This is a genomic window from Uliginosibacterium silvisoli (assembly GCF_036017035.1).
In the GTDB taxonomy this organism is placed as follows: Bacteria; Pseudomonadota; Gammaproteobacteria; order Burkholderiales; family Rhodocyclaceae; genus Viridibacterium; species Viridibacterium silvisoli.
This window is the reverse complement of record NZ_JAYXHS010000002.1, coordinates 1-230,686: the sequence shown is the minus strand read 5'-3', so window position 1 is coordinate 230,686 and position 230,686 is coordinate 1. Positions and strand designations below refer to the sequence as shown.

Sequence of the window (230,686 nt, the reverse complement as noted above, 5' to 3'; positions counted from 1 at the left end):
CAGTCCGCCTGCAAGCCGCACGGCCGGCAAGTGCGCCCGAACGCTATCTCATCTATTTCGGTGCCCTGCAGGCATGGCAAGGGCTGGATGTCTTGCTACAGGCATTCGCACGACTCGCGGATCTCGATCTGCAACTGGTGATCTGTTCGTCATCACACCCCCGTCTCGAAAAACCTTTCCGCAAACTCGCCACGCGCCTCGGGCTGGATGAGCGCATCGTATGGCAGCACGGACTCGGCCGCGCCGAGCTCAAGGGCTGGGTCGCCCACGCCGCGATCAGCGTCGCGCCGCTGACCGAATGCGCACGCAATCTCGAGCAGGGCTGCTGCCCCTTGAAGATTCTCGAATCGATGGCACAAGGCACTCCCGTCGTCGCCAGCGATATCCCTGCCGTACGTGAAATCCTGACTGCGGACATCGGCAGGCTGGTGCACCCGGGACGCCCCGCCGAACTGGCGCGTGCCCTGCGCGTGCTGCTCGAATATCCGGACGCGGCCAGGGCCATGGGTATGCGTGGCCAACAACAGCTCGAGCAGACGCTGACCTGGTCGGCGAGCACCTCCTCCCTGCGCCAGCTCTACGGCTCCTTGCTCTCGCCTTCTCCATCGAGCCGCCCTCCCATCACTTCTCCTCACGAGCTTGCCGGAGCTTATTCATGAGCCTGCTGACCGCCTGGAATAGCTGGCGACGCCTCGACGCACGGCAACGTGCGCTGATAAAGGAAAAGGAAATCGATGCCAGCATGTCGCTTGAGGAATGGATTCCCTTCCTTGGCGGCATTGCCCGCTTCGACCGCGCCGGAGACGGACTGCGCAAAGCACTGGGCTGGCTGACCCTCATCAGCGTGCCTCTCGGCCTGATTCCCGCCATCGTGACGGACAGCCCTGCCCCCTTGCTGGTGTGGCTACTCTCGCTGGGCCTGGGGATCAGCTGGTGGCGGCTGCGCAAGATCGACATTCCGTCGTCTCTCGACCGCTTCCTGCTGCCCTGGCTGACCTTGCTGAAAGAAGATATCCAACCCAAGTCGGAAGTGGTGCTACGCCTCGACCTGCGCGGCGCGGAGATGGACAACAAGAGTCTCATGGCCAGCGACATGCCACGAGGACTTCCGAAAAGTCCGCGCAATTGCCAGGACACGTACTTCCGCGACGACTGGCTGAGCGGTACCGCCTCGCTCGCCGATGGCGCCGTACTGCGCTGGCAGATCTCGGACCTGGTGCGTCAACGCATCAAGACGCGGAGCAATTCACGCGGCAAGACCAAGCGCAAGACCAAGTACAAGATCCAGCGCAGCTTCGATGTGCAACTGAGCGTACGCGCCAGGGACTACCAGGTCGCACAGCTCCGGCCCGACACGGCCTGCCGCGAATCCGTCAAACATGGAGAGAAGCGTGCAGCGATCCGTGTGCGTACACGCTCCATCGGCCACGAGCTGACGACACCGCCGCGGCTCGATGAACTCGTTGGCACGGTCTCCCGCGCCTATCGCCATCTTTCAATCGCCCCCAAGGAGCGTTGATGCAATCCTCGAATGCCTGCACCGTACAACGCGGCATCTTCTCGCTTCGCACATGCGGCAACGCCTCGAGCGAGCACTGCACCCAATGCATGCGCCCGATCTGCATGGAACATTCGCACTACGGCACGGAGCAGATCCTGTGTCCCGAGTGCTTTGCCGCTTCACCCGGCAATCGTGCTGACACCGATGAGGATGGCGACGCTGGCGACTGGGAGTCGCCGGGCTGGTCCGGGCGCTGGAGCAGCGAGTACAACAGCTCCCACGCGTACGTTCCGCTCGCTGCAGCGAGCCAACTGGACAAACCTGGCCAGTTCGACGACATCGATCGCCATGCCTTCGCAACACGCAGCGCAGGTGAGCTGGACGACGGTGACAGCGGCGGATCCTCCGGGTTTTCTGACAGTTGAACCGCGCACACCCGCTCCCGCCGCATGTGCCACACCTTGTATGGCTCACGGAGAACTACCCGCCGGCCAACGGCGGCATGGCCGTGTCATGCGATCGCATCGTGCGTGGCTTGCGCGCTGCGGGTGTGGTGGTCGACGTACTGCACTTCACGCGACAGTCCTCGGGCAAACCGCGGCTCGAGATCCAGCGCAACGGCCGTCACCTTGCGTTTCCCGTAGGGGATGACGTCTCCCACTCGCTGAACCTGCTGTTCGAACATCTGCGCATCGATCCACAACGCGAAGCGTTCACGCACGTCGTCGCCTTCGGCGGCCACCTCCCCTTGCTGGCTGCGCCCAGCTTCGCGGCCTGGCTGGGCTTGCCGCTTATCACGCTGTTCCGGGGCAATGATTTCGACGCAGCCATTTTCTCGCCGCAGCGCCGCGACATCGTGCGCGAAGCCATCGAGCGCGCAGCGCGTGTCGGTGTCGTGAGTCATGACAAGGCGCAACGCATCCGTGCACTGCATCCTGCGGCGGAGATCACGTGGACGCCCAACAGCATCGACCTTGCCGACTGGTCGCCCCTGCCTTCGGATCGCGCCCAGGCCGCGCGATGGCGTGACACGCATGTAGCCGGCACACGACGCGTGCTGGGCCTGTTCGGGCAGATCAAGTCGAAGAAAGGCGGCTTGCAGCTGGTCGACGCGCTGCTCGCCTCCGGCACGCATGCGCATCTGCATCTCCTGCTGGTCGGTGATCTCGAAGACGACATTCACGCGCGCCTGGCCGACGAGGCCTCACCCATCGCACATACCGCACTGCCATTCTCCGATCGCTACAGCCTGCTGCCGCACTACTGCGCTTGCGATGCCATTGCCATTCCGAGCTTCTACGACGGCATGCCCAACGTATTGCTGGAAGCCATGGGCCTGGGCGTTCCGCTACTGGCGTCCACGGCAGGCGGCATGGGCGACATCCTCGTCGATGGCGAGCACGGTTTCCTGTTCCATCCCGGTGATCAACACGGCTGCCGCCATGCACTGGCGCGCCTCGCCCAGGCCTCCAGCGCCGACCTGCGGCGCATGGGCGAAGCCTGCCTGGAAACCGCCAGGCTGTTCCATCCGGCACGCGAAACGAACGCCTACCTCGACGTCTTGCGCGAAACCATGCCTGCCGCCGCTCCCCACGCAGCACCTTTGTCGAAAGATGCCATATGAATTCACCGATGCGCCTGCGCCGCCTGTCCACGCTGCTTGCCCTATGTGCAGCACTGCTCACCTTGTGCGCCTGCCAGAAAACGGAGGAGCCTCCCGCTGCCGTGAGCACGAGCACAACGCAGGGCACAGCGCCCGCAGATGATGCGAAGACGCTGCGTTTCGTGGACGCGGCTGGCACCACCCAGCTCACTCTAAACCCGAGCCAGATGGAGGCCCGTTTCGGCACAGGCGATCAGGCGAGAACGCTACGCGCGGAATCCGCAGATGGCGACAAGCGCAAGTACGTGCGCACAGGCGAAGGTGTGGTGATGGAAGTCAAAGCAGGTGATGACGGCTTCAAGCTGCGCAGCCGGGACTCGCATCTGCTGTGGAAGCTCAAGCTCAAGGACAAGGGCATCAAGATCAGCGACAACGAGGAGAACGCTCGTCCCGTCGCGCTGAAGATCAAGGGCAATGACATCGAGATCAGCGACAACGACAAGCCCCTTGGCACGGTGAGCTTCGATGGCGACAAATCGCGCGCGAAGATCACGGATGCCACAGGCAAGACCGTGGGTACGGTGCAGGCCCACAAGATCTCGGCCGCTTTCGCGCTGCCGCTCGCGACACGCATTCCGGAATCCGAGCGCGCTGTGCTGGCGCTCGAACTACTCGCCCGTGGGCTCTGAGACCACTCTCTACTACGCCTTCGGCGGCGGCCTCGGTCATTTGACGCGCGCCCGGGCGGTGCGCCATACGCTGGATCTGCGCGGTGACTTCGTCGTGTTGAGCGCAGCTGCCTCACCTCATGCGGCCCCTGCCGAGCACTGGCTCGCCCCGGCGGGCATCGAGAACGACATCCCGGCATTTCGCGCCTGGATCATCGAGTCCATCCAGCGCTTCCAGCCACAACGCCTTTTCGTCGACGCGTTCCCCGCAGGCATTCTCGGCGAACTCTGTGACTTCCCCTGGCCGGCCGGTCTGGATCTGGTACATGTCGCGCGCATTCTGCGCTGGGACAACTATGCCGGGCTCATACGCGGCGCTCTGCCCCGCTATGTCCACTGCTGGCAGCTTGAAGAGCTCTCGGCGGAGCACCACCGCACCCTCGACGCGATCTCGGCGCGGATCGCCCCGTTGACGCTCGAAGACCCGGCCGAGGCATCGCACGGAGATGACCTGCATGCCATCACGCGGCGATGGGTCGCGCTCGGCAAGCCTGTCTGGCTCATCGTGCACGCCGGGCCAGATACGGAAACGGCCGAGCTGCTGGCCTATGCGCGCGAGTGCGCCGCTACCGAACAGGTCGCCCCGCATTTCGCCGTGGTCTCCCCAGGCATACCCCTGCCAGGCGAACCCGATATCGAGCGCATCGATCTGCAACCCGCTCGCACCTTGTTTCCTTTCACAGCCCGCATCGTCACGGCCTGTGGATTCAACTCAATGCGACAGGCTGCGGCCTGGCGCGAACGGCACTTGTGCATGCCGTTTGCGCGCCGCTTCGACGACCAGTTCCTGCGGCGCAAACGGTTTCTCGAGAATCAGTGAGGAGACGTTGATGGAACTGCGGAGGGCAACCAGCGCCACGCCGCGAAACCCAGCAGCACGCAGGTTGCGCCGATACCCGCAAAGATGGGCACCAAGCCGAAGGCATCTCCGGCATGCCCGATCAGGATCGTGCCCAACGGTGCGAGTGCAATCGTCAGGAAGCGCATGCTCGTCACCATGCGGCCGAGCAAGGCATCGGGCGTCACCGCCTGGCGCAGGCTCAGGTAGTTGACGACATACATCGCCGCGCCGCAGTCCATCACCATCAGCGCTAACCCGGCAGCCCAGTTGGCATGTGCCATATGCGCGCTCGGCAAGGCATACAGAGCGTAGCCACATCCGCCCAGAATCACGCCGCACACCAACGTGCCGCGAATGCCCAGGCGCCGCTCCATGCGATGCGCCAGCGCCGCGCCGACGAGACCACCGATCGCCCCAAGCGCGTTGATCAGCGCTATGTCACTCGCATCCAGCTGCAGATTGCGCGCGGCATGCAGCACGTAGAGCGCCTTGAAGCTGTCGTTGAGCGGAATCCACACGGCGACGACCCACACCAGCCCGCGCAACATCGGCGTGCGCCAGATGAGCCGCAGCCCTTCCCACACTTCGGCCAGCACACTCGCCCTCTGTGCATCGGTGTTGACCGCCTCGTCCGAACGAATCCGCCAGATGAGCCACGCCGAGACCAGAAAGCTCGCCGCGTCGGCCGTGATCGCCAGCGGCGCGCCGACGAGCGCCACCAGTGCGGCGGCCAGCGCTGGCCCAATGACCATCGAAGCGGAGGCTGCGGCCGACAGCTTGCTGTTGGCCAGCACAAGTCGCTCGCGCCCGACCAGATTCGTGATGAACACCTGCAGCGCCGAACCGCCGATGGCCTCATTGGTCGACACCATGGCGCCCACCAGCCACAGCAGCGGCAAGCTGAGGAGGCCCGCAGCAAATCCAATAGGCACGAGCGCCAGCCCCAGCGCGGCGAACAGATCGAAGCCGATCGCCAGGCGCCGCTTGCGCGAGCGGTCGATCCACACCCCGGCCGGTAAGCCCAGCACGAAGGGCAGCAACTGGCAGGCTGCTAGCACGCCCATATCGCTCGCCGAGGCGTGCAGCAACTGCACCGCAGTCAGCGGCAAAGCCATCTGCGTGACCGCCGTACCGAGCACCGACAGCGTATTGGCCTGAAACACGCGCATGAAATCGCGGTCGCGCCACAGGCTGCCGATGGGTGCAAAACGGTTCAGGAGCGACGGGAGGAACGGCATGCAGGGAAACGGACCGGAAATGCGACTGCGCGGGTCGGCGATGCTACCGCAACACGCAAGACTTTGAACCAAAGCACAGGCAATGCTCTAATTGGGAATTGAATCAGCGCTAACCAGCCTCAGATTGAGCATCATGGACATCAAGCAATACATGGAACAGGTCGGCAAACAGGCGCGCGCCGCATCGCGCCTCATCGCAGCCGCCTCCACCGACGCCAAGAACACGGCTCTCAACGCCATGGCCGCCAAGATCCGCGAACGCCAGGCAGAATTGCTCGCCGCCAACGAGCGCGATCTCGCGCAGGCGCGCGCCGACGGCCTCGAGCCAGCGATGGTTGATCGCCTCACGCTGACCGCCAAGGGCGTCGAGAGCATGGCTCAAGGGCTGGAGCAGATTGCTTCGCTGCCCGACCCGGTCGGCGAGATCACCAACGTCAAGCGTCGCCCCTCCGGCATCCAGGTTGGCCACATGCGCGTGCCGCTGGGCGTGATCGGCATCATCTACGAAGCGCGCCCGAACGTGACGGCCGATGCCGCAGGCCTGTGCCTGAAGAGCGGCAACGCCGCCATCCTGCGCGGGGGCAAGGAAGCGCTGAACTGCAACCAGGCGATTGCCGCCTGCGTGCGTGCCGGCCTTGCCGCAGCGGGTCTCCCGGAGACAGCTGTGCAGGTCATCGAGACGACCGACCGCGCCGCGGTCGGCGAACTGATCACCATGCCGCAATACGTGGATGTCATCGTGCCGCGCGGCGGCAAGGGCCTCATCGAGCGCATCAGCAAGGATGCACGCGTGCCCGTCATCAAGCATCTCGATGGCAACTGCCACGTGTATATCGACGACGACGCCGATGAAGCCAAGATCCTGCCCATCGTCGAGAACTCGAAGACGCAGCGCTACGGCACCTGCAACACGGCAGAAGGCCTGCTCATCGCACGCAGCGTCGCGAAGAAATTCCTGCCTGCCATCGGCAAGCTGCTCGCTGGCAAGGGCGTCGAGATGCGCGGCTGCGCGGAATCGCTTGCGATTCTTCGTGAGGCCGGCATCGATAACGCAAAACTGGTTGCCGCTACCGAGCAAGACTGGTTCGAGGAATACCTCGCGCCCATCATCGCGGTGAAGGTCGTCGACGGACTCGATGCGGCCATCGATCACATCAACACCTACAGCTCGCAGCACACCGACAGCATCGTCAGCGAGAACTACACCAAGTCCATGCGCTTCCTGCGCGAAGTCGATTCAGCCTCGGTCATGGTGAATGCCTCGACGCGTTTCGCAGATGGTTTCGAATACGGCCTCGGCGCCGAAATCGGCATCTCGACGGACAAGATCCACGCGCGCGGCCCGGTCGGCCTCGAAGGCCTTACCTCGCAGAAGTGGATCGTGTTCGGCAACGGCGAAGTGCGTAAATAGAACGATGGATAACCAGACCCTGGGCGTTATCTGCGTCATCGCCGGCATCGCCCTGCCGTTGCTGGCCTGGACGTTCTTCCGCAAAGAGGAATACAAGTTCTTCACCTTCGCGCCCTTCAACGAGGCCCACAACTACATGCGGCCGCCAGGTGGCGCGATCTGGTGGGCGGGTATTGCCGTGCTCTGCGTCGGCATCTTCAACTGCTGGGCTGCGCCTTGATCTCATGAGAAGCCGGGACGCTGGGGTCTGCGGCAACTTGGCATCGTCTGCTTCTTGCTGAACAATCAGCCAAGCGCCCGCGTCAGGGCGCACCACAGGAGACAGGCATGAACGCAGGCTCGAAGCGCATCCCCTTCAAGATCGTATTGGCGTTGCTGTGCGCGTTGAGCGCGTCACTCCCCGCGCATGCGCTGGATATCGCCGGCGCACATTTCGACGACAAGACCAGCGTCGCCACCAGTGAACTCACGCTCAACGGCGCAGGCGTGCGCACCAAGCTGTTCTTCAAGATCTACGCCATTGGCCTGTACCTGCCGCAGAAAACAGATGGCGCCGATGCCGTGCTCGCCAGCAAGGGGCCGCGTCGCATACAGATCGTCACGCTGCGCGACCTGACGGCCGAGCAGCTGACCGACGCCTTCATCGAAGCCCTCAACGCCAATCACTCCGAGCAGGAAATGAGCAAGCTCGCCGCACGCGTCGAGCGTTTCCGCGCGACCATGCTGTCCATCGGCAAGGCTGCCGACAAAACCGTGATTCGCCTTGATTACCTTCCGGCCAGTGGCACACGTCTGACTGTCGGCAACGAACAGAAAGGCAGTGACATCGCCGGCGAAGATTTCTTCCAGGCCCTGTTGCGCATCTGGCTGGGCAATGCACCGGCCCAAGCGGACATCAAGGAAAAACTGGCTGGCAAGAATTGAGCACGACCCAATATTGCAGATTAACTTCGACGGCGCAGCATTGAATTGACCCCCGAACTCCTCGACTTCTCTCCCGCAGATTTCGCTGCCATTCTTCCCTTGCCATGCTGCCGCCTCGGTATTCGAACTGACGCGGGCGGCAACCTGGATTCGATTTATTTTCTGCCACCCACGACGCCCTTACGCGAGTTTTCGGGAAACGACGGTCCGGTCAGAGCACTTGAACAAGACCTGACCCGCTGGCTGGAAAACCCCGCCTTGAAATTCGATTTCCCGAATATGAATCGGGGCACGCCTTTCCAGCGCCGCGTCTGGAAGGCCATTGCCGAAATCCCGGCCGGCGAGATTCGAACCTATGGCGAACTGAGTGCATCAGTCGGCGGCACTGCTCGCGCCGTCGGCCAGGCTTGCGGCGCCAATCCGTTTCCGGTGGTCGTGCCCTGCCACCGCGTCGTAGCCAAGACAGGCATCGGCGGCTTTGCCAATGCCCGTGACGGCTGGTTGCTGGACACCAAGCGCTGGCTGCTCAAGCACGAAGGCGTGCTGTGACCGGAGACGCTGGGACAGGAGAAACTCCCGTCACAATTGCTGCAGCCGATTCAAACGCCATCGATGAATTCGCAGACAGCCTGTGGCTGCAGGACGGATTATCCAGAAACACGCTGGACGCCTATCGCTCTGACCTGTCCCTGTTTGCTCTGTGGCTGACTCAGCGTCAGCAGACCTTGCTGGAAGTCAGCAGCGCCCATATTTCGGACTATCTGGGTGAATTGAGCACGACCCACCGTGCGACGACGCAGCGTCGCGTGCTGGCGGCACTGCGTCGCTTTTATCGCCAGCAGCTCGCCGAGAATCGCATCAGCCGCGACCCGACCGTACAGACCGATTCTCCGCTGGCACCGCAACGCTTCCCGAAAACACTCAGTGAATCGCAGGTTGAAGCCCTGCTCGCCGCGCCGGATATCGATACGCCGCAAGGGCTTCGCGATCGCGCCATGTTTGAAACGATTTACGCCACCGGCTTGCGCGTTTCCGAACTGGTTGAATTGAAGATATTTGAAATGGATTTACAGTCGGGCCTGGTGCGCATCGTCGGCAAGGGCAGCAAGGAACGTCTCGTGCCGCTCGGCGAATGGGCCATCGAGTGGATAAATCGCTATCTGCGCGAAGCCCGCCCGGTCTTGATGAAAACGCCCTGCGAAGCCGTGTTCCTGAGCCGCTTCGGCAGCGGCATGACACGCCAGATGTTCTGGCAGATCGTCAAACGCCACGCCATCCAGGCTGGTATCGACGCGGCCAGCATTTCACCGCATACGCTGCGCCACGCTTTCGCCACCCACCTGCTCAATCACGGAGCCGATTTGCGCGTCGTGCAATTGCTGCTCGGCCATTCGGATATATCGACGACGCAGATATACACCCACGTCGCCAGCGAAAGACTGAAGAAACTCCATGCAGTCCATCATCCACGCGGCTGATTGACACCGCGTAAATGGATAATGCTTTGCATTTTCCGCACACTTGTTTGAAAATGCCTTCACAAATATAAAAGCAGATTAACCGCTGCAATCAAGGCTCTCGTAACAGACTTTGAAATACACGGAAATCCGGTAAATTCAAACAAGGAAAAACAACATGGTACTGAGCAAGCTTTCGCTGTCCGAACTCAATCGTCAAAAGGCGCGCATTGAAGCCGAAATCGCACGCCGCTCGCAGAACTCCAAGCGCGACCTGCTCAAAAAGGTACAGAAACTCGCCAGCGACGCAGGCGTCCCGCTGAGTGAATTGCTAGGCACCAAGCTGCCGAAAGCAACGAAGGCTGCCAAGGTCGCCACACCGAAGCCACGTGGCAGCAAGGGCAAGGTGGCACCGAAATACCGTAATCCGGCCGATGCCTCACAAACCTGGACCGGCCGCGGTCGCCAGCCGCTGTGGGTTTCCGGCCATGTTGCTTCAGGCAAGGCCATTACCGATCTGCTGATAAAGTAAATCGGCGTTAAATAAAAAAGCCGCGCAGACAAACTGCGCGGCTTTTTTATTGCAGCAAGGTTCCCGCGCTCAGGTCGCCCCTGCGGCAGACGGCCAGAATGGCGGCATGAAACCATCGCGGCCACGTTCGATATAAACCCCCACGCGACGCACGCCGCGCAGCACGCCAAGCTTGGCGATGGAAATGCGCACCCAGGGCGCGCCGAATTCGTCGAACAGCACCTTGACGAGAAACTCGCCAAGCGTTTCGAGCAGGTTGAAATGCTGGGTGAGGAGCAAATCGCGAATGCGAGTCGTTACCTTTTCGTAATCAATTGTGTCGGCGATGTGGTCGCGCTCGGCCGCGGCTTCCGGCACGCCGAATGTCAGGTTTATTTCAACCGTTTGCGTTGCCGCTTTCTCGTGCGGATAAATTCCCACTCGCGCTTCAAGCTGAAGACCTTCGACGAAGATAAAATCCATGCTTTGCCACCCCGTGTTTTGCTACCCTGCGCAGCCAGCGCCCGCCGGGCCTCTCACAAGAACGCCACTCCAATGACGACCGCGTCCCCCATTCTAGCCTTGCTCGCCGCCTTCCTTATTGGCTCCATCCCCTTCGCCGTCATCGTGTCGAAGCTCATGGGCCTCGACGATCCGCGCAGTTATGGTTCAGGCAATCCCGGGGCGACCAATGTCCTGCGCAGCGGCAACAAGGCTGCCGCCGTGCTGACGCTGCTGGGCGATGCCGCCAAAGGCCTGATCGCCCTCTTGCTGGCAAAAGCCCTTGCTCCCGATCTTGGTTTGTCCATGCAGGTTCTGGCCGGCGTGGCCATTGCCGTGTTTCTCGGCCATGTATTTTCGATATTCCTGCGTTTCAAAGGCGGCAAGGGCGTCGCCACCGCGGCAGGCGTATTGCTGGGGATCGATTGGCGGCTCGGCGCAGCCGTGCTCGGGGTCTGGCTCGTCGTCGCAATCGTTTCGCGCTATTCCTCGCTTGCAGCGCTCAGTGCTGCAGTGGCCGCGCCAGCGCTGACGCTATGGCTGACTCACAGCGACACCTGGACCGGCGCCGTGGTGATCATGTCGGCCATCCTGATCTGGCGCCACAAGGACAATATCCGCAAGCTGCTGGCCGGCCAGGAAGGCCGGATTGGCAAGAAGAAAAAGCCAGAAGATCAGGCGAAAGCCTGATCCAGTGGCCAGCGCGGACGGATCGCAAACGCACCGTCCGTGGTCTGCTCGGCAACACCCGCTTCGAGCCGCATCGCGGTTGCCAACGCAATCATTGCGCCGTTATCGGAGCAGAACTCCAGTTCGGGGAAATACACGCGGCCACCGCGCCGAGTTACGGCGGCCACCAGTTGCTCACGCAGCCGCTTGTTGGCGCCCACCCCACCCGCGACGACGAGACGCTTCAGGCCGGTCTGCTTGAGCGCCGACAAGGCCTTGGCGCACAACACATCCGTTACAGCTTCCTGGAATTCTGCTGCGAGGTCGGCTGATTGCTCCGTCGTGTAGTCCGGCTGTTGGGTTGCTGTCAGCACGGCCGTCTTCAAACCGCTGAAGCTGAACTGCAGATCGCCGGATCTGAGCATCGGTCGCGGCAGCTTGAATTTGCCCGCCTCACCCTGGGCAGCCAGCTTTGCCATCGCCGGACCGCCTGGATAACCCAGGCCAAGCAGTTTGCCGGTCTTGTCGAAGGCCTCGCCCGCCGCGTCATCCACGCTCTCGCCCAACAGCTTGTACTTGCCAACACCCGTAACGCTCATGAGCTGAGTGTGTCCGCCAGACACCAGCAAAGCCACAAAGGGAAACCTCGGCGGCTCGCTGGCCAGCAAAGGCGACAAGAGATGGCCTTCGAGGTGATGCACGGGAATGGCGGGAACACCCAAGGCCAGCGCCAGGGCTTCGGCCACACTCGCCCCTACGAGCAAAGCACCTGCCAGCCCGGGGCCGGTCGTATAACCTATTGCTTTCAAATCCTGCAGCCCGGCATTTGCTGCGGCAACGGTCTCGCGAATCAGCGGCACGATGCGCCGTACGTGGTCGCGCGAAGCCAGCTCCGGCACGACGCCGCCGTAAGCGGCATGCATGTCGATCTGTGAGAAGACGCGGTGAGAGACGAGGCGATGCGCGGTGAGGTCATAGAGACCGATGCCGGTTTCATCGCAGGAGGTTTCTATACCCAAAACAAGATGTTGCGTGCTCATAGGCAAGAGTTTACAACACTCCGTTGATCAATCTTTGCTCGTGGACTTGGTAAACGCAGAAGGACGTAGTAAGATCGCCGACTCTTCGGAAAGGCACCATGCCTCCGGACCCCAATACCGAAATGCAGTAAAGCAACCCAGCAAGGAACCTGACGAATGCCTGGTGTACGTCTCAAAGAAAACGAACCGTTCGAAGTAGCCATCCGCCGCTTCAAGCGCACGATTGAAAAGTCCGGCGTGCTGACCGACCTGCGCGCACGTGAGTTCTACGAAAAGCCAACTTCCGAGCGCAAGCGCAAGAAGGCTGCTGCCGTGAAGCGCCTGCACAAGCGCCTGCGCAGCCAGACCCTGCCGCCGAAGCTGTTCTGATTGGCCGCGCCTCAAGGCGCGACAAGCAAGGCTTAAGCATGACCCGGCGCCCTTTGGGCGGCCGGGTTTTGTTATTTAAAGCTCCTGACTCACGTTCTGACCTTCTGGAAATTCGCCATGTCCCTAAAGGAACGTATTACCGAAGACATGAAGACAGCCATGCGCGCCAAGGAAGCCGTGCGCCTGTCTGCCATCCGCCTGTTGCTCGCGGCAATCAAACAAAAAGAGGTCGACGAGCGTGTAGTGCTTGATGACGCAATGACCCTTGCCATCATCGACAAGCTGCTCAAGCAACGCCGCGACTCGGTAACGCAGTACGAAGCCGCCAAGCGCGAAGACCTGGCCGCAGTCGAGCGCCAGGAGATCGAAGTACTGTCGGCCTATATGCCTGCCGGCCTGTCAGAAGCCGAAATCGACGCGGCTGTACAAGCCGCCATCGCCGAAACCGGCGCTGCCGGCCCGGCAGATATGGGCAAGATGATGGCAGCACTGAAGCCGCGGCTGGCTGGCCGCGCCGACATGGCACAAGTGTCGGCCAAGATCAAAGCCGCGCTCGCAAAGTAAGCCTGAAGGCAGCGCGGGAATGATCCCGGAGTCATTCGTCCAGGAAGTGCTGGCGCGGGTCGACATCGTCGATCTCATCGAGCGTCACGTGCCGCTGAAAAAAGGCGGCGCGAACTACTCTGCCTGCTGCCCGTTCCATAACGAAAAATCGCCGAGCTTCACGGTCAGCCCGACCAAGCAGTTCTATCACTGCTTCGGTTGTGGCGCGCACGGCACCGCGATCGGCTTCCTCATGGAATATGCGGGGGCATCCTTTCCGGACGCCATTCGTGAGCTTGCACAACAGGTCGGACTGACCGTTCCCGAAGACGAGCGCCCGGACCCGCAAAAGCAGGCGCAAAGCCAGTCCCTGCTGGAAATCACGGCGCGCGCCGCGAAGTTCTATCGCGAACAGCTCAAGCAGTCGCCGAAAGCCATCGATTACCTGAAAAGCCGCGGCCTGACGGGCGAAATCGCCGCACGCTACGGCATCGGCTATGCGCCCGAAGGCTGGCAGGGTCTGCGCAGCGTGTTCGGCGAGCAGTATGAACAACAGGCGCTCGTCGAAGGTGGCCTGGTCATTACCAACGACACCAGCCGTCGCTACGATCGCTTCCGTGATCGCGTGATGTTTCCGATCCACGATCAGCGCGGCAACATCATCGGCTTCGGCGGTCGTGTTCTCGGCCAGGGCGAGCCGAAATACCTGAATTCGCCCGAAACCCCGCTGTTCGAAAAAGGCCGCGAGCTTTACGGGCTGCATCAGGCGCGGCAGTCGATCCGCGAGAGCAATACAGTCGTCGTGACCGAGGGCTACATGGACGTCGTCGCCCTCGCCCAGTTCGGCTTCGGCTCGGCCGTGGCCACGCTCGGTACGGCCACCACCGCCACACACATACAGAAGCTTTTCCGCCAGGCCGAGCGAGTGGTGTTTTGTTTCGACGGCGACAAGGCTGGCCGCAAGGCTGCGCGACGTGCGCTTGAAGCCAGCATCGAGCATCTTGCTGACGACCGTGCCGTACGCTTCCTGTTCCTGCCTGCGGAACACGATCCTGACAGCTACATCCGCGAGGAAGGCCTCGTTGCATTCCAGCGCGCACTGAACGAAGCCACGCCACTAACCGACTTCCTGCTGCGCGAACTGCGCGGCGACCTCGACCTGTCACGCGGCGAAGGCCGGGCCCGCCTGGTGCATGAGGCCAAAGACTGGGTACCACGCATGTCCGCGCCCATCTTGCGAGCCCAGACCGTGCGCTCATTGGCTGACATGGCGGAGATGGAAGTCGCAGAAGTCGAACGGGCCCTCGGCATGGAGCCCGGCAACAAGAAAAACAAGCTGCCCCCCCGCCGCCTGGAGCGTCAGCGCGTGGTTACCTCGACACGCCAACTGCTACGCCTCCTGTGCTCCCGCCCCCATCTATGCGAGCAAGTGCCTGAAGATGCCGACCTGCTGATGACGGACGACACCGAGCGCGAAGTGTTGCAATTGTTTTGCGAACGCGCGCAATCCGGCGGGGTCTTTTCCCTGACTGCCCTGTTCGACAGCCAGACCGATGCCGGGCGTCGCAACCTCATCGCCGACCTGCTGACCACGTCCGACGAAGAACACGTGGGCGATGACGAGGCTAGCGTCGTGCTGGCCGACACCTTGCGCACCCTGCGTCGCAATGCGGTGGAACGCGAGATCGAAAACCTGACCCAGCGCGCCGTGGCAGGCAACCTGGGCCCCGACGAAAAACGCCACCTTACTGAGCTCCTGCTACAGAAACAGGCGCTCAAGTCTGGACAGAAACCCCCTGTCTAACATATACTTATCTGTTTCCCTGCTCACCCTCAATCGTTCTGAGAGCCCGTTACTCAGACTTGACCTGAGCGCACGCCCAGAGGACCCGCATGGCCAAGGAAAAAGCCTCCGCCACAGTAGCCCCCAAAGCTATTCCCAAAGCAAAAACGTCGAAAGCGAAAGAGAAGAAAGAACTGCGCATTGCCGCGGACCTCGTCGCGAATGGCGATGATGCAGAAGTCCGCCGTACCCGCCTGAAGACACTCATTGCGCTGGGCAAGGACCGCGGGTACCTGACGTACGCTGAAGTCAATGACCATCTCCCCGACGAGATGGTGGATGCCGAGCAGATCGAATCGATCATCTCGACCTTCAATGACATGGGCATCAAGGTCTTCGACGAAGCACCTGCTGCTGAAGATCTGCTGCTCACCGATGGCGTAGCCACTGCAGTCGTTGACGAAGAAGTCGAAGCCGAAGCCGAGCAGGCCCTCTCCACCGTCGACTCCGAGTTCGGTCGTACGACCGACCCGGTGCGCATGTACATGCGCGAAATGGGCACGGTCGAGCTGCTGACGCGCGAAGGCGAAATCGAAATCGCCAAGCGTATCGAAGACGGTCTCAAGCACATGGTCATGGCGATTTCCGCCTGCCCGACGACGATCGCCGAAATCCTCGCCATGGCCGACAAGGTCGCGCGTGAAGAGATGCGCATCGACGAGCTCATCGACGGCCTGATCGACCCGAACGCGGTTGAAGAAGCTGCGCCGGAGCCAGAGGAAGTCGACGAAGAAGCCGAAGAAGAGGAAGAAGAGGAAGACGACGACGGTGGCGCTGGCGCCCTGTCAGCATCGCTCCTGCAACTCAAGACCGACGCACTCGAGCGCTTCGAAGTCATCAAGGGCCTCTACGCCAAGATGATCACGGCCCTCACCAAGAAGGGCACGCAGGACAAGACCTACCAGAAGACCCACGATCAGATCTGTGGCGAACTACTGAACATCCGCTTCACCGCGCGTGTCACGGAAAGCCTGTGCGACTCCGTGCGTCACATGGTGGAAAACGTCCGCAAGCACGAGCGCAAGATTCTCGAACTCTGCGTCGACCGCTCCGGCATGTCGCGTCAGCATTTCATCAAGTCGTTCCCTGGCAACGAAACCAATATGGATTGGTTGAAGGGTGAAATCGCCAGCAATACGGCGAACATCACAACCATCATGCGCATGCAGCCTGCCATTCTCGAAGAGCAACAGAAGCTCATCGACCTGCAGGATCGCATCCAGATCTCGCTGAAGGAACTCAAGGACATCAACAAGCAGATGTCCACGGGTGAAGCGAAGATGCGCCGCGCCAAGCGTGAAATGACCGAGGCCAACCTGCGTCTCGTGATCTCGATCGCCAAGAAATACACGAACCGCGGTCTGCAGTTCCTCGACCTGATCCAGGAAGGCAATATCGGCCTAATGAAAGCGGTGGACAAGTTCGAGTACCGTCGCGGCTACAAATTCTCCACGTACGCAACGTGGTGGATCCGTCAGGCCATCACGCGTTCGATCGCCGACCAGGCACGCACCATCCGTATCCCGGTTCACATGATCGAAACGATCAACAAGATGAACCGCATCTCGCGTCAGATCCTGCAGGAAACCGGCGCAGAACCGGATCCAGCAACGCTGGCCGTCAAGATGGAAATGCCGGAAGACAAGATCCGCAAGATCCTGAAGATCAGCAAAGAGCCGATCTCCATGGAAACGCCGATCGGCGACGACGACGACTCGCATTTGGGCGACTTCATCGAAGACACCGCAACGCTGTCGCCTGGCGACGCCGCGCTGTACTCCTCGTTGAAAGACACCACCAAGGAAATCCTCGACTCGCTCACACCGCGCGAAGCCAAGGTCCTGCGCATGCGCTTCGGCATCGAAATGAACACCGACCACACGCTGGAAGAAGTCGGCAAGCAATTCGACGTCACGCGCGAACGTATCCGCCAGATCGAAGCCAAGGCGCTGCGCAAGCTGCGTCACCCAAGCCGTTCGGAAAAGCTGCGCAGCTTCCTCGACGGCGAGGGCTAATCGGGTCCAAGTAGCCTGAAGTTTCAAGATGCCTTGAGCACCGTGAGCACTATCCACGATGACAAAGGCATCAAGGGCCTCTAGCTCATGCCTGGTTAGAGCAGCGGACTCATAATCCGTTGGTGCCGAGTTCGACTCTCGGGGGGCCCACCAATAAAGAAAGGACCTGACCGCAAGGCCAGGTCCTTTTTCTTTGGCGCGTCGCCGGGCACTACAACATCAAACGCTGATACGCCCCTGGCGGATCTGCTCGACCAGTCTGCCGGGTGCCAACTCTGCGCTCAGCGGATGTGGCAGATAGCTGACGAAAGAGTTGATGGCGAGGCGCAGACGTTCCTCGGTATCAGGTGCGACGTGGAAGCTGCCGTCCACTTGCCAGGCGACGTCTCGGTCCGTTGCGAAAACGCCGCCGACCTGGAATTTGATCTTGAGCGAGTTGAGTACGGGCAGCAGTGCATGATCGAGCGACAGGGTGAAAGCTGCGCTGCCACCGGTAGCGAGATTGAGCGCCACTTTGCCGGCCAGGCCGTGCTCGGGCAACAGATCGATCAGCGTCTTCAGGCCACCGCTGTAGGCGGCCTTGTAAACCGGGCTGGCGATCAGCAGGCCATCGGCGTGCTTGACCGCGTTATTGAAGGCCTGCACGGCGGGGCTGTCGAAGCGCCCATAGATCAGATCTTCCGCGACGAAATCGGTGAGCGAGAACTGCTGGACAGTGACGCCCGACTCAACAAGCAACTCGATACCACGCTTGAGCAAGCCGCTGGATCGCGACTTCGCGCTGGGACTACCTGCCAACGCAACAACAATAGCCATTCCCTGTTACCTCTACTTTTGATGGCCCAGAAGGTACAAGAACCTCCGGCCATTCCTAACTAACTAGATATCCATTAGCCAGCAGGAATTTTCATAAGCGTTCATAAGCACCGCGATCGAGCGCATCCGCTCGCGGTGCAAGCGTCGACGCATGTGTGCGATCAGCCGGTGCAGATGATTGCGGACGAGCGCGCGTCACCGCACGCTCGTCGCCCTGCCCTACTCAGCTCGTCAGATCACGCGGAAGCCGTGCGTGCCGTCGCGCCCGAGCTGCTCCACAAGGCCGTACTCCCAGTCGAGGTAGGCCTGCATCGCTTCGGCTGCGTTGTCGGTGCCTTCATAGGGGCGGCGATAGCGGTCGATGCGCGGTGATGCGAGACGCGCCTCTCCGCTTTCCGTCGGCAGACCAGCCGCGAACCACGCGGCATTGCCACCTTCGAGTACATGCACATCCTGATGCCCGCCCGAAGCCTTCAGATCGCGCGCAGCGAAGCATGCGAGCTCCGGGTCGGTGGACGTCAGCACCACACGCGGTGCCTTGCGTACGCGCTGGATGCCTTCCGCCAGTTGCGAGCGCAGCACGAACCATGCGCCGGGTACATGACGCTTGACGTACTGCGCGCTCGGCCCGAGATCAACGACCACGGCCTCACCCTTGTCGAGCCATGTCGCCAGCTTGCCAGCGCCGACTGTCGCGACACTGGTCACGTCAGCTTCGTCCGGCAGGCTGCGTGGAGAAGCACCTGTCACGTTGAATAGTGCCGCGTTGACCTCGTCGAGCACGTGCACGTCCCAGTTCATCTGTGCGAGCCACGACGCCGTCATGTTGGCACGCACGCCGTCGGTGTCGACGAGCACGATGCGCGCACCACGTACCGGTGCGACCATCTCGGTCTCCTGCACAAGCTGGCCGCCGGGCGTCGACAGGAATCCCGGCAGATGACCTGCTGCGTACTCTTCCGGCGTGCGTACATCGAACAGGTACAGGCTGCGTTCGGTCTCCGCGCGCCAGCGTTCGAGCTTGCCGAGGCTTGCGCGCAGCACGCCTGCGCGATCAGCGAGCGAACGTGCCTTGTGTGCAGCGACCTGATGATTATCGGCGGAGACTTCACCGAAGCGACGTTGCTGTCCGTGCTCGAGCTTCTGTCCGGCAAGCGTCCAGCCGATTGTGCCGTTGCGTAGTGCTGATACGGGATTCGGAATCTCGTTGTTCACCAGCGACTGCGTACCGATGATGCTGCGCGTGCGGCCCGCACAATTGACGATGACGCGCGTCGCAGGGTTCGGCGCGATATCGCGAATGCGTAGCGCCAGCTCCGCGCCCGGCACGCTGATGCCGCTCGGGATGCTCATGGTGTTGTATTCGTCGAAGCGGCGCGCATCGACCACGACCACATCGGCCTTGCTGTCGATCAGCGCCTGCACTTCTTCAGCGGAAAGCGATGGCGTATGCCGAACGGATTCCACGAGCTCGCCGAAGGACTTGCTCGGCACGTTCACGTCGCGAAATATCTCGCCGCCTGCTGCGCGCCAACCGGCGAGGCCGCCATCGAGCAGACTCACATCGGTGTAGCCAAGCTGCACCAGACGCTCAGCAGCGCGCGGCGCGAGGCCTTCGCCGTCATCAAGCACGACGATAGGCACATTGCGCCGCGGCAGACGCGCATAGGCGTCGAGGTCAAGGAGCGACAGCGGCAGGTTTGCCGCGAACAAGGGATGCGCCTGTGCGTGTGGATCTTCCTCGCGCACGTCGAGCAATGCGATCTCGCGACGCGCGATCAGCGCCTCGCGGACTTCCTGTGTGGAGCGTGTGCCAATCGACATTATTTCGGCGCCCACAGCAATGCGTTCTTCGTGACCACCGGCGACGGCAGCACGCCGAGGCTCAGGAAGGTATCAGCGATCTTCTGCTGCTCTTCGAAGACATCGTTCTTCACGAGACGCACATCCAGGCTGCGACGGCCGATGGCGCGCTCCACGGTGGGCGAATCGGTACCAATCAATGGAGCAATCAGGTCGGCCGCGGCTTTCGGATTCTGCTTGGCCCATTTGCCGGTCTGCGCGATGTCATTGAAGAAGGCCTGCAGCACATCCGGACGCTTGTTGGCATAACTCGTCGCGGCCAGATAGAAGCGCTGATAAGGCGTGATGCCTTTGCCATCTGCGATGACACGCACTTCAGAAGACTTCTGCAGTTCGGCGAAGAACGGGTCCCACAAGGCCCATGCATCGACCGAACCGCGCTCGAATGCAGCGCGCGCATCTGGTGGTTGCAGGTAGGCGAGATCGACATCCTTGAGCGACAGCCCTACTCCGGCCAGCGCTTTGGTGATCAGCAGATGCACGCCCGCACCCTTGGTGACGGCAATGCGCTTGCCCTTGAGATCGGTCAACTTCGTGATCGGCGAGTTCTTCGCCACGACGATGGCCTGCGCTTCAGGCGAAGGTGTCTCCAGCGCGAGGTAGGTCAGCTGGGCGCCCGCGGCCTGGGCGAATACCGGCACCGTGTCTGCCACGTCGGCAGAGACGTCGATGCTGCCGACATTCACGGCCTCGAGCAGGGGCGTACCCGATGTGAATTCCGCCCACTGGATCTTCACGCCCAGCGGCGCGAGCGCTTTCTCCAGCGTGCCGCGCGTCTTGGCGATCAGCGTCAGCGTGGAGGACTTCTGGTAGCCGATGCGTACGGTTTCGTCAGCAGCCTGAGCACTGGGGGCCAGCAGCGCAGCCAGCGTCAGCACGCTGGCGACCAGCCGGCCAAGGGAATTTTTCCTGTTCATGAACTTCTCTTCTGTGAATTGCGCACCGCGCACGATGAACGGATTGTGATTCGGCCACGAACCAAGCCAAACGAAGAAGTCGTGCTTTTCATATCAGGCTTTCAGCTGAAGAAAGCAGCGCGCATGAACGCGCCGGCGGGAAGTCTTGTTATGCACAAATTGCATGACTTCTTATCACGATAATGTTGTTTGGTAATTTTCATCCAGGTTCTATTCTGCCTCTCACGCAAGAACACGTGTCCTGACGCACGCCGGTGCTTGCATTCCCAACATCGTGTGGAGGCAAATCATGTCCGAGGTAGTTGAACGCGCAGTATCACAAGCCAGTACGTCATCGCTGATCGTCAATCAGATCGAACCACGCATCGGCGCCGAGATCAGCGGCATCGATCTGCGCCAGCCACTGACGCAAGCGGTTCGCGACGAGCTGTACCAATTGCTGCTCAAGCATCGCGTGCTGTTCTTCCGTGACCAGTTCATCACCTACGAACAGCAGGAAGCCTTTGCGCTCAACTTCGGCCCACTGCTTGAGCACGTCACCTCCAAGAAAATCAACACGGAAGCCAAGGTTGCGCACCAGATCTCGGCTCAGGCCGCGCGCGAGGAGTACGACATCCGCTTCGGTCGCTGGCACACGGATACCAGCTGGCAACTGACGCCCGGCCTGGGTGCCGTGCTGCGCGCCGTACGCATTCCAGAAGTGGGGGGCGACACGCTGTGGGCCAATGGCGCAGCGGTGTATGAAGGCCTGTCGGACGAGCTGAAGGAGAAGATCGACAACCTGTACGTCGTGCATGACTACCAGAAGCGTCTGGCGAAGGTCGATCACAAGTACCCGCTGGTGTCGCACCCGCTGGTGCTGACCCACCCGGACACGGGCGAGACCATCCTGTTCCCGAACTTCTCGCTCAACCCGTCCATCGTGGGCTGGTCGAAGGAAGAAAGCGACAAGCTGCTCGCCGAGCTGCTGCTCGAATACAACCGCCCTGAATACCAGGTGCGTTTCAAGTGGCGTCCGGGTTCGGTCGCGTTCTGGGACAACCGTGCAGGCCTGCACTATGCGGTCCAGAACTACGGCGACTTCCCGCGCCTGATGGAGCGCGTGCTGATCGGCAGCGATCACATTCCGCAGCGCGTGCGCGCGCCGAAGAACGACTGATCGGGAGTTGCCGGGTGTCGTTCTCATCTTCGTATCTCGAAGCAGATGTACTGGTCATCGGCGGCGGCCTTGCGGGGGCATGGGCAGCCGTCGGTGCGGCGCGTGAAGGTGCGCGTGTGATCCTCGCGGACAAGGGTTATTTCGGCACCAGCGGCGTGACCGCTGCGGCCGGCCCGAGTCACTGGTGGGTGCCACCCGCGCAGCGCGAGGAAGCCATCGACAAGCGCGCGGAAGCAGGCGAAGGCCTGGCCGACCCGCGCTGGATGGCTCGCATCATCGACAAGACCTGGAACACGCTGCCGACACTCGGCGATTACTACAGCTTTCCGCAGAATGACAAAGGCGTGACCATCTATCGCTCCTTGCGCGGGCCGGAGTACCTGCGTGCCATGCGCAAGCTGGCCGAAGATCTCGGCGTGCAGATTCTCGACCAGAGCCCGGCACTTGAGTTGCTGCTGCATGCCGACGACTCGGTCGCCGGCGCGCGTGGCGTGCATCGCCAGCGTAACGAGAGCTGGGCGGTGCGCGCCGGTGCCGTCGTGCTGGCTACCGGTGGCTGCGCTTTCCTCTCGCCCCTGCTCGGCGCCAACAACAACACCGGCGACGGCTACCTGATGGCTGCCGAGGCCGGGGCGGAGCTGTCCGGCATGGAGCTCTCGGCCTACTACACAGTGTCGCCCGCGTACTCGTCGATGACGCGCTCGATGTCCTACGCCTTCGCGCGTTACTTCGATGCGAGTGGCCGCGAGCTGTCGGTGCCGATGGGCCCACCAGCGACAGCGGTATTGGCGCGCGCCATGCTGGCCGGGCCTGTCTTCTGCTCGCTCGACCGCATGCCCGAGCACGTGCGTCAGCAGCTGCCGCAGATCTCGCCGAATTTCCTGCTGCCCTTCGTGCGCAAAGGCATCGACCCTTTCACGCAGCGCTTCGAAGTCAAGCTGCGTGGCGAAGGCACGGTGCGCGGCGTGGGTGGCCTGCGCATTGCCGATGAAGATTGCCAGACGACGGTGTCGGGCCTCTATGCCGCAGGCGATGCCGCTACGCGCGAACTGATCGCGGGGGCAATCTCCGGCGGCGGCAACCAGAACTCGGCATGGGGCCTGTCATCCGGCCTATGGTCAGGTCGTGCCGCAGCGCGCCGCGCACGCGGGCTCGGCATTCGCGCAGATCGCAGTGTCGAGGCCATCGGCGGTGCCGGCTTGCGTCCGGCGCATGCCGAAGATCGCATCGACACGGATGAAGTCATTCGTCGCGTGCAAGGCGAGATGCTGCCGTATGACAAGAATATTTTCCGCAGCGCGCCTGTCTTGCTGAACTCGCTACAGGTACTCGACCAGCTATGGCAAGCAGTGCGCGATGGCGGCCGGAATGCAGCCACGAATGCGGTACGCCAGCGCGAAATCGCGGCGCTCGTCGCGACCGGCCGCTGGTGCTACAGCGCCGCACTGGCGCGGCAGGAAACGCGCGGCATGCATCGGCGTACGGATGCCCCGCAGCGGGACGAACGCTTCGCGCATCGCATCCTGACCGGCGGACTCGACAAGGTCTGGACGCGCGCAGATGCCCAGACGCCTCAACAGTCTCACGAAGAGATCGCAGCATGATCGCCCTGATTTTCTCCGACCGTTGCACGCAGTGCTCGCGCTGCGTCGACGTCTGCCCCACCAATGTCTTCGACGCCTTGCCCGACCAGCCGCCCGTGATCGCTCGCCAGAGCGATTGCGAGACCTGCTTCATGTGCGAGCTCTACTGCAAGGCTGACGCGATCTATGTCGAGCCAGAGATCGAACGTGCTGTCGCGGTCGATGCACAACAGGTGCTCGACGCCGGCCTGCTCGGCCAGTTCCGCCGCGACTCCGGTTGGGACGAATGGAGTGCTGATCCGCAATACAGCAACCAGCACTGGCGCATGGAAGAAGTGTTCACGCTGGCGCGCGCCCTGCCGCGCCCTGTTGCCGAGGAGATCAAGCCATGAGCCAGATCGCAGAAGCCCCTGTTGGCGCAAGCGTGCACGATGCAACGCCAGACGCGGCGCCACGCATTGAGCGCTTGCGTGATTTCGTGGTGTCTTTCGCGGAGATGCTGGATGCCCACTCCAGCGAAGCAGATGTACTGAAACACGGCGGAGCCCTGCTCTCGAAGCTCGTCGCCGTCGACGACTGGCTGCCGGAGGATTTCGCGCAGCCGGACCCCGAGCGCTACCGCCAGTACCTGCTGCACACGGATTCGCGCGAGCGCTTCTCTGTCGTGAGTTTCGTGTGGGGCCCGGGCCAGAGCACGCCAATCCACAACCACACGGTGTGGGGTCTTATCGGCGTGCTGCGTGGCGCTGAAGACGGGCAGCGTTTCCGTTTTGATCAAGGCAATCTCATTGAAGACGGCCACCTTGAGCGGCTCGAACGCGGCGCGGTGGAAACCGTGTCACCCACCGTGGGCGACATCCATCGCGTGAGCAATGCCTTCAGCGATCGCACCTCGATCAGCATCCACGTCTACGGCGCCAACATCGGCGGCGTGTCGCGCTCCGTGTTCGCACCCGACGGCACGCCGAAGACCTTCATTTCCGGTTACTCCAATTCTCGACTCCCGAACCTCTGGGATCGCTCGATCGCCGGCCGCTGACATGACGACACAAGGCCCTCATATCCGCTGCTCCGAATTCAACACCTGCTCCGTGCGCCTGTTTCGCGAGAGGCAGTGCATCAGGGACTGTCGGTTGCCGGCATCACGAAACACGGGCGTTCCAGGCTCGCGGCGTCATGGCACACGTCCTGCTATGACGTCCGGATTCAGGCAGTGCGATGCATCGGCAAGCACCGCAGCAAGTACCTCAATCACGCAAGCGATATCAAAGGGAGTGGGTTTCAAATGAAGAAGATTTTTTTCACGGCTTTGCGATATCCGGTGCGCGCGAGCATCGTGGCGCTGGGCCTGATGGCCGCGCTGACGAGTACCGCAGCTCTTGCAGCAACGGCAGCAGCATCCTCAGGCGCTCCTGCACCCAAGACGGGTGGCGAACTGGTGTTCGGCCTGGATGGCGCGCAAGTCAGCGAGTTCATCCTCGACCCGGCCAACTCCAGTTTCGCGCCACACAACCGCGTCTTCCGCTCGATCTTCGACAGCCTCGTGGTGTTGAAGCAGGACCAGACCGTCGGGCCATGGCTCGCGGAGTCCTGGGAGGTTTCGCCAGATCGCAAGACTTACACCTTCAAGCTGCGCAAGGACGTGAAGTTCCACGACGGCACGCCTTTCAACGCTGCTGCGGTGAAGTTCAACCTCGATCGCATCAAGGAGCCGAAGAACGCACTTGCGGCCCTGATCGATCTGGGCCCTTACGAATCGTCTGAAGCGGTCAACGCCACCACGCTGCGCATCAAGCTCAGCGAACCCTTCGAGCCGCTGCTGCGCAATCTGTCGAAGACAACATCCGGCATCAGCTCGCCCGCCGCAATTGCCAAGTATGGCGACACCTACGCGCTGAACCCGGTCGGCACCGGTCCGTTCAAACTGGTCAGCCTGCAGCAAGGCACGGAAATCAAACTCGCGCGCAATCCTGACTACAAGTGGGCACCGGTTACTGCGACCCACCAGGGCCCGGCCTATCTCGACAAGCTCACCTTCCGCAACGTGCCGGAAGAATCCACCCGCGTTGCCGTGCTGCAGAGCAATCAGGTGCAGGCCATCGATGGCATTCCGCCGCAGAACTTCGTGCTCTTCAAGAACGATCCGAACTACCGCGTGTACCTCAAGGAACTGCTCAACAACAATTACGGGCTCGCCCTGAATGTTGCCAAGGCGCCCTGGAATGACGAAGACATTCGTCGCGCCTTCCGCGCCTCCCTGGATATCGACACCATCGTCAAGGTGATCTACCTCGGCAGCGCCCCGCGCGCATGGGCGCAACTGTCCCCCTCTCTCTTCGGCTCGGCAGACAAGGAGCTCTACAGATCGTGGAAACCCGATCTCGCCCAAGCACAGCAGATCCTCGACAAGAAGGGCTGGGTCGTTGGCAAGGACGGCATCCGCGTCAAGGACGGCAAGCGTCTGACGGTGAGCTTCATCGACACGCAGGGAAATCGCGAAAAGCGTCTCGATGTAATCCAGCTTGTGCGTCGTCACGTTGCCAAGGCTGGCTTTGAGCTGACCATCGACAGCCAGCCTGCCGGGGCCTATCGCACCAAGATCGCCAACCTCGAATACGACCTGAGTGCCGGCAGCCAGTTCGCGCCGGACCCCGATGTGCTGCGCCGCCTGTTTAGCCCGGAAGGTCGCGCCAAGACATCCGGATACAAGATCGACGACCCTGAAATCACGCAGTGGCTCAAGGACGGCCTGAAGGAAAACGACGCCACGAAGCGCGCCGATATCTACAAGAAGGTCCAGCGGAAACTGGTCGACAAGGTCTACACGATTCCCGTCTATGTCCTGCTGTATGCCATTGGCACGACGAAGGATGTCAACGGCTTGACCATCGACGCACAGGGCTTCCCTGAATTCCAGGGCGTCTGGTTGTCGAGCCGGGTCGACTGAGGAGAGCCAGCATGTTGTCGTATCTCATACGCCGATTGTTCTCAGCCCTGTTCGTCATCTGGGGTGCGACAACGCTGGTCTTCCTGATTCTCTACTGGCTGCCGGGCGATCCTGCGGTGCTGGTCGCCGGTGACAACGCCACGGCCGAAAGCATCCTGCGTGTCCAGAAACAGCTTGGCACCGATAGGCCGCTGGCAGAGCAGTACTTCAGCTACATCTCCGGCGTGCTGCATGGCGATCTCGGCCGCTCCTACACCAGCAAGCAACCCGTGTTCGAGCGGCTGTGGGCGCAATTCCCCGCGACGCTGTCACTCACCCTGCTGGGTTGCTCGGTGGCCATCATTTCCGGCGTGCTGCTCGGCGTGATCTCGGCAGTCAATCGCGGCCGCTGGATCGATCAGGCCATCCAGTCGATGACGTTGTTCTTCACCTCGATGCCTTCCTTCTGGCTCGGCATCATCCTCATCCTGATCTTCTCGGTCACGCTGCAATGGTTGCCTGCTATCGGCAACGGCACATTCGCGCAACTCATCCTGCCTGCGGCCTGCCTCGGCTTCGTTGCCTCGGGCAGCCTGACGCGCATGGTGCGCAACAGCATGCTGGACGTACTCAACGAGCAGTTCGTCACCACGCTGCGCGCCAAGGGCCTGCTGGAACCCAACGTGCTCTATCGCCATGTGCTGCGCAATGCGCTCATTCCCGCCATCACCTTGCTCGGCATTCTCGTCGGCGAGCTACTGTCCGGATCGGTCGTCGTCGAGACCCTCTTCGCACGCCAGGGCGTGGGCCGCACGCTGGTCGAGGCCATCGGCGTCAAGGACATTCCCGTGGTGCAAGGGGCGATTCTTTTTGCATCCATCTTCTTCGTCATGATCAACACGCTGGTCGACATTTCCTATACGTGGATCGATCCACGCATCAGGAACTGAAGCCGCATCAGGGAGGAACTGACTCATGGATCGTGCAATCGACATCGCGATTGGCAACGTCGGCGTTCTGGATGCGCAAGGCACGCTTGCAGCACCGCGCAAATGGACACTGCGTCTTCCGCAGCGCCCTGCATGGCTCAGGGGCTGGGCAAGCGACTGGACGTTGCTGATTCCCGCACTCATCGTCGGCGTGCTGGTTGTCTGCGCAGCGGTACCCGACCTGCTCGCGCCTTTCGCCCCGACAGACATGGATATCGAATCCATCCTGCAGGCACCGAGCGCCCAGCACCTGCTCGGCACCGACCAGTTCGGCCGCGACGTGCTGACCCTGCTGATCTACGGTGCACGCCAGTCGCTGCTGATGGGCGCTTTCGCCGTCTTCATCGGCGGCACGCTGGGCGGCCTGATCGGCCTCGCTTCGGGTTACCTTGGTTCATACGTGGATGGTGTGCTGATGCGCGCCATCGACATCAAGCTGGCCGTACCCGGCATCCTGCTGGCAATCGTCGTGTCGACCGCGCTCGGCGCCAGCCTCACCAACACCATCATCGCCGTCGGCCTGATCTCGGTACCGCGATACGCACGCGTCATGCGCTCGCAAGTCATCGCCATCAAGAACCGGCCCTTCGTCGAGGCCGCTCGCTCCATCGGCACCTCGCAGGCTGCAATCCTCTTCAAGCACATCCTGCCGCACTGCTGGTCGCCGATGTTGGTGATGGCCACGCTGGGTGTCGGCAGCTCCATCCTGATCGGCTCCAGCCTCAGCTTCCTCGGCCTCGGCATCATCGACGACCGGCCCGACTGGGGCTTCCTGCTCAGCCAGGGCCGCAGCTACCTGAGCATCGCCTGGTGGATCGCCACCTTCCCCGGCCTCGCCATCACCGCCCTCGTCGTTTCCGTGAATCTGCTGGGCGACGAGTTGCGCCACCGCGTCGATCCACAGAAACGTATTGGCTGACCCCTCGGCCGGAAATTTGACTCACGCCTTGACCAATAGCACCGGACCAGCAATGAACGCAGCACGCGACGCCTTCCTGAAAATCAACGATCTCGCCATCGACGTCCACAACAACGCGGGCGCGCTGCAGATCGTCGACAAGGTCAGCCTGGAAATTGCCGCTGGCGAGACGGTATGCCTCGTCGGCGAATCCGGCAGTGGCAAGTCGATCACCGCACTGTCGGTGATGCGCCTCATCGAGTTCAAGAACGGTGCCATCACCAGGGGCGCGATCCGCTTCGATGGCCGCGACCTCGCCTCGCTCACGCAGCGCGAGATGAGCGAGTTGCGTGGCGACCGCATCGGCATCATCTTCCAGGAGCCGATGACGGCCTTCGACCCGGTGTTCACCATCGGTGAACAGATCGCCGAAGTGATCGTGCGCCACAAGAAGATTCCGCGTGCGCACGCGATGACGGATGTCATCCGCCTGCTCGACCGCGTGCACATCCCGGATGCGGCACTGCGCGTGAAGCAGTACCCGCACGAGCTGTCCGGCGGCATGCGTCAGCGCGCAATGATTGCCATGGCGCTGGCCTGCGACCCGGAGCTGCTCATTGCAGACGAACCGACCACCGCGCTCGACGTCACCATCCAGGCGCAGATCCTCAAGTTGCTGCAGGAGATCCAGCGTGAGACAGGTCTGTCCATCCTGCTCATCACGCACGACCTGGGCATGGCCGCCGAGATCGCCGACCGCGTCGTCGTCATGTATGCCGGCCGCATCGTCGAGCAGGCCAGTGTCGAAGACCTGTTCGGCAAGCCGGCCCATCCCTACACGCAAGGCCTGCTGGCATCGGTGGTTGGCAGCGGTGAAGTTCGCGCAAAACGTCTTTACTCCATCGAAGGCTCGATCCCCATCCTGTCGGCGCCGCCTTCCGGTTGCCGCTTCCATCCGCGCTGCCCGCATGCGTCGGCGCAGTGCGTGTCGGCCGAACCTGCACTGCAGGTCTCTGCAATCGACGGCAAGCTGCGTGAAGTCGCGTGCTGGCATCACACAACGCTGCCAGCGCTGGACGTGCTGTCACGGACAGCATCCACCGCCGACGACCTGACCAGCTCGCCGGCGAGCCGTGCAGCCGGCATGCAAGCGGCCCGCAACAGATTCGGCTCGATCGACTTCTCCGCCATTGCGCGTCGCATTTCCGACCCGAACGGCACGAAGCCTCGGCCACCGCTGATCGATGTGATCTCGCTGCAGAAGCACTTCCCGATCAAGGGCGGATGGCCCGGCGCACGCAAAGCCGTGCGCGCCGTCGATGGCGTGAGCTTCCAGATCAAAGCGGGTGAGACCTTCGGCCTCGTCGGCGAGTCGGGCTGCGGCAAATCGACGCTGGCGCGCGTGCTGCTGCAACTCGAGAAGCCCACGCAGGGCCAGGTCATTTTCGACGGCGACGACATCACGCGCCTGCCCCGCAAGGAGCTGCAGGAAGTACGCCGCAATATGCAGATGGTGTTCCAGGACCCCTACGGCTCGATCAATTCGCGCTGGACGGTCGGCGACATCATCGGCGAGCCGCTGGCCGTACACGAGCACCTGAGCAAGGCCGAGCAGCGCAGCCGCGTCGAGGAGCTCTTGCAACGCGTCGGTCTCGACCCTTCCGGCTATGACCGCTATCCACATCAGTTCTCAGGTGGCCAGCGCCAGCGCATCGGCATCGCGCGCGCCATCTCGCTCAATCCGAAATTCGTACTGGCCGATGAGGCCGTCTCGGCGCTCGACGTGTCGGTGCAGGCCCAGGTCATCAACCTGCTGCAAGACCTCAAGGAACAGCTCGGGCTGACCTACCTGTTCATCGGTCATGGCCTCAACGTCGTCCGCCATGTGTCGGATCGCATCGGCGTGATGTATCTCGGCAAGCTCGTCGAGGTAGGCCCGGCCGACGAGATCTTCACGCAGCCAGCTCACCACTACACACGTGCACTGATATCGGCGATTCCGATTGCCGACCCGACACGGCGGCGCGAGTTCATTCCGATTGTTGGCGAGATTCCATCGCCGACCAATCCACCCTCCGGCTGCCGCTTTCACACGCGCTGCCCTGCGGCCACGCAGCGCTGCCGTGACGAGCAGCCCGAGCTTGCGGCGGTCAATAGCGCGCATGCCGTGGCTTGCCACTTTCCTCTTTGAACCGGCCAACACCTTTGACCTCGTCACCCCACTGAGCACCACCACTGAAAGGGAACACCATGAGCACACCAAAAGAGTCTCTGCGACAACTGCTCGCCAACCTGCATGCCGAACGCGTAGCCAGCTGGGAGCCCGCCGTGCTGCAGGTCAATATCGACCAGCGCCAGACCCTCATCGACAACTACGAGCCATCGAAGCACGTGCAGGTCGGGCAGAAGCTCGACAACTTCAGTCTCGAGGAAGTGGATGGCAAGACGCTGGTGCTCGACGAGCTACTCGCCAAGGGCCCGGTCGCGCTGGTGTTCTTCCGCTTCGCCGGTTGCCCCGCCTGCAACATCGCCCTGCCCTACTACAAGCGCCAGCTCGCACCGGCACTGCAGGAACTTGGCGCCACACTGGTCGGCGTGAGCCCGCAAGTGCCTGAGCGTCTCGTCGAGATCAAGCGCCGCCACGACCTGAACTTCCTCGTCGCCACCGACCGCGACAACGCGCTCGGTCGTCGCTTCGGCATCCTCTACACCTACGACGAAGCCTCGCAGAAGGCCTCGCTCGCCAAGGGTGGCGGCATCGGCGAAACAACGGGTACTGGGACCTGGGAGTTGCCGCAACCGACCGTCGTACTCATCGACCGAGATCGCGTCGTGCGCTTCGTCGAAGTCTCGCCGGACTGGCTGGTGCGCAGCGAGGCCGACGCCATCGTCGAGCAAGTGCGCGCGCTGTCGGCAGTCGCAGCCTGATCTGCATTCGCAAACCTGAACCATCTTTGAGGTATCAACATGAGCATCGAATTCATCGGCTACGTCGGCAGCAATCTCGGCTCCGAAATCATCGAGCGCAGCGGCCCGACCCTTAACCGCGAACACATCGAACGCGCTGCGCGCATCCACGACGAAGCCGGCTTTGACCGCGCACTCGTCGCCTTCAACTCCAATTCGCCGGAGAGCATCCTCATCGCTTCTCATGCGGCATCGGTGACGAAGAACCTCAAGTTCCTCATCGCCCACCGCCCCGGCTTCACGCAACCGACGCTCGCTGCACGCCAGCTCGCTACCCTGGACTCGCTCACCGGTGGCCGCATCGCCGTGCACATCATCACCGGCGGCAGCGACGAAGAGCTCAAGGCGGACGGCAGCTACATCGGCAAGGACGACCGCTACGCGCGCACCGACGAGTATCTGGATGTCGTACGTAAGGAATGGACCAGCCAGACGCCGTTCGACTACGCCGGCAAGTACTACCAGTTCGACAAGGCCTTCTCGGCAGTGAAGTCACCGCAGCTGCCGCACCTGCCGATCTACTTCGGCGGCTCGTCTGATGCAGCGATCCGCACCGCCGGCAAGCACGCCGACGTGTACGCACTGTGGGGCGAGACCTACGAGCAGGTTGCCGAGATCGTTGCCCGCGTACGTGCCGAAGCCGCAAAGCATGGCCGCACGATCAAGTTCTCTCTGTCGCTGCGCCCCATCATCGCCGACACCGAAGAGAAGGCCTGGGCGCGCGCCGAGGACTATCTCGAACGCGCCCGCGCACTCGCTTCGAAGAATGACACCGCACGCAAGGGCGAGCCACAGAACGAAGGCTCGAAGCGCCTGCTCGCAGCCGCAGCGCAAGGCTCGCGTCTCGACAAGCGCCTGTGGACCGGCATCGCCGGCCTGCTCGGCGCCAAGGGCAACTCCACCTCGCTGGTAGGCACTCCAGAGCAAGTCGCAGACTCGCTGCTCGACTATCACAAGATCGGCATCACAACCTTCCTGATCCGTGGCTTCGATCCGCTCGAAGATGCGGTGGCGTATGGTCGCGACCTGATCCCGCTGACACGTGAGCTGATCGGCAAGCAGGCTGGAGAAAAGGCACTCGCGCCGGCTTGATCGGGGTGATGTGCAAGTGAAAAGCCCGGCCACAGGCCGGGCTTTTTCATTTCAACAACGCATTCCCGGCGATCGACCCAACTGCGCATGTGAACAACCAATCCTTCCAGATCCGTCATTCCCGCGAAGGCGGGAATCCAGTGGCGTTGGATTTGGTGTGAGTGTTCCAGCAGAGCGAAGTCGCTGGATTCCCGCCTTCGCGGGAATGACGAAGATTCCTACCAGCTTGCCAGGCAGTCGCACAATCAAGCGGCGGTTTGTCCTCATGAGTCAGGCACAGCACGGCAGGTTTGCATGTCTCGCAGCTCCACCCACCTCCAGCCGTCGCCGTTTCCGGCACACGACGCTTTGCGGCACAATGCGAGCTGCACGCATGATGTTCCGTGCCTGCGATTCGCTTTGCGCATGACCCTACTGGACGCCTGCCGTGAAAATCGACGATATCGAAGCCTTTGAAGCCGTAGTGCGCTGCCAGTCACTGAGCCAGGCGGCAGAAGTCCTGTCGCTCACCCAGCCCGCCATCACGCGCCGCATCCAGAGCTTCGAAGAAGCGCTGGGCATCGTACTGCTGGACCGCAACACCAAGCCGCCCAAGCCAACGGCTGCCGGGCTGCTGGTCTACGAACAATGTCGTGTCGTGCTGAGTGAAGTCGAGGCGCTGCGCGAACTGGCCACGCAAGACACAGCCCCCGCCGGCGGCCTGCGCCTGGGGCTCACGCAAGGGCTGGGCGACATCCTGCTGAGCAACTTGTTGCAGACGCTCAACAAGACCTATCCCGATCTCGACACGAACTTCTCTACGGACTGGGGCAACGTGCTCGTCGAGAAAGTCGAGCAAGGCAAGCTCGATGCGGCGACCGTGCTGATGCCATCCAACCGCCTCGCGCCGCGGCACGCCGTCGCGCATTCGCTCGCGCGCGCCAAGCTGGTCATCGTTGCTGCGAAAGACACCATCACCAAGCGCTCGCCCAAGCTGTCAGATCTGCATAGTGCGGGCTGGATACTCAACCCGGATGGCTGCGGCTTCCGTGCCAGCCTGCAACGCCTGCTGGCCGCCCAAGGGCTACCGCTGCGCGTCGTCTCCGATACCTTCGGGCGCGAACTGCAACTGCAACTCGTCTCGCGCGGCCTCGGCCTCGGCCTCATGCCCGAACCACTGCTGGCCTACAGCACCTACCGCGACAAGCTCGATGTCCTGAGCGTCTCCGACTTCAAGCAGAACATCGACCTGTGGCTGGTGCATCGCGAACGCCTGGGCAGCTTGCAAGCCCCCGTAGATCGCTTCGCGGAACTCGTGACAGAAGCTTTCGGGCGCGACCTCGTACAGGCCTGACCCCACCTGCGAGACCTCCCCTCCGGCAGACGCTCCGCCCGACGCTCCGTCGGCAAGAAAACGGCACCGAAAACCACAAAAACCCTGCACATCTGCGCAAAATTCACTATGCGTGTTTTGCAAGTTGTTTATGAACATAATGTGTTGGCGTGATAATTAATCACTGATTAATCTTGGCTCGAACATCGTTTCCGAGAGAGCCATGAAGCAGCAATCACACAGAAGACTCATCCGCACGGCACTCGTTGCCAGCCTGCTTGGCAGCCTGGGCGTGGCCATCCCCCCAGCAAGCGCTGCAGATGCCCCCACGCCGGGCATCAACCCCGCACCGACAGCGAAAGACTGGGCCGACATCTCGAAGCTGCCCGACTGGAGCGGCGTCTGGCTGCCCGATCGCAAGCATGTGAACGCGCCGTTTGCGGGCAAGGCCGTTCCGCCATGGAACGAGAAGGCCGCGAAGTACATCGCCGAGCAGCAGGCCCTCGAGAAGGCCGGCAAGCCGAACAACATCTACATCGATTGCCTGCCGGAAGGCATGCCCAGTTTCGTGGTCATGACGCTCAATTCGAGCGAGTTCCTGTTCACGCCGGGGCGCGTCACCCTCCTCAATGAGTTCGATGGCAACCGCACGCGCCGCATCTACACCGATGGGCGCCCTCACCCGGAAGATCCAGACCTGACCTTCAACGGGCACTCCATCGGCAAGTGGGAGGGCGACACGCTGGTGGTGGATACCGTCGGCATCCATCCGCAGACCTACATCCCGATCGGGCAGGCCGTTGGCATTCCCAACAATGGCGACGTGCACATCATCGAGCGCATCCACCTGGTCGAAAAGGATCGCTTGAATATCGACCTCGAAGTCCATGCGCCGCATGTGCTCAGGGAGCCGTGGAAGATCACCAAGTCTTTCTTGCGCTCACGCGAGCGACGCGACGACATCGTCGAGGCCTCCTGCCGCCAGGGGGATTTCTACGCCAGGGTCGATCCGAAGACGGGCAATCACGTCTGGGTCGAGATTCCCAAGGAGGCCGGCGGTGCGCCGCTGCCTACCGCCCGCGCGCTGGACCGCTGATCCATCTTCCCGCCACTTTTCCGGAACTGAACACGTATGACCCGCTCATCCAGAACGCTGCTTGCCGTCATCTCCTGCCTGTTGCTTGCCACACACATGCCAGCCAGCGTCGCACATCACTCCTTCGCGATGTATGACCCGTCGAAGCCCTTCACCCTGACCGGCACGGTCAAGGAATTCCAATGGACCAGCCCGCACGTGTTGCTGTGGGTGGTCCGCGATCCGCAAGCCGGCGAAAAGGAAGGCGTGCTGTGGAGCATCGAGCTGTCGACCAGCCCCGGTCCGCTCAGCCGTATCGGCTGGAGCAAGCGTTCGCTGGTGCCCGGTGATCGCGTGGCGGTGGAGATCAACCCGCTGCGCAATGGCGAGCCTGGCGGGCAGTTCAAGAAGGTCACCAACATCAAGACCGGTGAAGTGCTGACGACAGCCACGCCAGATGCGGGCTCTGCGCCCGTTGCCGCACCCAAATAGTCGGCCGAAAAAGGGGGGGGCAGCCATGAAATCAGAAGACATTGCAGCACTTGCACCGGACACGGCCGAAAACGCCGCCGGCATCTTGCGGGGCGTGCGGCAAGCCTCCCCACGCCGCTCACTCGCCCTGCTGGCGCTTGGTGCAACTCTCGGGCTGGGCATCGCCGCGTTCAGCCTGTTCACTGCCGGCAGCAATGCCAATGGCGGCATCCCGGAAGGCGCGGTGGCGCGCGTCAACCAGGGGCAGATTCTCGAGAGCGATTTCCGCAAGCAGGTAGAGGTGCTGACCGGCGAGCCCTTCGACAAGACGACAGCTGCGCAGCGCCAGGAGGTGCTCGACAGCATGATTGCCGAAGAGCTGCTGGTACAGCGTGGCATCGAAGTCAGTCTGCAGAATTCGGACGCAGGTGTGCGCGAGGCCTTGGTTGCAGGCGTCAATCTGCAGACGGAAGCCGACGTGCTGTCGCGCCAACCGGAAGAGTCTGAACTGCACAATTATTTCCAGCGCCATTCCGCGCGCTATGTGAGCGCGGGAGCCACGCGCCTGCATCACTTGCTGCTCCCCGCCAATGCCGGCGCACAGCCCGATGCGCAGGCCGTTGTACACGCGCTCAAGCAAGGGACGCCGATCGAGCGCGTCGCGGCGAAATTCGGGTTGAAGGAGTTGGGCGACGGCGGCAAGGCAGCGTTGCCGGATGTGGCTCTGAAAGGCGCGCTGGGTGACAGGCTGTTCGCAGAACTGGGCAAGCTCAAGAGTGGCGATATCAGCGCGCCCGCCGTGGCCGACGATGGCGTGCATCTCCTGGTCGTCGTGCAACGCGATGCACCCATGCCGCAGACTTTCGAACAGGCACGGCAGACTGTTGCAGGAGATCTGCGCCGCGATACCTTGAAGGCAGCACAGGATGAATACGTCAGCTTCCTGCGTGGCAAGGCAGACGTGGAGGTGCGCGCACCTGCGGTGAAACTGGCAGACGGCGGCAAGGCTGCGCAGCCATGAGCACCCTGGTACGCATTGCGCTGATACTCGGCCTGGCGCTGCTCGGCGCAACGGCGTCCGCGCACACCCGCAGCGAGAGCTATTCGGTCTGGGAAATCAACGGGCACAGCGTCAGCGCGAGCTTCACCCTACCCGATGTGGAAGCCGCACGCCTCGGCGAGGGCGGCGTGCCGTCCGATGCGCGCGTCGCCAGCTACCTCGCCGAGCACGTGTCGGCTACCGCAGGCGAGCATGCTTGCACGGTGAGCAAGGCACCACGCGCGATTGCAGCAAGCAAGGGCTTCCGCCGCTTCGAGCTGGCCTTCAACTGCGAGAGTAACGAAGGAAACAAAGAAGCGGACATCACCCTGCACTCCTCCGCTTTCTTCGATCTCGTGCCGTCTCACGTGACCTACGCGCGCATCCGCAATGGCGATGCTGGCTTCGTCGAACAGCTGATCAGCAATGATCATCGCGACATCGCCATCGGCGGCGAAGGCAGCGCCAGCACACTGCAGAACGCGAGCTTCTTCCAGTACATCTGGCAAGGGGTCCTGCACATCCTCACCGGGCCGGATCACATCGCCTTCCTGCTCGGGCTGGTGCTGATCTCGCGCAAGCTGCGCGATCTTGCATTCGTCATTACCGGCTTCACGCTGGGCCACAGTGCGACGCTGGCGCTCGCCGTCACCGGCGTGTTCCGCCCACATGCAGAGTTCATCGACGTATTGATCGCACTGACCATCGGCCTGATCGGGGCAGAGAACATCATCGCCGCATCGGGCAAGCCACGCATCGTTGCCATCGCCGCATTCGGCTCGCTCCTGCTGCTGGCCGTGCTCAAGTTCGCCGGCTTCGGCCTGCTGCCCGCACCGCTGCTCATCGGCGCAGCAATCTTCGCAGCGAGCTACCTGCTGCTGTCGAACCAAGTGCAGGACGCGGCATGGATACGCCTCGTCGTCACGCTGGTCTTCGGCCTCATCCACGGCTTCGCCTTCGCCACCGACCTGATCGAGATGAAGCTGCCGAGTGGTCGCCTCGCGGAGTTACTTGTCGGCTTCAACCTTGGCGTGGAGTCCGGCCAGTTGATCATCGTCGCCCTGATGCTCGGCCTCACGACACTGCTGGTGCGTGCCCGCCTGGCGCTGCCACGAGCGCTTGTGACCGACGTGCTGTCATCGGCATTGGTCGGGCTCGGCACCTTCTGGATCATTACCCGCGTGTATGCCTGAGGGCCTGTTCACGATTCAGGAAGCGCGCACAGGCGCCACAAACGCGGCACATGCCTCACAAGCTCGTCATCCCGGCGAAGGCCGGGATCCGGATTGCACGTCCGGTACTGGATCCCGGCCTTCGCCGGGATGACGGACATTTTTTGAGGCCATGCGCAGCTTCTGACCTGTTCGCCTGAAAAGGAGAAAATGAATGCCCCAACCCATCCAATCCCTCCAGCATTTCTCCGACTGGCTGTCGACCACGCCGCTGAGCGTCGGCATCCAGAGCGCGGCCTGGGTCGTGCCTTCGGTGCAGACGCTGCACATCCTGTTGATCGCTGCCCTCATCGCATCAGTCGCCTTGCTCAATGCGCGCTTGCTCGGCTTCGCCGCGCGCAGCCAACCCGTTGCGGATGTCGCACGACGATTCCTGCCCTGGGTGTGGTGGGCTGTGCCGGGGCTCGCGCTCACCGGGCTGATCCTCATCATCGCCGAGCCGGCGCGCGAGCTGACCAACCCCATCTTCTTCGCCAAGCTGTTCCTGCTGTTGCTCGTGCTGCTGCTCACCGGTGTCGTGCAGTACCGGCTGAACCGCAATCCGGCGGGCTGGGAACGCCAGGCTCCAGGCGATGCAGCTGCCATCCCGACAACCTTCAGCGCCAAGCTGGTCGGCGCGAGTTCGCTACTGCTGTGGGTTGGCATCGTCGTTGCCGGCCGCTGGATCGCCTACTTCCTCGATCTCTGATGAGGCACTGACCATGAGCTTCCCTACCGAACTGCTGCAGCAACTCCAGGACACGGCTTTTGCCACTGCCATCGGCGAATCCGTGTGGCTGTTCCCCACCATCGAAACTATCCACGTGCTGGCACTCTCGCTCGTCGTCGGCAGCATCGCCATTGTCGATCTGCGCCTGCTCGGCTGGGCATCCGTGCGACGCGCCGTGAGCAGCATTGCGCGCGAAGTCCTGCCATGGACCTGGCTGGCATTCGCCGTGGCCATCATCAGCGGCGCCCTGCTGTTCTCGTCGAAGGCCGTGCAGTACTACAGCAACATCCCGTTCCGCATAAAGATCGCGCTGCTGATCGCGGCCGGCATCAACATGCTGTGGTTCCACCTGCGCACCTATCGTGACGTCGCAGAGTGGGATACCGCGCCGAAACCGCCCGCAGGTGCGCGCTGGGCTGGCAGTTTCTCGCTGGTGTTCTGGGTCGGCATCGTCGCCGCGGGCCGCTGGATCGGCTTCGTGTTCTGATGACGAAACACGCGTGGCGCGCGCTGGTGGCGATCATTACCGCGTGCGTGTTATCCAGCGCCGCATCGGCCCACGGCTTCGCCTCGCGCGACGCAGGCTTCGTCGCCAGCACGGCCGGCTTCGATCCCCTGCCTTACGCCTACCTCGGCGCGCGCCATATGCTGACCGGGTACGACCACCTGCTATTCATCTTCGCCGTGCTGTTCTTCGTGTTCAGTGCCCGCCAGGTCCTGCTCTACGTCACGCTGTTCTCGCTAGGCCATTCGCTGACGCTACTGCTCGGCGTGTACCTACACTGGCAATTCAACGCACACGTCGTCGACGCCTTCATCGCACTCTCGGTCATCTGGAAGGCGCTCGACAATCTCGGCGGCTTCCGTGCCTTTGGCTGGCAACCGGACAACCGCATCGTCATCCCGGCCTTCGGGCTAATTCACGGCCTCGGCCTCGCCACCAGCCTGCAATCGCTGCAACCGTCTGCGCAGGGCCTGTTGCCGAACCTGCTGGCCTTCAATGTCGGCGTGGAGCTCGGGCAACTGCTCGCCCTCATCGCCTTGCTCGGCGTATTCGCGCTATGGCGTCAACGCACAAGCTTCAGCGGCTCGGCCATCGCCACGAATACGCTCGTGCTGACGGCCGGTGTCGTGCTACTCGGCTACCAGCTCACCGCCGCAACACAGCTCCGGATCTGACATGACATACCCATCTCCCACCCTGCCACGTCATCGTGTACTTACGCTTGCAGTCGTTGCACTCGCAGCCGGCGGGCTCATTTTGGCGGGCGTGGTATTGCCAGCCGAGTTCGATCGCGACCCGCTCGGCTTCGGCCAATGGAGCGGACTGTCGCGCCTGTCCGCCAAGCCCGCCGCATCTGTCGCCAACAACGCCGCACAAGCTGGCCAGGCAAACGAGTACGCAACGCCTTTCCGCAGCGACACGCTGAGCATTCCACTCGCCGCAGGCGGCGACAACGCCCATCGCGACGAACTCGAATACAAGGTGCACCTGAAGAAAGGCGCCGACCTGATCTATAGCTGGCAGGTCGTCGGCCTCGATAACGCCGAGGAGTTCTACTACGACTTTCACGGCCATGTCCCGGCGCCAGCCACGACATCATCGAAGAACCTCGTGGTCGCCACTTATCGCCAGGCCACGGGACTACAGGCCAACGGCTCGCTGCGCGCGCCCTTCGACGGCATCCACGGCTGGTTCCTGCAGAACCAGTCCGACCATCCGATCACGGTCAAGCTACGCATCTCGGGCTTCTACGATCTGATACCTGCCGGCAAGCCCGGCAACGAGGCAGGCCTGCAATCCACACCCGCGCCTTGATGCCAGACATATCATGCGTTTTGTTTATGAAGACAATTCATTAACATGCAATAAACAAATATTGGATAGCACCGGAACGCGTCCCTAGAATTGCTTGCAACGGAGCGGCACGCGGTGTCACAGCACACGCCAGCGCCTCCAGACTGTCAGCTGCACACGCGGCACTGGCATCACGACAATCACCCACCTCTTCGATTGCGAGCACATCATGGCCAAGAAATATCTCAGACTCGGTGCAATTCTCAGCGGCGTCGGCACTACGCAGAACGCATGGCGCCACCCCGACCTGCCCGGCGACGCCAGCGTCAACATCGACTGGTATCGCGAGAATGCGCGCAAGGCTGAGGCCGCGAAGTTCGACCTCGTCTTCATCGTCGACAGCCCCTACATTACGCCCGACACCGCGCCACACTTCCTCAACCGCCTCGAGCCGTTGACCCTGCTGTCGGCCGTCGCCGGTGCCACCTCGAAGATCGGCCTCGTCGCAACGCTTACCACTTCCTACAACGAGCCCTACAACGTCGCGCGCCAGTTCGGCTCGCTCGATCTGATCAGCAATGGCCGTGCAGGCTGGAACGTGGTGACCACCGGTCTCGAAGGCGCGGCCGGCAACTACGGTCGCGAAGAGCACATCGATCACGAAGTGCGTTATGCCCGCGCGCTGGAGCACGTGAAGGTCGTGCAAGGCCTGTGGGATTCGTATGAAGACGACGCCTTCCCGCGCGACAAGGAACGCGGCGTGTTCCTCGACAAGAGCAAGCTGCACGCGCTCAACCACAAGGGCGAGTTCTTCTCCGTCACCGGCCCGCTCAACATCTCGCGCTCGCGTCAGGGCCAGCCCGTCATCTTCCAGGCAGGCGATTCCGACACCGGCCGCGACCTCGCCGCCAAGGTTGCGGAAGGCATCTACACCAATCAGGAAAACTTCGAAGAAGCCAAGGCCTTCTATGACGACATCAAGCAGCGCACCGCTGCTGCCGGCCGCAATCCGGATCACATCCTGATCTTCCCCGGCCTCGTACCCGTCATCGCCGACACCGACGAAGAAGCACAGGCCATCGCCGATGCAGAGTTCGGCAAGCTCGATCTGAAGAAGGCCCTCGTGCAGCTCGGTCGCCCGTTCAACTACCACGACTTCTCGCAATACGATCTCGACGCGCCCTTTCCCGATGTCGGCAACCTCGGCTCGAACGGCTACCGCGGCTCGGCAGATCGCATCAAGCGCATCGCCGCTGCAGAAAAACTCACCCTGCGCGAAACCGCCTGGCGCTTCGCCGCACGCCCTTCTCCTTTCGTGGGCTCACCGCTCACCATCGCCAACGAAATCGAACGCTGGTACAAGGGCGGTGCCGTGGATGGCTTCAACTTCCGCATCTCCTCGCCAACCAACTTCGACGCCTTCGTGAACAAGGTGCTGCCGATCCTGCGCGAACGCGGCGTAGTGCGCAGTGAGTACGATGGGGAAACCTTGCGTGCAAACCTGGGACTGCCGGTTCCGGCGAATCGGTATAGCGAGGCTGAAGAGGCGTCGCGCGAAACCGCACTGGCTTAATCGAGGAATCGCTCAGCGCAGCGAATACCGTTTGCGCTGCGCTGAGCGCCCATTCGCATACTTGTTATGGCTTGAACTTGCCAAGCAACACCCAAGCGATAAACATGAGAGAGAGCACCAGTATCAACGGGGCCACCCAATTTCGGGCTATGCGAAACGGAAGCTCGCCTTTCTTTACCCGATTCCACTCATTCTTCAAAACAGGCTGGGCGTAATCGCTTGCCGTCTCAAGGGCCATCATGGTCCCTTCGACTCCCGCTTTATTGGAGAGCATCGCGTTCTGCTCGTTAATAACGCGACGCAGTAGGCGAAGCAGTTCTTGATGCTCTGCCTCTCCAGGATTTAAGCGTAGCTGAATCTTGCAAAATGATTCCGCAGCTTGATACCGGAGTTCCCCTATCTTGTCATCGCTGATTCGGAGCGCGGTCTTGTCTTTGTAGTCGGGCCCATAGGTGTTCAATATTTCCGCCGCTCTGGCGAACGCTCTTGCGGCCGCTAGAAAGCTGGCGAGTTCTTCTCTAAGTCCGTCAATCCAGGCTTGTCGAAACTCGGATGTCTTCTGCTCCTTCGTAAGCGTAAGGCTGACGAAGGAAATAGCAGCAGTTATCAGTGCGGCGGCAAGCGAAGCTATCGCAGTGAGTGACTGAACCGGAAAATCATTCATTTCGGACCTAACTCGGAAATAAGGGGCAGCTGCGGAAAAAGCTCAGGGGCTTATGGATGTGCCGAATGCTGCCCATTGCGCAATTCATCAAACAACTAATACGGTGCCACGCAATCTCTCGCAAACTCACGCCAACTGCAACACCTCCTGCATCGTCACCCGAATCAACTCCAGCGTCGCCCGCTGCGTTCGCGTCGCTGGCCGCAAGGCGCTGCATGCCGTACATAGCTTGATCATTAGCGGCGTGTCATTGCGCGTGCTGATCGAGCGCAGCGTGTAAGCCGAGGGTCTAGTCGAGCGCGCGACGGCGTGGCGAGAGAGGATGGCGCAGCCGGCGCCGTCAGCAACGAGGTCGAGGATGGCAGAGACGCCGTCTATTTCCAGTTCGATGTTCGGGCGGCTGCCGATGGCGGCCATTTCGGATTCAACAAGCATGCGGATGGCATTCGGCCGGCTCGGGATCACGAGCGGCAGTGCGACAAGCTCCGCGAGCGGGATAGGTGGTGGCGGCGGGTCTTCCTGCAGGCCGGGCGGGCGGATCTGCACGAGCATGAGTTCTTCACTGGTCAGCGGCGTGAGTTCGAGGCCGGGCGATGGCGCGGGCTCGTAGAGCACGGCGATGTCGAGGTGGCCGGTCAGCAGGCTGGTCTGCATAGCGACGGACAGGGCTTCGGAGATGGAGAGGCGCGCTTCGGGCATCTGTTGCCGGAAAGCGCGCGTCAGCGGTACGGCGAGGAGGCGCGAGACGCTGGGTGGCAGGCCGAGCGAAACGTGCCCTGCGAGTGCGCCGCGCATGAGGGCGAGTTCGTCGCGCGCGCGGGCGACCTGGTGCAGGATGCCGCGGCCGTGTTCGAGCAGCAGCTTGCCCGCTTCAGTGGTCGTGGCGCCGCGACCGTTGCGCGTCAGCAGGGTCTGGCGCAATTCCACTTCCAAGAGACGCACCTGGCGGCTCAGGGCTGGCTGGGCGATGTCCAGTGCCTGGGCAGCGCGCGTGAAGCTGCCGAGCTCGGCGACGCGTACGAAGTATTCGAGTTGTTTCAGGTCCATGTGGCGTCCGTGCTGCGTTCGCGGCTTTCTTCGCCTCATCTTAAGGCGGAAGCCCGATACGGGTTTTCCTGCATACCTCGCCCTCAGTTATACCATTTTGTTCTAGCAGCTAGTCAGCTCCCCTGCTTTCGGTACATCTGGCGGACTCGCACAATGCGCCACGCATTTGGCACATGACCGGCCAGTTTGGCGGCGATGTTTCCCTGAGAGGTTCGTATGCAAGACAGCGTAAAAGTGTCCGGCGTCTCATCGATGGCAACACGCTTGCTGCTCGCCGATCTGACGCAAGCGTTCTCGGAACTCAGCGCGATCGAGGTGGGTTTCACCTCGGTCGGCGGTGTCGATGCAGTGAAGCGGATGCAGGCCGGCGAGCACTTCGATGTGGTGGTACTGGCACGCGATGCGATCGACAAGCTCGCAGCATCAAGACATGTGGTGGCCGGCAGCGGCGAAGACTGGGTGCATTCCAGCGTGGCGATCGCGATGCGCGAAGACGCTGCGTACGTGGCGGCGGATAGCGAGTCGGCTTTGCGCCGTGCAGTGCTGGCGCACAAAGTGGGCTATTCGACCGGCCCCAGCGGCTCAGCCCTGCTGCTGCTCTTCGAACGCTGGGGAATTCTGGAAGAGATGCGCGAGCGACTGGTGCAGGCACCGGCCGGCATCTCGGTTGCAAATCTGGTTGCTGATGGCCGTGTTGATATGGGCTTTCAGCAGCTGAGCGAATTGACGAATGTGCCGGGCGTGCGTGTGCTCGGTTTGTTGCCGAAGGGCTGCGAAATCGTTTCGACGTTTTCGACAGCCATCGGAACGGCAGCGGAGCATCTGAGCGAAGTGAGGGAGTTCCTGACTTTCATGCACTCGACGGATGCAGCAGAGATAGTGCATCGGCATGGCATGTCGCCCGTGCGAGAAAACTGAAGGAGCATTGGATGATCATTGATTGCCACGGCCACTACACGACCGCACCGAAGGCGCTGGAGGAATGGCGCAACCGCCAGATCGCCGGCATCAAGGACCCGGCGCTGACGCCGTCCGTTCGCGAGCTGAAGATATCGGACGACGAGCTGCGCGAGTCCATCGAAGTCAACCAGCTGCGCCTGATGCGCGAACGCGGTTCGGACCTGACGATCTTCTCGCCACGCGCGAGCTTCATGGCGCACCACATCGGCGACTTCCAGGTGTCATCCACCTGGGCTGCGGTTTGCAACGAGTTGTGCCATCGCGTAGCGCAACTCTTCCCGGACAACTTCATTGGCGCAGCCATGCTGCCGCAATCGCCGGGCGTTGATCCGAAGACCTGCATCGCCGAGCTTGAGAAGTGCATGAATGACTATGGCTTCGTTGCCATCAATCTGAACCCGGATCCTTCCGGCGGGCACTGGAAAGAACCGCCGCTGACGGATCGCCACTGGTATCCGATCTACGAGAAGATGGTCGAGTACGACATCCCGGCGATGGTGCATGTCAGCACCAGCTGCAACGCCTGCTTCCACACCACCGGCGCGCATTACCTCAACGCCGACACGACGGCGTTCATGCAGTGCCTCACCGGCGATCTGTTCAAGGATTTCCCGACGCTGAAGTTCGTGATCCCACATGGCGGTGGCGCAGTGCCGTATCACTGGGGCCGTTTCCGTGGCCTCGCGCAGGAGCTGAAGAAACCGCTGCTGCAGGATCACCTGCTCAACAACATCTTCTTCGACACCTGCGTCTATCACCAGCCGGGCATCGACCTGCTGACCAAGGTGATCCCGATCGACAACATCCTGTTCGCCAGCGAGATGATCGGCGCCGTGCGCGGCATCGACCCGGAAACCGGCAACTACTACGACGACACGAAGCGCTACGTCGATGCCGCCAGCATCGCACCGGAAGCGCGCTACAAAATCTACGAAGGCAATGCACGGCGCGTGTATCCGCGTCTCGATGCAGCGCTCAAGGCACGCAACAAATAAGACAAGGAGGACGCAATGAGTCCATTGATGAATCAGCTGGGCGTCGTCAAACGCAAGATCGTGCGCACCGATGCAGCGGCCGTCGAGAAGCTGTCGCGCTTCGGCGTGGCGACGATCCACGAGGCTATGGGCCGTACGGGTCTGATGAAGACCTATATGCGTCCGGCGTATCCCGGTGCGCGCATCTGCGGCACGGCGGTGACCATCCTGCTGCAGCCCGGCGACAACTGGATGATGCACGTCGCTGCCGAACAGCTGCAGCCGGGCGATGTCGCCATCGCTGCCTGCACGACGGACAACACCGATGGCTTCTTCGGCGATCTCCTCGCCACGTCATTCAAGGCACGCGGCGCACGCGGCCTGATCATCGATGGCGGTGTGCGCGATGTCGATGAGTTGCAGAAGATGGACTTCCCCGTCTTCTCACGCGCCATCAATGCCAAGGGCACGATCAAGGCGACGCTGGGCTCGGTGAACATTCCCGTGGTCTGCGCGGGTGCACTGGTCACGCCCGGCGACGTGGTGATCGCGGACAGCGATGGCGTCGTCGTCGTGCCTGCAGCCATGGCGCAACAGGTTGCCGATGCGGCGGAAGCACGCGAGAACCTCGAGGGCGAGAAGCGCGCGAAGTTCGCGGCAGGCGTGCTGGGCCTCGACCTCTACAAGATGCGTGAGCCGCTCGAAAAAGCCGGCCTGCGCTACATCGACTGAACCCACAAATGACGACCTTCGAAAAAACACCGGGCTGGCTGGACTGGTACGCCAACCCGAGCAAGCCGCACTTCACGCCACCACCCGGCGCCGTGGACGCGCACTGTCACGTCTTCGGGCCGGGCGCTGAATTTCCGTTCGCGCCGGAGCGCAAATACACGCCCTGCGACGCGTCGAAGGCCCAGCTCTTCGCGCTACGCGATCATCTCGGCTTTGCACGCAACGTGATCGTGCAGGCCACCTGTCACGGCGCAGACAATCGCGCCATGGTCGATGCCTGCATTGCCTCGAACGGCAAGGCACGTGGCGTCGCCACCGTGCGCCGAAGCATCACGGATGAAGAGCTGCAGTCGCTGCATGATTTCGGCGTGCGTGGCGTGCGCTTCAACTTCGTCAAGCGCCTGGTCGACTTCACGCCACGCGACGAGCTGATGGAAATCGCCGGGCGCGTCGCGAAGCTAGGCTGGCATGTCGTCATCTATTTCGAAGCGGTCGACCTGCCCGAACTGTGGGACTTCTTCACTGCGCTGCCGACCACTGTGGTCGTCGATCACATGGGTCGGCCGGATGTCAGCCTGTCGATCGATGGCCCGCAGTTCGCGCTGTTCGAGCGCTTCATGCGCGAACACACGAATGTGTGGAGCAAGGTCAGCTGCCCTGAACGCCTGTCCGTCAGCGGGCCGCGTGCGCTCGATGGCGAGCGCAACGCGTATCACGATGTCATTCCCTTCGCACGCCGCATCGTCGAGCAATTCCCCGACCGAGTGCTATGGGGCACCGACTGGCCGCACCCCAACCTGAAGGACCACATGCCGGACGACGGCCTGCTGGTCGACGTGATTCCGCACATTGCGGTCACGCCTGAGCTACAAAGAAAGCTACTGGTCGACAACCCTATGCGTTTGTACTGGACGGAGGAGGTGAAGTGATGAGTACCACCAAACATCGTCATTCCCGCGAGGTAACGCAAACAAGCGGGAATCCAGTGTCCTTCGCCACCAACCAACGTCGCTGGAATCCCGCGTTCGCGGGAATGACGGCAAACAAGAAGCAGGCCCTCTGATGCCACTCGACAAACCCTACAAGGACGTACCCGGCACGACGATCTTCGACGCAGAAGAGTCTCGCAAGGGTTACTGGCTCAACCAGTTCTGCATGTCGCTGATGCAGGCCGAGAACCGCGAGCGCTTCAAGGCGGACGAGCGCGCCTATCTCGATGAATGGGCGATGAGCGAAGACCAGAAGCAGGCCGTGCTGGCGCGCGATCTCAATCGCTGCATATCGCTCGGCGGCAACATCTACTTCCTCGCCAAGATCGGCGCCACCGACGGCAAGAGCTTCCAGCAGATGGCGGGCAGCATGACCGGCATGACGGAAGAGGCTTATCGCGAAATGATGATCAAGGGTGGTCGCTCCATCGAGGGCAACCGCTACACGCACGAGTGGGAAGCACGGCTCGCTGCAGAAAAGAAAGAGAGCAAGTAATGGCACGCATCACTGCCGGCGTCTTCACCTCGCACGTGCCCGCCATCGGCGCGGCGATGGACCTGGGCAAGACGCAGGAACCCTACTGGCAACCACTGTTCGCCGGCTACGAGTACAGCCGCCAGTGGCAGCGCGACAACAAGCCTGATGTGGTCTTCCTCGTCTACAACGATCACGCCAATGCTTTCAGCCTCGACTTCATCCCGACCTTCGCGCTCGGTACGGCTGCGCACTACCCGGTGGCTGATGAAGGCTGGGGTCCGCGCCCCGTGCCGGCTGCCGAAGGTCATGCCGAGCTCGCCGCGCACATCGCGCAGAGCGTGATCCAGGAAGACTTCGATCTCACCCTCGTCAATCGCATGCCGATCGACCACGGCTTCACGGTGCCGCTGTCGCTGATGTGTGGTGAAACCCCGCCCAGCGGCAAGTGGCCTTTCAAGGTCATTCCGTTCGCGGTCAACGTCGTACAGTACCCCGTGCCGTCCGGCAAGCGCTGCTTCCAGATCGGCCAGGCGATTCGTCGCGCCATCGAGTCTTACGACGAAGACATCAACGTTCACATCTGGGGCACGGGCGGCATGACGCACCAGTTACAAGGCCCGCGTGCCGGGTTGATCAACCGAGAGTGGGACAACCGCTTCCTCGACCGCCTGATCGCCGACCCGGCCGAACTCGCCCAGACGCCGCACATCGAATACGTGCGTGAAGCAGGATCGGAAGGGATTGAACTCGTCATGTGGCTGATCGCACGCGGTGCGATGGCCGATGTGGCGGGCGGCCCTGCTCCCGTCGTCAAGCATCGCTTCTATCACGTGCCTGCGTCGAACACTGCCGTGGGTCACCTGATCCTGGAGGAAGCGAAATGAGCAAGACGATCAAAGTCGCCCTCGCCGGCGCTGGCGCCTTCGGCATCAAGCATCTCGATGGCATTTGCAACATCGACGGCGTGGAAGTCGTATCGCTGGTCAGCCGCGAGCTCGACAAGACGCGTGAGACTGCCGCGAAGTACGGCATTGCTCATGTCAGCACCGAACTCGCCGACAGCCTCGCGCTGTCCGAGGTCGATGCGGTGATCCTGTGTACGCCGACGCAGATGCATGCGGCGCAGGCGCAAGCCTGTCTGCGTGCCGGCAAGCATGTGCAGGTGGAAATCCCGCTCGCCGATTCGCTCGCCGATGCACAGGCCGTCGTGGCGCTACAGAAACAGACTGGCCTCGTCGCGATGTGCGGCCACACGCGTCGCTTCAATCCGAGCCACCAGTTCGTGCACAAGAAGATCGCGGAGGGTGAATTCAACATCCAGCAGATGGATGTGCAGACCTACTTCTTCCGCCGCACCAACATGAATGCGCTGGGCCAGGCGCGCAGCTGGACGGACCATCTGCTGTGGCACCACGCCGCGCATACGGTCGATCTGTTCGCGTATCAGGCGGGCAGCCCTATCGTGCAGGCCAATGCCATCCAGGGGCCAATCCACCCCACGCTGGGCATCGCGATGGACATGTCGATCCAGCTCAAGGCGGCGAATGGTGCGATCTGCACGCTGAGCCTGTCGTTCAACAACGATGGCCCGCTCGGCACCTTCTTCCGCTACATCGGCGACAGCGCGACCTACATCGCGCGCTACGACGATCTCTTCAACGGCAAGGACGAGAAGCTCGACGTGTCGCACGTCGACGTCTCCATGAACGGCATCGAGCTGCAGGACCGAGAGTTCTTCGCGGCGATCCGCGAAGGACGCGAGCCCAACGCCAGCGTGGCACAGGTGCTGCCCTGCTACGAGGTGCTGCACAAGCTCGAACAACAACTACAGGCGGCCGGCTGAGCCGCTTCTTCATAACAACAGGGGAGACAATCTTGAACACACCATTGAGCGATGCCACGCTGGACCGCGTGCTCGATCGCCTGTGCGACGTCAGCGCTGCCATCGGCGGCACTGTGCTCGTCGCCATTGCCTGCGTGACGGTCGTCAGCGTCGTCGGGCGCGCTTTCTTTTCGCATCCCATCCTGGGCGACATCGAACTCGTGCAGCTCGGCTGTGCGGTCGTCGTCGCCTCTTTCCTGCCCTACACGCAGCATCGCCGCGCCAACATCATGGTGGACTTCTTCACGGCGCATGCTTCGATGCGCACACAGCGCCTGATGGACACCTTCGGCACCCTGCTCTACACCATCGTCATGGCGCTGATCCTGTGGCGTGTCGCCGTCGGCGGCATCGACATCAAGGCAGCCGGTGAGCGTTCCATGCTGATGGATATCCCCCTGTGGTTGCCCTACACGCTGATGCTGCCCGGCCTCGCGCTGTGCGTGGCGATCGGTGCGCGGCAGACGCTCGTGCAGATCCGTACAGCCCTGCACACGGAAGCGCACCACGAAGGAGAAGCCGCATGAGCACCATGAGCATCGGCCTTTCCGTCTTCGCCCTCATGCTGGCACTGATGGCGATCCGCGTGCCCATCGCGATATCCATGTTCGTGCCGGGCGCCGTGGGTTACCTCATGCTGTCGGGCTGGCACCCGCTGCTGGCTCACCTCAAGGGCGCCGTGTATGGGCGCGTGGCAGGGTATGACCTGTCGGTGATTCCTCTCTTCATGCTGATGGGCGCCTTCGCTGTCCAGGGCGGGCTGTCGAAAGCCTTGTTCGACTTTGCCAATGCGCTGCTCGGTCGTTTCAAGGGTGGCATGGCAATGGCGGGCATCCTCGCCTGTGCAGCCTTCGGTTCGATCTCCGGCAGCACGGTGGCGACCACTGCCACCATCGCGCAGGTCGCGTATCCGGAGATGCGCCGCATCGGCTACAACGGTCGTCTCGCAACAGCGGTGCTGGCCACCGGCGGCACCATGGGCGTGCTGCTGCCGCCGTCGGTGACGCTGATGGTGTATGCCATCCTGACCGAGCAGAACATCACCAAGATGTTCCTCGCCGCCTACATACCCGCCCTGCTGGCCGCCGTTGGCTACCTGCTGGCGATTGCCATCATGGTGCGCCTGCACCCCGAGCAAGCCCCGGCAGCACGCGCCGCTTCGTCGGGAGAGGTGATGCAGGCAGCGGGCAAGGTGTGGCCGATCCTGGCGATATTCTTCGTGGTGTTCGGCGGTATCTACGGCGGGCTGTTCACCGCCACGGAAGGTTCAGCCATCGGCACCATCCTGACCTTCGCCATCACGCTGATCCGCGGCGACATGAATCGCCCGCGCTTCGTCAATGCGGTGCGCAGCGCCGCACAGACCAGCGGCATGATCTTCATGATCTTCATCGGCGCGGACATGATCAATGCCGCGCTGGCGCTGTCGCAGTTGCCCATGCAGCTGGCGGACCTGGTTGCGCATCTGCAGATCTCGCCTGTCGTCGTGATGGCCGGCGTGATGCTGTTCTACGTCGTGCTCGGCTGCGTGATGGACGAGATGTCGATGATCCTGCTGACGGTGCCGACGCTCTTCCCCGTGATCATGGGCATGGACTTCTTCGGCCTCGGCGGCCCGGACAAGGCGCTGTGGTTCGGCATCCTGATCCTCACCGTGTGCGAGATCGGCATGATCTTCCCGCCCGTGGGCTTGAACGTCTACATCATGAACGGGCTCGCCAAGGACGTGCCGATGGCCGAGACCTACAAGGGCGTCGTGCCGTTCCTCATCACCGATGCCATCCGCCTTTCACTGCTGATCATGTTCCCGGCGCTCACGCTGTGGCTCGTGCATCGGCTCATGTAGTACCACTGCTCACACTACCCGCACCACGAGGAGAGACAACCATGAAAAAAGTATTCCGCATCGCGCTGACCGGTTTCGCTGCCGCCCTGTTGCCCCTGCCCTCCATGGCGCAGGAGGTCGTACTCAAACTGCATCACTTCCTGCCGGCCAGTTCGTACGCGCAGACCATGATGCTGCAACCCTGGTGCGACAAGATCGCGGCCGAATCCAACAACCGCATGAAGTGTCAGATCTTCTCGTCGATGCAGCTGGGTGGCACGCCACCGCAGCTCATCGAACAGGTGCGTGACGGCGTGGCCGACGTCATCTGGACCCTGCCCGGCTACACGCCCGGCCGCTTCCCTTCGCTGGAAGCCTTCGAGCTGCCCTTCATGATGCAGAACCCGGAAGCCACCTCCAAGGCGCTGTGGGACTACACCCAGCTCTTCAGCAAGCAGGAGTTCAAGGACGTACGCCCGATCGCGTTCCACGTGCACGGTGACGGCGTGTTCCACATGACCAGCAAACCGATCAAGACCATGGCCGACCTGCGCGGTCTCAAGCTGCGCGCACCAACGCGCATGACGACGAAGTTCATCGCCATGCTGGGCGCCACGCCGGTGAGCATGCCAGTGCCGCAGGTGGGCGATGCGCTGTCGAAGGGCGTGATCGACGGCGCAGTCGTGCCGTACGAAGTCGTGCCCTCGGTGAAGATCCAGGAGCTCGTGAAGTTCCACTCCGAAACCGATCCGGCCGAACCCGCCTTCTACACCTCCACCTTCATCCTGGCGATGAACCCGGCGAAGTACGAATCGCTGCCTGCCGATCTGAAGAAGGTCATCGACAACAATAGCGGCATCACGCAATCAGGTCTCTCCGGCCGCGCCTTCCTCGCAGCAGACGCCGAGGGCAAGAAGCTCACGCTGAAGAACACGCACAACACCATCCCCGCTTCCGAGCTGGCGTCGTGGAAGGCGCTCGGCAACAAACTCTCCTCCGAATGGGTCGAAGACATGAAGGGCAAGGGTGCTGACGGTCAGAAGATGCTCGACACGGCAAAGTCGCTGATCGCCAAGTACGCCACCGCGAAGTAAGGTGCTCAGGAATGGTGAGGGGCGGCGCGGGCGCTACAGGCACGCTGCCCCCACCATCATCAATCGCACAGGAGAGTCAGATGTCTTCGCCGTCCCAATTCCGCCGCATCGCCGGCCGCTCCGTCTCGGCAATCGGCCTGGGTTGCATGAACCTCAGCCATGCCTACGGCGTGCCACCGCCAGAGGCCGATGCCCAGCGTCTGTTGCTGCGTGCGCTGAATCTCGGCGTCACGCTATTCGACACCGCCGCCTTGTACGGCTTCGGTGCCAACGAGGAGCTGGTGGGGCGCACGCTGGCGACGCATCGCCAGCGCTTCTTCCTCGCCAGCAAGTGCGGCATGCAGGGAGTGAATGGCACGCGCGTCATCGACGGTCGTGCCGCGACCATCAAGGCAACCTGCGAAGACAGTCTGCGCCGTTTGCGCACTGACCATATCGATCTTTACTACCTGCACCGCTGGGACAAGAACGTTCCCATCGAAGAGAGCGTCGGCGCAATGGCCGACCTCGTCCGCGAAGGCAAGATCGGCAGCATCGGCCTCTCGGAAGTGTCATCCGCTACCTTGCGCCGTGCGCATGCCGTCCATCCCGTTGCAGCACTGCAATCGGAGTATTCGCTATGGTCGCGCGAACCGGAGCTCGGCCCGCTGCAGACTTGCCGCGAGCTGGGCGTCGCCTTCGTCGCCTTCAGTCCGCTGGGGCGTGGCTTTCTCGGCGGCACGCTGCAGGAGGTCGCGTCGCTGGATGCCAAAGACATACGCAAGACCATGCCGCGCTTTGCACCAGAAGCCTACGCCAGCAACTTGCGCATGCTGAGCGCAGCGCGCGAGATCGCTCACGAGGCACGCTGCACGATGGCGCAGCTGGCCCTCGCCTGGCTGCTGGCGCGCGGCGACGACATCATTCCCATTCCCGGTACGGTGCAGATCGCTCACCTCGAAGACGATCTGGGCGCCGGACGCGTGACGCTGGATGCCGGGCAGGTCGCACGACTCGAAGCCGCCTTCGCACGCGAACACATCGTCGGCGCACGCTACAACGCGGCCTCGCTGGCGGAGGTCGATAGCGAGGCTTATCCAGCGTAAGCATCGGCACACACGCCAGCCCCGGAGACACCTGCCCCATGCCCTCCTCCCCAGTCCCATCGCGTACCCAGGTCGCCATCATCGGCGCCGGTCCAGCCGGTCTGCTGCTCGGCCAGCTGCTGCATTGCGCGGGCATCGAGACGCTGATCGTCGAGCGCCAGAGCGCGGGACATGTCGCCGCGCGCATCCGTGCAGGCGTCATCGAGCAGACGACGGCCGAGGCGCTGGACCGCGCCGGCGTCGGCGAGCGCATGCATCGCGAAGGCCTGCCGCATGATGGTGTGGAGCTGTGCATAGACGGCCATCGCCATCGCATCGATCTGGCCGATCTCACGGACGGCAAGCGCGTCATCGTGTATGGGCAGACGGAGCTGACCCGCGACCTGATGCAGGCGCGCGCCAGCGCAGACATGCCGACCGTGTATGAGGCGCAGGAAGTCAGCGTGCATGGCTTCGACGGCGCCCGGCCCTTCGTCCGCTTTCGCAGCGAGGGCCAGGTGCACGACGTGGCCTGTGATTACATCGCCGGCTGCGATGGCTTCCATGGCGTCTGCCGACCCAGCATTCCGCCCTCGGCCGTACGTACGTTCGAGCGCGTCTACCCCTTCGGCTGGCTCGGCCTGCTGGTCGATGCGCCACCAGTGGCCGACGAGTTGATCTACGTGCGCAGCCCGCGTGGCTTCGCGCTGTGCAGCATGCGCTCACGCACGCGCAGTCGTTACTACCTGCAGTGCCCGTTGGATCACAAGGTGGAGCAATGGAGCGATGAGGCTTTCTGGAATGAGTTGCGCAAGCGCATCGATCCGCAGGCAGCAGCCAATCTCGTGACCGGCCCCTCCATCGAGAAGAGCATTGCGCCGCTGCGCAGCTTCGTCAGCGAGCCGATGCGCTTTGGCCGCCTGTTCCTCGCCGGCGACGCGGCGCACATCGTACCGCCGACGGGCGCCAAGGGCCTCAACCTCGCAGCCGCCGACGTGCTGCTGCTTGCCGATGCCTTCATCGAGCACTACCACGAGCAGTCCGACGCCGGCATTGATCACTACTCCCTGCACGCACTGGCGCGCGTATGGAAGGCCGAGCGCTTCTCGTGGTGGCTCACCTCGTTGATGCACAAGTTCCCGGAGAACGCCGGCTTCGGCGAGCGCATGCAGGAAGCCGAACTCGCCTACCTGATGAACTCGCGCGCCGCGCAGCAGGTACTTGCGGAGAACTACGTCGGTTTGCCGATGGAGCTGCACTGACTGAGGGCAGTCACAAGGCAGACGTCATTCCCGCGTAGTGGAGTTTGCAGGCATGGCGGCGATTGCCGAGAGCTCGCAAACGGGAATGACGTCGTGAGGATGAAGTCCGCAGCGCTCCGCGAATACGAAGCGACAGGACTATCCGTAGCCTACTTCGCCAGACTGCGGATCCAGGCGATCAGGTTGTCGATCTCGCCCTTGTCCTTGGTCTTGATCATCTTGTGCTCCTCTTCCGTGCCGTCCGCGAACTTCACCTTGGGCGACTGGGTGAGCTGTTTGAGGATCTCGGCATCGGCGTCGGGCTTGCCCTTGAGCTTGGTGGCGATGCTCTGGAAGGAGTCAGCTTCCTTCTTCTTGTCGATCTGGTGACACTTGAAGCAGCCTTCCTTCTTGGCAAGGGCTTCGGCCTTGGCTGCATCCACTGCACTGGCGGCACCCTGTGCGTAGAGCAGGCCGACGAGTGACAGTCCAAGTGGAACGATATGTTGCATGCGATAGGGCTTTTTCATGAAGGGCCTCCGGGGAAAGGTCGGGTTGTAGTCGATGCCGGGCATCAGTGCTCATGCCAGCCCGTAATCATGGTCTTGTACAGGCTGGTAAGCCGCACACCCATGGTTCCAAGATAGATGTGGGTCACGGCGAAGAGCAAGATGATGACGGCGCAGACGAAATGCAGGACGGCCAGCGGCAACAGGCCATCAAAGCCGAACAGCTTGACCGGTGCCGCCTGCGGGTACAGGAAGATGAGCCCGGTGACCACGGTGACGGGCAGCACGATGTACATGATCAGCCAGTAGATCACTGCCTGCAGCGCGTTGAAGTTGACCTCCTTGGTCACCGCATAAGGCTCGGGCTCCCCTTTGAACACGCCCCAGCAGTAGTAACGTGTCTGCATCCAGCAGCGCTGCAGGATGCCGGGCGGCTTGGGCACGTACTGCCACCAGTTGCCGGTGACGGCATTGGCGATCACGAAGAAGGTATAGAGGCAGGCCAGTGCCACGCCAGCCGCGTTGTGGATGCGCATGGCAAGCGAGAACTCGATGAGTGCCGTCGGCCGCGAGAAATGCAGGCTCATGCCGGTGATGCCCAGGGTGATGATCAGGGCGGCATTGGTCCAATGCCACAGGCGTATCCACAGCGGCAACAAGTAGATGCGTTCGCTCATTCTTTCTTCCTCCTGCGCAGCCGCGCGGCGATGAAACGCAGCAGGCCGTGCACCAGCACACCCACCACGGTGAGGCCGGCAAGCACGAAGAAGACGGTGTCGAGCACGGCGTTGCGCGTGGCCCCGACCACATAGGCATGGCCGGCCATGACGCTGTTGAGAAAGCCCATCTTATGCTGCTCTTCCGTCGCGAGGTAGCGGTACAAGCGCACCTTGAGCTGGCTGTCGGCAGAGTGGCAGGTCACGCAGCGACGCTCGGCCTTGTCCTTGTTCACGATCTCGTGCGAGAGCATGTCGTGGCTCAGCGGCGTGTGGCACTCGACGCAGCGCACGGCCTGCCAGTGCATGCGCGCGTTCGGCAACCAGGCATGGATCTCGTCGATCTGCGGTCGAGTTTTCTTCTCGGGTGCAAAGCGGGCGAAGGTCTCGTCGGAATCGTGGCAGCCGAGGCAGACGCGGTTGTCCTGCGCGACGATCTTGCGCGGATCCTGCAGCTTGGAGGCGACGCGCATCAGGTGCGGGTCATGACAGGTCGTGCAGGTGAAGGTGTCGGCCATGTTCTTGGCGTGTACCGACTTCATGAACTCCGCTTCGATCTTGTCGGCCTTGCGCGAATGACAGTCCGAACAGGTGCTGGTGTTGTCCTTCGCGTCAGCGGCGTGCGGGAAGTCGTCGTAACCTTCGTTATGACATTTGGTGCAGGCCAGCTTGCCGTGATCGGAGTTCTTGAAGGCATCGCGGTCGCGCACGGCCTCGCGCAATTTCTTCATGTCGAGACCCGCTTGCGGCGGATGCTCCTGCGCTTCTTTGGCATGGCAGGAGAAGCACTTCTCGTTGGCGACGCGCGCTTTCTCGATGGCTTCAGGGCTGGGGCCGGTCTGTGCCTGCGCAGAGCCGGCCAACAGCATGACGAGTCCGCACAACGCCCACGCCAGACGGCGCCAGACACGCAAAGCGGATTGCGGCGCTGGGCGCGCCGCGGGAGGGTCGGATTCGGCGTAGTGGCGTATCACGCTCGGGCAGCCTCAGAACTTGTAGTTGTAGCGCAGCCCAACAAAGGTGGATGCCTGCTTGGTTTTGGCCGTCACTGTCGTGCCGTCGACGACACCCGTGTAGCCCGCGCCGGTACACCCCGTGCATGCCTGGGTGCCGCTGTAATAGGAGAATGGCGAGCCATCGGCGAGATTCCAGGCCCAGTCATCGGTTTGCCACTGCTCGAAGACCACGCCGAAGGTCAGGTCTGAGGCTTTGTCGATCAGGTACTTGGTATCGAACTTCAGGCGCAGCAGCTTGTTGCGGGTGTCTGATAGCGGCCCCGTGGTCCCGGTCGGATACGCGCTGCCCGTGCCGAGCAAAGTCAAGTCCTGCGAGGAGCTGTTGGTGCTGCTGTACCAGTCGACGCCAAAGCCGCTCTCGATTTTCGAACTGAACTTGACGCGCATGGTGGCGCCGAGCGAATCGCCCTTCTCCTGCAGATTGGCGTCGCGCAGCGCATCAGCCGAGCCGCCGCTGGCCTGGCGGTAGCCGACCGAGCGCGCCTTGCTCAGGTCATAGGCATACCACGCCGACAATACCCAGTCGTCGGTGAACGTGTAGCTCATGTCGACCGCATAGGTCTGCGCACTGCCATCGCGTGGGCCGTACGGCCGGTCACCTTGCGGATAGTCGTCATGCGAGAAGTCGGCACGGAACTGCATGGAGAGCATCTCCAGCGGGTCCCAGTCGAGCTGGGCACGTACCTTGTCGCGGATACGGTCAGCGAGATGGATGGGGTTGATCTGGTTGGAATACGGCGCAGTACCATCGGCCCGCGAGAACGCCCCACCGCTGCGATCGCTATGGAAGTAGGTGAAGCTGCCGTTGAGGTTCTCTGCCATCGCACGACGCAGCTGCGCGCGGTAGGTGATCTCGTTGAGGCTTTCGCGATAAGGCACGTACACGGCGCCGGTGAGTGGCACGGACCTGTCCTGGTCGGAGTAGTCCACCCCGCCCGTGATGTTGAAGCCCAGCGGCAGGCGGTAGGTCGCCTCGAGTTTGCCGCTGGTGGTCGTGTAGGACTGCGGCGTGTTGTAGACCGTCGCGACACCCGTCGTATTGCTGCCGACGTAACCGGCGAGCGGCGTCTTGTCGTTCACGTCGTAGTAGCGCAGGTTGGCCATCAGCGACAGCTTCGAGCTTGGGCGCGAGGTCAGCCCGGTCTGCAGCAGCGTGGTCTCCACCTTGCCACCGAGATGGGAAGGCGCGTTGACGAAGGGCGCATTGGCGCCGCCCAGGTCGTACGACGGAATATGCTGATCTTGCGTGGCCAGCGTGTAGGCAGCCTTGAAGGTTCCTCGCGTGCTCGAGGTAAAGCCGTAGCCGCCATCCACGAACACCTGGTGAGCCTGGTTGTCGAGTGGTTGCGAGATCGGCGTGACCGCATTGAAACTGGCATTGGTGCCGCCGCTGACGCGATTGAGCTGCTCGAACAGCATGGGGTTGTGGTTCTGGTACGCACTCCCCGAGTAGCCGCCAGAGAGCTGCAGCTTCTCGCCTGCATACTGCAGGGTGGCGTCGAGTTGCTGGATATTGCTATCGACGGGCTCGACCGAGAATAGCGCTGCGCTACCCCAGCCGATCTGCCGCGTACCCTTCTTGTCCTCGTTCTTGAATTCGAGCTTTGCCGTCCACCCCGGCGAAAGGGTCGCAAAGCCGCCTACGCGGATGCCCTCACGCTCGGTGCCAAGTTCGACCTCGCTCCTGGGAAACGAACCCAGGTTGGTGCCGGTCGTGACCGTGGTGCTGCCGATGCCCTGCAAACCGGTATTGATGGAGAAGGGATTGTCGCGCGGCAGTTTGCTGTATTCCAGGAAGCCGCCGTAGCGCCCCTGGCGCAGGTAGTCACCGCGCAACTCGCGGTTATCGAGGCCGAGATTGGTCCCGCGCAGCGTGAACCAGGTGCCGGTCTCCTCGTTGCGTCTCGCCACATCCGCGTCGAGCAAGAGGTAGGAGCCCTTGCTGCGCATGCCGTCGTAGATGCCTTGTTGTGGCCGGTCGTTGGACCAGTAGCCCCAGCCAATGGAAACGTTGCTGGCGGGCTTGGTCAGCTCGTCCAGGGCTTCGTCCGCGCGCGCGCCGCCGAAGGCGCCGAGCAAGGCCGTCGTGAGTAGACTGAGACGCAGCGTATGCGCCCGGAGAGAGTGTGTTCTATGCACGGTGCATCCTCCCCATCAGCGTCGGAAGCGGCCGGCGGTTGCACTGTTGACCGTGCTGTTGCCGCCATGAATGTTGGTGTGACAATTCAGGCAGCCACGCGCGACGGTGCCGAGCATGGAAGTCGAATTCGATGGTGCGTTGGGCAAGGCTGCGGCCTGGCCGGGATGGCTGTCGTGCGAGTGGCAGTCCTGGCAGAGGAAAGGCGCCCGCGCCTTGAGCAGGTTGGGGATCGTCGTGCCGTGCGGTTGGTGGCAGATGCCGCAGTCCTCGGTCACCGGCTGATGGTTGTGCACGAAGGGCCCGCGCTTCTCCATATGGCAGGTGAAGCAGGTCTCGTTGGTGGATGCCTTGACCAGCATCTTCGGATTGTCGCCATGCACGTTGTGGCATGAGGAGCAGGTCATCTTGCCTTCCACGACAGGATGGTGCGAAGCCTTGCTGATCTGGTTGCGCTGCTCCTTATGACAGGCGAAGCAAACCTCGGCCTGTGTCTGCTTCTCGCGCACCTTGTCACGCTGGGCGTGCACGCTGTGACAACTGCTGCAGCTCAGGTCCTGCAAGCCATGGGTGCTGGTATGCCAACCGATGCGGTTGCCTTCCTTGTGGCAGGAGAGACAGGCCGCATTGCGTGCTTCGACGGGGGTAGCGCCCTGCTTGCTGAACAACACGTCGGGCTTGGTATTGCCGCGTGTCTTGCGATGCTGATCGCTCTCGCCGTGGCAACTCGTACAGGAGGGGGTACGGCCATCGGCCCGCGTGCCGTGACGCGTCTTGCCGATCGCCATGACTGATGGATGGCGATTGGCCAGGGTGGGCGTGGCATCGTCCGATGCATCGTGGCAAGAGGTGCACACCGCGTCGCCGGTGAGGACGAGATCAGCGGGCTTGGCCGCCTTGTCGTCTGCGGCCAGCGCGCGCCCCGAGAAACAGGCTATGACAATCGCCCCTATCAATAGCGTGATAAAACGCCCCGAACGTTTCATTCTCGCCCCCCAAAGCTTGCCGTTCCACGAAGTGGCCCGGACAACCGGACCCCGCGCGCAGGTATTGCTTCTGACGCCATTGCCAGCATAGGTACAAATCCCCGTTTATGCCAATCCGCATTGCATAGCCGGCGCTATGGCCGCATTGCAGATCGATGCCCCCGGATGTGATCGGCATGCACGGCTGGCCACGATGCCAACCATGCTGCGCAGGCGTTCATGCCCGCTCACATCGCATGCCGGCAGTGTGCGGATGAGCGCGGGCGCGCCACAAGGGGTGAAATTGACCGCGGACAAATTGCCGAGAAAAAAAGAGAACGCGCCAGGCCGGGCCGTATCCACACGCCCCCTCCCAGCCAAGGCGCGCCCTGCGGGAGGGCACGCGAGCCAGAACTGTGCATATACTGTCGCGATGGACCAACCAGTACATTCCCGCCGCCGGGCGCCCGCTGCGGCTGCCACCATCGCCCGCAAAGCGCCGGCAAAGATTGCGGCCAAGCCCGCAGCCAAGGCCAAGGCGCGCACCAACGACCCGGAACGCACGATGGCCGAGATCCTCGCCGTCGCGACCGAGGAGTTCGCCTCCAAGGGCCTCAGCGGCGCGCGCATCGACGCCATTGCCGATGCCACGCGCACCAGCAAGCGCATGATTTATTACTACTTCGGCAGCAAGGAAGGCCTCTACCTTGCCGTGCTCGAAGAGTCCTACCGCAGCGTGCGCACCACCGAAGGCGAGCTGCATCTGGCCGACCTGTCGCCCGACGAGGCGCTGGCAAAACTGGTGGGCTTCACCTTCGATCACCACTGGGGCAGCCAGGACTACATCCGCCTCGTGATGACTGAGAACATCCAGCGCGGCGAGTACCTCGCACAGAGCAAGATCATCCAGAAACTCAATGTGCCGGCCATCAACGCCATCAACGCGCTGTATGAACGCGGTGTGGCCAGCGGCATGTTCCGGCCAGGCCTGGATGCCATCGATATCCATGCGTCGATCTCGGCGCTGTGCTTCTTCAATGTGTCCAACCAGTACACGTTCGACCTCATCTTCAAACGCAACGGCAAGACGCCGAAAGCGCTGCTGGCGCGGCGCGACAACATCATCGACATGATCCTGCGCTACGTGCGCAAGTAAGTCGGCGAGCGCCGCCAGACACCCCGGACTGACCGTCAAAACACCCGCCATGTCCCTCGCCGGACAGGGTACGGGTTATCACGCATACCGCAAAACTAACTAGTTCGTACATTATCGACAATGTGTTGACCTGGGTGCTTGACTTGCACACACCAGCTCGATCCATCAGCTAAAACAAAGCAGGTGTCCGGACGTCACGGAGCCGCTGAAAAGAGGAGACAAGGTTTCATGCTTACCCGATTCATCAATGGCTACTGCCGCCTGCTGGACTGGGTGGTCGCGGCCATGCTGGCGATCATGGTGGTGCTGGTGTTCGGCAACGTCGTGCTGCGCTATGCCTTCAACACCGGCATCAGCCTGTCCGAAGAGTTGTCGCGCTGGCTTTTCGTGTGGACCACATTCCTCGGCGCCGTTGTCGCGCTCAATGAACGCCGTCACCTCGGCACCGACTTCGTCGTCGCTACCCTGCCCCGCCTCGGCAAGAAGCTCTGCCTGGGTATCTCCTACGTGTTGATGCTTTACGCCTGCTGGTTGATGTTCTCCGGCGCACTGGCGCAGGTGCGCATCAACATGGACACCACCAGTGCTGTCATGGAAGCACCCGTCGCCTGGTTCTATGCTTCGGGCATGGTGTTCTCGGTGCTCGCGTCACTGATCATCCTGCGCGATCTGATCCGCTTGCTGAGCAGCAAGGTCAGCGACGCGGAGCTGATCATGATCCAGGAATCCGAAGATCTGCCTTCGTCGCCGCACGCCGGCGAAGCAGCACGCTGAGGGCCGATCATGACAATCGCAATCTTTATCGGCTCCCTGCTTCTCACCATGGCTATTGGTGTGCCCATCGCTTTCGCGCTGCTGCTGTGTGGCATGGCGATGATGTGGCAACTCAATCTGCTCGACCCACAGATCCTCGCGCAGAACGTCATCAACGGCGCTGACAGCTTCCCGCTGCTGGCCGTGCCTTTCTTCATGCTGGCCGGCGAGGTGATGAACGCCGGCGGCCTGTCGCGCCGCATCGTCAATCTCGCGCTGGCGCTGGTCGGCCACGTCAAGGGCGGCCTCGGTTACGTGACCATCGTGGCAGCCTGCATCATGGCAGCACTGTCGGGTTCGGCCGTGGCCGACGCGGCGGCGCTGGGTGCGCTGTTACTGCCGATGATGACCGCCGCAGGTCATGATCGCGCGCGCTCCGCGGGTCTCATTTCCTCGGCCGCCATCATCGCGCCCGTCATTCCACCGAGCATCGCCTTCGTGATCTTCGGCGTGGCCGGCAACGTCTCCATTACCAAGCTGTTTCTCGCAGGCGTGTTCCCCGGCATCTTGCTGGGCCTGTCTCTGTGGGTAACCTGGTGGTGGGTGAGCCGTCGCGAGAACGTCGTGCCGCCCAAGCGCAAGACGCGCAGCGAGGTCATGCAAGCGCTGCGCGAATCCACCTGGGCCCTCGTGCTGCCGCTGATCATCGTCTTCGGGTTGAAGTTCGGCATCTTCACGCCGACCGAAGCTGCCGTGGTCGCCGCCGTGTATGCCATCGCAATTTCCACCCTGGTGTATGGCGAGCTGAAATTGCGCGACCTGCCGCCGCTGTTCATGGCCGCAGCCAAGACCAGCGCCGTGATCATGTTCCTGGTGGCCGGCTCGATGGTCACGGCCTGGTTGATCACGGTGGCGCAGTTGCCCGCGCAGATCGTGTCACTGCTGGAACCGCTGCTCGACAGCCCCAAGCTGCTGCTGATCTCCATCATGATTCTCGTGATGATTGTCGGCACGGCACTGGATCTGTCGCCGACCATCCTGTTGCTGACACCGGTGCTGATGCCAGTGGTGAAGGCAGCCGGTATTGACCCGGTGTACTTCGGCGTGCTGTTCATCATCAACAACGCGATTGGTCTTGTCACGCCACCGGTAGGTACCGTGCTCAACACGGTGGCCGGGGTCGGCGGCATTCGCCTCGATGAAGTCACACGCGGTGTACTGCCTTTCATGATCGCGCAGTTCGTCGTGATGTTCCTGCTCGTACTGTTCCCTGACCTCGTCATGGTGCCCGCGCGCTGGATGATTGGACACTGACGGCACCAATTGCGTCGGCTGCGTTGCGTACGCCGCAGCCGACTTACCGGATTTGCGTACGAACCGTTCTCACCGGCCCATTCATCAACCAACAAACACACGGAGACCCACCATGAAACACCTGCTTCGTAGAACCCTCGCCGTCGCGCTGACCTTTGGCGCTGTCGCCTCCTCCGGCCTCGTGTCCGCACAGGAAATCCGCGAGCACGCCTTCAAGGTCTCGCAAGCCAACCCCAAGGGTCACCCGCTCGTTACCGGCGGCGAGAAGTTCGCCGAACTGGTGGCGGCCAAATCGGGCGGCAAGATGAAGCTCAACCTGTTCCCGGGCGGCGTACTCGGCAGTGATGCGGCCAGCGTCAGTGCCCTGCAAGGCGGCACCATCGAAATCGTGGTGCTCAACTCGGGCATCCTGGCATCGCAGGTGAAGGACTTCGCGATCTATGACTTCCCCTTCCTGTTCGCCAACGCCAAGGAAGCGGATGCTGTTGTCGACGGCCCGTTCGGCCAGAAGCTGCATGCCAAGCTGCAGGAGAAAGGGATCGTCGGCCTCGCCTACTGGGAGCTCGGCTTCCGTCAGATGACCAACAGCAAGCGCGCCATCACCAAGGTGGAGGATATTTCCGGCCTCAAGCTGCGCGTGATCCCGAACACCATCAACATCGACTGGGTCAAGGCACTCGACGCCAACCCCACGCCATTGGCATTTACAGAGTTGTACACCGCCATGGAGCAAAAGGCAGTCGACGGGCAAGAGAATCCACTGAGCGTGATTCTCGCCAACAAGTTCTCCGAAGTGCAGAAGTACCTGACCATTACCAATCACCAGTACAACCCGCAGTCGGTGATCTTCAGCAAGAGGGTGTGGGACTCGCTCAATGCTGCCGAGAAGAAAGTGCTGCAGGACGCAGCCACGGAGGCAGCGAAGTACGAACGCCAGGTCTCGCGTGAAGCCGACGCCGGCACGCTCGATCAGCTCAAGAAAGCCGGCATGCAGGTCAGCGAGCTCTCCGCTGCCGAGACTGCCAAGCTGCGTGAACGCATGAAACCAGTGATCACCAAGAACGGTGAGGCGATTCCTGACACGGTGAAGGACATGCTGGCCGAGCTGGACAAGGTTCGCAAATAGGCATCCGCAACTAGGCAGACATCGCAAGATCGTGCGCATCGTGGCCCTGCAGGCCAGGCCATGATGCGCACGCAAGGCAAGGAACTGGACGAGAGACTGGACAAGGCAGGCAACATGATTCGCGGCTCTACCTCCCTGATCGCGCACATCGGCTTCCCGACGCATACCTTCAAGTCGCCGATGATCTACAACCCCTATTTCGAGCAATCGGGCATCGATGCCATTGTCGTGCCAATGGGCTGCCAGGCGCCTCACTACGCGCCGCTGCTGCGCTCGCTGTTTCAATTGACCAATATCTGCGGCGCGCTGATCACCATGCCGCACAAGATTTCCACGCTGGATCTGGTCGACGTCGCCTCACCGACTGCGCGCATCGCCGGTGCATGCAATGCCGTGCGCCTGCGTGACGATGGCCGCTTGATGGGCGATATGTTCGACGGCGAAGGCTTCGTACGCGGCGTGCGCGGCAAGGGCCTGTCCCTGCCCGGCAAGCGCGCACTGGTCATCGGCTGTGGCGGCGTGGGTTCCGCTATCGCCGCCTCGCTGGCCGCCGCCGAGGTGAGCATGATTGGCCTCTTCGACATGCAGGCCACAGCCGCCGAAGCTCTCTCCGGACGCTTGCACCGCCACTATCCCCTGGTTGCGCTGACGACGGGCTCGAATGATCCCGCAGGCTACGACCTGGTGGTCAACGCCAGTCCGCTGGGCATGCTCGACGACGACCCCTTGCCACTGGATGTGGCGCGCCTCGACCCTGCAACCTTCGTCGGGGAAGTCGTCATGAAGAACGAGCTGACACCCTTCCTGCAAGCCGCCATGGCCCGCGGCTGCCCGGTACAGGTCGGCTCGGACATGTTGTTCGAACAGATCCCGGCCTACCTCGAGTTCTTCGGTCTGCCGACGACGACACCGGACAATCTGCGCGCGGTTGCGCAGCTTACGTACTGACCCGCAGCCCGATCCGGGAAAAATGGAGAACCGCCATGAACGCACTGACTTCCGGCCGTGAAATCGTACCCGAGGCAAGCAATCCCATCGGCATTGCCGGCATCGAGTTCATCGAGTACGCCACGCGCCAGCCACAAGCGCTCGGCCGTGTACTGGAAGCCATGGGGTTCCAGGCCGTGGCGCGTCATCGCTCGCGCGAGATCCTGCTCTATCGTCAGGGAACGATGAACCTGGTGGTCAACGCCCACGCCGACGACGCACGTGTCAGCGCAACCGAGGGCGGTACCCCGGTGATTTCGGCACTTGCGTTCCGTGTGCGCGACGCACAGCAGGCGCATGCCCGCTGTATCGAACTCGGCGCCTGGGAAGTCGCCAGCCATGCACGCGCCATGGAACTACACATCCCGGCGATTCACGGTCCGGGCGGCAGTCGCTTCTATTTCGTTGATCGCTGGCAGGAGTTCTCGATCTACGACGTGGACTTCGTGCCTATCCAGGGCGCCAATCCGGCGCCCCCTGCGATTGCCGGCATGCACTACTTCGGCATGGTGCAGTACGTAGGTGCCGGACGTGGCCTGGACTGGAGCGTGTATTACGAACGCATGTTCGGCTTTGAACCCATTTCCAATGAAGAGCGCTTCGGCATCATGCCCAAGGGGATGTTGATGCGCAGCCCTGCCAGCAGCGCCGGAGACAGCTTCCTGTGGCAGCTGGTCGAGCCGTTCGCCGGCGTCGAGGACGAGGAGCTGGTGAATGAAAGCCTGCAGCGCATCGGCATTGGCGCGCCCGATGTGCCAGGCGCTGTTGCGGCGCTCAGCGCACGCGGTGTCGACTTCGTGGACTCCACCGAGCTGCACCCCGAAGACCGCGGAGCGCTGACGCGCGCTGCACTCGGCTCGGTCGCCTTCGAACTGGTCCATCAAAGTGCATGAGCCAGCACGGCTTACAAAGGAGCACGCGATGACACTCTCCACGCACAAGGCCTTCATCTCCCAAGCGAATCCCTCACACTCGCTACGCGCGCAGGAGGCCATCGCAGGCTTCGGCATGGACACCATCAGCCAGGCAGGCTCGCTGGACGCCAAGCTCGCAAGCATGGCGCAGGCAGGCTTCTCGCAGGTCATGTTGTCGGCACGCGACCTCGTCGGCCATCCGGGCGGTGTGAAGGCGGCTGTTGCGGCCGTACGCGCCAGCGGCCTGCGTGCCACCGGTTTCCAAGTCTTGCGCGATTTTGAAGGACTTGCAGGCCCGCTGCATGGCTACAAGGTGGATATCGCCAAGTCCATGCTGGAGATGTGCGCGGCACTCGACAGTCCGGTGCTGCTCGCGTGCTCTTCCGTGTCGCGACATGCCACGCAGGACTTCGACGCCATTGCTCGCGACTTGCGCAAGCTCGCCACGCTGGCCATGCCGCTCGGCGTGAAAGTGGCGTTCGAAGGACTCTCGTGGGGACGCACGATCAATGAATACACAAGCGCCTGGGATGTCGTGTGCCGTGCCGATACGCCCAACCTCGGCATCGGCATCGACGCTTTCCACATCTTCGCGGCCAAGACGCCACTGGACGCCATCGACGACCTGGATGCCGAACGCATTTTCCTCGTGCAGCTGTCGGACTTCATGTGGCAAGAGACGCAGAGCTTCGAAGACCGCATGACCACTGCACGCACTTTCCGCGTCTTCCCCGGCGAAGGTGCCCACAGTGAAGCGCTGGCCGAACTGGTGATCCGCCTGGAAGCGGTCGGCTATCGCGGCGACTACAGCTTCGAAGTATTCAACGACGACTACCAGCAATTGCCACTGGAAGCCGTCGCCGAACGCGCGCGACGCAGTGCCTTGTGGTTGCGCGACGAAGTACTGCATCGCTCGGCACCATTGCCGGCCTGGGTCGCCAGCGCGCGCTGATCCGGCGGACACTCAAGACAAAAAAGGCTGCACACGTGCAGCCTTTTTCTTTTATGCAACGCAGGCATCAACCGCGTGCATCGCCCCACCGCAGCGGACAACGATCATCGCCCACGTAAGTCGTGTGACCGTTGCGATCCACGCAGTAACGCGGCGACACGATCATCTCGTTGAACAACATGCCGTCACCGATACGCGTGTATTCGAAAATCACGCTGCGCGCCACGGTCGCATTGCGGATGTGGCAACCATGGCCGATCCAGCTCGGTCCGACGATGGTTGCGCCGGGCTCGATTCGTACACTGGAGCCGATATATACCGGCCCTTCGATGCGCACCTTGTCCCAATCAATCTTGGTATTGAGGCCGACCCACACGCCAGGGCGAACCTGCGTGCCAGGCATTTCCATGTCTGCAACCTCGCCGCGCAGGACACGTTGCAACACGGCCCAGTAATCCGTCACCCTGCCGATGTCGATCCAGTTGAAGAAACGCTTCTGTGCGAAGAACGGCAGCTCCTTCTGCGCCAGCAAGGGGAAGAGCTCGCTGCCGATGTCATACACCGTGTTCGACGGAATGAGATCGATCACTTCCGGCTCGAAGATGTAGATGCCTGTCGACGCGAGCGTCGACTTGGCTTCTTCGGGCTTCGGCTTTTCCTGGAAGGACAACACCCTGCCCTCTTTGTCCGGCACCACGATGCCGTAGTTCTTCACCTCCTCGCGCGGCACGTCCAGCGCCACGACGCTGGCAAGCGCGTTCTTGTTCTTGTGCTCCGCCAGAGCCGCACCGATATCGAGATCGATGATTGCGTCGCCGCACAGCACCAGGGTGGTCTCGTCGAAGAAACCACTATTGTCCTGGATGTATTTCATGCCGCCCGCCGAACCCTTGGGCTTCGGCAACATGTCACCGTGCTCGTAAGCGCCTTCGTAGGAGTAGCCGATCTCGACACCCCAGCGATGACCGTCACCGAAGTACTCCTCGATCTTGCGATGCATGAAGGCTACGTTGATCATGATCTTGGTCACGCCATAGCGCGCCAGATGTTCGATGAGATACTCCATCACCGGCTTGCCGAGGATGGGAATCATCGGTTTCGGAATGTCTTTCGTCAGCGGACGAACCCGCGTGCCCTGGCCTGCAGCCAGGATCATTGCCTTTGCCATTTGAGTCCCCAGATTTTGTGCAAGCGCCATTTTGCGAAAAGCCGCGCAACGGGCGATGCAACTAAGTCACAGTCCAACAAGAGATGCGCGAGTATAGCGGCGAGAACATTTCGCGACTGCGACGCTGCCCGCCAGAGCAATACCAAAAGAAAAAGGCCGCAAACTCTGCGGCCTTTTTTACTACAACATACTCGCTCAAGCAGCCTTGCCGCCCGCCGAATCGCCGGTGTAACGATGGCGATTGACGATACGCTTGTCACGTGGATGCGTGCCAGGCACGGCCGAAATGAGCGCCTTGGTGTAAGGATGCTCCGGCGCGCCGCAGATCTTGTCTGCGGGTCCTGTTTCGACGATCTGACCCTTGTACATCACCGCAACGCGGTCGCAGAAATAGCGGATAACGCCGATATCGTGCGAGATCAGGATGAAGCTCAGATTGAGCTTGTCCTGCAGATCCAGCAGCAGGTCGAGAATCTGCGAACGCAGGGTCACGTCAAGCGCGGACGTTGCTTCGTCAGCAATGATCAGACGCGGGTTCAGGGCCAAGGCACGCGCAATACCGATACGCTGACGCTGACCACCCGAGAAGGCGTGCGGATAACGTTCCATTGCAGCAGGCGGCATACCGACCGTCGCCAGCAGATCCGCTACGCGATTGCGCAGCTCGTCGCCCTTGGCGATGCCGTTAACCAACAGCGGCTCGCCCACGATCTGACCGATCGTCATACGCGGATTCAGCGACGCAAACGGATCCTGGAAGACCATACGGACTTCCTTGTGAACGCTGCGCAATTCCTTCTTGCCGGACTTGGCCAGGTCCACGATCTGTCCGTCGCCCATGCGGTACAGCACTTCGCCGTCGGTCAGGCTGAGCACGCGGATCAGGCAGTTGCCCAGCGTGGTCTTGCCCGAGCCCGACTCTCCAACGATACCGAGATTCTCACCTTCGTACAGATCGATCGAGACGTTATCAAGAGCCTTGAACGGCGCGGCAGCCTTGCTACCACCCAGGAAAGTCTTGCGGCCTGGATAGATCTTCGAAACACCACGCACTTCCAGCAGCTTGCGTTCCGACACCTTGGTATTACGGGTGCGGCGAGCCGACGTTTCCAGCTTGCGCACGGAATCGATCAGGCGGCCGGTGTACTCGTTTTGCGACGAGTAGAAGATCTGCTCGGCCGGTCCGAACTCCAGCATCTTGCCGTTCAGCATCACGCCGATTTCGTCGGCAATCTCTGCCACCACGCCCATGTCGTGGGTGATGAACAGCACGGCCATGCCATAGGACTGTTGCAGTTCCTTGATCAGCGCGAGGATTTCGGCCTGCGTCGTCACGTCCAGCGCAGTCGTTGGCTCGTCGGCGATCAGGATCTTCGGGTTGCAGGCCAGGGCCATTGCAATCATGGCGCGCTGACGCATACCGCCCGAGTACTCGAACGTGTACTTGTCGATGGCGACGCCCGGGTTGGGGATCTCCACGCGACGCAGCAGCTCGATGGCACGCGCGCGCGCCTCGACCTTGTCCACGTTCTGGTGCAGCAGGATCGATTCGCAGATCTGGTTACCGATCGTGTGGATCGGCGACAGGGAGGTCATTGGCTCCTGGAAGATCATGGCAATGTCATGACCACGGATGCCGCGGATTTCCTTGCCGCGCGGGTGCAGCTGAGCGAGATCAACCACTGACCCGCCGGCTTCGCCGGTCGCGTTGTAGATCATCTGCCCGCCCATGATGCGGCCAGGAGGATCGACGATCTGCAGGATCGAGCGCGCAGCAACCGTCTTGCCCGAGCCGGATTCACCCACGATACAAAGCGTCTTGCCGCGTTGCATCTGGAAGCTCACATCATCAACCGCGCGCACGGCCTTGTCGCCCGTACCGAAGTAGGTCTTGAGGTTGCGGACATCAAGAATGATGTCGCTGGATGGGGTATTCACGTTATCAACCATGTTCTTCAACCGTCAGTGTGAGTACGGGTCAGCAGCATCGCGCAGACCATCACCCATGAAATTCAAAGCCAGCACCGCAATCACCACCGCCAGACCCGGAACGAACAGCCAGGGAGCAGCTGCGATGGAACGGATGTTCTGGGCTTCCTTGAGCAGCACGCCCCAGCTGATCGCAGGCGGTTGCAGACCCAGACCCAGGAACGACAGCGAGGTTTCAGCCAACACCATCATCGGGATTGCCAGTGTCACAGCCGCGATGATGTGCGATGCCAGCGATGGCAGCATGTGGCGGAAAATGACGCGCGATTCGCTACAGCCATCCAGTTGTGCCGCCACGACGAACACTTCGCCGCGCATGGCCAGCAGGCGTCCGCGAACCACACGTGCCAGCGACGTCCAGCCGATCAGCGAAATGATCACCGTCACAGCCATGTACTGGTAATGCGCAGGCCAGTCCTTCGGCAGTGCGGCGGCCATAGCCAGCCAGATCGGAATGGTCGGCAGGGAGATGATGAACTCCGTCACACGTTGAATCACCCAGTCGATCTTGCCACCGTAGTAACCCGAAATGCCACCCAGAATCAGACCCAGGATCACGGACAGGACAACGCCGATCAAGCCAAGCGACAAGGTAAAACGTCCGCCGTAGATGACGCGGCTGAACATGTCCCGACCATTGCGATCAGAGCCGAACAGATAGAACACTTCACCATGCTTGGTTGGACCAAAGAAGTGAATGTCGGTCTTGAAGAGCCCCAGGAAGTTGTACTCGAAACCATGCACGAAGAACGACACGTCGATCTTCCTGTCGGCATCACGCACATAGGTCTTCTTCAGGGTGTCAGGATCAACCTGTTCCTTCAGCACCGTGACATGGGGATTGAAACTCGTATTCCCCTTGCTATCGGTATAGAACAGATGGATGCCTTGAGGCGGATGGTAGGCCTTGGCCTTGTATTCGCCTTCCGCGCGCAATGCATCTTCCGGATTGAAAGGTGCAAGGAACTCGGAAAAAACGGCCATGACGTATAGACCCAGCACGATATACATGCTGATCAGTGCAAGCCTGTGCTTCTTGAAGCGCAGCCACATCAGTGTCCATTGCGAAGCGTATTCGATACCGCCCCGCAGGTTGGCCATGTTGACCTGGACGGCCGGCGCCGTCGATGCTGTTGATTCGCTCATTGTTCCAACCTGATACGTGGGTCAAGGATAACCAGAAGAATGTCGGAGATCAGCGTACCGACCACCGTCATCATGCTGAGCAGCAGCAGGAATGCTCCTGCGAGATAGATGTCCTGCGACAGCAGCGACTGATAAAGCAGCGGGCCGGCCGTAGGCAGGTTCAACACGATGGAGGTGATCACCGCCCCGGACACAAGGTGCGGCAGGATCATGCCGATCGTACTGACGAAAGGATTGAGTGCGACGCGTACTGGATACTTCATCAGCAGCTTGACTTCAGACAGACCCTTGGCACGTGCCGTCACAACATATGGCATGTACAGCTGGTCGATCAGGTTGGCGCGCATGATACGGATCAGACTTGCAGTCGAAGCAAGACCGAGGATGATCATCGGGATCCACAGGTGATGCAGCAGGTCGTTGAATCGAGCCCAGGACCATTCGGCGTTAGCGTACTCTGCCGAGAACAGGCCCGTGACGTCCAGACTCCAGTACTTGACCGACAGGTACATGAGCACCAGTGCAATCAGGAAGTGGGGGACAGCAAGACCGATGAAACCAACAAAGGTGAAGAAGTAATCACCGATGGAGTAGCGGCGCACGGCGGAATAGATACCGATTGGCAACGCGATACCCCAAGTCAGGAACAAGGTCCCGACCGACAGGATGAGGGTGAGGTTCATTCGCTCACCGATGAGCGAGGAGACCGGGCTGTTCCATTCGAAGGAGTAGCCAAAATCGCCCTGCATGATGCCTACGATCCAGTGGAAATACTGAACCATGATGTTTTGATCCAGGCCGTAGCGATGACGCATATCGACCATGGAGGCCAGATCAACCACTTCGCCGGACGCTGACTTGGCCGCAGCCCAGCTATCAACGAAGTCGCCTGGCGGCAACTGGATGAGGATGAACACCGTCAACGACACCATGAACATGAACGGTATCGCCGACAACAGACGTCGGAATATGTAGGAAAGCACGGTGAATCTCGCTTGAAAACCGCTACGGGGGAAGGAACCCGGGGATCACTCCCCGGGTTGGATGCTACAGACTACAGCTATGCAGACTGATTACTTGCCAGTGGCGAAGAACCACTGTTGCAGCAGAGCCGGGCCTGGCGTTGGGTAGGTCCAGCCAGACGGCATCTTTTCATACAGGTTCGTGAGCTTGGCGTTGCGGACGCCAGTTTCGACTGCCGGACGAACCGTACCAATGACTTCGAATTCGTTGGCGGCCTCTTCAAGGATTTCCTTGAACAGACGGTCACCTTCATCCTTGGTCTTGGCAACCAGCCACTGATCGTACAGAGCCAGACGCTTCTTCATGCTCGGCGAAGGCTCTTCACCTTGCTTGCCGTTCGTGAGGTAGTACTTGGTCCATTCCAGGCTCATGCGCGACTCGGTCGGGTGGAACGCGAGGTATGCACGTGGATTGAACGGAGCATCCATACCGCCAGGGAACACGTCGGTACTCAGATCGAAGTTGTTTTGCGCAGCACGATCGTAGTACAGGGTACGTTCGGAAGCCTGGATCACCAGCTCAACGCCAACCTTTGCCCATTGCTTGCGGATCAGGTCCAGCGTATCAACCATGGTCGATTGAGCGATCTGGGCAATTGCACCGATCGACACGCGACCACCATCTGGATACAGACGGAAACCATCAGCATCCTTCTTGGTCAGGCCAACCTTGTCCAGCAGCTCGTTGGCAAGCTTCGGATCGTAGTTGAGGTATTGCTTGCCCAGCTTTTCGTTGTACCACTTCGACTGCTGCAGCGGACCACTTTGCCAAGGCGTTGCTTGACCCAGGAAGATGATGTCGTTGATTTCCTTACGGTCGGTCGCTTGCGACAGAGCCTGGCGGAAGTCATGGTTACGGATCAGCTTGCGCAGCTTCTCGTTCTTCGTGGAGTGATTGAGCCACAGACCCACTGCATTGGCGTTCACGTTCTCCGAGTTGAAGATCTTGTAACCGCCCTTGGCCTGGTTTTCAGCCAGGACTGGACGGTTCTGGATGCCCGACACGTGACGCAGCATGAAGTCCAGCTGGCCGTTGATAGCTGCCAGAACGATGGTTTCAACTTCCGAAATCACTTGCAGTTGCACTCGATCGATGTACGGGAGTTGCTTGCCAGCCGTGTCGACTTGCCAGAAGTACGGGTTGCGTTCCAGAACAACCTTGGTTGCGCTACCGCCGTAACCTTCCTTGATGACCCATGGGTCAAGCGTAGGACGGTCAGGATTCACCCAACGGTTAGCCTGGTCGGTTGGCTCGCCACACTTGTTACGGAACAGCTGACCCCAATCCTTGGCCTTTTCCTTGGCCATCAGATCGTTGATCTGCGTGTTGTACTTTGGATGGAACTGGCTGCAGTACTTCTTTTGCCACATGGTCGGGAAGTTCGCGACCGGCGTTGCCAGTTGTTCGAGGAAGGTGATGTAAGGGCCGGCGAACTTGAACTTGATGGTGTAATCATCAGTCTTGGTCACGACTGGCGGCTGGTCCTTGATCGCGAACATGGCCGGCAGTGCCGAGGTGTAGCCCTTGTTTGCGACAACGTCGTTCATCGAGAAGATGATGTCATCAGCAGTGAAAGGGGTGCCATCCGACCAGCGTGTGCCCTTGCGCAGCACGAAGGTGTACTCGGAAGCGTCTGCATTGACCGTCCAGCTCTCTGCCAGATTTGCTTCAACATTGTTGAAGTCCATCGTCCAGCGAACCAGATTCTGATTGCCTACGAGGCGGAGAATTGCATTTGCATCGCCGTTACCACGCAGCGCCGTGCGCAGTGTGCCGCCGTAGGTACCCACCTTGACGAGCGGCTTGATGACCTGTGGTTTTGCCGGCAGACGTTGGTCGACCGGGGGAAGCTTCTTTTCTTGTACCAGCTTGTCCAGCATGGGCGACTGCGAGAACGCAGCATAAGCCCACATTGGCATAGCCGAAGCAGCAGCCACAAGGGCGGCGGCAGCCAGCTGTTTGGATGGGTTGAACCTCATCGTTTCCTCCTAAGGTTGTAAGAACGGGCTTTTGCTCGCTGGCGACACCAGGTCCCTGCCGACGCCGCTAATCAATATTTAGCCCGCCGAATGCTACTACACTCAGCGGCGCGATCATACAAGCCACACAGAAGGTCAGACAAGCCAAAAAGGGCCTTGCGCTGCAACACTTTCCGCGCATTTTTTTGCAAAATCGCGTCTTCATATCGACGGGTCGAAAATCGAACTATTCGGGAACTTAGACGACCTTCATTTAAGCTCAACGATCAGTCAAATCTATCGGCCCCGCAACAGGGTTTATACGAGTTTTCCCTAATTCCAAAAAAAAAGCGATGTGCAGTGCACAATTTGGCGACACATTAGAGCAATTTGTCACGTCAAGTGATCCCGCACGCCAGATACGTTGACACCCGTCAAAAAAAGCGACCCGGGCGTCGCCGCACCTCATGGAGCTAACAGCCAGATCTGCTTCAGAATTCCCGCAAGGAGACCGATAGACTTGAAGAATCCGAGGGAAGAGAAGTGCAGCATGCAACCTAGCCACGGCAGTCGAGCTTGCGGTTCGATTACATCCAGCCCGGGAGATGAAGCCTCACGCCCCACGCGCAACTCCAGCATTGCGACAGGGATGGCATGCCGGGTTTCCGAAAGGGAACGTCGCCCCGCAGCACCATACTCCCGAGCTTCCTGCGTGTTCGCAGGACGTACGCACTCGCAGAGAAACGCCCTTGCCCCATTGCTCCGCGCCGCGCACCACATTCCGATTGGCGCATTGGCCGCGAACGCCCTGTCAGCACCCCACCCCTCGTAACCGCCATGCGCTCCACACTCCGCCTGCGCTCTCTTTTCCCCCGGAAGCTGCACTTTCAGCTGGCAGTCGTCTTCAGCCTGCTGTTCGCAAGCTTCATCGTTCTGTACACCCTGTACACCGCCAACGAACAGTACGCACTCATCGAGCACACCATGACCGAACAGGCCAGCTCGCTGACAACCGGCCTGGCAGCCTCTTCGGAGCAAGCACTGACGACTGGCGAGGTGTGGCAGCTCAATACCATCATGAAGCAGGCCAGTCGCTACCCTGGTCTCGAACAGATTGATCTGACCGATCCGGCAGGCATCCTGTTGTCGAGCGCCTTCGCCGAGGGCGACACACATGAAAGCGGCAAGCCGGTCTTCAAGTTGCAGGTACCGACCCCGCGCGGCACTTACATCATCCCGGGCATGGCACCTGTCCACGGTCACAAGACGCTGGAGATCTGGGTGCCGGTCGGCGCCGAGTTCGAGCTGGGCTGGATGCACGCCCGCTTCTCCCTCGCGGCTGCTGAAGCGGCGCGCCAGCGTTTCTATTTCGACAGCTTGTGGTCCGGCATTCTGGTCAGCGTACTGGCAACGATCTGCTTTGCGCTGTTCCTGCGTCGTCCGATGCAGAAACTGCAAAGCGCGACCACCTTCGCATCGCGCCTGGACAATGACCAAGGCAGCGTCATGTCCGTAGATTCGGGCGTCGCCGACATCGATGCGTTGGTCGAAGCACTCAACTGGGCTTCACTGCGCTTGCAAGACCAGCAACGGGAGCTCACGCGCAGCGCAGCGCACTTCCGCAGCGTTGTCGAAGGCTTGTCTGAACTGGTCTTCGAGACGGACCCGGACCTGCGCTGGACTTATCTGAATCCTGCCTGGACCGATATCACGCAATACACGCTCGAGGAAGGACTCGGCCGTTCGGTACTCGACTTCACGCTGGACGATGAGAAGCCACGCATTGCCAGCACCTTCAAACCCTTGTTCAAGGGCGAGATCGAATCGCTGCGCGATCAGTTCCGTTATCTCGCCAAGGATGGCAGCGTGCGTACGCTGGAGGTGTTTGCACGCGCACGCCGCGACGAAGCCGGCGCCTTTCTGGGCTACACAGGCTCCGTCAACGACATCACGGCTCGCACGCTGGCCGAGCAAGCGATCAAGGAACAACTGCATTTCGTCGAACGCCTGATCGACAGCATTCCGAACGCAATCTACGTGAAGGATTGCCAGGGCCGTTACGTGACCTTCAATACAGCCTTCGTGAAGATGTTCGTCATCGAGCGTGACGCCTGGGTCGGCAAGACCGTCTTCGAGCTGCTCGATGATCCGAACGAAGCAAAGTGGCACCAACAGCATGACAATGCCATGTTCAACGGCCCTGTAGGCACGCAAAGCTTCGAGCGACATTTGCGCGCGCGCGACGGCCACGAGCTGGACGCGCTGTATCACAAATCCCTTTTCGTCGACGCCAACGGAAAGGCTGCAGGCATCGTCGGCACCATTACCGACATCTCGGATCGCAAGGCCGTCGAACAAGCCGTGCTTGAAGCGCGCGACGCCGCGGAAATTGCCAATCAGGCCAAGAGCGATTTCCTCGCCAATATGAGCCACGAAATCCGCACACCAATGAATGCTGTCATCGGCATGACCCAGCTGGTGCTGGACACGGATCTGGATGAACAACAGCGCGAGTTCATGACGCTGGTCAAACAATCGGCCGATTCGCTGCTCAACATCATTGACGACGTACTGGACTTCTCGAAAGTCGAAGCCGGTCGCATGAGCTTCGAGCGCATTCCGTTCAGCCTGCGCGAATGCGTGGACAGCGCCATCTCCACCTTGGGACCGCGCGCCGAAAACAAGAATCTCAACCTCAGCAGCGAGATCGACGAGCGCATACCCGACGTCGTTTGCGGTGATCCGCATCGCCTGCGACAGGTACTGCTGAACCTGCTCTCCAACGCCATCAAGTTCACCGCAGCGGGATCTGTCGACGTCGATGTCACACTCGACGCCATCAGCGGCAAGCGGGCCGACATCTGCTTCTCGGTCAAGGACAGTGGCATAGGCATACCTGCCGACAAGCTTGAACTCATCTTCGAGAGCTTCTCACAGGCCGACACCTCGACAACGCGCCGCTACGGCGGCACCGGTCTGGGGTTGGCCATCTGCAGACGACTTGTTGCCGGAATGGGCGGGCAGATCTGGGTGGACAGCGAGCCCGGACGCGGCAGCACTTTCTTCTTCTCCGTCGTGCTCGATCTGGCCAGCGAGGAAGAGGAAGCCGCCAGCCTGGCGCTTCTACGCACGCCGCAAGCCATGCGGCCCTTGCATCTACTGCTCGCCGAAGACAATCCAGTCAACCAGACGCTCGCCGTGCGCATGCTGAACAGCATGGGCCACTCCGTCGAACTGGTCGAAAATGGTCAGGAGTGCATCGACAAGCTACGCGCTCATGGTGCGAACCTGCCCGCATTCGACGCAGTATTGATGGATCTGCAGATGCCGATCATGGGTGGTCTGGAGGCCTGCAGCCTCATTCGCGCGCATGAAAAACAGCATGAGGAAGCCCACATGCCAATCATTGCGATGACCGCACACGCCTTGCGCGGCGACCGCGAACGCTGCTTCGAAGCGGGCATGGACGGTTACGTCACCAAGCCAGTACTGGCTGGCGCACTACATGCGGAATTGCTACGCGTACTATCCCCTGCCGATGCGGCAGCCCTGACTGGTGACACGGGAGCTTATGCCATGAACGGAACCGAAGCGGGCTCAAACTTTGATCGCAACTGGATGCTGACACAGATAGGTGGCGACGAAGAGTTGATGCACGAGGTGATCGGCATCTTCCTGTCAGGCTACGACGAGATGCAGGCCGATCTGCAGAGAGCCGCTGCCGGGAGCGACGGCAAGAGCGTGCGCGAAGCCGCCCACTCCATCAAGGGTGCTGTCGGTAACTTCGGTGCGACGCACGCAGTCGCTGCCGCCCTTGCCCTGGAGAACGCTGGCGAAGATGGCAACACGACCGTTTTCCTCGAACTCGGCGAACGCCTGCGAGGCTTGCTGCAGAGTCTGAAAACCGGGCTGGAAAACGAGCTGGCACAACACAGCAGCTGATCGGGCAACCGGAAAAATCCGGAAACCGCGATGGTGTTCAGGCGTTGCTCGCAACCTCGCGCTGCATTTCCTCAACGCCGAGGTGGCGCACGTCACGACCGCACACAAGGAAGACAACGTGTTGTGAGCAATTCTTGGCGTGATCGCCGACACGCTCCAGCGCTTTCGCGGCAAACAGGATGTCGATGCTGCGCGAGATGGTGCGCGGATCTTCCATCATGAAGGTGATGAGCTGACGCATCACCGCCTTGAATTCGGCATCAACTTCCTTGTCTTGTTTGACCACCTCTGCCGCGGCGTTGAGATCCAGACGCGCCATGGAGTCCAGTGATTTGCGCAGCAGCTCGATCGCGAGATTGCCCATGTGCTGGAGCTGGACACGCGGCGTCGATGAGATGGCGTCCGGCGTATGGATGGACTTCGCAACCTTGGCGATCTTCTTTGCCTCATCGCCAATACGCTCCAGATCCGTCACTACCTTCGAAACAGCGAGGATGGAGCGCAGATCCGTAGCGGCCGGTTGGCGCTTGGCAATGATCTGCGCACAGGCCTCATCCAGCTCGACTTCCAGCTCATTGACGCGCTTGTCGTTCTCGATCACACGCTCGATCGTCACAAGATCGCCGCCGACCAGGCCTTCGAGCGCCTTGACGACCTGCAGCTCAACATAGCCGCCCATCTGCAGCACGCGCGTACGGATACTTTCGAGTTCAACGTCATACTGGCGAACGGTGTGATCTGTCATGGCTACTCTTTCTGTGCTTGCGAATCTGCGCGGCCATGCATGGCACGCGCCAAACGCTCAGTGTGTACGTCGAACATGACCGAAATATTTCAGTCGCGTGACAAGCTGCAATCCAGCGCCTTCAACGAGTCAGCGTACGCACGCCCTGCGCCGTAGCCAGCAGCAGTACGTCTGCCGGGCGCTGCGCAAAGATGCCGTTGGTGACGACACCCACGATGCTGTTAACTTGCGCCTCGAACGCTTCCGGATCGCTGATCTGCAATCCGGCGACATCGATGATGCAGTTGCCGTTATCGGTGATCACGCCAGCACGCAGCTTCGGCGTGCCGCCAAGCGCCGTCAGCGCGCGCGTCACCTGGGCCGTGGCCATCGGAATCACCTCGACCGGCAGCGGGAACTTGCCCAGCGTCTTCACAAGCTTGCTCTCGTCGCAGATACACACGAACTGCCGCGCCACGGCAGCAACGATCTTCTCGCGTGTCAGCGCCGCGCCACCGCCCTTGATCATGCACAGGCGATTGTCGATTTCGTCGGCGCCATCGACATAGACGGACAGCTCCGTCAGGTCATTCAGGTCGAACAGCTCGATGCCATGCGCGCGCAGACGCGCAGCGCTCGCCTCCGAGCTGGCCACCGCGCCGCGAATGCGGTCGCGCATCTGCGCCAGACCGTCTATGAAGAAATTGGCGGTCGAGCCCGTGCCAACACCAATCACCTGCCCCTCCGGCACGTAGGCCAGTGCCGCATTGGCAACGGAGCGTTTCAGATCATCCTGATTCATGAGCCATCCACATTAAAACCATGCAATGCTGGCATTGTAGTGGAACCCACCACGCCGGGCCGCACCCGCGCCGGCCACTTGCTTCATCAGGGAGAGGAAAATGAGTCTATTCGGTCAGTTGGCAGAACAAGCCCTCGGCGCACTGGCAGGCAGCAGCGCGCAGAACGGCCAGAACCCCTTGATCCAGATTGCGGGCAGTCTGCTGCAACAACAAGGCGGAATTACCGGGTTGCTTGAGAAATTCAACTCCGCCGGCCTCGGCGAACAGATGTCCTCCTGGATCAGCACCGGCGACAACCTGCCGGTCGATGGCGCACAGATCAGCGACGCGCTCGGCCACGGCACCATCGCCGACATCGCCGGCAAACTCGGCCTGCCCGCCGACCAGATCTCCGGCGGCCTCGCCCAGATGCTGCCGCAGCTCATCGACAAGATGACACCTGACGGCTCCACCGGCGGCTCAAACGACTTGCTCGAACAAGGCCTCGGCGCACTGGGCGCCCTGTTCAATCAGCCGAGAGCCTAGAAGCCCCAACAAAACAAAAGGCGCGGACAAGTCCGCGCCTTTTGCTTTTGAATCCCCTACAACCAGACCCAAAAACGAGTCCCGGGTGGAGCGAGCGGGATGCCGGGCAAGGCGGCTCGCGCAGAGCAGTGCTCAAGCAAGGCGAGCGAGCCAACGCAGCCCGGCACCCGCGCAGCCCCCTCGCCGCGCGTTCGGATTATCTTTCGAGGGCCAGGGCTACTCCCATGCCACCGCCGATGCACAGGGACGCAAAGCCCTTCTTCTTGTCCGAACGCTGCATCTCATGAATCAGGCTCACCAGAATGCGGCAACCCGATGCACCGATCGGGTGACCCAATGCAATCGCGCCACCATTCAGGTTGATCTTGCTCGTATCCCATTCCATCTCTTTATTGACGGCGATGGCCTGGGCTGCAAAAGCCTCGTTGATTTCCATCACGTCCGGCGTGTCGATCGTCCAGCCAGCCTTCTGCAAGGCACGACGTGAGGCCGGTGCCGGGCCGATGCCCATGATGGACGGATCGACACCAGCGGTCGCGTAGGAAGCGATCACGGCGAGGATAGGCAGGCCCAGCGCACGCGCCTTCGACTCGCTCATCACCATCACTGCGGCGGCGCCATCGTTGATGCCCGACGCGTTCCCAGCCGTCACGGTGCCGGCCTTGTCGAAGGCTGGCTTCAGGCCGGCAAGCGATTCAGCGGTCGTGCCGTACTTGATGTATTCGTCGGCGTCGAAAGTGATGTCGCCCTTTTTGTTCGGGATGATGACCGGGACGATTTCGTCCTTGAACTTGCCGGCCTTCTGCGCGGCTTCCGCCTTCTGTTGCGACAGGGCCGCGAACGCATCCTGCTCTTCGCGCGAGATGCTGTACTTCTTGGCCAGGTTCTCGGCCGTCACGCCCATGTGGTACTGGTTGTACACATCCCACAGGCCGTCATTGACCATCGTGTCGATCAGCTTGGCGTCGCCCATGCGGAAGCCGTCGCGCGAGCCATTGAGCACGTGCGGGCTGGCCGACATGTTCTCCTGGCCGCCAGCGATCACGATTTCCGCGTCGCCACTCTTGATGGCCTGTGCCGCCAGCATCACGGCGCGCAGACCCGAGCCACAGACCATATTGATGGTCATGCCCGGCACCGCATCTGGCAGGCCGGCACGGATCACGGCCTGGCGTGCGGGATTCTGACCCACGCCCGCTGTCAGCACCTGGCCGAGCAGCACGTCGCTGATCTGATCGCCCGCCACCCCGGTCTTGGCCAGCAGGCCCTTGATGACAGTGGCACCAAGCTCGGCAGCAGAGACCTTGGCGAGCGCGCCGCCAAACTTGCCCACCGCAGTACGCGCGGCTGCAACGATGACGATTTTTTCCATGACTGACTCCTTGTGAATTCGAGAAGGGGGTGGCTGCTATCTATCCGCGGCTAACACGAAACGACATCAAATGTGTTGCGTAGCAGCATGCATGAGTGATCTTAACCTTTCCCGGAGCGGCTGGGGATAGGTGCGTGCCATGCCTTGCTCTTCAATTGAGGACTGCTGCGCGCTTCTCAAGGCGCGAATCTTCATCTGCTCGCCTTCTGCACGTCACGCCCCTGCAATAAAGCCTGCCGACAATGCCGCCCATGCCTCGCGTACGGACAGTATTCCTTTCGGATATCCATCTCGGCACCCGCGCCTGTCAGGCCGACCGACTCCTGGATTTTCTCCGCGAACATCCAGCCGACAATCTTTTCCTGCTCGGCGACATCGTCGACTTCTGGGCCATGAAGCGCTCCATTCACTGGAGCCGCGCACAGAACACCGTCGTGCAGAAACTGCTGCGCCGTGCGCGTCATGGCGAACGCATCATGTTCATTCCCGGTAATCACGACGAGGCGCTACGCAACTACTGCGGCACCAGTTTCGGCGACATTCGCGTGGAGCGTGAATGGGTGCACGAGATGGCCGATGGCAAGCGCTTCCTTCTCGTGCATGGCGACGAATACGATCAGGTCACGCGTCACCACAGATGGGTTGCTGTGCTGGGAGACGTCTCCTACAACCTTCTCGTGCGCATCAACATCTGGCTATCGTGGATGCGTCGCCAGCTTGGCGTGTCTGGCTACTGGTCACTTGCCGGTTATGCCAAGCGCAAGATCAAGACTGCGCTGCAGTTCATCTTCGATTTCGAGGAAAGCGTCATGCACGACGCACGTGCGCGCGGGCTGGATGGTGTCATCTGCGGTCACATCCACTGGGCAGCCATCCGCGACATGAACGGGCTCACCTACGTCAATTGCGGCGACTGGGTCGATAGCTGCACAGGCATCGTCGAACACCTGGATGGGCGTCTCGAACTGGTGAACTGGACGGCTAGCGCCGCCTCCCTCGAATACAACGACAGCGATGAAGCTGAAGCGCCTATCGGCGATGGCAAAGCGCTCGCAGGAGAGATGTGAAATGCGTGTGCTGATGATCTCCGATGTCTACTTCCCGCGCATCAACGGCGTATCGACCGCCATCCAGACTTACCGGCAGCAGCTCGACGCCCAGGGCATCGACAGCATCCTGATCGCGCCACGCTACGACGGCGATACCGCCGGCAAGGCGGAAGGCGGCCCGGAAGATCCACGCGTCAAGCGCTTGCGCTCATGGAGTGTGCCGCTGGACCGCGAGGACCGCTTCGTGCCACCGGGCGATTTCAAGCGCGCCGCCATGGAAGCCGCCAGGACCTGCGACCTGATCCATATCCAGACGCCCTTCTCTGCACACATGGCTGGCGTTGCCGTGGCACGCGCAACCGGCCGCCCGGTCGTGTCGAGCTATCACACCCTGTTCGAGGAATACCTGCATCACTACGCACCGGGCATTCCTGCTGGTTGGTTGCGCGGCCTGGCACGCATGATCTCGCGCAAACAATGCAATGCGCTGGACGCCATCATCGTCCCCTCCTCGCCGATGGCTGAGCGCTTGCATGCTTATGGCATCGCGCGACCGATGCACGTACTTCCGACGGGTATTCCGTTGAGTCGTTTCGGCAGTGGCGACCGCGCCCGCTTTCGCGCGCATTACCAGATCGACGAAGACCGGCCGGTCGCCCTCTTCGTCGGCCGTGCGGCACACGAGAAGAACATCGACTTTCTCATCGACGCCCTGCGCCACGCCCTGCGTGACTGCCCGCGCCTGCTGCTGTTGATTGCCGGCGAAGGTCCGGCGCTTGAACACTTGCGTGATCGTGTACACGCCGAACAACTGGTCGACTCGGTGCGCTTCGTCGGCTACCTCGATCGCGCCACCGAGCTGCCCGATTGCTACGCCGCGGCCGACGTATTCGTCTTCGCCTCGCGCACCGAAACACAAGGGCTGGTGCTGCTCGAAGCCATGGCCGCCGGCTTGCCCGTTGTCGCACTCGCCGAGATGGGCACCTGCGACATTCTCACGCCGGCCTCGGGAGCAGTCGTTCCGGCCGACGACGTACAAGCTTTTGCCGCCGCGCTCAGTCGTGTCGCGAGTAGTCCGGAGCTGCGCGCGCGCATGCGCGAGCAGGGCCTCGCCTGGGCGGCCGAATGGTCCGATGTTGCACTTACCGCGAAACTGACAGCGCTGTATCGTTCGCTTCTTTCACACAGCACTGCCACGGAGAATTCATGGAAAGCCCCTTCAAAGGCAAGACCGGTCTGACACGACTATGGAATGCCTTGCATTACTCGCTTGCCGGACTGAAAGACGCTTACAGACTCGAAGACGCATTCAGACAGGAAGTGCTGCTCGCGGTCATTCTCATCCCGGCCGCGATCTTCATACCTGTTTCGGGTATCGCGCACGCGCTGATGATAGGCAGTGTACTGCTGGTGCTGATCGTGGAGCTGCTGAACTCGGCCATCGAGGCAACGGTGGATCGCGTCGGGCTGGAGAAACACCTGCTGTCGAAACGAGCGAAAGATATCGGCAGTGCGGCCGTGCTGGTCGCCCTGCTCAACGTCGTGGCGGTATGGAGCTGCGTGCTCGTAGAGCGATTCGCATAGGAGAGTTGATGTGACATCCGACCTGCCGCAAACCCCTCTTTTAGGCACACTGCGCGTTGCACTTGTCACCGAAACCTGGCCACCAGAAATGAATGGTGTCGCCATGACAGTGTCACGCCTCGTGGAGGGCCTGCGGCAGCGTGGTCATCATGTCGACGTGGTCCGGCCGCGCCAGAAGAGCGATGCCACGCAATCCACATCCGATGTGCTGGTGCGCGGCCTGCCCCTGCCCGGCTACAGCGGCCTGCAGTTCGGTCTCACGGCCAATCGTCAGCTGCGCAAGCTGTGGCAAGGCACCCGCCCGGACGTCGTGCACATCGTGACGGAGGGCCCGCTCGGCTGGTCGGCGTTGTGGCAAGCGAACGCCCTGAAGCTGCCTGTCACGTCGAGCTATCACACGCACTTCGACGGCTACAGCAAGCACTACAACGCCGGCTTCATCAAGCCCATCGTCAGCGGCTTCCTGCAGCGCTTTCATCGCCGCACACTGAGCACCATGGCGCCGACGCGCGTCATCGTCGACAGCCTGACCCAAGCCAGGGTCCCCGGTGCGCGCGTGCTGGGCCGCGGTGTCGACACCGTACTGTTCGACCCCGCCAGGCGGAGCAGCGAACTGCGCGCCGCATGGGGTGCGTCGGATGACAGTCTCGTCGTCACCAATGTCGGTCGTCTGGCAGCGGAGAAGAATCTCAAACTGGCAGCACGCGCTTTCGAAGCCATCCGCGCGGCTCATCCTTCTGCGCGCATGGTCTGGGTCGGCGACGGTCCCTCGCGTGCCGCACTGGAGCGCAGCTTTCCGGAGCACGTATTCAGCGGTGCCAAGCGTGGCGAAGAGCTGGCCGCGCATTACGCCAGCGCCGACATCTTCCTGTTCCCGAGCCTGACCGAGACTTATGGCAATGTGGTGCCGGAAGCCATGGCCAGCGGCCTGGGCGTCGTGGCCTACAGGGACGCTGCGGCGGCCGAGCTGATCCGCGATCGCGAACAGGGGCTGACCGTAAACGCGGGAGACGAAGACGCATTCATGGCCGCAGCCTGCCGCATGGCCGATGACAGCAAGCTGCTGGCGCAATGCCGCCACGCTGCGCGCTCGCGCGTCGAACCCATTACCTGGGCTGCCGTCGTTGCGGAATTCGAGAGCATCCTGCGTGCGGCGGCTAACGACGAGTTGTCTGCATCCATTCCGCCGGGCATCCAACCGGCGCTGACCTGAACGCGTCGTCGCAAAAAAAAGGGCTGCCCGCGGGCAGCCTTTTTCGTTTCACGCCGAGTTGCACACCGAAACGGATTACTTTTTCTTCATCGGCGGCAGGTCGGTGCAATGACCTTCGTACACTTCGGCCGCCATGCCGATGGACTCACCCAGAGTTGGGTGCGGATGGATCGTCTTGCCGATGTCGGTCGCGTCGCAACCCATCTCGATCGCCAGTGCCACTTCACCGATCATGTCACCGGCATTCGGGCCGACGATGGCACCGCCGATGATGCGATGCGTCTCTTCATCGAAAATCAGCTTGGTGAAACCGTACTCTGCGCCATTGGCAATCGCGCGGCCGGAAGCGGCCCACGGGAACTTGCCGACACCGAATTTGATGCCCTTGGCTTTCGCTTCAGCTTCGGTGACCCCAGCCCAAGCCACTTCCGGTTCGGTGTAGGCCACCGATGGAATCAACTTGGCATCGAAGAACGACTTCTCGCCGAACGCCGCCTCGGCAGCGACATGACCTTCATGCACGCCCTTGTGCGCCAGCATCGGCTGACCGACGATGTCGCCGATCGCGAAGATGTTCGGCACATTCGTGCGTTGCTGCTTGTCGACGTTGATGAAGCCGCGATCCGTCACGGCAACGCCGGCCTTGTCGGCGGCAATTTTCTTGCCGTTCGGGCTACGACCAACCGCCACGAGCACGAGGTCGTACTTCTGCTCTTCGGTAACACCACCCTCGGCTTCGAACTTGACGAGGATGCCGTCCTCACGCGCCGTCGCGCCAACCGTCTTGGTCTTGAGCATGATCTTGTCGAAGCGGTGCGCGTTCTGCTTCTCCCAGACCTTGACCAGATCCTTGTCGGCACCGGCCATGAGGCCATCCATCATTTCAACAACATCGATGCGTGCGCCGAGCGAGGAGTAAACCGTGGCCATTTCCAGACCGATGATGCCGCCACCGACGACCAGCATGCGCTTCGGAATCTGGCGCAGCTCGAGCGCACCCGTCGAATCGACAATGCGCGGATCTTCAGGGAAGAACGGCAACTTGATCGCTTGCGAGCCCGCCGCAATGATGGCCTTCTGGAACTTCACGACCTTCTTCTCGCCGGTGCGTGCCTGGCCAGTATCGCCGGTGGTCATCTCGACCTCGACGTGGTTGACATCGAGGAAGTTGCCGTAGCCGCGCACGACTTCGACCTTGCGCATCTTGGCCATGCCGTTGAGGCCAGTCGTGAGCTTGCCGACGACCTTTTCCTTGTGCTTGCGCAGCTGGTCGAGATCGACCTTCGGTGCTGCAAACGCCACGCCGACGTCGGAGAAGTGGGATGCCTCGTCCATCACGGCAGCCACATGCAGCAGCGCCTTCGACGGAATGCAACCAACATTCAGACACACGCCACCCAGCGTTGCGTAACGCTCGACCATCACGGTCTTCATGCCGAGGTCGGCCGCGCGGAACGCTGCGGAGTAGCCGCCAGGGCCGGCGCCGAGGACCAGCATGTCGCACTCGATGTCGACCTTGCCGCTATAGCTGCCCGCAACGGGTGCAGGCGCGGGTGCTGCAGCCGGTGCCGGAGCGGCTGTCGGGGCTGGAGCAGCGGCTGCAGGTGCGGGAGCAGGAGCAGCGGCCGCGCCGCTGGCTTCCAGCAACAACACCAGCGCGCCTTCGCTGAGCTTGTCGCCCACTTTGACTTTCACTTCTTTGACCACGCCAGCAGCCGGACTCGGCACGTCCATGGTGGCCTTGTCGGTCTCCAGGGTCAGCAGCGCGTCATCTGCCTTGATGGTGTCGCCTGCCTTGACGAAGACATCGATGACCGGCACATCCTTGAAATCGCCGATATCGGGGACTTTCACTTCAACGAGTTGGCTCATGGTTTTTCCTTGTTTTCACTCATTCGCGCCGTTGCCGGGCAACCGCGCGTCGATATTACGAACTCTCTTGCAGCACCACCGAATAGGCGTTGATCGGACCTGCCGACGAGGTATCGAACTCCATGCCGGCCCGCACGCCCACCTTCGCCACGTCCTCTGCCGACAGCTGCGAGTTGTACGCTGCGAACATTGCACCGAGTGCGAAGTTACGGCCCGAACCCGCCGACCAGAAGCGGTCGTAGGCAAACACCTCCCGGTACGAGTACACCCCGTAGATGCCACTGGCATTGGCGATCAGGCAGGTGATCTGCGATGACTCGTAGGGATCATCATCGTCTTCCTTCGGATTGAGGAAGGCGTGCTCCTTGAGGATCGGATGCAGACGGCGGAAGGTTTCATACACCTCCGCACGGCTGCGCAGATGCACGTCGCCGATCTCATGGAACGCACTCGCCAGCACGAGGTGATGCGCCGAGCTGCCACACACACCGATCCACGAATCCGCGAGACGCAGGATCTTGTCGTGATCGCGCTTGTACTCGGCAGGCAGTCGCGTATCACCGAAGGTCGTCAGACCATCGGCGGCAATCGCGACTGAACCGTTCTTGCGGACGACTGTGAGTGTGGTCATAAGTTCGAGTGAGGAGGGATGAGTCAGGAGAGAGGAGGAAAAACGGCCCGCTTTGGGGTGTACTCCTCACGCCTCCCTCATCCCCCTCTCCGCCTTACAGCAATACGCGACGGAAGTCGGTCAGCACGCTACCGAAGTACGCGTTGAAGCGTGCCGCAGCGGCGCCGTCGATGACGCGGTGATCCCACGACAACGACAGCGGCAGCATCAGGCGCGGCACGAATTGCTTGCCGTCCCACACTGGCTTGGTCGCCGACTTGCAGACGCCCATGATGGCCACTTCAGGCGCATTGATGATCGGGGTGAAGTACGTGCCGCCGATACCACCGAGCGAGCTGATGGAGAAGCAGCCACCCTGCATCTGGTCTGGCTTCAGCTTGCCATCGCGCGCGAGCTTGGCGAGGTCGCCCATTTCCTTGGCAATCTCGATCACGCCCTTCTTGTCGGCGTCACGAATCACCGGCACGACCAAACCGTTCGGCGTGTCTGCCGCGAAACCGATGTGGTAGTACTGCTTGAGGATGATGTTCTCGCCATCCAGCGAAGCGTTGAAGCCAGGGAACTGCTTCAGCGTCGCGACTGCGGCCTTGATCATGAAGGCCAGCATGGTGAGCTTGGCGCCGGTCTTTTCCAGCTCCTTGTTCATCTGCACGCGGAAGGCTTCGAGGTCGGTGATATCGCATTCGTCATGGTTGGTGACGTGCGGGATCACAACCCAGTTGCGATGCAGGTTGGCACCGCTGATCTTGGCGATGCGCGACAGTGGCTTCGACTCGACCGGACCGAACTTGGTGAAGTCGACCTTCGGCCATGGCAGCACGGTGAGGCCACCGAGATTGCCACCGGCAGGCGTGCCGGCTGGAGTCTGTTGCAGGCCGCCGGAAGCGACTTGCGCCATGACGCCCTTGACGAAGTTCTGCACGTCTTCCTGCAGGATGCGGCCCTTCGGACCGGAACCCGGCACGAGCGCGACATCGACACCCAGCTCGCGCGCGAAACGACGCACGGACGGGCTGGCGTGTGCCTTGCCGGCAGGCGCCGTTGCCACCGGAGCAGGAGCACTGACAGCGGATGGCGCAGGGGCCGCAACCGGAGCTGCCGCTGCAGGGGCTACGGCCGGTGCTGGAGCAGGAGCCGGTGCTGCAGCTTGCGCGGCAGGCGCGGCGCCAGCTGCTTCGACGACGACGACAACTGCGCCTTCGCCGACGCGATCGCCTACCTTGACCTTGATTTCCTTGACCACACCACCCGTCGACGCGGGCACTTCCATGGTGGCCTTGTCGGATTCCAGTGCAACGAGCGGCGCGTCGGCGGCGATGGTGTCGCCGACCTTCACGAACACCTCGATGACAGGGACATCCTTGAAGTCGCCGATGTCCGGCACCTTCAGTTCAACCAGACCGACAGGGCCGGCTGCAGGCGCTGGCGCTGCCACGGGAGCAGGCGCCGGAGCCGGTGCGGCTGCGGGCGCAGGGGCTGGCGCCGCTGCAGCTGGAGCCGGTGCAGGCGCCGCGGCGGCAGCCCCGGCGGCTTCCAGCAACAGGACCAGCGCACCTTCGCTGAGCTTGTCGCCCACTTTCACTTTCACTTCCTTGACCACGCCGGCAGCCGGGCTCGGCACATCCATGGTCGCCTTGTCCGTTTCCAGTGTCAGCAGCGCATCGTCTGCCTTGATGGTGTCGCCTGCCTTGACGAAGACGTCGATGACCGGCACGTCCTTGAAATCGCCGATGTCCGGCACTTTCACTTCGATGAGTTGGCTCATTTGTTATTCCTAGTGAGGAGTCAGGAGTCAGGAGCGAGGAGTTGAAGTTTCCGGTCGGCTACGCCGAGCGTACTCCTCACTCCTCTCTCATCACTCATCACACAGTCATTGGATTCGGCTTGTTTGGATCGAGCTCGTACTTGACGAGCGCGGCAGCCACTTTCTCGCGATCGACCTTGCCTTCTTCTGCAAGGGCCGACAATGCCGCGACGACGACCCAGCGACGATCGACTTCGAAGTGGTTACGCAGCGCTTCACGCGTATCCGAGCGACCGAAACCATCGGTACCGAGCACGACGTACTTGTTCGGCACGAACGGACGAATCTGTTCGGCATACAGGCGGATGTAGTCGGTTGCAACGATGACCGGACCTTGCGAGCCCTTGAACTTGGCTTCGACGTGCGACACGCGCTTCTCTTCGAGCGGGTGCAGCATGTTCCAGCGTTGCGTGGCCTGACCGTCACGTGCCAGCTCGTTGAAGCTCGGTGCGCCCCAGATGTCAGCCTCGACGCCCCAGTCCTTCTTCAGCAGATCGGCTGCCGCGATGACTTCGCGGAAGATCGTGCCGGAGCCGACGAGTTGCACGCGCGGGCCCTTCGACTTGGCGCCATCCTTGAGCTTGTAGAGACCCTTGATGATGTCGGCTTCTGCGCCGGCAGGCATCTCTGGGTGCTCGTAGTTCTCGTTCATGACGGTGATGTAGTAATACACATCTTCCTGTTCCGCATACATGCGGCGCAGGCCGTCCTGGAAGATCACGGCCGCTTCGAAGGAGAAGGTCGGATCGTACGAGACGCAGTTCGGAATCGTGTGCGCCAGAACGTGCGAGTGACCGTCTTCGTGCTGCAGGCCTTCGCCGTTCAGCGTCGTACGGCCAGCCGTGCCGCCGATCAGGAAGCCGCGGGCGCGCGAGTCGCCAGCCGCCCAGCACAGGTCCATCGTGCGTTGCAGGCCGAACATCGAGTAGAAGATGTAGAACGGGATCATCGGCACGCCGTGCACCGAGTAGCTCGTTGCAGCAGCGATCCAGTCAGCCATGGCGCCGGCTTCGTTGATACCGTCCTGCATGATCTGGCCGTCGACCGTTTCCTTGTAGAACATGAGCTGGTCATGGTCTTGCGGGACGTATTGCTGGCCTTGCTGGTTCCAGATGCCGTACTGGCGGAACATGCCTTCCATACCGAAGGTGCGCGACTCATCGACAACGATAGGCACGACGTGCTTGCCGACGTTCTTGTCCTTCAACAGGATGTTGAACATGCGCACGATGGCCATGGTGGTCGAGAATTCGCGGCCTTCGCCGGAAGCCTTCAGCAACGCATCGAATGCGCTCAGTGCCGGCACTTGCAGGTCGTCGCTCTTGGTACGGCGCGACGGCAGGTAGCCGCCGAGATCCATGCGACGCTTGCGCATGTATTCGAGTTCCGGCGAGCCTTCTTCGAACTTGATGAAAGGCATCTCGGCGAGCTTGTCGTCGGCAACCGGAATCGAGAAGCGGTCACGCATGGACTTGAGCGCGTCCTGCGACATCTTCTTCGCCTGGTGGCTGATGTTCTGCGCTTCGCCCGACTCGCCCATGCCGAAGCCCTTGATGGTCTTCGCCAGGATCAGTGTCGGTTGGCCGGTGTGTTCCGTCGCAGCCTTGTATGCCGAATAGATCTTGAACATGTCATGGCCGCCGCGGTTGAGGCGCCAGATGTCCTCGTCCGTGTAGTCGGCAACAAGCGCCTGCAGTTCAGGCGTGTTGAAGAAGTTGGCTCGAACGTAAGCACCGTCCTTGGCCTTGAAGGTCTGGTAGTCACCGTCGACCAGTTCAAGCATGCGACGCTTGATGAGGCCTTGCGGGTCGCGTGCGAACAGCGCGTCCCAATGCGTGCCCCAGATCAGCTTGATGACGTTCCAACCGGCACCGCGGAACTCGGATTCGAGCTCCTGGATAATCTTGCCGTTGCCGCGCACCGGACCGTCGAGGCGCTGCAGATTACAGTTGATGACGAACACGAGATTGTCGAGCTTCTCGCGACCGCCCACGCCGATCGCGCCGCGCGATTCGACTTCGTCCATTTCGCCGTCGCCCATGAAGGCCCAGACCTTGCGGTTGTCGGTCTTGGCGAGGCCACGCGCCTGCAGGTACTTCATGAAGCGTGCTTGATAGATGGCTTGCAGTGGCGCCAGACCCATCGACACGGTCGGGAACTGCCAGAAGTCCGGCATCAACCATGGGTGTGGGTAAGACGACAAGCCCTTGCCGCCCGCTTCCTGACGGAAGTTCTCGAGCTGCTCTTCGGTCAGGCGACCGAGCATGAAGGCGCGTGCATACACGCCGGGAATCGAGTGGCCCTGGAAGAAAATCAGATCGCCGCCATGACCTTCATGTGCAGCATTCCAGAACCAGTTGAAGCCTACGTCATAGAGGGTCGCTGACGAAGCGTAGGAAGCAATGTGACCGCCGACGTTGGTGTGCTTGTTGGCACGCACCACCATGGCCATGGCGTTCCAGCGCAGGTACGCCTGGATACGCTCTTCGATGGCAGGGTCGCCCGGGTACTTGGGCTGCTGGTCGGACGGGATGGTATTGAGATAGGCCGTAGTGGCGCTATATGGCAGATCAATGCCGTCTTCGCGCGCAGCTTCAATGAGTCGCTCGATCAGGTAGTGCGCCCGGTCGGGGCCTTCCTGAGCGATTACTGCATTCAGTGCTTCCAGCCATTCCTGTGTCTCGCGCGCGTCCGGGTCGGACTGCAGGAGCACGTGGGGCATTTCTGCCATCTTGCTTCTCCTCTTATGGGCGTTGATCAAACCGCTCCGATGGGGGTATCACGAGCGGTTTGCTGTTGTCGTCGGCCGCGGGTCGCGCGAACCGGACAGGGGCACTACCAGATGGTGCGTGCCGCATCGATCAGATCGATCCGACACCCACTGAACTGCGAATTCTTCTCGTCCGGACACACGCATTCGGCTGCGGAGGGTTTTGCGCCACTCGTCAGCCGAATTTGATGACATCCGTCAAAGCCAATGCTCACCGGCACAAACCGGCGATTTCACAATATAAAACACGCCCTCACGCTGTGCAACAAAAAAGCGCCTATGAACGGATCAAGTATTCTGATCTTTTCTTTTACAAAACAATATGTTGCAGCGCAACAAGCCTCCGCGGAGCGTATTCCGGATTATCCTCGTTCATGGCAAATCGCGCTTGAACGGGCACCGCAAACGCGCCCGCAAAATCCCGCGAAACCGCGCCCTTGTTGTATCGTGAGGGTTTGACCCAATGCCGCCCGCGCAGATGCAGCACAGACAATCAACTACCGTCGAAAGTCTGTCCCCCATGGATCCGCACGCATCAGCGTCATCACGTGAAGCCCGCGCGCCATCCTTCGCGTTGGTAATCATCGGTATCGCCACCCTCATCGGCCTCATCTGGATCGCCAACCGCTCCATTGGCAACCCGACCGAGACCAGCGTCGACGCACTCTCCACCCTTCTCATCGTGGCCCTGCTCGCCGTCGCCTGCTGGAGCTTGTGGACGGCGCGCGAGCAGCACCAGCGCATCGAGATCATTGCCGGCGAACGCGACCAGATTTTCGCCCTGTCGCTCGACCTCTTGTGCGTGCTCGGCATGGACGGCAGCGTCAAGCGCGCCAATCCCGCCTTCCTGAACGTACTCGGGCAACGCCCCGACCACCTGCCAGAGAAGACGATCACAGACCTGATCCACCCGGACGACACGCCCATCGTTCTGGCCGCACTCGCCAGCCTGGCCGAAGGCAAGACCAGCAACTTCGAAGTGCGCTGCCGCTGCGGCGACGGCAGCTTCAAATGGCTGTCGTGGAGTGCCAACCCCGTGCAGGACGACCGCCTGGTTTTTGCCGTAGCCCATGATGTGTCGGACCGCCGCGCCACTGAGGACGCGCTGCGCGCCGAGACAGCCTTCCGCAAAGCCATGGAAGAATCCGTATCGACCGGCCTGCGCGCCATCGACCTGCGCGGCCGCACGATTTACGTCAATCATGCGTTTTGCGAGATCACCGGCCGCACGCCCGAAGAGCTGGTCGGCTCCGAACCGCCCTTCTCCTACTGGCCGGAGAATGAACACGCCGCCAACTGGCACAACCTCGCGCTGTGCCTGTCCGGCAAAGCGCCGAAGGAAGGCTTCGACGTGCGCATCCAGCGCCCGGACGGCAGCACGCTGGACGTGCGCCTGCATGAATCCCCGCTCGTCGACGCCAACGGCGTGCAGACAGGCTGGATGTCCGCATTGACCGACATCACCGAATCACGACGCGTCCGTGGCGACCTCGAAGCCGCTTACGAACGCTTCACGGCCGTGTTGGATGGTCTCGATGCAGCGGTTTACGTGGTCGACGCAGCCGACGACGAAGTGCTGTACGCCAACCGCGCCTTCCTGCGCCGCGACGGCAGCAGCGCCCTCGTCGGCCACGACGGCCTCGCCATCCCGCGCCCCGAACTGGGCGACTATCTTGTCGATCCACGCAACCTCGACCCGGCGCAGTTACCACGCGAACTGTTCGACGGCGAGTTGCAGCACCCCATCACCGGCCACTGGTTCCACCTGCGCGAGCGCGCCACGCTGTGGGTCGATGGCCGTGTCGTCCGCCTCGCAGTCGCCACCGACATCTCCGAGCTGAAGCACGTCGAAGAGCTCAATCGCGAACAGGAAGCACGCCTGGCACGCACCTCACGCCTGATCACCATGGGTGAAATGGCCTCGACCCTGGCCCACGAACTGAACCAACCCCTGTCAGCCATTGCCAATTACGCCAAGGGTTGTGTAAACCGCCTGCAAAGCGGCAGCTACAAACACGAAGACATTCTCAACGCCATGGAGAAGGCCAATGCGCAGGCCGCACGCGCCGGCCACATCGTGCGTCGGGTGCGCGACTTCGTGCGCAAGAGCGAACCGAAGCGCAACGACGTTGCCCTGACGGATATTGCCGAAGATGCGCTGGGCATTGCTGAAATCGAAGCACAACGCCTGGGGGTCAAGATCGAATCGCATATTGCGCCCGGCCTGCCCAGCGTCTATGCGGACCGCATCATGATCGAGCAGGTCCTGCTCAACCTCGTCAAGAATGCGGCAGAGGCGGAAATCGGCCAACCTCCGGAGCGCCGTATCGTCGTCGTCGCCGCACGCCTGCTCGACGACCAGATCGAAGTCTCCGTCACCGACCTCGGTCACGGCATCGGCGAAGCAGACCGCGAACGCCTGTTCTCCGCCTTCTTCAGCACCAAGGCCGAGGGCATGGGCATGGGCCTCAACATCTGCCGCTCCATCATCGAATTTCACAATGGCCGCTTGTGGGTCGACCCAAACCCCGCCGGTGGGAGTATCTTCAAATTCACCTTGCCTCTGGAGAACAGCCTTGAGCCTCAATCCGTCACCGTCTCCTGAAAGCCAGTCCGCCGACCAACTCGTGCACATCATCGATGATGACGATGCGCTGCGCGACTCGCTCGTCTGGCTACTCGAATCCACCGGCCTCAAGGTCGCCTCCTATCCCTCGGCAGAAGCCTTCCTCGAAGTGTGGACGCCCACGCTGCGTGGCTGCCTGATTCTCGACATCCGCATGCCAGGCATGAGCGGGCTCGAACTGCACGAGAAACTCAACAGCCAGCACTCCACCCTGCCGGTGATCTTCATCACAGGCCACGGCGACGTCCCGATGGCCGTCACGGCGCTCAAGAAAGGCGCTTTCGACTTCATCGAAAAGCCCTTCCATGACCAAGACATGCTCAACCTCATCGAGCAATGCCTGGCGCGCGACCGCAGCCAGCACCAGCACCGCCGCCAGGGCGCGGACGCACTACGTCATATCGAGCAGCTCACACCACGTGAGCGCGAGGTACTGGAACTGATCGTCGCCGGCCGCCTCAACAAGCAGATCGCCGACGAACTGGGCATCTCCATCAAGACCGTCGAAGTGCACCGCGCCCGCGTCATGGAAAAGATGGAAGCCGACTCCCTTGCAGAGTTGGTGCAAAGCGTCTTGCACGCCAAGGGCGAAGTCGCGAGCAACTGAAGACGCCCGAAAGTCCGGGGTAAATCGCCCGTTAGTCACGCTTGTCGATCTTTCGGCAGAGTGACAAGATCGCGCCTGCATCAAAGCCGCATGTGGCCTCACTCCACCGGTGGCTGCTGAATCGCAGCGATGCGGCTATCACACATGCCGCCTTCGAGACTTTTCTGCACATTCCAGAATGTTTCACGTCAGACACTCTATGAGCACAACCTGTGACTAGACGCATGCTCCTTGGCGAAGCAATAGCGGTGGCAGCCTTCTATTGCAGGCGTTCACTGCACTCTCATCTTGTTTGGCTGAGCATTCTTTTGTTCGCAGCACCCCATATTTGCTCAGCAACACAAGCTGCCGTACCGGCTCAACCAACGGCAGAACAACTTGCTGCCGAAGTAAGCATCCAACGGCAATTCGCCACAAATACCTATCTGGCTGATCTGCGGCGCGCGGAGAGAGTGACTTATTCCGTTGCAAATGCAGGGGCACCTTACTGTACCGAACGACGAAAATACAGTTTGGGCATTCCGCCTTTTGTGATCGAAAGCCTCCCCAAAGACTTGAGAGCCGGCTTTGTTGAAGGTGAATCAAACCTCATAAGCGAGCCGAGATTTCTGAATGTTGCCTTGAATAGCCCTGCGATGAAGGCGGGGGTTCGTCCAGGAGACACCCTGCTTCAGATGATCGATCAGGCGACAGGTAAGCAAGTGTCGCCAACTTGGACACTGAATCGCCCATCATCAACACTCGTACAAAACGAACCCGTTGCGCTCGAGCTCCAGAGAGGCAACCAATCAGTTTCACTGAACGTACTTCCTCAGCAGATTTGCGATGTACAACTTCAACTGTTGCGTACAAGCAATCTCGTGATCCGTGTTGAGGCTGGAAAGGTAAGCTTGAGCCAAGGCCTACTCCGGTTCGTAGCCAACGACGACGAGCTCGCATATCTGATTGCCAACGAACTCATGCATGATCAGCGTCATGCGGCGCGAGCTCTCAAAATGACAACGGCCAACAGCAAACACCACCCACCGGCCACATCCACGGAGGAGCGAGAAGCCGACTATCTTGGAGGCTATGTAGTCGCAGCCGCTGAGTTCGATATTGCCCGAGCCATGCTTGTTTGGAGGCGCGTAGCAAGTGCTCCGCCCGATCAGGGAAAAGATAGCCTAGTCGCGCGCCACCCGCTCCCACCATCTCGTGGAGCCAGCTTGCAGGCAGTGAGCGCGGAAATCCGCCAAAAAGTACAAATCGGCGCACGATTGCTTCCGGACCGGCATCTCGCATTCTCAGGGGGAGATTTCCGCACAAATACGTCGAGCATGGAAAGCGACAAAGAGAGTAGCCGCGTCAGCGCAGAGGATCCTCGATTGCGAGTACTGACCAACATCCCTTTCATCGACAACGAAGGGATTGCCGGGTACCAACGCTTTCTTGACTCCCCTCTCCGCCCAAGGGCATTCGCTATCGGCCCTAGCAAGACGTCGTGGCACGGAGCTTGGTCATTCCGATTTGGCACAAATGCGGCGGCTGACGCTCTTTCCCACTGCGCGACATTTGCGCGCGGCCCCTGCTATTTGTACGCGGTCAATGACAAAGTCGTGTGGAATCCAGAAACAGCGTTTGAGCAACCGCAAACCAATAGTAATCGCACTAAAGGCTCTCAGACCGCACAACCCAAAGGCTCGGGGTTTGCGGGCATAGGTGATTTGACAGCCATCCCTTTGTCTGCCGCGGAATTACCCAAATACAAGGCCTTTCTGGAGAAGCCTTCGCCGCGTGCATTCGTGATCACACAAGGAGGGTTGGGCTTTTATTGGATCGGCCCCGCTGCGATGCACGATGCCTTGGCTCATTGCGCCCGACTCGATACACCTTGCTGGCTATATGCAGTTAACGATGAGGTCGTCTGGAACAAGGACATAGCCAAACGAATTTCTCGAGTCAATCAGCTGCCGGCGCAGAACGCAGAGTCTGATTTTCTCGAAAACTGAGTCGCTCATACTGCCAAGAAATTTGAAGAGATAACCCGGTAAAAAGATACGCATCTCTGGATGACGCAGCAAATCATTGTATGTAAAGTGAATACGCAGTATGGTCGCTAGTGGGTAGTGTCCGTTGTTGTTTCTTATGGGGGAAAGCGATGAAAAAGAATGTTGAGATGGGTGGGTCCGAAGAAGCAGCAGGTGATCAGTCGACAAATTGGTCCCTTGCGCTGCACATCCGCGGTGTTCGTCGCAGTCAGCTGATGAAAGGAAAGTCTGGCGCGCTTGCTGACGGCGGTGGCGGGGATGGTGGAGGGGATGGTGGAGGCGGCGATGGCGGCGGCGGTGATGGTGGAGGTGACGGCGGTGGAGACGGGGGCGGCGGTGATGGTGGTGATGGCGGCGGCGACAGCTGATCGCTCCACAGACGCGAAAAAGGCACGTTACGTGCCTTTTTTCTTTTCCGCATTGCCCTATTCGCAAGGGCAAACTGCTCTCAACGGTCCGGAAAATGAAACGCTTCAGCCGGATTTCGTGCAGAACCTGACCCCGGTCACGGCTCCTCACCGGTTGTAGGTGCGCCATTTGTGCTGGCAGCTACAATATGGCGGCAAAACGTCTGCGCGGTGAGCACCAAGTTCGCTCAGGAAGCCTGTACGCACCCAAAAACACAAAACAGGCCGCAAGCGCAGCAAGACAAGAGACTGGACTCCAAGCAATGACCATGCATGGCTGCCTGCCGGAACGCCCTCTACGCCGCGCGCGCTGCGCGCTGTTCGGGCTATTCATCTCGGCCCTGACCTGCATGGCCCAAGCGGCGGAAACGTCGCCGGCATCAGCCTCCGCGATTGACACAGAAGCGCGCATCCTTCGCATCTATGAGACGCGTCTGTACCTCGCAGACCGGACTCGTCTTGAGCGTGTGGCTTACACGATTCTTCAGGCTGCGAGCCCTTATTGTCTGCAGAGCCGGGGCTACAGCCTCGGCGTCCCCCCCATCAGCGTCACGGATGTGCCCGAAGACCTCCGCCGCGGTTTTCTCGAAGCACTGGATAACGACGCCTCCGGCAATCCGCAGTTCCTGCAGGTGCCATCCAGTCCGTATCGATCAGCAGGCGTGCGGGACGGCGATCGCCTGATCTCCTTGAAAGACACGGCCACCGACAAGACGCTGCAGCCGTCCTGGGTTTTTACGCGGCCTCTCAACACCTTGGCCCAGAACATGCCGTTCGAGATGAGGCTAGGAACAGGAGAGCAGGTGCGCAGCCTGGAACTCAGGCCACAGCTGATCTGCAATGAAATTCCGCGCCTGGTATTTGACGACGCACTCATTGCCGCCATCACGCACAATTCATTGTCCGTGAGCACTGGCTTGCTTCGCTTCATCACGAGTGACGACGAGCTGGCCTTGCTGCTGGCGAATGAAATTGCCCATAGCATTTTCCTGCATGCTGCCTGGCCAGCGCCTCGCCCCCCTGCTGGAGGCAAAGTGGCAGCGAAGTACGATGCGGGAGAAGAGCGCTCCGCAGACTATCTCGGTACTTATATTGCCGCGCAGGCCGGATATGACGTCGAGCGTGCCACGGATATCTGGCGTCGCGTGGCCAGTAATCGGCCCAGCCGGAGCGATGGCGGACTGGCCCAGCGTCACCCCTTCACGGCGGAACGCGCCGTCTGGCAACGTGCGACGCTTGTTGAGATCCGGCTCAAGCGCTTGAACGGCCAGCCGCTCTTGCCCGACCGCAAATCGCTGCCCGCCAGCCTCAGCGCGGAACTCGTGGCGGTAGCGCCCGACGGGCCTGTCACGCCGAACCTGAACAGCACTGCCAATGGCACAGACCCTCGGCTATATCGCGTGGGGGACGTCCCTTTCATCAACAATGAAGGCCGCGCAGGCTACCAACGATTCCTGACCACGCCGCTGCGCCCACGTGCATTTGCGATCGGCGCTGGAGCCACGGCATGGTCTTACCGTGCCGGCACCAATGCCGCGTCAGACGCCTTGAAAACCTGTTCAACGCCCACGGTGCCGTGCTTCCTGTACGCCGTCGACGACACCGTGGTGTGGAATCCCGAAACGGCCGACCGTACGCCACAGCCATCGGTTGCCGATAGCGTTGATGCACGTCTGCACCGGATCAAGGACGTGCCCTTGATCAATGACGAGGGGCGCGTGGGTTACGAACGCTTTCTCAATATCACGATGCGGCCCCGCGCGTTTGCCATCAGCCCCAACGGCAGTGGTACGGCGGCATGGGCATCCAGGTCCGGCCCCAACGCTTCGGCCAATGCCCTTGCCTATTGCCTGGTGCTGTCGCGCGGACGCCCCTGCTACCTGTACGCGGTCGATGACCGTGTCGTCTGGACTTTGCAGGGGGCGCCGGAAGCTGCCTTGGCCCCACCCGCATCAGACGGTGCAGATGGCAAGGAAACCCGCAGAAAACCGATTGCCAGCGGCTTTGCCGATGTAAAGGACCTCGCGGCGGTGCCGCTGCCGCAGGAACAGCAGGCAACCTATCGCGCGTTCCTCGAAAAACCTTCGCCGCGAGCTTTCGTGATTTCGAAGGAAGGCTCTGGTCGTTACTGGCTGGGCACTGCAGCCATGGAAGACGCCCTGAGCTATTGCGAACGCCTGGGCGAAGCTTGCTGGCTCTACGCGGTCGACAACGACGTGGTGTGGCACAAGGATGTCGGCAAGCGCATCTCCAATCGAGCCCAGCTACCGAAGCAGTCCGACGAAAGCGAGTTCCTGCGGTAATCGCAACGCCAGTCACTTGAACGAGATGTCGTAGTGCAGGTCCAGTGAGTTATCGGTCCCGCCGCCGGCAATCAGCGAGAGATAGCGCGTCAGCTTGTAGGTGATCTTGACGATGCTCTCGGTCCCTTCGAGGTTCTGCTCCAGCGCGAGATAAGCCTTCGCCGACAGGTGCTTGCCGAAACTGACCACCTGCTCATTGACCGAGCCAGTCGTGGAGCCGCTTGAACCCGTGGAGTTGCTGGCCACGCGGCTCTGCACCGGACGGCTGGACGTGCCACCCTGCCCCAGGGAGATATCGTCAAAGCCGAAGGTGTTCGCGACACGCGAGGTGATGGGGGGGCCGTCGCCACTGAAGGCTGCGCTGGCTGCCGCGATCAGCAAACCAGCATCTCCTCCTTGCACGTCACTGGATCGGCCCAGCAGTATCCAGGACAGCTTCTCGCTCTCCGGCACCTCCGGATCGGACACGAGGCGTGCACGTGGCTGTCTTACCAATCCCGTCACCTCGACTCCCGCCTCGACTGCCAGCCCCTTGCGTACGGCCACGACGTTGAGCGCAGGGTTGTCCAGCGGACCCGCGAAATTGATCAGCCCGCGGTCTATCGTCAGCGTCTGTCCGTAGGCCTCGAAGACTCCGTCGCGCGCGCGCAGCGCCCCCGTGGCACGCGGCTGCTGCCCTTGGGCGAGTTGCACACGCAACTGTCCGTCGAGCCATGTGTCGATTCCCCAGGCCTTGACGATGAAATTCCTGCCAAAGTCGAAATCAACATCGACATTGAGGCGCATGCGTTGTGGTGGCTTGGGCTGCTGGCCCCTTACCTGCACGTCATTGCCGAGCGTGGGCGCTCCTGATTTCGGCACCCCGATGAAGCCAGCATCTGCACGCAACTTCGCTTTCAGGTCCATCGAGTTCCAGCCGCTGTCGATGGTGGCCGTGCCTGACACCAGCATCCACTGGTTGGCACCCTGCAGGGCCGGGACATGGTCTGCCGTCAGTTCGAACTTGCCTTGCCCGGTCTTGAGGTCGATGCCGCCACTACCGCTGAGGCGCCCCGACTCGTCTTTTCCGGCGTCGGCGCCCGGCAGATGCAGTACGCGCAGGCGCGGGTCAGGTGCTTGCATGCTGCGCTCGGCCCGGAAATCGAGTTTGCTGAGGGTGGCACGCGCCGCATCGAAATTCAGCTCCAGGTTGCCATCGCGCAAACGCAACCCTTGGTCGGCCAGCCCCAGGGTCAGCTTGCTGCCAACGATATGCCCGCTACTCTGCGGCCTGGCTGCAGTACCCAGAATGTTGAAATCGCCGACGATACTGCCGCCTGTGCGCAGGTTCTGATCGATTGCCGGGCCGAGCCAGTCCAGTGCCGGAATATCCACGTGCCCGACCCCCGTTAGCACCGCGTCGGGGTCGAGGCTGATCTGGCTGCCCTGACGCCGCGCCAGCGCTGTGCCGGCAAAATTGATGGCGCCGATGCGTTTGCCATTGGCCAGTGCCGACAGCGCCAGTCGGTCCTCCTGCGCGGCAAGATTGAGCTCCAGCGTTTCCAGTCCAAGCGCCACCGGAGCATCGCCATGCAGAATGAAATCCCCACCTTCGCGGAACACGCGGATCAGCCCATTGGCTCGCTCGGCCAGCGTTACATCCCACTCGGCCCCAAGCTGCAGGCTCTTGCCGCGCATGACGGTGTGCTGGAACTCATCAACCGCAAACCCGATCTGCAACCCCGTCATGCGCCCCCGTGCGACGCTTCTCAATGGCGTCCACTCGGTGGTGGTGAGCTGCACGTTCCCGTTGTCGGCCTCAAGCTGCGCCTCGCCCAAAGCCACGCGCTGCGGTGCGATGCTGATCTCCGCCGGGCTCTTCAATCGCAATGCCAGTGGCCCCTGTGCCAATAGTTGCGTCAGGCGCCCTTGCCAGGCATTCGTGGCCACGGCACCTGTAGTCGCGGGGGTTGCGCGCAAGCCGCCTTCCGCCGTCACGCTCAGACTCTGATTCTTGATCAGAGCAGCATTCATGCGCACGGTGTGTTCATCGCGACGGCCGCTGATCGCCACATTGGCATTGCGCAGCAGCGGCTCCGTCTTGTCGCCCCCGGTGCGCACGCCCTTGAGATCGATGTTGCCATCCAGCGCCCCCCTGGCGCCCGACTCAAGCTGCAGTTTTGCCTGTACCGATTCAACACTGGCGGTGTCCGCCAGACCGAGGCCGCGAGCCTGGGCAGTGAGCGCAATGAATGGCTCCTGCAGCGAACCGCCCACCGAGCCCTGGGCCGTGAGCGTGCCCCGCAAGCCCGACTGCAGGCGGCCAAGCTGCGCAGCGTCGACCAGGATCTGCAAACGATCGTCGGCATGCCCCACTGCGCCGGACAGCTTGAGCTGGTTGCCCAGCAGATCCAGCGCAACATCAGCGTCATGCACCCTGCCAGGCTCGGCCACCAGATTCGCACGACCTTGCAACGGATAAGCAGCCAGCGTGCTGCTGGCGATGGCCAATGCCATGTGCGCACGCCAAGTCGGCTTCAGCGCGCCATCCAGCGAGAACTCGGCGTTGAGATTGCCTTGCGGCGCTGACGGCACAAAAGCACGCGGGTCGAATGCCAGCATGCGTCCCTTGGCGCTGAAAGCCTGCGTATCCTGCGCACCGGGCTGCACCTGCCACTGATAGCGGCCACTTGCCTCGACGCTGGCCTTGCCGGCCGTCAGCGCAGCCTGCTGCAATTCGAGTACGCCGTCGCGCTGCCCGCCCTGTGCCGTGAGACGAAAATCGCCAGAGGCAAGGTCAATGCGAAAGGCCTGCACCTGCGAAGCGTTCTTGCCCACCCCCGGTGCGCTCTTGCCGCTGAGTTTGCCGGCAATCTGCATTGGCCGCAGCCGGCTGTGCAGACGCGCCGGATCGAGCCCCTGGACGCTCAGCTCGGTTTCGATGCGGCCGATAGCATCGGTCGCAAGTGTCTGCCATTTCAGCTTGCCGGCGATGCGCCCACGCCCGGGCAGCAAGATCTGCAGCCCCTCCAGCTGCAGGGCCCCTTCGGCCCACGACAGGTTCGAGGACAGTCGCTCGACGGGCACGCCACCCGCGTCAATCGTTGCCGGCTTGCGATTGAGCACTTCAACGGGACCACTGACCTGCCATTGCAGGGGATCTGGAGCACTCGCCCCCTGCCCGCTTGCAACAGGCAGGCGCGGAGTGAGATTCGCCAGCACGTCCAGCAAGGCGTGCGGAGCCTCGGGGTGAAACAGCGCCGGGTCTACGCCTTTCAGCGCGATGTGCGCCAGCTCGACAGGCAAGGCGGCAAAAGGCCGTACGCGCACATCGGCGGTACCCGACATGCCCTGCCCCTTTGCCTGCAGTGTCAGCGCGAGCTTGTTGAGCGAGCCGGTAGCCCGCGCCTCTACGTTCACTGCGCGCTCAGCCAGCTTGCCAACAAATGCTGCCTGGGCATTCAGTTCGTAAGGCGTCTTGAGCTGGATATCACCTTTCGCCGTCACGTTCCCGGCAGGCAGCTTGAGCGCAAGGCGATGGATACGGTGCGCGTGCGCGTCACTGTCGACGCTGCCAGTGAGGTCGTGCAACAACAGGTCCGGCGGAGGCAGGGTAGCCCCCTTGGCGGCGCGCTTGCCAATCGCCAACACGCTCACATCGAACGCCGCGACATGTAGCGGGAATGGCAAGCTCAGGCTGGTTGGCATGCGCAAAGGATCGCCCGATGGCGTTTGCCGTATCTCGAGACGACCGACATGCAGATTCTCGATGCTCAGCAAGCCCCTGCGCAACGCTCTCGGGCGCCAGTCGAACGCCACGCGCTCGGCGTCGATATCCATCGCCGCAAGATGCAGCCGCAACCGCTCCGCCTTGAACTGACCGGCGACATATCCTTGCCAGCCCTCGATCTGCAGCATGCCGCCCGACCACCGCGACAGCGCGGCAATCAGGGCCTGGCTGCCAGACTCACTTCCCAAGGACCAGTAGAGTCCGCCGAGCAAGGTGCAGACAAGCACCAGCGGCACGATGGATGCCCACAGCAGGCGACGCATGAAACGTCGCCACAGGGGCTTCTTTGCCGGCAGTGGATCAGGGCCGGTCATCGCCTGCGGCTAGCGCGAGAACAGGGCAGCCAGTTGTGCGCCGGGGTCGGGCGCGCGCATGAAGGCCTCGCCGACGAGGAAGGCATGCACATCGTGCTCGCGCATGCGCTGCACATCGGCGACACCCAGAATGCCGCTCTCGGTGACGACAATGCGCCCTTCGGGGATACGCGCAAGTTGCGACAGCGTGATGTCCAGCGACACCTCGAAGGTACGCAGGTTGCGATTGTTGATGCCCAGCAGCGGCGTGTGCATCTGCAGGGCAATGTCCAGTTCGTCGGCGCTGTGCACTTCGACCAGCACGGCCATTCCAAGGTCATGTGCCAGCTGCTCCAGCTCGAGCAGATGCGACAAGGCAGCGCGAGTCGTGGCGCTGTTGACCGTGCCATCCGGTGGCAGGAAAGCCGCGACGATCAGCAGGATGCAATCCGCACCCATCGCGCGCGCCTCGAACACCTGGTACGGGTCGATGATGAAGTCCTTGCGCAGCACCGGCAGGTTGCATGCTTCACGCGCTTCTTGCAGGTACTCGGTCGCGCCCTGGAAGTACTGCTTGTCGGTCAGCACCGACAGACAGGCTGCGCCGCCACGCTCGTAGGAGATCGCAATCTCTGCGGGCTGGAAGTTCTCGCGCAACACACCCTTCGATGGGCTCGCCTTCTTCACTTCAGCAATCACAGCTGCTTGCCCGGCAGCGATCTTTGCGCGGATGGCGCCGACGAAGTCGCGCGTGGGCACGCCATCGCGTGCCTCTTCGACAATGTCTTCACGCGACAAGGCGCGCTCGGCGACTTCGATTTCCTCGCGCTTGGTCGCAAGGATTTTTTGCAGGATGTCCGACATTACAACTCCAGTTTCTCGGTACTTCTCAAACTACTTGCAAAGCAGGTTCTATTTGAACTGCGCGATCAGGCAGCGGCTTGGGTACGCGCCACGAACGCATCCAGCTTCGCGCGTGCCGCACCATTCGCAATGTTCTCGAGGGCCAGCGCAACACCCTCCTCAAGCGTATCCGTCACGCCACCGACATACAGGCTCGCACCGGCGTTGAAAGCCACGATGTCGCGTGCGGCCGTGTTGGTACCGTCGAGCGCCGCCAGCAACATGCCGCGCGACTCCTCCACGCTGCGCACCTTCAGGGCCGACGCACCATGCATCGGCAAGCCGACGTCCTCCGGGCTGATGCGGTATTCGCGCACTTCGCCATTGCGCAATTCACCCACCAGAGTCGGCGCAGAAATCGACAGTTCGTCGAGGCCATCCATGCCGTGCACGATCATCACGTTACGCGAGCCCAGGCGCTCCAGCACGCGCACCTGGATGCCGACGAGATCCGCATGGAACACGCCCATCAGCTGGTTCGCCGCGCCAGCCGGATTGGTCAGCGGGCCGAGGATATTGAACATGGTGCGCACGCCAAGTTCCTTGCGCACGGGCGCGGCATGCTTCATCGAGCTGTGATGGTTCGGCGCGAACATGAAGCCGATGCCAACCTCGTCGACGCACTGCCCGACCTGTTCCGGTGTCAGCGAGATCTTTGCGCCGAGTGCTTCGAGCACATCGGCCGAACCCGACAGCGACGACGATGCGCGGCCACCATGCTTGGCGACCTTCGCGCCTGCCGCCGCTGCGACGAACATCGAAGCCGTCGAGATATTGAAAGTGTGCGAACCATCACCGCCGGTGCCACAGGTATCCACCACGGACAGCGGATCACTCACCGGCACCTTGATCGACAACTCGCGCATCACCGTCGCAGCCGCGGCGATCTCGCCAATCGTTTCCTTCTTCACGCGCAAGCCGGTGAGGATGGCGCCGATCAGCACGGGCGACACCTCGCCCGACATGATCTGGCGCATCAAGGAAACCATTTCGTCATGAAAGATCTCGCGGTGTTCGATGGTGCGTTGAAGCGCTTCTTGCGGCGTCATGTGCTCGTCCTCAGAATCAATTTTTCGAAAATCACGGCAGTGTCGGTGGCGACCCGGCGGGCGCGGCCTCTTTACGCGAACTGTCATTGAAGCGCACGCTGCCATATGTAAGCAGCATGGCCCACATCAGGATGACCAGCATCACGGTCGCGGGCGGCGCATCCGGCAGGCGATATTCCTCCGGCAGGCTCATGAACAGCAACACCGTGATGAGTCCGCGTGGCGCGAAAAATACCAGGGCACGGGAACGCTCGCCCGCCACCCAGCGCAACAGTGGCAAGCGCGGCAGTATGCAGCACACCATGATGACCGCGGCGATACCCCAGGCCATCGGGTTGGCCAGGTTCGCGAGCTTCGTGCTGAAACCGAGTAGCACGAAGAAGAAGCTGCGCACAACAAAGGTGAATTCGGCCGTGAGGTGCTTGAAGCCTTCCAGATCGGTCGCGAAGGATGCAGCTGCCTTCATGCGTCCACGCGTCAGTCGCTCGATGAGAAAACCGTTGTTGAGAAGCAGCCCCACTAGCAGCACCATGACCAGCGGCGCCAGATGCATCATCTTGCCGACCCCGTACAGCAGCACGATGCCGAAGATCAGCGGCAATACGCGCACGTGGTGATCGATACGCGGCATCAGCCAGAACACGGCCAGGGCCATGAGCAGACCGACAACGACCGACAACGTGACCTCCCCGATCTGCGAGACGAGCAACTCGCCCACGTTGCCGTTGTAGCTCAGCAAGGCGTAGAAGATGATCACGCCGAGAATGTCCGACAAGGAGCTTTCATAAACGACAAAGACGCGCTGGTTCGGTGCCAATGCCGAGGCAGCAGGAATGGCAACGGCCGAGCTGATGATCGCGAGTGGTGCCGCGAGCAGCATGGACTGGAAGGTCGGCAGCTTGAACACGGCCATCAGGAATACGGCAATGAGCCCGCCCGTACACAGGATGCCGAGCAAGGCAACAAGCGCCGTGCGGCCCACGAGACCGATGTGTTCTCGCGTCAGGGAAATATCCAGCGCGCCTTCAAGCACGATCAGGATCAGGCCGACCGTGCCCAGCACCGGCAACAGCTCATGCGGAAGATCGAGTTTCACGCCGGTGAAATCGTCCAGCGCGCTCAGCGCAAGGCCACTGAATATCAGCAGCACCACTGCCGGCACACGCAGGCGACGCCCCACGAAATCCAGCAGATAGGCCATCAGCACGATGGCCCCCAGCGCAACCAGGATCAGGGACGGGTCCATTCAATGTTCCGATTCAGTCAAAACGAAGCATGTCACGCCAGAAACTCTGCGGCATCCACTCTACCGCCACTCTCTTGCTCGCCGCCAACAATCCGCACGATGGCGGCAGCGATGTCCCGCGCTGGCCGCAGGTGGCCGAGCAGCTTGCGCAGCACGAAGCGATCGACCTCCGGAAAGTCCTCGACCGGCGTCTTGCGTATCGTCGCCTGCATCTCCGTGTCCATTACACCGGGATCTATGTTCAGCGCCACGAAGGGCGCTTCTTCCTGCGCCTGCTCCAGCGCCACCGCGCGCACGAAGTTCTCCAGCGCGGCCTTGCCCGCGCAGTACAGCGACCAGCCCGCATAGCCCTTACGCGCAGCGCCCGACGACACGTTCACCAGGGTCTTGCGACAGGCATGCGACTGGAACTGGCGCATTGCTTCGCGCAGATACAGCAGCGCCGAGGTGATATTGGTGTTGATGTTGTCGAGTACTTGCGTGGTCCGCTTGTTGGCCACGGCACCAATGGGGTCGAGCACGCCGGCATTGTGGATGACAACGATCTCGTCCCAGGTCTCTGCCGCCAGCGGTCTCATCGCATCTTCGAACGCGCGCGCAGCGTGCTCCGGATCAGCGAAGTCGGTCGCGACCGAGTACGGCTCGGGCGCCGAGCGTGAGAACTCGACGACCTTGTAGCCAAGCGCTGCGTACGCCGCACACAGCGCCTGGCCGAGGCCTCGCGATCCGCCGCTGATGAGCGCCAGCTTCACATCAATACTTCGCGTCGAGGAAGTTCTTCAGCATGTGATGTCCGCCCTCGGTCAGGATCGACTCGGGGTGGAACTGCACGCCTTCGATGGCCAGCGTCTTGTGGCGCACGCCCATGATTTCGCCGTCGGCCGTCCATGCCGTCACTTCGAGGCAGTCCGGGCAGGATTCGCGCTCGATCGCGAGGGAGTGATAACGCGTCGCCGTGAAGGGCTGCGGCAGGCCGTGGAACACGCCAACGTTGGCGTGCTCGATCGGCGAGGTCTTGCCGTGCATGAGCTGCTTGGCTCTGATGATTTTTCCACCAAATGCTGCGCCGATGCTCTGATGCCCGAGGCATACCCCGAGGATAGGCAGCTTGCCGGCAAAGTGCTTGATTGTCGGCACGGAGATGCCGGCTTCGTTCGGCGAGCACGGGCCAGGCGAAATCACGATCTTTTCCGGCGCGAGTTTCTCGATCTCGTCCAGCGTGATCTGGTCGTTGCGCACGACCTGCATGTCGGCACCGAGTTCGCCGAAGTACTGCACGAGGTTGTAGGTGAAGCTGTCGTAGTTATCGATCATCAAGATCATGATTTAGCCCTCGAACCCTTCTTCCACCAGTTCGGCGGCACGCAACATCGCACGGGCTTTCGCTTCCGTTTCCTTCCACTCGAGTTCCGGCACCGAGTCGGCCACCACGCCGGCCGAGGCCTGCACGTAAAGCGTCTGGTCCTTGATGATGCCGGTGCGGATGGCGATGGCCACGTCCATGTCGCCGCCGTAGCTCAGGTAGCCACAGGCGCCGCCGTAGATGCCGCGCTTGACGGGCTCGAGCTCGTCGATGATTTCCATGGCGCGTACTTTCGGCGCACCGGTCAGGGTGCCGGCCGGGAAGGTCGCGCGCAGCACGTCGAGACTGCTCATGCCGTCCTTCAGCAAGCCTTCGACATTGCTGACGATGTGCATGACGTGCGAATAACGCTCGACAACGAATGCGTCGGTGACTTTCACGCTGCCAGTCTTGGCGATACGACCGATGTCGTTGCGCGCGAGGTCGATCAGCATCAAATGCTCGGCGCGCTCTTTCGGATCACCAAGCAGTTCCACTTCCGCGGCCTTGTCGGCCTCCGGCGTAGCACCGCGCGGGCGCGTGCCGGCGAGCGGGCGGATGGTGATCTTCTGACCTTCCGGCGTCGTCTCCTGACGCACCAGGATTTCCGGCGAGGCACCGACGATGTGGAAGTCGCCGAGGTTGTAGAAGTACATGTACGGCGAAGGGTTGAGCGTGCGCAGCGCGCGGTACAGGCTCAGCGGAGATTCGGTGAAACGCTTGGACAGGCGCTGGCCGATCTGCACCTGCATCATGTCGCCGCCCGCGATGTACTCCTTGGACTTGAGCACTGCGGCGATGTAGTCGTCCTTGTCGAAAGTGCGCACCACCGGGTGCGTTTCGCTGCGATGCACCTCTGGCGCAGTGACACTCTTCTTCAGCGCTTCACGCAGGCCCTGCAGGCGACGCTGCGCCTTGTCGTAAGCCTCGGGCTGTGTCGGATCGGCATAGACGATGAAGCTCAGGCGGCCCTTGAGGTTGTCGATGACGACCAGCTCTTCGGTCTGCAGCAGCAGGATGTCCGGCGTGTCGAGGCCGCCAGGCATCTGCGTGTCGGCCAGCTTCGGTTCGATATAGCGCACGGCGTCGTAGCCGAAGTAGCCGGCGAGGCCGCCACAGAAGCGTGGCAGGTTCGGATTGAGCGCGACCTTGAAGCGCTTCTGGTATTCGGCGATGAAATCGAGCGGATTGCCTTCGGCCGTTTCGACCACACGACCGTCAGTGACGATCTCTGTCTTGAAACCCGATGCACGCAGCAGGGTTTTCGAGGGCAGCCCGATGATGGAGTAACGCCCGAAGCGTTCGCCACCCTGCACGGATTCGAGCAGGTAGGTATTGGATTCGTTGGCAAGCTTGAGATAGATCGACAGCGGCGTGTCGAGATCGGCAAAGGTGTCCAGCGTCAGGGGGATACGGTTGTAGCCCTGTGCGGCAAGCGACGCAAATTCGGCCTTGGAGATGGCTTCGGTCATGATGACTCCGGGTACTGCAGTTTTCGAGATCAGATCGCACCTTCGTGACGACCTGGCGGTGTGCTTTTACTGCACACGCCACGAACTCCCGTTGCGCAGCCAGTCTTGCTTGGCGGCACAGTGCGGGCGATTCCCTTTCTCGAGGATGCAGCTCTGGGTCTTCATGTCGGCACTCTGGATCGGCTGAAAGCCAGTAAATCCGGCAAATCAGCGAACGACGATAGTAACCCGTCGCAATCGATGCTGTCCACGGCGATGCCCTCGCTGTAGCCACCACGCACCAGCCAGACGGGAATGCCGGCGCGGCGGGCCGCCAGCGCATCGTTGTCCGAGTCGCCGATCATCACTGCTTGCGCAGGCGCCACGCCCAGCTCACGGCAAGAGTGCAGCAAAGGCTCCGGCTCGGGCTTCTTCTGCGGCAAGGTATCGCCGCTGACAATGCAGGCGAAGAAGCCGGAGAGGCCCAGCTTCTGCAGGAGTGGAACAGTGAAAACGGCCGCTTTGTTGGTCACGCACGCCATCGGCACGCCTTGCGCGCGCAGCCCTTCCAGCACTTCGCGCACATGCGGATAGACCGTCGCCTGCTGGCCATTGACCGCTGCATAGTGGGTGATGAAGCGCTCCAGCGCCGCGGCGATCTCCGCTTCAGTGTGTTCGCGCCGGCCAATATTCAGCGCGCGCTCGACCAGCACACCAATGCCCTTGCCGACGAAGCGCCCGATTTCCTCATCGCTGCGCGGAGGTTCGCCAAGCTCAGCGAGCATGCGGCGTGCAGCCTCGGCGATGTCAGGGTTGGCGTCGACGAGGGTACCGTCGAGGTCAAAGAGGATCGCGCGATGATTCTCAAGCTTACGCATCATTCGGTTTCTATCGTCCCAAACGCCATGCGAGCAAGCCCAGAGCCACTCCGGCAATGCACAGAACCACCGTCATCACGTAATACTTCTCGACGCAGTCGCGACATACGTCACTGGAGCCACCAACTGACTGAGTAAGAGTAGAGAGCGGCAGCACAGTGGCCAGCAGGAAAAACGGCATCGCAATCAACCAACGGAGATGGCGCGGCAGATTGGCACGCAGCGGAGCATCTCTCCGACATCCGCAATCGCCGCACCTAAAATCAGCCACGTCGGCGCTCAGAGGCTCGCCAGTTGTGCCCGCATCGCGCGGATCACGCTGTCATAGCGATTCGGGTCTTCGGCCTTGGCAGCGCCGAAAACCGCGGAGCCCGCGACGAAAGTATCCGCGCCTGCGGCGGCAATTTCCGCGATGTTGTCGACCTTCACGCCACCATCGATCTCCAGCAGGATGCGGCGACCGCTCTCCTTCTCGTAGGCGTCCAGCCTGGCGCGTGCCTGACGCAGCTTCGGCATCGTCGAAGGAATGAAGCTCTGGCCGCCAAAGCCGGGGTTGACCGACATCAGCATGATGATGTCGATGCGGTCCATGACGTGATCCAGCCAGTCCAGCGGCGTCGCGGGGTTGAACACCAGACCGGCCTGGCAGCCGTTGTCACGGATCAACTGCAGCGTGCGATCCACGTGTCTCGAGGCTTCCGGGTGGAAGGTAATGACGTTGGCACCGGCCTTGGCAAACATCGGCACCAGCGTGTCGACGGGCTCGACCATGAGGTGCACATCGATCGTGGCCGCCGTGACCGGGCGAATTGCCTGGCAGACAAGGGGGCCGACGGTGAGATTCGGCACGTAATGGTTGTCCATCACGTCGAAATGCAGCCAGTCGGCGCCCGAAGCAATGACATTGGTGACCTCTTCACCGAGACGGGCGAAGTCGGCGGAAAGCAGGCTGGGGGCGATGCGGTATTGGGGGGCGGACATGAGACCTGGCCTTGGTTGATTCTGAAGGCGCAATTATCCGCGTAGTCGGCTCCGGGCTTGTCACTTTTTGCAAATGACCGGCGTATGTGACCGAACTGTGACATGTTGCCGGGCCCCGAACTGCGGCTTGCGTTTCAATAGACGCCGTATCCCCGGCACACATGACAATGGACAACAACAAGTACCTCATTCACGTCGAAACCTCGGCGGAATTCATTGCGGACCAATCCTCGCCGGACGAAGGCCGCTTCGTATTCGCCTACCAGATCCGTATCGAGAACAAGGGCAAGGTGCCCGCCAAGCTGATCAGCCGCCACTGGCTGATTACCGATGCGGAAGGTCGCGTGCAGGAAGTACGCGGCGTCGGCGTGATCGGCGAACAGCCGACAATCGCCCCCGGTGAATCCTTCGAGTACACCAGCGGGTGCTCGATCGCCACGCCAGTCGGCACCATGCGTGGGGAATACCAGATGACGGCGGAGGACGGCACGGACTTCGATGCCGACATTCCCGAGTTCCTGCTCCCCGGACCACGCGTACTGCACTGAGAATGATCGGCCCGCGTCGCGGGGCCGTGACCGCCCTTGCTATTCGGTTGCGCTCACGCGCGCCAGCTTGTTGCTGACGAACTGGGCCAGCTCGGGCCCGAGAGGGGTGGCTCGGGCCTGCAAGTAAGCCGCACGCGCTTCGCCAGGCTTGCCGTCACCCTCCAGCGACAGACCCAACCCCACCCACCACGCGCTAGCCGTCGGGGCAAGCTTCACGGCCGCGCGGTATTCGGCAACGGATTGCGGATACCGGCCCAATCGCTGCAGCGCTACACCGCACAGCCCGCGATACTCCGCATCCTGTGCCAGCACTTCACTCGCTGGCGCCAGCGCCTCGTAGGCAGCGCCCCACTCGCCGCGTGCGGCGAGCAAACGCGCATAAGGCAGAAGCAGGCTGGCCTGCGTCGGCGCCAGACTCACACCATCCCTGAGTAACGCGCGCGCTTCATCGGAACGCTGTTGCCTCTGCAGCAAGGCGAACAGCGCCTGACGCGCGGCAAGCATTCCTTTGTCATTCGCCAGCACAGACCGCAAGCTGGCCTCCGCCTCCACCACGGCACCGCGCTGCAATAGCTCGGCCGCGTGCTGGACTTCCATCTGATTGCGCTCGGCCGGCGTCTGCGTGCTTTGCTCGACGCGGATCGAGCCACTCTCCACCACTTGCGGCAGGGCCGGCGACACACGCGCTGCAGGCCGCAGTTCCGTGCGTGCAGGCGAGCGTTGCGGCTCGGGCGTTGCTAGCGGCATCGAAGACGAAACCTGCGCAGACGCCGCCGAAGGCACCTCCACGACAGCACGACGCACGGGCTTGCTCGCCTTGGACGGAGTCGTGGCATCACCCACATCGGCCATGCTGGTCGCCAGCACGAGCATGGCCTCCCTCGCGCCGGTAGCGGGCTCTTCCGCACGCGCCGCGTGCTCCGGCGTAGTCGCTGCCGGAACGGCCTGCTGCGACACGGGCGCTTCGCTCACCTCCGCAGCCGCGACCGCAGTGACTACAGCAAGCGGCGCCTGAACTGCGCCTGGCGGCCGCAGGTCGGCGCGCGCGCTGGCTTCGGCACGCGGCCAGAAATACAAAGCCACCACCGCCACGACCGCGGCAGCCAGCACGGGCGCTACCAGCAGCAGGCGATGGCGTGCAGGCTCTTGCTGATGTGCGGGCACGGCGATTTCATCAAGCAGGCCGGGATCACGTGCGGCGCCAGCACGACGCTCATCGAGATTGCGCAGCATGGTGTTGATGACACTCATCAACGCCCCCAACCCAGGCTGGATGTCCACACGCCCGGCTGCTTGAGCCACAGCGGCATGTAGCCCGGTTGGCGTGCAGCAGTCGTATCGGCGGCCGCGGCGCGCACGTGACGTGGCGACACCAGGGTGCCGCCCTCACCAAAGACAATCATCAGGGACTTGTGACAGAGGATATTCACGAGGCGCGGCACACCGCGCGACGCCTGATGCAGACGGTCGATGGCGGCCGCACTGAACAGATCGCTGCCGACATGACCGGCCACGGCAAGCCGATGCGCGACATAGCGATCGAGTTCGCGCAGGTTCATGCCCGACATCTCGTATTCGAAGGTAATGCGTTGCTGCAGCTGCCGCAGCGAATGCTCGCCAAGCTGTCGATCCAGCTCGGGCTGACCGAACATCACGAGTTGCAGAAGTTTGGAGCGGCTGGTCTCGAGATTCGACAACAGGCGCACGGCCTCGAGCGTATCGCGCGGCATGGCTTGCGCCTCGTCCAGACACAGCACCACCGAGCAGCCGCGCGCCGCCACCTGCACGAGCGTCTTGTTGATATTGCCCAGCAGCGTGTGTTCGTCGAGACCGCTGGTTTCAAACATGCCCAGCTCTTCGGCAAAGGCTTGCAGCAGCGAACGCGGCGCCATGGCCGGATTCGGAATATAGGCGGTAACGATGCCCCGGCGCTGCAGAATGTCGAGAAAGCGACGGCACAGGATGGTCTTGCCGGTACCCACTTCGCCCGTGATCTTCACGAAGCCCTCGCCGCTTTGCACCGAGACCAGCAAGGTGTTGAGCGCTTCCTGATGCGCACGGCTGGCAAATGCGAAGGCCACCCCCGGCGTGATCGCAAAGGGCATTTCGCGCAGGCGGAAGTGTTCGAGATACATGGCGCCTCCTGATCAGCTGCGGCTACCAGCGCGGGCCGAGCGGCTCCTGGCGGATGCCGGACAAACGCTCGGTCGTATCACGCATGTCCTGGCTCCAGTCCTTGTCACCGCGAATGATGGTGGCCTTGAGCAGCACCACCAGCTCGCGCTTCTGGATCGCACGATTCCCCTGCGAGAAGAACTCGCCCACGATCGGCACGTCACCCACGCCAGGCACCTTGGCGCTGTCATTCGTTTGCGACTGCTCCATCAGCCCGCCGATGGCCACGATATTGCCTTCGCGCACACGCACGATGCTGTCCGTCTCGTTGGTACGGCTGGAGGCCAGAGGCAGATTGAAGACGCCGGCCGTGCCGAGATTGATCTGCTTCTTCTTCTCGGTGACGTTACTGATCGAAGGCCGAATGTGGATGATGACGTTGTCGTCCATGTCGATCTGCGGCATGACATCGAGCGAGATGCCGGAGAAGAAGGGTTGCAGCGTGATCGATGGCGACACGGTGTTGCCACTGCCCGAGCTGGTCGTCGTCGTGGAGATATTGGTCACGAAGAAATCATCGGTACCGACCTTCAGCACGGCTTTCTGGTTGTTCAGTGTCGCAATGCGCGGGCTGGACATCACGTGGATGCTGCCCTGCGTTTCCAGGTAGGACAGGATGGCCGCGAAGTTGCTCGTCGCAAAGTTGAGCCCCAGTGCACCAGCGAGGGGCGAATTCGGGATAACGCTGCCAATGGTGTTGACGATGGGTGCCGTGACGAGATCGACCAGCGAGGTATCAGGCAGGATGCCCGCGCCACCGCCTATCGTGCCCGGGGGCGAATTCGGTCCGGCAATGATACGGCTGGGGTCAGTGCCGACACTGAAGGGGGCCCGACCCCGACTCAGCACGGCCCAGTTGATGCCGTTCTGGTAAGCATCGTTGAGTACCACTTCAACGATCTTTGCCTCCAGCATCACCTCGCGCTCGATGCTCAGCTGCGACATGCGCAGGTAGCTCTCGACCGCACGCAACTCCGCCGGCATGGCCTTGATGACCACCACGCCCGACTGCGGCGAGGTGACCACCTGACGGCCTTCACCGTCCCCCACGAGGAGCTTCAGCGCCGTCGTCAACTCCTGCCAGAAATCCGCCTTGGTATGGGTTTGCACCGCGGCCCCCACCACACCCGAAGTACTCGAATTGGATCCAGTGGTCGTTGATGCACTGCTGCTCGAACCCGACCCGCCGGAAGTAATGGAGCCGGAGATCACGCGCGTATCGCTGATACCGATACGGTTGCCGGCGAGGTAGTTGATCTGGAACAGGCGCGTCTGCAAGGTCAGCGGCTGGATGGTGACGCGGTCGCCGGTGATCTTGTAGTCATAGCCGTAGACCTCGCGGATCGAGTCCAGCGCCTCGGCCAGGGTGACGTCTTTCAGATTGATCGTCAGCTTGCCGACCACGTCCGGGTGCACCACGATGCTATAGCGGGAGTCCGCAGCGAGCGCGGCGAACACCTGGCTTGCAGGCGCATTGTTCACGGAAAGATTGAAGCGCTTCTCGCGCGGTTTGGCAGGAGCCTCCTGCGCCGGCGGCATGATCAGCGCGTCATTGACGGCAGGTGGTATCGCACTGCGCTGAGCCAGCGCACGGCGCATCTCCTGCTCGATGAGTTGCTGCGTGGAGTTCTGTTTCGGCACGGCGGTCTGGCAGGCCGTCAGCAGCATCGCCAGCGTCACGACGCAGGCAACGCCGCGCATCCATGACAGAATCATCGACGGGGGTCCGGATCGGCCTTCAGTTGTAATTGCCACTTTCATTTCCTGATGCTCCGGTCTCCCGTGTCAGCTTTTGACGCAGCAGGCGTCAGGCTGACCTCCGGGTAAAGCGGCAGACGCCGCTCCTGACCCTTGGGGGAACGCACGATGACGGCGTCGGACACGATGCGCACTACGACGCCCTCTTCTGTCTTGCTGCCCACGCGCAGTAAACGCCCATCTAGCAGGGCCATCATGCCCTCTTTGGCAGTAACGACCATGTTGACCCCAACTTGAGAGGCCCCTCCTCCCTCCACCGTGACGGGCCGTGCCACAGGCAGGGCCGGACGGGTCGGGTCATGGAATTCGGCAGCCTGGCCAGGCGCCGGCAAGGCCAGGCATGCGGAGACCAGACAGCCGGCGATGCGAGGAGAAATCACAAGCCTATCCATGACCGCTCCAGGCTCAGGGTATGCAGAACGACTTTCAGGCTGTTGCGCGGGTAGCTCTCGCTACGCAGCGAGACGCTGCCCACCTGTACCTTCCATGGCAGGCCCTCCACCTTGCGCAGGTACTCGGCCAGCGCGCGGTAATCGCCCTGCACGGTCAGCTCCAGACTCTGGCGGTACAGGCTCTGCGCACTCGCAACGCGGGGCGCCGACGCAGCGGCCGAACTGTCGGCCAGCAGATCCTCAGGCGGCAGGGAACGCGCCGAGACGAGTTGCAGGCCGTCCTGCGCGGCGATCAGATCGGTCAGCACCGTACGCATCTTGTCCGGCCCTACCAGAGGCATGCTCGCTCCCGCGAGGCGGTCGCGCGTCGCCGCATTGATCCTGCGCATTTCTGCGATGCTGCGGCCCGCTTGCTGATCTGGTGTCTCGGCGGTGAGCTGGCTCAGGGCCAGTTCCTGCTCACGCAGGGCGTTCAAGGTCTTGTCGCTTTGCTGCATGGACTTGTTGGCCAGCTGGTACTGCATCCATGCGCGGTCGAGCACGAAGACATAGAAAGCACCGAGCACGATGACCAGAGCGCCGACGAACAGGATCACGCGCTCGCGTGGCTGCAAGGCATCGAAGCGATCCGCGAGCAGTAGCCAGGTCTTCTTCATGGCTTCTTCTCCGCGGGCTCGGCCGTCAGGCTGAAAGCCAGCACACTCACACCTGCACTTTGCCCTGCCGCGGGCGCGCTCTGAGCGACGACCTCCACCGGCTTGATCTCGATGCCGCCGAAACGCTGACCGGCAAACACCGTCAGTGTCTGCAATTCGCCAAGCCAGCGTGGCAGGTTGGCCGCCTGCAATGTCATGCCTTCAAACGCCATGCGCTCGCCGACGATATCGATGCCGGTCAGCCACAATCCGGTCGCCGGGCGTTGCGCCAGGGCGAAGAGGATGTCAGCGCGGCTCCGCACGGTGCGCAGGCCTCCCAGTTGAGCGATCTGCGTACCCAGCTCTTCGAGGCGTCGCTTCTCGGCCTCGACACTGGCCTGCTCCTCGGCCACTGCCGGGCTCAGCACGCGGGTGCCCGACTTCTGCTCGAGCGCTGCAATCTGCGTCTGCTTGGCGGCAAGGCGTTGCGCCGAGAGCGCTGCCGCCTCCTCGAAGCTACGCACTTGCGAGGTGATGAAGAATGAGAAAAATACCAGTACGCCGACCAGCACCGCCAATGCAAGCATCATGCTGCGGAACTGGAAGAACGGCTTCGGCGGCAATAGTGCCGGGTTGACGAGATTGAGCTGCTGGCTCACGCAGCCTCCCCCACCGGCCGCAAAGCCAGCCCCAGCGCCGGGAACAGCGCGGCCTGATAGGCGGGCGAAGCCGGCAGACTGCACTCGCTGCAATCGAACAAGGTCCCCAGATCGATCAGGCGTGCCGGCAGATAGAGATGCTCGATCAGCAGCGCCAGCAACTCGTCGGCATGCGCGAAAGGCGCCAGCCACAAGGTCGACACGGAGAGGAAGGAGAACTGGTGCTCCAGCACATCGATGGAGCGCTGCAGGTCGAGCACCAGCTTGTCGAGCTGGTCACGACGCTCATCGTTTTTCTCCGACAGGCCACCCGGCAGGTCAAAGTGCCGCGTGAAATACAGCGTGCCTTCGCGACTCGCGGTGAGCAGGCAACCGGCCGCATTGAGCGACAAGACGGCCGTGGCACGCGCAGGCTCTTCGAGCCTGTCGGCGATATTGCGCTGGGCCATCTCGGGAATGTCGATGACCTCGACGTCGGACGCAAAGATGCGGAAGCCCAGCATGCGCTGGCGAACGATGTCATTGCTGGCGGCTGCCACATAGGCCATGGCACGCCGCCCGCCGGCCGAGGCCTCGGGTGGCGGTGCCACGTCGAGCGTCACGTCTTCGAGCGGCAGGCGCAGCATGTCCTTGACCTGCCAGCGCACCGCCGTCTTCATCTCTTCGGCAGGAACTGCCGGCGCGTCGATTTGCAGCAACTGGTAGTCGGAGCGCTCGAGCAGCACGCGCACCGACTTGCGTTTCATCTGGATCTGGCGCGCCATGTTCTCGAGGCGGGTCTGTGCCGACGCCTCGCCAGGCTGCACCTGTGCCAGCTTGAGGCGCGGCCGGCCGCCCTCGCCGCCCGCGGCGATCTGCACAGCCGCAGCAAAGCCCGGCGGGGCCGCCAGGCTTATGGACGTCATCGCGCTCTTGCTGCGTCTGAAAGAAAACATGGAGCCGGGTTTCGTGAGTATTCGGGAGCCAACAGCTTCTATAGCGGCCGATCCACTGCCGGTCTTCAGTAAACCTCGCGCAGATAGATCACTTTGTCGTTGGTGCGCGTCCCGAAGCGGATGCGCGCACGCGGGTTGTCGTCGTGCAGGTAGAAATCCGGCGAGGCCGTACAGCTCGCCGTGGACTGGTCGATGCCATCTACGTTGTACTTCAGGTAGTCCGGCACCAAAAGCGCGAGATCGAGATAACCACCCCCGCTATTCGTCGGTTTGGAAAGTGCCAGACCCGACGTGCCGCCCAGCACGCCACTCGACAGCGTGACCGTATTGCCTGCTGTCGTGCCGTTCACGGTCGCCGCAACCCCCGTCAAACCGCCGTAGAGCCCGACGCCCCCGTTGCAGTACAAGCTCGCTGCCGACGTCGGAGTGGGTACCGAAGTCGTGGCGGGCACGGTGATCTGTGTGCAACTGTCCGCCGTGTGCTTCACGAAGTACGTGCCGTTCCAGTACTGCACGTAAGCCGATACCGGCAGGCCTTGCAAGGATGAGCCGTACGCATTGTCGATACGCATGCGGCCGAAGTAGAGCGTGGTTGCCTTGGCCACGCCGGTGCTCATGTCACCAATGCTCACCGCGTCATTGCCACCGCTGCCATCCCAGTCATAGGCCGGCGTGAGCATGCCGACGCCATCGGTATCGCGTGCGGCCAGCGTAAAGATCGCAGCGTAAGGTCCGTCGGGCGTGAAGGTGTTGTAGGGCCGCAGCGGAGTAAGCGTGAAAGAAAGGCTGGCAGTCCCGTTGACCAGCTTGGCCGGGTTGTTGCCCGAGCTGGTGCAGCCCGTACAAGCCACGGTCATGCGACTGGCACTCGCTGTCGCCGAAGGATTGAGCAGGCTCGCCCCGGCCTGCGCGCCGACAGCCAGCCCGGTCCAGTTCGTCGGCGTGGCCGTCAGGGGCGGCAAGGTGAAGCGCGCGAAATTGCCGGTGTAATTACTGGTGGTCGTACCGCCGACGGCGACGGCTTTCAGCGTGAACGCGGAAGTAACAGGTTCGCCGAGATAGCTGAATGCGCTATTCACGGAGTTGGGCCCCGAACAGGTGAAATCGGAGCGTGCTTTATACGTGGGTATCGTGATGTCAAAACCAGCAGGGACGAAACGACCGCTGTTGCCGCTGGTGCCCGCCGGCACGGTAGCGCCAAAATACGCATTGGCCGGTGGCGTAGCCGTGATCGTGAAGATGCCCACGTCCAGCAGGGTCTGGTTCGCCTGGGTCATTGTTCCGCCGGCGGGGATGTCGATGCTCGCAGGCACCATGGCGGCATTCGCGCCACCACTCGGCGCCACCACTGTGGAGGTGAGCGCCAGGCCACTCTGGGCGTAGTTCGGCGTAGTCGGTAGCGAGCAGACGGCGCCCGATCCGTAAGCCTTGCCCGTCACAGTCAGATTGAAGGCAGCCCCCGCGCTCCTGAACTTCGTGCACGAGGTATCTGCCGCCGTGCAGTTCCAGTTCGTATCCGCGCTATCCACGCACAATGCATACGGCACGGTAACGAAGTCCGTGCTGCCGGTCATGACCAGGTTCGTGTCGCCATTGCTTGCACTGCCGTCGTAGCGCGCATTGAGAGTGAGCTGGCCGGCATCCGCATAGTTGAGCGTCAGCCCGCTGGCTGTTCCGGTCGAGTCGAACGACAGATTCAGGCTCGTACCGGTGGCGCTGGTACTGCCCGCCGTAGAAGTGGCGCTCCGTACCACCGTACTGTTGCCATTGACGGTCAGCGTCTTGGTTCCGGTCGACGGCTGGGCATAGTTCCACCAGAACTTCACGGCACGCGTGACATTGGCGAAAGCCGGCACGCAGGCCGAGGCCGCGGTGGTCCCGGCCTTCACCGCTCTGACCGAGAAGGTGTTGTCCGGGGCCGGCGTTGCGCTTGAAGTCCAGCCGGCCTTCTGTGTCGGAATCGTCAATAGCAGACCGGAGTCATCAAACGTGTACTGACAACTCGCCGCGGTCGCCCCATTGAGCAGGCAGGTTGTGCTGCCACTCGCCGCTGGCGAACTGGTCGCGCTCAACGTGGTCGTGCCCACCGTCGTCTTGGCAAGGGTCGTTGTTCCGGTTCCGGTAAAAGTCAGGGACGTACTGCCAAGCGTGCCACTCGTTGCCGAAAGGGTCACGGTGGTGGATGTTCCTGACTGCGTGCTGCAACTGGCATTGGTGCAAGCCTTGACGGTCACCGTGCTCGGCGTGCAGGTGAGCGGCGTGCCATTGATCTCGATCTGGATGTGATCGATCGTGACCGGAGGCGCAGAACTCGCCGTGATGATGAAGGTGCTGCCGATGTTATTGGCATTGCCACCGATGGTCGCGCTCTGCTGGCTACCGTTATCGGCTGACGGCATCACATAGTAAGTGGCGTGAATGCCGACCCCCGTCGAGCCCGAGCCTGCGCGGTCATAGACACCGAGCGTCGCGCTGTTCTGTGCGGCGGGTGTAATCGTCGGCGAGCCATCGTTCACGCCGAAAAAGGCCATGCGCAAACTGCCTGCCGGATAGGTCGGCGGTTGCGACTGCACGTTCGGTGCGGTCACCTGGTTACCACCGCCGGCCTGATAGGCGCCCGCGCAAACCGTCGTATTCGCTGCGCCGCAATCGGCCGCCGTCGCGCCGGTGAGGCCGTAGATCACGCTATCGGATCGATCCGAGCTACCCGCACCGGTGATCGCCCACGTGTAGCTGCTGGCAGCCGCTGCAGTGAGATTCCTGAAGTAGATGCGTTGCTGGATGCTGCCACTCTGGTTGACGCTCGCCTTGCTGATTTCGGTCCAGCCTGAAGGCGGCGTGATCGTCGCAGCGCTCTTGGCGACGACCTGCGCGATCAGCACATTGCCCGAGCCCATCCCCGAAGGAGGAGAAGGCGTCATGGAAGCATTCCCCTGCACGCTTTCGGCATTGCCCGCAGTGACCGTGATCGCTGCGACCGCCTGCCCGAAGTACAGGAGCCCGATCAACAAGAAGAGGGATTGCGCACAGAGCCTGAGCAGGCCGGTCATTTTTCGGTCACCACCACAAGTTGCCGCTCCACATAGTCATTGCTCTGCATTTCGCTGGTGCTCGACGACGGGCAGGTGGCCCCGGTCGTGGTGCACGCTGTCGAGGTGATCTGGTAGATCGTGTGCGGCGTTCCACCCTCATTGAAATTTGAAACGGCGCACGCCCATGTGATCTTGAACCCGGTCAGGCCGGCTACGCCGCTGAGCGTGGCGCCGGGGCAATTTCCATTCACCTGCACGGCATACAGGCCTGCCTCGATGCCAAGGCGGGCAGCCTGGCTGGCGCGCGCGCCCTGCATGTCCTGCGCGCTCCCGGTCAAGCTCGCCGTGGTCACCTGCACGAGGAAGGCCGCGAGCGTGGCCATGATCACCAGCAGGAAAATCGCTGCCGGCAGCACGAAGCCACGCGCGGAGCCCAGGCGACGATCAGGGCGCATTGCTGACCTGCATGGCATGCGTGAGCACCACGCTCTCGCCATTGAGCGTGAGCGTCAGGGTGATGTAGAGCAGGCCGTTCTGGTCGATCGCGGCTTGCGTGTAGTCGACACTGCAAGCGCCGACATTGCTGGCCAGCACGGCACTGCTGGCGCCCGATGGCGTGCTCGTCGGTTGCGCCGCCTGTTTGGCGTAACCCGTGATGCGCGTCAGGCTGCCACCTGCCGTGCAGGCATAGGAGACCGGCGTACCGATGATCTGGAAGCGGTTGGCGGGCGACGCAAAGGGAAACATCTTGCTCGCGAAGCTCACGCTGTTCGCGCCGATGGCCGTCAGGGTGCTCGTATTGCTACCGGCATAAGCATCCGCCCCGCTCGTGCCCAGGTTATAGATCGCCAGCTCGGTGCTGGTCGGAATCGGGCTCAGTACTGGCGCGGGCCCGGCGAAGCCCAGGCTCGTGCCAAACGACCCCGTATCGAGCGGCGTGCCGCAATCCGCCTCGACGCAGTAGCGCCCGGCGGTGAGCACGGGCAGGAATTCGATGTACCAGGTGCTGCCGTTCTGCGCGACGCGCACACTATTCGGCAGCGCCCGCTGGATGTCGCGCCGCATGCGGCGCAGCGCCGTGTCGGCCGCATCAGCCAGCGCAGCACGACGCGTCGCATCCATGATGCCTTCCATGGGCCGGCGGATGAACAGGGCGACACCGCTGCCGAGAATACCGACGAGGGTGATCACGACGATCATCTCGATCAATGTGAAGCCGCGCGAAGAATGCTCAGAAGCTCTGCGGCGCATAGCGGTACCTGTAGCCCGTCACCACCACGCTCGGCTGCCCTGCCAGCCCGACAGTGACGTCAATGCGCAGCGCGGCCGTATTGTCGGCCAGCCCCAGCGCCGCTCCCGCCGGCGTGACACCGACCAAAGCGGAGTAGCTACCCAGCCCGCTGATAGTCGAGCTTCCATTAGTGGGCGAACGAATGCCTGTCATCGAGAAGCCGTTGTAGTCGATGACATTGTCAAAAGGTGCTGCCTGGTTGTAGCGATCCTCGCCCGTCTGCGGCCCGGTCTGCTGCGAGGCCGCCGGCGCCGAGCAAGTCGCGTAGCTGGTCGCGGTGGGCGCACTGGCGTCATCCGGATCGCACCAGGTAAAAGGCTTCTTCGTGATCTCTTCGAGCAGCGACTCTGCCACCGCCACCTGCTGCTTGAGCAGCATCGGATTGGCACTGTTGCGGATGCTGTAATTGAGCCCGGCCAGGATGCCGGCAAGGCCGACGGTAATGATGACGATGAAGACGATGAGTTCGATCAGCGTCAGGCCTGCTTGCGCGCGCCGCATGGGCACAGTCGTCTCGGGCCGGAGAAAGCCTGTATCCGATAGCGGACGCGCACGCTGGATCCCGGCCTTCGCCGGGATGACGGACATTTCAGGGACGTGCGACGAGCACCTAGCGCACATAGCCCGTCTCCGCCTCGATGACAATGCTCTGCGTCGTGGCGCCACTGGAGGTGACATTGAGCGTCTGCGCTGCGCCGAAGCTCGGGCGCCCCAAGGGATCGTAGGTGAAATTAAGCGCCGTGATGCCAACGCCACTCGGCACGGGCTGCAAATACGCACTGCCCGTTGCTGGATTGAGAACAGCCGTGTTGCAAGCGGCTGCGCCGTAGGCATCGGCGAACGTCAAGGTGAGTGCGCCAGCAGTTTGGGAAACACACACCGGTCGACGCTTGGCAATCGCCGTTTTCTGCGCAAAGCGCAGCGCCTGCATGGTCTGCTGGCGAAAGCCAAGTACATCGAAGTCGCCACGCGACGCGAATCTCGGCATTGCCACAGCGGCAATGATGCCCAGCAAGATCATCACCGTGATGAGTTCGATCATGGTGAAACCCTGTACTGCGTTTGCGCGGCCAGGGTTCGCGCACATCAGGGGACGACGTACCCGCAGGATTGGCATCGAAAAAAGCACGGGCGCGATTGCCCGTGCTCTCCAGAACCTTGATCAGCAGCCCGTCGTAACCGGGGTGGTGACTGCAGCAGGTGCTGACGCGGCCGTCGCCGCCGTGTAGGTGAACGAGCAATTTGCAGGCGTAGGGGCGTTCGCCACTGAGATAACGCCGCTTGAGTTTGCATACTCGGTCGAACTGAGCGTGATGCCCGCCGCCGTCACGATGCTGGTGGTGGTGGGGTAGCCATAGGCCATGGCAATCGAGGTACCTTCGGCAGTCACAGTACTGGTCGACGATGCTTGAGCCCCAGCGGCCAGCGAAGCCGCGTGCGTCAATGCCATCGCTGAATTCACGGCACCCAAGGCACCTTGCAGTTTGGCTGTACGCGCCTGCGTACTCAGATCCACGAACTTGGGGAGAGCCACCGCAGCCAGAATGCCGAGAATGACCATCACCACCACAAGTTCGATCAAGGTAAAACCAGCCTGCTTTTTCATTGCATTTCTCCGTTCGATCTATCAGAACCACACATACGGGGTAACGGTCTGCAACGCGGGTTCTTTAGCCTCATCAGACCTTTTCACAATCTTCCAGCCCAGAACGGTGTCCTTTGTCACGTTCTCGATACGTAGATGTCCATGGTGCTTCGGTACGTAGAACAAGGTGTCTTCGCGAGTGCGATAGAACCAGGTTCCGGGCGCAACGGGCTCAGGCAGGCCGCTCTCGGCCATGTAGCCAGCCGGCGGCGCGGCGAGGAAACGCACCGGATTGCCGCCTGCGGGCAGCGCCACCTGCATCGCGAGAATGCGACGAGCGGCCTCCAATCGCATGCCGCTCTTGATGTTCATGAGAGTTGCGTCCACCGCACTCCGCTCAGCCTGCTCCAGTACGTCCGAGACATAGCGTGAGATCTGACCGATGACCAGACCTCCGATCAGCAGCGCGAGGAAGCCCTCGAACAGAGGAATGCCATTGCGCGCTTTTCTCGAAGCCGTGGCACCGCTTGGCGGCGGAGCTGCCGCATCAGGCAAGCTGCGGCGCCACATTCAAAACGCCCTCACGCGGTACCGCCTTAAGTGATGGGCGCTCACTCAGTGGTGCCCCATCATGGCACTGGAGAGATTCCAGATCGGCATGAATATCCCCAACGCGAGCACCAACACCATCGCGCCGAGACAGACGATGAGCAGCGGCTCGATGCGCGCACTGAGGTTGTCGATCTCGTACTCCACCTCGCGGTCATACATGTCGGCGATTTCCTGCAGGAGGCCGTCGAGATCACCCGACTCTTCGCCCACCGCAATCATCTGCAGCACGACAGGCGTGAAGATGCGGGCGGCTGCCGCGGTACGCAGGATGCTCTCGCCGCGCTCTACCCCGCTCTTCATCTGATCGAGCTTCTGCGCGATAAAGGCATTGTCGATGACTTGCGCTACCACCGTGAACGAAGGCAGTACCGGCAGGCCGCTGCGGAATGCAAGCGCGAAACTGCCAGTGAGGCGTGCCAGCATGGCCTTGTTGATGGTGTCCCCGACAATGGGCAAGCGCAGCTTGGCGCGATCCCACGCGTAACGACCTCCGGATGTGTTTGCGTAAGCTCGTACCGCATAGGTCGCGAACACGACAACACCGAGCACGATGTACCAGTAATGCATGGAGAAGTTCGATACGCCGAGCAGGATACGGGTCATCAAGGGCAGCTCTGCGTGGAAGGAGTCGAACACCTTGGCGAACGCAGGAATGACCAACATGTTGATGACGACCAGGGCCGCGGCCATCGCGATCACCACGAACGTCGGGTAGCGCAAGGCGGCCTTGATCTTGGCGCGCATGGATTTCTCGAAACGCAGGTGCTCGAAGAGCTGCAGGAAGATTCGGTCCAGCCCACCGGTCTGCTCGCCGATGCGCACCATGCTGATGTAAAAGCTATCGAAAGCATCCGTCTCCTGCATCGCTACACTGAGCTCGCGCCCCGCATCGAGGCTATCGCGCAGCTTGCGCAGCAGTTCGGCAAAGGCTGGGCTCACGGCAGAATCGCGCAAGCCGCCTAGCGCCTGCAGGATGGGCACACCCGCCTTCATCAGCGTGTACATCTGGCGACTGAAGAACATGATGTCGTCGACGCTGACCTTCTTGCCGCGTGAGAGTGAAATGGACAGATTGAGCTGGCTACGAGCCCGTTCGAGGGCAATGTCCACCGGGATCAGGCCGCGGCTGATCAGCACGTCTGCGGCAGCCTTGGCGTCGGGCGCTTCCAGCGCGCCTTCAGCAAGCGCACCGCCCGCGTCCCGTGCCTTGTAGCTGAATGAGGCCATCGTTACTCGTCGATCTGCGTCGCCACGCGCATGGCTTCCGCAACAGTTGTTTGACCAGCCTTCATGCGCGCCAACGCGTGTGAACGCATAGTCTTGCCTTGCAGCTGCTGGCGCGCCAGTTTGCTGAAGTCACCTGCATCGCTCCGGCTCAGCGCCTCGGCGAGCGGCGGGCTCATTTCCAGCATTTCGTAAACCGGTGCGCGCCCTGCGTAGCCGGAGCCATTGCAGTGCGAGCAACCACGTCCATGTTGCAACTGAATGCCGTCGACCGCATCACCGAGCAGTTGCCGCAGCCAGACATGCTCGGTGACTTCAGGCTGATAGTCGCCCTTGCAGGAGACGCAGATCGTGCGTACCAGGCGCTGGGCGATGACGCCCAGCAAGGTCGTCGATAGCAGGTAGCCGGGCACGCCCATGTCGAGCAGACGTGCGGGTGTGCTGGCCGCATCGTTCGTATGCAATGTAGATAGCAGCAAGTGACCCGTCATGGCGGCACGCACGCCGATCTGCGCGGTTTCTTCGTCGATCATTTCGCCGACGAGTACCACGTCGGGGTCGTGCCGCAAGGTCGAGCGCAGCACGCGCGCAAAGGTCAGCTCGATCTTGCTGTTCACCTGCACCTGGCTGATGCCGGGCAAACGGTATTCCACCGGGTCTTCGATAGTGATGATCTTGGTGGCAGGTGAGTTCAGCTCGGCCAGCGTGGCATAGAGCGTGGTGGTCTTGCCGCTACCGGTCGGGCCGGTGACGAGGATCATGCCGTGCGAATGCTTGCTCATGCGCCTGTAGCCATCGAGCATGTGCGCCGGCATGCCGATGCGCGAGAGTTCGAGCAGACCGGAGTTCTGCGCCAGCAGACGCATCACCACCGATTCGCCGTACTGCGTCGGCATCGTCGACAAACGGATGTCGACGCTCTGCTGCTTGACCTTGACGTTGAAGCGCCCGTCTTGCGGCAGGCGCTTCTCCGAAATATCGAGACCACTCATGAGCTTGAGGCGCAACACCAGCGCCGGGCCGACGCGGCTGTCCACCTCGGTCTGCAGATGCATCTCACCATCGATGCGGAAACGGATCTGCAGCTTCAGCTCCTGCGGCTCGATGTGGATGTCGGAGGCCTTGATCTGGTAGGCATCCTCGAAAATCGATTGCAGGAGTTTGACGACGGGCGCGTCTTCGGCGGTGGAGTCGACGCCTATGCCGGTGAAATCCACCTGCGTGACCCCGAGGTCTTTCTGCAGCGCCTTGGCGAGGCCGGAGATTTCCTCCGTGCGACGGTAAAAGCGATCGATGCGCGCCAGCAGCTGGGATTCGGCGAGCACGGCGAGCGCGATGTCCTTGTTGAGCGTGCGCGCGATTTCGTCGTAGCCGAACACGTCCGACGGGTCGGCCATGCCCAGCAGGTACTGGCTGCCCATGTCTTCCAGCACCAGCGCGCGGAAGCGCCGCGCCATGGTTTCGGGCAGCACGCCGGCAATGGCGGGGTCGATGTCCTTGTCGCGCAGATCGACGAAGGGCACGCCAATCTGGTTGGCGATGGCCGTGGCAATGCGCTCCTCGGTGACGATACCGCTGTCGATCAGCACGCGGCCGAGTTTGCGACCGCTCTGCTTCTGCTGCGCCAGTGCGTCGTCGAGCTGGGCGGCCGTAATCAGCTCGCCCTGCACCAGCAATTCACCCAACCGATATTTCTGCGGCTTCGCCATGCCCCGACCTCGCCCTGATCTCTGTCATGGGGCGCGGTTTGCCCCGTCAGTGAAAACTAACGGCGCGGCAGCCGATGTCCTTTAGGGCCGGAGCGGGCCGATCGATAAGCCGGAATCTGGCGAATCGGGAATGACGGGAGCCCCTCAGGGCTCTGGCACGGGATCCACCTCCGCGTTGTCGCGGTGCTCGCGATGCATGCGGTAGATGGTCCAGCAGTTTGTAACGAAGATGGTGGCTTCCAGCATGGTGCCGCCAATGGAGCCGGAGAGGATGTTGTTGACCAGCCACAGCGTCGTGCCCACCAGCATCAGCAGGCGCATGCGGATGCCCTTGAGCAGGAACAGGGCCGTCGTGCCGCTGCACGAGGCCAGGATCGGCAGCATGGACAACCACGAGGTCGCCAGCCAGGCGCCCATGGCCAGACTCAGCAAGATGAAGAACAGGGCCACCCACGGAGACTTGCTGCGGATCGCCGCCAGTGAGCGCCCCACCGACACGGCGGAACTGGCGCACGCCGTGAAATTGCCGAGCAGCCAGAAGTGGATGACATAGCTGATGCACTCGATGGACATGAAGACCTTGAAGCGCACGTCACTTTTCTGCAGGAAACAGCCGACTCCGAAAATGAAGGCGAGATAGCCGAAGAGCTGGGGGATGGAAAAAACGTGTGCGAAGTCGATCATGGCGATCATGCGGAATTCTTGGCGTTGGCCCGGGCGACGTAGAGACGCCGGATGGTGTAGAGATTGCTGAGGGCGATACAGACCTCGAGGGCCGTGCCGCCTATGGAGCCTGACAGGATGTTGTTGGCCAGCCAGAGACAGGTTGCCACGAACATCGTCCAGCGCATGGTGATGCCGGTCAGCTGGAAGACACCGAGCGTGCCGATGCACGAGCCGACGATGGGCAGCACACCCACCCAGCTCGTCACCAGCCAACAGCCAAGTGCAATCGTCAGCGTGACGAAGAATGCAGCCACCCAACGCGAGCTGACCCAGATCGATGTCAGCGTGCGTGCGCCTGCCATGCTGGAACTCGCCATCGCCGGGAAGTTACCGAGCAGCCAGAAATGCAAGACGTAGCTGATCGACTCGCAGACCAGTAGCACCTTGAAACGCAGGTCGCTCTTCTGCAGGAAGCAGGCGACGCCGAAAACGAAGGCGCAGTAGCCGAAAAGCTGGGGGATGCTGAAGAAATCGTGAGGCATTGAACGCGGGTACAACAGGGGACATTCCGTGCGCAGAGCGTTCCTGCCGCGAAGACCAGGCGATGACAGTGCTAAAGCACGGCAAGCCGAAGTCGACAAAGGCAGGGACGCTCTGCGCGCGGAATCAGGAGCGGTAATCAGCGTTGATCTTTACGTAGTCGTAGGAGAAGTCGCAAGTCCACACCGTAGCCTCGGCGCCGCCACGCGCCAGATCGATGCGGATGGTGATCTCGGCGTTCTTCATGATGCGCGCGCCGGCTTCTTCAACGTAACTCACGGCACGACCACCCTGCTCGGCAACCAGCACCTCTTCGCCATCTGCCGCAAGCCAGACACGCAGCTTGTTGACGTCGAGATCATTGACACCGGCATAACCGATGGCAGCGAGGATGCGGCCGAGGTTGGGATCGGAGGCGAAGAACGCCGTCTTCACCAGCGGCGAATGCGCCACGGCGTAGGCAATCTGGCGGCACTCGTCGCGGTCCTTGCCGCCTTCGACGGCAATGCTCATGAGCTTGGTAGCGCCCTCGCCGTCACGCACGATGGCTTGCGCCAGCCACTGCGCCAGAGCAATGACTTCGCCGCGCACGATCTGGAATTCGCGCGAAGCCTCATCGTCGATCTCGGCGCCGACCTGACCGGTGGCGATGAGGATGAAGGAGTCGTTGGTCGAGGTGTCGCCATCGACCGTGATGCTATTGAAGGACAGGTCGGCCGCTTCGCGCACCAGCTTGTCGAGCAGCGGCTGCGCGATCTTCGCATCAGTAGCGAGATAGCCCAGCATGGTCGCCATGTTCGGACGGATCATGCCGGCGCCCTTGCTCATGCCGGTGAAAGTCACCGTATGCCTGCCGATGCTCACCTGGCGCGAGGCGCACTTGGGCAGCGTGTCCGTGGTCATGATGCCGTGGCAGGCCTCGTACCAGCCGTCGGCCTTGAGCGCCGCTTTCGCTGCGGGCAAGCCGGCAACCAGCTTGTCGACCGGCAGGTGTTCGAGGATCACGCCGGTGGAAAACGGCAGCACGGCCTCTGCCGCAATGCCCAGCTCCTTCGCGACAGCGCGGCAGCTCGCCTTCGCATTGGCCACGCCCTGCTCGCCGGTACCGGCATTGGCGACGCCGGTATTGATGACCAAGGCGCGCGGCGAAGTTGTCGCAAGATGCGATTTGCATACCTGTACCGGTGCGGCACAGAAACGGTTCTGCGTGAACACGCCTGCAGCACGACTGCCTTCAGCCAGCTCGATCAGGGTCAGGTCGCGACGATTGAGCTTGCGGATGGCCGCCTCGGCGGTACCAAGGCGCACGCCCTCGACGGCAAGCAGTTGATCGGCAATGGGCGGCTGGAGATTGACGGGCATGGCAGTCCTTGGAATGCGGGAAGGAATGGAAGGCAGCCCGGAATTCTAAGGGATTTGTGCTGTGCAACGTGAGTGGCGCGTATCTGCGTCCTGCCAGAACGCGCCCGCACATGCAAAACCGGCCCTTGCGCGGGCTACTGGCGCACGCCGAATCGCCCCATCAGCGCGACAACCTGCTCATGCCCGTTCTGCTCCGCCATTTGCAAGGCAGTCTGTTTGCGCCCATCACGCAAGCGTGGATCGGCCTTCAGCTCCAGCAGCGCACGCACCGCTTCCTCGTTACCTGCCTGCGCTGCCGCCATCAAGGGCGTCACACCATTGCTTCCTGCACGGTTCAACGGTGCGCCATCCGCCACCATGTACTTGACGATGTCGGCATTGGACGATTTGGCCGCATGGACCAGCCAGTCCGGATTGCCCTTGAAACTTGCCGCCAAACCCGGCGATTGCCCCAGCCAGTACTTCAGCAAGGTCAATTGCTTGCGGGAGACCAGTGTGGTGGCAACGTCGGCAGCGGTAAACGCCGGCGCCTCCACAGAGGCCTCCTTGGTCGCCAGGAATTCCGCAAACGCCCATTTTTCCTGAAGAATCGCCAGCAGGATGGCCGTCGTGCCGTCCTTGCTGACCGTATCAATCCACACGCCCCCCTTTAACAGCAGGCGCGCAGACTCCAGGTCTCCCACGGCGGCAGCGTAGTGCAATGCAGAGAAACCACGCTTGTCGACCGCCTGCGTGTCGATCATTGCCGCAAGCAAGACCTTGACTGCCTCAGGGCGACTGCCACGCGCCGCCACCATCAAGGCGTTACGGCCATCGCGTTCCTTCGCATCGATGTCGATCGCCATCCGCACAATGCGCTGCACCAGTGCCAGCTGCCCGCTCTCTGCAGCGAACATCAGCACGGTAGCGTCGCGCGCGTCGGTCTCCGATGCGCGCAAGCCCTGGCCAAGCAACCACTCGAATACCTCCTTGTGCTCATTGAGGGTGGCGAAGAAAAGTGGCGATTGCCCGTAGCCGTTGTGGCCGCGCACATCATGCCCGGCCGCAACCACGTCCTTGACCAGGGGCAGGTCGCCGGTCGCAACGGCGTAGTCCAGGACGTTCAGTCCTTCAGTGTCACGACGCATGCGGTCCTGCTCGAGCGGCAGCAGCGTCCTCACGGCATCAGGCTTGCGTCGCAGCAAGGCGAGCATGAGTGCTGAGTGCCCTTTCTCGTCCTTCCATACGTTCAGGCGCCCGTCCTTTGCGAGTGCCGCGAGCACGCCGCGATCATTCTGCTCAACGGCTCGCTGAATCGTGCGGTCCAGTGCTTCGTTGTCCATGTCCGGCACTTGAACCACCGGCAGTGGCGTTTCCCTCACCAGGTTCTTGCTGGAAATGAGCGCCCGTGCCCCTGGCTGCTCGTCGGCCAGCTGCGCCGCCTCAAGGACTTTCAGTGCAGTTTCGATGGCGCGGGCATTGGCATCGCTTCCTGCCATGGCTGGCTCGAGGCGCCAGACAAGCGCGCGGCTGATGAGCGCCTCCAGCTTGCCAGGGACGATCCGGTAAGAACTGCAATACGTCGTCGTCACCGGAGTGCCATTGACCATCGTCGTAGTCGAGTAAAAACTCGTGCAAATACTTTTGTCATTTTTCTCGACAATCGCGCGCTCTTCGAGAATCGTCACGACATCGCCGCCTTTCTGGGCGGCTTCTTGTTGAAGGTCCGTATCGGCCGGAGCCTTGTCTGCATGATTCGTGCAACTGCCATCGACGTAGCAGGTGCGCACATTACGACGCAGATCGATATAGCCGATCAACAAGTAGCCACCAGCCAGCACCTCCGCCGTCGAGCGTTGCTGGATTTCCGCCGGCTTGCTTCGCGGCGCGAACTCACGTTCGTGGAACGCTGAATACTTGAGTAACTTCGACGGCACACAACCCGCCATGACACACATCGCAATGCCAGCCAGCATGCGGCACAAGCGCAGACCGGCTGCAGATCCCTTCTTCATGATCCCCTGTTCCCTCGCTACAATCGGCTTCTGTCTGCATGCCGCGCTTACCGTCGGCAGGTCTTTATTTTCCGATGATCTTTCCGATCGCCCCGATGCCTCATCCCTCCGAAATCATGCGCAGCTCGCCTCCGCTCCTACGCTGTCATTTCTCGAAGATCCGGGCAACCGCCATGATGACACTGGCAAGCCTGTGCTGGGCGTGCACTTTGCCACCGGTTCCGCCACAAACGGCAGAGATCGTTTCACCGGTAGACATCAGCAGCAATAGCGCGGCAGTGAGTGCCGCCCATGCGGCCATGCTGAGAAAATTTCCCGCGTATGACGACGCGGCATTGCAGGCCTACGTGCAGAGCGTTGGCGATCGCTTGCTGGCACAGGCGCCGCGCACCAGCCTCCCGATCAGCTTCAACGTTCTGGACACGCCGGGCATCTTTGCCTACAGCTTCGGCTCTGGCGAAATCGTGATCAGTCGTGGCCTGATCATCCATCTGAACACGGAGGCGCAACTGGCTGCGGTACTGGGCCATGAAATCGGCCACATCGTTTCGCGCCACCAGATACTGGGCTTGCGCGAATACGAGAACACGCGGGCACTGGCAGAACGCCTGTCGAAACGGTTCAGCACGAACCAGGCGCAAGACGCGCTCAACACACTCGGCTTCGCCAAGGTACGTGGCTACAACCGCGAGCAGGAGCTGGAGGCTGACGCGTGGAGCGAGCGCCTGCTCTCGCGCAGTGCTTACCCTGCGAGTGCAATGGCACAGACGCTGCGTTTCTTTGTGCAGGAGGCGCAATTCTCCGAGGACATCAGCATCGGCACATGGGATCTGCCAGAGAGCGGTGACGAGATAAATTTCGGCATTTTCTCGACCCACCCCAGTCTGCCCGCTCGCCTCGAACAAGCGGGCAAAAGGCTGGGCACCGGTGCGGCTCAGGAGGCCTTGCCTGACACGCGCTACATCAATGCGCTCGACGGTGTACTGGCGGGCTTGCCGGTGCGCGCAGGCACCTTGCGTGGCAATGCGTATATGAACCCCGTATGGGATGTAGGGCTGCTCATCGAAGCGGGCTGGTCGATGTTCAACCAGGGCGAAGACATCTATGCAAGCCCTCGCAGCGGTGATGCGCTGCTACGTATCCGCATATCAGACCAGAAGTCAGGCTCTGCAAGCAGCGTATTGCAAGCCATGGCAGGCAGCTCGGTACTGCGCAACGAGCAGAAGATCAGTAGCGCCCTCGCGAACGGCATGACAGGCACAGTCCAGACCCGCGACGGTAGCCGCCTGCGCATCGGCGTTGTAGACCTCGGCGCGAAACGCCTCAGCTTCGTCGGTCAGGCTTATGCAGATGACGGCTTTGCGGCCGTCGACCCCGGCTTCGTGGCAATGATCAGGAGCGCCCACATCTTGTCCGCAGCGGAACGCCGTATGGCTGCGCCCATCCGTATGCATGTGTTGCAGCCGGAGCTACCAGGTCCGCTCACGGCAGAAGCCATGACGCTTGACCCGCTTATCGTGGCCGACCATCCACGCGAGCGCTGGCGCCTGCTCAACCAGCTCTATCCGGACAAGGCGCCTGTCGCAGGAAGCGCGCTCAAGACGATGCGCTGACACGATCCGCGTTACACGCGGCGCGGCACACACGCACGGATTGACATCAACGTTTGGGAGCGACGCCGCGTGTCGCGACATGTTCGAACGACAGGCTGGCCTGTTGCACGAAATGCTGGAAGCCCTGCCAGGTGTCTTCGTCGGGCTGATGCGCGCCGTAGTCTGCGAAGAACACACCGATGGCGCGCCCGTGCGTCGTAATCGGCGCGATGAACCCCTCGCCGATGCCGATGGCCTTCTCGAAGCGGGCAATGCTGATGCCCCGCGGCGGCGGCTCACGCAACCAGAACGCTTCGCTGCGCATGAAGATTTCGTTGATGAGCTCGCCCTTGGTGCCGTCCAGCCTGAACAGGAAGCGCTTTACCAGGGCTTCCGCATCGTGCCCCAGCCCGGCCTTGCCCTGCAGGGTCGTGCGGTCGGTCGTGAGTAGCGCGAACACCGCGCGGTGCATGCCCAGGCCCCGGTAGATACCTTCCAGCACCAGATTGAGCACCTCGTTGAGGCTCGGCTTGCCGGTCAGCATCATGGCCAGATCGCGCAGGATACGTAGTTGCAATAGCGGGTCTGCTTCGGGGTCGACCGCTGCGCTGGCGATGGCGGCCTCCGCCGTGCCGGCACCGGGCACCGGGATCAAGCGCGCCGCGTCGGTTGCGCCGAACTGGGCCGCAACGCGCGCCGCCTCGGCGGCGTTGCAGGCGACCAACTCCTTCACTTCGTCGAGCGGCTTCTGCAGCATCTCGGCGTACGCCGTGAGTGCCTTTGTTGCCGCAGCGGAACCCCAGCCCTGCTCTGCGGCGGCGGCCAGTCGATGGCCCATGGCGATGGCTTTCTCGGCAGGGCCCGGATGAGCCACTGGCTCGGCTGCGGAGACAACCATGCTACCCAGGCGCCACTCACGCGCAAGGGAGGTAGTCAGCGAGCGCAAGCGGAAGCTCAACAGATCCATCTGCAGATCTTCCGGCCGCTCGTCCGGCTGCTCATTGAGCGCCTGATCGAGCTCGTTGGCCGTCTCGCCACCAAAACACCAGAACGCCATTTCACCCACGCGCCCCAACAGGGCCGCGATGAAAACCTCCTCGACCTGCGCCACCGCGCAAGCGTCGGCGGCGGCACGCGCCTGCACCGCTGCGTGAAAACAGCGCGCCATTTCGGCCGCGACGCGCCCGCGCAAGCCACCGGCAAGAAATGCATCGATCAGGCAGATGGTCAGCACGACCTGACCGAGCACGTTGAAGCCGAGCACGGTCACAGCGCGACTGATCGTACTGACGGGCTGACGCGCCGGATTGAAGATGACGCTATTGGAGAGTTTCAGGACTTTGGTGGTCAGCGCCGCGTCCTGCAGGATCACCTGCGACAGCATGGTGATCGAGGCATTCTCGTTGGACGTGATTTCCAGCACCGAGTCGACCGTGTTGCCGAAAGCCGGCATGTCCTGGTCGCGGATGTGATCCACCCAGCCCTGCAGTCCCAGTCGTCCCATGCCCGTCGCGCTCCGTTGTAATCGCCCTGCCCGCGCCTCGCCTCCGGATTCCGCGGTTCATGGATTGTTAACGGTTGGTGACAACGGGCCTTGAGGCGATTGCCGCTGCGGACTACCCGTAAAAGAGCTGACGAAGGTCTCGCCCCAATAATGACCTTAAAGCTGAAGAAGCCGGAACAAATGGAGCGAGCGCGTAGCTGGCCAGGCGGCTCGCGCAGAGCAGTGCTCAGGCACGGCGAGCGAGCCAACAACGCCAGCTGCGTGCGCAGCCCTTTTGTTGCGGCTTCTAGATCACGATACGGCTACCGAGCTCTACCACCCGGTTGGCGGGCAACTTGAAGAAGTTGGCGGCGCTGGAGGCATTGCGGAACATGAACTCGAATACCCGCTCGCGCCATAGCGCCATGCCTTCGCCCGGCGTGGGCAGGAGGATTTCGCGGCTGAGGAAATACGAGGCCGAGTTCGGATCAATCTCCAACCCCTGCTCTTCACACCACTCGAGCGCAGCCGGCACGTCCGGCTCCTCCATGAAACCGAAGAACACTTTGACACGGTAGAAATGGTGCCCCACGCGCTCGACCAGCACGCGCTGCCCTTCGGCCACGCGCGGCAAGGGCTGGAACATCACGCTGACGAGAATCGACTTCTCGTGCAGCACGAAATTGTGCTTGAGGTTATGCAGCAACGCATTCGGCACGCTGTCATAGCGCGGCGAAAGAAAGACCGCCGTATGCGGCACGCGCGGCATGCTGGTCTCGGTAGCCAGCATGCTGACAAAGGGCAGCAGTTCGATCTGGTCGGCCTTGAGGCGCTCGGACAATTGGTTGCGCCCCTGACGCCATGTCATCAACAAGAACATGACGACGACACCAAAAGCCAGCGGGAACCAGCCGCCTTCGGGAATCTTCGCCAGATTGGCCCCCAGAAACGCCAGCTCGATGACAAGCATCGGCAGGAAGATCACAACGGCCAGGCTGGTCGGCCACTTCCAGTCGCGCCGCGCCACGGAGAAGGCCAGCACGGACGTGACAATCATGGTCAGCGTGACGGCAATCCCGTATGCCGCGGCCAGATTGTTCGAGGTCTTGAAGCTGACGACAACGATGAGCACGAGGCCCAACAGCGACCAGTTGATGAAGGGCACGTAGATCTGCCCCATCTGTGCGCCGGACGTATGGCGGATGGTCAGGCGCGGGCAGAAACCAAGCTGGACCAGCTCGCGCGTCATGGAAAAAGCGCCGGTAATGAGGGCTTGCGAAGCGATCACCGTTGCAGCCGTCGCGAGGATCACCATCGGGATCAAGCCCCACGAGGGAATAGCCAGGAAGAAGGGATTGCTCGCCGCACCCGGGTCACGCAACAACAAAGCACCCTGACCGAAATAATTGAGCAGCAGGCTGGGAAACACGACAGCCAGCCAGCCGATGCGGATCGGTTTTTTGCCGAAGTGCCCCATGTCGGCATACAAGGCTTCGCCGCCGGTAACCGTCAGGATGACAGCCCCCAGCGCAAAGTAACCTTGCATCGGGTTTTCCACGAAGAACTTCACCGCGTAGTGCGGAGACAAGGCGGCCAGCACCTGCGGATGCAGCACGATGTTGTAGATCCCGACCAGCGAAAGCGCCAGGAACCACGCCGTCACGATAGGGCCAAAATAGCGCCCGACATGCTCGGTGCCGCGATGCTGGATCACGAACAGGCCGACAAGGATAACCAGGGTCAGCGGCAACACGGCGGGCTTGAACGCCGGCGTGACGATCTCCAGCCCCTCCACCGCCGAGAGCACCGAGATGGCGGGTGTGATGACGCCGTCACCATAGAACAGCGCGGCCCCGATCAAACCCATCAGGATGGCCAGCCGCATCTTGCGGGGCCGGTCGCGAGCCTGATCTACCACGCGCGCCATCAGCGCAACCACACCACCCTCACCATGGTTGTCGGCACGCAGCACGATGACCACGTACTTGAAGGTCACGATCATCAGCAGGGTCCACACGATCAAGGACAGGATGCCCAGGATGTTGACGTCCGTAGCCGGAATCGGATGGTGGGTGCTGGAGAAAGCCTCTTTCAGGGCATACAGGGGGCTGGTGCCGATATCTCCAAACACGACGCCCAGTGCGGCAAAGGTCAGCGCCGACAAAGACTGCTTGGAGTGTGATGCATCGCTCATTCAGAGCTCCAGATCAAGGCAGGTCGAGGAAGATTAGACCGGCAAAGCGCGGCGCGCAGCAGATATTTTTGCATCGCAACAATATTTTGATGCCCGGCCGCAGCGCGCAAAAAGGGCCGGAAAACCCGGCCCCTCTATATTTGCGCTGAGAAATCAATCTCTTATCAAGCCAATTGGCCGTGACAGTGCTTGTATTTCTTGCCCGATCCGCATGGGCAAGCATCGTTGCGTCCAACACGACTGTACTCGCCCGCTGGCAGCGCCTGCTTTTCGGCTGTCGCCGCACTGGCCAGCGCTTCATCGTAGTCAGCGTGGTGGTACTGGACGTTATCCACCTCCGGATGCACCTCCACGGCCTGCTCGATCTGCTCTTCCGAGCGGATCTGCACGGTCACCAACAGGCGCGTCACGTCACCCCGCACGGCATTGAGCAAGCCCTCGAACAACTCGAAAGCCTCGCGCTTGTATTCCTGCTTCGGATTCTTCTGCGCGTAGCCGCGCAAATGAATGCCCTGGCGCAGATGATCAAGCGATGCCAGATGCTCACGCCAGTGAGAGTCCAGATTGTTGAGCATGACGTTACGCTCGAAACCTCGCCAGGCATCCAGGTTCACTTCAGCAATCTTGTCGGCATAGGCCTTGTCGGAAGCTTCGATGACGCGCGCCAGGATGTCTTCATCCGACAACTGGTTTTCTGCCTTGGCCCAGTCGGTCAGCGGCAGGCTCAGCTTGTACTCGGACTCCAGGCTCTTCTGCAGACCATCCATGTCCCATTGCTCTTCGACCGACTCAGCCGGCACGAAAGAGCGGAACGTATCGGTCAACACACCATGGCGCATCGCTGTGATGGTGTCGGCGATATCGGTGGTTTCGAGCAGCTCATTACGTTGGTGGTAGATCACCTTGCGCTGGTCGTTTGCGACATCGTCATATTCGAGCAGCTGCTTGCGCATGTCGAAGTTGCGTTGCTCGACCTTGCGCTGCGCAGATTCGAGCGAACGCGTCACCATGCTGTGCTCGATGGCCTCGCCTTCGGGCATTTTCAGACGCTGCATGATCATGTTGAGACGATCACCACCGAAGATCTTCATCAGCTGATCTTCGAGCGACAGGTAGAAACGGCTCTCGCCCGGGTCACCCTGACGGCCTGAACGGCCGCGCAGCTGGTTGTCGATACGACGCGATTCGTGACGCTCGGTACCGATGATCTTCAGGCCGCCAGCATCCAGGACCTGTTGATGCACCGTTTTCCAGGCGGCGCGCTTCTCTGCTATCTGCGCATCCTTGTCCGCGTCGGACAGGGTTTCATCTTCACGGATGTTGGCTGCTTCGCGCTCGAAATTACCGCCCAGCACGATGTCGGTACCACGACCGGCCATATTGGTCGCGATCGTGATCACGCCCGGACGACCCGCCTGCACCACGATCTCGGCCTCACGTGCGTGCTGCTTGGCGTTGAGCACCTGGTGCGGCAGACCTTCCTTGGTCAGCAGCTCCGACAGCAGCTCGGAGTTCTCGATCGAGGTCGTACCCACCAACACCGGCTGACCATGCTCGTGGCAGGTCTTGATGTCGGCGATGATGGCCGCATGTTTCTCGTCGGCAGTGCGGTACACCAGATCGTTCTGGTCTTTACGCACCATCGGGCGATGGGTCGGAATCACCACCGTTTCCAGACCATAGATCTGGTGGAATTCGTAGGCTTCCGTATCGGCCGTACCGGTCATGCCGGCCAGCTTCGTGTACATGCGGAAGTAGTTCTGGAAAGTGATCGATGCGAGGGTCTGATTCTCGGCACGGATCGATGCGCCTTCCTTGGCTTCGACAGCCTGGTGCAAGCCATCGCCCCAGCGACGTCCGGACATCAGACGACCGGTGAATTCGTCGACGATGATGACCTCGCCGTCCTGCACCACGTAGTGCTGATCCTTGTGATACAGCGTGTGGGCGCGCAGGGCCGCATAGAGGTGATGGATCAACAGGATGTTGGACGGGTCGTACAGGCTGCTGCCTTCGGTCAGCAAACCGATGCGCGCGAGCACTTCCTCGGCCTTGTCGTAGCCCTGCTCCGTGAGCAAGACCTGGTGGCCCTTCAGATCCAGCGTGTAGTCGCCAGGCACCGTGACGTTGTCATCCTCGCCCTGCTGCTGGGTGAGCATCGGCGGCACGGCGTTCATTTTCACGTAGAGATCCGTGTGATCCTCGGCCTGCCCCGAGATGATCAGCGGCGTACGCGCTTCGTCGATCAGGATCGAATCCACCTCGTCGACGATGGCGTAATTCAAACCACGCTGCACACGCTCTTCCTTCGTGTACACCATGTTGTCGCGCAGGTAATCAAACCCGAATTCGTTATTGGTGCCGTAGGTAATGTCGGCCGCGTAGGCTTTCTGCTTGTCCTCGTGGCTCATCTGCGACAGGTTCACGCCAACCGTCAGGCCGAGGAATTTGTAGATGCGCCCCATCCAGTCCGCATCGCGCGAAGCCAGGTAGTCATTCACCGTCACCAGATGCACGCCCTTGCCGGACAGCGCATTCAGGTAGACCGGCAGCGTCGCTGTCAGCGTCTTGCCTTCACCGGTACGCATTTCGGCGATCTTGCCACCATGCAGCACCATGCCGCCCACCATCTGCATGTCGAAGTGACGCATGCCATGCACGCGCTTGCCAGCTTCGCGCACGACAGCGAACGCTTCCGGCAGCAGGTCGTCGAGCGTCTCGCCCTTGGCCAGACGATCACGGAACTCCTGTGTCTTGCCCTGCAGAGCCGCGTCGGACAAAGCCTCGATCTGCGGCTCCATTGCGCTGATGCTGCCTACCTTCTGGATGTACTGTCGCACCAGACGATCATTGCGACTACCGAAGAATTTTCTGAGCAGGCCTTGGATCATGTTGTTATGGAGAAATCTTGAGAACAGTGAGTGGGCGCGAAACAGGTCTGACAGCATGGGCCTGACGCAAGGTTCGCGATTCTAGCATGTTGAACAAGTCCGACATTTGACGGCTGCCCGGCAATCCGGATGCTGCCGACTGCCGGGCTCCTGTAGCATGTGGGCAGATTTCACAAATGCAAGGGACAGCCCTTTTCCCCCATGTGTGCTGCACCTCTCAAGCGCTTTCTGGGCGCCTCCGATGCGCTTTCCCGCCTGCAGGATCACGCCGCCCGGCTGGTCCGTATGCAACGCCAGCTCGAAGCCACCCTGCCCGCCAACATGCGCGGCGGCGTCAGCGTCGCCAACTTCGACCTTGGCACGCTCACCCTGCACGCTGCCACACCGGCGTTGGCGGCACGACTCAAGATGAGCCAGGAAACACTGCGCAACGATTTTCTGGCGCTCAACGAACCCGTACAAGACATCAAAGTGAAGGTGCGCCCCATCCACAGCAGCGAGCGGCACGCGCTCTATGCGACGCAAGAAAGACGGATCGGAGAATCGGGCAAGAACGCCCTGAAGGAACTGGAAGAAAAGCTTGGGGCGGAAAGCCCGCTGGGCTTGGCGCTGAAGCGCATGCGCGAGCAATCGCGCTAGGGAGAACCTACACCATCGGCGCGACGAGGCGCTCGAACAGGAGCAAGGCGGCGAACACCACCCCCACCGCGACCCCGACGCGCAACAAGGTCTTGGCCCACTGCATGTAATGGCGTTGTCCGGTCAGCAGGCTGGCGCCCACACACAACGCAATGGCAATAATCAGGAGCAGCCCGACGGCACGCAGAATGAACATGCGTGGTCAGGACGCCAGTTGCAAAGCAAACTGGCCGCGCAGATTTTCGGGAATGGCTTCTTCGTCTTCAAAGCTGACGATATCCCAGGCGCTCTTGTCTTCCAGCAATGCGCGCAGCAGCTGGTTGTTCAGGGCATGACCCGATTTGTACGCACTATAGGCTGCCAACAAGGGCTTGCCGACCACGTACAGATCGCCGATCGCGTCCAGCACCTTGTGCTTCACGAATTCGTCGCTGTAGCGCAAGCCATCACTATTCAGGACGCGATACTCATCCACGACAATGGCATTTTCCAGGCTGCCGCCCATGGCCAGCCCGGCATTGAGCATGGTTTCCAGATCCTGCATCTGACCAAAGGTGCGCGCACGGGCTACGTCGCGCGCATACAGGTCGTGCGCAAAATCAACATTTACCTCGGTCGGCGTACTGTCGATGGCCGGATGATTGAAGTGTATGGAGAAGGACAGCTTGAAGCCGTCGTAAGGCGAAAGCTTGACCCACTTGTCACCCTCGCGCACTTCAACCGGTTTTTTGACGCGCAAGAAGCGCTTGGGCGCGTTCTGCACTTCGACGCCTGCCGACTGCAGCAGAAACACGAACGGCGCAGCACTGCCATCGAGAATTGGAATCTCCGGCGCATCAACATCGACGTGGCAATTGTCGATCCCCAGTCCGGCAAGCGCCGACATGAGATGCTCGATCGTCCCCACCTTGGCCTCGCCACGCTGCAGGCCGGAGCACAGGCGCGTATCGACCACGGCATAAGGATCGGTCAAGAGATCGACAGGCGGATCCAGATCGACCCGGCGAAATGCAATCCCCGTGTCGGGCGCAGCTGGCCGCAACGTCATCTCGACCCGCGTGCCGCTATGCAAGCCGACGCCGGTGGCCTTGACGATGGTTTTCAAAGTTCGCTGACGAATCATGGAGTTGCCCAGGGTCTTCGGAAGACGCACGGAATCATTGTGTGCTGCACCAAGTATACACGCCACGCTCCGGCTGATTATCCCGTTCAACGTAACAGTATGTTGCCAGGATGACCTGAAAACACTCACCGATCTTGATCCTGAAAACCTGCCATTACGATGACTCCTGAAAAGCAAAAGGCCGCAAAGAACCCTGTTCCCGGCGGCCTCTTGATTGCGCGAATCATTTCGCGGCTATGGCTTGATTGGCTGTTGGCTTAGTCAGCCTGTTTGCGGAGGAAAGCCGGGATGTCGTAAGTACCGAAGCCGTTGGCGCTCATCGCCTCGACGGTACGACGCTCGGGGCGACGAATCACGGCAGGCAGATCCAGATCACCGTAGTTCACTTCAGTACCCATATTGTCGGTACCCGTGCGATTGATGACCTGCATGACCGGCTGCTGACGGACAGCCGCACGACGCGATCCCAAACCAGTCGCCAGTACGGTGACGCGGATGCGGTCTTCCATGCTTTCTTCGAACACAGTGCCGTAGAACACGCTGGCGTCTTCCATCGCAAAGGCACGCACGGTCTGGACAGCCTCGCGCACCTCGGCCATCTTCAACGAGCGGCTGGCAGTGATATTGATCAGCACGCCGCGTGCGCCTTCGAGTTCGACACCTTCCAGCAGCGGGCTGTTCGCAGCCTGCTCAGCGGCAATACGGGCGCGGTCCATGCCCGCAGCTTCAGCAGAGCCCATCATCGCGCGGCCCATCTCGGCCATCAACGTGCGTACATCCTGGAAGTCGACGTTAACGAGGCCCGGCACATTGATGATTTCGGCGATGCCGCCCACAGCCTTGCGCAGCACTTCGTCAGCATTGCGGAAGCAATCCACGAAGCTGGCTTCCTCGCCATACACTTCCATCAGCTTGTCGTTGAGCACAACGATCAGCGAATCGACGTGGCGCGACAGCTCTTCAACGCCGCTGTCCGCGACGCGGATGCGGTTTTCGAAATCGAAAGGCTTGGTGACGACAGCAACAGTCAGGATACCGAGCTCGCGAGCCACCTCAGCGATGACTGGCGCTGCGCCAGTACCGGTGCCGCCGCCCATGCCGGCGGTGATGAACACCATGTGCGCGCCGTCGAGGGCTTCGACGATGCGTTCACGATTCTCGAGAGCGGCTGCGCGGCCGGCCTCAGGCTTTGCGCCTGCGCCAAGGCCCGTACCGCCAAGCTGGATCTTGGTCGCTGCCAGAGAACGTTTGAGTGCCTGTGCATCGGTGTTGGCGCAAACGAACTCAACGCCCTGGACACCTTCGCGGATCATGTGATCGACGGCATTGCCACCTGCACCACCGACACCAACGACCTTGATGACGGTACCGCTGGTTTCCTTCTCAACGATCTCGATCATGCGTGCACTCCTTTTGTTGATGCGCCTGACAGTTCATCGGAGCCCGGCGGCTGTCTACCGGAACGCCTAGATATGGTATGTGGCGCGAAGTTTACTACTAAATAGCCCTACAAGACACAAGCTTTTATTGATGTTTCCTTGTGTCACTCCAAACACCCTCAGCACACTCACTGCGCTTTGTTTGCAAGTGCATGACATTTCAAAGATTTTTCTCGAACCACGATTTCATGCGCTGGAAAACCTGCTTGAAATTCTGACCGTCACGCGCCTGCATGCCACGTCGACGTTGCGCTGCGCCTTCCAGCACGAGCCCCATCACATTGGCGTATTGCGGTTGGCAGATGACGTCGGCAAGACTGCCCTGGTACTGCGGAGCGCCGATGCGCACGGGCAGATGGAAGACCTCTTCACCCAGTTCGCTGATGCCGGCCAGCGTTGCCGAGCCGCCTGTCAGCACCAGGCCCGACGACAGCAGCTCTTCGTAGCCACTGCGCCGCAGTTCGCCCTGGACGAGCTCGAACAGCTCGGTCACGCGCGGCTCGATCACGTCAGCCAGCGACGAGCGCGACAGCCTGCGTGGCGGCCGATCACCGACGCTGGGCACTTCAATCGTGTCGGCCGGATCGACCAGCCCTTGCAGCGCGATACCCTGGCTCAGCTTGATCTCCTCGGCTTCGGCAGTCGGCGTGCGCAAGGCCATGGCGATATCGTTGGTGACCTGATCGCCGGCAATTGGAATCACTGCCGTGTGGCGGATAGCGCCCTGCGTAAAAATCGCCAGGTCGGTAGTGCCGCCGCCGATGTCGACCAGACAGACGCCCAGCTCCTTCTCGTCTTCGGACAAGGTCGCGAAACTCGATGCCAGCGGCTGCAGCACGAGGTCGGAAACCTCCAGCCCGCAGCGGCGCACGCACTTGATCAGATTCTGCGCTGCAGAGACAGCGCCGGTGATGATGTGCACCTTCACCTCGAGCTTCACGCCGCTCATGCCGATCGGCTCGCGCACGCCGTCCTGGCCGTCGATGATGAATTCCTGCGTCAGGATGTGCAGGATCTGCTGGTCGGCCGGAATCGGCATGGCACGCGCTACGTCGATGACGCGCTCGACGTCCAGTGGCGAGACTTCCTTGTCCTTGATCGCCACCATCCCGTTGGAGTTGAAGCTGCGGATGTGGCTGCCAGCAATGCCGGTGTAGACGTGCTGGATCTTGCAGTCGGCCATCAGCTCGACTTCCTGCACGGCGCGCGAAATGGCATCAACCGTCGCTTCGATGTTCACCACCACGCCTTTTTTCAGGCCGCTGGAAGGCTGTGTAGCGACACCGACAACTTCGATACGGCCATCGGGACGCAGCTCGGCCACCATGGCGGTGATCTTGGAGGTGCCGATATCGAGTCCGACGATGAGGTTCTTGCTATCCCTGCTCATTGTTTACCTTTGCTCATTGGCGTCACTTCGGCCGTCTTTCCGGCTTTGTTGGGTTTGTCTTGTGAGGCTTTTTCATTTGTCATGCGTACAGCAAAGCCTGCGGGGTAACGCAGATCTGCGACCGCCCAGCGGCGCTGCAGTTTTTCCTGGGCCGCAGGATAAGCCGCCACGAACTTCCGCAGGCGGTCGTCGACCGGTGCCTTGGTCTGGTCCCTGCCCATCTCCAGCACCAGCCCATCATCGAGATGCAGTTGCCAGGCGCTGCGTGGTGACAGGTTCATGCTGACGATATGGCGTCCTATCGGTTGCAGCATTTCATCCCAACGATGCTGCGCTTCCAGCATGTCGCCGGCGCGTTCGCTCGGCCCTGTATAGACCGGCATGACCGCGTTGCTGGCAGCATCAAATACTTCGCCATGCGTATTGACGAGGCGCATGTCGCCCGTGTCGAGCATCTTCCAGTAAGCCACCGCCGCCTGCTCCTCGAGGCTCACCTCGACGGTCGCCGGCCAGCGGCGACGCACCTGGGCACGACGCACCCAGGGAAGCTTTTCGAAAGACTCGCGCGCCTTCTCGAGATCGACAGTAAAGAAGTTGCCGCGCATCGACGACACGGCCGCGTACTCCAGTTGCGCCCCCGTAACCTGCCCCAGCGGCGTGGTCACGACGACCTGGCGCAACTCGAACAACGACAGGTTTACCACGCTCTTGACGACGGCATAACCGATCGCCACTGAAGCCACCAGCAACAGTACGTCGGACACGAGGTTCATCCATTCCGGGCTGTGCCAGAACCCGCCCACGCCTTGTTGCGCAGCGTTTTTCCCAGCCGCACGCCCGGCAGGTTTTTCACCGGCCGGCGCGCCCTGGAAGGCGGGAACGCCCTTAGCCAAAAGACGCCCTCGCGAGGATGTCCACACACAGGTCCTCGAAACTCATGCCCGTCGCACGTGCCGCCATCGGCACCAACGAATGGCTGGTCATGCCCGGCGCCGTATTCATCTCGAGGAAGGCGTAGCTGCCATCAGCACGCAGGATCACGTCAGCCCGACCCCAACCCTTGCAACCCAGCACCTGGAATGCGCGCAAGGCCGATTGCTGGATGGCCTCGGCCACGTCCGGGCGGATCCCGGCCGGACAGTGGTAACGCACCTCGTCAGTGAAGTACTTGTTGTTGTAGTCGTAGCCCTCTTCCGGCGCCTCGATCCGCACCAGCGGCAATGCCTGTTCGCCCAGCACAGCGGCGGTGAGCTCCTGACCGGCAACAAACTCTTCAGCAATGACGATGGGATCCAGCTGATGCGCCAACGCAAATGCGGCAGCCATGTCGGCAGGCGTACGCACCTTGGTCACGCCGATCGAGGAACCCTCGCGCGCTGGCTTGACGATCAGCGGCAAGCCCAGCTCGGCGATCACGCCAGCAAGGTCCGTCTGCGGCGTCAGGATGCGGTACTTCGGCGTCGGCACACCGGCCGCCAGCCACACCAGCTTGGTGCGCCACTTGTCCATCGAAAGTGCCGAGGCCATGACACCACTGCCCGTGTAAGGCACACCGAGCGTTTCGAGCGCGCCCTGCACCGTACCGTCTTCGCCAAAGCGGCCATGCAGGGCGATGAAGGCGCGGTCAAACCCTTCCTTGCGGATTTCCCAGATCGGCAGCACCGCGGGGTCGAAGGCATGCGCGTCCACGCCCTTGCTTTGCAGGGCCGCGAGCACGGCCTTGCCCGAAATCAGCGAAATCTCCCGCTCTGCGGATTTTCCGCCCATCAATACTGCGACCTTGCCCAATTTCCTGTTTGCTTCGCTCACGTTACAACTCTCTTCTCGATCATTCGGTTTGTGCGGTGATCTTGCCGGGCACGGCACCTATGGAGCCGGCACCCATGGTCAGCACCACGTCGCCATCGCGCGCGTTCTCGAAAACGCGCGCGGGCATGTCTGCAATGTCTTCGACGAACAAGGGCTCGATCTTGCCGGCCACACGCAAAGCGCGGGCCAGGCTGCGCCCGTCAGCCGCAACCAGCGGCGCTTCGCCGGCCGCGTAAACCTCGGCGAGCAGCAACGCGTCTGCCGTGCCAAGCACGCTGACGAAATCTTCGAAGCAGTCACGCGTGCGCGTGTAGCGATGCGGCTGGAAGGCCAGCACCAGGCGGCGCCCCGGAAATGCGCCGCGCGCAGCTGCCAGCGTGGCCGCCATCTCGACCGGATGATGGCCATAGTCATCGACCAGCGTGAAACTGCCGCCACTTGGGAGCGGCACTTCACCATAGCGCTGGAAGCGACGCCCCACGCCATGGAATTCAGCAAGGCCCTTCTGGATCGCAGCATCGCTGACGCCCAGTTCCGTCGCGACAGCTATTGCCGCCAATGCGTTGAGCACGTTGTGCATGCCTGGCGAATTGAGCACCACCGGCATGCGTGTCACGACACCATTGCGGCGCACGCAATCGAAGTGCATCTGGGCACCCACTGCACGGATGTTCTCCGCGCGTACATGTGCCGACTCGTCAGTGCCGTAACGCACGATCTGCTTCGAGACGAAGGGAATGATTTCGCGCACGTGCGGATCGTCCACACACAGCACGGCAACCCCGTAAAAAGGCAGGCGTTGCAGGAATTCGACGAAGGCCTGACGGAGGCGCGAGAAGTCGTGGCCGTAGGTCTCCATGTGATCCGCATCGATATTCGTGATGACGGAGATGACCGGCGTCAGCAACAGGAAAGAGGCATCGGATTCGTCCGCCTCGGCGACGATGAAATCGCCGCTACCCAGTTTTGCGTTGGCGCCGGCCGAATTGAGGCGCCCACCGATCACATAGGTCGGATCCAGTCCGCCCTCGGCCAGGATGCTGGTCACCAAGCTGGTGGTGGTCGTCTTGCCGTGCGTACCGGCGATGGCCACGCCCTGCTTGAGACGCATGAGCTCGGCTAGCATCTGCGCACGCGGCACAACGGGAATCTGACGCGCACGCGCGGCCAGCACTTCCGGATTGTCGCTGCGTACCGCGGTGGAGGTCACGATGGCATCGGCCTGCTGCAAATTGTCGGCTGCGTGGCCGATCATCACCTTCACGCCCTGGGCTTGCAGGCGACGTGTCGTTGCGCTCTCGGCCAGATCGGAACCGCTGACCGAGAATCCGAGATTGCACAGCACTTCGGCGATGCCGCTCATACCCGAGCCGCCGACACCGACGAAGTGAATGTTCTTGACCTTGTGTTTCATACCTTTGCTGACTTCACTGAATGCGACAGGCCCGGCACCTGACGGTGCGGGAAGCCTTGAATACTTGAGGAGAAATCCCGGCCATGGCGAACAGCAAGGCTGGTCGCGCGCGTGGGCAACCGCGGAGTGTTGCAGAAATGCGCGCGCCGCACACCTCTTGACTTGCATGCCACAAGGCTCTCCGCCATCAACAGCGCGCCTGCCAGGCGAATGGTGACAGTGGCATGCGGGTCGGCGGGGAGCGATGGCTGCATCATGGCTTCGGGGCGGCGCTTTTACGCGCGGCGACGAGTCGTTCGCAGACATCGGCCACCGCCGAAGCCACTTTGCGACGCGCGCATTTGCGGGCGGCCAGGGCCATGAACAACAGGCGCTCACGATCCAGCGCACCGAGCTTGTCCGCCAGCAAGGCGGGCGTCAGGCTGGGCTGGGGCACGAGGTCAGCCGCACCGCGCTCGGACAGGAAGCGCGCGTTACCGGTCTGGTGGTCATCTACCGCATGGGGGAACGGCACGAGGATGCTTGCGGCACCCGCCGCGGCCAGTTCGGCAACCGTCAATGCGCCTGAGCGGCAAATCACCAGATCGGCCTCGGCGTAGCGCTGCGCCATGTTTTCGATGAAGGGCAATAGCTCACCCTCCACACCGGCCGCCTCATAGGCTGCGCGCAAGGCATCCAGTTGCTTGGCGCCTGACTGATGCACGACGATTGGGCGCTGTTCGGGCGCCAACAAGGCCAGCGCCTTGGGCACCGCTTCGTTGAGCGCCTGCGCGCCGAGCGAGCCCCCGACCACAAGCACGCGCAGAGGGCCTGTGCGCCCCGGGAAACGCTCCTCGGGCGGCGCGATGGCTTCGATATCGGCACGCACCGGATTGCCGACCCACTCCGCGGACTTCATGACCTCCGGAAAGCCACTGAGTACGCGCGTCGCTACGCCGGCGAGCACCTTGTTCGACAAGCCCGCGACTGAGTTCTGCTCATGCACAACCAGGGGCCGTGCCAGCAGGGACGCCATCATGCCGCCGGGGAATGTGACGTAGCCTCCCATGCCAAGCACGACGTCCGGACGCGTCTTGCGAATCGCACGCAGTGCCTGCCAGAAGCCGCGCAGCAGGTTCACCGGCAGCAGCAGCTTGCGCATCAACCCCTTGCCGCGCAGCGCGCTGAAATTCAGCCAGGCCATCTCGTAGCCTTGTTGTGGCACGAGGCGCGCCTCCATGCCATCCGGATTGCCGAGCCAGACGATCTTCCAACCGCGCTCACGCATCGCCTCTGCCACGGCAATACCGGGGTAGATGTGCCCGCCCGTGCCGCCTGCCATGACCATGAGCGTTGGCATCACCCGCCCACTCCTCTCATGACGTGGCGGTTCTCCCAGTCGATGCGCAGCAGAACCGCCAGGGCGATGCAGTTGGCGACAATGCCCGATCCACCAAAGCTCATCAGCGGCAGGGTCAGCCCCTTGGTAGGCAACAGCCCCATGTTCACGCCCATATTGATGAAGCCCTGGAAGCCCAGCCACAATCCGATGCCTTGCGCGACGAGGCCGCCGTAGTAGCGCTCCAGCAACAGGGCACGGCGGCCGATGGCGAATGCACGCTGAACGAGAATGCCGAACAGCACGACCACGGTAAGCACGCCAGCAAAGCCGAGCTCTTCGGCGATCACCGCCAGCAGGAAGTCGGTGTGCGCTTCGGGCAGGTAGAAAAGTTTCTCGACGCTGGCACCGAGCCCGACGCCAAACCACTCCCCTCGCCCGAAGGCAATCAGCGCGTGCGAAAGCTGGTAGCCGCTGCCATAGGCATCGCGCCACGGATCGACGAAGTTGAACAAGCGCTCGCGGCGATACGGCGACAACCAGATCAGCAGGACGAAGCCGACCAGCGCCATGATGAACAGCAGCGCGAAGATGCGTGCGTTCAGCCCACCCAGGAACAGGATGCCGAAGGCAATCGTGCAAATCACCACGAAGGCGCCGAAGTCCGGCTCGCGCAACAACAGGAAGCCGGTGAAAACAATGACGCCCAGCATCGGCAGGAAGGCCTGCTTGAAGCTGCCCATCACGGGCAATTTGCGCACCGTGTAGTCCGCCGCGTAGAGCACGGCGAACAGCTTCATGAGTTCCGAGGGTTGCAGATTGATCGGCCCCAAAGGCAACCAACGCCGCGATCCATTCACCTCACGCCCGACATGCGGAATCAGGACCGCAATCAACAACACCACTCCGGCAAGAAACAGGTAGGGCGCAGCACGCTGCCAAGCGCTCAGGGGCACCTGCACGGCCATGATGCCGGCGACCACCCCTACCGTCAGGAACACGGCGTGGCGCAACAGGAAGAAGGTCGCATTGTGCCCGGAGACGCGGCTGCCTTCGGCATAGGCGATCGACGAGGAGTAGACCATCACCAGACCGAAGATCAGGAGTGCGATGGCGGACCAGATGAAGAGCGGATCGAGTTCGCGCTGCTGCTGAACGGCACCACCGAGTCGGCCATGCCGCCCTGGCATGGAAAAATCCGCGCGCCCGGGAGCGGCTGGCCACATCGAGCCGATGAGGGAAGGCATTTTCATGCTGGGCGTACTCCGGGCAGGGAATTGACCGCCGCGCAAAACACCTGCGCGCGGTGAGCATAGTTGCGGTACATGTCGAGGCTGGCGCAGGCCGGTGACAACATCACCGCATCGCCCGCTTCAGCAAGGGAATTGGCTTTGAGCACGGCAGCATCCATGTCGGCGGCATGCCACATCGCGACGCCACTGCTGGCGGTTTCTGTTTCGATGCGGCGGGCATCGCGACCGATCAATACGACACCGCGCGCGTGCTCGCGAAAAGCTGCTGCCAGTGGATGAAAGTCCTGACCCTTGCCATCGCCACCGGCGATCAGCACCACCTTGCGGCCCAGGCCTTGCAGCGCTGCCAGTGTGGCGCCGACGTTGGTGCCCTTCGAATCGTCGTAGAAGTCGACGCCGTCGTCACGGCGCGCGACGAGTTCGACGCGGTGCGCGAGCCCGCGGAATTTCTTCAGGCCATCAAGCAGCGGCGCGCGTTGCAGGCCGACAGCTTCGCACAGCGCCAGCGCGGCGAGCGCGTTGGCAGCGTTGTGCAGCCCGGCGAGTTGCATCTCGCTCAGACGCAGCAGAGGCGTATCACCGTTGCAGAGCCAGGTCTCGCCATCGAGCTTGCGCAGACCGTACTGGTCTGGCGCATGTGGCTCACCGAGGCTGAAGTGCAGGATCTTGCGTGCAGCACGCGCCATGGCGAGCACACGCTCGTCGTCATCATTCAGCACCTGCACGCCGTCCCCGGCAAAGATCGCGGCCTTTGCATTGGCATAGGCATCCATGTCGCCATGGCGATCGAGGTGGTCGTCCGTCAGGTTGAGAACGGTGGCCGCATCGGCATGGAGGGTGCGCGTGGTTTCGAGCTGGAAGCTCGACAACTCGAGCACCCAGATATCCGGACGATTGCCCGAGTCAACGCGCTGCATGAGTTCGGTCAGCGCGGCAGGCGAGATATTTCCGGCCACAGCGGTTTCGCGACCAGCTGCGCGACACAACGCGCCAACCAGTGACGTCGTCGTGGTCTTGCCGTTGGTGCCGGTGATGGCGATGACCTTGGCGCCGTCACGCCAACCGAGTTCGCGCAGTGCTTCGGCAAACAACTCGATCTCGCCCGTAACGGGCAAGCCCTGGGCATGTGCAGCCTGGATCAAGGGGTCGCGCTGATCAAGGCCGGGGCTCAGGGCGACGAGCGCTACGCCCTCCAGCAAACTATCCGCAAAGGGGCCACAAACAAGTTCGGCTTGCGGCAAGCGCTGGCGCAAATCGTCAGCGCCAGGTGGCATGGAGCGGGAGTCGGCAACGCGCACGCTCGCACCACAGCGCGTCAGCCATTGCGCCATGGCCAACCCTGTTTCACCGAGACCCAGCACGAGGCACAGCTTGTTTGCGTACATCCGTCGTCTTTGTTTGCCTGACGGTTCGTTTCAACCGCCTGATGAAGTGAGTTCCTTTAAACGCTTGCGCCCCTGACTTGCGTCAGGGGCGGTGCGTTGCGTTTTTCACTTCTCTTTTACACCGGTGAAAACCTTGCGTTGCTAGCGCAACTTCAAGGTCGAAAGTCCGAACAACACCAGCATGATGGTGATGATCCAGAAGCGCACCACCACCTTGGTTTCTTTCCAGCCGCCGAGTTCATAGTGGTGGTGCAGCGGCGCCATGCGGAAGATGCGCTTGCCACCACTCCATTTGAAATAGCCAACCTGCAACATCACGGAGATGGTCTCTGCAACGAACACGCCGCCCATGATGAAGAGCACGATCTCCTGGCGGACGATGACCGCGACCGTACCCAGTGCTGCGCCGATCGCCAGGGCACCGACGTCACCCATGAACACCTCGGCGGGATAGGCGTTGAACCAGAGGAAGCCAAGACCCGCACCGGCCATCGCACCACAGAAGACGGCAAGCTCGCCCGCACCCGGCACATAAGGCAAGCCGAGATAGCCGGAGAAGACCTTGTTGCCCGCGACATAGGCAAAGATCGCCAGCGCCGCCGAAACCATGACCGCCGGCATGATGGCGAGGCCATCGAGACCGTCGGTGAGGTTGACTGCGTGACTGGTGCCGTTGATGACGAAATAGGTCAGCGCGACGAAACCGAACAGACCCAACGGATACGCAATCGTCTTGAAGAAAGGCACGATCAATTCCGTCTGCCCCGGACTTCCGTTCAGGGCGAGATAGACTGCGGCGCCGCCAGCGATCAGCGAGGTCCACAGATACTTCCAGCGGCTGGCGAGGCCCTTGGGATCACGATAGACAACCTTGCGCCAGTCATCGACCCAGCCAACGGCACCGAAGCCCAGCGTGACAAGCAGCACTACCCACATGTAGCGATTCTTCAGATCGCCCCACAGCAACATGGTGATGGCAATTGCGATCAGGATCAGCGCGCCGCCCATGGTCGGCGTACCCGCCTTGACGAGGTGCGTCTGCGGGCCATCGTTACGCACGGCCTGGCCGATTTTTTTGGCCGTTAGCCAGCGAATGACGGGTGGCCCGAAGATGAACGAGATGAGCAGCGCAGTCAGCGCCGCCAGCATCGCGCGCAGCGTGATGTAGTTGAAGACGTTGAAAGCGCGGATATCCTGACTGAGCCAGCGCGCGAGTTCGAGCAGCATTGTTTTCTATCGATGAAGTTATTGACGCAGATCGCGCATGAGCGCCGACACTGCAGAGGAGAAACCGTAGGCGCGCACGTCCAGCAGTACGGCACTGACAACGTCTGTACGGGCGATGCGGCGCGTTTTACTCAGGCCCAGGTTGCGCATCAGGAAACTCATTTTTCGTTCTCCGTTATGGCTTGCACCACACGCTCCATCTTCATGAAGCGCGAACCCTTGACGAGGACGACCATGTCTGGCGCGAGCATGGCCCGCAGCGCAGACACGAGGTCTTCTACATTTTCGAAATGTTCGCCACCGCTGCCAAAATTGCGGACAGCCACCGCGCTGTGTTCGCCCAGTGCCAGCAGGCGGTCGATGCCTTGGCTCTTGGCATAGCCGCCGACTTCGTCATGGCATTGCGCACTGATGTCGCCGATCTCGCCCATGTCGCCCAGTACCAGCACCTTGCCGCCTGGCGTCGCAGCCAGCACGTCGATGCCGGCACGCACGGAGTCCGGGTTGGCGTTGTAGGTGTCGTCGAGTACCACGGCGCCCTCGGCGGTGCGCCGCACCTGCAGGCGTCCCTTGGTACCGTTGTAATCCGTGAGTCCCTGCACCACGACATCCAGGGCAATGCCTGCCGCCAGTGTCGCCGCAGCCGCTGCGGCGGCATTGCGCACGTTATGCTGACCGGGTACCGACAGCTGAAACTCGCGCTTCTCGCCAAAAGCGCTTAGCGTCACGCGGCTACCAAAGGCCAGCATGTTGTGCGCGGCAGAAACGTCAGCGTCGGCACGCAGGCCAAAGGTGATCACGCGGCGCCCGGCATTCAGGTCACGCCAGTAGTCGACATGCGTATCGTCGGCATTGACGATGGCCACGCCAGCGGCATCCAGCGCGCCATAGATCTGCCCCTTTTCCCTGGCTACGGCGAACACTTCGCCCATGCCCTCGAGGTGAGCGCGCTGTGCGTTGTTGACCAGGGCGACGGTAGGCCTGGCAAGCCCCGCAAGGTAGGCAATTTCGCCGGGGTGATTCATGCCCATCTCGAATACCGCAGCCTTGTGCGTATCGCGCAGGCGTAACAGCATCTGCGGCAGGCCGATGTCATTGTTCAGGTTACCCTGCGTGGCAAGTACCGCCGTCGCCGGGTCCAGGCCCTGCGCGCGCGCCCAGGCCGACAGAATGGCCGCGCACATTTCCTTGACCGTGGTCTTGCCGTTGCTGCCGGTCACGCCGATCACGGGGATGTCGAATTTCTTGCGCCAATGCTGGCCGAGCGTACCGAGCGCGAGGCGGGTGTCGTCGACACGGATCAGCGGGAAACCCGCCGGCGCTACGACGGTCTCGCGCTTGTCGACCAGGGCCGCCACGGCACCTGCCGCAGCCGCCTCCATCACGAAGGCGTTGCCGTCGAAACGCTCGCCACGCAAGGCGATGTAGAGCGCCCCGCCCAGGTCGGCTCGCGTATCCGTGCCTATCGACATGAACTCGCCATCGTTACCTGCAAGCGTTCCGCTGCAGGCCTGTGCCACCTCACTGAAACGCATCATGCGCCGTGTCCTCCGCCGCCATGTCCGGCGGTTCTGTTCTGGGTCCAGACCTTGAGCGCAGCGCGTGCCTGCTCGGCATCACTGAAATGCTCACGCCTGCCCGCAATCTCCTGGTAAGTCTCGTGTCCTTTTCCTGCGATCAGGACGATGTCATCATCCTGCGCCAATGTGAGCGCGGCCCGGATGGCGGCAGCACGATCAGTCACGCGCTGCGCTTTGGGCGCGCCACGGGCGATGTCGTCGAGGATGCTGTCGGGACTTTCGCCGCGAGGGTTGTCGCTGGTGATGATCACCTGATGCGCCAGGCGCTCGGCTACTTCGCCCATCATCGGGCGCTTGCCCGGGTCGCGATCACCGCCGCAGCCGAATACGCAGATCACATGCCCGCCACGCGAATTGGCAGTCGGGCGCAAGGCGAGAATCGCCTGCTCCAGGGCATCCGGTGTATGAGCGTAGTCAACGACGACCATGGGCTCGCCGATGCCACCGAGGGTCTGCATGCGGCCTTCAGGCGGCGTCAGCCGGCGAGCGGCATCGACGGCCTGTTCGAAACTGAAGCCGGACTCGACCAGCACAGCGATCACCGCCAGCAGGTTTGACACATTGAACTGCCCGACGAGGCCGACATTGAGCTCTGCACGTTGCGCGCCGCACACCACGACAAAGCGCATGCCGCTGGGCGTATTGCGCAACTGCTCGGCGACCAGCACATGCTTGGCCGCCGAGGCGTCGATGTTGTCGGGAATCAAGGTATAGCCGACCACTTCCACCGCGGTAGCCTCTAGACGTCTTGCTTGGGCCACGCCCATGATGTCGTCGAAGTTCAGTACGGCAGCCCGCAGCCCGGTCTGATCGAAAAGCTGGGCCTTGGCCGCCGCATAGGCATCCATGGTGCGGTGGTAGTCGAGGTGGTCACGCGTCAGATTGGTGAACACCGCGATATCGAGACGGCAGCCATTGATGCGGCCTTGATCGAGGCCAATGGAGGACACCTCCATCGCCACCGCCTCAGCCCCTTCGCCCTTCAGGCGCGCGAGTTGTTCATGCAGGACGATGGAGTCCGGCGTCGTGTTGGCGCTCGGATCAAGACGTCCGGGAAAGCCGATGCCCAAGGTACCGATGACCGCGCAACGCTTGCCCAGGTCGGTGAACGCACGCGCCAGCCATTGCGACACGGAGGTCTTGCCATTGGTGCCGGTGATCCCTACCGTCCACAGCGACTCGGAAGGATGACCGAAGACCTCGTCAGCGATGTCACCTGCGAGCCAGCGCAACTGGTCGACTGGCACATTGGGCACGGCAAACTGCTCGCTCCACTCGAAGCCTTCGCGCTCCCATACGACAGCAGCAGCACCCTTGGCAATCGCATCACCGATGAACATGCGCCCATCGCTCGCGTGGCCCGGATAGGCAAGAAAGATGTCACCCGGCTGCACACGGCGGGAGTCGGCACAAACACGATTCGGCGCGATGCCTTCGGCACGCAGCAAAGCCAGCAAGGCGGCGGCGAGCGGGGTTGTCACCCTTGGATCCTCACTCTCATTGCCCTCACATGTTCTCCGCAGCAGGAAGCGGCGCGACGGTCTGACGCGCCACCTGTGTCGGCAGGATGGGCGCGTCAGGACGGACACCCATGGTGCGCAGCGCGCCGCTCATGACCTGAGCAAACACCGGACCTGCAATGTCACCACCGTAGTAGCTCGCGCCACTCGGCTCATCGATCATGACGGCAACAACAAAGCGCGGATCAGACGCCGGCGCCAGGCCGATGAAGGAGGCAACGTACTTGTTCACGTAACGCCCGCCTTCAAGCTTGTGCGCGGTGCCGGTCTTGCCCGCCACCCGATAGCCCGGGATACGTGCCTGCGGTGCCGTGCCACCGTCCGCCACCACCAGCTCCAGCATGCTGCGCACCTGCTTCGTCACTTCAGGACTGAAGATCTGCCGGCCACGCATGGGGGGCGAGTCGAGGCGCGTGAGCGACAGTGGAATCATTTCTCCCTCGCGTGCCAGCGCCAGATAGGCATGTGCCATCTGCATCAGTGTGACGGACACGCCGTGGCCAAAGGCCATGGTGGCTTGTTCGATCGGCCGCCAGGTCTTGTAGGGACGCAAACGTCCGCCAACTTCGCCAGGGAAGCCTGTGCGTGGCGACTGTCCGAACCCGAGACTGTCGTAGAGATTCCACATCTGCTCGGGCGGAAAGCTCAGCGCCATCCTGGCCGCACCCACGTTCGACGACTTCTGGATGACTTCCGACACAGTCATCGCGCCGTGCGCATGTGAGTCGTGAATGGTCGCGCCATCCAGCGTCATCTGACCGCCAGAGGTTTCTATCATCGTCGTCGGGCGATAGCGATTCGACTCCAGTGCCATGCCGGCGATGAATGGCTTCATCGTCGAGCCAGGCTCATAGACGTCGGTGAACACGCGGTTGCGCAGCTGCTCGCCGGTCAGCTTGACGCGGTTGTTCGGATTGAAAGTCGGGTTATTCACGAGCGCCAGGATCTCGCCCGTCTTGGCATCCAGCACGACCACAGCGCCTGCTTTGGCGCGCGTTTTTTCGACAGCCTGCTTCAACGCACTGAAAGCGAGGTACTGAACCTTCGAATCCAGCGCCAGCACGATGTCATTGCCATTCTGAGGACGGCGGATCGACTCGACGTCCTCGACGATGGAGCCGTACAGATCCTTGATCACGCGGCGCGACCCGGCCTTGCCGACGAGGTCTGCCTCCATGCCAAGCTCAATTCCTTCCTGCCCCTTGTCATCAATGCTGGTGAAGCCCACGACATGGGAGGTGACGTCGCCCACCGGGTAGTAGCGACGATACTCGTCTGCATTGTGGACACCCGGCAGCTTCAATGCCGCCACCTGGGCCGCTACATCTGGTGGCACTTCACGCTTGAGGAAGACAAAGTCCTTGCTGCTGGACAGCTTGCGATTGATGTCTTCAAGCGGAATGCTCAGGATTTTCGAGAGCTGCGCCACCTGCCCGGCGCTCAGCGTCGCCATGTCCGGAATCGCCGTCACCGACTTCACCGGCGTGCTCATGGCAAGCGGCTCGCCGTGACGATCGAGAATGCGACCACGTGTCGCGGTGAGCGTCAGGGTGCGCGCATAGCGCGACTCGCCCTTGGCCTGCAGAAAATCGCGATTCACGCCCTGCAGCCAGACAGCACGCCCGACAAGACCGCAAAGAGAGAGCAGCAGCAGCGCCAGAACGAAACGCGCACGCCACAATGGCAAGCGTTCCGAGAGCAGAGGGTTGTGATTGAAGGTGTATGACTTTTTCATCGCGCACCTCCTGACGAATAGTCCACCGACACCAGCGCGTCGTGCGCGGGCGTCAGCATGCCCAGGCGCTCACGGGCGATCTTCTCGACGCGGGCGGGCGCCGCCCATGTACTGTTCTCGAGTTGCAACTGGGTCCACTCGGCTTCGAGCGCGCGCGTGTGCACCTGCTCCCGCTCCTGCAAGGTGACCAGCTTTCGCGACTGGTATTGCAGATGAACGACACTCAGCGCGCTGAGCACTGCGAGCACGACGAGAATGGCGGCAATGCGGATCACGCTTGCGCCTCCGACACGAATGCAGCGGCAGTCCGTGCCGCCACACGCATGGTGGCGCTGCGCGAACGTGGATTGGCACTCACCTCGGCATCAGAGGGGCGCATCGCGCCGCCTACCAGATCGAGCGCGGGGCGCGGACGATCTGCCTCACGGATCGGCAGACCGCGCGGCAATGCAGGCGGGCGCGAGTGATCGCGCATGAAGCGCTTCACGATGCGATCTTCCAGAGAATGGAAGGCGATCACCACCAGACGTCCCCCCTCATCGAGCCGCGCAACAGCCTGCGGCAGTGTCAGCGAAAGCTCCTCGAGCTCCCGGTTGATGAAAATCCGTAGAGCCTGGAACGTGCGTGTCGCCGGGTGCTGCCCCGGCTCGCGCGTACGGACGGCTTTCTCCACGACCGCGGCAAGTTGTCCTGTGGTAGCAATAACGCCCCCTGACCGAGCAGCATCAATCGCCTTTGCAACCGCATAAGCAAACCGTTCTTCACCGTAATCCCTCACCACGTTTGTGATTTCGGCGACGGTTGCCCGTGCCAGCCATTGCGAGACCGCCTCGCCCCTTGTCGTGTCCATGCGCATATCCAGCGGCGCATCGAAACGAAAACTCATTCCCCGCTCGGGATCGTCCAGCTGCGGTGACGACACCCCGATGTCCATCAAGACTCCATCCACTTTCACTACGCCCAGCGCATCCAGCTCTTCGGCCAGCGCCGAAAACGGCTCGTGCACCAGGGTGAATCTCTTGTCCGCAATCGCCTTGCTTGCTGCCACGGCAGCCGGGTCGCGATCGAATGCGATCAAGCGCCCTGCCGGCCCCAGCGCAGCCAGGATCGCCCGGCTGTGACCACCTCGCCCGAAGGTCGCATCCACATACGTACCCTCCGGCTTGATCGCCAGCGCTTCAACCGCTTCCTGCAACAACACTGTGACGTGCTTCAGCGTTTCAACTCCGGTCACAGCGTCAAGGTCTCCAACCCTGGCGGCAGTTCAGACGAGTTGAACAGAGCCAGCATTGCTTCCTGCTGTTGCTTCCAGCCCGCATCCGACCAGAGCTCGAAATGCGTCCCCTGCCCGACCAGCCAGACCTGCTTCTCAAGCTTTGCCCACTCACGCAGCTCGGGCGCGATCAGCACGCGACCGGCGGAGTCCATCTCTTCATCGCGCGCATTCCCCACCAGCAACCGCTTGATGGCTGCGGCGCGCGGGTCAAGGCTCGGCGCGGCCAGCACTTGCGCGCGGATCGGCTGCCACGCGGGCTCGGGATAAATCACCAGGCATTGATGCGGGTGGGCCGTCACGACAAGTCGCCCGCTGCAGGCCACCGTCAGCGCGTCGCGATGCCGTGCAGGTACGCCGAGGCGTCCTTTCGCATCAAGACTCAGCGCTGCAGCGCCCTGGAACATGCACTCCCTTTCGCGACCGGGACAGAGCACTTCTCCCCACGGAGACTCAACTCTTATCCACTTCTACCCATTTTCTACCACTTCTTACCACTTTAGATGGAAAGAAAAAGGTGGTCAAGCGAAGAACCGGACGGAATGCCCTTTAAAACAGGGGTTTGGAGAAAGCGACGGAGCGTCGTTCTGGCAAAGAGAACCACAAGGGCGGCCGGAAGCGGCCAGAACGAGGCAGAACGCCTCGCCAGCGAAGGATTTACTTCTGGAACTTGGGGGATTTGCTACGCGCGGAGATTGGGAAGTCCGCCGATAAGCCGGGTTCTGTCGCGCAGCCTTACGGCTGCGGGGCAGTCATTCCTCTGGTCCATGCATTACTACATGGCTCTAGCAGCCTACCCGGGAGCTCTGCGAGCCGCATCAACGCTCCCCTATTTGGCCTTGCCCCGGATGGGGTTTACCGTGCCAGTCCTGTCGCCAGTCCTGCGGTGAGCTCTTACCTCGCCGTTTCACCCTTACCTGATCTCCTCGCGGAGCCATCGGCGGTCTATTCTCTGTTGCACTTTCCGTCGCCTTGGGCCAACCGACTTGCGTCGCTCGGCTTATAGCGCCCGGCCGTTAGCCGGCATCCTGCTCTACGGGGCCCGGACTTTCCTCGACACGCAAGCATGCCGCGACTGCCTGGCGAACTTCCCGGGCGCGATTATAGGGGACTTGGGCGCAGCGACCTAATCGGCATCGGTCGCAAAGGAACTTACTGGGCAGCCTCAGGCACCGGCTCGAAGACCAGCGCGTCGCCTTTCTTCTTGAAACTGCCAATCAGGTCGCCGGGATCAACAGGAGGCGTCTTGAACTTCTGCACCTGACAGGACTGGGTGCCCACCGCCCACCAGTTCTTGCCCTGATTGGCGACATACAGGCGCGTGTCGTTCACGTAAAGCTTCATCTCCGTGAATTCCCGCTTATCCGGATCGATCTGGACCCGCCGCTGACAATCCGGCGCACGCGCAGGCACGAGCGACTGCTCGACCTTGCCCCAGGGCACGTTCTGTTCGCGTAGCAGGCTGATCGAATGCTCCTTGTCGCCATCGATCTGATATGAGACGCCACTGTTCTCACAACCAGCAAGCGCCAACAACAACGGCAACAGCACGAACAGGCGGGAAGACCTCATCTTCAGTTTCCGGATGCGATGCGCCAGGACAGCGTTTCGCCTGCGCGCAGCGGCACGACCGGATCTCCCGGCAGGTAGTCAATGGATGCCGGCAGAGTCCAGCTTTCTCGCTTCACCGTGATGCGCTCGGCGTTGCGCGGCAAGCCATACCAGTCCGGACCGTTGTGGCTGGCGAATGCTTCCAGCTTGTCCAGCGCGCCGGCCTGCTCGAAGGCCTCCGCGTACAGCTCGATCGCCGCATTGGCCGTATAGCAGCCCGCGCAACCGCAAGCCGCTTCTTTGGTGCTTTTCGCGTGCGGGGCTGAATCGGTGCCGAGGAAGAAACGCGGATTGCCGGAGATGGCGGCAGCCACCAACGCGGCGCGATGCGTTTCGCGCTTGAGCACTGGAAGGCAGTAGTTATGCGGGCGAACGCCCCCCACAAACAGGGCGTTGCGATTCATCAGCAAGTGATGGGCAGTAATGGTCGCTGCCACGTTGTCACCTGCCCCGCTTACGAATTGCGCTGCCTCGGCAGTCGTGATGTGTTCGAAGACCGTGCGTAGGCCAGGGAACGCTTTTTGGAGCGGTAAGAATACGCGATCAATAAAGACACGCTCGCGATCAAAGATATCCACATCAGCATGCGTCACCTCGCCATGAACCAGTAAGGGCAATCCGACCTTCTGCATACGCTCAAGCGTGGCAGAAACCTTGTCGATCGATGTCACGCCAGCGTCAGAGTTCGTTGTCGCACCAGCCGGATACAGCTTGACCGCATGCACAAACCCACTCGCCTTCGCCCGATCTATCTCATCAGGTGGGGTGTTATCTGTCAGATACAACGTCATCAGCGGTTCAAACTTTAAGCCCGCCGGCACAGCTGCGAGAATCCGGTCGCGGTAGGCGGCGGCCTGCGTAACGGTGGTGACGGGAGGTCGCAGATTAGGCATGACGATAGCGCGGCCAAACTGACGCGCCGCATCCGGCACGGTCGTCGCGAGGGACGCGTCATCGCGCAGATGGATGTGCCAATCGTCGGGGCGAGTAATTGTGATTTGCTGCATGGCAACCGGAACCGGATCGAAGTAAACAAGGAAACAGTTTACCGCTCAAATCGTCGCCGCAGTGAATGCAACAGGATTCACGGAGTTGCCTCGCCAGATGTTGCAAACTGTGAATCCACTCGCTTATTCTCAGTGCCGCATGGCAAATGCATCAGTAGACACGAAAGCCATCCAACAGCATCTACGGGGCCCCTGCAGTGAGTACCAAGAAATCGCTTTACGACATCCTGGAAGTCAGCCCGGTCGCCAGCCAGGAAACCATTCGAGCCGCATTCGACCGTTTGACCGCGAAATTTGACGACGGCACGCTGCGCCCCGCTCCCGGGCTGGACGTACAGGCTCAGTACAACCTGATCAAGGAAGCATATTCCACGCTGGGCAACCCGTCCCGCAGAGAGGCCTATGACCTCAGGCTGCAAGGCCCTGTCCTCGCACCTGCAGCTCCCAACATTGACGCTGAGCAAATTAACAAGCCCCTTTTGTCTGGCCGCACCAAAGCGATTGTCATGTTGGTCCTGCTCGGCTTGGGCTACTACACCTATGCCTCCATCCGCAATGCCGCACAGGAGCGCAATGCGGCACTGGAAGCGCAGCGCCTGCTCATACAAGAAGCCAAAGAGCGCCAGAAGCAAATCGAAGCCAAGGCGGACGCGGACAGCGCGAATGCGCGCGCCATCTACGAGGATCAAAAACGCGAGCGCGAGGAGCGCGCCGAACGTGAACGCGCGGAACGCGAACGCGATCGGGCCATTTCGGAAGCCGACAATACCTCACGACGCCTGCAAGCCGCAGAGGACAACCGGCGCCGCGACGAAGAACGCAAGAGCCGCGAACTACAGAGCCAGGCGCGCGACCAACAGCGGCAAGATGACTATCGGCGCCAGGAAGAAGCGCGGCGCGCCGAACAGGAAAGACAGCGGGTCATCGAAGCAGCCCGACGCAGCACACCAGACCGCCCCAAAGGCGTCTCGATTCCGCCCGCCAATCCTTTCTGAAGGACTACGAGTCAGGCCTTCAAAGACAGCCCGTAGTCGTACAAGGCATTCTTCGACGCGCCAGTTATTTCCGCCGTGAGTTTGGCTGCCAGCTTGAGCGGCACTTCTGGCAGCAGGATTTTGAGCACCCGCTGCGCTTCGGGCGGAATACCCTCAGTCGCAGGGCGCGCACCGACAAGGATGACGAACTCACCCCGCTCGTGATTCGGGTCGGCCGCGATCCAGGCCGGCGCATCTGCGAGCGGCATGCGGACGATCTGTTCAAACATTTTCGTCAGCTCGCGACACACCACGACCTCACGCGTCGTCTCCAGCACGGCCGCGAGATCTTCAATGCACTCGCGCACGCGGTGCGGCGCTTCGTAGAACACCAGCGCAGCATCCAGGCCGCGCAAATCTTCCAGTGCTGAACGGCGTGCGGAGGACTTCGACGGCAAGAAGCCGACGAACTGGAAACGCGCCGTATTCAGGCCGGATGCAGACAAGGCAGCAATCGCCGCGCATGGCCCCGGCACCGGGATCACGGGAAAACCTGCCTCCTGCACGCGCGCCACGAGGCGCGCACCTGGGTCGGAAACGGCAGGCGTGCCTGCGTCGCTGACGAAGGCGACGTGCTGGCCTTGCGTCAGGCGCTCGATAATGCGCGTTGCACCCTCCTGCTCGTTGTGCTCGTGCAACGCATAGGTGTGCGGCGTGAGTCCGTGACTATCGAACAGGCGCTGACTGTGACGCTTGTCCTCGCACGCGACGAGATCCACCGCACGCAGCACGGCCAATGCCCTTAGGGTCATGTCCTGGCGGTTACCGAGCGGCGTGGCCACCACATACAATGCGGGCGAACGATGCAGCGCTCCGCCCGAGTCGGGCGCGTCGCTCGGGTCAAGCGGGTTTTCTTCAGATTGGGGAAGCATGGGGGCGCTGGCGAACCGATTTCAGGAAGTCTGGCATTGTCTGCTGCGCGCCTGCGGCGGGCAAGCTGCGTCGGCCAATAACGCGTCCGGAGCAAAAGCGGAAGCACTCGCGGCCCGCTACCTTGAGAAACAGGGCGCACGCATCCTTGCGCGCAATGTGCGCTACAAGGGCGGCGAAATCGATCTGATTGCCGAGCATGCCGGCGCAATACTCTTCGTCGAAGTGCGTTTGCGCCAGCATGCGCATTTCGGTGGTGCGGCTGGCAGCATCACACCGACCAAGCAGAAGCGCATCATCCTGGCGAGTCGCATGTGGTTATCCGGCGCAGGTCGCGCGTATGCCAATCGCAATTGCCGATTCGATGCCATGCTGCTCGACGGTCTCAATTCCAAGAATATCGAATGGCTGCAAGCCGCGTTTGCCTGCTGACACCTCTCCTGCTGATTGCTGCCCTGCTGTTTGTCTCGGCCCACGCCGCCACACGCGTTCGTGTGCAGACGGTGACTCTGGCAGGCGTTGGCTATCATCAGGGCGGCGATGTGTGGCCGCTGTTGCACGAGGGTGACGCGCTGACGCTGGTGCGCGAGGCAGACAACAAGCACGATCCATTGGCCGTACGCGTCGACTGGCAAGGGCATGTGCTCGGTTATGTGCCGCGCGACCAGAGCGGGCCGATTGCAGCGGCGCTGGACCGTGGCACAAGCCTGTCTGCGCGCATCTCGAAGCTGCGCGAGCACCCGAATCCACGTGAGCGGATTTTGATCGAAGTGTTCGCGGAGTTCAGGTAGGGCGGAACGCCGCAGGAGGTTCCGCCCTACGCCCGCACCAGGCCACTCCATGTCCTGCCTGAACTGCCACCCTCAATCAACGCACGTGCGACACGCTCCGGATCGAGCCGGAAGGTTTCGGCAGCTGCTGTGGCAATGAGACTTTCCAGCGAAGCCGTCGGACGCAGATCACGATTCTCGAACAGCGATGCTTGCGCAAGGCCAGGCCAATCGGCAAGCACTCTTCCCCCTTTGACCGCACCACCGAACAGCATCGCCGCGCTGCCGGTGCCATGATCCGTGCCACCCGTCCCATTGACAGCGACAGTGCGGCCGAACTCTGTTGCGACGAGCACGGTAGTGTTCTGCCACTGTTCGCCCAGACCATCGCGCAGACCCGCCAGCATGCCGTCGAAGCCTCTCAGCAGACGATCAAGCCGCCCCGCCTGCTGGTTGTGCGTATCCCAACCTACCGTTTCCAGCATCGCGATGCGCGGGCCATCGGGGCGTACGAGGAAGGAGGCGGCGAGCTTGCCGAGGCTGGCCGGGTCTTGCCCCGCTCTGGCCTCGCCCGCCATGCCGCGCACCTGCATCGCCGCCGACCACAGGCCATGCAATTGCGCGTCGTCGCGATAGAGCATGCTGACACGCGCCAGCAACTCGTCGCCCGGCTCGGGCAGCTTCGATGTGGCATAGGAGCTCACTTCGACTGCGCCACGCAGGGCTATCGGCACAGTCGGTGCAAATGACATCGGCAAAGGCTTGCCTGCGGGCATCAAACCCGCCAGGCGATTGAGCCAGCCATCCTTGACCTGATATGGCCCGCTGCCGCCTGTTTCAATGACGTTCTGGCCATCGAAGTGCGAGCGGTCACGGTAGCGCGATGAGACAGCATGTACGAACAGCGCCTCGCCCGATCTATACATTTTCGCTGCTTCGACCAGCGATGGATGCAGACCGAAAGTGTCGTCGAGCCGCGTAACAATGCTGGCCTCAACTGCGAGCGCTTGACGCTGGCGGACGTAGTCGGGATCACCGACCGGCGGCACCAGATGCAAACCATCTGCAGCACCGCGCTGGATGATGAAAACGAAACGCCGATCGCTGGCGACTGTGGCGAAAGCCATGCGCGGGGCGAGTAGCACTGCAGCGCCCGCAGCGGAGAAGGTCAGGAAGTCGCGACGGACTTTGCTGTGACGATGCATGGTTCTATCTCCGCATGAACTCTGGCGACACCAGCAGCAAGGCCAGTGCGTTGTTACGGCTGTCCGCGCCTTCGATGACACTGCGCGTCACCGGGCTCGCTACGCTGCCCAAGAGATCAGACATCAGCCTGCGTGGCTCAAGGCCTTCGCTGGCTTGGCCAGCGAGACGGTTGGCCTCTTCGACACGACGCACGATGGCCTCCGGCGCTGCCCATGCCGCTGTCGTATCCGGCCAGCCGGCTGGTGAGCCAGGTTTCCACACAGGCTGTGCGAGTTGCTCGAACAGCTGTGGCATCTGCATGCGCGCGACGCTCTGGGGATTGGCGTCCATGCCGAAGCCGCGCATCGCCGAAAGCATCCATTCCCACGGCGTCTTGAACTTGACGCCAGCTTCCTGCCACGGCTCGGGCGAGTTGATGAGTGCGCGATACACCGTCGGCAGATCCCCCTCGCTCTCGGTAAAAGCGCGCGCCAAACGATCGACCAGGGCAGACGGTGGCGTATCGCCGGCGAAATGACGCGCCAGCTTGCTGGCAATGAAATTCGCGGTTGCAGGCGCACGGGCCAGATCGTGCAGCACGGCATGCGCCTGCGCCTCACCCTGCTGCTCGTAACGGCGACCGAGAATGGTGCGCGCGCCCGGTTGATGCATGTTGTCGCGAAACGCGAAGCCGCCGGTGTACCAGCCGCGTGCAGCATGCTCGCCTTCCAGACTCCAGCCCGTCAGCGCGCGGGCAAACTCCGTGACATCCTCTTGCGTATAGCCACTGCGCACGCCCAATGTATGTAGCTCAAGTATTTCTCGCGCGAGATTCTCGTTGAGCCCCCGCTCACGTGTCGCATTGCGTGCCCGGGCTGCGGCGGCAAAACGACTGTCGGGCCCCACCGAAGCAATCTGGTCGAGGTAGAACAGCATGGCCGGGTGATGCTCGACGGCCATCAACATGTCCTCGAAGCGCCCCATCACATGCGGGCGGATCGCCTCATGCTCGAGACTGCCCACCAGCGGAACGGACGAAACATTGTCCGCTGACACGCAGAAATGGTTCGCCCAGAAATGCACCAGGCGCTCCTGAAAAGGTGCATCGGTCTGCAGCGCAGAAATGACTCTCGCATTCACGGAATCGCGATAGCGCGTGTAGCCCTGGCGCCGCTGCGCGGCTTGAAGATCCTGTTTGGCAGAAGCATTGGCGGCGCCCGCCGCGGCCTCTCGCGTCCGCGAGAACTCTGTCAGAAGCTGGCTACTCGTCGGTAGTGCAGCAATCGCCGCCGGAACCGGCCTCGGACTGCATTGTGCAAGCAGCCAGCCACGCGCATCGCCCGGCAGCGCTTCGTCCGCGGCACGCCCCAACCCGAAGCGGCTCAGCGCAATGCGCGCCTGCGCTTCGAGCGTGTTGTTCATCGTCCCCATATTTTTCTGCTCCCCCTGTCTTCGCGGTGTCATCTGATGATGGTCGAAGCGCACGCGAAATGTGTAAGGTCATCGGACGGAGTTGTAAGGACTTGTAAGGATCGAAAAAGGGAATTGCAGACTTCAGCTCTTTGCGCTCCCCAGATGTCACGTCACTCCCGCCTTTCAACAAGCTCAGGACAGGCCGACTGCTGTCGAGCGGGAATCCGGTGACTCAGGAACGGGCTTGAACGACGCTTGGGCATGGCCAGGACTTCAGCGCCACGCCAAAGGATCTGCTGTGTAATTCTCCAAGAAAAAAGCCCCGCGGGTGCGGGGCTTTTTGGGGGAGCAGTCAGGGCCTATTTCAATTGGCAGATGTCCAGCACCTTCATGTCGGTGTAATCGAGATTCTCACCCGCCATTGCCCAGATGAAAGCGTAGTTGCTCGTGCCCGAGCCCATGTGGATCGACCACGGTGGCGACATGACGGCCTCATCCTTGGCGATCACGAGGTGGCGCATGTCTTCGGGGTCGCCCATGAAGTGCATGACGCGCTGATCGTCCTTCAGGTCGAAGTAGAAATACACCTCCGAGCGACGATCATGCAGATGCGGTGGGCAGGTATTCCAGACCGAACCGGTCTTCAGGATCGTCAGGCCAAGCAACAACTGGCAGGACTGTGCTGTAGTCGGCACGACGTACTGGTAGATGGTGCGCTCGTTCGAGGTCTCCGGCGCACCACGCTCCAGTGGCACGGCCTTGTCGATCGAGATGTGCTTGGTCTCGTAACGCGCATGGGCGGCGCAGGACACGAGGTAGAACTTGGCCGGGTTAGCCGCATCGGCCGACTCGAATTCGACGACAGCGCTGCCCATGGCGATGTAGATACCGTCTTTCGGTGCCATCTCGTAGCGCGTGCCATCGACGGTAATAGCCCCTGCTCCACCGCCCACATTGATGGCACCCAGCTCGCGGCGCTCGAGGAAGGGCTTGCCGGCCGCCGAGGCCGGTTCAGTCTGCACGGGTAACGCCAGTTTCTTCGACACCGGCGCCGCGCCCCCGACAACCATGCGCTCGACGTGCGAGTAGTCCAGGTTGATCGTGTCAGCGCTGAACAACTCGGTGAACAGGTAGCGATCACGCAATTGCTTGTTGGATGCACCAATCATTGAATCCGGTGCGGTAGCGTAATAGGTTCTGCGGTAAATGCTCATGAGGCCATTCTCCGGTGAGTGGATTGCGGGGCGGCCCGTCCGAACCAGACCGAAACTCATTGTACTGCCGGCCCCGGCAGCCGGGCGCTTTGCTCCCCCTCGCCGCCAAGCCGCATGAAAGCTTGCTGTGCATCAATCCGGCAGTGCACAAAGCCTCCAGACATGCGCGCAAACGTGTCGCCACGGCGAGGATCGGCTAAACTTGCGGCCTTTCCTGATGGTCGGGCAACATCGACCACCAAAAAACAGCCGCCGGCCCCCCTGCGCGGATTTTCAGTTGATTCCACATTCACGGGAGAGTGAACGCATGAGCAATCCTTTCGATCTGTCGGGCAAAGTCGCCCTCATCACCGGTGCAGCACAAGGCATCGGCGGCGCCATCGCCATCAAGATGGCTGAAGCAGGCGCTTCCGTCATCGCAGCCGATTTCGCACCGATGGCCGACGAAACCAAGGCAGGCCTCGACGCAGCTGTTGCCAAGACCGGCGCCAAGTACTGGTACCTGAAGGCCAACCTGACCGAAGCTGGCGCGCCCCAACGTGTGATCGACGAATCCGTTGCTCTGGCTGGCAAGGTCGACGTCCTCGGCAACGTGGCAGGCACGATCCGTCGCGCGCCTTTCCTCGAGCACAAGGAAGAAGACTTCGACTTCGTCATGAAGATCAACCTGTACGCGCCGATGTACCTGTCGCAAGCCTTCTGCCGCCATGTCGTCGGCCGCAACGGCACGGGCAAGATCATCAACATCTGCTCGATGCTGTCGTATCAAGGCGGCATCCTGGTGCCGGGCTACACTGCTTCCAAGCACGGTATCGCCGGTATCACCAAGCTCATCGCCAACGAACTGGGTGCCAAGGGCATCAATTGCAACGGCATCGCTCCAGGCTACATCTCGACGGCCAACACGGCGCCGATCCGCGCTGACGAAGCCCGCAACAAGGCCATCCTGGACCGCATCCCTGCAGGTCGCTGGGGTCAGCCGGAAGATCTGGGCGGCACGGCCGTGTTCCTGGCTTCCGCAGCTTCGGACTACCTCAACGGCACCATCATCAACGTCGATGGCGGCTGGCAAGCACGCTAAGCAACCCCGCGTTGCTGCAATAAAAAAGCCCCGCACTGCGGGGCTTTTTCTTTTCCGGTTGCGTGTCAGGCCATCCCGAACCGGCGCTTCAACCAGGCATCGAGCGACAGCCCTCCCGGCCCGAAAGCGGCCAGCACGAGAATCAAGGCTCCCCAGAAGAAATGCGACTGGATGGCTGCCGGGCACTCAAACTGCCAGAGTTGTGGGTAGGACAACACAGCCATCGCATTCACCACGAACAAGCCGAGCGCCGCGAAGCGCCCGGCAAGGCCAAGCACCAGCAAGGGCGACAGCAATAGCTCCCCCCCCGCCCCCATCAACGCGGCCAGCGCGGGCGGCAATAACGGCACCTTGTACTCGTCGGTAAACAGGGCGATGGTCGTCCCCCAGTCATCGACCTTGGTCAGGCCTGAGCGCATGAAGATCCAGCCGATATAGAGGCGCAGCGCCAGCAAGAGCACGGGCTGCAATAGTTCGACCCACGCGACGGGTATCGCGGCACGCAGCATGAGCTTGTGCAACACCAGCGGCCCGCGTTCCTGCATCACTCTCTCCTGCATCACGTACTCCCTCTCAATTCAATCCTGATCGAAGTGCAGTGCGGTCACGAACTGACGCGCAAAACCCGCCTGCAGTACGGCCTGCACATCAAAAGCGGCGTCACATGCGAAACCCGCTGCCAGCATGTCTTCGAGCGGAGCGCCATCCAGCGCGGCTTGCCAGAACGCGCACTCGCCTACGCCGAGAATCGCCACGTCTGCCCGCAAGCCTTGTCGATGCACAGCCATGCATTCGGCATTCTCGGGTTCGACGTCGATCTCGCCGGGAAAGTCCGGTTGATGTTGTTGCCAGATACGAGCACAGGCCCACGCCGAAGACAGCGTGACCAGCGCCGGCTGCACACCGAAGCGCAGGCGAGCCAGCTGTTCGGGCGTCAGCCCGGCAAGCTGGCCGGCGTCTATGGCCAGGTGATCCTCCGCCCGCAGCGCGCGGCGTACGCACCATTCCACACGCGCCACGTCGGGCAGGTAAGGCAACTCGGCCACATGCGGAAAGCCCGCGAGAAACTCGTCAAAACTGCCGCCGTACTCATTCAGATCCCCGCTATGCGATGGCGCAAACGCCCAGTACGCGCGACAAAGGGCTTCGAAAAACTCGTCACCGACGATGCGCGCTATCACCGGGTAACTCAGGGCCAGCGCCTTGCCGGCATTGGCCACGGCATTGCCGCGATAGACGGCGAGCAATTCCGCATTGCGCGCCGCATCTCCCGTCAGCAGGACCAGTGCGTCCTGCTGTGCGCTGCTGCGCACAGCAGCGGCCAAACTGCGCTGGGCCTCCAGCAAGCTACGCGCTTCAGGCATGCGCAAGCTCCGTCTTCGCAAGCATCTGCTGCGCTAGCGCAGCCTCATCCAGCAAGACGTCCAGCGCCGGAATATCCGTATCCCACTCGATCAAAGTCGGCGCCGGCCCAAGCATCGCAATGGCCGCGCGGTACAGCGCCCACACCGCGTCACACACGCGACTGCCATGCGTGTCGATCAGGCACAACTCGCCCTGGCTATGTCCGGCAAGATGGATCTCGCCGACGGCATCTGCCGGCACGTCCGCCAGCAGAGACTTCAATTCAGCATGCGCGTCGAAGCCAAAATTCTGCGCATTGACGTACAGGTTGTTCAGATCGAGCAACAGGCCACAGCCCGTGCGCCGCGACAACTCCGCCAGGAACTCACACTCGCTCATCGCCGAATCGCGGAACTGCACATATGCCGACAGGTTTTCAATGAGAATGCGGCGCCCCAGGCGATCCTGCACGCGCGCCACACGCTCCGTCACCAAGCCCAGCGCTTCGCGACTGTAGGGAAACGGCAGCAGGTCATTGAAATGCATGCCATCCACAGCCCCCCAGCACAAATGCTCGGACACCAGTGCAGGCTCGATGCGCTCGACCAGCGCCGCGAGCTTGTCGAGATGCCTCTGCGCCAGCCCATCGGCAGACGCCAGCGACAAGCCCACGCCATGCAGGCTCACGGCGTAATGCTCACGTGCACGTGCCAACACACGTAACGCAGCGCCGCCGGCATGAAAGAAATTTTCGGAATGCACCTCGAGAAAGCTCAATCGCGGCAAGCGCTCCAGCACTTCTGCGTAGTGCGGCGCGCGCAGGCCGATGCCGGCACCGGCGACACTGCGAACGCGCTCGACATCAGCAAGGAAGCGATCTGCAGGATTCACGCAAACTCCCGGATACGACAAGAAAATGGAAAACGGGGGCCCTGTAGCGCCCCCGACAGCAGACTCAGGCCGGGACCTTTCCGCCCATCTTGGTACACGTGCCCTTGGCGACGTACTTCCAGTCGGTCGGATCGTTGTCCTTCTTGGCCTGGCCAGCACAGGAATGCGAGCCATTCGTCGAAGCGCAGTCATTGGCACCTGCCTTGGCAATGCCGAGGCACTTTTCCTTCGGCTCGTCGGCGGCTGAAGCGGTCTGGGCGACGCTACCCAGGGCGACAACGGAGAGCAGCGCGGCACGGATGAGAGTTTGCTTGTCCATTTGAAATACTCCTGTGAGGTTGAGGTGTTGCAATGGGTGACACGGGAAACACACTAAGCAGGTCCTGCGTTGGCTGGTGTCAGGAAAACAGGCCTGTCACTGCATAAGACCGGGGCATTTGCTGGAACCTTACATGCAGGTGCGCGATCCGGATGTCCACGTTGTAGATCGCAAAGTTGTCGATCGCCCGGGATGCCTCCACAATAATGGCTGTCTGAAACCAGAACATCGACTTGAACATCGCGCCGCCAACGGGGTCTACAACTCTCTGGCTCACGCGCAGCAACGGGATCGCATCATCATGACGTACAAAGTATTCATCGACGGCCGCCACGGCACGACAGGTTTGAAGATCGACGAGCGCCTCGCCGGCCGTGAGGAGATCGAGATCCTCACCATCCCCGAAGCGCAGCGCAAGGACGCGCGCGTCAAAGCCGAATACATCAACGCGGCCGACGTGGTGTTCCTGTGCCTGCCCGACGCGGCCTCGAAGGAATCCGTCGCCCTGCTCGCACCGGGCAATACCCGCACGCGCTTCATCGATGCCAGCACTGCTCACCGCACGAATCCCGAGTGGGTTTACGGCTTGCCGGAGCTCAACGCCGGTCAGCGCGAGCGCATCCGCAACGCGCAGAAGATCGCCAACCCCGGCTGTCATGCCACGGGCTTCATCCTGCTCATGCATCCGCTCGTGGCGGCTGGCATCGTGTCGCCGGAGTTCGCCGCGACGACCTACTCGGTGACCGGCTACAGCGGCGGCGGCAAGGAGATGATCGCCAGCTACGAGGACGCCGGCGAGCTCCCACAAAGCATGAAGAGCCCGCGCTTCTACGCGCTCGGCCTGACACACAAGCATCTGCCGGAAATGCGCACCCTGTCCGGCCTCAAGCACCTTCCGTTGTTCACGCCAATCGTCGGCGACTTTGCGCAGGGGCTGGTCGTTGCCGTGCCACTGCCCGCAAGCAGCCTCGCCCAGCGCAAGACACCGGCCGAGCTGCAGGCCTTCTTCGCCGACTACTACAAGGGCGAAACCTTCATCAAGGTCATGCCTGCGGACACCAGCGGCGTACTCGACGGCGGACAACTGCCTGCAACGGCCTGCAACGAGACCAACCGTGCCGAGATATTCGTCTTCGGCAATGACGAGCAGATATTGCTTGCCTCGCGCTTCGACAACCTCGGCAAGGGCGCATCCGGAGCAGCCATCCAGTGCATGAACATCATGCTCGGCCTGGATGAAGCCCGCGGACTGGCGGCCTGAGCAGGCAGCCGGTGCAGCGCCGGCCCGATGAAGCTCGCGTGCTAACATCGGCCCTCTTTGACCGGGAGTAAGCGCGTGGATTTGCTGAACCGCATTGCGGGCCAATTCGAGGAAAGCGCGCGCACCAAGCTGTCGGCCGCTGAAATACTGGCCGGGCCGATTGCTGACGCGGCCAACCTGATGGTGGAAAGCCTGCTCGGCGGGGGCAAGATTCTGGCGTGCGGAAACGGCAGTTCAGCGGCCGATGCGCAGCACTTCGTCGCAAAGATGATGGGGCGCTTCGAACGCGAGCGCCCCCAACTTGCCGCATTTGCACTTTCGGCCGACAGCCCCGTCATTACCGCCCTTGCGAACGTCTACTCGTTCAGCCATGTGTATGCCAAACAAATACACACACTGGCGCAACCAGGCGACTTGCTGCTGGCCATCTCGAGCAGCGGGCGCTCCGACAACATCGTCAATGCGATTGAAGCCGCCCAGGAACGGGACATGCGTATCGTCGCGATGACGGGCCGTAACGGCGGTCACGTGGCGGAACTTCTGCGCGAGGGCGACATTCATATCTGCGTACCGCATGAACGCACAGCACGTATCCAGGAAGTACACATCCTCGCCATCCACTGTCTGTGCGATGGCATCGATTGCCTGTTGATGGGAGAAGACAACTGATGAATCAGACACTCAAGGCACTTGTAGTTGCCTGCGCGAGCGCAGCCTGCCTGCAAGGCTGCGTACCACTGGTCGTAGCGGGAGCTGCCACTGGCGTATCGGCCTCGATCGATCGCCGCAGCTACGGCACGCAAGTCGAAGACAGCGAGATCGAGGTTCGCATCATGAGCCAGATCAACAAGCAGCTCGACGAGAAAGCCGCCATCTCCACGACCTCATTGAACAAGTGGGTCTTGCTGACCGGCCAGACCTCGGATGAAGCCAGCCGCCTGCAGGCCGAGAAGATCGCGACCACGACACCCAATGTGCGCAAAGTCTTCAATGAAGTGACTGTTGGCTGGCCGTCGACGGTCGGCAACCACGCCAGCGACAGCCTGACTACTTCACAGGTCAAGTCGCGCCTGTTCAACCCTAACGTCCCGGGCATCTCGGGTCACAACGTCAAGGTCGTCACCGAGTTCGGCGTGGTCTACATGATGGGACTTGTGACGGAAGCTGAGGCGAAGATTGCGGTGGATATTGCACGCACGACGAGCGGCGTGAAACGCGTCGTCAATCTGTTCGAAGTGCTGAGCAATGAAGAAATGCAGCGCCTCGACGCCAAGGCCGCCAACCCGGCGACCACGCCAGCCAGCCCGCCCGCGAAGTAATCAGCCGAGGATCAAGCCGCGCCGGTCAGGCGCGGCAGTCTGATCGTGAAGACATTGCCGCGACCGGCAACCACACGCAGCGACAAGCTGCCGCCCAGGCGTTGTACGCTGCGCTCGGCAAGTGCGAGCCCGAGTGCGCGATCCGGCAGGCGATGGCCATAGGCGGAAAATGGCTTGAAGACGTTGTCCTGAAATTCCGCAGCGATGCCACCGCTGGTGTCTCGCACTTCCACCAGAACCGCATCACCACGACGGCGACAACCCACGAGCACACCTCCACGCTCGGTGATCTGAACGGCATGCATGACCAGCCGGTCAACCGCGCGCGCCAATACGACTTCGTCAGCCCACACGCGCAACGAGGTCGCGACATGGCGCAGATGCAACGCCTTGTCATGTGCCTCTTCGAGGCGCATTGCCACCGTGCTTGAAAGAATCGCGCCGAGGGCAACCGATTTGGGATCGAGTGGCAGCCGACCGGACTCCAGCTTGGCAATTGCCATGACCTCTTCAAACTGCAGAGATAGCGTTTCGGCTGCAGCCTCGAGCCCGCCTACGAGTTGCTTCGAGGTCTCCGGCAAGTCGTGAGTGGCGAGCGTAGCGGCGTAAAGCGAGATGGCTTGCAAAGGCTGGCGCAGATCATGGCCGACAGTCGACAAGAAAGCAGTCGCATCATCCTGCGCGGGCAGCGCGACCGCCGCTATGACCGTTGCAACAGGGCCCTGCTCCCCCTTGTTCGCCACCGGGCGCAACCGGAACAGGCCGTACGCTAGGCAGGCCAGCAGGATGGCAAACCAGATCAGGCTCAGCGTCGTCAGCGCAGGCACGCTGACCAGCAGCCCCACAGCGGAAAGCCCGGCAGCGAGCAGCGAGATGCTTCCAGCACGCAAGCGCGCCAGCCCGCCCGAACGCTCAGTCATCCTGCGCAGGCATTGAGAGGTTCAGCGACTGTCCGACGAGGATGGCTTGCGAACGCGTATTGACGCCCAGCACCTGGTACACCGAAGTCAGATGCATTTTCACGGTGCGCTCGGAGAGGTCGAGTTTGATGGCAATTTCCTTGTTGGAAAGCCCTTCCATCAGACAGCAGAGCACACGCTCCTGCTTCGGGCTGAGCTTGGGGCGCACGCGCGACTCGCCTGCCACGCGGGGACCCGAATCGTCGAAGAAGCGGCGACCTGCCAGCAGGATGCGCACGCCTTCGATCAGCGCCGATGGCGCCATCGACTTGCCGAGGAAACCATCTACATCGGCTTCACGCGCCAACTGACGGTAGATCGGCGCATCCTGACCCGAGAAGACGGCGACCGGCACGCCTGGCGCTTCCTTGCGCAAGACGGTCAGCAAGCGCAGGCCATCGCTGTCGGGCAGCTTCAGGTCGAGCAGGATGAGATGGAAATGTTTGCCGCTGCGCAGGGCACCAACAGCCTCCTGCGCGGACGCCGCGCAGATGATCTCACCCCCGGAAAGCAGGGGCTCGAGCATGGCCGACAAGGCGTGCTGGAGAAGGGCATGATCATCGATCAACAGGATGTTGCGGACGAACGGATTCATATTATGGATATTCTCGACATTCTGACCTCGCGCGCGCTTCGCCGTAGCGGGCGATACCCCGCCAGAGCATCCACGTAGCAGGCTCCGGCACACCCGGGCCGACGTTGGCCCGCAAAGTGCGGAGATTACTCCAAAGAACGACAAAAAGGATGCTTCTGACGTCTATCGGCAGCGCTTCGCGCACTGCAAGTCCTTGCTGACAAAGGCATGGGCGCGCAACGGGCATCCACAAGTCACATGGCAGCAACAGCCGCACAGGAAAGCGCGGCGCGTGATGGCAATCATGCAATGCGTCCGGTCGGCGCATCGAGGTCGTGACCGGGACCGTTTGTCCGCAGCCACGCTCCCGACACAAGGCTAGCCGGCGTGCATCAACTCGAAGTGATGCACATCGGTCGAACCGGCGCGAAAGCCTGCTTCACAATAGGCCAGATAGAACTGCCACATGCGCACGAAACGCTCGTCAAAGCCCTGCGCCATGACGGCGTCACGTACGCGATTGAAGCGCGCCATCCAGTCAGACAAGGTACGGGCATAGTCGAGCCCGAACGCGTCTTCCCCCACCAGGCGGAGTCCCGCCTGTCGCGCCTGCTCGCCGAGCACCGCAGGCGAGAGCAGCATGCCACCCGGGAAAATGTAGCGCTGGATGAAGTCCACATCGCGGCGATAATGCGCGAACAAGCCATGCGCAATCGTGATGCCCTGGATGACGATGCGCCCTCCTGGCGCTACGCATTCGCGCAACTTCCTGAAATAAGTAGGCCAATACTTCTCTCCGACGGCTTCGACCATCTCGATGGAAGCGACATGATCGAACTGCCCGCTCACGTCGCGGTAGTCGCGCAACTCAAAGGTGGCGCGATCGGCGAAACCGCCCTGCTCCGCCCGCTTGCGCGCCCAGGCGAGCTGCGATGGCGACAAGGTCAGACCATGCACATGGCATCCGAATTCGGTCGCCGCGACTTCCGCAAAGCCCCCCCACCCGCAGCCGACTTCGAGAATGCGCTGACCAGGCCGTGGCTGCAGACGCTGCAGGATGCGACGATACTTCTCGCGTTGCGCATCTTCGAGCGGCATGTCCGGTGCGGTGAAGCGCGCGCTGGAATAGGTCATGGTCTCATCGAGCCACAAGCTGTAGAAATCGTTGCCGAGATCGTAGTGGGCCTCGATGTTCTTGCGACTGCCCTTGCGTGTATTGGCCCGCAGGGAATGCCACACGCGATAGAGCGCGAGACGCAGGATGTTGCCGTGAATCGCCTGTTGCAAGACCTCACGATTGCTGGCCATCAAGGTCAGCAGCGGTGCGAGATGATCGGTCTCCCACAGGCCCTCCATCCAGCACTCCGCGAAACCGATCGAACCTTTGCCGATGATGCGCTCGAACACCTGCCAGTCGCGCACGACCAGCGTAGCAACCCGCTCGCCTTCGCCAAGCTGCACGCGACTACCATTCGGCAACTCGAGCATGACCGCGCCGCCGGCGATCTTCTCCAGCATGTCGATCACCAGACGCGCCGCGCGCGGCGTTGCAACGCTCCTTTGCAGGGCCCTGTCGTCCAACACCACACCACGCGAATCATTCGTCATGTTCTGCATATCAGGAACCCTTGCCTGCTGGCGCAACCTGCAGCTTCGCACCCAGAAACGGCACTTTCAGTAGACACAGGCGCAAGGCCTGCCAGTGAATGCGCGCCACGACACCAAGAGTCAGCATGGGGCTACGCACCCAGACCGCAAGCAAGGCGCGTGTATCGAGCGGCCGCGGCCGCAGCGTAAGCCGCGTGGAGAGCATCGGCATGCCGCCATCCAGATAGTCGAGCGCCACGCCGAGACAGCCGGCCCTTTGCGAAAAGCGGAAGCGGTACTCGCCACGCACGGGAAAAAATGGTGAGACGTGAAACACCTTGCGGGCGCACAGTACGTCGTCATCGCAGATTGCGCGACCGTCCGCATGGGCAATCAGATAGTTGTGATGGCCACCGAAGGTATTGCTGACTTCCGCCAGCACCGCCCGCAACTCGCCCGCGCGATCGAGGCAGTACCAGAAGCTCACCGGATTGAAGACGTGGCCGAACAGGCGCGGCAGGGTCTGGATCACGACCTCACCATCGGCGACCTCGGCCAGACCATGGCGCCCGAGCAGGTCGCGTATCCACGGCAGCAAGGGCGAGCCATCGCGCGCGCCGTGGTCGCGCTCCTGGAAAGAGAAGATATTGAACCGATTGATGCCGAGTATCGGCAAGCGCAGTTCATCCAATCTCGACAGCGGCAGGCACAGCATGAACAGGCCATAGACGAAACGATTGCGCGCTGGAGCATGCCGTTCATGCATGACAGTGCCGCGACCGACAGATGCCAGCGGACTCATGCGAGCGCACCTTCGCGGTCAGCATGCCGATCCGCTTGCCCCGACCCGGCAAGGAATATCGCACGCGCTCGCCACGGGGCCACAACGCCCAACATGGCGGCAACCTCCGCCGCCGATTTGAGGCCGTCCTCATGGAAGCCATAGCCCGTCCAGGCGCCACAGAACCAGGTGCGGTTGCGCCCTTGCAGCATCGGCAGATGCGCCTGTGCATCGATGGCTGCCTGGTCAAAAACGGGGTGCTCGTAGTCGAAGCTCTGGATCAACTTGCTTGCGGCGGGCTCCACGAACGGATTGAGTGACAACACCAAGGGCGTCGTGAAGGGCGTCGGCTGCAAGCGATTGAGGAGATAGGAAACGCTCACCGGGCGTTTGTCCGCCGAGCCCTCGCCCGCCATGTAGTTCCACGCCGCCCAGACACGTTCGCGGCGCGGCAGAAGTGCGGTGTCCGTATGCAATACGGCGCGGTTACGCTGGTAGTTGATCGCGCCGAGCACTGCGCGCTCAAGCGGCGCGGCCTGCCCACCCAGAATGCGCAGAGCCTGGTCGCTGTGGCAGGCAAACACGATGGCATCAAAGCGCTCGACGCCGTGCCGGCTGAGCACGCTGACACCGGCAGCGTCGCGCTCGACAGCCTGCACCGGCGATGACAGGCGCACGTCGGGCAAGCAGGCGGCAAGGCGCTGTACGTAGCTACGCGAGCCACGCTCCACCGTCATCCACTGCGGTCGATCGAACACCTGCAGCAGGCCATGGTTATGGCAGAAACGCAGGAAGGTTGCCACCGGGTAGGCGAGCATTTGCTGTGTCGGGCACGACCAGATCGCCGCCGCCATCGGAATGAGATACCAGTGCCGGAAGGCTTCGCCGTAGCCGTGCAGGTCGAGGTACTCGCCGAGTGACACGTCGGGCGCGGCGTGCTCGCGCGCCAGCCGCGTCGTTTCACGGTTGAAGCGGAGGATGTCGGAGAGCATGCCCCAGAAAGCACGCCGGCCCAGATTCCTGCGTTGGGCGAACAAGGAGAACAGGTCGGTGCCGGCCCATTCCACATTCGGCGACCTGACGCTTACGGCGAAAGACATCTCGCTATTGGCCACCGGTACGTCGAGCGCGCGGAACAGGCCGCAGAGATTCGGGTAAGTGCGGCGGTTGAAGACGAGAAAACCGGTATCGACCGGATGCGTCACGCCATCCAGCGTGACATCCACCGTATTGGCATGACCGCCAAGCGTCGCGCCTGCCTCGAACAGCGTCACCTGATGCTGGCGCGCCAGCAGCCAGGCCGAGCCGAGACCCGCAATACCCGCGCCAACGACGGCTATGCGCAGCGCTTGCCCGCCATTACCTGTCTGCGCCACGGCCGGAAAATCCCCCATATTCATCTTCTTGTCCTCACGCCCGGTCGGTCCATATTCGTGATGCTCCTGATGCATACGCTGGAACGCGGCGCCTGGATTCAGGGCCGGGCACAAATCGCCCCGGCAACAAGCCCGGGCCGGCGCCGCGGGACCACCCTCACTTTCATTCCAGCCCCCGAGAGGTACAATAGAGGACTACACGAACCATCAGCCGACGGCACTGTCACACAGTTGCAGCGGCATGTGAGTACGCTCGGGAACGGCCCGCGCCGACTGCCAGTCGCCGCCCCGACCACCGCATTGACCACCACCCAATTTAAATAGAGACCCCAATCAACATGCTTTATCCGGAACTGTTCGCTTCGCTTGAGTCCGCCCGCTGGAACATGTCAACGGACGTCCCATGGGCCGAATTCGACCCAACCCTGCTGACGGAAGAACAGGCGCTCACGATCAAGATGAACGCCATCACCGAGTGGTCGGCCCTGCCGGCTACCGAGATGTTCCTGCGCGACAACAAGCACGACTCGGACTTCTCCGCCTTCATGTCGATCTGGTTTTATGAAGAGCAGAAGCACTCCCTGGTCCTGCAGGAATACCTGCGCCGCTTCCGTCCGGACCTCGTCCCTACAGAAGCGGAACTGCACGCAGTGCGTTTTGAATTCGAACCTGCGCCTCCGCTGGAAACGCTGATGCTGCACTTCTGTGGCGAAGTGCGTTTGACCCAATGGTATCGCCGCGCATCCGACTGGCATACCGAACCGGTCATCAAGAAAATCTACGACCACCTGTCGCGCGACGAAGCACGCCACGGCGGTGCTTATCTCAAGTTCATGAAACGTGCCCTGGAACAGGATGGTGATGCAGCACGCGCAGCCTTCTCGAAGATCGGCGTACTGATGGCCTCGAGCTCGCGTTCGGGCAAGCCACTGCACCCGACCAACCTGCATGTGAACAAGGAACTGTTCCCGAACGACACCGTGCAATCGCGCCTGCCCGATCCGGAATGGCTCGAGCGCTGGCTCGATACCCAGATCGTGTTCGGCAAGGACCAGGAAGCGCGCGTCATCGCCGGCATCCTGCGCAACCTGTCGATGCTCTTCGATCAGGAATTCGAGACCATCACGGACCTGAACCGCTTCCGCAAGCAATACGCTTCCGCAACAGCGTCCTGAGCGCAAGATGTCAGCGCCTCACTACGCCAGGCCAGCGTTCGAAAGCAAGATCGTCGCGCCTGAAGACCTCGCCGAATACTTCGCAAAGCAATCGGTGCCGCGCCCGCTGGTGTTCACCAACGGCTGCTTCGACATCATCCATCGCGGCCACGTAACCTATCTCGGTCAGGCGCGTGCCCTCGGTGCCGCCATGATCGTGGCGCTCAATACCGATGCATCGGTGAAGCGCCAGGGCAAGGGTGACGATCGCCCGATCAACACCCTCGCCAACCGCGCCGCGGTCATGGCGGCGCTCGGCTGCGTCGATGTCGTCACCTGGTTCGACGAAGACACGCCGATCGAACGCATCCTGCAATGCAAGCCCGACATCCTCGTCAAGGGCGGCGACTGGTCGATCGAGAAAATCGTCGGCCACAAGGAAGTGCTCGGCTGGGGCGGCAGCGTGCACTCCATCCCCTTCGAGCACCAGACCTCGACGACGGCGCTGCTGGACAAGATCCGCAAGCTGTAACGCCCCGGCGACTGCACATGCCTTTACCGAGCGTTCGCCTGGCCGAGCCAGGCGACGCCGGCAGAATCGCCGAACTCTACGCTCAACTGGTCAATGACCCGGCGGTTGTCGTCCTGCCGGAGAGGATTACCGAGCTTGCGCGTGATCGAAACACCCGGCTCCTGGTGTGCGAGCAGCTGGGCAATGTCTGCGGAACCGCCTTGCTGTCATTCTGTGCCGATGCAATGTTTGGTCGTCAGCCCTTCGCCGTCGTCGAAAATGTCGTCGTTGGCACGCATCTCCGCGGCCAGGGCATCGGCAGCGCACTCATGCGTCACATCGAGTTGCTGTGCCTTGAAGCAGACTGCTCGAAAATCATGCTGCTGAGCTCGGCTCATCGGGAGGATGCACATCGCTTCTTCGAACGCGCTGGCTTTGCGAGCACGTCCAAGCGAGGCTTCGTCAAGTACCGGCGGGCGTTTTCTTCAGGAAACCCGTTGTAGGTCGGAAAAGCGCAGCGCCTTCCGACAAACCCACGCGACAAGACTGAGCCGGATCGATAGCCCGGTGCCGGAAAGCGCTGAGCTTTTCCGACCTGCGATCCAGCACTGCTTTCCGTACACATCAAAAACCAAGGCATGTGCCCGCGTAGAATCTGCCTACCGGCATACCTTACAGGAGCATCCGCATGCGCATCGCCAACTCGGTTACCGACCTCATCGGCAACACCCCGCTCGTCAAGCTGAACCGCCTCGCCGCTGGCATCGATGGCACGGTGCTGGCCAAGCTGGAGTTCTTCAATCCCGCGCATAGCGTCAAGGATCGCATTGCGATGGCGATGATCGATGCGGCCGAGAAGGCCGGCAAGATCAAGCCCGATACAATCATTCTCGAGCCCACGTCAGGCAATACCGGCATCGGCCTCGCCATGGTGTGCGCGGCGCGTGGTTACAAATGCACTTTCGTCATGCCGGAAACGATGAGCAAGGAACGCCGCCTGCTGCTCAAGGCCTACGGTGCGGAGCTGATCCTGACGCCTGGCCCGGAAGGCATGCCGGGCTGCATCAAGCGCGTGAACGAGCTCGCGGCCAGCGATTCGCGTTACTTCATTCCACAGCAGTTCGACAACCCGGCCAATCCCGAGATCCACCGTAATACGACGGCCGAGGAAATCTGGCGAGACACGGACGGTGGTGTGGATATCTTCGTGTCGGGCATCGGCACCGGCGGCACGATTACCGGCGTCGGCGAAGTGCTCAAGGCGCGCAAGCCCGGCGTGCAGATCATCGCCGTCGAGCCCGATGCCAGCCCGGTCCTGTCCGGCGGTCAGCGCGGCCCGCACCCTATCCAGGGCATTGGCGCCGGCTTCGTGCCGGGTATCCTCAACACCGAGGTGTATGACGAAATCATTCGCGTCACGAACGCCAACGCCTTCGAGTTTGCGCGTCGCGCACCTGTCGAGGAAGGCCTGCTGGTCGGCATCTCTTCCGGCGCAGCCATCTGGGCAGGGCTGGAAGTAGCGAAGCGCCCGGAGAACAAGGGCAAGACGACCGTGGTGGTGATCCCCTCGTTCGGCGAGCGCTATCTGTCGACGGCCTTGTTCGAACACTTGTCAGTGTGAGCGACAGGCTGCAGCAAATAAAAAAGGCGCCTACGGGCGCCTTTTTGCTGACTTCGAGTGGAGCTTACTTGCTACGGCGGCGAGCCATGAAGCCCAGACCGATGATGCCGACGCCATACATCAGGATCGTCGACGGCTCCGGAACTGCCGCAGCGCTCTCGATGCGCACGCCGACGGCGGCGCCCGTCGGATTCCATGCATTGTTGCCAGAACCGGAGTAATACGCGTAGTGCTCAAGTGGGACTAGTGCGCCTCCAGGCATGCTGACATCGGCCACATCACCCGCCGTCACAAAATTCGGCGCAAACGATACCCAGTACGTGCCAGCCCCCAACGCCCAACCCAGACCGGAAACACCATTCCAGTTTGTATCTCCTGCTACCGTCGCAAAACTGGTGCTGAAAATGGAACTGCCGGGGATGTCGCCGCCATCACCGTAAACAGTGATCGCCACACTACCTTCCTTTGTGCCGAAATAGCCTTGAATGCTGTCGATCACGGAGCTCTGAGCCAGCGAGAATTCACCTGCGAAGTAGAAGGTGTTACTGAAGGAATAACCCAGGGGCTCCGGCGGCGTGCCGGTATCCACGAGAACTGCCGACTGGGCCAGGGCCGAAGCGCAACCGATGGCAAGGGCTGCTGCAAACTGTTTCCACTTGAACTGCATCTTGAATCTCCTGTACTGCATTTATGTTGAGTCGGGGTTATCAGCCCCGATCGGACAAACAGCTACGCCGCCTCACCACATGGCATGACGGTGCAGTTTCAAATCAGGCTTGCTTGCGACGACGCGCCACGACAGCCAGCCCGGCAAGGCCCAAAGCGTACATAGCGATGCCGGCCGGCTCCGGCACGGCCGCGACAGTCGCGCCGATGCGTACGCCATACGCTTGATTGAACTCGTTGGCTTGCCAGACACCGACACTGTAGTCGTGATACAGCGCGTAAGCGGCCATGGGCGATGGCGCGCCATCCCGCACTTCAGGCGCAACAGCCAGCGTCGCAGAGTAGTCGGGAGCAAACACCACCCAGTAATTGGTGTTGGCAGCAACGGCCCAGTCGAGGCCCGACACGCCATTCCAGCTCAACCCGCCTGCCGTCGTCGCCAGCGTCGTCGAGTACAGCGCGGAGCCTGGCAAACCGCCGGCATCGCTGAACACGCTGATCGCAACATTGCCCGAGGCCGTACTGAAGTAGGCCTGGATGCTATCGATGACGGCTGCGCCAGCAAACGAGAACTCGCCGGCGAAATAGTCGTTCTTGTTGAAGGAGTAGGTATAGCCGGTCGGCGTACCTGTATCGATGACATTCGCCGCATGGGCGCCACCAGAGGCCAGGGCGAACGCCATGGCAGTCGCAACTAACGTGCGCTTGATCATTACTGCTATCTCCCGATCCACTTGTTATATGCGCCCGAGGTTCGGATACCGCCGCCTGGGGTCGTGTGCTTAAAGCAGTTACCGCGCCATATCTCGTAAGACCCTATCCAATAAGGAAATTCGACAAAATCAACAAAATACGGTTTTTTGTATTGTAAAGATTTCCGACGGTTTGTCAGCCAGTTTTTGCGGTCCGGCGCTGAACACGACTCAGGCTGCGGCGGCGTGCTCTCCTGCGTGATGCGCGCCGCCCATGTAATGCCCCAGGGTGCGCACATCGGCGGTCTCGGCATTGGTCTCGTAGACAAGTTTGCCCTCGCTGATGACGGCAATACGGTCGGCCAGCTCCAGCAGTTCGTCGAGGTCTTCGCTGATCAGCAGCACTGCCGCCCCTGCGGCACGCGCCCCCATGATGCGGGCGTGTGTTTCGGCAACAGCCGCGAAATCGAGGCCAAAGACGGGGTTGGCAACGATCAGCACGTCAACGGGCGCAGACAGCTCGCGCGCCAGCACGGCGCGCTGCACATTGCCGCCGGAGAGCGAGGAGATCGGCGCATCGATGCCCTGCGTCTTGACGCGAAAGGTCTCGACGAAACGCGTGGCCTGTGCACGCAGCGCGCGCCGGTTGAGAATGCCGAAGCGCGACAGCGGCGCCTGGTCGAAATTGCGTAATGCCATATTGTCGGCAACCGACACGGGCCCTACACAGGCGTTCTTGAGGGGCTCTTCCGGCAGGCTGAAGACGCGTTGCGAGGCGCGCTCGACGCGCGAGCCGCCGAATTCGACGCCCCGGATGCGGATGCTTCCGGCATGCAATAGCCGCTGGCCATTGAGCACTTCGGCCAGCTCGCGCTGACCATTGCCGGAAACACCGGCAATGCCGAGGATCTCCCCCGGCCGCACCGACAGGCTCAGCGCATGCACAGCGGGCAAACCGTTATCGCCGAGCGCGGTGATTTTCTGCAGATCGAGGCGTGGCGCAGCCTCGGGCGTGGGGCTGCGCTCCTGGCGATGCTTGCTGGTGTTGACCTTGTTGCCCACCATCATCTCGGCCATGGCGTCGACCGTCAGGTCGGCCACCTGGCCGCCGCCAACAAGCTTGCCGCGCCGCAAGACACTCACCGCGTCGGCATAAGCCATCACTTCGCGGAACTTGTGGGTAATCATCACCGCGGTGAATGCCTTCTCCCGCGTCAGGCGGTGCACGAAGCCGAGCACCTCATCCGCCTCATCGGGCGTGAGCACGGAGGTTGGCTCATCGAGAATGAGGAAGCGGCGCTTGAGGTAAAGCTGCTTGATGATCTCGACCTTCTGCTTCTCGCCCGCTGCAAGCGAAGCGGCCGGCTTGTCGAGCGGCAACTTGAAGGGCACCGTTTCCATGAAGGCGGCAAGCGCCTTCTTTTCGGCTTTCCAGTCGAGTTTCCAGGGCAAGGCGCCACGTGCCGCGACCAGGTTCTCGGCCACCGTCATCGATGGCACCAGCGTGAAGTGCTGGTAGACCATGCCGATGCCCAGCGCGGAAGCCGTCGTGGGCGTCGGAATATCGGTCTCGCGTCCATCAATCATCACGCTGCCCGCAGTCTGCTGATAAAACCCCACAAGGCACTTCACCAGCGTGCTCTTGCCCGCGCCATTCTCGCCGAGCAAGGCGTGAAAGCTGCCAGCAGGAATCGAAATCGACACATCGTCGAGCGCGGCCAGGCTGCCGAAGTGCTTGGACATGTGCAGCACATCGAGCGCCATGGCGCCCTTGGCCGGAGGGATGGCTTCTATGGGGATCATGGCAACTCTCTCTTGACACGAAGGGATGCGAAAGATCCGGCGAAACCGGATGGACGTACCAGGGAGCGCGGAGGAAGCGCGCGCGACGCGCGGCGCCAGGTGTTTGCCGCTCCCTCCCCGATGGGCCATCCACGAGGACATGCACAGGGGCCTTTTTTGCGTGTCACCACAACCCACAAACCCTGTGCATCTACCCGCAGCGATTGCTCACCTGCAAAGAAGGAACGGCAAACACGGTGCGTGTCCAGAGGTGCGCTCATGGCAGCCCCTCGATCACTTTGTCACTCTTGGCCGTCGCACCGAACACGCCGCCCTGCATATGCACCATGCGTATTGCAGCCGCATGGTTTGCAGGATCCGTTGCGGCGCAACAATCCTCAACCAACAAGCATTCGAAACCCTGGTCGTTGGCTTCACGCATCGTGGTGTGCACGCAGACATCAGTCGTGATGCCGGTGATCAGCAGGTTGCGGATGCCACGTGTCCGCAATATGAACTGCAGATCGGTCGCGTAGAAAGAGCCCTTGCCAGGCTTGTCAATGATGACCTCGCCCGGCAGCGGCGCCAGTTCGGGGATGATATCCCAGCCGGCTTCCCCGCGAACGAGAATACGTCCACAAGGGCCATCGTCACCAATCCCGACGCCGTCCGTGCCTATCTGGCGTGAGCGCCAGCGCTTGTTGGCCGGCAGGTCGGACAGGTCGGGCCGATGCCCTTCACGCGTGTGGATGATGTGATAGCCCTTGTCGCGCATCGTCGCCATCAGGCGCTTGATCGGCTCGATCGGCGCACGCGTCAGCGAGATGTCATAGCCCATGCGATCCACATATCCGCCGATGCCACAGAAATCGACCTGCATGTCGATGACGATGAGCGCGGTGTTGTCGGGGCGAAGATCGCCATCGAAGGGCCAGGCGTAGGGCGTTGCTGCAACGAATTTTTCTGCAATGGTCATTCATCAGCTCCGTGTCAAAGACAGTTCGCCCGGTGCGCCCTGCAGGCTACGCGTCGGCGAGCAACTCACGATCAGGATCAGCAGCGTCAGCACATACGGCGCTGCATTGAACAGGTGGTAGCCACTCGACACGCCAGCGGCCTGCAATGCCGGCCCAAGCGCGCCGGCACCGCCGAACAGCAATGCCGCACCGACGCAGCGCAGCGGCTGCCAGCGCGCGAAGATCACCAGCGCGACAGCGATGATGCCCTGCCCGCTCGACAAGGCCTCGTTCCAGCTACCTGGGTAATACAACGACAGGAACGCACCGCCGAGACCCGCCAGCACGCCGCCGCACATGGTCGCAATGATGCGCGCGGGAATGATGCGATAGCCCAGCGCCAGGGCCGCATCAGCGCTGTCGCCGACGATGCGCAGCTTGAGCCCCCAGCTCGTGTTCTTGAATGCCCAGTGCAGGAAGAAAGCCAATGCAATACCGAACGGGAACAGCGGGTTCACGTTCAGCGCATTGGCGAGTTGCGGATTGTCGATCCAGGCCCCGAGCGGAATCGACGGCAGGTTCGGCGCCTTGGGCTGGATGTAGGGCTTGCCGAGGAAGAACGCCAGACCGGTGCCGAACAGCATCAAGGCCGTGCCGATGGCAATGTCATTGACCCGCTTGAGGCTGCACAGCAAGCCGTGCAGCAGCCCGAACATGGCCCCCACGCCGGCGGCGGCCCACAGGCCGATCCACGGCGAACCCGTCTTCAGGGAGGCCGCGTAGGCCGCCATCGCCCCCATCACGAGACTGCCTTCCAGACCGAGATTGATGCGCCCGGATTTCTCCGTGATGCACTCGCCGAGGCTCACCAGCATGAAAGGCGTCGACACACGGATCGCGCCAGCAAACACGGCAAGTGGCACGCCCAGCCAGCCGAGGGACTCTACTTCTACGCTCATACAGCCTCCAGCAAAGTGGATTTCGCTTCGACCGTCACGGGCGCGCGCGCCACGGGTGTCGTATTCGGCTCTATGCCCCAGATGCGCTGTGCGATGCGCCGCCACGGGCTGCCCATCACGGCCTCACTGGCGAGAATGGCGATGAAGGCCATGCCCTGCAGGACGATAACCGTTGCATCCGGCATATCGAGGCGGCGCTGCAACATGCCACCTGCTGCGCCGATGCCACCGATCAGGATGGCCACGGGAATGATGGCCAGCGGATTCTGCCGAGCCATGAACGCGATCAGGATGCCCGCATTGCCGTAGCCGGAGATCAAGGAAGCATTGGCCGCGCCATGCACGGCCGCCACTTCGATGGCGCCGGACAAGCCGGCCGCCGCACCGCCGGCAGCGCAGGAGCCGATGATCCAGCGCCCCACGCGTAGCCCGGCCAGCTGCGCTGCGCGCGGATTGCCGCCGACGATCTTCAGCGAGAAACCCAAGGTCGTGAAGTGCAATACGGCCCAGACGATGAAGGCCATGACGACACCGATCAACAAACCCATGTGCACATCGAAGCCCGGTGTCAGGCCCAGCATGCTGGCCTCGGGAATCGGCGGCGTAGACGGCTTGTTGAGGCTGTTGGGATCTTTCAGCGGCCCCTCGACGAAGTGGTTCAGCAATGCGATGCCGATGTAGGCCATCAACAAGCTGCTGATCGTCTCGTTGATGCCGCGCGCATGGCGCATCCAGCCACACAGGCCGATCCACACCGCACCGATCAAGGCGCCGCCGAGCAGCATGCTGACCTGAGCGAGCAGCGGCGAGTGCGTTGCCCCGTACACGCCGATGACCCCGGCCGCCAGGCCGCCCAGCACCATCGCCCCTTCGCCCCCAATGATGACCAGCCCGGCCCGCGCCGGAATCGCCACCGCCAGCCCAGTGAGGATCAGCGGCGCTGCGCGTTGCAGCGAGTTGTTCCAGGAGAAGCTGCTGCCAAACGCGCCTTTGTACAGCAGCACGAAAACATCAAGCGGCGGATAACCGGCCAGCGCAACGAATAGCGCGAAAAACAGCACAGCCAGGGCGACTGCGCCAAACGGGACGAGGATGCGTTCCAGACTGTTCATTCGTATCTTTCAACTGACTTCGTCAAAGGGGCTGAACAGGAATTTCGTTTGAATCCGGTGAAGACTTTTCCAAGAAGGCGCGCACTTCTTGCTGTTCCCTCCCCCTCGGGGGAGGGTGGCCGGAGGCCGGGAGAGGGGAAATCGCAGGTCTGGGCCCAGCCGTACCATTTCCCCTCTCCCGCCCCTGACGGGGCACCCTCTGCCCGAGGGAGAGGGAACTGCAACGCTCTCGCCAGAAACAATGACATCACCCAATCAAATACTTCCAATCACCCCGGCCACCAGGTAATTCATCCCTTCCAGCACCGGATCCTGCTGACCTTGCGTGACGCCAGCCGCGACCACGGTCGCGCCCTTGTTGTCCTTGATCGGCCCCTTGAAGATCGGGAACTCGCCCTTGACCATCTTGGCCTTCACCGCATCCACGGCGGTCTTGACCTTGGCCGGCACGGCGGCACCATAGGGCGACATCTTCACGAAACCTTCCTTCAGCCCGCCACGCAGGAAATTGGACGGTTGCTTGCCGGCCTTCACGGCACCCACGAGAGCCGTGTAAGGCGCAACCCAGTCCCACTCCGCGCCGGTCAGGTAACCCTTCGGCGCCAGCGAAGCCTGGCTGGCGTGATAACCGGTACAGAACACGCCGCGCTTCTCGGCGGTTTCCATGATCACTTTCGGTCCATCCACATGGCATGTCAGCACGTCGACGCCCTGGTCGACGAGGCTGTTGGCGGCTTCCGCTTCCTTGACCGGCAGCGACCAGTCGCCGGTGAAGATCACGCGCGTCGTGAAGGCCGGGTCGACCGACTGCGCCCCCATGGTGAAGGAGTTGATATTGCGCAGCACCTGCGGGATCGGCTTGGCGGCGATGAAGCCGGCCTTCTTGGTCTTGGATACGCTGGCGGCGACCATGCCGCTGAGGTATTCGCATTCGTCGATGTAGCCGAAGAAGCTGCCCACGTTCTTCGGGTGCTTGCCTTCGGTCCACATGCCGCCGCAATGCGCGAAGAAAACCTTGGGGTATTTGGCCGCGACCTTGAGCACGTGCGGGTCGAAGTAGCCGTAAGAGGTGGCGAAGATGAGGCTGGCGCCGTCCTGCTCGATCATGGCTTCCATGGTCTTCTGCACGGCCACCGTCTCCGGCACTTTCTCTTCTTCAATGACCTTGATGTTCGGCATCTTCTTGATCGCCGCAACCGCCTGCGCGTGCGCCTGGTTATAGCCAAAGTCGTCACGCGGGCCAACGTAGATGAAGCCCACCACCAGCGGCTTGCCCTGCGCCAGAGCCGACTTCGAAACCGCCGCGAGCGCGCCCGAGGCGGCGGCGATTTTCAGGAAATTGCGACGATCAAATTGCTGTCCGGCCATGTGTATTCCCCCTGTGAGATTTGCGCGAAAGTGCACTGACCATGCTTGTGCACGATCTTGCATACAAGCACTAAGCAAACGATATGCCATTGCCAGGAGGGCGCCACCCCGAGACTCAAGCAACTGTTTCACATGGGTTTTTTCATGATTTTCAATGACCGCTGCCAGGCAGGTCGCACCAAAGGCAGGCGCGCCGTGACCGGAAGAATGCAAACAACTGTGAGGTCACATACAGGTTTTCCCTTATCCGCCGATATGGTCCGAACGAGGCCTGTCGACGCAGGCCATCTCTCAAACGCAACGCCCCCAAACTGAACAAGAAAAGGTATGACGATGAAAGCATTTCTGAGATTGGCCCTGCTGGCCCTGTGCCTGCCCTTCGCTGCCCATGCTGCCGAACCCACTGAGAAAGACGCCGTGGCGATGGCCCAGAAGGCGCTGGCCTATGCCAAGGCCAACGGCACCGACAAGCTGGTCGCCGAAGTGAATGCAAAGAACCCCGAGTTCGTGCAGGGCGAACTGTATGTCGTCATCGTCAATGCCACCGATGGCACCCACCTGGCACACCCCATCAACCAGAAGCTGGTTGGCTTGAATACGGTTGAAATGCAGGACGTGGACGGCCGCGAGTTCGGCAAGGACATGCTCGACCTCGCGCGCAGCTCGGGCAAAGGCTGGGTTGGCTACATGTTCAAGAATCCGGTCACCAACAAGGTGGCACGCAAGAAAAGCTACATCGAGAAGTCCGGCAACATCTACGCGGTTGCCGGCATCTACACGCGCTGATCTCCAGCGCACGTAGCGCGGGCGGCCCACCACAGCAGCCCGCTTTGCTGTCCTCGTACCGACCGGCCACACAGCCGGTCGCCAAAGCCAACGAAACAAGAGCTCACCATGAACATGCATTCTCTCGGCCGACTGCTCGGCAACCTCAAGCTGGGCCCGAAGTTGTTGCTGGCGCCCGCTGTCGTCCTGATCATGCTGGGCCTCGTTTGCGTACTGTCCATCTTCGGTCTGTCGCGCCAGACCGAGGCCCTGCAGCACGTAGCCAATGTGCGCCAGGCACGCATGATCGAGGCTGGCGAGATCCTGCGTGACGCGCAGGACGCGCAACGCTCGACCTTCCAGGTACTGTCGATGGCCAGTGCCTCCTATCCGGAGAAAGCGCGCAATGATGTCGCCGCCAAAGCGCTCGAAGGCATGGACAAGGTGGCCGGGCGTCTGCGCGCACTGCTGAAGTCCAGCGACGAAGCCGCCGATGCGGAAATCCTGCAGCGCCTCGTGCCTGCCGTGGAGGCTTATCGCAAACGCATGTTCAGTTCGCTCGACATGATCGAGGAAGACAACACCGTCGCCACCACCACGATGCTGCGCGGCGAAGCTGCGTGGCAGGCCATGCTCAAGGACCTGCAGGCCTACAACGCCGAGCAAACCAATAACTCGGTCGCCGCAATCAACAATGCCGTCAGCTCTTCACGCTCAATGCAGTGGAGCATGGGCATCGCCCTGCTCTTCTCGCTGGTCGTGTCGCTGGCCGTCGCGATGCTGGTGGGCCGCGTCATCCGCCAGTCCGTGTTCAGCATCCGCGATGCCGCCCTGCGCATGCAGGCCGGCGATCTGCGACTGCATGCTGATGACATCAGCTCGAACGACGAGATCGGCGACACCGCACGCGCTTTCCGGCGCTTCGCGCAAGCCATCAGCGAGGCCATGTCCAAGGTCAACAGCTCGGCCCGCTCGCTGCGCGAGAACGCGGGGCAGCTTGATTCGACGGCACGCGCCATCGAAGCCTCCTCTTCCTCACAGGTCGATTCTTCCAGCAATGTCGCCGCCGCAGTCGAAGAGCTCACCGTATCGATCTCTGAAGTAGCGGACAACGCCGAAGGCGTGCGCCGCAAATCGCAACACGCCGCCGACCTGGCCTCGCAAGGTATGCACAGCGTCGAAGCAATGATGGCGCGCATGAGCGATGTGGATGTGAAATCGCGCCAGACCGGTGACGCGATCGGCGAATTCATCAACGATGCCACGCGCATTACCCAGGCGTCGGCACAAGTACGTGAAATCGCAGACCAAACGAACTTGCTGGCGCTCAACGCAGCCATCGAAGCGGCGCGCGCAGGCGAACAGGGGCGTGGCTTCGCCGTGGTCGCCGACGAAGTGCGCAAACTCGCTGAGCGCTCACGCCAGACCGCAATGGCCATTCACGACATCACCTCTGCGCTGTCGGATCGCGCCAAGCAGGTCAGCGCATCGCTGGATGAAAGCTCGGAGTCAATGCAGACCAGCGCCGTCGCGCTCAAGGACCTGCAGAAGGTACTTGAAGAAGCACAGCAATCGGTGCGCGACTCCGCCATCGAGGTCGAGAGCATCGCGCTCTCCGTCAACGAGCAACGCACCGCGAGTACCGACGTCGCGCGCAGCATGGAACAGGTCAGCGGCATCGCCCAGGAGAATCTGCACGCCGTCTCCGGCGCGGCACAAGCCGCCAGCAATCTCAATGCACTGGCAGCAGACCTGATCGACACGGCCAGCCACTTCCGCAGCTGACCTCGGGCGCATGCGCCATCGAGCAGACGGCGAACGTCAGGAACGCTGACGAGACGAACGACCTGCTTCAAGAGAAACGGCCCGGTGTTGCAAGGCAGACTGCCTTGCAACACCGGGCCGTTGATCTCTCGGTATCGAGCTGGCGTTCGAGCGCCGTTTACTTGCCCGTCGGCGTCGGCGAGCAGCCCACGAAGTTCGCGCTGGTCAGCAGACTGCTCGAGTACACAAAAGTACCGGCGGAGCTGGTGACATTGCTGAACAGGGTGTTCGTTGCCGCGCCCTTCAGGTTGTAGATGGTGAAGCCCTTGCCACCGGTGATATTCACATTGGTGAACTTCAGGTTGTAGTGCTCGGCACCCGACGCGCTGTTCTTCGCCGTACCACCGCTGCCGCTGGTCTCGATGGCGTACGCGCCGCTGGCCACCGACCCTGTCAGGTTGGCGATGTCTATGTCATGGAAGATGCCTGGCGTCGGTGCGTCGGCAAAAGTGGAGTCCGCGTACGAAGACATCACCACCACCGCCCGGTCCGTAATGGCGTTGACCTTGTTGTCGCGCGCCTTCACGCCGAAGTCGCCCGCACCCAAGGTCGCAATACCGCCCCCCCGGTTGGTGCCGGTCTTGAAGCGCAATGCGATCTCGGTGCCGTTGAAGGTGTTCTCGGTGATGGAGATGTTCTTGAAGCCGGCCGCCGTGAAGCTACCCAGCACCACGCCACCATGACCATGCAGGGTGTAGTTGTTGAACACGCGCACGCCATTGACCGGCGTTGCCGCAATCGTGCCTGGCAGGCTGGTGCCCGCATTCAGGTTGATGCAGTCATCACCATTGTCGAAGGTCGAGCCGAAGATGTAGGCGTTCGTCGGCAACAGCCCGACCGGCCCGCTGGTCGTCAGCGCGTCGGCATAGGCCGTCGACAGGTCGATACCGTCACCGTTGTGGATACCCTTGCTGCTGGCACTCGGCCAGGAGTTGGCGTTGATGTTGGCGATGGTGATGTTGCTCGAGCGTGCGATGAACAGCATGTGGTCTGGCGGCAGGCTGAACTTGACGTTGGCCACGTACAGGCCATTGATGCCGGTCAGGCTCAGCAGGTCGGCACGCGCCGGGTCACCTGTTGCATTGTCGCCACCCTGCGCTGCGCGCTGGTTGTGCGCCAGCGTGCTGAGGTAGTAGCCGCTATTGGCACTGTCAGCAGAGCTGCCACTGCTGCCCTGCACGCTGCCAGAGCCGGTGATGCGGATGTTCTTCATGCCCACGCAGAGATTATTGGCAGCGTAGCCGGTACGTGCCGTCCAGTCGCTGTAGCCACCACAGGTATTGATGAGCGCCTTGTAGTTGTCGGGGTACTTCACGCTGCCAAAACCGGTGGTGCCATAGATCGGGAAGCGGTTATTGCCGAACTCATAGTCGGCTGCAGCATCACTACCCAGCAGCACGCCATCGATCTGATACGTGCAGTCGCTCTTCAGATACAGCGCGCCGGACTTGAACGTGCCGCTCGGGATCAGCACCTTGCCGCCAACCGGGCAGGCATTGATGGCCTTCTGGATGGCAATGGTGTTGACCGTCGAGCCGTCCCCTACCGCACTATAGGGCGAAGCCGTGACGTTGATGACGGTCGGCGTGGCGGTCGTCGTCTGGCTCACGGTGTTGCTGTTCGCCGACTCGGCGCCACTGGCGTCGATCGAACGGACGACAATGCTGTAGGCCGTGTTGGCTGTGAGGCCAGTGATGTCGTAGTACAGCTGCTGGTTGGTAATGCCGACAGGCCAGGAGATATTGCTGGTCGTGCCCTTGAGAACGCCATTGGCATAGATGCGATAGCCGGTCACCGTGCTGTAGCTCGTCGGCTTTTCCCACACGACAGTGATGTGCGTATCTTCGAAGGCCAGTGGCGGTACGACGACATTCTGGGGTGGCAACAGGGCGCTGCTGCTGGAGGCGACAGAGGAAGCAACCGAGGACGACGCCACCGAGGAGGCTACGCTGCTCGAGGCAACGGAGGACGCGACCGAGGATGAGGCGACAGAAGATGCCACTGACGAAGCAACGCTCGATGAGGAGCTGGCCGTTGCAGGGTCATACGAACACCAGGTCGAATTGCTCGGTGCGCTAGGGAACGTCGAAAGCTGGCAGACGAAGCTGCCGGTGAGCGTGGCGTAACCGAAGACACCGGATTTTCCCATCGCTGCCTGGTGCGTGCCACTCATGGTGCAGGTGGCGGCTGGCTGGGCGCACTTCGTATAACCGGATGGTGCGTCGGCCGCGCCGTATGCGCTGCCCACGGCGACAACTGTCGCCGCGGCAACAATGATTCTCCTGAACATCACTCTGTCTCCTTGATTATCTAGCTGCCGTTTTTTAGTGGCAGTCTGGGCGGCTACTATAAGGCGGCAAGCGATGCCGATCTACCACTTTTTCTAATACTTTAGTGGTACAAAAATACCAAACAGAATTGGCGCAAATTTGATCGCAGCGCAGCATGAAAACGCGTGACGGGTACGCCGCAATGCACAACCGCAATCCGGCGCGCCATGCCACGACGACAAAAACAAGACAGCGCCATGGCCGGCGCGGTATAAACAGCAAATCCCCGCAGCTGCAATGAATGTGGATAAGCGCATGATGTCCTCATACCCCTGGTTTCGCCGTCACCTTTTCTGTCTCGGCCTGCTGACAGCGCTGTGCATTGCAACAGCCACCGCTGCCGACATGCCCAAGGCCGCGCCAGAAATGTGGCACTACAGCATCAAGCCTGGCGACACCCTGATTGGCGTGGCCAACGCCTTCCTCAAGAACCCGAATGACTGGCCGAAACTGCAGACCATCAACCTCATCCCGGACCCGAAACGTCTGGTCCCGGGCAGCACGCTGCGCCTGCCTGTTGCCCTGCTCCGGCGCGAAGCGGCGGTTGCTGAAGTAGTTTTCGTACAGGGCCAGGCAACACGCATGGCGCAGGACGGCAGCAAGCAGCCCCTCGCCGAAGGGGCGAAACTGCAGATCGGCGACATCATTGAAACGCCTGCCGATGCAAGCGTGTCACTGCGCTTCGTCGACGGCTCGCGCCTCTTGCTCACGCCCAACAGCAAACTCGTTCTCAACGACATGCAGTTACTCGGCAAGGCAGGTATCGCCCAGACCATTCTCGAACTGCAGCGCGGCTCGCTCGATACCGGCGTGGCGAAACAGGACAAGCCGGGCGCGCGTTACGAGATCAAATCGCGCTCGCTGAATCTTGCCGTGCGCGGTACCGAATTCCGCGTCGCCGTGGACGAGGCGAATCAGGCCACGCGCAGCGAAGTGATCGAAGGCGTGGTGCAAGCCAGCGGCGAGCAAGGCAAGGCGGTCGCCGTGCAGGCCGGCTTCGGCACCCAGGCCACGGCGGGTCAGGCTGCAGCAGCGCCACGAGCACTCTTGCCGGCACCGGTGCTGAGCCAGCTGCCCGCACGTTTCGAGCGCATTCCACTGCGGATCGGCCTGCCGCCCACTGCGGGCGCCACGCGCTACCGTGCCCAGGTATTCGCCGACAACACTTTCCGCCAGCTGCTGCTCGACGGCACCTTCACCGACGGCAGCGCGAAATGGGCCGACCTGCCCGATGGCCGTTACATGCTGCGCGTGCGGGCGATCGACAGCGCCGGCCTCGAAGGCCTGAATGCCGATCGCGAATTCGTGCTCAAGGCGCGCCCCGAGCCCCCCTTCCTCAATGCCCCTCTGGATGGCACGAAGTCATACGGCACCGAGACGACGCTGCGCTGGAGTGCTTCCACCAAGGCGCAGCGCTACCACGTGCAGGTATCGGCACAAGCCGATTTCAACACGCTGCTGAGCGAGGCCGGCGACCTGACGAAAACCGAACATGTCGTTGCACTGGCGCCGGGCCAGTACTACTGGCGCGTGGCGTCCATCGCCCCCGGGGCCGACCACGGCCCGTTCAGCGACGTACAGGCATTCACCCAGCGTCCGATTCCGGAGAGCCCGCAGATGGGCGCGCCCGAAATCAGCGAGCAGGGCATGCTGTTCCGCTGGTCCGCTGGCGCCAGCGGTAGCCAGTACCAGGTGCAGCTCGCACGCGACGCGGACTTCAATGATCTGGTGCTCGACAAACAGCTCACCAGCAATGAGGTCCGCATTGAGCCGCTGCCCGCCGGCACGTACTATCTGCGCAGCAAGACCATCGATGCCGATGGCTTTGCCGGCCCGTTCGGCACGGCGCAGAAACTGGAAGTCCCCGGCACACAATGGAAATGGCTGCTGTTCCTGATCCCGCTCATACCACTCGCGCTCTAGCAACGTGCCCGCCACGCTCAACAGACTGATCTCTCTTGTCTGGATTCCCCTGCTGTCACTGCTGCTGGCGGCAGGACTGAGCCTCACACCGTTGTTCGAACGCCTCGACGCCTTGTCTCTCGACACCCAGGCGCGACTGGTCGCACAGCCCCATTACTTCAAGGATGCAATCGTCATCGACATCGACGATGCATCGCTGCGCGAGCTGCAGGCTTACTTTGGTGCCTGGCCTTACCGACGTGACACCTACGCCAAACTCATCGACTTCCTCGGCGAACAGGGCGCGCATGTCATCGTGATGGACCTCGTGTTCGCCGACGCTCGCGAAGGCGATGCACAACTGCGTGCAGCACTCGGCCGCGGCCGCAACGTCGTGCTGGCGGCAACCGCCTACAGCGAGCCCGACAGCAATGCGCATTCGCAGGCCGCGATGGCAGGCCTGACCTGGCCCGTGCCGGCAGGCCTGCCCTCGCGAGAATGGCCCGGCTTGCAACTACCCTTGCCTGCCTTCACGCAGCCCGCGCCGGACTATGCGCGCATCGGCATCGCCTCGGTGCTGGCCGACAGCGACGGTGTGCTGCGCCACCTTCCCCTGTTCCACCGCCTCGGCAATCAGACCCTGCCAAGCCTGCCGTTGGCCGCGCACTTCATGGACAGCGCGCCCCCACCTATCGCGATCAATCCTGATGGCACGACCCGGATCGGCGCGCTCAATTTGCCGACAGACCGCCACGGCGCGATCCGCCTGAACTTCCCCCGCAACCGCAACTCGGTGCTCACCATCTCCTTTGCCGATGTCGCCAGGGCCTTGCTCGGCGTACCGGGACAACAACTGAGCAACGATCTGTTCCGCGGCAAGACGGTCTTCGTCGGCAGCACCGCACTGTTCGCCGATCGCGTGCTGACACCGGTCGGCGAGATGATGGGCGTGCACGTGCTGGCCATCGCGCACCAGTCGCTGGCCGAGAATCTCATCATCACGCCCAACGACTGGCGCTGGACCGGCGCGCTCATGCTGATCGCGCTGGCCCCATCGCTGCTGTTGTTGCGCCGGCAAAGCTTCTCCGTGCGTGTGCTGGCACGCGACAGCCTCGCGGCAGTCCTGCTGATCTACGCGGCCCACCTCGCCCTGCTCTACTGGCACATGCAGGAGACTTCGCTGCTGTTGCCGCTGCTGCTGCTGGGCATCGCCAACCTGCTGGCTGCAGCGCAAGTCGTACGGCTGCGCCACGACGCGCAGGAGGCGGAGATCCACGACCTCGTCAACGACGATCCGCAGACCCGCCTGCCCAACCGGCAGGCGGCCCTCAAGCTGCTGGCGGAAGCCATCGAGCAGGCCCAGGCGCGCGGCAACACGCTCGCGGTGCTGATCATCAGCCTCAACAATTTCAGGATCATCCGCAGCGCCCTCGGCCACGGCGCGGGCGACCAGATGGTCATCGAAGCCGCGCAACGCCTGCGCACCTACGCCAGCAACAAGGACATCATTGCGCGGCTAGGCGAAGACGAGTTCCTCGTCGCGCATCGCCTCACGGCCGGCGACGCGACTGACGACGGCCATGACTATGCCAACCTCATCCTCGGCAGTTTCACGCGACCTTACGACCTGTTCAAACTGGAGCTGCATGCCAGTGCCAATGTCGGCATCAGCCTCTTTCCCGCCAATGGCCAGGATGTCACCACCCTGCTCAAGCAGGCCGACAGCGCCTTGCGCAGCGCCAAGGTACAGGGGCGCAACACCTGTCGCTCGTTCACCGAGGACATGGGGCTGGGCGATGTTGCGCAGCTGCTGCTCGAGAACCAGCTGCGCCAAGCGCTGACCCGCGATGAGTTGCTGCTGCATTACCAGCCGCAGATCGACATGGCCTCGCAGCGCATCGTGGCAGTCGAGGCACTGGTGCGCTGGAAGCATCCCGTGCATGGGCTGCTCGCCCCGGATCGCTTCATCCCAGCAGCCGAGCACTCGGAACTGTTTGCACCGCTCGGGGAGTGGGTCCTGCGTGCAGCCTGCCGGCAGATGCGCGCATGGCAGCACGCCGGGCTCACACATATCGAACGCGTCGCGGTGAATCTGTCGGCACAGCAATTCGATCAACCCGACCTGCCTGCACTGGTGGCCAGCGTGCTGCAGGAAACACAGCTGGGTGCGCAGCATCTGGAGCTGGAAATCACCGAGTCGATGGCAATGCGCAATCCGGAGCGCAGCATTACCGTGCTGCGCGATCTTCTGGCCATGGGTATCACACTGGCGCTCGATGACTTCGGCACCGGCTATTCCTCATTGAGCTATCTGAAGCTGCTGCCCGTCACGCGCATCAAGATCGACCGCTCCTTCGTCAGCAACGTCGAGAACGATCCACATGACGCCGAAATATGTGCGGCAACCATCGACCTTGCTCACAAGCTCGGTCTCACGGTCACCGCCGAGGGTATCGAGACGCCAGGGCAGTTCGCTTACCTGCGCGGTCTCGCCTGCAACGAGGCACAAGGCTATCTGATCTGCCGCCCGCTGCCCGCCGACCAGGTGGAGCAGTTCGAGCCGGCGGGGATGGCGGTGGCTGGGTAGGTGCAGCGGCAGGGCGGAACTCCGCAGGAGGTTACGCCGGGTCAGGGCCGATGCTTACCCTGCGTAAAGCCGCCTTTCGGCGGCTGACGGAGACTCCGGAGGAGTTCTGCCCTACTTCACTTTTTCGCCTGCATGCGCGCCTGCCACGCCGGGTAATCGACGCTCAGCAACTTCTCCGGCCATAGCCCGTACCAGCCATAGCCGGTGCGGCGCTCGTGCGTGATCTCGCTGTACTGCTTCACACGCACGCTGTCGCGATTGGCGAGCACCACGCTGTTGTCCTTGATGTCGTAGAAGCGGGCCCACATGCGCGGTGCGTTCGCATCCTGCACGAGGCGGCGATCGGTACTGGCCGTGTGGTATTCGTACTTGATCGGCGGATCGATCTTGAAGGTCTCGATCTTCCAGCCGGTGATGGCCGAGCGATTGAACCAGTCAATGGCGCCCTCGATGGCGGCAATCTGCTCGGGCGACGGATCCGGTATGCCCATCAGGTAACGCACCATCTCCACCGACTCCTGCGACACCATCGACGCCAGTTCGAAAGTCCGGCCCATCGCCGGCTCCAATGTCACCGGGTCGTACTGGCCGGCCCAGCCCGCCAGCTTGCCGTTCTGGCGCACCTGCAGGCGCAACACGCACGCGTCGCCCTTCTCAAGCGCAGCGGCACTTGCGCGCCGCGTGCTCGGCGATGTCCAGCCGAATGGCTCACTGCCATCGCTGATCTTGCGCAAGGTGCGCAGCACGCCGGAAGTCACCTCGTCCGCCATCGTGACGAAGGGATGGTAGCGCTCCGTTCCCGGCACGGTGTGTGGCCAGCCACCGCAACTCTTGTGCTGCATCTTCAATGTGTAATCGATGCCGCGCTGGGCGGCGTCGCGGTAGCGCGTATCACCCGTCTGCAGATAAACCGCCGACAGGTACTCCACCTGCGAGTACACATTGCGATTGTCGAAGCTGCCCGTCTCGTTGCCCTTCTCCGCCGTGATCGCCTGGATCTCTTCGGCATTCAGGATGCGCGACGGATCGCGATTCTCTACCCAGCCCCCGTTGTCGCGCTGGTAGAGCAGCACGTTGTCAGCGATCTGCACGATCTGATCGTCGGAATACTTCGCGTACTTGTCACCGTAGCGATTGCGCCAGTGCTGGATGCTGTCGGACATGCCCGTCAATGGAATTGCCGCATACGGGCCCGCCTTGCGCGCAGGCTGCGGGGGTTGCTTGTCGAACAGGGCACAGCCATTCAGGGCTGTGGCAAACACCAGCGCACACAGCGGGCGTACCAGGGCAGTCAGTCTCATGCATCCTCCGCGATCGGTTCGATCTGTTCATCATTCCAGCGAGGCCGGATTCTAGCGCGGACTGGCCCAGCCGCTTGCGCGCACTGCACCATGTTTATCGCACCAAAGAAAACGCCACCGTGAATGCCCATGGCATCGACGATGGCGTTCTGCACAAATTGACTGAAGCGATCTTGATCGCTCTGGAACCCGTAACAAAAGGGAGCGAGCCCGCTGTTACCCAGATGCCGCCAAGCGCGCGCAGCCCGTTTTGTTATGACTTACAGACGGAAGCGCGTCACCGAGGCGCGGAGCTGGCCTGCGAGGCTTTCCAGCGACTGCACATTGCTGTTGGCTGCACGCACGGACTCGGCAGACTCTTCCACCATCTGCGCAATGCGCTCGACATTCTGTGCAACGCTGGCGCTGGCCTGGCTTTGCTCGGAGGTCGCGCTGGCGACGTCACGCACCTTGTCCAGCGTGGCAGCGGCGCCCGCATTGATCTCACGCAGCGCGGCAGCGGCCTGACCAGCCATGTCCACGCCCAGCGCAACCTGCGGCGTCACCTGGTGCATGCTGTCGACCGCCGCGCCGGTATCTGTCTGGATGGCACTGATCATTTCGGTGATCTGCCCTGTCGCCTGACCGGTACGCTCGGCCAGCTTGCGCACCTCATCCGCCACCACGGCGAAGCCACGGCCCTGCTCGCCTGCCCGCGCGGCCTCGATGGCTGCATTGAGTGCCAGCAGGTTGGTCTGGTCGGCGATTTCCTTGATGACGCTGACAATGCCGTTGATCTCACGCGAGCGCTGCAACAGGCCCTCGATCAGGTTCGATGCATCGACGATCTGGCTCGATACGTTCTGGATCGTTTCGGATGCCTGGTTCACCAGCTTCTCACCATCTGCCGCGAGGCTGCTGGAGCGCGAAGAGTTCTGCTCGGTTTCGCGGGCGCTCGACGAAATATGATCGATGCTGACCGACAGCTCTTCGATCGCTGCGGCGGTCGACGAGGTCGCATCGGAGCTCTGGCGCGAAGCCTGGTTGATCTGGTCCATCTGGCGCGTCAGGCCGGACGCAGCCTGACCCAACTGGCCCGCGCCCTGCTGGATGCCTTCGATGATCTGGCGCAGGCTGGTCTGCATCTGGCCCACGGCGGCCAGCAGGCTGCGCTCGCCGGCCGCACCGTCGACACGCCGACTCAGATCGCCACCGGCAATCGCCAGCGCTACCTCTGCCGCATATTCAGGCTCGCCGCCGAGGCTGCGATAGATATTGCGCGACATGCTCACGGCCAGGCCAACCACTGCTCCCAGCACGATCGCGCCGATGGCCATGAACTTCCAGGCCAGGGACCAGTAGGCCGCGTTGATGTCGTCCACGAAAATACCGAAGCCGATGATCCAGTCCCAACCGTCGATACGCATGACGCCGTTGATCTTCGGCGCCATCTGTTCCGTACCCGGCCTTTTCACGACGTCATCGAAAAATGCGAAATCGGTGGTGACGAGATTGTCGAGATAGTTCTGCCAGTTGGTCTTGCCGCTCGGCAGCGTGGCGCCGAAATCGACCTTGCCCACCACGTCGGGATTCGGATGCACGAGCCCGAGCGCTGCTCGGGTACGGGCCCACAAGTAGAACTTCTTGCCGTCCCTCAGACTGGCCAGGGCCTCGACAGCCTTGGTCTGTGCTTCTTCGTGACTCAGCTTGCCGCTCTTCTCAAGCTCCTGGAAATACGCCACCTGCTTGGCCGCCAGGTTGAGCACGATATGTATTTCTTCGCGCTTGCCATCCAGCATGGTCGAACGCAGGGCGCTCAGGGAGAAGATCGCGATCAACACGAGTCCAAGCACTGCCGAGCCGACGATGAGGCCCAGTCGATGGGAGAGTTTCATTCTTATACTCCGGGAGATGAGACGTCTTAATGCGTCGGTCTGCCATGCGATCACGGCGACCAGAACGGAATGTCTCTTCTACGGCAGCAGCTTGCATATCTGAATGGCGAGGGATAGAACGTTCGATTGAAATCGTTGATCAAACCATAGACAGCATTGAATGCGTGCCGCACGCCTGCCCGCGCCGGCCCGCATCCTGTCCTCACTTTGAACGCACAGACTGAGAGGAGCACGAGCATGAGATGTCGTAGCAACGGTCGCCGCAGTTTTCTCGCACAGCTTCCGGCCCTGGCGGCACTGGCCTCCACCCTGCCCGCCTCTGCCGCACGCGCCGCCGAACCCGCCGCAGCCGGCACGCTGATCCGCAAAGCCATCCCCTCTTCTGGCGAACTGATTCCTGTGGTTGGTCTCGGCACCGCCCGTAGCTATGAAGACGCCAGCGGCGAAGCCGAGCTGGCGCCGTTGCGTGCCACCCTGAAAACATTCGGCGAGACCGGCGGCACGGTCATCGACACGGCCCCCTCCTACGGCAGGGCCGAGTCCCTGGTTGGCAGCCTCGTCGAAGGGCTCGGCATCCGCGCCAGTCTGTTTCTCTCCACCAAGATCGGCACGACCGGGCGCGACGCGGGCCTGGCGCAGCTGGAGAACTCCTTCAGGCAGCTGCGCACGAACCGGATTGACCTGGTATCGGTGCACAACCTTCAGGACACGACGAACCAGCTGGCCTTGCTGCGGGAGTTCAAGCAGGCCGGCCGTATCCGCTACGTCGGCATGACGACGTCGTTCGACCGGCAGTACGAAGCTTTCGAGAGCTTCATGAAGCGCGAAACACTGGACTTCGTGCAGGTCGACTACGCGCTGGATAACCGCGATGCCGCGCAACGCCTGATCCCGCTCGCAAAGGAACGCGGCATGGCAGTCATGATCAATCTGCCCTTCGGCCGCAGCCGCCTGTTCAATGCCGTGAAGGGCAAGGCGCTGCCCGACTGGTCGGCGGAATTCGACTGCAAGAGCTGGGCGCAATTCTTCCTCAAGTATCTCGTCTCGCACGAGGCTGTCACCTGCGTAGTGCCGGGCATGGCGAAACCGGAATACGTGGTCGACAACCTCGCAGCCGCAACTGGGCGTCTACCGGATGCGGCCATGCGTCGCCGCATGGAGGCGTATATCGATGGGATCTGAGAACACAGCTGACGTATCCAGCCATCACGCCGGGACGCTGCTGCAGAAAATCGTCAACGTGCGCCCGCAGGAGCTCGTCGTGCTCGGCTGGGCATGGTTGTATGTGCTGGCGCTGATGGCGGCGTACTACGTGATCCGGCCGATCCGCGACACGATGGGCATCGAAGGCGGTGTCGAGAATCTGCAGTGGTTGTTCACCGGCACTCTGCTCGTCATGCTGGCAATCAATCCGCCCTACGCAGCACTCGTGCGCAAGCTGGCGCGCGTACGCTTCATTACCGTCACGTACCTGTTCTTCGTCGCCAACCTCGTGCTGTTCATCATCCTGCTGCAGGGCGCATCGGATGAGCAACGCGTGTGGATCGGCCGCGCGTTCTTCATCTGGGTATCGGTGTTCAACCTGTTCGTGGTGTCAGTGTTCTGGGCGCTGATGGTGGACGTGTTCAACGCGGAGCAGGCCAAACGCCTGTTCGGCCTCATCTCGGCCGGTGCCACCGTGGGGGCGATTGGCGGATCGGCGCTGGCGTCCGGGCTGGCGCGCAATGTCGAGGCGCACTGGCTGCTGAGTGGCTCGGCGCTCTTGCTGCTGGTCGCCGTGTTCAGCGTACGGCGCCTGTCACAGCTCGCGCCGCAATTGCGCAGCGTCACCAGCGATGCCGGACAGGCCGAACACGAGGCGCGTACCCCTATAGGCGGCCCCATCATCAGCGGGCTCACCCATACGCTGCGCTCGCCGTATCTCCTCGGCATAAGCCTCTACATCCTGCTGTACTCGATCACGTCCACCTTCCTGTACTTCCAGCAGGCAGCCATCGTGCGCGACTACTTTCCGGACCGCGCGACGCGCACCGTGTTCTTTGCCAATGTGGATCTGGCAGTAAATCTGTTGACCCTGCTCATGCAGCTGTTCCTGACCGGGCGCTTCCTGCGGCGCTTCGGTGTCGCCATCGCCGCAGCCTTGCTGCCCGCACTGAGCGTGATCGGTTTCGGTGTGCTGGCCCTGCTGCCGACCGTCGCCGTCCTCGTCGGCGTACAGGTGCTGCGCCGCGTGGCGAACTTCGCACTTGCCAAGCCGACGCGTGAAGTGCTGTTCACCGTCGTCTCGCGCGAAGACAAGTACAAGGCCAAGAGCGTCATCGACACCATCGTCTATCGCGCGGGCGATCAGGCCGGTAGCTGGTCGTACGCCGCACTCGGCGCGCTTGGCCTCGGCACGGCCGGGGTGGCGCTGGCCGCCGTGCCACTGTCGATACTCTGGGTCGTCAATGCAGTCTGGCTGGGCCGGCGCCAGAAGAAAATGGCACAGGAAGCACCCGCGCCCCACTGAGCTCATGTTTCGGCCCGCATGTCGCAAAGGCCAGTTTGCGCCCATGCGGGATTCATGCATCATGCCCGGCATCCGGATGGTCATTCCCTGACCTATCCTTGGTTGCCAGCCGAAACCGTAACAACGAGAACGCCATGTCACGCAATCCAGGCCTTCGCGCCATTCGTTTCACGCTCCTGCTTGCCTTGTTTCTGGCTCGTCCGCTCGCAGCGGCCGACGCACCGGCAGCCTCCTTCGACCTCGCTGACTATCAGCAGCGCGTTGCGGGCGTGCTGGATGTGCGCGCCAAGGCCTATCGCTTCGCGCAGGACAACGGCATTCTTAATAACGACATGCCGAAACTGACGCGCGAGCAGTCCAACAAGCTGCGCGACCTGGCCAAGCAATACCTGCAGGCACGCAGCGTCTTGCTGCCGGAAGCGGAGCGCGTCAGCGGCCTGTTCCACAATGGTGTTGAAGTGGTGCTCACTTCCAGCTTCAAGACAGGCACGCGCGTACCGCAAGCGCCCGTGGGCATGAGCGAAGACATACGCCCGCCGCAGCGCTGGCTCAACCCGCTGGACGAAGCAGGCAAGCGCCAGATGCTGGACATCCAGCGCGGCCTTGCTGCTGCGATGGTGCTGATGGACAGCTTCCGTATCGCCGTCGAGCCTTACGAGAAAAATGCCAGCGTGCGCTTCGCGCTGAGCTACGACGTCAACAGCCAGATCTCGCTGCGCAACCTGTCGAGCAACTATCACTCGCTCGACCTGCGCACGCGCCTCTACAGCGCCACCCGCTTCGTCGACGACTACATGGCATGGCGTCGCACGGAGCAACTGCCTACCAGCGCCGAGGAAGAGTATCTGTACGCGCTGACGCAGAGCACGCTGTGGTACGCCGATCTGCGTGAGTCTGGCGGCGGCAGCCTGAGCGACACGCTGGGCAATCTCAATGCCGACCTGAAGATGCAACGGCAATATATCCAGAACGTGCTCAGCTACGGCCTGAGCATGGGCTTCGGCAATATCGTCGGACTGGTGCAGACACGGCGCGGCAAGCTCGCGCGCATGCCCGAGGCCGACATGAACAAGCTGGCCAGCGAACTCAAGCCGCTCGACATCCTGCTCGAGAAGACGCCCTTCCGCCTGACCGACAAGATGATTCCCGGCCATTACGGCCACGTTGCCGTGTGGCTTGGCAGTGAAGAAGAGCTGCAAGCCATCGGCGTGTGGAACCAGATCTCGCCGGTGTACCAGCAGCAGATCCGCAAGGGTGGGCGCATCGTCGAAGCACTGCGCGGTGGCGTCACCATCAGCACCCTGCAGCACTTTCTCAACATCGACGACCTGCTCGTCCTGCGCGACCAGCGCCCCGTCGACGAGATCTATCGCCGTGCCGCCGTGCTCACCGCACTGGATCAGGTCGGCAAGGAGTACGACTTCAACTTCGACGTGTACTCGCACAAGCGCATCGTCTGCTCCGAGCTCGCCTATGTCGTCTTCCCCGATGTGCAGTGGCCACTCGCCCGCACGCTGGGCCGCTACACCATCAGCCCCGACAACGTCGCGCAGATGGCCGTCAATGCCAAACCGGTATTCGACCCCGCCATCATTTACCGCGATGGCAAGCGCGTCGACACCGGCCTGCGCGACACCCTAGCCAAACTGATCGGCAGCCCGCCGCAGCAGATGGCTTCGAATGCCACAGTGGGCAGGTAGGCGCCTTGATTGCGAATGACATCGGCCCCGTCTTTACGCGGTAAGTCTCTACTTCAAGGGATCCAGGGCATGAGCATGCTTCGATATATCGAATTGAAGTCCGGGTTTGGTGACCGTGGCCCCGCATGGATTGCCCGAGTGCAACTGTCGCGATCGAAGACGACGGTGTACTTCAATGGGCGCGCACTCAAGAAGGCCAAGGGCGGCGGTATTTCGGGCAACTACTTCGACCTGGAATCAGGGGAGGAGTACTGGGTCTCCGGAATCAAGAAGAACGGTGAAGACCGTCACAGCACGGGCTCGGGGCCTGTCTTGGTCGAAGCAACAGCTGTCGAAGAGCACTTGTCCTTGCGCGGCCTTGTCGCCCTTGACCCCAAGCAACACGGAATTACTGAGTCGATTGTTCAGACCGATATTGCGAAGTTCAAGAACCTTGAAAATCTGAGTAACTGGTCTGCTCACTTCGAAGAAGAAGAAGAAGAAGAAGAAGAAGAGCAAGAAGACACCAGGCCCGTGAAGCAAGCGTAGGTCGGAAAAGCGAAGCGCCTTCCGACATTCAAACGTACAAACACGCCCCCCACTGACCGGGAGGCGCGATGTCGGAAGGCGCTTCGCTTTTCCGACCTACCAATTCGCCGGGGCCTGCTTTTCATCTTCGCTGTGAGACAGCCCGCAAGAAGGCATCTCGCCTCAACCGCTTTCCAGCAAATCACGCAAAAGAAAAAAACCGGCCCTGCAATGCTCGCGCATTGCAGGGCCGGGTCGCTGACCGCCGGAGCGGTCCCTACTTCATGCGATGCTTACTTCGCCGTCGGTGCTGGCGAGCAGCTGGCAAAGTTGCTCGAGGACAACAGGCTACCGTCGTAGTAGAAGGTACCTGCCGAGCTCTTCAGGCTGGTGAACATCGTGTTTGCCGCAGCGCCCTTCACGCCATAGATCGAGTAGCCCTTGCCGCCAGTGATATTGACGTTGGTCATCTTGATGTTGGTGTGCTCGGAGCCGCTGTTGCCGTCTGTTTCCATCGCGTAGGCACTGCTGCCCACCGAACCGGTCAGGTTCGTGATGGAGATGTCGTGGAAGTAACCTGGCGACGGCGCATCGGCGAACGAGGAGTCAGGATAGTCCGCGAAGATGACGATTGCGTCGTCGATGATCGCATTCACCTTGTTGTCGAGCGCCTTCACACCGAAGTCATTGCCCGTCAGCGTCGCGATGCCACCGCCACGGTTCGTACCGGTCTTGAAGCGCAAGCCGATCTCGGTGCCGTTGAAGGTGTTCTCCGTGATGGCGATGTTCTTGAAGCCGGCTGCCGTGAAGCTGCCGAGCACCACGCCACCGTGACCGTGCAAGGTGTAGTTGTTGAAGATCTTCACGCCATTGACGGGTGTAGCAGCCAACACGCCTGGTGCGCTGGTGCCGGCATTCAGGTTGATGCAGTCGTCACCGTTGTCGAAGGTCGAGCCGAAGATGTAGGCATTCGTCGGCAACAGACCCACTGGACCACTGGTGGTGAGCTGGTCGGCATAGGCTGTCGACAAATCGATACCGTCACCGTTGTGGATGCCCTTGCTGCTGGCGCTCGGCCAGGAGTTGGCGTTGATGTTTGCAAAGGTCACATTGCTGGAACGTGCCACGAACAGCATGTGCATGGCCGGCAGGGTGAACTTCAGGTTGGCAATGTAGAGACCATTGATGCCCTGCAGGTTTGCCAGGTCGGCGCGAGCCGAGTCACCGGTTGCGTTGTCACCACCTTGTGCAGCGCGCTGGTTGTGCGCCAGCGTGCTGAGGTAGTAGCCGCTATTGGCACTGTCAGCCGAACTGCCGCTGCTGCCCGCCACGCTGCCCGAACCGGTGATGCGGATGTTCTTGAAGCCGTTGCAGAGGTTGTCAGCCACGTAACCGGTACGTGCGGTCCAGTCGGTGTAGTAACCGCAGGTGTTCAGCAGCGCCTTGTAGTTGGTCGGGTACTTGACCGAGCCAAACCCTGTCGTGCCATACAGCGGGAAACGGTTATTGCCCCACTCGTAGTCGGCCGCTGCATCGCTACCCAGCAGCACTCCATCGATCTGGTAGGTGCAGTCGCTCTTCAGGTACAGCGCGCCGGACTTGAACGTACCGCTCGGGATCAGCACCTTGCCGCCAACCGGGCAGGCATTGATGGCCTTCTGGATGGCTGCGGTGTTAACCGTCGTACCACCCGCCACGGCGTTGTAAGGCGATGCCGTGATGTTGATGACGGTCGGCGTAGCCGTCGTCGTCTGGCTCACTGTGTTGCTGCTGGCCGACTCGGCACCGCTGGCGTCGATCGAACGGACGACAATGCTGTAAGCCGTGTTGGCCGTGAGGCCGGTGATGTCGTAGTACAGCTGTTGATTCGTGATGCCGACAGGCCACGAGATATTGCTGGTCGTGCCCTTGAGAACGCCATTGGCATAGATGCGATAGCCGGTCACCGTGCTGTAGCTCGTCGGTTTTTCCCACACGACAGTGATGTGCGTGTCTTCGAAGGCCAGTGGCGGTACGACGACATTCTGGGGAGGCAAGAGGGCGCTGCTGCTGGAGGCGACACTGCTCGACGCGACAGAGGAGGCAACCGAAGACGACGCCACCGAGGAGGCCACGCTGCTCGATGCAACCGAGCTGCTGGACTTGCTCGACGAGCTGCTTGAAGCAACACTCGACGCAACGCTGGAAGCAGCGCTCGAGGAAGCACTGGAGGTTGCCGGGTCATACGAGCACCAGGTCGAATTGCTCGGTGCATCCGGGAAGGTGGACAGCTGACAGACGAAGCTGCCGGTGAGCGTGGCATAGCCGAACACGCCGGCCTTACCCATTGCAGCCTGGTGCGTGCCGCTCATGGTGCAGGTTGCTGCAGTCTGTGCGCACTTGGTATAGCCGGAAGGTGCGTCGGTTGCTGCGAAGGCGCCGGTGGCGGTCAAGGTTGCCGCTGCGCCGATCATCAATTTGCGAAACATTATTTAGTCCCCTAGGTTACGAGTCCTGCTCCCACAGCGTCCTGGTGCTGCTTGACGCCCGATAACCTCTCCAATGCACGTTGCCTCGAAGGCAATCTGTTCAATCACTATAAGTCGTAAAAAACGCCAAATTCAATAAATTCACATCAAACAACAATTCCGTCACAAAAGCCGGTCGGCGACGCGAAAAAACTACGGGTTTACCCATGCCGATTCCCTTGCGGGCCCCGCCATCTGGCGACATCAAGCCGCGGCTGGCGCGCCAAATACCCGCTCGGCCGTGAGACTTGAAAACACAATGAGAGGCCGGGGTTCAAGAAATCGCGGAGGACACGTGGCGCGGAGGCAGGCATGGCGCGCAAGTACAATCCCGCCATGTCTGCCCCGCCCAGCGCTACCCGTTACATCAGTGGTTATTCGCCCCAACTGATTGCCCAGACCGAGGCCTCCATCGCCAGCGGCCAACTCGGGCCCGCCCTGCTCAAGCGCTACCCCGAAGCGCACGAGGTACGCAACGAGCGCGCATTGCATGCCTACGTCACTGATCTGAAGAATCGCTACCAGCGCAATGCGCCACCGCTGTCACACATCAGCTATGACAACCGGCTGCACGTGATCCGCAATGCGCTCGGCACGCACACCACCGTTTCGCGTGTGCAGGGCACCAAGCTCAAATCCAAACGCGAGATCCGCATCGCCAGCGTGTTCCGCACCATACCAAAGGAATTCCTGCGCATGATCGTGGTGCACGAACTGGCCCATCTCCGCGAGCGCGAACACGACAAGGCCTTCTACCAGTTGTGCTGCCACATGGAGCCTGACTACCATCAGCTCGAATTCGAGCTGCGTGCGTATCTGTGCTGGCTGGAAACGACGGGTGAGGCATTATGGGAATAGCCCCCAACAGCCCTGACAAGACCTGACGAACCCTCTCGCCACATGCATGTTCGTGGCAAGCCCCATCAACAGGAGAGCGCACGTGCGCAAATCAACTCCCCCTCAGCGCAACCGGCTGTTCATGAAGTCGAGCCGCACGCCCGAGCAACTACTGCTGGCCCGCTGCATCCTGCTGCTGGCATTGGTCGGCGCCATCCTCGTCATCTTCTGGGTCGACCGCGAGGGCCTGCGCGATCAGATCGACGGCCACGTCAGCTTCGGCGATGTCGCCTACTTCACGGCGGTCACGGTCACGACCGTGGGCTACGGAGACATCGTCCCCGTGTCTCCGCGCGCACGCATGATAGACACCTTGCTGGTCACGCCGCTGCGGCTCGTCATCTGGCTGGTATTTCTCGGAACTGCTTATGAACTGGTACTGCAACGCTGGTGGGAGAATCGACGCATGAAACAACTCCACGCAAGACTCGACAAGCATCTCATTGTCTGCGGCTACGGACACGGTGGCCAGGCAGCCGCGCACGAAGCCATCGAGCGTGGCATGCCTGCCAACCAGATCATCGTGCTCGACCGAGACCCCGCGCGCCTCGCCCTCGCGGCAGACGCTGGCTGCATCGGTCTCGCCGGCGACTCCACGCGGGAGCAGGACCTGAATGACGCCGGTGTGGCGCGCGCCAAGGCCGTCATGATCTGCCTCGGCCGTGACGATGCCGCCGTCCTGACCGTACTCACCGTGCGCCAGCTCAGCCCGCAGGTACGCATCGTCTGCTCGGTCAACGAAGAAGAGAACATCAAGCTCATCGAACAGGCCGGTGCCAACGCCACCGTCGCCCCGTCGATGATTGGCGGCTACCTCATGACCAACTTCGTCGACTCCTCGCACGCCGCCGACTACGTCAACGACCTCATGCGCATCGGCGGCCGTGTCCGCCTGATCGAGCGCGCACCGGAACCCGGCGAGATCGGCAAGCCGATGCGCGACATCAGCCCCGCCATGGCCGTGCGCCTGCATCGCGGCACGGAAGTCATCGGCTTCTGGGAAGGCGAGCGCGGCATCATCCGTGCGGGCGACACCCTGCTCGTCATCGCGCCGAATCTGTAACACCACCGCAATGCCAAGCGCACCGACATCCGAACAAGAGAGAAACGCGCAATGCGCTGGCTGCTGATCAGTATCTGCCTGGGGCTCTTCACCACCTCTGCCTTCGCTTGGGGCCACAAAGGTCACGCTGCAGTCGCAGCACTGGCACAAGCCAACCTAACACCCGCCGCCCTCGCTCAGGTACGCGAACTCCTCGCCGACGATCTGGATCGCTACGAGAAACCCTCGCACCGCAAGACGCTCGCCTCGATCGCCTCATGGGCGGACGAGATACGCGACATCGCACCACCGGACATGTACCGCGGCTGGCACATCCGCGCCAACCAGGTGTGCAGCGACAAGCTCGGCGCCTGCAAGGACGGCAACTGCGTGGACCAACTTATCATCAGATACACAGCAATCCTCAAGGATCGCAGCCAGCCACTACGTGCGCGCAACGAAGCGCTGAAATGGGTCATGCACCTCGTCGGCGATCTGCATCAACCGCTGCATTCCGGCATCAACATCGACAAGGGCAACATCCCGGCCGGCATCGTCGGCGTCGCCACCAGACCCGGCACGACCTTTCACTCGTTGTGGGATACGGACATTGCTGAACTCGCGCTGAGGAGCGGGCCGCTGCAGGGGCGCCTCAGCGACAACACGCCGTTGCCCGCCGATGCACCGACCGAGTGGATGAAAGAATCACGCGACGTCGCCCGCAAATCAGCTTACGAAGCCCTGCCCGGCTTCACATGCAATGCGCATCTACCGAAACCGCTGATGGTGGATGACGTCTACATGCAGCAGGCTGCAGTCGTGGCGCGCAGGCAGATGGAGAATGCGGGTTTGCGGCTGGCGAATGTGCTGAATGACGCGCTAGCAGAAAAACATTGAGATACCTGGCGGCCCTGTGACCCGCGTTCGCCCAGCAATAAGCGGCCAACGAGGTGAGGCCTTGGTTCGTAGGTCGGAAAAGCAAAGCGCCTTCCGACATCCGGACTCGCAAACGACCATGAGGCGCGTTTGGATGCTCGATGTCGGAAGGCGCTTTGCTTTTCCGACCTACATACTGCAGGTGCTTTACGCCAGTTTTGGCGACATCACGATCATCGCAACACAGAACGGGGACAAGCCTTTGACACCTTGCTGACAGAGCCTTCGCGCGAAAGCTCTGGCTCGGCGCGTCATTCCTGCGTGCAGGCCAATCAGCGACAGCTAGAACAGATCTACTTGCGATACTCGGTCGCCCACCCGTAAGCCGTCAGCTAAGTGAAGGCCAGCACCATCGCCAGCGCCGGTACCACCGCCACGTATTGCGCGCAGGTAAGTGGATCCTTCTGCAGCAAGAGCTGGGTTAGCACGGGCGTTAGCCGCCGAAGATGACGTAGGCGATGTTGTAGGAAAAGGACAGGCCGGAGCCGGATGTTCATCCACAAACGCGGACGCCTATTCGAAACATCCGGCCGTCGTCCAGTAGCTCCATCGAGAGGGATCGCCCAGGAAAGGTTGTGGCGAAGCACGCCGTTGAAATGCATGAGTCCCCTCACGACATCTCTTGAAGCGGCCAGACCTCCACGACGCCTTGAGCCACCGCACATGGTGCCTTCGAGACCAGTGCAATAGCCTCCTGCAGGTCTTTTGCATCCACCACTGCAAATCCTGCAATTGGCAAGCTGCTATGCAAGAAGGCGCCGGCCGTTGTTTGAACGCCAGCGTCGTTGTGGTTTCTCACCTGTACCGGTGCACCCGCAATCCCGATCAAAGCACCACCAGCACGCATTCTTGCGTCATGAGCGTGTGCCGCTTCGCGCACAGCTTGATCGGTACTCTCGTAGCCGCGCTCGTCTCCATACCCAATCGTGATGAACTTTGCCATGTCAGTTCTCCTGGCCAAGGAACACACAATCATTGGTAGCAAGTGGCTCTCCCGGCCGCTGTCAGCACGCGACCAGACGTGCCCTCTCGGTTTCCATCGAGAAGACGCTTTCCGGCCTTCGACCACCAAGCGCCGCTCGTGTCAAACCTTACTTGCGATACGCGTTCGCCCAGCCGTAAGCCGCCAACGAAGTGAAGGCCAGCACCATCGCAAGCACCGACACCACTGCCACGTAGTGCGCGCCGGCGAGTACATCCTTCTGCAGCCACAGCTGGGTCAGCACGGGCGTGAGGCCGCCGAAGATCGCGTAGGCGATGTTGTAGGAGAAGGACAGGCCTGAGTAGCGGATGGCGGGCGGGAAGGCACGCACGCCGACGATGGCCATGGTGGCGATGGAGCCGACGAAGAAACCCATCAGGCCGTAGTTGAACACCAGCGCGCCGTAGCTCACACCGCCGGGTAGCGCAGTGAAGAAGTGGTAGGCGCTCAGCGTGAGGCCGCCCCAGCAGAGCAGCAGCGTGATGCGCATGCCGATGCGGTCGGCCAGAGCGCCGAAAACGCCACAGCCGATCACCAGCATCAGCGTACCCACGCAGTTGGCTTCCAGCGCATCGGCAGGAGCGATGTGATACATCTTCTGCAGCAGGGTCGGCGTCATGAGGATCAGCACGACCACTGCCGTCGACAACGACCATGTGTAGGCCGCCGTCAGGATGCAGGCCGCACGGTGTTCGCGCAGCACGGTCTTGACGGGCAGTTCGTGAGCGAGCGCACGCTTCGCTGCGAGTTCGCGGAACACCGGCGTCTCCGACAGGAATCGACGCAGATACACCGAAATGAAACCGAACAGGCCTCCCAGGATGAAGGGAATGCGCCACGCGTAGCTGGCGATCTCGTCCGTCGAGTAGCTGCGGTTGATGGCAATGGCGACCAGCGAACCGAGCAGGATGCCGCCACAGATGCCCGAGGTCAGAACGCCGACGCTGAAACCGGAGTTGCGTGGCGGTACGTGCTCGGACACGAAGACCCATGCGCCCGGCATCTCTCCGCCGATTGCTGCGCCCTGCAGCACGCGCATCGCGAGCAGCAACAGTGGCGCAGCGACACCGATCACCTCGTAGGTGGGCAGCAGGCCGATGATCAGGGTGGGCGCCGCCATGAGGAAGATGGACAGCGTGAACATGCGCTTGCGGCCGAGCTTGTCGCCATAGTGCGCGATGATGATGCCGCCCACAGGACGCGCCAGGTAGCCCGCCGCGAAGATGCCCAGCGTCTGCAACTGAATCATCCAGTCGGGCAGCGTCGACGGGAAGAACAGGTGGCCCAGCGTCGCCGAGAAGAACACGAAGATGACGAAGTCGTAGAACTCCAGCGTGCCGCCAAGTGCGGAGAGGGAAAGCGTCTTGTAGTCCTCGCGTCCGAGGGCGCGGGACGGGGCTGTGGTCGAGTCCTGGGTGTTCATGGTGTGGTTCAGCGCGCCAGCCCGAAGGCATGAATGAGATGCGGCCCGGCTTGCACGTGGCGCGGAATCGGCAAGCCAGTCCGGAACGGCCATTCGCGTCTCCTGGACGGCGCGACCGAACCTGCGATGGTATGCCCTCGCTACGTGCAGGGCAATTTCGGAGCCGCTTACGTAACACGTCGCCACAAATGAAAACCCCGCCAGGCCCTCCGATCTGACGGGGTTTTGTTGCAGCTCAAGAGCAGGCCATCCGGCCGCTCAGGCCCTGCGCATCGCCATAACGCGCTACTACCCGAACGAAATCCTCGGCAGCCACAAAGCAATTTCCGGGAAGTGGATCAGGATCGCCGTCATCACGATCATGGTCAGGAAGAACGGGATCGTGCCTTGGAACACTTCCTTGATCGTGCCTTCGCCACGCACGCCCTGGATCACGTAGAGCGTCATACCGACTGGTGGGCTGATCAACGAGATCTCGCACATCAGCACCATGAACACGCCGAAGAACACGGGGTCGATGCCGGCCGCGACCGTGAGCGGGAATACCAGCGGGACCGTGCCAACCAGCATCGGCAGCGTCTCGAAGAAGATGCCGAGCAGCAGGTAGAAGACCGCCAGCACCCACAGCAACTGCACGGCTGACACGTGCAATGACTGCACGACACCTGCAAGCGATTGCGTGACGCCAAGCAGGCCGAGCACGAAGTTGAGGTAGAAGGCCATGGTGAGGATCAGCAGGCTCATGGCCGTGAGGCGCAGCGTGGCGCGGAAGGCCTCATGCATCATGCGCACCGACAACTGACCGTACAGCCAGGCGATCGGCAGCGCGACGACCACGCCCAGTGCGGCACTCTCGGTGACCGTCGCCCAGCCGGTATAGATGCAGCCCATCACCACGCCGAAGATCACCAGTGGCGCCAGCAGATGGCGCAGGCGGCCGAGCTTCTCACGCAGCGGCGCAGGCGCCTCCTTGGTACCCATCAGCTTCGGGCGGTACAACGCCATGCCGATGATGGTGCCCATGAACAGCAAGGTCATCAGAGCACCTGGAACGATGCCCGCAGCATACAGTCGCCCGGCTGAGGTATTCGTCATCGCGCCGTAGATCAGGAAAGCGATGCCCGGCGGAATGAGATTGCCGAGACTTGCGCCAGCCGCAATCGAGCCCAGCACCATGCGCTGGTCGTACTTGCGCGTCTTGAAGGTCGGCAGCGCGACGGTGGAGATCGTCGCAGCGGTCGCCACCGACGAACCCGAAACTGCGGAGAACAATGCGGAGGCGCCGATGTTGGTGTGCAGCAGGCCGCCGGGGAGGAAGTTGAGCCAGTCGGCGAGCGACTTGTACATCTTGTCCGTCGTGCCGCTGCGCACCAGTATCTCGCCGAGCAGGATGTACAGCGGAATGGAGAGCAGCACGTAGTCCTCGTTCGCCGCCCACAGCTCGTTGCCGACAGCATTTACCGCGGGCATGCCGAGATAGAGCGCGGAGCCGATGATGGCGGTAACGAACATCGTCGTCGCCACGTGCAGCCCCAGGAACATCAGCCCCATCATGATGAGGAAGCCGATGCCGATTTCGATTGGGCCGATCATGATTGCGCTCCTGCTTCCTTCAACGCGTTCTGCTGGCGCACCTGCTCGAGCACCTCACCCGCCTCGCTCTCGATTTCCTCTTCCAGCGTCTGCGGTCCGTAAGCCTTGTTGAGCGCTTCGTGCTTGCCCTTCACCAGCAGCAGGAGCGAATGGCCGGCGAGATAAACGCAAGCAACCGCGAACACGATCCAGCCGAAGAACCATATGCTTTGCGGAATCCACATCGGCGTCTGCAACGGCGTCGTGGCGCGGCTCTGGAATTCGATGGACTCCGACAGCACCACCCAGGCACGCGAGATGCAGAACAAGGCCATCGCGGCCAATGTCACCATGGCAAGGCAGTTGAACACCGCACGCGCCTTGAAGGGCAGCTTACCGACCATGAAATCGATACGCGTATGACCGCGTGTGATCAAGGTATAGGAGTAACCAATCGCGGCCGAGACGGCCAGCGTATAGCCGCCCACTTCGTCGATACCCTGCAGGCTGAAACTGAACACCTTGCGCGTCACCATCTCGACGCAGGTGAGAAGTGACAGCGCGACGAGCCACCAGCCGACAATGATGACGAGCGTGTCGACGAGTCGGGTCAGCGCTCGGGAGAACAGGTTTTCGGGCATGGTGTGTCCTTGTATTGCTTGTCCGTCAAACAGGGCTTAGGGCGTGTCACAAGGGGAGCGAGCGCGCCGCTGGCAAGGCGGCCCGCGCAGAGCAGTGCTAAGGCACGGCGAGCGGGCCAACGCAGCCAGCGGTGCGCGCAGCCCCCTTGTTACGCGTCCTATTTGATGGAGTAGCCTCGGGCTTTTCCTACTGTCGAGTTCCAGACCTCGCTGCACTTCGGATCAACCTTGTTGCAGGTGTCTTTCCACAGCGGCAACACCACCGTGCTCACCGCCGTCTTGACCTTCTGCGCATCGGCCGGCGCCACTGCGACGAGATTCATCTTGAACTTCACGCCTTCCTTGCAAGGCTCGGCGCCGATATTGCAGTTCATGGCATCGGCATTTGCGGTCTCGGCGAGCTTCCACATCTGGTCTTCCATGTTCTTGAAGGCCGCCATGGTTTTCTTCTGCACTTCCGGCGTGAGCTTGTTCCAGTAGTCGAGGTTCATGAAGTGTCCCTGCACGGAGCCGGACACCGACAGCGGCAGGAAGTAGTTCGTCACTTCAGGCCACTTGCCTGCGTTGCCCGATGTCGGCGAGGTCACGCCACAGTCGGCCACACCACGCTGCAGGGCTGGATACACCTCTGAGAACTGCAGTGTCACCGGCGTCGCGCCGAGGCTCTGGATCAGTGCGGCCATCGACGGTGTGAAGCTGCGCACTTTCATGCCCTTCACATCGTCGATGGTCTTGATCGGTTTGTTGCAGTAGAAGACCTGCGGGCCGAACGGCCACAGCGTCATGACCTTTGCATTGAAGCGCTTCTGCAGGCGCTCGTCGAACACCTGACGATAGGCATCGACTGCAGCGCGCAGGTCGGCGAGATTGGTCGACACGCCGATCAGGTCGACGCCTTCGAAGAACGGGTCATCACGAGAAGCCATGCCGATCTGCACGCTCATCACATCGAAGGTGCCAGAGCGAAGCATGCGCAGCGCGTCAGCGGCCTGTACACCTACCGTGTCCATCGGGTTGTAATTGATCGCCATCGGGATGCCGAGGATCTTCGGCAGATTGCCGAAGAACGGCTTCTCGATGTTGTCCACGTGCTTGGTGTTGGACGAGAAGTTGCCGGCGATGCGCATGCCGGTCGGGTTGTCGGCCAGCGCGACGGAGCTGCTACAGACCAGCGTTGCGGCGAGTGCCAGGGAAGAGAATTTCTTGGCGGTGGATTTCATGAGTGACTCCTTGAGAACGTTCGTGAGGAATTCGGTTGCGCGAGGCCTGGGGGCTATTCGCGATTTCTGGAAAAGATCGTCATCCCGGCGAAGGCCGGGATCCAGTACCGGACGCTGGATCTGGATCCCGGCCTTCGCCGGGATGACGTGAAGTGGGGTGTGTTGCAGCGCCATCGCCAACCCAGCGCGAGAAACCAACGTCTTGTTGCGATGCGCGCAGATACATCGCGCGATAGGCCACGGCCAGTTCCGCAGCGGACACGCTGGCGTGTGCAAGGCCAGCGGCGTAGTCCTTCATCAACTCGCGCGCTTCGCGGCGCAGTGCACGTGCGTCGATCGTCGTCACCCTGCCCTGCTCGTACACGACGCGGCCATTGACGATGGTGTAGCGCACCGATGTGCCGTCTTCAGCGAACACCAGTTGGCGGCGTAGATCGTTGAGCGGCGTGAAGGCATGCGTGTCGAGATCGAGCAGTGCGATATCGGCGAGCGCGCCGACCGTAAGTTCGCCCAGTTCGCCCTCCTGCAGCAGCGCACGTGCGCCACCGCGCGTGGCGGCGTGCAGCATTTCGGGCGCACGCGGCCAGTCGCGATATTCGGGGTCGGCAATCGTCTGCAGCAGCGCCGCTGTCTTCGCGACCTGCCAGAGGTTGGTGGTGTCGTCGGTGTTCATCTCGTCCGTCCCGATGCACACCGGCACGCCTGCATTGCGCAGTCGCCGCCAGGGCATCACACCGCTGCCCAAACGCAAGTTACATACCGGATTGTGGGCAACGCTGCAGCCGGCTTCGACCAGCAACTGGATATCAGCGTCGTCTACCCAGATGGCGTGAATGACCATCATGCGTCGATCCAGAAGACCCAGATCCGCGACGTACTGGATCAGCGATTTGCCGAACTCTTCCTCGCCCAGAACGCGCTGAAGCTTGGTCTCGAGGATGTGTATGTTGAAAGGCAGATTATGTTTATGCGAGAGCGCGGAAAGGCCTTCGAAATAGTCCTGCGTCACGCGCTGCGGGGCCGAACAGGACACTGCAGCGCGTAGACGCCCTGCCTCTGCACCGTGCCAGTGCTCGATGAAATCCGTGTAGAGCGCCAGCAGCTCATCCGTACTCTGACGCGGCGCTGCATCCATCGCCGCGCGCTGCGCTGGTGTGAGCAGCTCTTCGAGAAAAGGATACTTGTCGTACTCGACGATGTTCGGCTGATCGATGGCCACCGTCGCGCGAATGCCGACGTCCGCGTAGGCCTGCATGATGGCATCGACGCTTTCGCGCGTTGCGATCGGCACGTGGTACGCATCGTCGTGCACGGCGGTGATGCCCCGCTCCAGCATCTCCAGTGCGCCGAGTGCGGTGCGTACATAGATCAGGCGCTCGCTGTCGCCACTGTTCGCCAGCGGCGGCACCTCGTGCAGCATGAACAGCTCGAGCGGCAGTCCGTCGAGGCAACCCTTCATGAGATTGCCGGAGGAATGGAAGTGCGCGTTGATCAGGCCGGGCATCGCCAGCATGCCATCCGCATCGATGACACGCGCAGCCTGCTGCAGGTATGGCAGACCCGCGTCTGGCCCGATCGCGACGATGCGCCCGGCTTCAATGTAAATGTCCGCACGCGGCCACTCGCGATCGGCGGCGTCGAGGCACAGCACCTGTGCGTTACGGATCAGCAAGCTGGCACTCACGGTTGCAGCCCGAACAAAGAGCCCCAGCGCGGCGCGGCAGGGCTCGTATCGACACCACAGACATGCAGTGCCGACCACACGCCCAGCGCCGTGCTGTCTAACACGGGGACACCCAGCTCGGCCTCCAGCGGTGCGGCCACCACAGCAGCGGGGAAATTCGTGCAGAGACAGACAATGGCCTCCGGCCGTGCAAGCATCACGCCATGCGCCATCTCGCGAATCCTGTCGAGTGGCACGCAGGCATAGGAGAGGTTGTCGGAAAGGCCGGCATGCGCCTCGGCCACGCAGTCATAGCCTTCACGCGCAAGGCAATCCAGCGCACTCTTCTGCCCGGCATCGGAATAAGGCGTGACGACGGCGATGCGTGTGATGCCGCGCACCGCCAGCGCAATCTTCAGCCCCAGGATGGACGTCGTCGCGGTGATGCCCGTGTGCGCCTGTATCTCGCTGGCCAGCGCCACATCATGCGCGAAGCCGATGCCCGCGCCCTTGCTGCCGTTCCACACCAGCACGTCGGGCCTGGCGTGCGTGAGCAGTTGCGCGGCAGCGAGGATGCCTTCGTAGGCATAGGCGTCGGGTGACGGATCCTTGCTACCGAACACAGGCGTGCGCGAGAAATGCGGCGACACGGTCGGCAGGTCGCGCAGCACCCCTTGGGTAATGCGCTCGACCACCGTGTTACCGGAGGGGGTAATGACGCCTATGAACTGGTGCTGCGCTGCATAGGCGGCGGCTGCGCTGGCCGGAATCACGGAGTCGAGCGACACCTGCATCACTCCTTCCAGCGATACGTGGTGTAGCCCCAGGGCGCCGTCACCAACGTGAGATGGTAGCGTGTGGTCTTCGCAGGCACATTGAAGAAGTGCACCACGCGATCGAAGAAGGCCGGCGTCGGCAGGTAGGCACGCGCCTTGAAGTAATCCGCATGGAAAAACTCGACCATATAGTTTCCAGGCACCAGGGTGTCGCCGGACATCAGCGGCTCGAGTGGCCGGCCGGTATCAGTCGTCACGGTGCTCTTCACGACCTTCCAGCCACTACCGTCCGGCACCGACAGATCAACACGCATGCCGCCACCAGGGCGACCGCTGTAGGTATCCAGCACGTGACAGGTCAGTTGCCCGGGGGCGCCCGGTGTCTGTGCCTCGGCATCCGGTGCGAAACCGGCCATGGCGCCGAAGGCACCCATCGCCATGCTCGCACCGAGGAAGCCGCGGCGGTCCATGCGCACATCGTCCAGCAGGTCGCGGAACATGAAGCGGCGACGCTGTTCGTCCGGCGCGCCCGTTTCATCCGCTGCAGTCGGCAGTTCGACGAGGTCTTGTCCAATGATTTCCTTGCTCATGACGCTCTCCTCACTGGCCGCGATAGGTGGTGTAGCCCCAGGGCGAAAACAGCACCGGGACGTGATAGTTCTGGGTTGCATCGAACACCGTGAAGCGCACGGGCAGCTTGTCGAAGAACGGGCCGCTTTCGAGCTTGATGCCCTTCTTCGCGTAGTACTCGGCGACGTACACCTCGAACTGGTAGCTGCCGGTGGCGATGGTGTCGCCCGACATCAGCGGGTCGGCCGTGCGGCCGACTTCGTTGGTGGTGATGGAGCGGATCAGCTTGTAGCTGCCACCTTCGAGCTTCGAGAAATCGACGCGGATATTGCCCGCGCCTTCGCCGGATACGGTATCCAGCATGTGCATGGAAAGCCTTGCCATTTCAGGTCCTTTTTAACGGGTGATGAGTAACGGGAAACGCATGCGATCAGTAACCCATGGCGCGTGGCAGCCAGGTCACGATGGGCGGGAACAGCATGCAGAGAAGCAATAGCGCGTACTGCGAAACGATGAAGGGCAGCACCGCCCAGGTGATGTCGCCCATCTTCACTTTCGTCACCCCCGAGACGACGAAAAGCACCACACCCACCGGCGGCGTGAGCATGCCGATGACGAGGTTGTAGACGAACAGGAAACCGAACAGCAGCGGATCGATGCCGTATTGCAGGGCCAGCGGGTGCAGCAGCGGCACCAGCATGATGTACGCCGCATTCGACTCCATCGCCGTGCCGACCAGCAGCAGCACGACGGCCACCAGCAGGTTGAACATCAACGGATCGGTGGTGACGCCACGCATCCAGGCCGTGAGATGTTGCGGCAGCATGTCTACCGTCATCAGGAAGGTCACGGTGGAAGCGAAGGCGATCATGGCGCCGACCACGGCCGTCATCAGCGCAGAGCGCACGAAGACTTCGGGCAGGTCCTTGACCTTGAGCTGACGCGTGACGAAGAAGCCGATGAACAGCGCGAACACCACGCCGATACCAGCACCTTCGGTGGCGGTGAAAATGCCGCCGACGATGCCGCCGATACATACGATGGGCATCAGCAACGTAATGAAGGAACGCCGCGTTTGCCGCACGATGTTGCGCACCGTGACGGGCTCGCCAGTCAGCGGGTAGTTGCGCTTCTTCGCGATGTACCAGCACTGGAACATGAAGATCGCGGTGAGCAGGATGCCGGGCACCGTGCCTGCCATGAACAGGCCACCGACCGACACGCTCGGGCCAGCCATGAAGGCGTACACGATCATCGCGCCAGATGGCGGAATGATGGGCCCCAGATTCGCCGAGGCCGATATCACCGCCGTCGAGAAGCGTTCGTCATAGTTCTTTTTCAGCGACGGGTGCATCGTCGATGCCAGCGCACTGGCATCTGATACAGCGCTGCCAGACACGGCCGACAACACCGCACCGGCCAGCATCGCGACTTGTGCCAGACCACCGCGCACGCGACCGATGAAGGCGTTGGCGAAGTCGATCATCTGCTCCATCAGGCCGGCCTTGATCATCAACTCGCCGGCCACCATGAACAGCGGGATGGACAGCAGCGGGAACGAGTCCAGCGAATTGATCATGCGCGACGGCAGCATGTTGAAATCGATGTCGCTGGCCGCCAAGCCGCCCATCGCACCCATGCCGATGGCGAACGACAATGGCATTCCCAGCAGCGCGAAGGCCACGAAGACCCAGGTCATCAGCGCGCTCATTCGATCGCTCCTTCACCACTTGGGCTCTGGCCAAGAATGGCCAGGCGCACCAGCTCCAGTGCCGACAGCGCCGCGCCAACCACGATGGCCATCACGAACCAGGCGGCACTGCCATTCATCGACGACAGCTTCTCGTCCCATTGGTCAAAGGCCAGCACGGCGGACTCGTAACAGACGATGCACATCATCCCCGCAGCAATGCCGTCCATGAGACGCGCCAGCATCACGCGATACGCCTCGGGCAGGCGCTCGGTAAGCATCACCATGCCGATGTGCAGGTGCTCGCGAATCGCCATCGCGATGGCGAGAAAGATCGACCACACGAAGGCGAGACGCGACAGCTCGTCAGCCCAGTCGATGGAGCTGTTGAGCAGGTAGCGCGCAACGACTTGCGCAAACACCAGCACCACCATGAGCGTCACCAGTAGCACCAGCGTCCAGTAGTTGATGCGATGCAGTGCGTCGAGCATGGTGGTCAGCGGACGCAACAGCAAGGCCGCAGCGCCGCCCCCCGGCGGCGCGGGCAGGATTTCGGTATTCATGAGTTATCTCCCCGCGACTGGCCACTGGCTCAGAAGCGCTGACAAATTGAAGCGAAGCGAAACGATTCTGGCCAGGCGTGCCGGCGAGGCCAGAATCATTTTGTCGACGCTTCTCAGCCGCCGGCTTTCTTGACTTCAGCCAGCACCTGATCGACGAAAGGTGCGCCGAGACGCTTCTTCACTTCGTCCACCACGCCTGCCGTGGCCTTCCTCATCGCCTCGCGTTCGCTGGCGGGGAGCTCGGTATAGACCATGCCCTTCTTCTGCAGCTCGACCAGCGAATCGGCGTCAGCCTTCACCGACACGCCCCGCTGCCACTTGATTGCATTTGTCATGGCCGTACGCAGGATCTTCTGCTGATCCGCAGGCAGGGCTTCGATCTTCTTCTTGTTGGCGACGACCGAGATGAAGTCGAAGAAGTGGCCGGTGTTGGAGACGTACTTCTGCACCTCGAAGAAGCGGCTGGCGAGGATCAGCGCGAAAGGATTGTCCTGGCCGTCGATGACCTTCTGGTCGAGCGCGGAGTACACCTCCTTGATGTCCATCGGCAGCGGATTAGCCCCCAGCGCGCGGAAAGTGGCGAGGTGCGTCTCGATCGGCTGCATGCGGATCTTCAGACCCTTCAGGTCAGCCATGGTCTTCACCGGACGCTGGCTATTGGTCACCTGGCGCGAGCCCAGCTCCATGAAACCCAACGAGGTGAAGCCCTTGTCAGCCATTTTGGCCTCGATCAGGTCCACCGCCGGGCCATCCATCACCTTGTAGGCGACCTCGCGGCTCGGGAACATGAACGGCATGCTCACCGCTTCGAGTTCCGGCACGGTGCGCGACAGGAACGCCATGCCGACCCAACACATGTCAATGGTGCCCGAGCGCGTCTGCGTCACGTTCTCCTGCGCACCGCCGAGCTGCTGGTTGTCGAACACGTCGATGATCAGCGCACCCTTGCTGGCGCTATCGACTTCTTTCTTGAACATCTGCATCGCCATCGACGAGGAGTGGTCGGGCGCGAAGTTGCCGGCGATGCGCAGATGCGTTTGCGCGGACACGGCAGCAGAGAAACAGACGAGGCCGAAAGCAGCGACGAGACTGCGAACAACCGGCTTGTATTGCGACTTGTATGACATGGCAAAACCCCTTGCTTGACTGGATTGGCGAAAGTGTTTTTCAAATTGTATGCAATCCATTATTGGCAAAAGATTCGGCATGTCAACAATTAAATGCTATATTAATCAATATGTTGTACGACCCATCCGCGTTCCAATGCAGTGCATATGAGCCCAACAAGGTGCATGATTGGATACAATTTATCAAACCGCTGTACGCAATCTGGTGCAGCCATGAAAGCGGTGTGTTGCAGCGTGGTGCAGACCCGGCGGCAAGCCGCAGAAAGACTGACGCGAGCCAATGCTGCAAACTGGCGCATGCGTCATCGCGACGAGATGTGTGGCGCGACGGACAAGCAGGCGAGGAGCGCAGAAAATGAATCAGGACGGTGCAAGGACCGGAAAGGCAGCAACCGTGAAAGAGGCAAAAAAAGTTGGTGCAGCAGCGAAAATTGCGTCGGGAACGACCAAAACCGCTCCCGTGAAAGCCACGCGGAAGACTTCTGCGAAGAAGGAAGCCGGTACTTTGGCTCCACGCACGCGCGCGGCCAGAGCCACGAAAGAAGTGAAGCAGCCGAGCTCGGATGAAATTCATGAACGCATCATGTCGGCGATCATGGAACACAAGCTGCCGCCCGGCACGCAGCTGGTGGAAGAGCGCCTCGCACGCATATTCAATGTGAGTCGCACCAAAGTGCGCGAAGCGATCGGTCGCCTGGTGCATGACCAGATTGCGACCAATATCCCGAATCGCGGCGCCTTCGTCAGCAGCCCCACTTCGCAGGAAGCGCGCGACGTGTTCTTCGCGCGCCGCCTCATCGAGCCCACCCTGGCACGCAGCGTCGCCATGAGCGCCACGCCGCAGCAAGTCGCGCAATTACGCGCACATATCAAACGCGAACACACAGCACGCAGCAGCGGTGCGCCGCACGAGATCATTCCGCTGTCCGGCGAATTCCACATCCTGCTGGCGCAACTCTCCGGCAACAGCTTCCTCGTACGCACCCTGCGCGAACTCGAATCGCTCACTGCGCTGATCATCATCCTCTACGACGCACCCGATGAGCATCACTGCCCTTACGACGATCACCCGCTATTGGTAGACGCCATCGAAGCGCATGACGCCGATCGCGCGGCAGAGTTGATGCTGCGGCATCTGGAACATGTCGAGCATTCGCTGAAACTGGAACCGCCGGTTGCGGGGGAGATCGATCTGGAGAGTGTGTTTGCTTAGAACGCCTAAAAAAACGGGCTGCGAATGCGTCTGGCGGCGTTGGCTCACTCGCCGTGCTCATGCACTGATCTGCGCCTGCCGCGCTCTCGCTCCATTTTGTTAGGCGTTCTTAAGACCTCTGCGCCTCGTTATCGGGCTCGCGCTCGCCACCGAGCCCGCTTGAGCTCCCCTCTCCCCAGCCGGGGAGAGGGGTTGGGGAGAGGGTTAACCACATGAAGTCGCTTAGCACTCAACGCCACTGGATTCCCGACTTCGCGGGAATGACGAAAAACTGAAAGCGAATTCATGCGCCTCCTCCTCCTCAACGCCAACACCTCCGACTTCGTCACCCAGCGCGTCGCCAGTACCGCACGCGCAGTCGCCGCGCCCGGCACGGAGATCCTCCCCGTCACCGGCAACTTCGGCGCGCGCGTGATCGCCACCCGCACCGAACTTGCCATCGCCAACCACGCCTGCGTCGATCTGCTCGCTGAACACGCCGAAGGATGCGATGCTGTCGTCATCGCCGTCTCCTACGATGTCGCCCTGCTCGCCGCGCGCGAGATGCTGGAGATCCCCGTCGTCGGCATCACCGAAGCCGCCCTCCTCTCGGCCAGCATGCTCGGCACGCGCATCGGCATCGTGATGTTCGGCCCGCGCGTGCTGCCGCTCTACCAGGAGCTCGCCGCCAGCTATGGACTGGGGGCTCGCATCGCCGGCTGGCGTGCGGTCGACAACGACGCGCCCTACGCCGCGGGCGACCAGAGCGAAGTCGACCGTCTCACCGTCGCGGCGGCCAACGACCTCGTCGCGCGTGACGGCTGCGAGGTCGTCGTGCTGGCTGGCGCCGTCATGGCGGGCGTACCTGCGCGGCTGCAAGCGCAGGTACCCGTCCCGCTGGTCGAAGGCGTGAGCTGCGGTGTGCTGCAGGCCGAGCTGCTGCACCGACTCAAGCCCATGAAAGCAAAGACTGGCAGCCTCGCCGCCCTGCCTGCGCGCGAGAGCGTCGGGTTAAGCGATGCGCTGGTCAAACGCCTCTCGCCATCTGACTGACGCCATGCAGACACGCCGAATCGCCCCCGGGCGAAACAGCCCGCCTCGCACCTTGATCGTCATCCCGGCGAAAGCCGGGATCCAGAACCACGCGTCGTTGCTGGCCCCCCGCCTTCACCAAGGTAACGGCATTCGATTTCACGAAACCCGGACAGGAACGCCACCATGAAAGCCACCTCGACGCCCATGACGCAGCCACTGCGCGAGCACGGCCGCTATGCCTACAGCCCCATCGTCGAGCGCCCGCAGTTCAACTGGCCGGGTGGCAAGCGACTCGCCTTTTACATCGCGCTGAACCTCGAGCACTACGCCTTCAACGAAGGTATTGCCGAAGACCTCGTGCCAGGCATTCCCGCGCCCGACGTCCTCAACAACTCCTGGCGTGACTACGGCAATCGCGTCGGCGCCTGGCGCCTGCACAAGCTGTTCACTGACCTGAAGCTTCCCGTCACCCTGCTTATCAATTCCGCACTCTACGACGCCTGCCCGCAACTGATCGAAGCCTATCGCGCACAAGGTGCCGAAATCGCCGCGCACGGCCGTACGAACTCCGAGCATCAGGGCGGTTTCGATGAGGATACGGAGCGCTGCCTCATCTGCGATGTGCGCGATGCCATCGCTACCCACGAAGGCGCGCGCCCGGCAGGCTGGCTCAGCCCGTGGATCGCAGAAACTCCATTGACCCCGGATCTGCTGCACGAGGCTGGATACCAATACGTCATGGACTGGTGCATGGACGACCAGCCAGTGTGGCTGCATACGCGCAGCGGCCGCATCCTGTCCATGCCCTACCCGCAGGAAATCAACGACAGCGCCGCCATCATCGGCCGCCAGATCGGCGCAGAAGAATTCGCCGACATGATCGTCGATCAGTTCGACGAGATGCTGCTGCAATCGCAGGAGCAACCGCTGGTCATGAGCGTGGCCCTGCATTCGATGATCATCGGCCAGCCCTTCCGCATGCGCCACCTGCGTCGCGCATTGGAATACATCGCGGCACAGCGCGAGAAATGCTGGTTTGCCACGGCAGGACAGATCGCATCACATTTCACGAGGCACGCTCGATAGGCTGGCACCCTGGCCGCCCGAAACACAAACGCCCGGCCAAGTGATTGGCCGGGCGTTTTGTTTTGCATGTTCGCCATCGGTGAAGCCGTGATCGGCTCATGCA

General features: G+C 61.9%; 209 protein-coding genes, 1 tRNA gene and 1 other RNA gene (1 of these 211 cut by a window edge). 97 read left to right on the top strand and 114 right to left on the bottom strand.

Annotation, left to right across the window (positions count from 1 at the left end; all coding sequences use genetic code 11):
- The 6 genes in view from VVD49_RS10665 to VVD49_RS10640 are tightly spaced (at most 26 nt apart) and all read left to right on the top strand, a layout consistent with a single transcriptional unit that may run on beyond the window.
- Window positions 1-659 carry the 3' portion of a glycosyltransferase family 4 protein gene (locus VVD49_RS10665; RefSeq protein WP_327599164.1) on the top strand. It extends 562 nt beyond the left edge of the window, so the window shows 659 of its 1,221 coding nt (coding positions 563-1,221); the start codon falls outside the window, past its left edge; it ends in the stop codon at window positions 657-659.
- Window positions 656-1,519 (top strand): hypothetical protein, encoded by an 864-nt coding sequence (locus tag VVD49_RS10660; RefSeq protein ID WP_327599163.1) that lies wholly within the window; start codon window positions 656-658, stop codon window positions 1,517-1,519. The genes VVD49_RS10665 and VVD49_RS10660 overlap by 4 nt, the downstream gene beginning before the upstream one ends.
- Window positions 1,519-1,926: a hypothetical protein gene (locus tag VVD49_RS10655; protein WP_327599162.1), complete on the top strand. Its 408-nt coding sequence runs from the start codon at window positions 1,519-1,521 to the stop codon at window positions 1,924-1,926. The genes VVD49_RS10660 and VVD49_RS10655 overlap by 1 nt, the downstream gene beginning before the upstream one ends.
- Before the next feature lie 26 nt (window positions 1,927-1,952).
- Window positions 1,953-3,125: a glycosyltransferase family 4 protein gene (locus tag VVD49_RS10650; protein WP_327599161.1), complete on the top strand. Its 1,173-nt coding sequence runs from the start codon at window positions 1,953-1,955 to the stop codon at window positions 3,123-3,125.
- Window positions 3,122-3,793, top strand: a complete 672-nt coding sequence (locus VVD49_RS10645; protein WP_327599160.1) for a hypothetical protein — start codon at window positions 3,122-3,124, stop codon at window positions 3,791-3,793. The genes VVD49_RS10650 and VVD49_RS10645 overlap by 4 nt, the downstream gene beginning before the upstream one ends.
- The gene (locus VVD49_RS10640) at window positions 3,783-4,652 is read left to right on the top strand and encodes a hypothetical protein (protein ID WP_327599159.1); all 870 of its coding nucleotides are present in this window, start codon (window positions 3,783-3,785) and stop codon (window positions 4,650-4,652) included. Before VVD49_RS10645 ends, VVD49_RS10640 begins: the two co-directional genes overlap by 11 nt.
- Here the strand turns inward: VVD49_RS10640 and VVD49_RS10635 are convergent.
- Window positions 4,646-5,911, bottom strand: a complete 1,266-nt coding sequence (locus VVD49_RS10635; protein ID WP_327599158.1) for an MFS transporter — start codon at window positions 5,909-5,911, stop codon at window positions 4,646-4,648. The two genes, VVD49_RS10640 and VVD49_RS10635, sit on opposite strands and share 7 nt — an antisense overlap.
- A gap of 133 nt (window positions 5,912-6,044) precedes the next feature.
- On the opposite strand from VVD49_RS10635, the gene VVD49_RS10630 reads away from it, so the two are divergent.
- From VVD49_RS10630 to VVD49_RS10605, 6 genes are all read left to right on the top strand, one after another.
- Window positions 6,045-7,322, top strand: coding sequence for a glutamate-5-semialdehyde dehydrogenase (locus VVD49_RS10630; protein WP_327599157.1), 1,278 nt, complete (start codon window positions 6,045-6,047; stop codon window positions 7,320-7,322).
- Window positions 7,323-7,326: 4 nt separating this feature from the next.
- Window positions 7,327-7,542: a hypothetical protein gene (locus tag VVD49_RS10625; RefSeq protein ID WP_327599156.1), complete on the top strand. Its 216-nt coding sequence runs from the start codon at window positions 7,327-7,329 to the stop codon at window positions 7,540-7,542.
- 107 nt (window positions 7,543-7,649) lie between these two features.
- Complete coding sequence (locus VVD49_RS10620) at window positions 7,650-8,246, top strand: chalcone isomerase family protein (protein ID WP_327599155.1); 597 nt, start codon at window positions 7,650-7,652, stop codon at window positions 8,244-8,246.
- A gap of 258 nt (window positions 8,247-8,504) precedes the next feature.
- A complete protein-coding gene (locus VVD49_RS10615) occupies window positions 8,505-8,795 on the top strand; it encodes a methylated-DNA--[protein]-cysteine S-methyltransferase (protein WP_327599154.1) in 291 nt (96 codons plus the stop codon).
- Window positions 8,796-8,830: 35 nt separating this feature from the next.
- On the top strand, window positions 8,831-9,724 hold the full coding sequence (xerD, locus tag VVD49_RS10610; RefSeq protein ID WP_327599963.1) for a site-specific tyrosine recombinase XerD: 894 nt from the start codon (window positions 8,831-8,833) through the stop codon (window positions 9,722-9,724).
- Between the two features lie 157 nt (window positions 9,725-9,881).
- Window positions 9,882-10,235, top strand: a complete 354-nt coding sequence (locus tag VVD49_RS10605; RefSeq protein ID WP_327599153.1) for an H-NS histone family protein — start codon at window positions 9,882-9,884, stop codon at window positions 10,233-10,235.
- 69 nt (window positions 10,236-10,304) lie between these two features.
- On the opposite strand, the gene VVD49_RS10600 is transcribed toward VVD49_RS10605, so the two are convergent.
- On the bottom strand, window positions 10,305-10,697 hold the full coding sequence (locus tag VVD49_RS10600; protein ID WP_327599152.1) for a dihydroneopterin aldolase: 393 nt from the start codon (window positions 10,695-10,697) through the stop codon (window positions 10,305-10,307).
- Window positions 10,698-10,769: 72 nt separating this feature from the next.
- Between VVD49_RS10600 and plsY the strand changes: the two genes are divergently transcribed.
- Window positions 10,770-11,405 (top strand): glycerol-3-phosphate 1-O-acyltransferase PlsY, encoded by a 636-nt coding sequence (gene plsY / locus VVD49_RS10595; protein ID WP_327599151.1) that lies wholly within the window; start codon window positions 10,770-10,772, stop codon window positions 11,403-11,405.
- On the opposite strand, the gene tsaD is transcribed toward plsY, so the two are convergent.
- Window positions 11,390-12,424: a tRNA (adenosine(37)-N6)-threonylcarbamoyltransferase complex transferase subunit TsaD gene (tsaD, locus tag VVD49_RS10590; protein ID WP_327599150.1), complete on the bottom strand. Its 1,035-nt coding sequence runs from the start codon at window positions 12,422-12,424 to the stop codon at window positions 11,390-11,392. The two genes, plsY and tsaD, sit on opposite strands and share 16 nt — an antisense overlap.
- 156 nt (window positions 12,425-12,580) lie before the next feature.
- On the opposite strand from tsaD, the gene rpsU reads away from it, so the two are divergent.
- The 5 genes from rpsU (at window position 12,581) to VVD49_RS10565 (ending at window position 17,347) form a co-directional block, all read left to right on the top strand.
- Entirely contained in the window at window positions 12,581-12,793 is a 213-nt protein-coding gene (gene rpsU, locus VVD49_RS10585; RefSeq protein WP_327599149.1) for a 30S ribosomal protein S21, read from the top strand.
- Window positions 12,794-12,910: 117 nt separating this feature from the next.
- A complete protein-coding gene (locus tag VVD49_RS10580) occupies window positions 12,911-13,357 on the top strand; it encodes a GatB/YqeY domain-containing protein (protein WP_327599148.1) in 447 nt (148 codons plus the stop codon).
- A 19-nt stretch (window positions 13,358-13,376) separates the two neighbouring features.
- A complete protein-coding gene (gene dnaG, locus VVD49_RS10575; protein WP_327599147.1) occupies window positions 13,377-15,140 on the top strand; it encodes a DNA primase in 1,764 nt (587 codons plus the stop codon).
- 89 nt (window positions 15,141-15,229) lie between these two features.
- Window positions 15,230-17,194, top strand: coding sequence for an RNA polymerase sigma factor RpoD (gene rpoD / locus VVD49_RS10570; protein WP_327599146.1), 1,965 nt, complete (start codon window positions 15,230-15,232; stop codon window positions 17,192-17,194).
- 74 nt (window positions 17,195-17,268) lie between these two features.
- Window positions 17,269-17,347 (top strand) — tRNA-Ile (locus VVD49_RS10565).
- Window positions 17,348-17,413: 66 nt separating this feature from the next.
- On the opposite strand, the gene ssuE is transcribed toward VVD49_RS10565, so the two are convergent.
- The 3 genes from ssuE to VVD49_RS10550 form a co-directional block, all read right to left on the bottom strand.
- On the bottom strand, window positions 17,414-18,010 hold the full coding sequence (ssuE, locus tag VVD49_RS10560; RefSeq protein ID WP_327599145.1) for an NADPH-dependent FMN reductase: 597 nt from the start codon (window positions 18,008-18,010) through the stop codon (window positions 17,414-17,416).
- 231 nt (window positions 18,011-18,241) lie between these two features.
- Window positions 18,242-19,834 (bottom strand): rhodanese-related sulfurtransferase, encoded by a 1,593-nt coding sequence (locus VVD49_RS10555; protein WP_327599144.1) that lies wholly within the window; start codon window positions 19,832-19,834, stop codon window positions 18,242-18,244.
- Entirely contained in the window at window positions 19,834-20,790 is a 957-nt protein-coding gene (locus VVD49_RS10550) for an aliphatic sulfonate ABC transporter substrate-binding protein (protein ID WP_327599143.1), read from the bottom strand. The genes VVD49_RS10555 and VVD49_RS10550 overlap by 1 nt, the downstream gene beginning before the upstream one ends.
- Before the next feature lie 289 nt (window positions 20,791-21,079).
- Here VVD49_RS10550 and VVD49_RS10545 point away from each other — a divergent pair, with 289 nt between their 5' ends.
- From VVD49_RS10545 to VVD49_RS10450, 20 genes are all read left to right on the top strand, one after another.
- The gene (locus VVD49_RS10545; RefSeq protein WP_327599142.1) at window positions 21,080-21,949 is read left to right on the top strand and encodes a TauD/TfdA dioxygenase family protein; all 870 of its coding nucleotides are present in this window, start codon (window positions 21,080-21,082) and stop codon (window positions 21,947-21,949) included.
- A gap of 14 nt (window positions 21,950-21,963) precedes the next feature.
- Window positions 21,964-23,553: an FAD-binding protein gene (locus VVD49_RS10540; RefSeq protein ID WP_327599141.1), complete on the top strand. Its 1,590-nt coding sequence runs from the start codon at window positions 21,964-21,966 to the stop codon at window positions 23,551-23,553.
- A complete protein-coding gene (locus tag VVD49_RS10535) occupies window positions 23,550-23,924 on the top strand; it encodes a ferredoxin family protein (protein ID WP_327599140.1) in 375 nt (124 codons plus the stop codon). The genes VVD49_RS10540 and VVD49_RS10535 overlap by 4 nt, the downstream gene beginning before the upstream one ends.
- Window positions 23,921-24,571 (top strand): cysteine dioxygenase family protein, encoded by a 651-nt coding sequence (locus tag VVD49_RS10530; RefSeq protein ID WP_327599139.1) that lies wholly within the window; start codon window positions 23,921-23,923, stop codon window positions 24,569-24,571. Before VVD49_RS10535 ends, VVD49_RS10530 begins: the two co-directional genes overlap by 4 nt.
- A gap of 246 nt (window positions 24,572-24,817) precedes the next feature.
- Complete coding sequence (locus VVD49_RS10525; RefSeq protein ID WP_327599138.1) at window positions 24,818-26,479, top strand: ABC transporter substrate-binding protein; 1,662 nt, start codon at window positions 24,818-24,820, stop codon at window positions 26,477-26,479.
- Window positions 26,480-26,490: 11 nt separating this feature from the next.
- Complete coding sequence (locus tag VVD49_RS10520; RefSeq protein ID WP_327599137.1) at window positions 26,491-27,408, top strand: ABC transporter permease; 918 nt, start codon at window positions 26,491-26,493, stop codon at window positions 27,406-27,408.
- A 25-nt stretch (window positions 27,409-27,433) separates the two neighbouring features.
- Window positions 27,434-28,366, top strand: a complete 933-nt coding sequence (locus VVD49_RS10515) for an ABC transporter permease (protein WP_327599136.1) — start codon at window positions 27,434-27,436, stop codon at window positions 28,364-28,366.
- Window positions 28,367-28,418: 52 nt separating this feature from the next.
- Entirely contained in the window at window positions 28,419-30,536 is a 2,118-nt protein-coding gene (locus VVD49_RS10510) for an ABC transporter ATP-binding protein (RefSeq protein ID WP_327599135.1), read from the top strand.
- A 59-nt stretch (window positions 30,537-30,595) separates the two neighbouring features.
- Window positions 30,596-31,273, top strand: coding sequence for a peroxiredoxin-like family protein (locus VVD49_RS10505; protein ID WP_327599134.1), 678 nt, complete (start codon window positions 30,596-30,598; stop codon window positions 31,271-31,273).
- Window positions 31,274-31,312: 39 nt separating this feature from the next.
- Window positions 31,313-32,404, top strand: a complete 1,092-nt coding sequence (locus VVD49_RS10500) for an LLM class flavin-dependent oxidoreductase (protein WP_327599133.1) — start codon at window positions 31,313-31,315, stop codon at window positions 32,402-32,404.
- A gap of 427 nt (window positions 32,405-32,831) precedes the next feature.
- Window positions 32,832-33,737 (top strand): LysR family transcriptional regulator, encoded by a 906-nt coding sequence (locus VVD49_RS10495; protein WP_327599132.1) that lies wholly within the window; start codon window positions 32,832-32,834, stop codon window positions 33,735-33,737.
- 202 nt (window positions 33,738-33,939) lie between these two features.
- Window positions 33,940-34,812, top strand: a complete 873-nt coding sequence (locus VVD49_RS10490; RefSeq protein WP_327599131.1) for a hypothetical protein — start codon at window positions 33,940-33,942, stop codon at window positions 34,810-34,812.
- Between the two features lie 36 nt (window positions 34,813-34,848).
- A complete protein-coding gene (locus tag VVD49_RS10485) occupies window positions 34,849-35,283 on the top strand; it encodes a DUF6152 family protein (RefSeq protein ID WP_327599130.1) in 435 nt (144 codons plus the stop codon).
- A gap of 25 nt (window positions 35,284-35,308) precedes the next feature.
- Entirely contained in the window at window positions 35,309-36,283 is a 975-nt protein-coding gene (locus VVD49_RS10480; protein ID WP_327599129.1) for a peptidylprolyl isomerase, read from the top strand.
- On the top strand, window positions 36,280-37,494 hold the full coding sequence (locus VVD49_RS10475; RefSeq protein ID WP_327599128.1) for a HupE/UreJ family protein: 1,215 nt from the start codon (window positions 36,280-36,282) through the stop codon (window positions 37,492-37,494). Before VVD49_RS10480 ends, VVD49_RS10475 begins: the two co-directional genes overlap by 4 nt.
- Window positions 37,495-37,687: 193 nt before the next feature.
- A complete protein-coding gene (locus tag VVD49_RS10470; protein ID WP_327599127.1) occupies window positions 37,688-38,221 on the top strand; it encodes a DUF6644 family protein in 534 nt (177 codons plus the stop codon).
- A gap of 13 nt (window positions 38,222-38,234) precedes the next feature.
- Entirely contained in the window at window positions 38,235-38,729 is a 495-nt protein-coding gene (locus VVD49_RS10465) for a DUF6644 family protein (protein ID WP_327599126.1), read from the top strand.
- Window positions 38,729-39,421 (top strand): HupE/UreJ family protein, encoded by a 693-nt coding sequence (locus VVD49_RS10460; protein WP_327599125.1) that lies wholly within the window; start codon window positions 38,729-38,731, stop codon window positions 39,419-39,421. Before VVD49_RS10465 ends, VVD49_RS10460 begins: the two co-directional genes overlap by 1 nt.
- 1 nt (window position 39,422) lies before the next feature.
- Window positions 39,423-40,061 (top strand): hypothetical protein, encoded by a 639-nt coding sequence (locus tag VVD49_RS10455; RefSeq protein WP_327599124.1) that lies wholly within the window; start codon window positions 39,423-39,425, stop codon window positions 40,059-40,061.
- Between the two features lie 208 nt (window positions 40,062-40,269).
- Window positions 40,270-41,613, top strand: coding sequence for an LLM class flavin-dependent oxidoreductase (locus VVD49_RS10450; RefSeq protein ID WP_327599123.1), 1,344 nt, complete (start codon window positions 40,270-40,272; stop codon window positions 41,611-41,613).
- Window positions 41,614-41,677: 64 nt separating this feature from the next.
- Here the strand turns inward: VVD49_RS10450 and VVD49_RS10445 are convergent, their stop codons facing one another.
- The gene (locus tag VVD49_RS10445; protein WP_327599122.1) at window positions 41,678-42,277 is read right to left on the bottom strand and encodes a hypothetical protein; all 600 of its coding nucleotides are present in this window, start codon (window positions 42,275-42,277) and stop codon (window positions 41,678-41,680) included.
- 126 nt (window positions 42,278-42,403) lie between these two features.
- Entirely contained in the window at window positions 42,404-43,324 is a 921-nt protein-coding gene (locus tag VVD49_RS10440; protein ID WP_327599121.1) for a LysR substrate-binding domain-containing protein, read from the bottom strand.
- Window positions 43,325-43,540: 216 nt separating this feature from the next.
- Between VVD49_RS10440 and VVD49_RS10435 the strand changes: the two genes are divergently transcribed.
- From VVD49_RS10435 to pobA, 12 genes are all read left to right on the top strand, one after another.
- Window positions 43,541-44,242, top strand: a complete 702-nt coding sequence (locus VVD49_RS10435) for a substrate-binding domain-containing protein (RefSeq protein WP_327599120.1) — start codon at window positions 43,541-43,543, stop codon at window positions 44,240-44,242.
- Between the two features lie 11 nt (window positions 44,243-44,253).
- Window positions 44,254-45,279, top strand: coding sequence for an amidohydrolase family protein (locus tag VVD49_RS10430; protein ID WP_327599119.1), 1,026 nt, complete (start codon window positions 44,254-44,256; stop codon window positions 45,277-45,279).
- A 15-nt stretch (window positions 45,280-45,294) separates the two neighbouring features.
- Window positions 45,295-45,990, top strand: a complete 696-nt coding sequence (ligK, locus tag VVD49_RS10425; protein WP_327599118.1) for a 4-carboxy-4-hydroxy-2-oxoadipate aldolase/oxaloacetate decarboxylase — start codon at window positions 45,295-45,297, stop codon at window positions 45,988-45,990.
- A gap of 8 nt (window positions 45,991-45,998) precedes the next feature.
- Complete coding sequence (locus VVD49_RS10420; RefSeq protein ID WP_327599117.1) at window positions 45,999-46,919, top strand: amidohydrolase family protein; 921 nt, start codon at window positions 45,999-46,001, stop codon at window positions 46,917-46,919.
- 133 nt (window positions 46,920-47,052) lie between these two features.
- The gene (gene ligA, locus VVD49_RS10415; protein WP_327599116.1) at window positions 47,053-47,475 is read left to right on the top strand and encodes a protocatechuate 4,5-dioxygenase subunit alpha; all 423 of its coding nucleotides are present in this window, start codon (window positions 47,053-47,055) and stop codon (window positions 47,473-47,475) included.
- Window positions 47,475-48,341 (top strand): class III extradiol dioxygenase subunit beta, encoded by an 867-nt coding sequence (locus tag VVD49_RS10410; RefSeq protein ID WP_327599115.1) that lies wholly within the window; start codon window positions 47,475-47,477, stop codon window positions 48,339-48,341. Before ligA ends, VVD49_RS10410 begins: the two co-directional genes overlap by 1 nt.
- Window positions 48,338-49,300, top strand: a complete 963-nt coding sequence (locus VVD49_RS10405; RefSeq protein WP_327599114.1) for a Gfo/Idh/MocA family oxidoreductase — start codon at window positions 48,338-48,340, stop codon at window positions 49,298-49,300. The genes VVD49_RS10410 and VVD49_RS10405 overlap by 4 nt, the downstream gene beginning before the upstream one ends.
- Before the next feature lie 32 nt (window positions 49,301-49,332).
- Entirely contained in the window at window positions 49,333-49,866 is a 534-nt protein-coding gene (locus VVD49_RS10400) for a TRAP transporter small permease (RefSeq protein ID WP_327599113.1), read from the top strand.
- Window positions 49,863-51,185, top strand: coding sequence for a TRAP transporter large permease (locus VVD49_RS10395; protein WP_327599112.1), 1,323 nt, complete (start codon window positions 49,863-49,865; stop codon window positions 51,183-51,185). Before VVD49_RS10400 ends, VVD49_RS10395 begins: the two co-directional genes overlap by 4 nt.
- Window positions 51,186-51,226: 41 nt before the next feature.
- A complete protein-coding gene (locus tag VVD49_RS10390) occupies window positions 51,227-52,258 on the top strand; it encodes a TRAP transporter substrate-binding protein (protein WP_327599111.1) in 1,032 nt (343 codons plus the stop codon).
- An 80-nt stretch (window positions 52,259-52,338) separates the two neighbouring features.
- Window positions 52,339-53,343, top strand: coding sequence for an aldo/keto reductase (locus tag VVD49_RS10385; protein ID WP_327599110.1), 1,005 nt, complete (start codon window positions 52,339-52,341; stop codon window positions 53,341-53,343).
- Between the two features lie 38 nt (window positions 53,344-53,381).
- Window positions 53,382-54,584, top strand: a complete 1,203-nt coding sequence (gene pobA / locus VVD49_RS10380) for a 4-hydroxybenzoate 3-monooxygenase (protein WP_327599109.1) — start codon at window positions 53,382-53,384, stop codon at window positions 54,582-54,584.
- Between the two features lie 149 nt (window positions 54,585-54,733).
- Here pobA and VVD49_RS10375 read toward each other — a convergent pair whose 3' ends face one another.
- The 5 genes from VVD49_RS10375 to VVD49_RS10355 are packed head-to-tail and all read right to left on the bottom strand — an operon-like array spanning window position 54,734 to window position 59,927.
- Window positions 54,734-55,093: a c-type cytochrome gene (locus tag VVD49_RS10375; protein WP_327599108.1), complete on the bottom strand. Its 360-nt coding sequence runs from the start codon at window positions 55,091-55,093 to the stop codon at window positions 54,734-54,736.
- A 44-nt stretch (window positions 55,094-55,137) separates the two neighbouring features.
- Complete coding sequence (locus tag VVD49_RS10370; protein ID WP_327599107.1) at window positions 55,138-55,749, bottom strand: cytochrome b/b6 domain-containing protein; 612 nt, start codon at window positions 55,747-55,749, stop codon at window positions 55,138-55,140.
- Window positions 55,746-56,762, bottom strand: coding sequence for a cytochrome c3 family protein (locus tag VVD49_RS10365; protein WP_327599106.1), 1,017 nt, complete (start codon window positions 56,760-56,762; stop codon window positions 55,746-55,748). Before VVD49_RS10365 ends, VVD49_RS10370 begins: the two co-directional genes overlap by 4 nt.
- Before the next feature lie 12 nt (window positions 56,763-56,774).
- On the bottom strand, window positions 56,775-58,943 hold the full coding sequence (locus tag VVD49_RS10360) for an MtrB/PioB family decaheme-associated outer membrane protein (protein ID WP_327599105.1): 2,169 nt from the start codon (window positions 58,941-58,943) through the stop codon (window positions 56,775-56,777).
- A 15-nt stretch (window positions 58,944-58,958) separates the two neighbouring features.
- Window positions 58,959-59,927, bottom strand: coding sequence for a DmsE family decaheme c-type cytochrome (locus tag VVD49_RS10355; protein ID WP_327599104.1), 969 nt, complete (start codon window positions 59,925-59,927; stop codon window positions 58,959-58,961).
- Window positions 59,928-60,339: 412 nt separating this feature from the next.
- Here VVD49_RS10355 and VVD49_RS10350 point away from each other — a divergent pair, with 412 nt between their 5' ends.
- The 7 genes from VVD49_RS10350 to VVD49_RS10320 all read left to right on the top strand — a co-directional run bounded on the left by VVD49_RS10350 (window position 60,340) and on the right by VVD49_RS10320 (window position 67,108).
- Window positions 60,340-61,062, top strand: a complete 723-nt coding sequence (locus tag VVD49_RS10350) for a TetR/AcrR family transcriptional regulator (protein ID WP_327599103.1) — start codon at window positions 60,340-60,342, stop codon at window positions 61,060-61,062.
- A gap of 228 nt (window positions 61,063-61,290) precedes the next feature.
- Complete coding sequence (locus VVD49_RS10345; RefSeq protein WP_327599102.1) at window positions 61,291-61,836, top strand: TRAP transporter small permease; 546 nt, start codon at window positions 61,291-61,293, stop codon at window positions 61,834-61,836.
- Window positions 61,837-61,845: 9 nt separating this feature from the next.
- Window positions 61,846-63,129 carry a TRAP transporter large permease subunit gene (locus tag VVD49_RS10340; RefSeq protein WP_327599101.1) on the top strand — a complete coding sequence of 428 codons (1,284 nt, stop codon included), beginning with the start codon at window positions 61,846-61,848 and terminating at the stop codon, window positions 63,127-63,129.
- 112 nt (window positions 63,130-63,241) lie between these two features.
- Window positions 63,242-64,255 carry a TRAP transporter substrate-binding protein gene (locus VVD49_RS10335; protein WP_327599100.1) on the top strand — a complete coding sequence of 338 codons (1,014 nt, stop codon included), beginning with the start codon at window positions 63,242-63,244 and terminating at the stop codon, window positions 64,253-64,255.
- 60 nt (window positions 64,256-64,315) lie between these two features.
- Window positions 64,316-65,203 (top strand): shikimate dehydrogenase family protein, encoded by an 888-nt coding sequence (locus tag VVD49_RS10330; protein WP_327599099.1) that lies wholly within the window; start codon window positions 64,316-64,318, stop codon window positions 65,201-65,203.
- Between the two features lie 35 nt (window positions 65,204-65,238).
- Entirely contained in the window at window positions 65,239-66,135 is an 897-nt protein-coding gene (locus tag VVD49_RS10325; protein ID WP_327599098.1) for a 4-hydroxyphenylpyruvate dioxygenase, read from the top strand.
- A 28-nt stretch (window positions 66,136-66,163) separates the two neighbouring features.
- Window positions 66,164-67,108, top strand: a complete 945-nt coding sequence (locus VVD49_RS10320; RefSeq protein WP_327599097.1) for a sugar phosphate isomerase/epimerase family protein — start codon at window positions 66,164-66,166, stop codon at window positions 67,106-67,108.
- Between the two features lie 67 nt (window positions 67,109-67,175).
- Here the strand turns inward: VVD49_RS10320 and VVD49_RS10315 are convergent, their stop codons facing one another.
- The 5 genes from VVD49_RS10315 to VVD49_RS10295 form a co-directional block, all read right to left on the bottom strand.
- Window positions 67,176-68,276 carry an NDP-sugar synthase gene (locus VVD49_RS10315; protein WP_327599096.1) on the bottom strand — a complete coding sequence of 367 codons (1,101 nt, stop codon included), beginning with the start codon at window positions 68,274-68,276 and terminating at the stop codon, window positions 67,176-67,178.
- A gap of 195 nt (window positions 68,277-68,471) precedes the next feature.
- Window positions 68,472-70,214, bottom strand: a complete 1,743-nt coding sequence (locus tag VVD49_RS10310) for an ABC transporter ATP-binding protein (protein WP_327599095.1) — start codon at window positions 70,212-70,214, stop codon at window positions 68,472-68,474.
- A 24-nt stretch (window positions 70,215-70,238) separates the two neighbouring features.
- Window positions 70,239-71,411, bottom strand: coding sequence for an ABC transporter permease (locus tag VVD49_RS10305; RefSeq protein ID WP_327599094.1), 1,173 nt, complete (start codon window positions 71,409-71,411; stop codon window positions 70,239-70,241).
- A complete protein-coding gene (locus VVD49_RS10300) occupies window positions 71,408-72,394 on the bottom strand; it encodes an ABC transporter permease (RefSeq protein ID WP_327599093.1) in 987 nt (328 codons plus the stop codon). The genes VVD49_RS10305 and VVD49_RS10300 overlap by 4 nt, the downstream gene beginning before the upstream one ends.
- A 90-nt stretch (window positions 72,395-72,484) precedes the next feature.
- Complete coding sequence (locus VVD49_RS10295) at window positions 72,485-74,413, bottom strand: ABC transporter substrate-binding protein (protein ID WP_327599092.1); 1,929 nt, start codon at window positions 74,411-74,413, stop codon at window positions 72,485-72,487.
- 816 nt (window positions 74,414-75,229) lie between these two features.
- On the opposite strand from VVD49_RS10295, the gene VVD49_RS10290 reads away from it, so the two are divergent.
- Window positions 75,230-78,334: a hybrid sensor histidine kinase/response regulator gene (locus VVD49_RS10290; RefSeq protein WP_327599091.1), complete on the top strand. Its 3,105-nt coding sequence runs from the start codon at window positions 75,230-75,232 to the stop codon at window positions 78,332-78,334.
- Between the two features lie 37 nt (window positions 78,335-78,371).
- Here VVD49_RS10290 and phoU read toward each other — a convergent pair whose 3' ends face one another.
- Entirely contained in the window at window positions 78,372-79,079 is a 708-nt protein-coding gene (gene phoU, locus VVD49_RS10285; protein WP_327599090.1) for a phosphate signaling complex protein PhoU, read from the bottom strand.
- Between the two features lie 121 nt (window positions 79,080-79,200).
- Window positions 79,201-79,860: a ribose-5-phosphate isomerase RpiA gene (rpiA, locus tag VVD49_RS10280; RefSeq protein ID WP_327599089.1), complete on the bottom strand. Its 660-nt coding sequence runs from the start codon at window positions 79,858-79,860 to the stop codon at window positions 79,201-79,203.
- 100 nt (window positions 79,861-79,960) lie between these two features.
- Here rpiA and VVD49_RS10275 point away from each other — a divergent pair, with 100 nt between their 5' ends.
- Window positions 79,961-80,386 (top strand): YidB family protein, encoded by a 426-nt coding sequence (locus tag VVD49_RS10275; RefSeq protein ID WP_327599088.1) that lies wholly within the window; start codon window positions 79,961-79,963, stop codon window positions 80,384-80,386.
- A 196-nt stretch (window positions 80,387-80,582) separates the two neighbouring features.
- On the opposite strand, the gene VVD49_RS10270 is transcribed toward VVD49_RS10275, so the two are convergent.
- Window positions 80,583-81,758, bottom strand: a complete 1,176-nt coding sequence (locus VVD49_RS10270; protein ID WP_327599087.1) for an acetyl-CoA C-acetyltransferase — start codon at window positions 81,756-81,758, stop codon at window positions 80,583-80,585.
- A gap of 251 nt (window positions 81,759-82,009) precedes the next feature.
- Here VVD49_RS10270 and VVD49_RS10265 point away from each other — a divergent pair, with 251 nt between their 5' ends.
- Genes VVD49_RS10265 through VVD49_RS10250 form a run of 4 tightly spaced genes read left to right on the top strand, consistent with a single transcriptional unit; the run spans window position 82,010 to window position 85,604 of the window.
- Complete coding sequence (locus tag VVD49_RS10265) at window positions 82,010-82,825, top strand: UDP-2,3-diacylglucosamine diphosphatase (protein WP_327599086.1); 816 nt, start codon at window positions 82,010-82,012, stop codon at window positions 82,823-82,825.
- A 1-nt stretch (window position 82,826) separates the two neighbouring features.
- Window positions 82,827-84,047, top strand: coding sequence for a glycosyltransferase (locus tag VVD49_RS10260; protein WP_327599085.1), 1,221 nt, complete (start codon window positions 82,827-82,829; stop codon window positions 84,045-84,047).
- On the top strand, window positions 84,014-84,391 hold the full coding sequence (locus VVD49_RS10255) for a diacylglycerol kinase (RefSeq protein WP_327599084.1): 378 nt from the start codon (window positions 84,014-84,016) through the stop codon (window positions 84,389-84,391). The genes VVD49_RS10260 and VVD49_RS10255 overlap by 34 nt, the downstream gene beginning before the upstream one ends.
- 10 nt (window positions 84,392-84,401) lie before the next feature.
- A complete protein-coding gene (locus tag VVD49_RS10250) occupies window positions 84,402-85,604 on the top strand; it encodes a glycosyltransferase family 4 protein (RefSeq protein WP_327599083.1) in 1,203 nt (400 codons plus the stop codon).
- Window positions 85,605-85,679: 75 nt separating this feature from the next.
- Here the strand turns inward: VVD49_RS10250 and lpdA are convergent, their stop codons facing one another.
- The 4 genes from lpdA to aceE form a co-directional block, all read right to left on the bottom strand.
- Window positions 85,680-87,476, bottom strand: coding sequence for a dihydrolipoyl dehydrogenase (lpdA, locus tag VVD49_RS10245; protein WP_327599082.1), 1,797 nt, complete (start codon window positions 87,474-87,476; stop codon window positions 85,680-85,682).
- A gap of 55 nt (window positions 87,477-87,531) precedes the next feature.
- On the bottom strand, window positions 87,532-88,107 hold the full coding sequence (locus VVD49_RS10240; protein ID WP_327599081.1) for a hypothetical protein: 576 nt from the start codon (window positions 88,105-88,107) through the stop codon (window positions 87,532-87,534).
- Between the two features lie 94 nt (window positions 88,108-88,201).
- Window positions 88,202-89,872 (bottom strand): dihydrolipoyllysine-residue acetyltransferase, encoded by a 1,671-nt coding sequence (gene aceF, locus VVD49_RS10235; protein ID WP_327599080.1) that lies wholly within the window; start codon window positions 89,870-89,872, stop codon window positions 88,202-88,204.
- A 97-nt stretch (window positions 89,873-89,969) separates the two neighbouring features.
- Window positions 89,970-92,642 carry a pyruvate dehydrogenase (acetyl-transferring), homodimeric type gene (gene aceE, locus VVD49_RS10230; RefSeq protein WP_327599079.1) on the bottom strand — a complete coding sequence of 891 codons (2,673 nt, stop codon included), beginning with the start codon at window positions 92,640-92,642 and terminating at the stop codon, window positions 89,970-89,972.
- 559 nt (window positions 92,643-93,201) lie between these two features.
- Here aceE and VVD49_RS10225 point away from each other — a divergent pair.
- The 5 genes from VVD49_RS10225 to VVD49_RS10205 all read left to right on the top strand — a co-directional run bounded on the left by VVD49_RS10225 (window position 93,202) and on the right by VVD49_RS10205 (window position 100,651).
- Window positions 93,202-95,286: a PAS domain-containing sensor histidine kinase gene (locus VVD49_RS10225; protein WP_327599078.1), complete on the top strand. Its 2,085-nt coding sequence runs from the start codon at window positions 93,202-93,204 to the stop codon at window positions 95,284-95,286.
- Window positions 95,258-95,914 (top strand): response regulator transcription factor, encoded by a 657-nt coding sequence (locus VVD49_RS10220; RefSeq protein WP_327599077.1) that lies wholly within the window; start codon window positions 95,258-95,260, stop codon window positions 95,912-95,914. The genes VVD49_RS10225 and VVD49_RS10220 overlap by 29 nt, the downstream gene beginning before the upstream one ends.
- A 224-nt stretch (window positions 95,915-96,138) precedes the next feature.
- Entirely contained in the window at window positions 96,139-97,902 is a 1,764-nt protein-coding gene (locus VVD49_RS10215) for a M48 family metalloprotease (protein ID WP_327599076.1), read from the top strand.
- A gap of 276 nt (window positions 97,903-98,178) precedes the next feature.
- Complete coding sequence (locus tag VVD49_RS10210; protein ID WP_327599075.1) at window positions 98,179-98,469, top strand: hypothetical protein; 291 nt, start codon at window positions 98,179-98,181, stop codon at window positions 98,467-98,469.
- A gap of 142 nt (window positions 98,470-98,611) precedes the next feature.
- Window positions 98,612-100,651 (top strand): M48 family metalloprotease, encoded by a 2,040-nt coding sequence (locus VVD49_RS10205; RefSeq protein ID WP_327599074.1) that lies wholly within the window; start codon window positions 98,612-98,614, stop codon window positions 100,649-100,651.
- A 12-nt stretch (window positions 100,652-100,663) separates the two neighbouring features.
- On the opposite strand, the gene VVD49_RS10200 is transcribed toward VVD49_RS10205, so the two are convergent.
- From VVD49_RS10200 to rpe, 9 genes are all read right to left on the bottom strand, one after another.
- On the bottom strand, window positions 100,664-104,734 hold the full coding sequence (locus VVD49_RS10200) for a translocation/assembly module TamB domain-containing protein (RefSeq protein ID WP_327599073.1): 4,071 nt from the start codon (window positions 104,732-104,734) through the stop codon (window positions 100,664-100,666).
- Between the two features lie 9 nt (window positions 104,735-104,743).
- Window positions 104,744-105,577, bottom strand: a complete 834-nt coding sequence (trpC, locus tag VVD49_RS10195; RefSeq protein ID WP_327599072.1) for an indole-3-glycerol phosphate synthase TrpC — start codon at window positions 105,575-105,577, stop codon at window positions 104,744-104,746.
- A gap of 65 nt (window positions 105,578-105,642) precedes the next feature.
- Entirely contained in the window at window positions 105,643-106,665 is a 1,023-nt protein-coding gene (gene trpD / locus VVD49_RS10190; protein WP_327599071.1) for an anthranilate phosphoribosyltransferase, read from the bottom strand.
- 31 nt (window positions 106,666-106,696) lie between these two features.
- Window positions 106,697-107,911: a cation:proton antiporter domain-containing protein gene (locus VVD49_RS10185; protein ID WP_327599070.1), complete on the bottom strand. Its 1,215-nt coding sequence runs from the start codon at window positions 107,909-107,911 to the stop codon at window positions 106,697-106,699.
- Between the two features lie 32 nt (window positions 107,912-107,943).
- Entirely contained in the window at window positions 107,944-108,663 is a 720-nt protein-coding gene (locus VVD49_RS10180) for an SDR family NAD(P)-dependent oxidoreductase (RefSeq protein ID WP_327599069.1), read from the bottom strand.
- A 1-nt stretch (window position 108,664) separates the two neighbouring features.
- Entirely contained in the window at window positions 108,665-109,234 is a 570-nt protein-coding gene (locus VVD49_RS10175; RefSeq protein WP_327599068.1) for an anthranilate synthase component II, read from the bottom strand.
- 3 nt (window positions 109,235-109,237) lie between these two features.
- Window positions 109,238-110,713, bottom strand: coding sequence for an anthranilate synthase component I (gene trpE / locus VVD49_RS10170; RefSeq protein ID WP_327599962.1), 1,476 nt, complete (start codon window positions 110,711-110,713; stop codon window positions 109,238-109,240).
- A gap of 173 nt (window positions 110,714-110,886) precedes the next feature.
- The gene (locus VVD49_RS10165) at window positions 110,887-111,585 is read right to left on the bottom strand and encodes a phosphoglycolate phosphatase (protein WP_327599067.1); all 699 of its coding nucleotides are present in this window, start codon (window positions 111,583-111,585) and stop codon (window positions 110,887-110,889) included.
- 276 nt (window positions 111,586-111,861) lie between these two features.
- Complete coding sequence (gene rpe, locus VVD49_RS10160) at window positions 111,862-112,563, bottom strand: ribulose-phosphate 3-epimerase (protein ID WP_327599066.1); 702 nt, start codon at window positions 112,561-112,563, stop codon at window positions 111,862-111,864.
- Window positions 112,564-112,730: 167 nt separating this feature from the next.
- On the opposite strand from rpe, the gene apaG reads away from it, so the two are divergent.
- Window positions 112,731-113,111 (top strand): Co2+/Mg2+ efflux protein ApaG, encoded by a 381-nt coding sequence (gene apaG, locus VVD49_RS10155; RefSeq protein ID WP_327599961.1) that lies wholly within the window; start codon window positions 112,731-112,733, stop codon window positions 113,109-113,111.
- 39 nt (window positions 113,112-113,150) lie between these two features.
- Here apaG and VVD49_RS10150 read toward each other — a convergent pair whose 3' ends face one another.
- From VVD49_RS10150 to VVD49_RS10055, 20 genes are all read right to left on the bottom strand, one after another.
- Window positions 113,151-114,392: a tetratricopeptide repeat protein gene (locus VVD49_RS10150; RefSeq protein WP_327599065.1), complete on the bottom strand. Its 1,242-nt coding sequence runs from the start codon at window positions 114,390-114,392 to the stop codon at window positions 113,151-113,153.
- Window positions 114,362-115,246: an ExeA family protein gene (locus VVD49_RS10145; RefSeq protein ID WP_327599064.1), complete on the bottom strand. Its 885-nt coding sequence runs from the start codon at window positions 115,244-115,246 to the stop codon at window positions 114,362-114,364. Before VVD49_RS10145 ends, VVD49_RS10150 begins: the two co-directional genes overlap by 31 nt.
- Window positions 115,247-115,268: 22 nt before the next feature.
- Complete coding sequence (locus VVD49_RS10140) at window positions 115,269-117,002, bottom strand: secretin N-terminal domain-containing protein (RefSeq protein ID WP_327599063.1); 1,734 nt, start codon at window positions 117,000-117,002, stop codon at window positions 115,269-115,271.
- Between the two features lie 41 nt (window positions 117,003-117,043).
- Window positions 117,044-117,436 (bottom strand): hypothetical protein, encoded by a 393-nt coding sequence (locus tag VVD49_RS10135; protein WP_327599062.1) that lies wholly within the window; start codon window positions 117,434-117,436, stop codon window positions 117,044-117,046.
- Window positions 117,421-118,092 carry a type II secretion system protein GspM gene (gene gspM / locus VVD49_RS10130; protein WP_327599061.1) on the bottom strand — a complete coding sequence of 224 codons (672 nt, stop codon included), beginning with the start codon at window positions 118,090-118,092 and terminating at the stop codon, window positions 117,421-117,423. The genes VVD49_RS10135 and gspM overlap by 16 nt, the downstream gene beginning before the upstream one ends.
- Window positions 118,089-118,730, bottom strand: a complete 642-nt coding sequence (locus tag VVD49_RS10125) for a hypothetical protein (protein ID WP_327599060.1) — start codon at window positions 118,728-118,730, stop codon at window positions 118,089-118,091. Before VVD49_RS10125 ends, gspM begins: the two co-directional genes overlap by 4 nt.
- Window positions 118,727-119,635, bottom strand: coding sequence for a type IV pilus biogenesis protein PilM (gene pilM / locus VVD49_RS10120; protein WP_327599059.1), 909 nt, complete (start codon window positions 119,633-119,635; stop codon window positions 118,727-118,729). The genes VVD49_RS10125 and pilM overlap by 4 nt, the downstream gene beginning before the upstream one ends.
- A 95-nt stretch (window positions 119,636-119,730) precedes the next feature.
- Window positions 119,731-122,715 (bottom strand): DUF6701 domain-containing protein, encoded by a 2,985-nt coding sequence (locus VVD49_RS10115; RefSeq protein ID WP_327599058.1) that lies wholly within the window; start codon window positions 122,713-122,715, stop codon window positions 119,731-119,733.
- On the bottom strand, window positions 122,712-123,152 hold the full coding sequence (locus tag VVD49_RS10110; protein WP_327599057.1) for a hypothetical protein: 441 nt from the start codon (window positions 123,150-123,152) through the stop codon (window positions 122,712-122,714). Before VVD49_RS10110 ends, VVD49_RS10115 begins: the two co-directional genes overlap by 4 nt.
- The gene (locus tag VVD49_RS10105; RefSeq protein WP_327599056.1) at window positions 123,142-123,948 is read right to left on the bottom strand and encodes a type II secretion system protein; all 807 of its coding nucleotides are present in this window, start codon (window positions 123,946-123,948) and stop codon (window positions 123,142-123,144) included. Before VVD49_RS10105 ends, VVD49_RS10110 begins: the two co-directional genes overlap by 11 nt.
- Complete coding sequence (locus VVD49_RS10100; protein WP_327599055.1) at window positions 123,929-124,576, bottom strand: type IV pilus modification PilV family protein; 648 nt, start codon at window positions 124,574-124,576, stop codon at window positions 123,929-123,931. The genes VVD49_RS10105 and VVD49_RS10100 overlap by 20 nt, the downstream gene beginning before the upstream one ends.
- Window positions 124,577-124,598: 22 nt before the next feature.
- Entirely contained in the window at window positions 124,599-125,075 is a 477-nt protein-coding gene (locus VVD49_RS10095) for a pilus assembly FimT family protein (RefSeq protein ID WP_327599960.1), read from the bottom strand.
- 75 nt (window positions 125,076-125,150) lie between these two features.
- Complete coding sequence (locus tag VVD49_RS10090) at window positions 125,151-125,594, bottom strand: type II secretion system protein (RefSeq protein WP_327599054.1); 444 nt, start codon at window positions 125,592-125,594, stop codon at window positions 125,151-125,153.
- Window positions 125,595-125,615: 21 nt separating this feature from the next.
- Window positions 125,616-126,143: a hypothetical protein gene (locus tag VVD49_RS10085; RefSeq protein WP_327599053.1), complete on the bottom strand. Its 528-nt coding sequence runs from the start codon at window positions 126,141-126,143 to the stop codon at window positions 125,616-125,618.
- Between the two features lie 45 nt (window positions 126,144-126,188).
- Window positions 126,189-127,412 (bottom strand): type II secretion system F family protein, encoded by a 1,224-nt coding sequence (locus VVD49_RS10080; RefSeq protein ID WP_327599052.1) that lies wholly within the window; start codon window positions 127,410-127,412, stop codon window positions 126,189-126,191.
- A gap of 2 nt (window positions 127,413-127,414) precedes the next feature.
- Window positions 127,415-129,118 (bottom strand): GspE/PulE family protein, encoded by a 1,704-nt coding sequence (locus tag VVD49_RS10075; RefSeq protein ID WP_327599051.1) that lies wholly within the window; start codon window positions 129,116-129,118, stop codon window positions 127,415-127,417.
- A gap of 144 nt (window positions 129,119-129,262) precedes the next feature.
- Window positions 129,263-129,811, bottom strand: a complete 549-nt coding sequence (locus VVD49_RS10070) for a YgjV family protein (protein WP_327599050.1) — start codon at window positions 129,809-129,811, stop codon at window positions 129,263-129,265.
- Window positions 129,808-130,326, bottom strand: coding sequence for a YgjV family protein (locus VVD49_RS10065; RefSeq protein WP_327599049.1), 519 nt, complete (start codon window positions 130,324-130,326; stop codon window positions 129,808-129,810). The genes VVD49_RS10070 and VVD49_RS10065 overlap by 4 nt, the downstream gene beginning before the upstream one ends.
- A 124-nt stretch (window positions 130,327-130,450) precedes the next feature.
- Window positions 130,451-131,686 (bottom strand): bifunctional glutamate N-acetyltransferase/amino-acid acetyltransferase ArgJ, encoded by a 1,236-nt coding sequence (gene argJ / locus VVD49_RS10060; protein ID WP_327599048.1) that lies wholly within the window; start codon window positions 131,684-131,686, stop codon window positions 130,451-130,453.
- Window positions 131,687-131,820: 134 nt separating this feature from the next.
- Entirely contained in the window at window positions 131,821-133,680 is a 1,860-nt protein-coding gene (locus VVD49_RS10055) for an ankyrin repeat domain-containing protein (RefSeq protein WP_327599047.1), read from the bottom strand.
- 173 nt (window positions 133,681-133,853) lie between these two features.
- Here VVD49_RS10055 and VVD49_RS10050 point away from each other — a divergent pair, with 173 nt between their 5' ends.
- Window positions 133,854-135,293, top strand: coding sequence for a M48 family metalloprotease (locus tag VVD49_RS10050; protein ID WP_327599046.1), 1,440 nt, complete (start codon window positions 133,854-133,856; stop codon window positions 135,291-135,293).
- 46 nt (window positions 135,294-135,339) lie between these two features.
- Here the strand turns inward: VVD49_RS10050 and VVD49_RS10045 are convergent, their stop codons facing one another.
- The 3 genes from VVD49_RS10045 to secA all read right to left on the bottom strand — a co-directional run bounded on the left by VVD49_RS10045 (window position 135,340) and on the right by secA (window position 141,840).
- Entirely contained in the window at window positions 135,340-136,776 is a 1,437-nt protein-coding gene (locus VVD49_RS10045; protein WP_327599045.1) for an HDOD domain-containing protein, read from the bottom strand.
- 286 nt (window positions 136,777-137,062) lie between these two features.
- Window positions 137,063-138,949 carry a potassium transporter Kup gene (locus tag VVD49_RS10040; RefSeq protein ID WP_327599044.1) on the bottom strand — a complete coding sequence of 629 codons (1,887 nt, stop codon included), beginning with the start codon at window positions 138,947-138,949 and terminating at the stop codon, window positions 137,063-137,065.
- Between the two features lie 164 nt (window positions 138,950-139,113).
- Window positions 139,114-141,840 (bottom strand): preprotein translocase subunit SecA, encoded by a 2,727-nt coding sequence (gene secA, locus VVD49_RS10035; protein ID WP_327599043.1) that lies wholly within the window; start codon window positions 141,838-141,840, stop codon window positions 139,114-139,116.
- 201 nt (window positions 141,841-142,041) lie between these two features.
- On the opposite strand from secA, the gene VVD49_RS10030 reads away from it, so the two are divergent.
- Window positions 142,042-142,479 carry a DciA family protein gene (locus VVD49_RS10030; protein WP_327599042.1) on the top strand — a complete coding sequence of 146 codons (438 nt, stop codon included), beginning with the start codon at window positions 142,042-142,044 and terminating at the stop codon, window positions 142,477-142,479.
- Window positions 142,480-142,486: 7 nt separating this feature from the next.
- Here VVD49_RS10030 and VVD49_RS10025 read toward each other — a convergent pair whose 3' ends face one another.
- The 21 genes from VVD49_RS10025 to pyrC form a co-directional block, all read right to left on the bottom strand.
- Window positions 142,487-142,675 (bottom strand): hypothetical protein, encoded by a 189-nt coding sequence (locus VVD49_RS10025; protein ID WP_327599041.1) that lies wholly within the window; start codon window positions 142,673-142,675, stop codon window positions 142,487-142,489.
- Between the two features lie 6 nt (window positions 142,676-142,681).
- Complete coding sequence (gene lpxC / locus VVD49_RS10020; RefSeq protein WP_327599040.1) at window positions 142,682-143,602, bottom strand: UDP-3-O-acyl-N-acetylglucosamine deacetylase; 921 nt, start codon at window positions 143,600-143,602, stop codon at window positions 142,682-142,684.
- Between the two features lie 257 nt (window positions 143,603-143,859).
- Window positions 143,860-145,002: a cell division protein FtsZ gene (ftsZ, locus tag VVD49_RS10015; RefSeq protein WP_327599039.1), complete on the bottom strand. Its 1,143-nt coding sequence runs from the start codon at window positions 145,000-145,002 to the stop codon at window positions 143,860-143,862.
- Window positions 145,003-145,201: 199 nt separating this feature from the next.
- Window positions 145,202-146,431 (bottom strand): cell division protein FtsA, encoded by a 1,230-nt coding sequence (gene ftsA / locus VVD49_RS10010; RefSeq protein ID WP_327599038.1) that lies wholly within the window; start codon window positions 146,429-146,431, stop codon window positions 145,202-145,204.
- A complete protein-coding gene (locus tag VVD49_RS10005; RefSeq protein WP_327599037.1) occupies window positions 146,428-147,204 on the bottom strand; it encodes a cell division protein FtsQ/DivIB in 777 nt (258 codons plus the stop codon). Before VVD49_RS10005 ends, ftsA begins: the two co-directional genes overlap by 4 nt.
- Before the next feature lie 112 nt (window positions 147,205-147,316).
- Complete coding sequence (locus tag VVD49_RS10000; RefSeq protein WP_327599036.1) at window positions 147,317-148,240, bottom strand: D-alanine--D-alanine ligase; 924 nt, start codon at window positions 148,238-148,240, stop codon at window positions 147,317-147,319.
- A gap of 19 nt (window positions 148,241-148,259) precedes the next feature.
- Entirely contained in the window at window positions 148,260-149,654 is a 1,395-nt protein-coding gene (gene murC, locus VVD49_RS09995) for a UDP-N-acetylmuramate--L-alanine ligase (protein ID WP_327599035.1), read from the bottom strand.
- A 253-nt stretch (window positions 149,655-149,907) separates the two neighbouring features.
- Complete coding sequence (murG, locus tag VVD49_RS09990; RefSeq protein ID WP_327599034.1) at window positions 149,908-150,993, bottom strand: undecaprenyldiphospho-muramoylpentapeptide beta-N-acetylglucosaminyltransferase; 1,086 nt, start codon at window positions 150,991-150,993, stop codon at window positions 149,908-149,910.
- On the bottom strand, window positions 150,993-152,162 hold the full coding sequence (gene ftsW / locus VVD49_RS09985; protein ID WP_327599959.1) for a putative lipid II flippase FtsW: 1,170 nt from the start codon (window positions 152,160-152,162) through the stop codon (window positions 150,993-150,995). Before ftsW ends, murG begins: the two co-directional genes overlap by 1 nt.
- A 59-nt stretch (window positions 152,163-152,221) precedes the next feature.
- The gene (gene murD, locus VVD49_RS09980; protein WP_327599033.1) at window positions 152,222-153,610 is read right to left on the bottom strand and encodes a UDP-N-acetylmuramoyl-L-alanine--D-glutamate ligase; all 1,389 of its coding nucleotides are present in this window, start codon (window positions 153,608-153,610) and stop codon (window positions 152,222-152,224) included.
- Between the two features lie 141 nt (window positions 153,611-153,751).
- Entirely contained in the window at window positions 153,752-154,837 is a 1,086-nt protein-coding gene (gene mraY / locus VVD49_RS09975; RefSeq protein ID WP_327599032.1) for a phospho-N-acetylmuramoyl-pentapeptide-transferase, read from the bottom strand.
- Window positions 154,838-154,855: 18 nt separating this feature from the next.
- Complete coding sequence (locus tag VVD49_RS09970) at window positions 154,856-154,999, bottom strand: hypothetical protein (protein WP_327599031.1); 144 nt, start codon at window positions 154,997-154,999, stop codon at window positions 154,856-154,858.
- On the bottom strand, window positions 154,996-156,375 hold the full coding sequence (locus tag VVD49_RS09965; protein ID WP_327599030.1) for a UDP-N-acetylmuramoyl-tripeptide--D-alanyl-D-alanine ligase: 1,380 nt from the start codon (window positions 156,373-156,375) through the stop codon (window positions 154,996-154,998). The genes VVD49_RS09970 and VVD49_RS09965 overlap by 4 nt, the downstream gene beginning before the upstream one ends.
- Window positions 156,372-157,898 carry a UDP-N-acetylmuramoyl-L-alanyl-D-glutamate--2,6-diaminopimelate ligase gene (locus VVD49_RS09960; protein ID WP_327599029.1) on the bottom strand — a complete coding sequence of 509 codons (1,527 nt, stop codon included), beginning with the start codon at window positions 157,896-157,898 and terminating at the stop codon, window positions 156,372-156,374. The genes VVD49_RS09965 and VVD49_RS09960 overlap by 4 nt, the downstream gene beginning before the upstream one ends.
- Before the next feature lie 25 nt (window positions 157,899-157,923).
- Entirely contained in the window at window positions 157,924-159,672 is a 1,749-nt protein-coding gene (locus VVD49_RS09955; RefSeq protein WP_327599028.1) for a peptidoglycan D,D-transpeptidase FtsI family protein, read from the bottom strand.
- Window positions 159,669-159,947, bottom strand: coding sequence for a cell division protein FtsL (ftsL, locus tag VVD49_RS09950; protein ID WP_327599027.1), 279 nt, complete (start codon window positions 159,945-159,947; stop codon window positions 159,669-159,671). Before ftsL ends, VVD49_RS09955 begins: the two co-directional genes overlap by 4 nt.
- Window positions 159,944-160,906, bottom strand: a complete 963-nt coding sequence (gene rsmH / locus VVD49_RS09945; protein ID WP_327599026.1) for a 16S rRNA (cytosine(1402)-N(4))-methyltransferase RsmH — start codon at window positions 160,904-160,906, stop codon at window positions 159,944-159,946. The genes ftsL and rsmH overlap by 4 nt, the downstream gene beginning before the upstream one ends.
- Window positions 160,903-161,352, bottom strand: a complete 450-nt coding sequence (gene mraZ / locus VVD49_RS09940) for a division/cell wall cluster transcriptional repressor MraZ (RefSeq protein ID WP_327599025.1) — start codon at window positions 161,350-161,352, stop codon at window positions 160,903-160,905. The genes rsmH and mraZ overlap by 4 nt, the downstream gene beginning before the upstream one ends.
- A gap of 288 nt (window positions 161,353-161,640) precedes the next feature.
- Window positions 161,641-162,036, bottom strand: an RNA gene (gene rnpB / locus VVD49_RS09935) — RNase P RNA component class A.
- 61 nt (window positions 162,037-162,097) lie between these two features.
- Entirely contained in the window at window positions 162,098-162,517 is a 420-nt protein-coding gene (locus VVD49_RS09930) for a hypothetical protein (RefSeq protein ID WP_327599024.1), read from the bottom strand.
- A gap of 2 nt (window positions 162,518-162,519) precedes the next feature.
- On the bottom strand, window positions 162,520-163,563 hold the full coding sequence (pyrC, locus tag VVD49_RS09925) for a dihydroorotase (protein WP_327599023.1): 1,044 nt from the start codon (window positions 163,561-163,563) through the stop codon (window positions 162,520-162,522).
- 197 nt (window positions 163,564-163,760) lie between these two features.
- On the opposite strand from pyrC, the gene VVD49_RS09920 reads away from it, so the two are divergent.
- Entirely contained in the window at window positions 163,761-164,558 is a 798-nt protein-coding gene (locus tag VVD49_RS09920) for a J domain-containing protein (RefSeq protein ID WP_327599022.1), read from the top strand.
- A gap of 11 nt (window positions 164,559-164,569) precedes the next feature.
- On the opposite strand, the gene rsmI is transcribed toward VVD49_RS09920, so the two are convergent.
- On the bottom strand, window positions 164,570-165,469 hold the full coding sequence (rsmI, locus tag VVD49_RS09915; RefSeq protein ID WP_416384896.1) for a 16S rRNA (cytidine(1402)-2'-O)-methyltransferase: 900 nt from the start codon (window positions 165,467-165,469) through the stop codon (window positions 164,570-164,572).
- On the opposite strand from rsmI, the gene VVD49_RS09910 reads away from it, so the two are divergent.
- Both VVD49_RS09910 and VVD49_RS09905 read left to right on the top strand, forming a co-directional pair.
- Complete coding sequence (locus VVD49_RS09910; protein ID WP_327599021.1) at window positions 165,468-165,899, top strand: YraN family protein; 432 nt, start codon at window positions 165,468-165,470, stop codon at window positions 165,897-165,899. The two genes, rsmI and VVD49_RS09910, sit on opposite strands and share 2 nt — an antisense overlap.
- On the top strand, window positions 165,872-166,258 hold the full coding sequence (locus tag VVD49_RS09905; protein WP_327599020.1) for an HIRAN domain-containing protein: 387 nt from the start codon (window positions 165,872-165,874) through the stop codon (window positions 166,256-166,258). Before VVD49_RS09910 ends, VVD49_RS09905 begins: the two co-directional genes overlap by 28 nt.
- Before the next feature lie 26 nt (window positions 166,259-166,284).
- On the opposite strand, the gene VVD49_RS09900 is transcribed toward VVD49_RS09905, so the two are convergent.
- The 3 genes from VVD49_RS09900 to kduI all read right to left on the bottom strand — a co-directional run bounded on the left by VVD49_RS09900 (window position 166,285) and on the right by kduI (window position 170,049).
- The gene (locus VVD49_RS09900) at window positions 166,285-167,442 is read right to left on the bottom strand and encodes a DUF1501 domain-containing protein (RefSeq protein ID WP_327599019.1); all 1,158 of its coding nucleotides are present in this window, start codon (window positions 167,440-167,442) and stop codon (window positions 166,285-166,287) included.
- A 4-nt stretch (window positions 167,443-167,446) separates the two neighbouring features.
- The gene (locus VVD49_RS09895) at window positions 167,447-168,844 is read right to left on the bottom strand and encodes a DUF1800 domain-containing protein (protein ID WP_327599018.1); all 1,398 of its coding nucleotides are present in this window, start codon (window positions 168,842-168,844) and stop codon (window positions 167,447-167,449) included.
- Window positions 168,845-169,194: 350 nt separating this feature from the next.
- Window positions 169,195-170,049: a 5-dehydro-4-deoxy-D-glucuronate isomerase gene (gene kduI, locus VVD49_RS09890; protein ID WP_327599017.1), complete on the bottom strand. Its 855-nt coding sequence runs from the start codon at window positions 170,047-170,049 to the stop codon at window positions 169,195-169,197.
- A 307-nt stretch (window positions 170,050-170,356) separates the two neighbouring features.
- Here kduI and VVD49_RS09885 point away from each other — a divergent pair, with 307 nt between their 5' ends.
- On the top strand, window positions 170,357-171,130 hold the full coding sequence (locus VVD49_RS09885) for an SDR family oxidoreductase (protein WP_327599016.1): 774 nt from the start codon (window positions 170,357-170,359) through the stop codon (window positions 171,128-171,130).
- A 65-nt stretch (window positions 171,131-171,195) separates the two neighbouring features.
- Here the strand turns inward: VVD49_RS09885 and VVD49_RS09880 are convergent, their stop codons facing one another.
- The 4 genes from VVD49_RS09880 to VVD49_RS09865 form a co-directional block, all read right to left on the bottom strand.
- A complete protein-coding gene (locus VVD49_RS09880; protein ID WP_327599015.1) occupies window positions 171,196-171,675 on the bottom strand; it encodes a DoxX family protein in 480 nt (159 codons plus the stop codon).
- A gap of 33 nt (window positions 171,676-171,708) precedes the next feature.
- Window positions 171,709-172,494 carry a DNA-binding domain-containing protein gene (locus VVD49_RS09875; RefSeq protein WP_327599014.1) on the bottom strand — a complete coding sequence of 262 codons (786 nt, stop codon included), beginning with the start codon at window positions 172,492-172,494 and terminating at the stop codon, window positions 171,709-171,711.
- The gene (gene bufB / locus VVD49_RS09870) at window positions 172,487-173,365 is read right to left on the bottom strand and encodes an MNIO family bufferin maturase (RefSeq protein ID WP_327599013.1); all 879 of its coding nucleotides are present in this window, start codon (window positions 173,363-173,365) and stop codon (window positions 172,487-172,489) included. The genes VVD49_RS09875 and bufB overlap by 8 nt, the downstream gene beginning before the upstream one ends.
- 64 nt (window positions 173,366-173,429) lie before the next feature.
- Complete coding sequence (locus tag VVD49_RS09865) at window positions 173,430-173,684, bottom strand: BufA1 family periplasmic bufferin-type metallophore (RefSeq protein ID WP_327599012.1); 255 nt, start codon at window positions 173,682-173,684, stop codon at window positions 173,430-173,432.
- A gap of 301 nt (window positions 173,685-173,985) precedes the next feature.
- On the opposite strand from VVD49_RS09865, the gene argC reads away from it, so the two are divergent.
- From argC to VVD49_RS09850, 3 genes are all read left to right on the top strand, one after another.
- A complete protein-coding gene (gene argC / locus VVD49_RS09860) occupies window positions 173,986-174,945 on the top strand; it encodes an N-acetyl-gamma-glutamyl-phosphate reductase (protein WP_327599011.1) in 960 nt (319 codons plus the stop codon).
- Between the two features lie 75 nt (window positions 174,946-175,020).
- Window positions 175,021-175,614, top strand: a complete 594-nt coding sequence (locus VVD49_RS09855; RefSeq protein WP_327599010.1) for a phosphoheptose isomerase — start codon at window positions 175,021-175,023, stop codon at window positions 175,612-175,614.
- On the top strand, window positions 175,614-176,264 hold the full coding sequence (locus VVD49_RS09850; RefSeq protein WP_327599009.1) for a BON domain-containing protein: 651 nt from the start codon (window positions 175,614-175,616) through the stop codon (window positions 176,262-176,264). The genes VVD49_RS09855 and VVD49_RS09850 overlap by 1 nt, the downstream gene beginning before the upstream one ends.
- A gap of 11 nt (window positions 176,265-176,275) precedes the next feature.
- Here VVD49_RS09850 and VVD49_RS09845 read toward each other — a convergent pair whose 3' ends face one another.
- The 5 genes from VVD49_RS09845 to VVD49_RS09825 form a co-directional block, all read right to left on the bottom strand.
- Window positions 176,276-177,184, bottom strand: a complete 909-nt coding sequence (locus VVD49_RS09845; protein ID WP_327599008.1) for a sensor histidine kinase — start codon at window positions 177,182-177,184, stop codon at window positions 176,276-176,278.
- On the bottom strand, window positions 177,177-177,818 hold the full coding sequence (locus VVD49_RS09840) for a response regulator transcription factor (RefSeq protein WP_327599007.1): 642 nt from the start codon (window positions 177,816-177,818) through the stop codon (window positions 177,177-177,179). Before VVD49_RS09840 ends, VVD49_RS09845 begins: the two co-directional genes overlap by 8 nt.
- 357 nt (window positions 177,819-178,175) lie before the next feature.
- Window positions 178,176-179,405 (bottom strand): cyclopropane-fatty-acyl-phospholipid synthase family protein, encoded by a 1,230-nt coding sequence (locus VVD49_RS09835; RefSeq protein ID WP_327599006.1) that lies wholly within the window; start codon window positions 179,403-179,405, stop codon window positions 178,176-178,178.
- 10 nt (window positions 179,406-179,415) lie between these two features.
- Window positions 179,416-180,186 carry a DUF1365 domain-containing protein gene (locus VVD49_RS09830; RefSeq protein WP_327599005.1) on the bottom strand — a complete coding sequence of 257 codons (771 nt, stop codon included), beginning with the start codon at window positions 180,184-180,186 and terminating at the stop codon, window positions 179,416-179,418.
- Window positions 180,183-181,565, bottom strand: coding sequence for an NAD(P)/FAD-dependent oxidoreductase (locus tag VVD49_RS09825; protein WP_327599957.1), 1,383 nt, complete (start codon window positions 181,563-181,565; stop codon window positions 180,183-180,185). Before VVD49_RS09825 ends, VVD49_RS09830 begins: the two co-directional genes overlap by 4 nt.
- 362 nt (window positions 181,566-181,927) lie before the next feature.
- On the opposite strand from VVD49_RS09825, the gene VVD49_RS09820 reads away from it, so the two are divergent.
- The 4 genes from VVD49_RS09820 (at window position 181,928) to cysK (ending at window position 184,827) form a co-directional block, all read left to right on the top strand.
- Window positions 181,928-182,716, top strand: coding sequence for an acyl-ACP desaturase (locus VVD49_RS09820; RefSeq protein ID WP_327599004.1), 789 nt, complete (start codon window positions 181,928-181,930; stop codon window positions 182,714-182,716).
- A gap of 7 nt (window positions 182,717-182,723) precedes the next feature.
- Window positions 182,724-183,227 carry a D-glycero-beta-D-manno-heptose 1-phosphate adenylyltransferase gene (rfaE2, locus tag VVD49_RS09815; protein WP_327599003.1) on the top strand — a complete coding sequence of 168 codons (504 nt, stop codon included), beginning with the start codon at window positions 182,724-182,726 and terminating at the stop codon, window positions 183,225-183,227.
- Window positions 183,228-183,244: 17 nt separating this feature from the next.
- Window positions 183,245-183,709 carry a GNAT family N-acetyltransferase gene (locus VVD49_RS09810; protein WP_327599002.1) on the top strand — a complete coding sequence of 155 codons (465 nt, stop codon included), beginning with the start codon at window positions 183,245-183,247 and terminating at the stop codon, window positions 183,707-183,709.
- Between the two features lie 185 nt (window positions 183,710-183,894).
- Window positions 183,895-184,827, top strand: a complete 933-nt coding sequence (cysK, locus tag VVD49_RS09805) for a cysteine synthase A (RefSeq protein ID WP_327599001.1) — start codon at window positions 183,895-183,897, stop codon at window positions 184,825-184,827.
- Between the two features lie 64 nt (window positions 184,828-184,891).
- Here the strand turns inward: cysK and VVD49_RS09800 are convergent, their stop codons facing one another.
- The 7 genes from VVD49_RS09800 to VVD49_RS09770 form a co-directional block, all read right to left on the bottom strand.
- A complete protein-coding gene (locus VVD49_RS09800) occupies window positions 184,892-185,494 on the bottom strand; it encodes a PEP-CTERM sorting domain-containing protein (RefSeq protein WP_327599000.1) in 603 nt (200 codons plus the stop codon).
- Between the two features lie 103 nt (window positions 185,495-185,597).
- Entirely contained in the window at window positions 185,598-186,206 is a 609-nt protein-coding gene (locus tag VVD49_RS09795) for a PEP-CTERM sorting domain-containing protein (RefSeq protein WP_327598999.1), read from the bottom strand.
- 210 nt (window positions 186,207-186,416) lie between these two features.
- On the bottom strand, window positions 186,417-187,988 hold the full coding sequence (locus tag VVD49_RS09790) for an ABC transporter ATP-binding protein (RefSeq protein ID WP_327598998.1): 1,572 nt from the start codon (window positions 187,986-187,988) through the stop codon (window positions 186,417-186,419).
- A 256-nt stretch (window positions 187,989-188,244) separates the two neighbouring features.
- Window positions 188,245-188,943 carry a biuret amidohydrolase gene (gene biuH / locus VVD49_RS09785; RefSeq protein WP_327598997.1) on the bottom strand — a complete coding sequence of 233 codons (699 nt, stop codon included), beginning with the start codon at window positions 188,941-188,943 and terminating at the stop codon, window positions 188,245-188,247.
- A gap of 3 nt (window positions 188,944-188,946) precedes the next feature.
- Window positions 188,947-189,882, bottom strand: coding sequence for an ABC transporter permease (locus VVD49_RS09780; RefSeq protein WP_327598996.1), 936 nt, complete (start codon window positions 189,880-189,882; stop codon window positions 188,947-188,949).
- A complete protein-coding gene (locus tag VVD49_RS09775; protein WP_327598995.1) occupies window positions 189,879-190,994 on the bottom strand; it encodes an ABC transporter permease in 1,116 nt (371 codons plus the stop codon). The genes VVD49_RS09780 and VVD49_RS09775 overlap by 4 nt, the downstream gene beginning before the upstream one ends.
- Before the next feature lie 255 nt (window positions 190,995-191,249).
- Complete coding sequence (locus VVD49_RS09770; RefSeq protein WP_327598994.1) at window positions 191,250-192,362, bottom strand: BMP family ABC transporter substrate-binding protein; 1,113 nt, start codon at window positions 192,360-192,362, stop codon at window positions 191,250-191,252.
- 333 nt (window positions 192,363-192,695) lie between these two features.
- On the opposite strand from VVD49_RS09770, the gene VVD49_RS09765 reads away from it, so the two are divergent.
- Together VVD49_RS09765 and VVD49_RS09760 are read left to right on the top strand one after the other, a co-directional pair.
- Complete coding sequence (locus tag VVD49_RS09765) at window positions 192,696-193,148, top strand: cache domain-containing protein (RefSeq protein ID WP_327598993.1); 453 nt, start codon at window positions 192,696-192,698, stop codon at window positions 193,146-193,148.
- Between the two features lie 108 nt (window positions 193,149-193,256).
- Window positions 193,257-194,912 (top strand): methyl-accepting chemotaxis protein, encoded by a 1,656-nt coding sequence (locus tag VVD49_RS09760; protein ID WP_327598992.1) that lies wholly within the window; start codon window positions 193,257-193,259, stop codon window positions 194,910-194,912.
- 157 nt (window positions 194,913-195,069) lie between these two features.
- Here the strand turns inward: VVD49_RS09760 and VVD49_RS09755 are convergent, their stop codons facing one another.
- Complete coding sequence (locus tag VVD49_RS09755) at window positions 195,070-197,241, bottom strand: glycosyl hydrolase family 28 protein (protein WP_327598991.1); 2,172 nt, start codon at window positions 197,239-197,241, stop codon at window positions 195,070-195,072.
- Between the two features lie 295 nt (window positions 197,242-197,536).
- Between VVD49_RS09755 and VVD49_RS09750 the strand changes: the two genes are divergently transcribed.
- Both VVD49_RS09750 and VVD49_RS09745 read left to right on the top strand, forming a co-directional pair.
- The gene (locus tag VVD49_RS09750; protein WP_327598990.1) at window positions 197,537-199,204 is read left to right on the top strand and encodes a FecR family protein; all 1,668 of its coding nucleotides are present in this window, start codon (window positions 197,537-197,539) and stop codon (window positions 199,202-199,204) included.
- A 4-nt stretch (window positions 199,205-199,208) separates the two neighbouring features.
- The gene (locus VVD49_RS09745) at window positions 199,209-201,770 is read left to right on the top strand and encodes a putative bifunctional diguanylate cyclase/phosphodiesterase (protein ID WP_327598989.1); all 2,562 of its coding nucleotides are present in this window, start codon (window positions 199,209-199,211) and stop codon (window positions 201,768-201,770) included.
- Between the two features lie 116 nt (window positions 201,771-201,886).
- Here the strand turns inward: VVD49_RS09745 and pelA are convergent, their stop codons facing one another.
- Both pelA and VVD49_RS09735 read right to left on the bottom strand, forming a co-directional pair.
- A complete protein-coding gene (pelA, locus tag VVD49_RS09740; RefSeq protein ID WP_327598988.1) occupies window positions 201,887-203,071 on the bottom strand; it encodes a pectate lyase in 1,185 nt (394 codons plus the stop codon).
- Window positions 203,072-203,331: 260 nt separating this feature from the next.
- Window positions 203,332-204,945, bottom strand: coding sequence for a methyl-accepting chemotaxis protein (locus tag VVD49_RS09735; RefSeq protein WP_327598987.1), 1,614 nt, complete (start codon window positions 204,943-204,945; stop codon window positions 203,332-203,334).
- Between the two features lie 237 nt (window positions 204,946-205,182).
- Here VVD49_RS09735 and VVD49_RS09730 point away from each other — a divergent pair, with 237 nt between their 5' ends.
- From VVD49_RS09730 to VVD49_RS09715, 4 genes are all read left to right on the top strand, one after another.
- Window positions 205,183-206,127 (top strand): aldo/keto reductase, encoded by a 945-nt coding sequence (locus tag VVD49_RS09730; RefSeq protein ID WP_327598986.1) that lies wholly within the window; start codon window positions 205,183-205,185, stop codon window positions 206,125-206,127.
- A complete protein-coding gene (locus tag VVD49_RS09725) occupies window positions 206,117-207,454 on the top strand; it encodes an NTP/NDP exchange transporter (protein WP_327598985.1) in 1,338 nt (445 codons plus the stop codon). The genes VVD49_RS09730 and VVD49_RS09725 overlap by 11 nt, the downstream gene beginning before the upstream one ends.
- Before the next feature lie 134 nt (window positions 207,455-207,588).
- Complete coding sequence (locus tag VVD49_RS09720; protein WP_327598984.1) at window positions 207,589-209,154, top strand: YiiX/YebB-like N1pC/P60 family cysteine hydrolase; 1,566 nt, start codon at window positions 207,589-207,591, stop codon at window positions 209,152-209,154.
- Window positions 209,155-209,223: 69 nt separating this feature from the next.
- Window positions 209,224-209,682, top strand: coding sequence for a hypothetical protein (locus tag VVD49_RS09715; protein ID WP_327598983.1), 459 nt, complete (start codon window positions 209,224-209,226; stop codon window positions 209,680-209,682).
- 272 nt (window positions 209,683-209,954) lie between these two features.
- Here VVD49_RS09715 and VVD49_RS09710 read toward each other — a convergent pair whose 3' ends face one another.
- The gene (locus tag VVD49_RS09710) at window positions 209,955-212,129 is read right to left on the bottom strand and encodes a glycosyl hydrolase family 28 protein (RefSeq protein ID WP_327598982.1); all 2,175 of its coding nucleotides are present in this window, start codon (window positions 212,127-212,129) and stop codon (window positions 209,955-209,957) included.
- A 351-nt stretch (window positions 212,130-212,480) separates the two neighbouring features.
- Between VVD49_RS09710 and VVD49_RS09705 the strand changes: the two genes are divergently transcribed.
- From VVD49_RS09705 to VVD49_RS09695, 3 genes are all read left to right on the top strand, one after another.
- Window positions 212,481-213,026, top strand: coding sequence for a M48 metallopeptidase family protein (locus tag VVD49_RS09705; RefSeq protein WP_327598981.1), 546 nt, complete (start codon window positions 212,481-212,483; stop codon window positions 213,024-213,026).
- Window positions 213,027-213,108: 82 nt separating this feature from the next.
- A complete protein-coding gene (locus VVD49_RS09700; protein WP_327598980.1) occupies window positions 213,109-214,128 on the top strand; it encodes a potassium channel family protein in 1,020 nt (339 codons plus the stop codon).
- A gap of 51 nt (window positions 214,129-214,179) precedes the next feature.
- Window positions 214,180-215,004, top strand: coding sequence for a S1/P1 nuclease (locus VVD49_RS09695; RefSeq protein ID WP_327598979.1), 825 nt, complete (start codon window positions 214,180-214,182; stop codon window positions 215,002-215,004).
- A 649-nt stretch (window positions 215,005-215,653) separates the two neighbouring features.
- Here the strand turns inward: VVD49_RS09695 and VVD49_RS09690 are convergent.
- From VVD49_RS09690 to VVD49_RS09635, 12 genes are all read right to left on the bottom strand, one after another.
- Window positions 215,654-215,986 carry a YciI family protein gene (locus tag VVD49_RS09690; protein ID WP_327598978.1) on the bottom strand — a complete coding sequence of 111 codons (333 nt, stop codon included), beginning with the start codon at window positions 215,984-215,986 and terminating at the stop codon, window positions 215,654-215,656.
- A gap of 148 nt (window positions 215,987-216,134) precedes the next feature.
- Window positions 216,135-217,448, bottom strand: coding sequence for an MFS transporter (locus VVD49_RS09685; protein ID WP_327598977.1), 1,314 nt, complete (start codon window positions 217,446-217,448; stop codon window positions 216,135-216,137).
- A gap of 288 nt (window positions 217,449-217,736) precedes the next feature.
- Complete coding sequence (locus tag VVD49_RS09680; RefSeq protein WP_327598976.1) at window positions 217,737-219,041, bottom strand: TRAP transporter large permease; 1,305 nt, start codon at window positions 219,039-219,041, stop codon at window positions 217,737-217,739.
- Window positions 219,038-219,661, bottom strand: a complete 624-nt coding sequence (locus VVD49_RS09675; protein ID WP_327598975.1) for a TRAP transporter small permease subunit — start codon at window positions 219,659-219,661, stop codon at window positions 219,038-219,040. Before VVD49_RS09675 ends, VVD49_RS09680 begins: the two co-directional genes overlap by 4 nt.
- A gap of 158 nt (window positions 219,662-219,819) precedes the next feature.
- A complete protein-coding gene (locus tag VVD49_RS09670) occupies window positions 219,820-220,881 on the bottom strand; it encodes a TRAP transporter substrate-binding protein (RefSeq protein WP_327598974.1) in 1,062 nt (353 codons plus the stop codon).
- A gap of 79 nt (window positions 220,882-220,960) precedes the next feature.
- Entirely contained in the window at window positions 220,961-222,565 is a 1,605-nt protein-coding gene (locus VVD49_RS09665) for an amidohydrolase family protein (protein ID WP_327598973.1), read from the bottom strand.
- Window positions 222,562-223,332 carry a maleate cis-trans isomerase family protein gene (locus VVD49_RS09660; protein ID WP_327598972.1) on the bottom strand — a complete coding sequence of 257 codons (771 nt, stop codon included), beginning with the start codon at window positions 223,330-223,332 and terminating at the stop codon, window positions 222,562-222,564. Before VVD49_RS09660 ends, VVD49_RS09665 begins: the two co-directional genes overlap by 4 nt.
- A 5-nt stretch (window positions 223,333-223,337) precedes the next feature.
- A complete protein-coding gene (gene uraH / locus VVD49_RS09655) occupies window positions 223,338-223,910 on the bottom strand; it encodes a hydroxyisourate hydrolase (protein ID WP_327598971.1) in 573 nt (190 codons plus the stop codon).
- Window positions 223,911-223,920: 10 nt separating this feature from the next.
- Window positions 223,921-224,274, bottom strand: a complete 354-nt coding sequence (gene uraH, locus VVD49_RS09650; RefSeq protein WP_327598970.1) for a hydroxyisourate hydrolase — start codon at window positions 224,272-224,274, stop codon at window positions 223,921-223,923.
- Window positions 224,275-224,320: 46 nt separating this feature from the next.
- Window positions 224,321-225,601 carry a TRAP transporter large permease gene (locus tag VVD49_RS09645; protein ID WP_327598969.1) on the bottom strand — a complete coding sequence of 427 codons (1,281 nt, stop codon included), beginning with the start codon at window positions 225,599-225,601 and terminating at the stop codon, window positions 224,321-224,323.
- On the bottom strand, window positions 225,598-226,143 hold the full coding sequence (locus VVD49_RS09640; RefSeq protein ID WP_327598968.1) for a TRAP transporter small permease: 546 nt from the start codon (window positions 226,141-226,143) through the stop codon (window positions 225,598-225,600). Before VVD49_RS09640 ends, VVD49_RS09645 begins: the two co-directional genes overlap by 4 nt.
- Before the next feature lie 113 nt (window positions 226,144-226,256).
- The gene (locus VVD49_RS09635) at window positions 226,257-227,270 is read right to left on the bottom strand and encodes a TRAP transporter substrate-binding protein (protein WP_327598967.1); all 1,014 of its coding nucleotides are present in this window, start codon (window positions 227,268-227,270) and stop codon (window positions 226,257-226,259) included.
- Window positions 227,271-227,281: 11 nt separating this feature from the next.
- On the opposite strand from VVD49_RS09635, the gene VVD49_RS09630 reads away from it, so the two are divergent.
- The 4 genes from VVD49_RS09630 (at window position 227,282) to VVD49_RS09615 (ending at window position 230,583) form a co-directional block, all read left to right on the top strand.
- On the top strand, window positions 227,282-227,629 hold the full coding sequence (locus tag VVD49_RS09630) for a hypothetical protein (RefSeq protein ID WP_327599988.1): 348 nt from the start codon (window positions 227,282-227,284) through the stop codon (window positions 227,627-227,629).
- Window positions 227,551-228,483 (top strand): GntR family transcriptional regulator, encoded by a 933-nt coding sequence (locus VVD49_RS09625; protein WP_327598966.1) that lies wholly within the window; start codon window positions 227,551-227,553, stop codon window positions 228,481-228,483. The genes VVD49_RS09630 and VVD49_RS09625 overlap by 79 nt, the downstream gene beginning before the upstream one ends.
- Window positions 228,484-228,768: 285 nt before the next feature.
- Entirely contained in the window at window positions 228,769-229,515 is a 747-nt protein-coding gene (locus VVD49_RS09620; protein WP_327598965.1) for an aspartate/glutamate racemase family protein, read from the top strand.
- Window positions 229,516-229,680: 165 nt separating this feature from the next.
- Window positions 229,681-230,583 carry a polysaccharide deacetylase family protein gene (locus VVD49_RS09615; RefSeq protein ID WP_327598964.1) on the top strand — a complete coding sequence of 301 codons (903 nt, stop codon included), beginning with the start codon at window positions 229,681-229,683 and terminating at the stop codon, window positions 230,581-230,583.
- Window positions 230,584-230,686: the final 103 nt, after the last annotated feature.

What these genes read in the sequence shown, in the direction of transcription:
- VVD49_RS10055 (WP_327599047.1), bottom strand. Translation starts at nt 133,680, where the DNA reads ATGAAGAAGGGATCTGCAGCCGGTCTGCGCTTGTGCCGCATGCTGGCT.
- VVD49_RS09690 (WP_327598978.1), bottom strand. Translation starts at nt 215,986, where the DNA reads ATGGCAAAGTTCATCACGATTGGGTATGGAGACGAGCGCGGCTACGAG.
- VVD49_RS10600 (WP_327599152.1), bottom strand. Translation starts at nt 10,697, where the DNA reads ATGGATTTTATCTTCGTCGAAGGTCTTCAGCTTGAAGCGCGAGTGGGA.
- pobA (WP_327599109.1), top strand. Translation starts at nt 53,382, where the DNA reads ATGCCCTCCTCCCCAGTCCCATCGCGTACCCAGGTCGCCATCATCGGC.
- VVD49_RS10165 (WP_327599067.1), bottom strand. Translation starts at nt 111,585, where the DNA reads ATGATGCGTAAGCTTGAGAATCATCGCGCGATCCTCTTTGACCTCGAC.
- ligK (WP_327599118.1), top strand. Translation starts at nt 45,295, where the DNA reads ATGAGTCCATTGATGAATCAGCTGGGCGTCGTCAAACGCAAGATCGTG.
- VVD49_RS10005 (WP_327599037.1), bottom strand. Translation starts at nt 147,204, where the DNA reads ATGAACCTCGTGTCCGACGTACTGTTGCTGGTGGCTTCAGTGGCGATC.
- VVD49_RS09645 (WP_327598969.1), bottom strand. Translation starts at nt 225,601, where the DNA reads ATGAGCGCGCTGATGACCTGGGTCTTCGTGGCCTTCGCGCTGCTGGGA.
- VVD49_RS09735 (WP_327598987.1), bottom strand. Translation starts at nt 204,945, where the DNA reads ATGAAACTCTCCCATCGACTGGGCCTCATCGTCGGCTCGGCAGTGCTT.
- cysK (WP_327599001.1), top strand. Translation starts at nt 183,895, where the DNA reads ATGCGCATCGCCAACTCGGTTACCGACCTCATCGGCAACACCCCGCTC.
- VVD49_RS10305 (WP_327599094.1), bottom strand. Translation starts at nt 71,411, where the DNA reads ATGAGCGAATCAACAGCATCGACGGCGCCGGCCGTCCAGGTCAACATG.
- VVD49_RS09845 (WP_327599008.1), bottom strand. Translation starts at nt 177,184, where the DNA reads ATGACTGAGCGTTCGGGCGGGCTGGCGCGCTTGCGTGCTGGAAGCATC.
- VVD49_RS10030 (WP_327599042.1), top strand. Translation starts at nt 142,042, where the DNA reads ATGTGTGCTGCACCTCTCAAGCGCTTTCTGGGCGCCTCCGATGCGCTT.
- VVD49_RS10260 (WP_327599085.1), top strand. Translation starts at nt 82,827, where the DNA reads ATGCGTGTGCTGATGATCTCCGATGTCTACTTCCCGCGCATCAACGGC.
- VVD49_RS09810 (WP_327599002.1), top strand. Translation starts at nt 183,245, where the DNA reads ATGCCTTTACCGAGCGTTCGCCTGGCCGAGCCAGGCGACGCCGGCAGA.
- VVD49_RS10500 (WP_327599133.1), top strand. Translation starts at nt 31,313, where the DNA reads ATGAGCATCGAATTCATCGGCTACGTCGGCAGCAATCTCGGCTCCGAA.
- VVD49_RS10145 (WP_327599064.1), bottom strand. Translation starts at nt 115,246, where the DNA reads ATGTATCTCGAACACTTCCGCCTGCGCGAAATGCCCTTTGCGATCACG.
- mraY (WP_327599032.1), bottom strand. Translation starts at nt 154,837, where the DNA reads ATGCTGCTCGAACTCGCGCGCTGGCTCAGTCAGGATATCCGCGCTTTC.
- VVD49_RS10470 (WP_327599127.1), top strand. Translation starts at nt 37,688, where the DNA reads ATGCCCCAACCCATCCAATCCCTCCAGCATTTCTCCGACTGGCTGTCG.
- VVD49_RS10290 (WP_327599091.1), top strand. Translation starts at nt 75,230, where the DNA reads ATGCGCTCCACACTCCGCCTGCGCTCTCTTTTCCCCCGGAAGCTGCAC.
- argC (WP_327599011.1), top strand. Translation starts at nt 173,986, where the DNA reads ATGACGTACAAAGTATTCATCGACGGCCGCCACGGCACGACAGGTTTG.
- VVD49_RS09750 (WP_327598990.1), top strand. Translation starts at nt 197,537, where the DNA reads ATGATGTCCTCATACCCCTGGTTTCGCCGTCACCTTTTCTGTCTCGGC.
- VVD49_RS10330 (WP_327599099.1), top strand. Translation starts at nt 64,316, where the DNA reads ATGATGCGCACGCAAGGCAAGGAACTGGACGAGAGACTGGACAAGGCA.
- rsmI (WP_416384896.1), bottom strand. Translation starts at nt 165,469, where the DNA reads ATGCTTCCCCAATCTGAAGAAAACCCGCTTGACCCGAGCGACGCGCCC.
- tsaD (WP_327599150.1), bottom strand. Translation starts at nt 12,424, where the DNA reads ATGAGCACGCAACATCTTGTTTTGGGTATAGAAACCTCCTGCGATGAA.
- argJ (WP_327599048.1), bottom strand. Translation starts at nt 131,686, where the DNA reads ATGCCCGTCAATCTCCAGCCGCCCATTGCCGATCAACTGCTTGCCGTC.
- VVD49_RS10350 (WP_327599103.1), top strand. Translation starts at nt 60,340, where the DNA reads ATGGACCAACCAGTACATTCCCGCCGCCGGGCGCCCGCTGCGGCTGCC.
- VVD49_RS10550 (WP_327599143.1), bottom strand. Translation starts at nt 20,790, where the DNA reads ATGAACAGGAAAAATTCCCTTGGCCGGCTGGTCGCCAGCGTGCTGACG.
- VVD49_RS10420 (WP_327599117.1), top strand. Translation starts at nt 45,999, where the DNA reads ATGACGACCTTCGAAAAAACACCGGGCTGGCTGGACTGGTACGCCAAC.
- VVD49_RS10475 (WP_327599128.1), top strand. Translation starts at nt 36,280, where the DNA reads ATGAGCACCCTGGTACGCATTGCGCTGATACTCGGCCTGGCGCTGCTC.
- VVD49_RS10645 (WP_327599160.1), top strand. Translation starts at nt 3,122, where the DNA reads ATGAATTCACCGATGCGCCTGCGCCGCCTGTCCACGCTGCTTGCCCTA.
- VVD49_RS09680 (WP_327598976.1), bottom strand. Translation starts at nt 219,041, where the DNA reads ATGATCGGCCCAATCGAAATCGGCATCGGCTTCCTCATCATGATGGGG.
- VVD49_RS09675 (WP_327598975.1), bottom strand. Translation starts at nt 219,661, where the DNA reads ATGCCCGAAAACCTGTTCTCCCGAGCGCTGACCCGACTCGTCGACACG.
- VVD49_RS10065 (WP_327599049.1), bottom strand. Translation starts at nt 130,326, where the DNA reads ATGCCTCACGATTTCTTCAGCATCCCCCAGCTTTTCGGCTACTGCGCC.
- VVD49_RS10535 (WP_327599140.1), top strand. Translation starts at nt 23,550, where the DNA reads ATGATCGCCCTGATTTTCTCCGACCGTTGCACGCAGTGCTCGCGCTGC.
- VVD49_RS10465 (WP_327599126.1), top strand. Translation starts at nt 38,235, where the DNA reads ATGAGCTTCCCTACCGAACTGCTGCAGCAACTCCAGGACACGGCTTTT.
- VVD49_RS09705 (WP_327598981.1), top strand. Translation starts at nt 212,481, where the DNA reads ATGGCGCGCAAGTACAATCCCGCCATGTCTGCCCCGCCCAGCGCTACC.
- VVD49_RS09955 (WP_327599028.1), bottom strand. Translation starts at nt 159,672, where the DNA reads ATGAAAAAGTCATACACCTTCAATCACAACCCTCTGCTCTCGGAACGC.
- dnaG (WP_327599147.1), top strand. Translation starts at nt 13,377, where the DNA reads ATGATCCCGGAGTCATTCGTCCAGGAAGTGCTGGCGCGGGTCGACATC.
- VVD49_RS10455 (WP_327599124.1), top strand. Translation starts at nt 39,423, where the DNA reads ATGACATACCCATCTCCCACCCTGCCACGTCATCGTGTACTTACGCTT.
- VVD49_RS09800 (WP_327599000.1), bottom strand. Translation starts at nt 185,494, where the DNA reads ATGCAGTTCAAGTGGAAACAGTTTGCAGCAGCCCTTGCCATCGGTTGC.
- VVD49_RS09790 (WP_327598998.1), bottom strand. Translation starts at nt 187,988, where the DNA reads ATGATCCCCATAGAAGCCATCCCTCCGGCCAAGGGCGCCATGGCGCTC.
- VVD49_RS10080 (WP_327599052.1), bottom strand. Translation starts at nt 127,412, where the DNA reads ATGGCCTCATTCAGCTACAAGGCACGGGACGCGGGCGGTGCGCTTGCT.
- lpdA (WP_327599082.1), bottom strand. Translation starts at nt 87,476, where the DNA reads ATGAGCCAACTCGTTGAAGTGAAAGTCCCCGATATCGGCGATTTCAAG.
- VVD49_RS10370 (WP_327599107.1), bottom strand. Translation starts at nt 55,749, where the DNA reads ATGAGCGAACGCATCTACTTGTTGCCGCTGTGGATACGCCTGTGGCAT.
- VVD49_RS10430 (WP_327599119.1), top strand. Translation starts at nt 44,254, where the DNA reads ATGATCATTGATTGCCACGGCCACTACACGACCGCACCGAAGGCGCTG.
- VVD49_RS09830 (WP_327599005.1), bottom strand. Translation starts at nt 180,186, where the DNA reads ATGAGTCCGCTGGCATCTGTCGGTCGCGGCACTGTCATGCATGAACGG.
- VVD49_RS09965 (WP_327599030.1), bottom strand. Translation starts at nt 156,375, where the DNA reads ATGATGCGTTTCAGTGAGGTGGCACAGGCCTGCAGCGGAACGCTTGCA.
- VVD49_RS10025 (WP_327599041.1), bottom strand. Translation starts at nt 142,675, where the DNA reads ATGTTCATTCTGCGTGCCGTCGGGCTGCTCCTGATTATTGCCATTGCG.
- VVD49_RS10175 (WP_327599068.1), bottom strand. Translation starts at nt 109,234, where the DNA reads ATGATCTTGATGATCGATAACTACGACAGCTTCACCTACAACCTCGTG.
- secA (WP_327599043.1), bottom strand. Translation starts at nt 141,840, where the DNA reads ATGATCCAAGGCCTGCTCAGAAAATTCTTCGGTAGTCGCAATGATCGT.
- phoU (WP_327599090.1), bottom strand. Translation starts at nt 79,079, where the DNA reads ATGACAGATCACACCGTTCGCCAGTATGACGTTGAACTCGAAAGTATC.
- gspM (WP_327599061.1), bottom strand. Translation starts at nt 118,092, where the DNA reads ATGAAGAAGACCTGGCTACTGCTCGCGGATCGCTTCGATGCCTTGCAG.
- VVD49_RS09685 (WP_327598977.1), bottom strand. Translation starts at nt 217,448, where the DNA reads ATGAACACCCAGGACTCGACCACAGCCCCGTCCCGCGCCCTCGGACGC.
- rpoD (WP_327599146.1), top strand. Translation starts at nt 15,230, where the DNA reads ATGGCCAAGGAAAAAGCCTCCGCCACAGTAGCCCCCAAAGCTATTCCC.
- VVD49_RS10605 (WP_327599153.1), top strand. Translation starts at nt 9,882, where the DNA reads ATGGTACTGAGCAAGCTTTCGCTGTCCGAACTCAATCGTCAAAAGGCG.
- VVD49_RS09755 (WP_327598991.1), bottom strand. Translation starts at nt 197,241, where the DNA reads ATGTTCAGGAGAATCATTGTTGCCGCGGCGACAGTTGTCGCCGTGGGC.
- VVD49_RS10530 (WP_327599139.1), top strand. Translation starts at nt 23,921, where the DNA reads ATGAGCCAGATCGCAGAAGCCCCTGTTGGCGCAAGCGTGCACGATGCA.
- VVD49_RS09695 (WP_327598979.1), top strand. Translation starts at nt 214,180, where the DNA reads ATGCGCTGGCTGCTGATCAGTATCTGCCTGGGGCTCTTCACCACCTCT.
- trpC (WP_327599072.1), bottom strand. Translation starts at nt 105,577, where the DNA reads ATGTCGGACATCCTGCAAAAAATCCTTGCGACCAAGCGCGAGGAAATC.
- VVD49_RS10405 (WP_327599114.1), top strand. Translation starts at nt 48,338, where the DNA reads ATGAGCAAGACGATCAAAGTCGCCCTCGCCGGCGCTGGCGCCTTCGGC.
- VVD49_RS09825 (WP_327599957.1), bottom strand. Translation starts at nt 181,565, where the DNA reads ATGAATATGGGGGATTTTCCGGCCGTGGCGCAGACAGGTAATGGCGGG.
- mraZ (WP_327599025.1), bottom strand. Translation starts at nt 161,352, where the DNA reads ATGTTCCAGGGCGCTGCAGCGCTGAGTCTTGATGCGAAAGGACGCCTC.
- VVD49_RS10375 (WP_327599108.1), bottom strand. Translation starts at nt 55,093, where the DNA reads ATGAAAAAGCCCTATCGCATGCAACATATCGTTCCACTTGGACTGTCA.
- VVD49_RS09875 (WP_327599014.1), bottom strand. Translation starts at nt 172,494, where the DNA reads ATGCCTGAAGCGCGTAGCTTGCTGGAGGCCCAGCGCAGTTTGGCCGCT.
- aceF (WP_327599080.1), bottom strand. Translation starts at nt 89,872, where the DNA reads ATGAGCCAACTCATCGAAGTGAAAGTGCCGGACATCGGCGATTTCAAG.
- VVD49_RS10090 (WP_327599054.1), bottom strand. Translation starts at nt 125,594, where the DNA reads ATGAAAAAGCAGGCTGGTTTTACCTTGATCGAACTTGTGGTGGTGATG.
- VVD49_RS09760 (WP_327598992.1), top strand. Translation starts at nt 193,257, where the DNA reads ATGAACATGCATTCTCTCGGCCGACTGCTCGGCAACCTCAAGCTGGGC.
- rpsU (WP_327599149.1), top strand. Translation starts at nt 12,581, where the DNA reads ATGCCTGGTGTACGTCTCAAAGAAAACGAACCGTTCGAAGTAGCCATC.
- VVD49_RS09880 (WP_327599015.1), bottom strand. Translation starts at nt 171,675, where the DNA reads ATGCAGGAACGCGGGCCGCTGGTGTTGCACAAGCTCATGCTGCGTGCC.
- VVD49_RS09885 (WP_327599016.1), top strand. Translation starts at nt 170,357, where the DNA reads ATGAGCAATCCTTTCGATCTGTCGGGCAAAGTCGCCCTCATCACCGGT.
- ftsA (WP_327599038.1), bottom strand. Translation starts at nt 146,431, where the DNA reads ATGAGCAGGGATAGCAAGAACCTCATCGTCGGACTCGATATCGGCACC.
- VVD49_RS09620 (WP_327598965.1), top strand. Translation starts at nt 228,769, where the DNA reads ATGCGCCTCCTCCTCCTCAACGCCAACACCTCCGACTTCGTCACCCAG.
- VVD49_RS09930 (WP_327599024.1), bottom strand. Translation starts at nt 162,517, where the DNA reads ATGAGGTCTTCCCGCCTGTTCGTGCTGTTGCCGTTGTTGTTGGCGCTT.
- VVD49_RS10050 (WP_327599046.1), top strand. Translation starts at nt 133,854, where the DNA reads ATGATGACACTGGCAAGCCTGTGCTGGGCGTGCACTTTGCCACCGGTT.
- VVD49_RS10205 (WP_327599074.1), top strand. Translation starts at nt 98,612, where the DNA reads ATGACCATGCATGGCTGCCTGCCGGAACGCCCTCTACGCCGCGCGCGC.
- VVD49_RS10390 (WP_327599111.1), top strand. Translation starts at nt 51,227, where the DNA reads ATGAAAAAAGTATTCCGCATCGCGCTGACCGGTTTCGCTGCCGCCCTG.
- VVD49_RS10265 (WP_327599086.1), top strand. Translation starts at nt 82,010, where the DNA reads ATGCCTCGCGTACGGACAGTATTCCTTTCGGATATCCATCTCGGCACC.
- VVD49_RS10545 (WP_327599142.1), top strand. Translation starts at nt 21,080, where the DNA reads ATGTCCGAGGTAGTTGAACGCGCAGTATCACAAGCCAGTACGTCATCG.
- VVD49_RS10555 (WP_327599144.1), bottom strand. Translation starts at nt 19,834, where the DNA reads ATGTCGATTGGCACACGCTCCACACAGGAAGTCCGCGAGGCGCTGATC.
- ftsZ (WP_327599039.1), bottom strand. Translation starts at nt 145,002, where the DNA reads ATGATCGAGATCGTTGAGAAGGAAACCAGCGGTACCGTCATCAAGGTC.
- VVD49_RS10655 (WP_327599162.1), top strand. Translation starts at nt 1,519, where the DNA reads ATGCAATCCTCGAATGCCTGCACCGTACAACGCGGCATCTTCTCGCTT.
- VVD49_RS10510 (WP_327599135.1), top strand. Translation starts at nt 28,419, where the DNA reads ATGAACGCAGCACGCGACGCCTTCCTGAAAATCAACGATCTCGCCATC.
- uraH (WP_327598970.1), bottom strand. Translation starts at nt 224,274, where the DNA reads ATGGCAAGGCTTTCCATGCACATGCTGGATACCGTATCCGGCGAAGGC.
- VVD49_RS10490 (WP_327599131.1), top strand. Translation starts at nt 33,940, where the DNA reads ATGAAGCAGCAATCACACAGAAGACTCATCCGCACGGCACTCGTTGCC.
- VVD49_RS10105 (WP_327599056.1), bottom strand. Translation starts at nt 123,948, where the DNA reads ATGCGCCGCAGAGCTTCTGAGCATTCTTCGCGCGGCTTCACATTGATC.
- VVD49_RS09910 (WP_327599021.1), top strand. Translation starts at nt 165,468, where the DNA reads ATGGGGGCGCTGGCGAACCGATTTCAGGAAGTCTGGCATTGTCTGCTG.
- VVD49_RS09720 (WP_327598984.1), top strand. Translation starts at nt 207,589, where the DNA reads ATGTCACGCAATCCAGGCCTTCGCGCCATTCGTTTCACGCTCCTGCTT.
- VVD49_RS10445 (WP_327599122.1), bottom strand. Translation starts at nt 42,277, where the DNA reads ATGAATGATTTTCCGGTTCAGTCACTCACTGCGATAGCTTCGCTTGCC.
- VVD49_RS10450 (WP_327599123.1), top strand. Translation starts at nt 40,270, where the DNA reads ATGGCCAAGAAATATCTCAGACTCGGTGCAATTCTCAGCGGCGTCGGC.
- VVD49_RS10395 (WP_327599112.1), top strand. Translation starts at nt 49,863, where the DNA reads ATGAGCACCATGAGCATCGGCCTTTCCGTCTTCGCCCTCATGCTGGCA.
- pilM (WP_327599059.1), bottom strand. Translation starts at nt 119,635, where the DNA reads ATGACGTCCATAAGCCTGGCGGCCCCGCCGGGCTTTGCTGCGGCTGTG.
- VVD49_RS09850 (WP_327599009.1), top strand. Translation starts at nt 175,614, where the DNA reads ATGAATCAGACACTCAAGGCACTTGTAGTTGCCTGCGCGAGCGCAGCC.
- murD (WP_327599033.1), bottom strand. Translation starts at nt 153,610, where the DNA reads ATGTACGCAAACAAGCTGTGCCTCGTGCTGGGTCTCGGTGAAACAGGG.
- VVD49_RS10515 (WP_327599136.1), top strand. Translation starts at nt 27,434, where the DNA reads ATGGATCGTGCAATCGACATCGCGATTGGCAACGTCGGCGTTCTGGAT.
- VVD49_RS10580 (WP_327599148.1), top strand. Translation starts at nt 12,911, where the DNA reads ATGTCCCTAAAGGAACGTATTACCGAAGACATGAAGACAGCCATGCGC.
- ligA (WP_327599116.1), top strand. Translation starts at nt 47,053, where the DNA reads ATGCCACTCGACAAACCCTACAAGGACGTACCCGGCACGACGATCTTC.
- VVD49_RS10320 (WP_327599097.1), top strand. Translation starts at nt 66,164, where the DNA reads ATGACACTCTCCACGCACAAGGCCTTCATCTCCCAAGCGAATCCCTCA.
- VVD49_RS09780 (WP_327598996.1), bottom strand. Translation starts at nt 189,882, where the DNA reads ATGAGCGTAGAAGTAGAGTCCCTCGGCTGGCTGGGCGTGCCACTTGCC.
- VVD49_RS10275 (WP_327599088.1), top strand. Translation starts at nt 79,961, where the DNA reads ATGAGTCTATTCGGTCAGTTGGCAGAACAAGCCCTCGGCGCACTGGCA.
- kduI (WP_327599017.1), bottom strand. Translation starts at nt 170,049, where the DNA reads ATGAGCATTTACCGCAGAACCTATTACGCTACCGCACCGGATTCAATG.
- VVD49_RS09640 (WP_327598968.1), bottom strand. Translation starts at nt 226,143, where the DNA reads ATGAATACCGAAATCCTGCCCGCGCCGCCGGGGGGCGGCGCTGCGGCC.
- VVD49_RS10100 (WP_327599055.1), bottom strand. Translation starts at nt 124,576, where the DNA reads ATGTCCGTCATCCCGGCGAAGGCCGGGATCCAGCGTGCGCGTCCGCTA.
- VVD49_RS10240 (WP_327599081.1), bottom strand. Translation starts at nt 88,107, where the DNA reads ATGACCACACTCACAGTCGTCCGCAAGAACGGTTCAGTCGCGATTGCC.
- pyrC (WP_327599023.1), bottom strand. Translation starts at nt 163,563, where the DNA reads ATGCAGCAAATCACAATTACTCGCCCCGACGATTGGCACATCCATCTG.
- lpxC (WP_327599040.1), bottom strand. Translation starts at nt 143,602, where the DNA reads ATGATTCGTCAGCGAACTTTGAAAACCATCGTCAAGGCCACCGGCGTC.
- VVD49_RS09970 (WP_327599031.1), bottom strand. Translation starts at nt 154,999, where the DNA reads ATGAGTTTCCTGATGCGCAACCTGGGCCTGAGTAAAACGCGCCGCATC.
- VVD49_RS10255 (WP_327599084.1), top strand. Translation starts at nt 84,014, where the DNA reads ATGGAAAGCCCCTTCAAAGGCAAGACCGGTCTGACACGACTATGGAAT.
- VVD49_RS09775 (WP_327598995.1), bottom strand. Translation starts at nt 190,994, where the DNA reads ATGAACAGTCTGGAACGCATCCTCGTCCCGTTTGGCGCAGTCGCCCTG.
- VVD49_RS10225 (WP_327599078.1), top strand. Translation starts at nt 93,202, where the DNA reads ATGGATCCGCACGCATCAGCGTCATCACGTGAAGCCCGCGCGCCATCC.
- VVD49_RS10315 (WP_327599096.1), bottom strand. Translation starts at nt 68,276, where the DNA reads ATGGCAAAGGCAATGATCCTGGCTGCAGGCCAGGGCACGCGGGTTCGT.
- VVD49_RS10140 (WP_327599063.1), bottom strand. Translation starts at nt 117,002, where the DNA reads ATGATTCTGTCATGGATGCGCGGCGTTGCCTGCGTCGTGACGCTGGCG.
- VVD49_RS09900 (WP_327599019.1), bottom strand. Translation starts at nt 167,442, where the DNA reads ATGCATCGTCACAGCAAAGTCCGTCGCGACTTCCTGACCTTCTCCGCT.
- murC (WP_327599035.1), bottom strand. Translation starts at nt 149,654, where the DNA reads ATGAAACACAAGGTCAAGAACATTCACTTCGTCGGTGTCGGCGGCTCG.
- VVD49_RS09770 (WP_327598994.1), bottom strand. Translation starts at nt 192,362, where the DNA reads ATGGCCGGACAGCAATTTGATCGTCGCAATTTCCTGAAAATCGCCGCC.
- VVD49_RS10095 (WP_327599960.1), bottom strand. Translation starts at nt 125,075, where the DNA reads ATGTGCGCGAACCCTGGCCGCGCAAACGCAGTACAGGGTTTCACCATG.
- aceE (WP_327599079.1), bottom strand. Translation starts at nt 92,642, where the DNA reads ATGGCAGAAATGCCCCACGTGCTCCTGCAGTCCGACCCGGACGCGCGC.
- VVD49_RS10040 (WP_327599044.1), bottom strand. Translation starts at nt 138,949, where the DNA reads ATGAGCGATGCATCACACTCCAAGCAGTCTTTGTCGGCGCTGACCTTT.
- VVD49_RS10525 (WP_327599138.1), top strand. Translation starts at nt 24,818, where the DNA reads ATGAAGAAGATTTTTTTCACGGCTTTGCGATATCCGGTGCGCGCGAGC.
- VVD49_RS10115 (WP_327599058.1), bottom strand. Translation starts at nt 122,715, where the DNA reads ATGACCGGCCTGCTCAGGCTCTGTGCGCAATCCCTCTTCTTGTTGATC.
- VVD49_RS09625 (WP_327598966.1), top strand. Translation starts at nt 227,551, where the DNA reads ATGCTGCAAACTGGCGCATGCGTCATCGCGACGAGATGTGTGGCGCGA.
- rfaE2 (WP_327599003.1), top strand. Translation starts at nt 182,724, where the DNA reads ATGTCAGCGCCTCACTACGCCAGGCCAGCGTTCGAAAGCAAGATCGTC.
- uraH (WP_327598971.1), bottom strand. Translation starts at nt 223,910, where the DNA reads ATGAGCAAGGAAATCATTGGACAAGACCTCGTCGAACTGCCGACTGCA.
- VVD49_RS10620 (WP_327599155.1), top strand. Translation starts at nt 7,650, where the DNA reads ATGAACGCAGGCTCGAAGCGCATCCCCTTCAAGATCGTATTGGCGTTG.
- VVD49_RS10440 (WP_327599121.1), bottom strand. Translation starts at nt 43,324, where the DNA reads ATGGACCTGAAACAACTCGAATACTTCGTACGCGTCGCCGAGCTCGGC.
- VVD49_RS10215 (WP_327599076.1), top strand. Translation starts at nt 96,139, where the DNA reads ATGCTCCTTGGCGAAGCAATAGCGGTGGCAGCCTTCTATTGCAGGCGT.
- VVD49_RS09820 (WP_327599004.1), top strand. Translation starts at nt 181,928, where the DNA reads ATGTCAACGGACGTCCCATGGGCCGAATTCGACCCAACCCTGCTGACG.
- VVD49_RS10505 (WP_327599134.1), top strand. Translation starts at nt 30,596, where the DNA reads ATGAGCACACCAAAAGAGTCTCTGCGACAACTGCTCGCCAACCTGCAT.
- VVD49_RS10070 (WP_327599050.1), bottom strand. Translation starts at nt 129,811, where the DNA reads ATGATCGCCATGATCGACTTCGCACACGTTTTTTCCATCCCCCAGCTC.
- VVD49_RS09725 (WP_327598985.1), top strand. Translation starts at nt 206,117, where the DNA reads ATGGGATCTGAGAACACAGCTGACGTATCCAGCCATCACGCCGGGACG.
- VVD49_RS09715 (WP_327598983.1), top strand. Translation starts at nt 209,224, where the DNA reads ATGAGCATGCTTCGATATATCGAATTGAAGTCCGGGTTTGGTGACCGT.
- VVD49_RS10295 (WP_327599092.1), bottom strand. Translation starts at nt 74,413, where the DNA reads ATGAGGTTCAACCCATCCAAACAGCTGGCTGCCGCCGCCCTTGTGGCT.
- VVD49_RS09710 (WP_327598982.1), bottom strand. Translation starts at nt 212,129, where the DNA reads ATGTTTCGCAAATTGATGATCGGCGCAGCGGCAACCTTGACCGCCACC.
- ftsW (WP_327599959.1), bottom strand. Translation starts at nt 152,162, where the DNA reads ATGCCAGGGCGGCATGGCCGACTCGGTGGTGCCGTTCAGCAGCAGCGC.
- VVD49_RS10325 (WP_327599098.1), top strand. Translation starts at nt 65,239, where the DNA reads ATGAACGCACTGACTTCCGGCCGTGAAATCGTACCCGAGGCAAGCAAT.
- VVD49_RS10085 (WP_327599053.1), bottom strand. Translation starts at nt 126,143, where the DNA reads ATGTGGCGCCGCAGCTTGCCTGATGCGGCAGCTCCGCCGCCAAGCGGT.
- VVD49_RS10075 (WP_327599051.1), bottom strand. Translation starts at nt 129,118, where the DNA reads ATGGCGAAGCCGCAGAAATATCGGTTGGGTGAATTGCTGGTGCAGGGC.
- VVD49_RS10660 (WP_327599163.1), top strand. Translation starts at nt 656, where the DNA reads ATGAGCCTGCTGACCGCCTGGAATAGCTGGCGACGCCTCGACGCACGG.
- VVD49_RS09905 (WP_327599020.1), top strand. Translation starts at nt 165,872, where the DNA reads ATGGCTGCAAGCCGCGTTTGCCTGCTGACACCTCTCCTGCTGATTGCT.
- VVD49_RS10185 (WP_327599070.1), bottom strand. Translation starts at nt 107,911, where the DNA reads ATGGACCCGTCCCTGATCCTGGTTGCGCTGGGGGCCATCGTGCTGATG.
- VVD49_RS10200 (WP_327599073.1), bottom strand. Translation starts at nt 104,734, where the DNA reads ATGACCGGCCCTGATCCACTGCCGGCAAAGAAGCCCCTGTGGCGACGT.
- VVD49_RS10460 (WP_327599125.1), top strand. Translation starts at nt 38,729, where the DNA reads ATGACGAAACACGCGTGGCGCGCGCTGGTGGCGATCATTACCGCGTGC.
- VVD49_RS09835 (WP_327599006.1), bottom strand. Translation starts at nt 179,405, where the DNA reads ATGACGAATGATTCGCGTGGTGTGGTGTTGGACGACAGGGCCCTGCAA.
- apaG (WP_327599961.1), top strand. Translation starts at nt 112,731, where the DNA reads ATGGACAACAACAAGTACCTCATTCACGTCGAAACCTCGGCGGAATTC.
- VVD49_RS09670 (WP_327598974.1), bottom strand. Translation starts at nt 220,881, where the DNA reads ATGAAATCCACCGCCAAGAAATTCTCTTCCCTGGCACTCGCCGCAACG.
- VVD49_RS10335 (WP_327599100.1), top strand. Translation starts at nt 63,242, where the DNA reads ATGAAACACCTGCTTCGTAGAACCCTCGCCGTCGCGCTGACCTTTGGC.
- VVD49_RS10480 (WP_327599129.1), top strand. Translation starts at nt 35,309, where the DNA reads ATGAAATCAGAAGACATTGCAGCACTTGCACCGGACACGGCCGAAAAC.
- trpD (WP_327599071.1), bottom strand. Translation starts at nt 106,665, where the DNA reads ATGACGCCGCAAGAAGCGCTTCAACGCACCATCGAACACCGCGAGATC.
- rpe (WP_327599066.1), bottom strand. Translation starts at nt 112,563, where the DNA reads ATGTCCGCCCCCCAATACCGCATCGCCCCCAGCCTGCTTTCCGCCGAC.
- VVD49_RS10045 (WP_327599045.1), bottom strand. Translation starts at nt 136,776, where the DNA reads ATGGGACGACTGGGACTGCAGGGCTGGGTGGATCACATCCGCGACCAG.
- biuH (WP_327598997.1), bottom strand. Translation starts at nt 188,943, where the DNA reads ATGACCATTGCAGAAAAATTCGTTGCAGCAACGCCCTACGCCTGGCCC.
- VVD49_RS10270 (WP_327599087.1), bottom strand. Translation starts at nt 81,758, where the DNA reads ATGGAAAAAATCGTCATCGTTGCAGCCGCGCGTACTGCGGTGGGCAAG.
- VVD49_RS10135 (WP_327599062.1), bottom strand. Translation starts at nt 117,436, where the DNA reads ATGGATAGGCTTGTGATTTCTCCTCGCATCGCCGGCTGTCTGGTCTCC.
- VVD49_RS09730 (WP_327598986.1), top strand. Translation starts at nt 205,183, where the DNA reads ATGAGATGTCGTAGCAACGGTCGCCGCAGTTTTCTCGCACAGCTTCCG.
- VVD49_RS10345 (WP_327599102.1), top strand. Translation starts at nt 61,291, where the DNA reads ATGCTTACCCGATTCATCAATGGCTACTGCCGCCTGCTGGACTGGGTG.
- VVD49_RS09635 (WP_327598967.1), bottom strand. Translation starts at nt 227,270, where the DNA reads ATGTCATACAAGTCGCAATACAAGCCGGTTGTTCGCAGTCTCGTCGCT.
- pelA (WP_327598988.1), bottom strand. Translation starts at nt 203,071, where the DNA reads ATGAGACTGACTGCCCTGGTACGCCCGCTGTGTGCGCTGGTGTTTGCC.
- VVD49_RS10355 (WP_327599104.1), bottom strand. Translation starts at nt 59,927, where the DNA reads ATGAAACGTTCGGGGCGTTTTATCACGCTATTGATAGGGGCGATTGTC.
- plsY (WP_327599151.1), top strand. Translation starts at nt 10,770, where the DNA reads ATGACGACCGCGTCCCCCATTCTAGCCTTGCTCGCCGCCTTCCTTATT.
- VVD49_RS10435 (WP_327599120.1), top strand. Translation starts at nt 43,541, where the DNA reads ATGCAAGACAGCGTAAAAGTGTCCGGCGTCTCATCGATGGCAACACGC.
- ssuE (WP_327599145.1), bottom strand. Translation starts at nt 18,010, where the DNA reads ATGGCTATTGTTGTTGCGTTGGCAGGTAGTCCCAGCGCGAAGTCGCGA.
- VVD49_RS10410 (WP_327599115.1), top strand. Translation starts at nt 47,475, where the DNA reads ATGGCACGCATCACTGCCGGCGTCTTCACCTCGCACGTGCCCGCCATC.
- rpiA (WP_327599089.1), bottom strand. Translation starts at nt 79,860, where the DNA reads ATGAATCAGGATGATCTGAAACGCTCCGTTGCCAATGCGGCACTGGCC.
- VVD49_RS09865 (WP_327599012.1), bottom strand. Translation starts at nt 173,684, where the DNA reads ATGGACAAGCAAACTCTCATCCGTGCCGCGCTGCTCTCCGTTGTCGCC.
- VVD49_RS09765 (WP_327598993.1), top strand. Translation starts at nt 192,696, where the DNA reads ATGAAAGCATTTCTGAGATTGGCCCTGCTGGCCCTGTGCCTGCCCTTC.
- VVD49_RS09615 (WP_327598964.1), top strand. Translation starts at nt 229,681, where the DNA reads ATGAAAGCCACCTCGACGCCCATGACGCAGCCACTGCGCGAGCACGGC.
- VVD49_RS10630 (WP_327599157.1), top strand. Translation starts at nt 6,045, where the DNA reads ATGGACATCAAGCAATACATGGAACAGGTCGGCAAACAGGCGCGCGCC.
- VVD49_RS09840 (WP_327599007.1), bottom strand. Translation starts at nt 177,818, where the DNA reads ATGAATCCGTTCGTCCGCAACATCCTGTTGATCGATGATCATGCCCTT.
- murG (WP_327599034.1), bottom strand. Translation starts at nt 150,993, where the DNA reads ATGCCAACGCTCATGGTCATGGCAGGCGGCACGGGCGGGCACATCTAC.
- VVD49_RS10110 (WP_327599057.1), bottom strand. Translation starts at nt 123,152, where the DNA reads ATGCGCCCTGATCGTCGCCTGGGCTCCGCGCGTGGCTTCGTGCTGCCG.
- VVD49_RS09895 (WP_327599018.1), bottom strand. Translation starts at nt 168,844, where the DNA reads ATGAACAACACGCTCGAAGCGCAGGCGCGCATTGCGCTGAGCCGCTTC.
- VVD49_RS09795 (WP_327598999.1), bottom strand. Translation starts at nt 186,206, where the DNA reads ATGATCAAGCGCACGTTAGTTGCGACTGCCATGGCGTTCGCCCTGGCC.
- VVD49_RS10485 (WP_327599130.1), top strand. Translation starts at nt 34,849, where the DNA reads ATGACCCGCTCATCCAGAACGCTGCTTGCCGTCATCTCCTGCCTGTTG.
- VVD49_RS10385 (WP_327599110.1), top strand. Translation starts at nt 52,339, where the DNA reads ATGTCTTCGCCGTCCCAATTCCGCCGCATCGCCGGCCGCTCCGTCTCG.
- VVD49_RS10625 (WP_327599156.1), top strand. Translation starts at nt 7,327, where the DNA reads ATGGATAACCAGACCCTGGGCGTTATCTGCGTCATCGCCGGCATCGCC.
- VVD49_RS10340 (WP_327599101.1), top strand. Translation starts at nt 61,846, where the DNA reads ATGACAATCGCAATCTTTATCGGCTCCCTGCTTCTCACCATGGCTATT.
- VVD49_RS10635 (WP_327599158.1), bottom strand. Translation starts at nt 5,911, where the DNA reads ATGCCGTTCCTCCCGTCGCTCCTGAACCGTTTTGCACCCATCGGCAGC.
- VVD49_RS10520 (WP_327599137.1), top strand. Translation starts at nt 26,491, where the DNA reads ATGTTGTCGTATCTCATACGCCGATTGTTCTCAGCCCTGTTCGTCATC.